Source organism: Kitasatospora sp. NPDC048365, from assembly GCF_043200835.1.
GTDB lineage: Bacteria > Actinomycetota > Actinomycetes > Streptomycetales > Streptomycetaceae > Kitasatospora > Kitasatospora terrestris.
This window is the reverse complement of sequence record NZ_JBICYJ010000007.1, coordinates 1-222294: the sequence shown is the minus strand read 5'-3', so window position 1 is coordinate 222294 and position 222294 is coordinate 1. Positions and strand designations below refer to the sequence as shown.

The 222294-nt window shown below is 73.8% G+C and carries 217 protein-coding genes and 3 pseudogenes (1 of these 220 only partly in view); 126 read left to right on the top strand and 94 right to left on the bottom strand.

Annotated elements, in window-relative coordinates; all coding sequences use genetic code 11:
• A protein-coding gene (locus tag ACGFX4_RS10145) for a ricin-type beta-trefoil lectin domain protein (RefSeq protein WP_393071538.1) crosses the window boundary here: on the bottom strand, window positions 1-2428 show its 5' portion. Its footprint begins 1565 nt before the window's first position; only the first 2428 of its 3993 coding nucleotides appear in the window; its start codon is at window positions 2426-2428; the stop codon falls past the left edge of the window.
• Window positions 2429-2585: 157 nt separating this feature from the next.
• Here ACGFX4_RS10145 and ACGFX4_RS10140 point away from each other — a divergent pair, with 157 nt between their 5' ends.
• The gene (locus ACGFX4_RS10140) at window positions 2586-10094 is read left to right on the top strand and encodes a ricin-type beta-trefoil lectin domain protein (protein ID WP_393071537.1); all 7509 of its coding nucleotides are present in this window, start codon (window positions 2586-2588) and stop codon (window positions 10092-10094) included.
• Between the two features lie 2 nt (window positions 10095-10096).
• Entirely contained in the window at window positions 10097-10501 is a 405-nt protein-coding gene (locus ACGFX4_RS10135) for a hypothetical protein (protein ID WP_393071536.1), read from the top strand.
• Window positions 10502-10593: 92 nt separating this feature from the next.
• Here the strand turns inward: ACGFX4_RS10135 and ACGFX4_RS10130 are convergent, their stop codons facing one another.
• Window positions 10594-12615, bottom strand: a complete 2022-nt coding sequence (locus ACGFX4_RS10130) for an FAD-dependent oxidoreductase (protein WP_393071535.1) — start codon at window positions 12613-12615, stop codon at window positions 10594-10596.
• Window positions 12616-12844: 229 nt separating this feature from the next.
• Here ACGFX4_RS10130 and ACGFX4_RS10125 point away from each other — a divergent pair, with 229 nt between their 5' ends.
• The 7 genes from ACGFX4_RS10125 (at window position 12845) to ACGFX4_RS10095 (ending at window position 19897) form a co-directional block, all read left to right on the top strand.
• Window positions 12845-13060 (top strand): heavy-metal-associated domain-containing protein, encoded by a 216-nt coding sequence (locus tag ACGFX4_RS10125; RefSeq protein ID WP_393071534.1) that lies wholly within the window; start codon window positions 12845-12847, stop codon window positions 13058-13060.
• Between the two features lie 217 nt (window positions 13061-13277).
• On the top strand, window positions 13278-14030 hold the full coding sequence (locus ACGFX4_RS10120; RefSeq protein WP_393071533.1) for a GntR family transcriptional regulator: 753 nt from the start codon (window positions 13278-13280) through the stop codon (window positions 14028-14030).
• Window positions 14031-14041: 11 nt separating this feature from the next.
• The gene (locus ACGFX4_RS10115) at window positions 14042-14269 is read left to right on the top strand and encodes a ferredoxin family protein (protein WP_209413139.1); all 228 of its coding nucleotides are present in this window, start codon (window positions 14042-14044) and stop codon (window positions 14267-14269) included.
• An 11-nt stretch (window positions 14270-14280) separates the two neighbouring features.
• Window positions 14281-15663: an ABC transporter substrate-binding protein gene (locus tag ACGFX4_RS10110; RefSeq protein ID WP_393071532.1), complete on the top strand. Its 1383-nt coding sequence runs from the start codon at window positions 14281-14283 to the stop codon at window positions 15661-15663.
• The gene (locus ACGFX4_RS10105; RefSeq protein WP_393071531.1) at window positions 15660-16502 is read left to right on the top strand and encodes an ABC transporter permease; all 843 of its coding nucleotides are present in this window, start codon (window positions 15660-15662) and stop codon (window positions 16500-16502) included. The genes ACGFX4_RS10110 and ACGFX4_RS10105 overlap by 4 nt, the downstream gene beginning before the upstream one ends.
• Complete coding sequence (locus tag ACGFX4_RS10100; RefSeq protein WP_393071530.1) at window positions 16502-17200, top strand: ABC transporter ATP-binding protein; 699 nt, start codon at window positions 16502-16504, stop codon at window positions 17198-17200. The genes ACGFX4_RS10105 and ACGFX4_RS10100 overlap by 1 nt, the downstream gene beginning before the upstream one ends.
• A gap of 12 nt (window positions 17201-17212) precedes the next feature.
• A complete protein-coding gene (locus ACGFX4_RS10095) occupies window positions 17213-19897 on the top strand; it encodes a fumarate reductase/succinate dehydrogenase flavoprotein subunit (protein WP_393071529.1) in 2685 nt (894 codons plus the stop codon).
• Between the two features lie 55 nt (window positions 19898-19952).
• Here ACGFX4_RS10095 and ACGFX4_RS10090 read toward each other — a convergent pair whose 3' ends face one another.
• The 7 genes from ACGFX4_RS10090 to ACGFX4_RS10060 form a co-directional block, all read right to left on the bottom strand.
• Entirely contained in the window at window positions 19953-20711 is a 759-nt protein-coding gene (locus ACGFX4_RS10090; protein WP_393071528.1) for a hypothetical protein, read from the bottom strand.
• 67 nt (window positions 20712-20778) lie between these two features.
• Window positions 20779-23088: an arylsulfatase gene (locus ACGFX4_RS10085; RefSeq protein WP_393071527.1), complete on the bottom strand. Its 2310-nt coding sequence runs from the start codon at window positions 23086-23088 to the stop codon at window positions 20779-20781.
• The gene (locus tag ACGFX4_RS10080; RefSeq protein WP_393071526.1) at window positions 23085-24653 is read right to left on the bottom strand and encodes an ABC transporter ATP-binding protein; all 1569 of its coding nucleotides are present in this window, start codon (window positions 24651-24653) and stop codon (window positions 23085-23087) included. Before ACGFX4_RS10080 ends, ACGFX4_RS10085 begins: the two co-directional genes overlap by 4 nt.
• The gene (locus ACGFX4_RS10075) at window positions 24650-25498 is read right to left on the bottom strand and encodes an ABC transporter permease (protein ID WP_393071525.1); all 849 of its coding nucleotides are present in this window, start codon (window positions 25496-25498) and stop codon (window positions 24650-24652) included. Before ACGFX4_RS10075 ends, ACGFX4_RS10080 begins: the two co-directional genes overlap by 4 nt.
• A 6-nt stretch (window positions 25499-25504) precedes the next feature.
• Window positions 25505-26440: an ABC transporter permease gene (locus ACGFX4_RS10070; RefSeq protein WP_393071524.1), complete on the bottom strand. Its 936-nt coding sequence runs from the start codon at window positions 26438-26440 to the stop codon at window positions 25505-25507.
• 4 nt (window positions 26441-26444) lie between these two features.
• Entirely contained in the window at window positions 26445-28031 is a 1587-nt protein-coding gene (locus tag ACGFX4_RS10065; RefSeq protein WP_393071523.1) for an ABC transporter substrate-binding protein, read from the bottom strand.
• A 93-nt stretch (window positions 28032-28124) separates the two neighbouring features.
• A complete protein-coding gene (locus ACGFX4_RS10060) occupies window positions 28125-29075 on the bottom strand; it encodes a TauD/TfdA dioxygenase family protein (protein ID WP_393071522.1) in 951 nt (316 codons plus the stop codon).
• A 508-nt stretch (window positions 29076-29583) separates the two neighbouring features.
• On the opposite strand from ACGFX4_RS10060, the gene ACGFX4_RS10055 reads away from it, so the two are divergent.
• The 3 genes from ACGFX4_RS10055 (at window position 29584) to ACGFX4_RS10045 (ending at window position 32074) form a co-directional block, all read left to right on the top strand.
• Entirely contained in the window at window positions 29584-30345 is a 762-nt protein-coding gene (locus ACGFX4_RS10055; protein ID WP_393071521.1) for an SDR family NAD(P)-dependent oxidoreductase, read from the top strand.
• 156 nt (window positions 30346-30501) lie between these two features.
• Window positions 30502-31356, top strand: coding sequence for an SMP-30/gluconolactonase/LRE family protein (locus ACGFX4_RS10050; RefSeq protein ID WP_393071520.1), 855 nt, complete (start codon window positions 30502-30504; stop codon window positions 31354-31356).
• Window positions 31349-32074: a class I SAM-dependent methyltransferase gene (locus ACGFX4_RS10045; protein ID WP_393071519.1), complete on the top strand. Its 726-nt coding sequence runs from the start codon at window positions 31349-31351 to the stop codon at window positions 32072-32074. Before ACGFX4_RS10050 ends, ACGFX4_RS10045 begins: the two co-directional genes overlap by 8 nt.
• A 38-nt stretch (window positions 32075-32112) precedes the next feature.
• Here the strand turns inward: ACGFX4_RS10045 and ACGFX4_RS10040 are convergent, their stop codons facing one another.
• Entirely contained in the window at window positions 32113-32784 is a 672-nt protein-coding gene (locus tag ACGFX4_RS10040; RefSeq protein WP_393071518.1) for a class I SAM-dependent methyltransferase, read from the bottom strand.
• Window positions 32785-32912: 128 nt separating this feature from the next.
• Window positions 32913-34127 carry an RNA-guided endonuclease InsQ/TnpB family protein gene (locus ACGFX4_RS10035; protein WP_393071622.1) on the bottom strand — a complete coding sequence of 405 codons (1215 nt, stop codon included), beginning with the start codon at window positions 34125-34127 and terminating at the stop codon, window positions 32913-32915.
• 52 nt (window positions 34128-34179) lie between these two features.
• Between ACGFX4_RS10035 and tnpA the strand changes: the two genes are divergently transcribed.
• From tnpA to ACGFX4_RS10020, 3 genes are all read left to right on the top strand, one after another.
• Window positions 34180-34608 carry an IS200/IS605 family transposase gene (gene tnpA / locus ACGFX4_RS10030; protein ID WP_393071517.1) on the top strand — a complete coding sequence of 143 codons (429 nt, stop codon included), beginning with the start codon at window positions 34180-34182 and terminating at the stop codon, window positions 34606-34608.
• Window positions 34609-34712: 104 nt separating this feature from the next.
• Window positions 34713-35570 (top strand): maleylpyruvate isomerase family mycothiol-dependent enzyme, encoded by an 858-nt coding sequence (locus ACGFX4_RS10025; protein WP_393071516.1) that lies wholly within the window; start codon window positions 34713-34715, stop codon window positions 35568-35570.
• 87 nt (window positions 35571-35657) lie between these two features.
• Window positions 35658-37970 carry an MFS transporter gene (locus tag ACGFX4_RS10020; protein ID WP_393071515.1) on the top strand — a complete coding sequence of 771 codons (2313 nt, stop codon included), beginning with the start codon at window positions 35658-35660 and terminating at the stop codon, window positions 37968-37970.
• A 586-nt stretch (window positions 37971-38556) separates the two neighbouring features.
• Here the strand turns inward: ACGFX4_RS10020 and ACGFX4_RS10015 are convergent.
• Window positions 38557-39495, bottom strand: coding sequence for a MerR family transcriptional regulator (locus ACGFX4_RS10015; RefSeq protein WP_393071514.1), 939 nt, complete (start codon window positions 39493-39495; stop codon window positions 38557-38559).
• 87 nt (window positions 39496-39582) lie between these two features.
• On the bottom strand, window positions 39583-40155 hold the full coding sequence (locus tag ACGFX4_RS10010; RefSeq protein ID WP_393071513.1) for a GNAT family N-acetyltransferase: 573 nt from the start codon (window positions 40153-40155) through the stop codon (window positions 39583-39585).
• A gap of 48 nt (window positions 40156-40203) precedes the next feature.
• Between ACGFX4_RS10010 and ACGFX4_RS10005 the strand changes: the two genes are divergently transcribed.
• A complete protein-coding gene (locus tag ACGFX4_RS10005; protein WP_393071512.1) occupies window positions 40204-40575 on the top strand; it encodes a hypothetical protein in 372 nt (123 codons plus the stop codon).
• Window positions 40576-40817: 242 nt separating this feature from the next.
• On the opposite strand, the gene ACGFX4_RS10000 is transcribed toward ACGFX4_RS10005, so the two are convergent.
• A complete protein-coding gene (locus ACGFX4_RS10000) occupies window positions 40818-41285 on the bottom strand; it encodes a hypothetical protein (protein ID WP_393071511.1) in 468 nt (155 codons plus the stop codon).
• A gap of 91 nt (window positions 41286-41376) precedes the next feature.
• Window positions 41377-41973 (bottom strand): GrpB family protein, encoded by a 597-nt coding sequence (locus tag ACGFX4_RS09995; RefSeq protein WP_393071510.1) that lies wholly within the window; start codon window positions 41971-41973, stop codon window positions 41377-41379.
• Window positions 41974-42067: 94 nt separating this feature from the next.
• Here ACGFX4_RS09995 and ACGFX4_RS09990 point away from each other — a divergent pair, with 94 nt between their 5' ends.
• Both ACGFX4_RS09990 and ACGFX4_RS09985 read left to right on the top strand, forming a co-directional pair.
• Window positions 42068-43174, top strand: coding sequence for a hypothetical protein (locus tag ACGFX4_RS09990; protein WP_393071509.1), 1107 nt, complete (start codon window positions 42068-42070; stop codon window positions 43172-43174).
• Between the two features lie 85 nt (window positions 43175-43259).
• A complete protein-coding gene (locus ACGFX4_RS09985) occupies window positions 43260-43940 on the top strand; it encodes a hypothetical protein (protein WP_393071508.1) in 681 nt (226 codons plus the stop codon).
• Between the two features lie 69 nt (window positions 43941-44009).
• On the opposite strand, the gene ACGFX4_RS09980 is transcribed toward ACGFX4_RS09985, so the two are convergent.
• On the bottom strand, window positions 44010-44162 hold the full coding sequence (locus ACGFX4_RS09980; protein ID WP_393071507.1) for a hypothetical protein: 153 nt from the start codon (window positions 44160-44162) through the stop codon (window positions 44010-44012).
• Window positions 44163-44438: 276 nt separating this feature from the next.
• Complete coding sequence (locus ACGFX4_RS09975; RefSeq protein WP_393071506.1) at window positions 44439-44594, bottom strand: hypothetical protein; 156 nt, start codon at window positions 44592-44594, stop codon at window positions 44439-44441.
• Between the two features lie 675 nt (window positions 44595-45269).
• On the opposite strand from ACGFX4_RS09975, the gene ACGFX4_RS09970 reads away from it, so the two are divergent.
• Entirely contained in the window at window positions 45270-46073 is an 804-nt protein-coding gene (locus tag ACGFX4_RS09970) for a hypothetical protein (RefSeq protein ID WP_393071505.1), read from the top strand.
• Window positions 46074-46103: 30 nt separating this feature from the next.
• Window positions 46104-46655 (top strand): hypothetical protein, encoded by a 552-nt coding sequence (locus ACGFX4_RS09965; protein ID WP_393071504.1) that lies wholly within the window; start codon window positions 46104-46106, stop codon window positions 46653-46655.
• A 25-nt stretch (window positions 46656-46680) separates the two neighbouring features.
• Here ACGFX4_RS09965 and ACGFX4_RS09960 read toward each other — a convergent pair whose 3' ends face one another.
• Together ACGFX4_RS09960 and ACGFX4_RS09955 are read right to left on the bottom strand one after the other, a co-directional pair.
• Window positions 46681-47028, bottom strand: a complete 348-nt coding sequence (locus tag ACGFX4_RS09960) for a S26 family signal peptidase (RefSeq protein ID WP_393071503.1) — start codon at window positions 47026-47028, stop codon at window positions 46681-46683.
• 63 nt (window positions 47029-47091) lie between these two features.
• Window positions 47092-48039, bottom strand: a complete 948-nt coding sequence (locus ACGFX4_RS09955) for a serine protease (protein WP_393071502.1) — start codon at window positions 48037-48039, stop codon at window positions 47092-47094.
• A 251-nt stretch (window positions 48040-48290) separates the two neighbouring features.
• Between ACGFX4_RS09955 and ACGFX4_RS09950 the strand changes: the two genes are divergently transcribed.
• From ACGFX4_RS09950 to ACGFX4_RS09935, 4 genes are all read left to right on the top strand, one after another.
• Window positions 48291-48665, top strand: a complete 375-nt coding sequence (locus ACGFX4_RS09950) for a YciI family protein (RefSeq protein WP_345701471.1) — start codon at window positions 48291-48293, stop codon at window positions 48663-48665.
• A gap of 117 nt (window positions 48666-48782) precedes the next feature.
• Window positions 48783-50024, top strand: a complete 1242-nt coding sequence (locus ACGFX4_RS09945) for an RNA polymerase sigma factor (protein ID WP_393071501.1) — start codon at window positions 48783-48785, stop codon at window positions 50022-50024.
• 269 nt (window positions 50025-50293) lie between these two features.
• Entirely contained in the window at window positions 50294-50962 is a 669-nt protein-coding gene (locus ACGFX4_RS09940) for an NAD(P)H-binding protein (RefSeq protein WP_393071500.1), read from the top strand.
• A gap of 190 nt (window positions 50963-51152) precedes the next feature.
• A complete protein-coding gene (locus ACGFX4_RS09935; protein ID WP_393071499.1) occupies window positions 51153-52664 on the top strand; it encodes an amino acid permease in 1512 nt (503 codons plus the stop codon).
• Window positions 52665-52746: 82 nt separating this feature from the next.
• Here the strand turns inward: ACGFX4_RS09935 and ACGFX4_RS09930 are convergent, their stop codons facing one another.
• Complete coding sequence (locus ACGFX4_RS09930) at window positions 52747-53448, bottom strand: TetR/AcrR family transcriptional regulator (protein ID WP_393071498.1); 702 nt, start codon at window positions 53446-53448, stop codon at window positions 52747-52749.
• A gap of 145 nt (window positions 53449-53593) precedes the next feature.
• Between ACGFX4_RS09930 and ACGFX4_RS09925 the strand changes: the two genes are divergently transcribed.
• Genes ACGFX4_RS09925 through ACGFX4_RS09910 form a run of 4 tightly spaced genes read left to right on the top strand, consistent with a single transcriptional unit; the run spans window position 53594 to window position 60316 of the window.
• Window positions 53594-54397 (top strand): urea amidolyase associated protein UAAP1, encoded by an 804-nt coding sequence (locus tag ACGFX4_RS09925; protein ID WP_393071497.1) that lies wholly within the window; start codon window positions 53594-53596, stop codon window positions 54395-54397.
• Window positions 54394-55062, top strand: coding sequence for an urea amidolyase associated protein UAAP2 (locus tag ACGFX4_RS09920; protein ID WP_393071496.1), 669 nt, complete (start codon window positions 54394-54396; stop codon window positions 55060-55062). Before ACGFX4_RS09925 ends, ACGFX4_RS09920 begins: the two co-directional genes overlap by 4 nt.
• A complete protein-coding gene (gene uca, locus ACGFX4_RS09915) occupies window positions 55059-58655 on the top strand; it encodes an urea carboxylase (RefSeq protein WP_393071495.1) in 3597 nt (1198 codons plus the stop codon). Before ACGFX4_RS09920 ends, uca begins: the two co-directional genes overlap by 4 nt.
• Window positions 58652-60316, top strand: coding sequence for an allophanate hydrolase (locus ACGFX4_RS09910; RefSeq protein ID WP_393071494.1), 1665 nt, complete (start codon window positions 58652-58654; stop codon window positions 60314-60316). Before uca ends, ACGFX4_RS09910 begins: the two co-directional genes overlap by 4 nt.
• 43 nt (window positions 60317-60359) lie before the next feature.
• Here ACGFX4_RS09910 and ACGFX4_RS09905 read toward each other — a convergent pair whose 3' ends face one another.
• The 5 genes from ACGFX4_RS09905 to ACGFX4_RS09885 form a co-directional block, all read right to left on the bottom strand.
• Window positions 60360-60515, bottom strand: a complete 156-nt coding sequence (locus ACGFX4_RS09905; protein WP_393071493.1) for a hydrophobic protein — start codon at window positions 60513-60515, stop codon at window positions 60360-60362.
• 33 nt (window positions 60516-60548) lie between these two features.
• Window positions 60549-62876, bottom strand: a complete 2328-nt coding sequence (locus tag ACGFX4_RS09900; protein ID WP_393071492.1) for a SpoIIE family protein phosphatase — start codon at window positions 62874-62876, stop codon at window positions 60549-60551.
• A 14-nt stretch (window positions 62877-62890) separates the two neighbouring features.
• On the bottom strand, window positions 62891-66508 hold the full coding sequence (locus ACGFX4_RS09895) for a HAMP domain-containing protein (protein WP_393071491.1): 3618 nt from the start codon (window positions 66506-66508) through the stop codon (window positions 62891-62893).
• A 146-nt stretch (window positions 66509-66654) separates the two neighbouring features.
• Entirely contained in the window at window positions 66655-67137 is a 483-nt protein-coding gene (locus ACGFX4_RS09890) for an ATP-binding protein (protein WP_393071490.1), read from the bottom strand.
• The gene (locus ACGFX4_RS09885; RefSeq protein ID WP_393071489.1) at window positions 67134-67505 is read right to left on the bottom strand and encodes an STAS domain-containing protein; all 372 of its coding nucleotides are present in this window, start codon (window positions 67503-67505) and stop codon (window positions 67134-67136) included. Before ACGFX4_RS09885 ends, ACGFX4_RS09890 begins: the two co-directional genes overlap by 4 nt.
• Before the next feature lie 130 nt (window positions 67506-67635).
• Here ACGFX4_RS09885 and ACGFX4_RS09880 point away from each other — a divergent pair, with 130 nt between their 5' ends.
• Entirely contained in the window at window positions 67636-68754 is a 1119-nt protein-coding gene (locus tag ACGFX4_RS09880) for a glycosyltransferase family 4 protein (RefSeq protein WP_393071488.1), read from the top strand.
• Between the two features lie 277 nt (window positions 68755-69031).
• On the opposite strand, the gene ACGFX4_RS09875 is transcribed toward ACGFX4_RS09880, so the two are convergent.
• Window positions 69032-69523, bottom strand: coding sequence for a nucleotidyltransferase domain-containing protein (locus ACGFX4_RS09875; protein WP_393071487.1), 492 nt, complete (start codon window positions 69521-69523; stop codon window positions 69032-69034).
• A gap of 70 nt (window positions 69524-69593) precedes the next feature.
• Here ACGFX4_RS09875 and ACGFX4_RS09870 point away from each other — a divergent pair, with 70 nt between their 5' ends.
• Window positions 69594-69881 (top strand): DUF1905 domain-containing protein, encoded by a 288-nt coding sequence (locus ACGFX4_RS09870; RefSeq protein WP_393071486.1) that lies wholly within the window; start codon window positions 69594-69596, stop codon window positions 69879-69881.
• On the opposite strand, the gene ACGFX4_RS09865 is transcribed toward ACGFX4_RS09870, so the two are convergent.
• The 3 genes from ACGFX4_RS09865 to ACGFX4_RS09855 form a co-directional block, all read right to left on the bottom strand.
• Window positions 69835-70296, bottom strand: coding sequence for an SsgA family sporulation/cell division regulator (locus ACGFX4_RS09865; RefSeq protein ID WP_393071485.1), 462 nt, complete (start codon window positions 70294-70296; stop codon window positions 69835-69837). The genes ACGFX4_RS09870 and ACGFX4_RS09865 overlap by 47 nt on opposite strands.
• 115 nt (window positions 70297-70411) lie before the next feature.
• Window positions 70412-70819, bottom strand: a complete 408-nt coding sequence (locus tag ACGFX4_RS09860; protein ID WP_393071484.1) for a DUF3224 domain-containing protein — start codon at window positions 70817-70819, stop codon at window positions 70412-70414.
• A gap of 116 nt (window positions 70820-70935) precedes the next feature.
• A complete protein-coding gene (locus ACGFX4_RS09855) occupies window positions 70936-71373 on the bottom strand; it encodes a MarR family winged helix-turn-helix transcriptional regulator (RefSeq protein ID WP_393071620.1) in 438 nt (145 codons plus the stop codon).
• 105 nt (window positions 71374-71478) lie between these two features.
• Here ACGFX4_RS09855 and ACGFX4_RS09850 point away from each other — a divergent pair, with 105 nt between their 5' ends.
• Window positions 71479-72312: an alpha/beta fold hydrolase gene (locus ACGFX4_RS09850; RefSeq protein ID WP_393071483.1), complete on the top strand. Its 834-nt coding sequence runs from the start codon at window positions 71479-71481 to the stop codon at window positions 72310-72312.
• A 50-nt stretch (window positions 72313-72362) separates the two neighbouring features.
• Here the strand turns inward: ACGFX4_RS09850 and ACGFX4_RS09845 are convergent, their stop codons facing one another.
• On the bottom strand, window positions 72363-72770 hold the full coding sequence (locus ACGFX4_RS09845; RefSeq protein ID WP_393071482.1) for an ATP-binding protein: 408 nt from the start codon (window positions 72768-72770) through the stop codon (window positions 72363-72365).
• A 57-nt stretch (window positions 72771-72827) separates the two neighbouring features.
• Window positions 72828-73676: a SigB/SigF/SigG family RNA polymerase sigma factor gene (locus tag ACGFX4_RS09840; RefSeq protein WP_393071481.1), complete on the bottom strand. Its 849-nt coding sequence runs from the start codon at window positions 73674-73676 to the stop codon at window positions 72828-72830.
• A gap of 525 nt (window positions 73677-74201) precedes the next feature.
• Here ACGFX4_RS09840 and ACGFX4_RS09835 point away from each other — a divergent pair.
• The gene (locus ACGFX4_RS09835) at window positions 74202-75122 is read left to right on the top strand and encodes a ribokinase (protein ID WP_393071618.1); all 921 of its coding nucleotides are present in this window, start codon (window positions 74202-74204) and stop codon (window positions 75120-75122) included.
• Here ACGFX4_RS09835 and ACGFX4_RS09830 read toward each other — a convergent pair.
• A complete protein-coding gene (locus tag ACGFX4_RS09830) occupies window positions 75112-75870 on the bottom strand; it encodes a chitosanase (protein ID WP_393071616.1) in 759 nt (252 codons plus the stop codon). The genes ACGFX4_RS09835 and ACGFX4_RS09830 overlap by 11 nt on opposite strands.
• Before the next feature lie 66 nt (window positions 75871-75936).
• Window positions 75937-76347 (bottom strand): annotated as a pseudogene (locus tag ACGFX4_RS09825) (discoidin domain-containing protein); the annotation flags it as partial.
• A 299-nt stretch (window positions 76348-76646) separates the two neighbouring features.
• On the opposite strand from ACGFX4_RS09825, the gene ACGFX4_RS09820 reads away from it, so the two are divergent.
• A complete protein-coding gene (locus ACGFX4_RS09820; RefSeq protein ID WP_393071480.1) occupies window positions 76647-77423 on the top strand; it encodes a hypothetical protein in 777 nt (258 codons plus the stop codon).
• Between the two features lie 56 nt (window positions 77424-77479).
• A complete protein-coding gene (locus tag ACGFX4_RS09815) occupies window positions 77480-77800 on the top strand; it encodes a hypothetical protein (RefSeq protein ID WP_393071479.1) in 321 nt (106 codons plus the stop codon).
• 83 nt (window positions 77801-77883) lie between these two features.
• On the opposite strand, the gene ACGFX4_RS09810 is transcribed toward ACGFX4_RS09815, so the two are convergent.
• From ACGFX4_RS09810 to ACGFX4_RS09800, 3 genes are all read right to left on the bottom strand, one after another.
• A complete protein-coding gene (locus ACGFX4_RS09810) occupies window positions 77884-78801 on the bottom strand; it encodes an NADP-dependent oxidoreductase (protein ID WP_393071614.1) in 918 nt (305 codons plus the stop codon).
• A 97-nt stretch (window positions 78802-78898) separates the two neighbouring features.
• Window positions 78899-79558, bottom strand: a complete 660-nt coding sequence (locus ACGFX4_RS09805; protein ID WP_393071478.1) for a class I SAM-dependent methyltransferase — start codon at window positions 79556-79558, stop codon at window positions 78899-78901.
• Window positions 79559-79568: 10 nt separating this feature from the next.
• On the bottom strand, window positions 79569-80498 hold the full coding sequence (locus ACGFX4_RS09800; RefSeq protein ID WP_393071477.1) for a LysR family transcriptional regulator: 930 nt from the start codon (window positions 80496-80498) through the stop codon (window positions 79569-79571).
• Between the two features lie 127 nt (window positions 80499-80625).
• Between ACGFX4_RS09800 and ACGFX4_RS09795 the strand changes: the two genes are divergently transcribed.
• A complete protein-coding gene (locus ACGFX4_RS09795) occupies window positions 80626-81861 on the top strand; it encodes an MFS transporter (protein WP_393071476.1) in 1236 nt (411 codons plus the stop codon).
• A gap of 139 nt (window positions 81862-82000) precedes the next feature.
• Window positions 82001-82702 (top strand): HAD family hydrolase, encoded by a 702-nt coding sequence (locus tag ACGFX4_RS09790; RefSeq protein ID WP_393071475.1) that lies wholly within the window; start codon window positions 82001-82003, stop codon window positions 82700-82702.
• 14 nt (window positions 82703-82716) lie between these two features.
• Here the strand turns inward: ACGFX4_RS09790 and ACGFX4_RS09785 are convergent, their stop codons facing one another.
• The gene (locus ACGFX4_RS09785) at window positions 82717-83682 is read right to left on the bottom strand and encodes an alpha/beta fold hydrolase (protein ID WP_393071474.1); all 966 of its coding nucleotides are present in this window, start codon (window positions 83680-83682) and stop codon (window positions 82717-82719) included.
• Window positions 83683-83959: 277 nt separating this feature from the next.
• On the opposite strand from ACGFX4_RS09785, the gene ACGFX4_RS09780 reads away from it, so the two are divergent.
• The 3 genes from ACGFX4_RS09780 to ACGFX4_RS09770 all read left to right on the top strand — a co-directional run bounded on the left by ACGFX4_RS09780 (window position 83960) and on the right by ACGFX4_RS09770 (window position 86262).
• Entirely contained in the window at window positions 83960-85198 is a 1239-nt protein-coding gene (locus tag ACGFX4_RS09780; protein ID WP_393071473.1) for a PucR family transcriptional regulator, read from the top strand.
• An 85-nt stretch (window positions 85199-85283) separates the two neighbouring features.
• A complete protein-coding gene (locus ACGFX4_RS09775; RefSeq protein ID WP_393071472.1) occupies window positions 85284-85634 on the top strand; it encodes a hypothetical protein in 351 nt (116 codons plus the stop codon).
• A gap of 34 nt (window positions 85635-85668) precedes the next feature.
• The gene (locus ACGFX4_RS09770; RefSeq protein WP_393071471.1) at window positions 85669-86262 is read left to right on the top strand and encodes an Imm21 family immunity protein; all 594 of its coding nucleotides are present in this window, start codon (window positions 85669-85671) and stop codon (window positions 86260-86262) included.
• 9 nt (window positions 86263-86271) lie between these two features.
• Here ACGFX4_RS09770 and ACGFX4_RS09765 read toward each other — a convergent pair whose 3' ends face one another.
• From ACGFX4_RS09765 to ACGFX4_RS09755, 3 genes are all read right to left on the bottom strand, one after another.
• On the bottom strand, window positions 86272-87597 hold the full coding sequence (locus ACGFX4_RS09765) for an amidohydrolase (protein WP_393071470.1): 1326 nt from the start codon (window positions 87595-87597) through the stop codon (window positions 86272-86274).
• Between the two features lie 90 nt (window positions 87598-87687).
• Window positions 87688-88857, bottom strand: coding sequence for an AI-2E family transporter (locus ACGFX4_RS09760; RefSeq protein WP_393071469.1), 1170 nt, complete (start codon window positions 88855-88857; stop codon window positions 87688-87690).
• The gene (locus ACGFX4_RS09755) at window positions 88835-89002 is read right to left on the bottom strand and encodes a hypothetical protein (protein ID WP_393071468.1); all 168 of its coding nucleotides are present in this window, start codon (window positions 89000-89002) and stop codon (window positions 88835-88837) included. Before ACGFX4_RS09755 ends, ACGFX4_RS09760 begins: the two co-directional genes overlap by 23 nt.
• A 142-nt stretch (window positions 89003-89144) precedes the next feature.
• Between ACGFX4_RS09755 and ACGFX4_RS09750 the strand changes: the two genes are divergently transcribed.
• Window positions 89145-89372, top strand: a complete 228-nt coding sequence (locus ACGFX4_RS09750) for a DUF6213 family protein (RefSeq protein WP_393071467.1) — start codon at window positions 89145-89147, stop codon at window positions 89370-89372.
• A gap of 44 nt (window positions 89373-89416) precedes the next feature.
• Here the strand turns inward: ACGFX4_RS09750 and ACGFX4_RS09745 are convergent, their stop codons facing one another.
• The 5 genes from ACGFX4_RS09745 to ACGFX4_RS09725 form a co-directional block, all read right to left on the bottom strand.
• A complete protein-coding gene (locus tag ACGFX4_RS09745) occupies window positions 89417-91858 on the bottom strand; it encodes a SpoIIE family protein phosphatase (protein ID WP_393071466.1) in 2442 nt (813 codons plus the stop codon).
• 121 nt (window positions 91859-91979) lie between these two features.
• The gene (locus ACGFX4_RS09740; RefSeq protein WP_393071465.1) at window positions 91980-92336 is read right to left on the bottom strand and encodes an STAS/SEC14 domain-containing protein; all 357 of its coding nucleotides are present in this window, start codon (window positions 92334-92336) and stop codon (window positions 91980-91982) included.
• A 40-nt stretch (window positions 92337-92376) separates the two neighbouring features.
• On the bottom strand, window positions 92377-93357 hold the full coding sequence (locus tag ACGFX4_RS09735) for a S8 family serine peptidase (protein WP_393071464.1): 981 nt from the start codon (window positions 93355-93357) through the stop codon (window positions 92377-92379).
• An 11-nt stretch (window positions 93358-93368) separates the two neighbouring features.
• A complete protein-coding gene (locus ACGFX4_RS09730; RefSeq protein ID WP_393071463.1) occupies window positions 93369-93812 on the bottom strand; it encodes a hypothetical protein in 444 nt (147 codons plus the stop codon).
• 126 nt (window positions 93813-93938) lie between these two features.
• On the bottom strand, window positions 93939-94118 hold the full coding sequence (locus ACGFX4_RS09725; protein WP_393071462.1) for a hypothetical protein: 180 nt from the start codon (window positions 94116-94118) through the stop codon (window positions 93939-93941).
• Window positions 94119-94245: 127 nt separating this feature from the next.
• On the opposite strand from ACGFX4_RS09725, the gene ACGFX4_RS09720 reads away from it, so the two are divergent.
• The 4 genes from ACGFX4_RS09720 to ACGFX4_RS09705 are packed head-to-tail and all read left to right on the top strand — an operon-like array spanning window position 94246 to window position 96193.
• Window positions 94246-94638, top strand: a complete 393-nt coding sequence (locus ACGFX4_RS09720) for a DUF6343 family protein (protein ID WP_393071461.1) — start codon at window positions 94246-94248, stop codon at window positions 94636-94638.
• A gap of 18 nt (window positions 94639-94656) precedes the next feature.
• Entirely contained in the window at window positions 94657-94983 is a 327-nt protein-coding gene (locus ACGFX4_RS09715) for a DUF3040 domain-containing protein (protein ID WP_393071460.1), read from the top strand.
• Window positions 94980-95960, top strand: a complete 981-nt coding sequence (locus ACGFX4_RS09710) for an NmrA/HSCARG family protein (RefSeq protein WP_393071459.1) — start codon at window positions 94980-94982, stop codon at window positions 95958-95960. Before ACGFX4_RS09715 ends, ACGFX4_RS09710 begins: the two co-directional genes overlap by 4 nt.
• 44 nt (window positions 95961-96004) lie before the next feature.
• Window positions 96005-96193, top strand: coding sequence for a hypothetical protein (locus tag ACGFX4_RS09705; protein WP_393071458.1), 189 nt, complete (start codon window positions 96005-96007; stop codon window positions 96191-96193).
• A gap of 284 nt (window positions 96194-96477) precedes the next feature.
• Here ACGFX4_RS09705 and ACGFX4_RS09700 read toward each other — a convergent pair whose 3' ends face one another.
• The 4 genes from ACGFX4_RS09700 to ACGFX4_RS09685 form a co-directional block, all read right to left on the bottom strand.
• Complete coding sequence (locus ACGFX4_RS09700; RefSeq protein ID WP_393071457.1) at window positions 96478-97221, bottom strand: GAF and ANTAR domain-containing protein; 744 nt, start codon at window positions 97219-97221, stop codon at window positions 96478-96480.
• Window positions 97222-97287: 66 nt separating this feature from the next.
• A complete protein-coding gene (locus ACGFX4_RS09695; protein WP_393071456.1) occupies window positions 97288-97995 on the bottom strand; it encodes a GAF and ANTAR domain-containing protein in 708 nt (235 codons plus the stop codon).
• A gap of 91 nt (window positions 97996-98086) precedes the next feature.
• Window positions 98087-98554 (bottom strand): hemerythrin domain-containing protein, encoded by a 468-nt coding sequence (locus tag ACGFX4_RS09690; protein WP_393071455.1) that lies wholly within the window; start codon window positions 98552-98554, stop codon window positions 98087-98089.
• Between the two features lie 33 nt (window positions 98555-98587).
• Window positions 98588-99460: a Rieske 2Fe-2S domain-containing protein gene (locus ACGFX4_RS09685; protein WP_393071454.1), complete on the bottom strand. Its 873-nt coding sequence runs from the start codon at window positions 99458-99460 to the stop codon at window positions 98588-98590.
• Between the two features lie 109 nt (window positions 99461-99569).
• Here ACGFX4_RS09685 and ACGFX4_RS09680 point away from each other — a divergent pair, with 109 nt between their 5' ends.
• Window positions 99570-100067 (top strand): hemerythrin domain-containing protein, encoded by a 498-nt coding sequence (locus ACGFX4_RS09680; RefSeq protein ID WP_393071453.1) that lies wholly within the window; start codon window positions 99570-99572, stop codon window positions 100065-100067.
• A 62-nt stretch (window positions 100068-100129) separates the two neighbouring features.
• Here ACGFX4_RS09680 and ACGFX4_RS09675 read toward each other — a convergent pair whose 3' ends face one another.
• A complete protein-coding gene (locus ACGFX4_RS09675) occupies window positions 100130-100924 on the bottom strand; it encodes a VOC family protein (protein WP_393071452.1) in 795 nt (264 codons plus the stop codon).
• Between the two features lie 31 nt (window positions 100925-100955).
• A complete protein-coding gene (locus ACGFX4_RS09670; RefSeq protein ID WP_393071451.1) occupies window positions 100956-101210 on the bottom strand; it encodes a DUF6296 family protein in 255 nt (84 codons plus the stop codon).
• Window positions 101211-101574: 364 nt separating this feature from the next.
• On the opposite strand from ACGFX4_RS09670, the gene ACGFX4_RS09665 reads away from it, so the two are divergent.
• The 4 genes from ACGFX4_RS09665 to ACGFX4_RS09650 are packed head-to-tail and all read left to right on the top strand — an operon-like array spanning window position 101575 to window position 103818.
• Window positions 101575-102195: a hypothetical protein gene (locus tag ACGFX4_RS09665; RefSeq protein WP_393071450.1), complete on the top strand. Its 621-nt coding sequence runs from the start codon at window positions 101575-101577 to the stop codon at window positions 102193-102195.
• Window positions 102192-102824 carry a nucleotidyltransferase family protein gene (locus ACGFX4_RS09660; protein WP_393071449.1) on the top strand — a complete coding sequence of 211 codons (633 nt, stop codon included), beginning with the start codon at window positions 102192-102194 and terminating at the stop codon, window positions 102822-102824. The genes ACGFX4_RS09665 and ACGFX4_RS09660 overlap by 4 nt, the downstream gene beginning before the upstream one ends.
• Window positions 102821-103075, top strand: a complete 255-nt coding sequence (locus ACGFX4_RS09655) for a hypothetical protein (protein ID WP_393071448.1) — start codon at window positions 102821-102823, stop codon at window positions 103073-103075. The genes ACGFX4_RS09660 and ACGFX4_RS09655 overlap by 4 nt, the downstream gene beginning before the upstream one ends.
• Window positions 103072-103818, top strand: coding sequence for a metallophosphoesterase (locus tag ACGFX4_RS09650; RefSeq protein WP_393071447.1), 747 nt, complete (start codon window positions 103072-103074; stop codon window positions 103816-103818). Before ACGFX4_RS09655 ends, ACGFX4_RS09650 begins: the two co-directional genes overlap by 4 nt.
• Before the next feature lie 54 nt (window positions 103819-103872).
• On the opposite strand, the gene ACGFX4_RS09645 is transcribed toward ACGFX4_RS09650, so the two are convergent.
• The 9 genes from ACGFX4_RS09645 to ACGFX4_RS09605 form a co-directional block, all read right to left on the bottom strand.
• On the bottom strand, window positions 103873-104055 hold the full coding sequence (locus ACGFX4_RS09645) for a hypothetical protein (RefSeq protein ID WP_393071446.1): 183 nt from the start codon (window positions 104053-104055) through the stop codon (window positions 103873-103875).
• Window positions 104056-104160: 105 nt separating this feature from the next.
• Window positions 104161-104721, bottom strand: a complete 561-nt coding sequence (locus tag ACGFX4_RS09640) for a hemerythrin domain-containing protein (RefSeq protein WP_393071445.1) — start codon at window positions 104719-104721, stop codon at window positions 104161-104163.
• Between the two features lie 35 nt (window positions 104722-104756).
• Entirely contained in the window at window positions 104757-105899 is a 1143-nt protein-coding gene (locus ACGFX4_RS09635) for a glutamate--cysteine ligase (protein WP_393071444.1), read from the bottom strand.
• A gap of 43 nt (window positions 105900-105942) precedes the next feature.
• Window positions 105943-107130 carry an alcohol dehydrogenase catalytic domain-containing protein gene (locus ACGFX4_RS09630; RefSeq protein WP_393071443.1) on the bottom strand — a complete coding sequence of 396 codons (1188 nt, stop codon included), beginning with the start codon at window positions 107128-107130 and terminating at the stop codon, window positions 105943-105945.
• 15 nt (window positions 107131-107145) lie between these two features.
• Complete coding sequence (locus tag ACGFX4_RS09625) at window positions 107146-108117, bottom strand: SDR family NAD(P)-dependent oxidoreductase (protein ID WP_393071442.1); 972 nt, start codon at window positions 108115-108117, stop codon at window positions 107146-107148.
• A gap of 183 nt (window positions 108118-108300) precedes the next feature.
• Entirely contained in the window at window positions 108301-109080 is a 780-nt protein-coding gene (locus ACGFX4_RS09620) for a class I SAM-dependent methyltransferase (protein ID WP_393071441.1), read from the bottom strand.
• 63 nt (window positions 109081-109143) lie between these two features.
• Window positions 109144-109770 carry a D-glycero-alpha-D-manno-heptose-1,7-bisphosphate 7-phosphatase gene (locus ACGFX4_RS09615; protein ID WP_393071440.1) on the bottom strand — a complete coding sequence of 209 codons (627 nt, stop codon included), beginning with the start codon at window positions 109768-109770 and terminating at the stop codon, window positions 109144-109146.
• Window positions 109771-109819: 49 nt separating this feature from the next.
• On the bottom strand, window positions 109820-109969 hold the full coding sequence (locus ACGFX4_RS09610) for a hypothetical protein (RefSeq protein ID WP_393071439.1): 150 nt from the start codon (window positions 109967-109969) through the stop codon (window positions 109820-109822).
• Window positions 109970-110034: 65 nt separating this feature from the next.
• Window positions 110035-110319: a hypothetical protein gene (locus ACGFX4_RS09605; RefSeq protein ID WP_393071438.1), complete on the bottom strand. Its 285-nt coding sequence runs from the start codon at window positions 110317-110319 to the stop codon at window positions 110035-110037.
• A 141-nt stretch (window positions 110320-110460) separates the two neighbouring features.
• On the opposite strand from ACGFX4_RS09605, the gene ACGFX4_RS09600 reads away from it, so the two are divergent.
• Entirely contained in the window at window positions 110461-111054 is a 594-nt protein-coding gene (locus tag ACGFX4_RS09600; RefSeq protein WP_393071437.1) for a hemerythrin domain-containing protein, read from the top strand.
• Between the two features lie 6 nt (window positions 111055-111060).
• Here ACGFX4_RS09600 and ACGFX4_RS09595 read toward each other — a convergent pair whose 3' ends face one another.
• The gene (locus tag ACGFX4_RS09595; RefSeq protein ID WP_393071436.1) at window positions 111061-112239 is read right to left on the bottom strand and encodes a serpin family protein; all 1179 of its coding nucleotides are present in this window, start codon (window positions 112237-112239) and stop codon (window positions 111061-111063) included.
• Between the two features lie 249 nt (window positions 112240-112488).
• Here ACGFX4_RS09595 and ACGFX4_RS09590 point away from each other — a divergent pair, with 249 nt between their 5' ends.
• Window positions 112489-114915, top strand: coding sequence for a discoidin domain-containing protein (locus ACGFX4_RS09590; RefSeq protein WP_393071435.1), 2427 nt, complete (start codon window positions 112489-112491; stop codon window positions 114913-114915).
• A 112-nt stretch (window positions 114916-115027) separates the two neighbouring features.
• On the opposite strand, the gene ACGFX4_RS09585 is transcribed toward ACGFX4_RS09590, so the two are convergent.
• A complete protein-coding gene (locus ACGFX4_RS09585; RefSeq protein WP_393071434.1) occupies window positions 115028-115483 on the bottom strand; it encodes a hypothetical protein in 456 nt (151 codons plus the stop codon).
• 303 nt (window positions 115484-115786) lie between these two features.
• Between ACGFX4_RS09585 and ACGFX4_RS09580 the strand changes: the two genes are divergently transcribed.
• Window positions 115787-116773: a serine protein kinase RIO gene (locus ACGFX4_RS09580; protein ID WP_393071433.1), complete on the top strand. Its 987-nt coding sequence runs from the start codon at window positions 115787-115789 to the stop codon at window positions 116771-116773.
• A 212-nt stretch (window positions 116774-116985) separates the two neighbouring features.
• Window positions 116986-117705, top strand: coding sequence for a GNAT family N-acetyltransferase (locus ACGFX4_RS09575; protein ID WP_393071432.1), 720 nt, complete (start codon window positions 116986-116988; stop codon window positions 117703-117705).
• Between the two features lie 48 nt (window positions 117706-117753).
• Here ACGFX4_RS09575 and ACGFX4_RS09570 read toward each other — a convergent pair whose 3' ends face one another.
• Complete coding sequence (locus tag ACGFX4_RS09570) at window positions 117754-119910, bottom strand: MMPL family transporter (protein ID WP_393071431.1); 2157 nt, start codon at window positions 119908-119910, stop codon at window positions 117754-117756.
• 177 nt (window positions 119911-120087) lie between these two features.
• On the opposite strand from ACGFX4_RS09570, the gene ACGFX4_RS09565 reads away from it, so the two are divergent.
• Window positions 120088-120720, top strand: coding sequence for a TetR/AcrR family transcriptional regulator (locus ACGFX4_RS09565; RefSeq protein ID WP_393071430.1), 633 nt, complete (start codon window positions 120088-120090; stop codon window positions 120718-120720).
• 78 nt (window positions 120721-120798) lie between these two features.
• Here the strand turns inward: ACGFX4_RS09565 and ACGFX4_RS09560 are convergent, their stop codons facing one another.
• Entirely contained in the window at window positions 120799-121677 is an 879-nt protein-coding gene (locus ACGFX4_RS09560; protein ID WP_393071429.1) for an SGNH/GDSL hydrolase family protein, read from the bottom strand.
• A 305-nt stretch (window positions 121678-121982) separates the two neighbouring features.
• Between ACGFX4_RS09560 and ACGFX4_RS09555 the strand changes: the two genes are divergently transcribed.
• The 3 genes from ACGFX4_RS09555 (at window position 121983) to ACGFX4_RS09545 (ending at window position 124806) form a co-directional block, all read left to right on the top strand.
• Window positions 121983-122594, top strand: a complete 612-nt coding sequence (locus ACGFX4_RS09555) for a DinB family protein (protein WP_393071428.1) — start codon at window positions 121983-121985, stop codon at window positions 122592-122594.
• A gap of 278 nt (window positions 122595-122872) precedes the next feature.
• The gene (locus ACGFX4_RS09550; RefSeq protein ID WP_393071427.1) at window positions 122873-123865 is read left to right on the top strand and encodes a GlxA family transcriptional regulator; all 993 of its coding nucleotides are present in this window, start codon (window positions 122873-122875) and stop codon (window positions 123863-123865) included.
• Between the two features lie 155 nt (window positions 123866-124020).
• The gene (locus ACGFX4_RS09545) at window positions 124021-124806 is read left to right on the top strand and encodes an MBL fold metallo-hydrolase (RefSeq protein ID WP_393071426.1); all 786 of its coding nucleotides are present in this window, start codon (window positions 124021-124023) and stop codon (window positions 124804-124806) included.
• Between the two features lie 102 nt (window positions 124807-124908).
• On the opposite strand, the gene ACGFX4_RS09540 is transcribed toward ACGFX4_RS09545, so the two are convergent.
• The 4 genes from ACGFX4_RS09540 to ACGFX4_RS09525 form a co-directional block, all read right to left on the bottom strand.
• Entirely contained in the window at window positions 124909-125664 is a 756-nt protein-coding gene (locus ACGFX4_RS09540; RefSeq protein ID WP_393071425.1) for a class I SAM-dependent DNA methyltransferase, read from the bottom strand.
• Window positions 125654-126430, bottom strand: coding sequence for an AAA family ATPase (locus ACGFX4_RS09535; RefSeq protein WP_393071424.1), 777 nt, complete (start codon window positions 126428-126430; stop codon window positions 125654-125656). The genes ACGFX4_RS09540 and ACGFX4_RS09535 overlap by 11 nt, the downstream gene beginning before the upstream one ends.
• A 93-nt stretch (window positions 126431-126523) precedes the next feature.
• On the bottom strand, window positions 126524-128203 hold the full coding sequence (locus ACGFX4_RS09530; protein WP_393071423.1) for an AMP-binding protein: 1680 nt from the start codon (window positions 128201-128203) through the stop codon (window positions 126524-126526).
• Window positions 128204-128249: 46 nt separating this feature from the next.
• A complete protein-coding gene (locus ACGFX4_RS09525; protein WP_393071422.1) occupies window positions 128250-129620 on the bottom strand; it encodes a helix-turn-helix domain-containing protein in 1371 nt (456 codons plus the stop codon).
• 127 nt (window positions 129621-129747) lie between these two features.
• Between ACGFX4_RS09525 and ACGFX4_RS09520 the strand changes: the two genes are divergently transcribed.
• Both ACGFX4_RS09520 and ACGFX4_RS09515 read left to right on the top strand, forming a co-directional pair.
• A complete protein-coding gene (locus ACGFX4_RS09520) occupies window positions 129748-131064 on the top strand; it encodes a M64 family metallopeptidase (protein ID WP_393071421.1) in 1317 nt (438 codons plus the stop codon).
• 66 nt (window positions 131065-131130) lie between these two features.
• Entirely contained in the window at window positions 131131-131748 is a 618-nt protein-coding gene (locus tag ACGFX4_RS09515) for a hypothetical protein (RefSeq protein WP_393071420.1), read from the top strand.
• 17 nt (window positions 131749-131765) lie between these two features.
• Here the strand turns inward: ACGFX4_RS09515 and ACGFX4_RS09510 are convergent, their stop codons facing one another.
• The 3 genes from ACGFX4_RS09510 to ACGFX4_RS09500 form a co-directional block, all read right to left on the bottom strand.
• Entirely contained in the window at window positions 131766-132788 is a 1023-nt protein-coding gene (locus ACGFX4_RS09510; protein WP_393071419.1) for a PQQ-binding-like beta-propeller repeat protein, read from the bottom strand.
• A 94-nt stretch (window positions 132789-132882) separates the two neighbouring features.
• A complete protein-coding gene (locus ACGFX4_RS09505; RefSeq protein WP_393071418.1) occupies window positions 132883-133296 on the bottom strand; it encodes a hypothetical protein in 414 nt (137 codons plus the stop codon).
• A gap of 127 nt (window positions 133297-133423) precedes the next feature.
• Window positions 133424-133822, bottom strand: coding sequence for a winged helix-turn-helix transcriptional regulator (locus ACGFX4_RS09500; RefSeq protein WP_393071417.1), 399 nt, complete (start codon window positions 133820-133822; stop codon window positions 133424-133426).
• Window positions 133823-133899: 77 nt separating this feature from the next.
• Here ACGFX4_RS09500 and ACGFX4_RS09495 point away from each other — a divergent pair, with 77 nt between their 5' ends.
• From ACGFX4_RS09495 to ACGFX4_RS09485, 3 genes and pseudogenes are all read left to right on the top strand, one after another.
• A complete protein-coding gene (locus tag ACGFX4_RS09495; RefSeq protein ID WP_393071416.1) occupies window positions 133900-134853 on the top strand; it encodes an NADP-dependent oxidoreductase in 954 nt (317 codons plus the stop codon).
• A gap of 35 nt (window positions 134854-134888) precedes the next feature.
• A complete protein-coding gene (locus tag ACGFX4_RS09490; protein WP_393071415.1) occupies window positions 134889-135116 on the top strand; it encodes a hypothetical protein in 228 nt (75 codons plus the stop codon).
• 141 nt (window positions 135117-135257) lie between these two features.
• Window positions 135258-135509: pseudogene (locus tag ACGFX4_RS09485) on the top strand (DUF5709 domain-containing protein); the annotation flags it as partial.
• Between the two features lie 174 nt (window positions 135510-135683).
• Here ACGFX4_RS09485 and ACGFX4_RS09480 read toward each other — a convergent pair.
• Complete coding sequence (locus tag ACGFX4_RS09480; RefSeq protein ID WP_393071414.1) at window positions 135684-135941, bottom strand: hypothetical protein; 258 nt, start codon at window positions 135939-135941, stop codon at window positions 135684-135686.
• A 174-nt stretch (window positions 135942-136115) separates the two neighbouring features.
• Window positions 136116-136403, bottom strand: a complete 288-nt coding sequence (locus ACGFX4_RS09475; RefSeq protein ID WP_393071413.1) for a helix-turn-helix domain-containing protein — start codon at window positions 136401-136403, stop codon at window positions 136116-136118.
• Between the two features lie 273 nt (window positions 136404-136676).
• Between ACGFX4_RS09475 and ACGFX4_RS09470 the strand changes: the two genes are divergently transcribed.
• The 9 genes from ACGFX4_RS09470 to ACGFX4_RS09430 all read left to right on the top strand — a co-directional run bounded on the left by ACGFX4_RS09470 (window position 136677) and on the right by ACGFX4_RS09430 (window position 144346).
• Window positions 136677-136808 (top strand): hypothetical protein, encoded by a 132-nt coding sequence (locus ACGFX4_RS09470; RefSeq protein WP_393071412.1) that lies wholly within the window; start codon window positions 136677-136679, stop codon window positions 136806-136808.
• A 585-nt stretch (window positions 136809-137393) separates the two neighbouring features.
• Window positions 137394-137897, top strand: coding sequence for a hypothetical protein (locus ACGFX4_RS09465; protein ID WP_393071411.1), 504 nt, complete (start codon window positions 137394-137396; stop codon window positions 137895-137897).
• A gap of 35 nt (window positions 137898-137932) precedes the next feature.
• Window positions 137933-138193, top strand: coding sequence for a DUF4235 domain-containing protein (locus ACGFX4_RS09460; RefSeq protein ID WP_393071410.1), 261 nt, complete (start codon window positions 137933-137935; stop codon window positions 138191-138193).
• Between the two features lie 115 nt (window positions 138194-138308).
• On the top strand, window positions 138309-139451 hold the full coding sequence (locus tag ACGFX4_RS09455) for a glutathione-independent formaldehyde dehydrogenase (protein ID WP_393071409.1): 1143 nt from the start codon (window positions 138309-138311) through the stop codon (window positions 139449-139451).
• Window positions 139452-139544: 93 nt separating this feature from the next.
• Window positions 139545-140741, top strand: a complete 1197-nt coding sequence (locus ACGFX4_RS09450; RefSeq protein WP_393071408.1) for a YbdK family carboxylate-amine ligase — start codon at window positions 139545-139547, stop codon at window positions 140739-140741.
• A 175-nt stretch (window positions 140742-140916) separates the two neighbouring features.
• A complete protein-coding gene (locus ACGFX4_RS09445) occupies window positions 140917-141390 on the top strand; it encodes a CinA family protein (RefSeq protein WP_393071407.1) in 474 nt (157 codons plus the stop codon).
• Window positions 141391-141880: 490 nt separating this feature from the next.
• The gene (locus tag ACGFX4_RS09440) at window positions 141881-142855 is read left to right on the top strand and encodes a DUF6551 family protein (protein WP_393071406.1); all 975 of its coding nucleotides are present in this window, start codon (window positions 141881-141883) and stop codon (window positions 142853-142855) included.
• A gap of 167 nt (window positions 142856-143022) precedes the next feature.
• Entirely contained in the window at window positions 143023-143244 is a 222-nt protein-coding gene (locus ACGFX4_RS09435; protein WP_393071405.1) for a hypothetical protein, read from the top strand.
• Window positions 143245-143536: 292 nt separating this feature from the next.
• Entirely contained in the window at window positions 143537-144346 is an 810-nt protein-coding gene (locus tag ACGFX4_RS09430; protein ID WP_393071404.1) for a hypothetical protein, read from the top strand.
• A gap of 576 nt (window positions 144347-144922) precedes the next feature.
• Here the strand turns inward: ACGFX4_RS09430 and ACGFX4_RS09425 are convergent.
• The 6 genes from ACGFX4_RS09425 to ACGFX4_RS09400 all read right to left on the bottom strand — a co-directional run bounded on the left by ACGFX4_RS09425 (window position 144923) and on the right by ACGFX4_RS09400 (window position 154098).
• Window positions 144923-145393 carry an ATP-binding protein gene (locus ACGFX4_RS09425; protein WP_393071403.1) on the bottom strand — a complete coding sequence of 157 codons (471 nt, stop codon included), beginning with the start codon at window positions 145391-145393 and terminating at the stop codon, window positions 144923-144925.
• A gap of 101 nt (window positions 145394-145494) precedes the next feature.
• The gene (locus ACGFX4_RS09420; protein ID WP_393071402.1) at window positions 145495-145893 is read right to left on the bottom strand and encodes an STAS domain-containing protein; all 399 of its coding nucleotides are present in this window, start codon (window positions 145891-145893) and stop codon (window positions 145495-145497) included.
• A gap of 78 nt (window positions 145894-145971) precedes the next feature.
• The gene (locus tag ACGFX4_RS09415; RefSeq protein WP_393071401.1) at window positions 145972-146868 is read right to left on the bottom strand and encodes an RNA polymerase sigma factor SigF; all 897 of its coding nucleotides are present in this window, start codon (window positions 146866-146868) and stop codon (window positions 145972-145974) included.
• Window positions 146869-146935: 67 nt separating this feature from the next.
• Window positions 146936-149443: a PP2C family protein-serine/threonine phosphatase gene (locus ACGFX4_RS09410; RefSeq protein WP_393071400.1), complete on the bottom strand. Its 2508-nt coding sequence runs from the start codon at window positions 149441-149443 to the stop codon at window positions 146936-146938.
• Between the two features lie 56 nt (window positions 149444-149499).
• The gene (locus ACGFX4_RS09405; RefSeq protein WP_393071399.1) at window positions 149500-153744 is read right to left on the bottom strand and encodes a HAMP domain-containing protein; all 4245 of its coding nucleotides are present in this window, start codon (window positions 153742-153744) and stop codon (window positions 149500-149502) included.
• A 186-nt stretch (window positions 153745-153930) separates the two neighbouring features.
• Entirely contained in the window at window positions 153931-154098 is a 168-nt protein-coding gene (locus ACGFX4_RS09400; protein WP_345701364.1) for a hydrophobic protein, read from the bottom strand.
• A 142-nt stretch (window positions 154099-154240) separates the two neighbouring features.
• Between ACGFX4_RS09400 and ACGFX4_RS09395 the strand changes: the two genes are divergently transcribed.
• The 6 genes from ACGFX4_RS09395 to ACGFX4_RS09370 all read left to right on the top strand — a co-directional run bounded on the left by ACGFX4_RS09395 (window position 154241) and on the right by ACGFX4_RS09370 (window position 159396).
• Window positions 154241-155044 (top strand): alpha/beta fold hydrolase, encoded by an 804-nt coding sequence (locus ACGFX4_RS09395; protein ID WP_393071398.1) that lies wholly within the window; start codon window positions 154241-154243, stop codon window positions 155042-155044.
• 185 nt (window positions 155045-155229) lie between these two features.
• Window positions 155230-155544 carry an STAS domain-containing protein gene (locus tag ACGFX4_RS09390; RefSeq protein WP_393071397.1) on the top strand — a complete coding sequence of 105 codons (315 nt, stop codon included), beginning with the start codon at window positions 155230-155232 and terminating at the stop codon, window positions 155542-155544.
• 101 nt (window positions 155545-155645) lie between these two features.
• Entirely contained in the window at window positions 155646-155867 is a 222-nt protein-coding gene (locus ACGFX4_RS09385; RefSeq protein ID WP_393071396.1) for a DUF6480 family protein, read from the top strand.
• Window positions 155868-155955: 88 nt separating this feature from the next.
• Window positions 155956-157599, top strand: coding sequence for a diacylglycerol kinase family protein (locus ACGFX4_RS09380; RefSeq protein WP_393071395.1), 1644 nt, complete (start codon window positions 155956-155958; stop codon window positions 157597-157599).
• Window positions 157600-157651: 52 nt separating this feature from the next.
• Complete coding sequence (locus tag ACGFX4_RS09375; RefSeq protein ID WP_393071394.1) at window positions 157652-158614, top strand: YihY/virulence factor BrkB family protein; 963 nt, start codon at window positions 157652-157654, stop codon at window positions 158612-158614.
• Complete coding sequence (locus tag ACGFX4_RS09370) at window positions 158611-159396, top strand: phosphatase PAP2 family protein (RefSeq protein ID WP_393071393.1); 786 nt, start codon at window positions 158611-158613, stop codon at window positions 159394-159396. Before ACGFX4_RS09375 ends, ACGFX4_RS09370 begins: the two co-directional genes overlap by 4 nt.
• 29 nt (window positions 159397-159425) lie before the next feature.
• Here ACGFX4_RS09370 and ACGFX4_RS09365 read toward each other — a convergent pair whose 3' ends face one another.
• A complete protein-coding gene (locus ACGFX4_RS09365; protein WP_393071392.1) occupies window positions 159426-159848 on the bottom strand; it encodes an SsgA family sporulation/cell division regulator in 423 nt (140 codons plus the stop codon).
• 189 nt (window positions 159849-160037) lie between these two features.
• Here ACGFX4_RS09365 and ACGFX4_RS09360 point away from each other — a divergent pair, with 189 nt between their 5' ends.
• The 18 genes from ACGFX4_RS09360 to ACGFX4_RS09275 all read left to right on the top strand — a co-directional run bounded on the left by ACGFX4_RS09360 (window position 160038) and on the right by ACGFX4_RS09275 (window position 178148).
• Complete coding sequence (locus ACGFX4_RS09360) at window positions 160038-160196, top strand: hydrophobic protein (protein ID WP_393071391.1); 159 nt, start codon at window positions 160038-160040, stop codon at window positions 160194-160196.
• Between the two features lie 48 nt (window positions 160197-160244).
• Complete coding sequence (locus tag ACGFX4_RS09355; RefSeq protein WP_393071390.1) at window positions 160245-160496, top strand: DUF6479 family protein; 252 nt, start codon at window positions 160245-160247, stop codon at window positions 160494-160496.
• Between the two features lie 76 nt (window positions 160497-160572).
• Entirely contained in the window at window positions 160573-161649 is a 1077-nt protein-coding gene (locus ACGFX4_RS09350) for an SDR family oxidoreductase (protein WP_393071389.1), read from the top strand.
• A 6-nt stretch (window positions 161650-161655) separates the two neighbouring features.
• A complete protein-coding gene (locus tag ACGFX4_RS09345) occupies window positions 161656-161979 on the top strand; it encodes a plasmid stabilization protein (RefSeq protein WP_393071388.1) in 324 nt (107 codons plus the stop codon).
• Window positions 161980-162000: 21 nt separating this feature from the next.
• Window positions 162001-162447, top strand: coding sequence for a hypothetical protein (locus ACGFX4_RS09340; RefSeq protein WP_393071387.1), 447 nt, complete (start codon window positions 162001-162003; stop codon window positions 162445-162447).
• Window positions 162444-162734 (top strand): MrpF/PhaF family protein, encoded by a 291-nt coding sequence (locus ACGFX4_RS09335; protein WP_393071386.1) that lies wholly within the window; start codon window positions 162444-162446, stop codon window positions 162732-162734. Before ACGFX4_RS09340 ends, ACGFX4_RS09335 begins: the two co-directional genes overlap by 4 nt.
• A 40-nt stretch (window positions 162735-162774) precedes the next feature.
• On the top strand, window positions 162775-163074 hold the full coding sequence (locus ACGFX4_RS09330; RefSeq protein ID WP_393071385.1) for a monovalent cation/H(+) antiporter subunit G: 300 nt from the start codon (window positions 162775-162777) through the stop codon (window positions 163072-163074).
• On the top strand, window positions 163071-163364 hold the full coding sequence (locus ACGFX4_RS09325) for a Na(+)/H(+) antiporter subunit B (protein ID WP_393071384.1): 294 nt from the start codon (window positions 163071-163073) through the stop codon (window positions 163362-163364). The genes ACGFX4_RS09330 and ACGFX4_RS09325 overlap by 4 nt, the downstream gene beginning before the upstream one ends.
• Window positions 163361-164122: an MnhB domain-containing protein gene (locus tag ACGFX4_RS09320; protein ID WP_393071383.1), complete on the top strand. Its 762-nt coding sequence runs from the start codon at window positions 163361-163363 to the stop codon at window positions 164120-164122. Before ACGFX4_RS09325 ends, ACGFX4_RS09320 begins: the two co-directional genes overlap by 4 nt.
• Window positions 164122-164469 (top strand): sodium:proton antiporter, encoded by a 348-nt coding sequence (locus ACGFX4_RS09315; protein WP_393071382.1) that lies wholly within the window; start codon window positions 164122-164124, stop codon window positions 164467-164469. Before ACGFX4_RS09320 ends, ACGFX4_RS09315 begins: the two co-directional genes overlap by 1 nt.
• Window positions 164470-164475: 6 nt before the next feature.
• Window positions 164476-166293 (top strand): proton-conducting transporter membrane subunit, encoded by a 1818-nt coding sequence (locus ACGFX4_RS09310; protein WP_393071381.1) that lies wholly within the window; start codon window positions 164476-164478, stop codon window positions 166291-166293.
• Between the two features lie 159 nt (window positions 166294-166452).
• Window positions 166453-168243, top strand: coding sequence for a thiamine pyrophosphate-requiring protein (locus tag ACGFX4_RS09305; RefSeq protein WP_393071380.1), 1791 nt, complete (start codon window positions 166453-166455; stop codon window positions 168241-168243).
• Window positions 168244-168246: 3 nt separating this feature from the next.
• Window positions 168247-171318: an FAD-binding and (Fe-S)-binding domain-containing protein gene (locus ACGFX4_RS09300; protein WP_393071379.1), complete on the top strand. Its 3072-nt coding sequence runs from the start codon at window positions 168247-168249 to the stop codon at window positions 171316-171318.
• Window positions 171315-171830: a DUF1360 domain-containing protein gene (locus ACGFX4_RS09295; RefSeq protein WP_393071378.1), complete on the top strand. Its 516-nt coding sequence runs from the start codon at window positions 171315-171317 to the stop codon at window positions 171828-171830. Before ACGFX4_RS09300 ends, ACGFX4_RS09295 begins: the two co-directional genes overlap by 4 nt.
• Entirely contained in the window at window positions 171827-172939 is a 1113-nt protein-coding gene (locus ACGFX4_RS09290) for an enolase C-terminal domain-like protein (RefSeq protein WP_393071377.1), read from the top strand. The genes ACGFX4_RS09295 and ACGFX4_RS09290 overlap by 4 nt, the downstream gene beginning before the upstream one ends.
• A gap of 213 nt (window positions 172940-173152) precedes the next feature.
• Window positions 173153-174913, top strand: a complete 1761-nt coding sequence (locus tag ACGFX4_RS09285) for a glycoside hydrolase family 15 protein (RefSeq protein WP_393071376.1) — start codon at window positions 173153-173155, stop codon at window positions 174911-174913.
• 138 nt (window positions 174914-175051) lie between these two features.
• Window positions 175052-177133, top strand: a complete 2082-nt coding sequence (locus tag ACGFX4_RS09280; RefSeq protein ID WP_393071375.1) for a catalase — start codon at window positions 175052-175054, stop codon at window positions 177131-177133.
• 58 nt (window positions 177134-177191) lie between these two features.
• On the top strand, window positions 177192-178148 hold the full coding sequence (locus tag ACGFX4_RS09275; protein WP_393071374.1) for a TIGR03557 family F420-dependent LLM class oxidoreductase: 957 nt from the start codon (window positions 177192-177194) through the stop codon (window positions 178146-178148).
• Here ACGFX4_RS09275 and ACGFX4_RS09270 read toward each other — a convergent pair.
• Entirely contained in the window at window positions 178112-178633 is a 522-nt protein-coding gene (locus ACGFX4_RS09270; RefSeq protein ID WP_393071373.1) for a hypothetical protein, read from the bottom strand. The two genes, ACGFX4_RS09275 and ACGFX4_RS09270, sit on opposite strands and share 37 nt — an antisense overlap.
• A 232-nt stretch (window positions 178634-178865) precedes the next feature.
• Between ACGFX4_RS09270 and ACGFX4_RS09265 the strand changes: the two genes are divergently transcribed.
• The 11 genes from ACGFX4_RS09265 to ACGFX4_RS09215 all read left to right on the top strand — a co-directional run bounded on the left by ACGFX4_RS09265 (window position 178866) and on the right by ACGFX4_RS09215 (window position 184721).
• Window positions 178866-179525 carry a hypothetical protein gene (locus ACGFX4_RS09265; RefSeq protein WP_393071372.1) on the top strand — a complete coding sequence of 220 codons (660 nt, stop codon included), beginning with the start codon at window positions 178866-178868 and terminating at the stop codon, window positions 179523-179525.
• A 5-nt stretch (window positions 179526-179530) separates the two neighbouring features.
• A complete protein-coding gene (locus ACGFX4_RS09260; RefSeq protein ID WP_393071371.1) occupies window positions 179531-180709 on the top strand; it encodes an SRPBCC family protein in 1179 nt (392 codons plus the stop codon).
• A 5-nt stretch (window positions 180710-180714) separates the two neighbouring features.
• Window positions 180715-181155, top strand: coding sequence for a gas vesicle protein GvpJ (gene gvpJ / locus ACGFX4_RS09255; protein ID WP_393071370.1), 441 nt, complete (start codon window positions 180715-180717; stop codon window positions 181153-181155).
• Entirely contained in the window at window positions 181152-181952 is an 801-nt protein-coding gene (locus tag ACGFX4_RS09250; protein ID WP_393071369.1) for a GvpL/GvpF family gas vesicle protein, read from the top strand. Before gvpJ ends, ACGFX4_RS09250 begins: the two co-directional genes overlap by 4 nt.
• Window positions 181943-182188 carry a gas vesicle protein GvpG gene (locus ACGFX4_RS09245; protein ID WP_393071368.1) on the top strand — a complete coding sequence of 82 codons (246 nt, stop codon included), beginning with the start codon at window positions 181943-181945 and terminating at the stop codon, window positions 182186-182188. Before ACGFX4_RS09250 ends, ACGFX4_RS09245 begins: the two co-directional genes overlap by 10 nt.
• A gap of 3 nt (window positions 182189-182191) precedes the next feature.
• Entirely contained in the window at window positions 182192-182689 is a 498-nt protein-coding gene (gene gvpO / locus ACGFX4_RS09240) for a gas vesicle protein GvpO (protein WP_393071367.1), read from the top strand.
• Window positions 182690-182721: 32 nt separating this feature from the next.
• On the top strand, window positions 182722-183144 hold the full coding sequence (locus ACGFX4_RS09235; protein ID WP_393071612.1) for a gas vesicle protein: 423 nt from the start codon (window positions 182722-182724) through the stop codon (window positions 183142-183144).
• Window positions 183141-183932, top strand: a complete 792-nt coding sequence (locus ACGFX4_RS09230) for a GvpL/GvpF family gas vesicle protein (RefSeq protein WP_393071366.1) — start codon at window positions 183141-183143, stop codon at window positions 183930-183932. Before ACGFX4_RS09235 ends, ACGFX4_RS09230 begins: the two co-directional genes overlap by 4 nt.
• Window positions 183933-183937: 5 nt before the next feature.
• On the top strand, window positions 183938-184147 hold the full coding sequence (locus tag ACGFX4_RS09225; RefSeq protein ID WP_393071365.1) for a gas vesicle protein: 210 nt from the start codon (window positions 183938-183940) through the stop codon (window positions 184145-184147).
• Complete coding sequence (locus ACGFX4_RS09220; RefSeq protein WP_393071364.1) at window positions 184144-184452, top strand: gas vesicle protein K; 309 nt, start codon at window positions 184144-184146, stop codon at window positions 184450-184452. The genes ACGFX4_RS09225 and ACGFX4_RS09220 overlap by 4 nt, the downstream gene beginning before the upstream one ends.
• Window positions 184453-184547: 95 nt before the next feature.
• The gene (locus tag ACGFX4_RS09215) at window positions 184548-184721 is read left to right on the top strand and encodes a CsbD family protein (protein ID WP_393071363.1); all 174 of its coding nucleotides are present in this window, start codon (window positions 184548-184550) and stop codon (window positions 184719-184721) included.
• A gap of 95 nt (window positions 184722-184816) precedes the next feature.
• Here ACGFX4_RS09215 and ACGFX4_RS09210 read toward each other — a convergent pair whose 3' ends face one another.
• Window positions 184817-184981: a hypothetical protein gene (locus tag ACGFX4_RS09210; protein WP_393071362.1), complete on the bottom strand. Its 165-nt coding sequence runs from the start codon at window positions 184979-184981 to the stop codon at window positions 184817-184819.
• Window positions 184982-185776: 795 nt separating this feature from the next.
• On the opposite strand from ACGFX4_RS09210, the gene ACGFX4_RS09205 reads away from it, so the two are divergent.
• From ACGFX4_RS09205 to ACGFX4_RS09195, 3 genes are all read left to right on the top strand, one after another.
• Window positions 185777-186337 carry a hemerythrin domain-containing protein gene (locus ACGFX4_RS09205; protein ID WP_393071361.1) on the top strand — a complete coding sequence of 187 codons (561 nt, stop codon included), beginning with the start codon at window positions 185777-185779 and terminating at the stop codon, window positions 186335-186337.
• Between the two features lie 67 nt (window positions 186338-186404).
• The gene (locus ACGFX4_RS09200) at window positions 186405-187412 is read left to right on the top strand and encodes a PHP domain-containing protein (protein ID WP_393071360.1); all 1008 of its coding nucleotides are present in this window, start codon (window positions 186405-186407) and stop codon (window positions 187410-187412) included.
• 185 nt (window positions 187413-187597) lie between these two features.
• Window positions 187598-188086, top strand: coding sequence for a hypothetical protein (locus tag ACGFX4_RS09195; RefSeq protein WP_393071359.1), 489 nt, complete (start codon window positions 187598-187600; stop codon window positions 188084-188086).
• A gap of 10 nt (window positions 188087-188096) precedes the next feature.
• On the opposite strand, the gene ACGFX4_RS09190 is transcribed toward ACGFX4_RS09195, so the two are convergent.
• From ACGFX4_RS09190 to ACGFX4_RS09180, 3 genes are all read right to left on the bottom strand, one after another.
• Window positions 188097-188363: a DUF6296 family protein gene (locus ACGFX4_RS09190; protein ID WP_393071358.1), complete on the bottom strand. Its 267-nt coding sequence runs from the start codon at window positions 188361-188363 to the stop codon at window positions 188097-188099.
• A 4-nt stretch (window positions 188364-188367) separates the two neighbouring features.
• Complete coding sequence (locus tag ACGFX4_RS09185) at window positions 188368-188541, bottom strand: hypothetical protein (protein ID WP_393071357.1); 174 nt, start codon at window positions 188539-188541, stop codon at window positions 188368-188370.
• A gap of 364 nt (window positions 188542-188905) precedes the next feature.
• A complete protein-coding gene (locus ACGFX4_RS09180; protein ID WP_393071356.1) occupies window positions 188906-189592 on the bottom strand; it encodes an STAS domain-containing protein in 687 nt (228 codons plus the stop codon).
• A 166-nt stretch (window positions 189593-189758) separates the two neighbouring features.
• Here ACGFX4_RS09180 and ACGFX4_RS09175 point away from each other — a divergent pair, with 166 nt between their 5' ends.
• Window positions 189759-190109: a helix-turn-helix transcriptional regulator gene (locus ACGFX4_RS09175; protein WP_393071355.1), complete on the top strand. Its 351-nt coding sequence runs from the start codon at window positions 189759-189761 to the stop codon at window positions 190107-190109.
• A gap of 447 nt (window positions 190110-190556) precedes the next feature.
• On the opposite strand, the gene ACGFX4_RS09170 is transcribed toward ACGFX4_RS09175, so the two are convergent.
• Window positions 190557-190874, bottom strand: a complete 318-nt coding sequence (locus tag ACGFX4_RS09170; protein WP_393071354.1) for a hypothetical protein — start codon at window positions 190872-190874, stop codon at window positions 190557-190559.
• Between the two features lie 233 nt (window positions 190875-191107).
• Between ACGFX4_RS09170 and ACGFX4_RS09165 the strand changes: the two genes are divergently transcribed.
• From ACGFX4_RS09165 to ACGFX4_RS09140, 6 genes are all read left to right on the top strand, one after another.
• Window positions 191108-191449 carry a hypothetical protein gene (locus ACGFX4_RS09165; RefSeq protein WP_393071353.1) on the top strand — a complete coding sequence of 114 codons (342 nt, stop codon included), beginning with the start codon at window positions 191108-191110 and terminating at the stop codon, window positions 191447-191449.
• Window positions 191446-193170, top strand: coding sequence for a relaxase/mobilization nuclease domain-containing protein (locus ACGFX4_RS09160; RefSeq protein ID WP_393071352.1), 1725 nt, complete (start codon window positions 191446-191448; stop codon window positions 193168-193170). The genes ACGFX4_RS09165 and ACGFX4_RS09160 overlap by 4 nt, the downstream gene beginning before the upstream one ends.
• A gap of 18 nt (window positions 193171-193188) precedes the next feature.
• Window positions 193189-194325: a hypothetical protein gene (locus ACGFX4_RS09155; RefSeq protein ID WP_393071351.1), complete on the top strand. Its 1137-nt coding sequence runs from the start codon at window positions 193189-193191 to the stop codon at window positions 194323-194325.
• 120 nt (window positions 194326-194445) lie between these two features.
• Window positions 194446-194829 (top strand): hypothetical protein, encoded by a 384-nt coding sequence (locus ACGFX4_RS09150; protein WP_393071350.1) that lies wholly within the window; start codon window positions 194446-194448, stop codon window positions 194827-194829.
• Window positions 194826-194975, top strand: a complete 150-nt coding sequence (locus ACGFX4_RS09145) for a hypothetical protein (protein ID WP_393071349.1) — start codon at window positions 194826-194828, stop codon at window positions 194973-194975. Before ACGFX4_RS09150 ends, ACGFX4_RS09145 begins: the two co-directional genes overlap by 4 nt.
• Window positions 194976-195578: 603 nt before the next feature.
• Entirely contained in the window at window positions 195579-198407 is a 2829-nt protein-coding gene (locus ACGFX4_RS09140; protein WP_393071348.1) for an ATP-binding protein, read from the top strand.
• 122 nt (window positions 198408-198529) lie between these two features.
• On the opposite strand, the gene ACGFX4_RS09135 is transcribed toward ACGFX4_RS09140, so the two are convergent.
• Window positions 198530-199876 carry a BNR-4 repeat-containing protein gene (locus ACGFX4_RS09135; RefSeq protein ID WP_393071347.1) on the bottom strand — a complete coding sequence of 449 codons (1347 nt, stop codon included), beginning with the start codon at window positions 199874-199876 and terminating at the stop codon, window positions 198530-198532.
• Window positions 199877-200507: 631 nt separating this feature from the next.
• Here ACGFX4_RS09135 and ACGFX4_RS09130 point away from each other — a divergent pair.
• The 6 genes from ACGFX4_RS09130 (at window position 200508) to ACGFX4_RS09105 (ending at window position 207968) form a co-directional block, all read left to right on the top strand.
• Complete coding sequence (locus tag ACGFX4_RS09130; RefSeq protein ID WP_393071346.1) at window positions 200508-201554, top strand: substrate-binding domain-containing protein; 1047 nt, start codon at window positions 200508-200510, stop codon at window positions 201552-201554.
• Window positions 201555-201710: 156 nt separating this feature from the next.
• Complete coding sequence (locus ACGFX4_RS09125) at window positions 201711-203285, top strand: sugar ABC transporter ATP-binding protein (protein ID WP_393071345.1); 1575 nt, start codon at window positions 201711-201713, stop codon at window positions 203283-203285.
• Window positions 203282-204313 carry an ABC transporter permease gene (locus ACGFX4_RS09120; protein ID WP_393071344.1) on the top strand — a complete coding sequence of 344 codons (1032 nt, stop codon included), beginning with the start codon at window positions 203282-203284 and terminating at the stop codon, window positions 204311-204313. Before ACGFX4_RS09125 ends, ACGFX4_RS09120 begins: the two co-directional genes overlap by 4 nt.
• Before the next feature lie 270 nt (window positions 204314-204583).
• Window positions 204584-207190, top strand: coding sequence for an AAA family ATPase (locus ACGFX4_RS09115; RefSeq protein WP_393071343.1), 2607 nt, complete (start codon window positions 204584-204586; stop codon window positions 207188-207190).
• Window positions 207072-207506 (top strand): LuxR C-terminal-related transcriptional regulator, encoded by a 435-nt coding sequence (locus ACGFX4_RS09110; protein WP_393071342.1) that lies wholly within the window; start codon window positions 207072-207074, stop codon window positions 207504-207506. The genes ACGFX4_RS09115 and ACGFX4_RS09110 overlap by 119 nt, the downstream gene beginning before the upstream one ends.
• 213 nt (window positions 207507-207719) lie before the next feature.
• The gene (locus tag ACGFX4_RS09105) at window positions 207720-207968 is read left to right on the top strand and encodes a hypothetical protein (RefSeq protein ID WP_393071341.1); all 249 of its coding nucleotides are present in this window, start codon (window positions 207720-207722) and stop codon (window positions 207966-207968) included.
• On the opposite strand, the pseudogene ACGFX4_RS09100 reads toward ACGFX4_RS09105, so the two are convergent.
• The 3 genes and pseudogenes from ACGFX4_RS09100 to dnaE all read right to left on the bottom strand — a co-directional run.
• A pseudogene (locus ACGFX4_RS09100) lies at window positions 207908-208105 on the bottom strand (repressor LexA); the annotation flags it as partial. The gene ACGFX4_RS09105 and the pseudogene ACGFX4_RS09100 sit on opposite strands and share 61 nt — an antisense overlap.
• A 40-nt stretch (window positions 208106-208145) precedes the next feature.
• The gene (locus tag ACGFX4_RS09095) at window positions 208146-209219 is read right to left on the bottom strand and encodes a hypothetical protein (RefSeq protein ID WP_393071340.1); all 1074 of its coding nucleotides are present in this window, start codon (window positions 209217-209219) and stop codon (window positions 208146-208148) included.
• 93 nt (window positions 209220-209312) lie between these two features.
• A complete protein-coding gene (gene dnaE, locus ACGFX4_RS09090; RefSeq protein ID WP_393071339.1) occupies window positions 209313-212390 on the bottom strand; it encodes a DNA polymerase III subunit alpha in 3078 nt (1025 codons plus the stop codon).
• 145 nt (window positions 212391-212535) lie between these two features.
• On the opposite strand from dnaE, the gene ACGFX4_RS09085 reads away from it, so the two are divergent.
• The 3 genes from ACGFX4_RS09085 (at window position 212536) to ACGFX4_RS09075 (ending at window position 213834) form a co-directional block, all read left to right on the top strand.
• Entirely contained in the window at window positions 212536-212946 is a 411-nt protein-coding gene (locus ACGFX4_RS09085) for a hypothetical protein (RefSeq protein ID WP_393071338.1), read from the top strand.
• Window positions 212947-213377: 431 nt separating this feature from the next.
• Window positions 213378-213584, top strand: a complete 207-nt coding sequence (locus tag ACGFX4_RS09080) for a hypothetical protein (protein ID WP_393071337.1) — start codon at window positions 213378-213380, stop codon at window positions 213582-213584.
• Window positions 213577-213834: a hypothetical protein gene (locus ACGFX4_RS09075; protein WP_393071336.1), complete on the top strand. Its 258-nt coding sequence runs from the start codon at window positions 213577-213579 to the stop codon at window positions 213832-213834. The genes ACGFX4_RS09080 and ACGFX4_RS09075 overlap by 8 nt, the downstream gene beginning before the upstream one ends.
• Before the next feature lie 168 nt (window positions 213835-214002).
• Here ACGFX4_RS09075 and ACGFX4_RS09070 read toward each other — a convergent pair whose 3' ends face one another.
• Window positions 214003-214266: a hypothetical protein gene (locus ACGFX4_RS09070; protein WP_393071335.1), complete on the bottom strand. Its 264-nt coding sequence runs from the start codon at window positions 214264-214266 to the stop codon at window positions 214003-214005.
• Window positions 214267-214466: 200 nt separating this feature from the next.
• Between ACGFX4_RS09070 and ACGFX4_RS09065 the strand changes: the two genes are divergently transcribed.
• Window positions 214467-216896: a WD40 repeat domain-containing protein gene (locus tag ACGFX4_RS09065; RefSeq protein ID WP_393071334.1), complete on the top strand. Its 2430-nt coding sequence runs from the start codon at window positions 214467-214469 to the stop codon at window positions 216894-216896.
• A gap of 76 nt (window positions 216897-216972) precedes the next feature.
• On the opposite strand, the gene ACGFX4_RS09060 is transcribed toward ACGFX4_RS09065, so the two are convergent.
• The 3 genes from ACGFX4_RS09060 to ACGFX4_RS09050 all read right to left on the bottom strand — a co-directional run bounded on the left by ACGFX4_RS09060 (window position 216973) and on the right by ACGFX4_RS09050 (window position 222127).
• Window positions 216973-218067: a tyrosine-type recombinase/integrase gene (locus ACGFX4_RS09060; RefSeq protein WP_393071333.1), complete on the bottom strand. Its 1095-nt coding sequence runs from the start codon at window positions 218065-218067 to the stop codon at window positions 216973-216975.
• An 18-nt stretch (window positions 218068-218085) separates the two neighbouring features.
• Window positions 218086-218220, bottom strand: a complete 135-nt coding sequence (locus tag ACGFX4_RS09055; RefSeq protein WP_393071332.1) for a hypothetical protein — start codon at window positions 218218-218220, stop codon at window positions 218086-218088.
• 565 nt (window positions 218221-218785) lie between these two features.
• Entirely contained in the window at window positions 218786-222127 is a 3342-nt protein-coding gene (locus ACGFX4_RS09050) for a tetratricopeptide repeat protein (RefSeq protein ID WP_393071331.1), read from the bottom strand.
• Between the last annotated feature and the right edge of the window lie 167 nt (window positions 222128-222294).

The following is a 222294-nucleotide window of genomic DNA, read 5'->3' as shown; positions in this document are numbered from 1 at the left end:
GCTGCGCCTTGAGGTCGCTGTTGCCGGGGAGCAGGGTGAGCGAGCCGTCGGGGGCCTGGAGCAGGGTGTCGGGGGTGCCGTCGAAGTCGAGGTCGCCGGCGACGACCTTGTGGTCGGGGTTCCAGGGTGCGTAGAAGTCGTAGGCGGCGGCGTTCGGCTGGGTGTTGCCGGCGCCGTCGAAGGCGCGGACGTACAGCCGGTGGGTGCCCCACTGGTCGGGGTTGAGGTTGATCGGGATGTCGGCGGTGGCGGTGCCGTTGGCGTCGGGGGTGACCCAGACGGTCTGGGCGCCGGTCGGTGGGATGTTGTCGTCGAGCGCGTACTGGAAGCCGCGCACGCCGCTCTTGAGGCAGCTGCCGCGGGTGCAGCCGCCGGGGGTCGGGTCGGTGCTGGTCACCCGGACGGTGGCGCCGGCGTCGCCGGCGTGGGCGGTGGGCCTGATGCCGCTGCCGAGCGGCGGGAAGGCGCCGGAGGGGGTGACGGCGGCGAGGTCGGGCGCGCTGAGGTCGACGTTGAAGTAGCAGTACGGGGAGCCGGGGCTGCCGAGCAGTCCGTCGGTGGCCCAGGCGTTCCAGCCGTACTGGTGGCCGTCGCCGAGCGGGCCGCCGACGTTGGCGTGGCCCCAGCCCTGCTGGTATATCGCCTCGCTGACGGGCCAGCTCGCGGTCGCCGGGTCGCCGGCCGCGTCGGCGGTCATGTTGTCCCAGACGTGGAAGCCGACCTGGATGTTGGTCCCGGGCATCGGGGTGCGGGCGTAGGCGTGCAGGGTGAGGTCGGCGGCGCCGTTGCCGAGGGTGGTGGTGCGGCCGATCCAGCCGGGTTCGCCGCTGCCGCAGGCCGGGCCGTCGGGGTTGATCGAGGCGGGGCTGGTGTAGTTGGCGTCGGGCGCGTACGGCGCGAGGTCGTAGGTGGCGACCAGGGACGGGTTGTTGGCGAAGCGCATGAAGCGGTTGTTGGAGTCGCCGGCGGTCTCGTCGCCGTAGAGGCCGACGGTGAGCGGGCCGCCGTCCCGGACGGCGTCGCGGACCATGCCGGTGACGTCGAAGTCGACGCCGTGGGAGCCGCAGCCGCTGTGCGTGCTGGCGCTCTCCAGCCACTTGGTCTCGCCGTCCTGGCGGGGGTCGGGCTTGGTCGCCCAGGTGGTGTCGCCGTTGATCCCCCAGGTCCGCCGGACGGTGACCGGGGCGGTGGCGCGGCAGTTCCAGTCGGCGCCGTAGGTCTCGGTGAAGAACGCCCGGGCGCTGTCGATGTACATGTCCTTGGTGAGCACGCCGAGGTCGAACTCGAAGTACGAGCGCTCGGCGCCCCGGCAGCTGCTCTCGTAGTGCTGGTAGCCGACGCCCTCGCCGTTGGGGTGGGCGACGTCGTACGTCCTGGCGCCCGCGCAGCCCTCCATCACCTGGGCGAAGTGGCTGCGGCCGATGGTCGGGGCGGGCTGGAAGGTCGGGTCGATGTAGAGCGGCCAGACGGTGTCCTTGCCGCCGAGCAGGTCGCCGTCGGGGGTGAGGGTGAGCGCGCCGTCCGCGGCCTTGACGCCGATCGGCTCGACCTTGGCGCCGCGGCCGGGGCCGTCGGCGGTGGAGCGTTCGGCGCTCGCGTCGTCGGCTCCCGACGCCAGGCCGCTGCCGCCCTTGGTGCCCTTGCTGCCCTTGGCCGCCGGGGCTCCGGCGGAGTCCCACATCACGGGGGCGGGGGCGCGGAAGGCGGCCTTGCCGTCGGCGCCGGCGGCGGTGAGGTTGCCGGCCGGGTCGGCGGTCAGGGTCAGGCCCTGGGTGGCGGTGGAGAGGGTGAGCGCCTTGAGCGCCGGGTTGCCGGCGGACGCGGCGTCCTTGACGACCAGGACCTCGCGGACCGCGCCCTGGTCGGTGACGTCCACCGTGAGGTCGACGCCGGGCAGCACCTGCGGGTAGGTGGCGGTGGAGCCGGTGACGGTGGGCGCGGGGAGCTTCACCGGGAAGGTGAGGGCGAGGCTGCGCCCGTCCCGGTCGGTGAGGGTGGCGAGCGGTCCGGTGCCGCCGCCGGAGAGCCGGACGCCGGTGGGGGTGGCGGCCGGGGACCAGCTGCCGTCGCCGCCCTTGCGGAGCGTCGCGTCGACGGCCGTCCACCGGTCGCCGCGCTTGACCCGGGCGGGCCGCAGGTTGGTGGTGACGGTGAGCTTCCCGTCCGGCCCGGCGGTGGTGAGCGTGGTCTCGGTGGTCAACGCGTCGACGGTGACGGGCTTTCCGGTCTGCTTCGCGGCGAGCCGGGCGGCCTGGACGGCGCCGCCGGCGGTGAGTCCGGGGGCCGCGGGGGCCTGCGCGGTGCCGGGCGGCACGGCGAACGGCCGGTCGTCGGCGAGCGCCGGCCCGGCGCCGGTCGACAGGACGAGTCCGCACAGCGCGGCGGCCAGCGCCGTCCGGGGCGGCCGCCAGGAGCGGGGTTCCCGCATGGTGTGAATCCTTCGGTCGGAACGATTTCCGGGCGAACCATAGGAGCTGACGCGGCGTCGGATCCAGCCTTTCAGTCCTCGCTGAAAGGTGTTGTCCGGGGCGGTTCGCGCGCGTAGGTTCCGGCCGTCGTTTCCGTTTTCGAGGGGTGGGACAGGTATGCATTCCGCACGTTCATGGTTCGGCGCCCGACCACGGGGTGGCGGGTCGCCGCGCGGCCCGCTGGTGGCGGCGTTGACGGTCGCGCTGGCGCTGCTGGTGCCGCTGGCGGGTGAGGGCCTGGCGGTCTCGGCGCAGGCCGCGGGCAAGGACCGGAAGGTCGAACTGCCGCAGCTGCCAAGGGTCTCCGGTCACGACGCCGGCGGCAGGGGCGACGCGAAGCCGCTGCCGCACCCGGCGGGCGCCCGGGAGCTGACGGGCAGTCGGCCGGCGGCGGCGAAGTGGCCCGGGAGGGCCACCGTGGCCGTCGACCTGAACGCGAAGGGCGCGCTCAAGGACGCGCCGGTGCGGGCCGGTTCCACGCCGGTGCTGCTGGGCCGGATCTCCCCCGACCAGGTCGGGGCGCAGGCCAGGGCCGCGGCGGGGGCCAAGACGATCAGCGCGCCGTCGGCCGTCGAAGTGCAGGTCGCCGACCGGGCGCAGGCCCAGCAGGCGGGCGTGGCGGGCCTGTTGGTGGCGCTGAAGCGCACCGACGGGGAGCGGGCGGCCGCCGGTGTGGCGGTGTCGCTGGACTACGGCGCGGTCGCGGACGCCTTCGGCGGCGGCTGGGCCTCGCGGCTGCGGCTGGTCGCGATGCCCGCGTGCGCGCTGACCTCGCCGGAGAAGGCCGAGTGCCGGACCCGCAGGCCGCTGGAGTCGAGCGTCGACGCGGCCGCCCGGCGGATCACCGCGACGGTGGCGCTGCCCGGCGAGGGGTCCGGGCTGAAGCTGGACTCGGCGGCGGGCTCCGGGATGGCGCTGGCCGCCGAGGCCGGCACCGAGGGCAGCCAGGGCTCGTACACGGCGACCGACCTGTCGGCGTCGGGCACCTGGGCGCAGAGCGCCAACGGCGCGTTCACCTACGCCTACCCGATCGCCGTGCCGCCGTCGGTGGCGGGCAACCCGCCCTCGGTCGGCCTGTCGTACGACTCGCAGTCGGTGGACGGGAAGACCTCGGCGCGCAACGCGCAGGCGTCCTGGATCGGTGACGGCTGGTCGTACTCGCCCGGTTTCATCGAGCGCTCGTACCGGCCGTGCCGCTGGGACGGGGTCGCCGGCTCCGCGGACCAGTGCTGGGCGGGCTGGAACGCGACGCTGTCGCTCGGCTCGCACTCCGGCGAGCTGGTCCGCGGCGGTGACGGCGTCTACCACCTGCAGAACGACGACGGCACCCGGGTCGAGCGGCTGACCGGCGCGGCCAACGGGCTCTGGCAGGGCGAGTACTTCAAGGTCACCACGGCCGACGGCACCGCCTACTACCTGGGCCTGAACCACACGCCGGGGACGACCGCCGGCGACGCGACCAACAGCGCGTGGGGCATGCCGGTGCTCCACCCGGGCGACGGCGACCCGTGCCACACGGCGGCCGGAGCGAAGAAGTCGCAGTGCGACCGGCAGCCCGGCTGGCGGTTCAACCTGGACTTCGTCGTCGACCCGCACGGCAACGTGCAGCGCTACGACTGGGCGGCCGAGGCCAACCGCTACGCGCAGGCCGACACCGGTCTGACCCCGTACACCCGCGGCGGGGAGCTCGCCCGGATCTCCTACGGCTACCGGCTGGCCGACGCGCAGGCCGGGCGCGAGCCCACCGCCCGGGTGTGGTTCGACGTCACCGAGCGCTGCACGGTCTCCGAGGAGGCGTGCAAGCCGCAGAACCTCTCCGCCGCGACCGCCGCGAACTGGCCCGACGTGCCGTACGACCTGGCCTGCCAGGACGGCTGGGCGACCTCCGGCACCGGCGCGAACGTGTGCCGCACCGCCTCCCCCACCTTCTGGTCAACCAAGCGGCTCGCCGCGGTGCGCACCGAGCTGCGCACCGAGGGCGGCTGGCACGCGGTGGACCACTACGCCCTCACCCAGGTCTTCTCCGCCGCGGGCGGCAGCTACGACCCGGTGACCGGGAACACCCCGCACCCGGAGGCCACCGGCTCGCTGCAGTCGGTGATGTGGCTCTCGCAGATCCGGCGCACCGCGCAGGACACCACGGCGGGCAGCGGCGAGACGGTCGCACTCGACCCGGTGGAGTTCGCCGGCACCGAGCTGGACAACCGGGTCGACGCCTCGCCCACCGGCGCTCCCCCGCTCTACCGGCCGCGGATCATCGGCGTGCGCACCGAGTCCGGCACCTCGATCGCGGTGACCTACCGCGACCCGGAGTGCAGCCGCATGGCGGGCCGGATGCCGGCCGCGGCCGACCGCAACACCATGGCCTGCTACCCGGCGTACTGGACGCCCCCGCTCGGGGCCGAGCCGGTCGCCGACTGGTTCCACAAGACGCTGGTCGCCAAGGTGACGGTCAGTGACACCACCAAGGCCAACTCGCCGCCGCGGGTGACCGCGTACGACTACGCCGGGGCGGCCTGGCACCGCGACGACTCCGAGCTGACCGACGACAAGTACCGCACCTGGAACGACTTCCGCGGCTTCCGGACCGTCACCACCACCAGCGGGGCGGGCCCGGACCCGGTGCGCCGGACCACGACCGGCTCCTTCCAGGGCATGGAGGGCGACTACCTGGCGGACCGGACCACCCTGCGGACCGTGCCCAAGGTCGAGAACTCGCTCGGCGAGAAGACCCCGGACCGCCCGTGGCTGGCCGGCATCGCCCAGGAGACCGCCACCTACGGCGACAGCGGCGTCATCGCCAAGCAGCTCGCCGAGGAGCCGGCCACCGAGGTGACGGCCAGCCGGCCGCGCACCGCCTGGACCTCCGAGCAGCCCACCGCGCAGAACCCCGCCCCGAAGGTCTCCACCCTGCCCGCCCTGGAAGCCCGCCGGATCACCGCGAGCACCCAGCGCAGCCTCGCGCTGCTCTCCGACGGCCGCACCTGGCGGGAGAGCCGCACCGCCACCGCGTTCGACGCCGCCGCCCGGCCGGTCACCGTCGACACCCGGCCCGACACGGCCTCCGGCGCCGACCGCTCCTGCGTGCGGACCGAGTACGCGGCCGCGCCCGCCGCCAACCCGATGATGCTGAGCTACCCGAGCCGCATCCTCACCCTCGGCGGCGACTGCGCGACCACGCCCGCCGCCGACACCACCGTCAGCGACCGCCGGCTGGTCTACGACGGCGCCGCCGACCCGGCGAACCCCGGCACCGTCGGCACCCTCGGGCAGAACGGCACCTCGCTGGGCCTGGTCACCGCCACCCAGTCGCTCAAGGCGTACGACGCCCAGGGCAACCCGGTCTACCAGACGCTCGGCGCACTGGCCGCCGACGAACTGGGCCGCACCGTGCGCAGCGTGGACGCGGCCGGCGCGGCGAGCACCATCGCCTACAGCCCGGCCTCCGGCACCCTGCCGACCGGGATCACCACCACCAACCCGCTCGGCTGGACCAGCCGCACCACCGTCGCCCCGGCCCGCGGCCTGGTCACCCGCTCGGTGGACGCCAACGGCCGGGTCACCGACTCCACCTTCGACGCGCTCGGCCGGCGCACCGCCGCCTGGCTGCCCGGCAACAACCGCGACGACGGCAGGAAGGCCGACCAGACCTTCACCTACCGGCTGCGCGGCGTGGACCCGGACGTCAAGCAGCAGGCCGACCCGCCCAGCGTCACCACGCTGACCCAGCGCGAGAACGGCACCTGGTCCACCTCGGTCACCATCTACGACGGCTTCCTGGCGGAGCGCCAGACCCAGTCCACCACCGCCAACGCCGCGGACGGCCGGGTCGTCGCCTCCACCCACTACGACAGCCTCGGCCGCCCCAGCAAGACCACCGCGGCCTGGTCCGACCCGACCACCGGCCCGAACGCGACGCTGTTCGAGGAGACCGACAACACCGTTCCCTCGCAGACCCGGTACGTGTACGACGGCGCGGGCCGCACGGTCGCCTCGGTGCTCTACGCCAAGGCCACCGAGCTGTGGCGCACCACCACCGCGTACCCGGGCGCCGAGCGCACCGACACCACCCCGCCGAGCGGCGGCACCCCCGCCACCGAGTTCACCGACGCGCTCGGCCGCACCACCGCCTCGGTGCTGCACGGCGGCCCGGGCAGCGGCGACGTCACCACTCGGTACGGCTACGACCGCCGCGGCAAGCCCAGCACCATCGCCGACAACGCGGGCAACACCTGGACGTTCGGCTACGACGTGCGCGGCAACCGGGTGTCCGTCTCCGACCCCAACGCCGGCACCTCCGGCACCCGCTACGACGACCTCGGCCGGGTGGCGAGCACCACCGACCCGCTCGGCAAGGTGCTCTCGTACAGCTACGACGTGCTCGGCCGCACCACCAGCCGGTACGAGGGCGCCGATCCCTCCGACCGCTCCAAGCTGCTCGCCTCCTGGACGTACGACACCCTCGCCAAGGGCCTGCCCACCTCGACCACCCGCTACGTCGGCGGCGAGAGCGGCAGCGCGTACGTCCAGAAGGTCGACGGCTACAACACCCGCTACCAGCCGACGTCGACCACTACTTCGGTGCCCGCGGCCGAGGGCCGGCTCGCCGGCGACTGGACCCGCAGCGCGTTCTACACCGACAACCTCGGCCTGCTCGCCGGCTACGGCTACCGCGCCGAAGGCGGACTGCCCGCCGAGACCCTCGGCTTCGGCCGCGACCTCCAGGGCGAGATCACCTCCACTGGCACCGACAGCACGCGCCTGATGGACAGCGCGAACTACAACCCGCTCGGCCAGCTCCTGCTCGCCCAGTACGGCACCCGCGGCGACCTGCTGCGCACCGCCCGCACCTACGACGACACCACCGGCCGGGTCACCACCCGCAGCGTGTCGCTCCAGCAGTCCGACGCCAACCCGGTGTCGGCCACCACCTACGGCTACAACCAGCTCGGCGGCCTCACCAGCTCCTCCGAACTGCAGTCCTCCGGCTCCACCGACCAGGCCTTCGACACCCAGTGCTACCGCTACGACGGACTGGGCCGGCTCACCGAGGCATGGACCGACACCTGGGGCGTCACCGGCCCCGGCGCCGGCCAGGTCTCCCACTGCGCCAACGACAACCCGAGCTGGGTCTCGCTCGGCGGCCCGGCCCCGTACTGGCACAGCTACCAGTACAACCTGCTCGGCGACCGCACCCAGCAGGTCCGGCACGACGTCGGCGGCGACACCTCACGCGACGTCACCCAGACCACGGCCTACGCCGGCGACGGCCGCACCCCGGCCGCCCGCCCCAACACCGCCACCGCCGTCACCACCCGCACCGGCGCGCCCACCGCCACCCTCGCCTCGGCCCTCGCCGCGGCCGACGGCAGCCGGATGTGCCTGGACGTCCGCGGCGGACGCACCGCCGACGGCACCTCCGTCGAGACCTGGAGCTGCAACGGCACCCCCGCGCAGCGCTGGACCCGGCCCGGCGACGGCACCCTGCGGGCGCTCGGCAAGTGCGTCCAGCCCGTCGGCGGAACGGGCGGCGGCGGCACCGCCGTGGAACTCGCCACCTGCGACGGCAGCCCCGCCCAGAAGTGGCAGGACGGCGCCGACGGCGCCCTCGTCCACACCGCCAGCTCGCTCTGCCTGGAAATCCCCGGCTGGAACCAGCAGCCCGGCACCCAGGCCGGCCTCTGGTGGTGCACCGGCTACCCCAACCAGCAGTGGCCCGCCACCGCGGACGCCCCCACCGGGCCGTCCTTCACCACCACCCTCACCCCGCAGTACGACACCGCGGGCAACACCACCTCGCGCGCCACGGCCACCACCGGCACCCTGCCCTCGGCCGTCGCCACCGGCACCACCCCGCTCTGCCTCGACGCCGTCGGCGGCAGCAGCGCCAACGGCACCGCCGTCCAGACCTGGACCTGCAACGGCACCCCCGCGCAGGAATGGACCCTCGGCACCGACGGCACGCTCCGCGTCCTCGGCGCCTGCGCCCGGCCTGCCGGCGGCAACGGCGGCGGCGGGGCGCAGCTCGAACTGTGGGCCTGCGACACCGCCGACGGCAGCCAGCAGTGGCGCACCGGCAGCGACGGCGCGCTCGTGCACAAGGCGAGCGGCCAGTGCGTCGACATCCCGTGGGCCAGCGGCACACCCGGCACCCGGGTGATGCTCTACGCCTGCAACCACGGCCCCAACCAGACCTGGGGCCCTGTCGGCGCGGGCGGCACCGCCAAACCCACCGCCGGCGCCAACCAGGTCTTCGCGTACAACGCCGAAGGCCGCACCGAGAGCGTCGTCACCCCCGACGGCGGAACCACCGTCACCTCCCGGTACCTGTACGACGCCGACGGCGAACTGCTCCTCCAGCGCGGGCCCGAGGGCACGATCCTCTACCTGTTCGGCGGCGCCGAGCAGCTCACCCTCTCCCCCGACGGCACCACCGTCAGCGGCAACCGCTACTACCACCAGCCCGACGGCACCGCGATCATCCGCTCCGGCCTCGGCAACCTCAGCTACCAGTTCACCGACCCCCAGAACACCGCGACCCTCCAGGTCGACCCCACCACCCGCGCCGTCACCCGACGCCCCGTCGACCCCTACGGCACCCCCCGCGGCACCACCCCCACCGCCTGGGCCGACAACCGCGGCTACCTCAACAGGCCCACCGACACCGGCAGCGGACTCGCCCTCCTCGGCGCCCGCACCTACGACCCGGCCCTCGGCCGCTTCCTCACCGTCGACCCCCTCCTCGCTGCCGGCAACCCCGACCAGATGGGCGGCTACACCTACAGCAGCAACGACCCCGTCAACCGCTCCGACCCCAGCGGCCTCATCGACGGCGACTGCTGGGAAGGCCGCTGCAGCGGCCACTACAAGGGCTCCGCCCCTGCGGACCTGAACGTGGTCGACCGCAACTTCTTCGTCGAGCAGGCGCACTCGACCGAGCCGATCCAGCTCAAGGGCGGCCTGGCGGTCTCCCCGGACATGCCCAATGTCGGGGAATTCCTCAAGCGCTGGCGTGACAAGAAGTTCAAGGAGGACAAGCGGAACCACGGCGAGGAGGTCCCGAATTCCTATTACAACCACTTGGCGGTCCAGGCCTGCGAAGAGATCCGCTGCGAGAAGTTCCTCCAGCTGACCAAGGACTTGGAAGCCGCGCTGGTCGAGGACGGCGAGATCGGCGTCTTCGGCCACGACGGCGGCGGCAAGCCGGCCGGCGGCCCGCCCAAGGCGGGCGGAAGCAAGCCGCGGGCCAGCAACCCGAAGGGCGAGGGACCGAAGAACAACGTCGTCGCCGACCCGAACGGCAAACTGCCGCAGTTGCGGATCGACTACATCAAGGAGGTCGAAGCGCTCAAGAAGCTGGGTGAGGAGATGCGGCAGAAGGGACACACGCCCGAGGAGATCGCCCGCACGCTCCAGCAGCTGCGCCGCGACATCGGTGTGAAGTACAAGGACCTCACACCCGAGGCGAAGCGCCAGGAGATCTACGAGCGGAACATGAAACGCTACGGCGGCGACCCGCTCGGCCCCACCGTCGACTGGCTCCGCAACGAGGGCAAGAGCTGGGAGCAGATCATCGAAGGCGCATCACGGTCCGGCGGCAAGGACCTCGGACTGGAGAAGAGGTAGGGATGCTGGTCGACCATTTCAGCAGATCGGGCTGGGTCGCGGAATTCGACGCCGGAACGGGCGCCATCGGCGGCCACCGCGAGGCCTCGGCCGGAGAGCGGACGTCCGGGAGGTACGAGGTGCTGGGCGACACGCCCGTGGTCCTCTACCGGGAAGCGGGGCACCTGGTGCTGCGGATCGGCGTCCACCGGGTCGAGTTCGAGAAGGCACGGATCCGGCACCGGATCGGTGAGCGGCACTGCAGTCTGCTGGTGAACGAGGTGACGGTCCGCTATCCGATTCCGGACGAGCTGTACGACCTCGCGGACGACCTGACCCCGTTCGTCGAGGCCGAGCACTTCGACTTCGGCCTGTTCCTGGCCGAAATCGCCCGGGACACCGACCGGGCTGCGCGCATCCTGCAGTAGCGGGAAGCCCGCCCTGTTCCCCCCGTCGGACCCATCGGCGGGGGGAACTGCTTTGCGGCGAACCGGTGACGGAAAGGCGCCGCGGCGGGCGGTCAGAGTGCGGCGGCCAGGCGGGTGCCCTGGTCGATGGCGCGCTTGGCGTCGAGTTCGGCGGCGAGGTCGGCGCCGCCGATGAGGTGGGGGGTGAGGCCGCGGTCGACGAGGGCGGTGTGGAGGTCGCGGCGGGGTTCCTGGCCGGTGCAGAGGACGACGGTGTCGACGGGGAGGAGCTGCTTCTCGCCGTCGACGGTGAGGTGCAGGCCGGCGTCGTCGATGAGGTCGTAGGTGGCGCCGGCGACCATGGTGACGCCGCGGTGCTTGAGTTCGGTGCGGTGGATCCAGCCGGTGGTCTTGCCGAGGCCGGCGCCGACCTTGCTGGTCTTGCGCTGGAGGAGGTGGACCTGGCGGGGCGCGGTGGGCCGGACGGGCGCGGCGAGGCCGCCGGGGCCGGTGTGGTCGGCGTCGACGCCCCACTGCTGGAAGAAGACGCCGGGGTTGCGGCTGGCCTGTTCGCCGGAGTCGGTGAGGTATTCGGCGACGTCGAAGCCGATGCCGCCGGCGCCGAGGATGGCGACGCTCCGGCCGACCGCCGCACCGTCGCGCAGGACGTCGAGGTAGCCGAGGACCTTGGGGTGGTCGATGCCGGGGATCTCGGGGGTGCGCGGGGTGACGCCGGTGGCGATGACGATCTCGTCCCAGTCGCCGTCGGCGAGGTCGTCGGCGGTGACGGCGGCGCCGAGGCGCAGTTCGACGCCGTGGGCGGCGAGCTGGTGGCGGTAGTAGCGGAGGGTCTCGTCGAACTCCTCCTTGCCGGGGACGAGGCGGGCGATGTTGAGCTGGCCGCCGATCCGGTCGGCGGCGTCGAAGAGGGTGACGGCGTGGCCGCGTTCGGCGGCGGTGACGGCGCAGGCGAGGCCGGCGGGGCCGGCGCCGACGACGGCGACCCGCTTGCGCAGCTGGGTGGGGCCGAGGACGAGTTCGGTCTCGTGGCAGGCGCGCGGGTTGACCAGGCAGGAGGTGATCTTGAGGCTGAAGGTGTGGTCGAGGCAGGCCTGGTTGCAGCCGATGCAGGTGTTGATGGCGTCGGGGGTGCCGGCGGCGGCCTTGTTGACGAAGGCGGGGTCGGCGAGCATCGGGCGGGCGAGCGAGACGAGGTCGGCGTTGCCGTCGGCGAGGAGCTGTTCGGCGATCTCGGGGGTGTTGATCCGGTTGCTGGTGACGAGGGGGACGGTGACGGCGCCCATCACCTTCTTGGTGAAGCGGGCGAAGGCGCCGCGCGGCACGGAGGTGGCGATGGTGGGGATGCGGGCCTCGTGCCAGCCGATGCCGGTGTTGATGATGGTGGCGCCGGCGGTCTCGATCTCCTTGGCGAGTTCGATGACCTCGGCGAGGGTGGAGCCGCCGGGGATGAGGTCGAGCATGGAGAGCCGGTAGATCAGGATGAAGTCGGGGCCGACGCGCTCGCGGACGCGGCGGACGATCTCGATCGGGAAGCGCATCCGGTTCTGGTAGGAGCCGCCCCAGCGGTCGGTGCGGTGGTTGGTGGGGGCGGCGATGAACTCGTTGATGAGGTAGCCCTCGGAGCCCATGATCTCGACGCCGTCGTAGCCGGCGAGCTTGGCGAGTTCGGCGCAGCGGGCGAAGTCCTCGACGGTCTGCTCGACCTGCTCGTCGGTGAGCTCGTTCGGCGGGAAGGGGCTGATCGGCGCCTGGAGGGGGCTGGGGGCGACCAGGCCGGGGTGGTAGGCGTACCGGCCGAAGTGCAGGATCTGCATGGCGATCTTGCCGCCTTCGGCGTGCACCGCGTCGGTGATCTGCCGGTGTTCGGCGGCTTCGTCCTCGGTGGTGAGCTTGGCGCCGCCGTCCCAGGGCCGGCCGGCCTCGTTGGGGGCGATGCCGCCGGTGACGATGAGGCCGACGCCGCCGCGGGCGCGCTCGGCGTAGAAGGCGGCCATCCGCTCGAAGCCGTCGGGCGCCTCTTCGAGGCCGACGTGCATGGAGCCCATGATCACGCGGTTGGGCAGGGTGGTGAAGCCCAGGTCGAGCGGGCTCAGCAGGTGGGGGTACGCACTCATTCCGGGGCCTCCGTCGCGGGTTGTTACCCAACGGTAGGGCCGGACGCCCCGGCATTGCAACTAGTTGCATAGTGGGGTGCGCGACCGCGACGAGGGTGCGGGACCGGGCCGAGATCCACTCGAAGGGGCCACCCCGTCGGCGTGTCCCGCCGCGGCGGCCGCCGGGTGCGCTGTGCTGGTCGCCAATAGCGTCGCCAACAACGATCCCCCCTGTCTGCCGGAGGCCCCCATGTCCACCACCGCCGTGTTCACCGTCGACGGGATGAGCTGCGGCCACTGCGAGCGGACGGTCAGTGCCGGCCTGCTCACCGTCCCCGGCGTCACCGAGGTGACCGCCGACGCCAAGTCCGGCCGGGTGACCGTCGCCTCCGAGCTGGAGCTGGACGAGACGGCCGTGCGCACCGCGGTCGGCGAGGCGGGCTTCGCGCTGACCGGCCGCATCTGACCCGAGGACCCCGCGCGCCACCCCGCCCGTCACGCGGCCCGCCACCCCGCCCGTCGCCCCTCCCCGGTGGCGCGGCACCTGCCGGACGGAGGAGTCCACGCAGGTCGGCGCCGGTTCTGACGGCCCGTCAGATGGCGTAATGGTGTGGCAACCACCCGCCCCCCGGGTCGGCCCTAGGGTTCTGACGAACCGCAGGCCGTACCCGGGGAGCACCACGATGACCAGCGAGAACCTCGCACCGCGCACGTCCCGGCGGCTGCGGGCCGACCGGGCCCGGCAGGTCGCGGACGTGCTGCGCCGGCAGGTGCTCCAGGACGCCTTCGGCGCCGGGCCGCTGCCGCACGAGGACGTGCTGGCCGCCGAGTTCGACGCCTCCCGCAACACCGTCCGCGAGGCGCTGGACCTGCTGCGGGACGAGGGCCTGGTCCGCCGGGTGCCCGGCTCGGGCACGCTGGTGGTCGCGGAGAAGGTCCCGCACGGGCTGAACCGCCTGGAGGGCCTGGCCGAGACCCTGCACGAGCACGGCCGGGTCAGCAACGAGGTCCGGGCCTTCGGGCCGGTCCGCGCCCCGGGCCCGGTGGCCCGCCGCCTCGGCCTGCCGGACGGCGCCGAGGTGATCTACCTGGAGCGGCTGCGCCGCCTGAACGGCCTGCCGCTCTCCCTCGACCTGACCTACCTGGCGCCCGACATCGGCGCCGCCCTCGACCCGGCCGACCTCACCGACCGCGACGTCTTCCGGCTGATCGAGGAGGCCGCGGGCATCCCGCTCGGCTCCGCCGAGATCACCCTGGAGGCGGTCAACGCCGACGCGCACTCCGCCACCGTGCTGGAGGTCCCGCGCGGCGGCGCGCTCCTGATGCTGGAGCGGCTCACCACGCTGGCCGACGGCCGCCCGGTCGACCTGGAGTACGTCCGTTTCCGCGGCGACCGGCTCGCCATGCGCGGCCGGCTGCTGCGCGACCTTCCCTGAGAGGACCCCCCGTGGCGCTCGCCGACCACCGCTCCGACGTGCCCGTGACCATCGACGCCTCGCTGTGCATCGACGGCTGCACGCTGTGCGTCGAGATGTGCCCGCTCGACTCGCTGGCCATCGACCCGGACAGCAACAAGGCCTACATGCACGTGGACGAGTGCTGGTACTGCGGCCCGTGCGCCGCCCGCTGCCCCACCGGCGCGGTCACCGTCAATATGCCCTACCTGCTTCGCTGAGGAGTCACCCCGTGATACCCACCGTCCGTCCGCTGAGACCGCTGCTCGCCGCCGCCCTGCTGGCCGGCGCCACCGCCTGCTCCGCCTCCTCGGCCGCCTCCGGCTCCACCGTCGAGGTGGTGGTCGGCTACCAGTCCAAGACCATCAACACCGTCACCGCCGGCACCCTGCTGCGCGCCCGGGGCTACCTGGAGCAGCGCCTGGCCGAGGCCGGGAAGCAGAGCGGCAAGACCTACAAGGTCACCTGGCAGGACTACGACTCGGGCGCGCCGATCACCGCCCAGATGCTCGCCGACAAGATCGACATCGGCTCGATGGGCGACTACCCGCTGCTGATCAACGGCTCCCGCGCGCAGGAGGCCGGCGGTCCCGGCACCCGGCTGGTCTCGATCACCGGCTACAACCTGCTCGGCGCGCTCAACAGCGTGGTGGTGCCGACCGGCTCGCCCGCGCACACCCTGGCCGACCTGAAGGGCAAGCGGGTCTCCACCTCGGTCGGCTCGGCCGCCGACGGCACGCTCGTCCAGGCGCTGCGCCGACTCGGGGTGAAGGACGAGGAGATCCAGAAGCAGAACCAGCAGCCCGCCGTCGGCGCCTCCGCGCTGAAGGCCGGCGGCGTGGACGCGCTGGCCCAGTTCGTCGCCTGGCCCGGCGCGGTGGTCTTCGCCGGCGACGGCCGGCTGCTGTACGACGGCGCGGCCCTCGGCCGGCCGACCCTGCACGGCGTGGTGATCCGGCAGAAGTACGGCGCCGAGCACCCGGAGGTGGTGCAGGCCTTCCTGCGGGCGCAGGACGACGCCACCCGCTACCTCAACGAGAAGCCGCTGCCCGCCGCCGCCCAGGTCGCCGAGGCGACCGGCCTGCCGGCCGAGGTGGTGTACCTGTACAACGGGCCGAACGGCATCGCGACCTTCGCCACCCCGCTGCGCCCCGAGCTGCTGGAGGCGCTGCGCCAGGACGTGCCGTTCCTGAAGTCGGTGGGCGTGCTCAAGGCGCTGGACGTGGAGCGCTTCCTCGACCCGTCCTACCTGGCGAAGGCCGCCCTGCCGGAGGTCCCGGCCGCCCGGATCACCGGTACCGACGCGGTCTGCGGCAAGCCGGTGGAGGACCCGAAGCTCGCCGGTGAACTCTGGTACCAGGGCGAGGAGTCCACCCGCCCGGCGGCCGACCCGGTCTGCCTGCTGCGCGCGGTGAAGGCCGGCGGCGGCAAGCTCCGCGCCGCGTACGTGCCGGACGCCGCGACCGGCACCCGCTGGTTCGCCGACCAGGACCACTGGGTGCGCGACGGCGCGAAGCTGCTGCCCTTCACCACCGAGGACGGCGCCGCCGCCTACCTCGCCGTCCACCCGGGCACCGAGAAGCTGACCTACCAGCAGGCGCTGGCGGCGGCATGAGCACCACCCTGGAGCGGACCGCCGCCCGGGCCGCCGCGCGCCCGGGCGGGGCACGCGGCCCCCGCCGGTACCCGCGGCGGCTGGTCCGCGCCCTGGCGCTGCTCGGCTTCGTCGGCCTGTGGCAGCTGCTGACCGCCGCCGACGTGCAGGCCTGGGTGCGCTTCGACCACCTGCCGACCGCCGTCGAGGTCGCCCGCGCCTTCGCGGCGCGGGTCGGCACCGCGCCGTACTGGCAGGACCTGGCGGAGAGCCTGCGCCGGATCGGCCTCGGCTTCGCGCTGGCGGCCGTCCTCGGCGTCGCCGCCGGGGTGCTGACCGCCCGCTCCCGGGTGGCGGCCGACCTGCTCGGGCCGGTGCTGGAGACGGTCCGGCCGATCCCGGCGATCGCCCTCGTCCCGGTGGCGATCATGCTGTTCCCGGAGAACGAGCAGGGCATCGTCTTCATCACCTTCGCCGCGGCGTTCTTCCCGGTCGCGGTCGCCACCCGGCACGCGGTGCGGGCGGTGCCGCCGCGCTGGGAGGAGGCGGTGCGCACGCTGGGCGGAGGCCGCCTGCGGGTGCTCTTCGGGGTGCTGCTGCCCGGCGCCCTGCCGGGGGTGGTGGGCGGCCTGTCGGTCGGCATCGGGGTGTCCTGGATCTGCGTGATCTCCGCCGAGATGGTCTCCGGCCAGTTCGGCGTCGGCTACCGCACCTGGCAGGCGTACACCGTGCTCGACTACCCGGGGGTGTTCGTCGGCATGGCCACCATCGGCGTGCTCGGCAAGCTCACCTCCGGCGCCGTGGAACTGCTCGGCCGCCGGCTCACCCGCTGGCTGCCGCCGCGCCTGGAGGGACCCTGATGCTGCGACTCACCGCCCGCGACCTGACGCTCGACCACGGCGGGCTCCCGGTGATCGGCGGCCTGGACCTGGACGTCGCCCCCGGCGAGCTGCTCGCCGTGGTCGGCCCCTCCGGCTGCGGCAAGTCCACCCTGCTGCGCGCGCTGGCCGGGCTGCACCCGGCGGCCGGCGGCGAACTCCTCGCCGACGGGCGGCCGGTGACCGGGCCCTCGGCCGACCGGACGCTGGTCTTCCAGGACGACGGCCTGCTCCCCTGGCGCTCCGTACGCCGCAACGTCGAACTGCCGCTGGCCATCGGGCGCACCCCGCGCCGCGCCCGCGAGCTGCCGGTCCGCCGGTGGCTGGAGCGGGTGGGCCTGGCCCCGCACGCCGACCGCCTGCCGCGCGAGCTCTCCGGCGGCCAGCGCCAACGCGTCCAGCTGGCCCGGGCGCTGGTCGGCACCCCGCGCGCCGTCCTGCTGGACGAGCCGTTCGGCGCCCTCGACGCGCACACCCGCACCGCGATGCAGCAGCTGCTGCTGGAGGTGCGCCGCGCGCAGCCGTTCACCGCGGTCTTCGTCACCCACGACGTCGACGAGGCGCTGCTGCTCGGCGACCGGGTGGCCGTCCTCGGCGGCGGCACGCTCACCGCCGTGCACCAGGTGCCCGCCACCCCCGGGCCCGCGCTGCGCGACCTGATCCTGTCCCAACTCGTCTGAAAGCAGCCACTGATGGAGATACCCGACCTCGCCGACACCCGCCGCCTCAGCTGCGACGTGCTGGTGATCGGCGGCGGCACCGCCGGTTCGATGGCCGCGATCACCGCCGCCGAGGCCGGGGCGGACGTCCTGCTGCTGGAGAAGGCGCACGTCCGGCACTCCGGTGCCCTCGCCATGGGCATGGACGGCGTCAACAACGCGGTCGTCCCCGGCCGCGCCGAACCCGACGACTACGTCGCCGAGATCACCCGCGCCAACGACGGCATCGTCGACCAGCGCACCGTCCGGCAGACCGCCACCCGGGGCTTCGCCATGGTCCAGCGGCTGGAGGGCTACGGCGTCCGCTTCGAGAAGGACGAGCACGGCGAGTACCGGGTCCGCCAGGTGCACCGCTCCGGCTCGTACGTGCTGCCGATGCCCGAGGGCAAGGACGTCAAGAAGGTGCTCTACCGGGTACTGCGCCGCCGTGAGCTGCGCGAGCGGATCCGGATCGAGAACCGGGTGATGCCCGTCCGGGTCCTCACCAGCGGCGGCCGGGCCGTCGGCGCGGCCGGATTCGACACCCGCAGCGGCGAGTTCGTCACCGTCCGGGCCGGCGCGGTGATCCTCGCCACCGGCCCCTGCGGGCGGCTAGGCCTGCCCGCCAGCGGCTACCTGTACGGCACCTACGAGAACCCGACCAACGCCGGCGACGGCTACGCGATGGCCTACCACGCGGGCGCCGAGCTCAGCGGCCTGGAGTGCTTCCAGATCAACCCGCTGATCAAGGACTACAACGGGCCGGCCTGCGCCTACGTCGCCAACCCGTTCGGCGGCTACCAGGTCAACCGGCACGGCGAACGCTTCGTCGACTCCGACTACTGGTCCGGACAGATGATGGCCGAGTTCGCCACCGAACTCGCCTCCGACCGCGGGCCGGTGTACCTGCGCACCACCCACCTGCCCGAGGAGACGATCCAGGCGCTCGAGTCGATCCTGCACACCACCGAGCGGCCCAGCCGCGGCACCTTCCACGCCGGGCGCGGGCACGACTACCGCACCCACGACGTGGAGATGCACATCTCCGAGATCGGCCTGTGCGGCGGCCACTCCGCCAGCGGCGTCTGGGTCGACGAGAACGCCGCCACCACCGTGCCCGGCCTGTACGCCGCCGGCGACCTCGCCTGCGTCCCGCACAACTACATGATCGGCGCGTTCGTCTTCGGCGACCTCGCCGCCACCCACGCTGTCGGACAACTCCCGTCCGAGCAAGCCGAGTTGCCCGAGGACCAGGTCCGCGCCGCGCACGAGCTGGTCTACCGGCCGCTGCGCAACCCCGACGGGCCGCCGCAGCCCCAGGTCGAGTACAAGCTGCGCCGCTTCGTCAACGACTACGTCGCCCCGCCCAAGACCGGCTCCCGGCTCTCCGTCGCCCTCGACCACTTCGAGCGGATGCGCGGCGAGATCGCCGCGATGGGCGCCCGCACCCCGCACGAGCTGATGCGCGCCGTCGAGGTCGACTTCATCCGCGACTGCGCCGAACTCGCCACCCGCTCCTCGCTCGCCCGCGACGAGAGCCGCTGGGGCTTCTACCACGAACGTGTCGACCACCCCGCCCGCGACGACGCCCGCTGGTTCCGCCATCTCAACGTCCGCCGCGGCACCGACGGCGGCATGGAGTTCCTCACCCGGCCGGTCGCGCCCTACCTGGTGCCGGTCGACGGCCTGGAACCGCCCGGCGGCGACGTGGTCCTGCTCGGCCAGGTCCACGCCCTGCCCGTCGGCCGCACCGGCGCCGCCGCACCCACCGCCACCGGCGCCGCCCCCACCGCCGCACCCGGCTCGCCGCGCCTGCTCGACCTGCTCCGCCTCGCCGAAGCCCGGCCCGGTCTCGCCGACCTGATCCCCTACCTCCACGACCCGGCGGCCGACGTCCGCCAGACCGCCGTCACCGTCCTCACCGAGACCGCCCCCGACGGCGCCGGCACCGCCCTCGCCGCCGCCCTCGCCGACCCCGACCCGGGCGTGCGCACCGCCGCCGTCGCCGGACTGCGCGAACTAGCCGACGTCCTCGACCCCTCGCTCGGCGAGGCGCTGCGCACCGCCGCGTACTCCACCGACGAGACCGTCCGCGCCGGCGCCCTGGAACTCTCCCGCTCCCTGCGCACCGGCGACCTCGCCCTCTACCGCGCCGCGCTCGCCGACCCCGCCGTCCCCGTCCGCCTCCAGGCCGTCCGCGGACTGGTCGCCCTCGACGCCTCCGGCGCGCTCGCCGACGCCGCCGCCGACCCCGCCCGCGAGATCCGCGTCGCCGCCGGCGAAGGCCTCGGCACCGTCGGCAAGGCCACCGCCCCGGTCGAGGCCGCCCTGCTGGCCCTCGCCGCGGACGCCGACCCGCTGGTCCGCGCCGCCGCCTTCGAAGGCGCCGCCGGCATCGGCACCCCGGACACCCTCGCCGCGCTCGCCCTCCGCCCCGACGACGCCTGGCAGGTCCGCCGCTCCGCCGCCACCGCACTCGGCGCCGCCGGCCGGACCGACCCGCTCCTCGCCCGCCTCGACGACCCCCACCCCGACGTCCGCCGCGCCGCCGTCCGCGCCCTCACCCCCTGGGCCGGCCCCGGACCCGTCGAGACCGCCCTGCGCGAACGCCTCGCCGACTCCGACGCCGACGTCCGCGCCTACGCCCGCCTCGCCCTCAAGCCCCGCGCGACCCTCTGACCACGCACCGAGCCGCCGGCCCGCGACGGGTCGGCGGCTCGGCCGTCCTCGGACGTCAGGGCTGCCAGGTGCCCAGCGCGCGGGCCAGCTCCTCGTGCTGCTCGCGGCTGATGCCCCGGGCGAGGCGGATGCCGGTGCGCGGGCTGCCCGGGTCGTCGCAGAGCAGGATGCCGGGGTACGCCTCCTCGCCGCCGCTGAGCGGCGAGGAGCCCGGCAGCGACCAGCGCGCCGGATCCCACAGCGGGTGGTCGACCAGCAGCCGCTCCGCCAGCCGCGGCGCCTCCCCGGCCGGGACGCCGACCCGTACCAGCGCCGCGGCGACCACCGCCGCGGCCTCCTCCTCGGGCAGGTTCTCGTCCCCGAGGGCGGGCAGCAGGAGCAGCAGCCGCGCGGCCGGGTCGTGGACGCCGGGCGCGGCGAGGTCCGGGGTGTCCGCGATGTGCGTCAGTTCCCGCCAGGCGAGCCCGGGGCCGGCCTGGTGCCCGTCCAGAGTGGCGAGGTAGCCGTGCCGGCCCCACCCGGGGTGGCTGACGAAGTACTCCGTCCCCTCGTCCTCGGGGAAGTTGCGGCCCACCACCACCGCGGTGTGCCCGCCGCCGAACGGGATCCGGAAGACCGGCCAGCGCTCCTCGTCCGTCAGCGCGCGGTACGCCGCGTCGGTGTCGGCCGCGTCCACCCCGAACCACTCCGGGGCCGGATCCCCGCCGTCCTCCGTCTCGCACAGCCACAGCAGGTGGGCCGCCCAGAACCCGGGCAGGGCGAGCAGTTCCTCCCCGGGCACCAGCGGGTGTTCGTCGTATCCGTCGATCAGCACGCGGCCCAGCCTACGAAGACGCCCTGCCCCGGCCGTCGGCCGGGGCAGGGCGGGGGTCGTCCGTGGGTCATTCGAAGGCGGCGGCGGCCTCCTGGAGGGCGCGGACGACGGTCTCCGGGTCGTACGGCGCGGGCGGGCCCGGGAGGTAGGTGACGGAGCGCAGGGCGCCGGTGTAGCGGAAGGTGCCGTGGCGTTCGTACAGCGGCCAGGAGACCGGGGACTTGCGGTCGATGCCGACGCTGATGCCCTGGAAGGGGGCCATGCCGATCAGCTGGTGGACCGGGCCGAGGCGGCCGGTCTCCGTGCCGTCGACGAGCAGGCGGAACTCCCACGTGAGGTCGGCGACGGCGCTCGCCTCCAGGGTGACGGTGTGCGCGCCGGGGGTGAGCGGGCCGCCGTCGGCCTCGTGGAGGACGCCGTACTCGTTGTAGGCGAGGCGCAGCCGGCCGTCCTCGACATAGACGCTGTACCCGCCGCCCTGGTCGCCGTGCGAGACCAGGACGCCGGCGTCGTCCGCGCCGTGGGCGGTGAGGTCGGCGACCACGTCGAAGGAGCGGAAGGAGATGAGGCGTGAGGAGCGGTAGCGCTCGAGTTCGGGGGTGCCGGCGAGCAGGGTGAGGGGTCGTCGCAGGCGTTCGCTCTCGGCGGGGTCGCGCAGGGCGAGGGCGCCGCTGCCGTCGGCGAGCGGGAAGACGCCGTTGCGCCAGGCGGCGTCCTCCCAGGCGTCGGAGAGCTCCTTGACGATCTCGGGGTGGTCGGCGGCGACGTCGTCGATCTCGGTGGGGTCGGTGCGCAGGTCGTGGAGCGCCCATTCGCCGTCGTCGTACGGGGTGCCGGGGCGGTGCAGGGTGACGAGCTTCCAGCCTTCGCGGTAGTAGCTGCGGTTGCCGGTCATCTCGCAGTACTGCTCGCCGTGGGTGCTGTCGGCGTCGGCGGAGCGCAGGACGGGGGCGAAGCTGGTGCCGTCGAGTTCCTCGACGCCGTCGGGCCGCCGGACGCCGGCGAGTTCGAGCAGGGTGGGCAGGATGTCGGTGACGTACTGGTACTGCTGCCGGACGCCGCTGTCGCCCTGGGCGCGCGGGAGTCCGGCGGGCCAGGAGAGGACGAACGGCACCCGGACGCCGCCCGCGTACGTCTGGCCCTTGTAGAGCCGGAACGGGGTGTTGGAGGCCATGCCCCAGCCGCGCGGGTAGTGGACCAGGCTCTGCGGGCCGCCGATCAGCTCGATCTCCCGCTCCACGTCGGGGTTCCAGTCCTCGGGCAGGCCGGGGTGGTGGACGAAGCGGCTGAAGTAGCTGCGGGTGCCTTCGGGTCCGCCCTCGCCGGTGCCGCCGTTGTCGGAGGTGAACAGGACGACGGTGTTGTCGAGTTCGCCGAGTGCGTCGAGGGTGTCGAGGAGGCGGCCGAGGTTCCGGTCGACGTTGTCGACCATGGCGGCGTAGACCTCCATGTACCGTGCGTAGAGCTTGCGTTGGGCGTCGGTGAGCTCGTCCCACGGCCCGACCTCGTGCCCGCTCTCGTGGTTGCGCCCGGGCAGCCGGGTGCCGGGCGGGAAGTGGCCGGCGGCGAGTTGGCGGGCGAAGCGCTCGCGGCGCAGTTCGTCCCAGCCGTCGTCGTAGCGGCCGCGGTGCCGGGCGAGGTCCTCGGGTTTGGCCTGGAGCGGGCCGTGGACGGCGTTGTGGGCGAGGTAGAGGAAGAACGGCTTGTCGGCGTCGTGGGCGCGCAGCGCCTTGATCGAGGAGATCGCCTGGTCGGTGATGTCGTCGGTGTAGTAGTAGCCGTCGGGGAACTCGTCGATGTCGAGCGGGGTGTTGTCGCGGACGAGCTGGTGCGGGTGGAAGAGGCTGGTGAGGCCCTCGAGTACGCCGTAGTACTGGTCGAAGCCCTTCTGCAGCGGCCAGTTGGACCGGTCGTCGGCCGCGTTGGAGGCGGAGTCGCGGGTCAGGTGCCACTTGCCGACGGCGTAGGTGGCGTACCCGGCGCCGCGCAGCGTCTCGGCCAGGGTCGGGATGCTCGGCGCGATCTCCATGCCGTAGCCGGGGAAGCCGGGGTCGGCGTTGGCGACGAAGGAGTAGCCGACGCGGTGCGGGTTGAGGCCGGTGAGCAGGGCGGCGCGGGCCGGTGAGCAGAGCGGCATGGTGTGGTAGTTGGCGAGGCGTACGCCGTCGGCGGCGAGCCGGTCGAGCGTCGGGGTGGGGATCTCGGAGCCGAACGGGCCGATGTCGCTGTAGCCGAGGTCGTCGACCAGGACGACCACGATGTTGGGTGCGCCCTCGCGCGGGCGGGTCCGGTCCGGCCAGGCGGGGACGGACTCCCGGAAGGTCCGGCCGACGGTGCCGGGGAATCCCTCGTACGGGTCGCGGCGGGTGGTGCTCATGCGCTGCTCCTGGTGGTGACGGTGAGGCGGGGTGCCGCGGCGAGGAGTTCGGCGGTGTAGGGGTGCTGCGGGTCGGTGACGACCCGGTCGGCGGGGCCGGTCTCGACGATCCGGCCGCGGTGCATGACGGCAATCCGGTGGCTGACCTGCCGGACGACGGCGAGGTCGTGGGCGATGAACAGGACGGCGAGGCCGAGTTCGCGCTGCAGCCGGGCCAGCAGTTCGATCACCCGGGCCTGGACGGAGACGTCGAGCGAGGCGACCGGTTCGTCGCAGACCAGCACCCGGGGTTCGGGGGCGAGGGCCCGGGCGATGGCGATCCGCTGCCGCTGGCCGCCGGAGAAGGCGCGCGGGTGGCGGTCGGCCATCTCCGGTTCCAGGCCGACCTGCTGGAGCAGCCGGGCGACGCGTTCGGCCCGGTCGGGCAGCCGGTGGGCGATCAGCGGTTCGGCGATGCTCCGGCCGACGGTGAGGCGCGGGTTGAGCGAGGCGTACGGGTCCTGGAAGACGAACTGGATCTCCCGCCGGTCGCCGGCCGCCAAGGGCCTGCCCCGGTACCGGATCTCGCCGGCGGTGGGCCGGTGCGCCTGGACCAGGGCGCGGGCCAGGGTGGACTTCCCCGACCCCGACTCGCCGACCAGGCCGAGCGTCTCCCCGGGGTGCAGCTCCAGGTCGACGCCCGCCAGTGCCTCGTGCTTGTGCCGGCCGCGCCCGTACGTCTTGCCCAACTGCCGGACGGTCAGCAACGGTTCGCTCCCGGGCGTGCTGTTCGCTTCGGCCGCCGAGGGGGTCTCCAGGCGCGGTACGGCGGCCAGCAGCTCCCGGGTGTAGGGGTGCTCGGGGCGCTCCAGGACGTCCTCGGTGGCGCCCTCCTCGACCACCTGGCCGTGGCGCATCACCAGCACCCGCCGGCAGGTGCGGGCGATCACCGCCAGGTCGTGGCTGATGACGACCAGCGCGGTGCCGGTGCGGCGGTTGATCTCGCCCAGCAGGTCCAGGATCTGCCGCTGGACGGTCGGGTCGAGGGCGGTGGTCGGCTCGTCGGCGACCAGCACCTCGGGGTCGTTGGCCAGGGCGAGCGCGATCATGATGCGCTGGCGCTGGCCGCCGGAGAACTGGTGCGGGTGGTCGCCCAGGCGCCGGGCGGCGTCCGGGATGCCGACCAGGTCGAGCAGTTCGCGGGCCCGCTCGGCCCGCTGCGTGCGGCCCGCGCCGCCGTGGGCGCGCAGCGCCTCGTCGAGGTGGCGGCCGACGGTGAGGGCCGGGTTGAGCGAGGACATCGGGTCCTGGAAGACCATGGCGATCCGCCGGCCGCGGATGCCGGTGAGCTCCCGTTCGGTGAGCCCGGCCAGGTCGCGGCCGTCGAGCAGCACCTGTCCGCCGGTGACGGCGCCGCCGGCGGGCAGCATCCGCAGCAGCGCGAAGGCGGTGGTGGACTTCCCGGAGCCGGATTCGCCGACCAGGCCGAGGGTGTCGCCGGGGGCGAGCGTGAAGCTGACCCCGGAGACCGCTTCGGTGGCGCCGAAGCCCACCCGCAGGTCGCGGACGTCGAGGATGGCGGTCATCGGCGGATCCCCCTGTTCAGGGCCTCGGCGATCAGGGTGAAGCCGAGCACCAGCGCGGTCACCACGAGCAGCGGGGCGGCGGCGAAGGCGGGGTGGGTGGCCAGGTAGGCCATGGACTGGCTGAGGATGCCGCCGAGCGAGGGCTCGGGCGGGCGGATGCCGACGCCGAGGAAGCTCATGGCGCCCTCGATGAAGACGGCGAGGGAGAGCGAGACGGCGGCCTGGACGACCAGCGGGTCGACGGCGTTCGGCAGGACGTGGCGCAGCAGGACGCGGGTGCGGCTCGCGCCGCCGATCCGGGCGGCGAGGGCGTAGTCGCGTTCCCGCTGGGCGGCGATCCCGGCCCGCAACTGCCGTCCGAAGCCGGGGATCTCGGCGAGCGTGATGACCACGATCACCGGCCAGCGGCCGGGGCCGAGGGCGGCGGTGACGGCGATGGCGAGGATCAGTCCGGGGAAGGCGAGCACCAGGTCGAACCAGCGCTGCACGGCGAGGTCGGCCCAGCGGGAGGTGGCGGCGAGCAGGGCCAGCGCGACGCCGAGGGCGGCGCCGAGCGGGACGGCGGTCAGGGTGATGGAGAGCGAGGTACCGATGCCGTGCAGGACGCGGCTGAGCAGGTCGCGGCCGAGGTCGTCGGTGCCGAGCGGGTGCGCGGCGCTGGGTGCGGCGAGGGCGTCGGGGCCCTGCGCGGTCGGGTCGGTTCCGGTGAGCAGCGGGGTGAGCAGCCAGGCGAGCAGGACGGCGCCGACCAGGGCGAGGCCGGCGAGTCCGCGCGGGGTGAGCAGTCCGGCGAGGTAGCGGTTGCGCTGCCGAACTGGGCTGGAAGGGAAGGCAGTTGTGGTCATCGGCGGCTACTCCCACCTGATCCGGGGATCCAGCCAGGCGTGCACCAGGTCGGTGAGCAGCTGGACCGCGACGTAGACGGCGACGAGCAGCAGGAGCAGGTCCTGGACCACGGGGTAGTCGCGGCGCAGGACGCCCTGTTCGGCGAGTTGGCCGAGCCCGGGCCAGGCGAAGATGGCTTCCACCAGGACGGCGCCGCCGAGGAGTTGGCCGATCAGCAGGCCGAGGACGGTGACCGCGGGCGGCAGGGCGTTGGGCAGGACGTGGCGGCGCAGGATGCGGCGGCGCGGGACGCCGAGCGCGGTCGCGGTGCGGACCCAGTCCTCGCCGAGGGCCTGGTCGACGCTGTCGCGCAGGTAGCGCGCGAGGACGGCGGCGCTGGGCAGGGCGAGGCAGAGGGCGGGGAGCAGCAGGTACTGGAGGCCGATGTCGGGCTGGTCGAGGACGGACTGGTGGCCGCCGGCGGGCAGCAGCCGCAGGCCGACCGCGAAGACCAGCACCAGGACCAGGCCGGTGACGTACGGCGGCACGGCGAGCAGCAGGGAGGTGAGCAGGCGCAGCAGCGCTCCGGCGCGGATGCCGGTGCCGGCCAGGCCGAGCGGGACGCCGAGGGCGACGACCAGCAGCAGGGCGCCGAGGGTGAGTTCGACGGTGGCGCCGAGGCCGTTGCCGATCAGGTCGGTGACCGGGCCGCCGATGGCGTAGCTGGGGCCGAGGTCTCCGGTGAGCAGGTCGGTGAGCCAGCCGAGGTACTGGGCGGGCAGCGGCTGGTCGAGCCCGAGCCGGGCCCGGACGGCGGCGACCGCCTCGGGCCCGGCGTCGGGTCCGGCCAGGGTGGTGGCCGGGTCGCCGGGGATCAGCCGCAGGATCAGGAAGATCGCGAAGGAGGCGAGCAGCAGGACCAGCAGGGCGGAGGGCAGGCGGCGGGTGAGGAGTGATCTCATCGGCTCAGGCCGCCAGGTAGGCGTCGTCGAGGTTGAGGTAGTTGAACTTGTTGAGGGTGGCGCCGTGCACCTTGGCGCCGGCCACCTCGACGAGTCCGGCGATCGCCAGGTCGATCACGAATTCCTCGTCGAGCAGGGTGTCGGTGATCTTCTGGTAGAGCGCCTTGGCCTCGTCGCTGTCGCTGTCGGCGCGCTTCCAGGCCTGCTGGACGGTCTCGGTGTAGGCCGGGGAGGTGAAGCGGGAGCTGTTCTTGGCCTCGTTGAAGGGGTAGGCGCTGACCGCGAGGGTGGCGGGGTGCAGCTGGGCGAAGCCGTGGCTGAGGGTCCACAGCGCGGGCATGGACTGGGCGATCAGCTGCTTCTGCATGGTCGGGGAGTCGGTGGGCTGCAGCACGGTCTCGATGCCGACCTGCTTGAGGTCGTACTGGACGATCTGGGCGATGGCGGTGGACTCGGGGGTGTTGGAGTGCGCGAACGGCAGCGTGATGGTGCCGGTGATGCCCGCCTCCTTGAGCAGGGCGCGCGCCTTGTCGGGGTCGTGCCGGTAGCGGCCGGCGTTGGCGTCGCTGTACGCGGGCGAGGACTTGGGCCAGGGTGCGGCGGAGACCAGGCCGTAGCCGCCGAGGGCCTGCTGCACCAGCCGCTCGCGGTCGACGGCCCAGGCGATGGCCTGCCGGACGCGCTTGTCGCCGACGTGCTCGGCGGTGACGTTGGCGCCGACGTAGACCGCGCCGGAGCCGGTGTCGTACGGGGTGATCCGGAACGCCGGGTTGCCCTTGAGGGTGGCGACGTCCTTGCCCTGGATGCTGTAGGAGAGGTGGCTCTGACCGGTCTTCAGCGAGGAGAGCAGCGATTCGGCCTGCGGGATCACCCGGATCTCCACGCCGTCCAGGTACGGGCGGCCGGGGTTCCAGTACTTCTCGTTGCGGACCAGGGTGACCGAGGAGCCGGGGTTGCGCTTGGTCAGCAGGTACGGACCCGTGCCGATGAACTGCTTGCCCGCGAGGGCGTCCTCGACGGTCGCCGAGTCGGCGATGATCATGAACTCGAAGAGGTCGAAGAGGTTGCTGACCGGGTGGGCGAGGACCAGGGTCAGCTCGTGGTCGCCGTTCTTGCGGAAGTCCGTGACGGCGGCCGCGGTCGCCCTCAACTGGGCCGAGCGGGCGGGGTTCTGGAGGTTCTTGACGGCGAAGATCACGTCGTCGGCGGTGAACTTCCGGCCGTCGTGGAAGGCGACGTCCTCGCGCAGCTTGAAGGTGATGCTCTTCCCGTCCGCGCCGAGCTGCCAGGAGGTGGCCAGCTCCGGCTGCGGCTGGAGCTTGTCGTCGTACCGGGTCAGCGTGTTGTAGACGAGGCGCTGTACCAGCGTGTTGGCGCTCTGCGCGAACAGCAGGCTCGGGGTCAGGTCGACGCCGGTCGCCACGGAGAGCGTGCCGCCCCGCCGCGGCGAGGCCGCGGCCGTGTCCGCCGTCGTGTCGGCGGCCGATCGGCACGCCGCGAGGGTCACCAGCCCGCCTCCCGCCAGCGCGGCGCGCAGCAGGGTACGGCGGGAGAGCCCGGACGACGGCGTGGACGGGGTGGTGGCAGCCATGACGGCCCTTTCAGGTCGGTTCGTTGCGGGGTGGGAGAAGGGGGAAGGGGCGCCCGGTGCGGCCGGCCCGCGGCCGCACCGGGCCTTGAGCGACTAGGAGTGGGCGGGCTCCAGCTGCTCGGCCGGGACCAGGCCCGGGACGGCCGGCGGCTCGGTGGGCTCCAGCAGGCGGCTCGGGGTGCCGTCGACGCCGACCGGCAGGTCGCCGTCCAGGGTGATCCGGCGCACCAGGCGCGGCTGGTCGCCGTAGTCGTTGACCGCGTAGTGCTGGGTGGCGCGGTTGTCCCAGATCGCCACGTCGCCGACCTTCCAGTCCCAGCGGACGGTGTTCTCCAGCCGCTCGACGTACCGCTGGAAGATGCCGATCAGGGCGCGGCTGTCGGCGCCCGAGACGCCCTGGATGCGCTGGGCGAACGCGCCGAGCAGCAGGTTGCGCTCGCCGGTCACCGGGTGGACCCGGACCACCGGGTGCTCGGTCTTGAACGCGGTGGAGACGAACACCTTCCGGAACAGCTCGGCGACCTCGCGGTTCTCCGCCAGCTCCGGGGTGAGCGCCAGGCTCGCCGCGTAGTCGTAGTCGTTGGTGTGCACCGCCCGCAGGCCGTCCGCCAGTGCCTTCAGCGGCTCGGGCAGGTCCTGGTAGGCGGCCGCGGTGTTGGCCCACACCGTCGAGCCGCCCGCCTCCGGCAGCTCCAGCGCCCGCAGGATGGACGCCTTCGGGTAGGACGGCACGAAGGTCACGTCGGTGTGCCAGTTGTTGGCCCGGACGCCCTTGGTGGCGTCCAGTTCGAAGATGTAGCGGCCGTCCGCACTCGGTACCGTCGGATGGCCGACCGGCCGGCCGAGCAGGCGGGCGAACGCCTCCTGCCCGGCGTCGTCCAGGTGCTGCTGGCCGCGGAAGAACAGCACCTTGTGCCGGTACAGGGCCTCCTCCAGCGCCGCGACGGTCCCGGCGGACAGGTCACCGCCCAGACGGACGTCGTGGACGATCGCGCCGATCCGGCCGGCGGCGGGGGTGGTACGGAGGTCGACAGCGGTGGTCATGGCATGGCTCCTCAGGAGACGGCGCCCGGTTCGGGGCGTACGGGGGTGCGGGGTGTGGCGGAGGGCGGCACGGAACGCCACGGCGGCCCGCACGGCGGGCGGCAGGGCAGTGCCGGGGAAGGAAGGGCGGCGATCCGGAACGGACGTCAGAGACGGATCGCGCAGGCGCAGCGACAGCAGGGGAAACAGGGACAGGCGGCACGGACGGCGGCGTTCATCGTTCCCCCTTTCGGCTGGTGGGCTGCGGTTGACCGCCATCCTGGGGAACGCCGGCGGGCCCTGTCAAACACCATCTCGCCTGGTGGGAACGGGTATTGCGCAATGTTTCGCCATGTTGCGGACCATGGCGGTCCGATGTCCGCCGGCCCTCGGCCCTTGCCCGACGGCCCGTCACCTCCCTAGCTTCGGTGGTGCACGGACCGCCGTCGGCGGCACGATCCGCCGCTCCGTCGGGCCGGTCCCGGTCGTGCCGGCGCCCGCGCGACCCCGACCCGCCCAGGAGCCCCCGTTGACCCGCCCGCAGGACCTCGTCGACCGCGTCGCCGTGGTCACCGGCGCCGCCCACGGCATCGGTGCCGCCGTCACCGCCGAACTGGCCGCCCGCGGCGCCCGGATCGTCGCCGTCGACGTCTCCGGGTACGTCTCGCGGCTGGCCGAGCCCGGCCTGCTGACCCCGCTCCGCGCGGACGTCACCGACCCGGGCACGCCCGCGCTCGTGCTGGCCGCCGCCGCGGACCTCGGCGGCCCGGCCTCGATCCTGGTGCAGGCCGCCTACGAGGGAACGCCCGCGCCGCTCGGGCAGACCGACGAGTCCTGGCACCGCACCTTCGACCTGGTGCTCTCCGCCGCCCGCCGCCTGGGCACCGCCTTCGTCGCCGCCCGCGACCCGTCCGGCCCGGCGACCATCGTCCACCTCGCCTCCCCGCACGCGCACGGCGCCGTGCCCGGCTTCGCCGCGTACGCGGCCGCCAAGGCCGGGCTGCTCGCGCTGACCCGGGCCGCCGCCGTCGAGTGGGGGCCGCTCGGGGTGCGCTGCAACGCGGTGGCGCCCGGCTTCGTCCCGGTGGAGCGCAACCGCGACGTGTGGAGCGACCCGGAGCTCGGCGACGCGCTGCGCAGTGCCTCGCCGCTCGGCCGGTTCGCCACCGTCGGCGAGGTCGCCCGCGCGGTGGCCTTCCTGGCCTCCGAGGAGTCCTCCTTCGTCAACGGTGCCTGCCTGGCCGTGGACGGCGGGATGGCGGCGATGCTCCCGGAGGCCCTGCTCCGCTGAGCCCCGCGGGCGTCAGGCCCGTCGCGGGTGTCGCGCGTGCCACGGGCCTCGCGGGCCTCGCGCCGCCACGGGCCTCGCGGGCGTAACCCGTGTCCTCCGGCCGGTCAGCGGGTAGCGTGATCCCACCCGCCGTCCCAACTACCCCGGAGACCGCACGTGTTCGCCGAAGTCGCCGACTCCGCCCGCCTCGCCCTCGGCGAGGGGCCCGTGTGGGACGCCGCCGCCGCGCAGTTGCGCTGGATCGGCATCCCCGACCGCTGCGTGCTCAGCCACGACCCCTCCACCGGGCACACCGTCCGCACCGAACTCGACACCGTGCCGGGGACGTTGGCGATCGGCGCGGACGGCGGCGCGGTCCTCGCCACCGAGCGCGGCTTCGAGCGCCTCGACCTCGCCACCGGCCGCACCGACCTGCTCGCCGCGGTCGAACCCGACCGCCCGGACCGGCGGATGAACGACGGCAAGTGCGACCCGTACGGGCGCCTGGTCGCCGGCACCATGCAGTTCGACGAGCCGCGGCTGCCCGGCCCGCTCTACCGCCTCGGCGCGGACGGCGGCGTGTCGGCCGTCCTCGACGGCCTGGCCATCCCCAACGGCCTCGCCTGGCCCGAGCCGGACCGCCTCTGGTACATCGACACCCCGACCCGCCGGATCGACCTGTTCGCCTACCCCGAGCACGGCCCGGTCGGGCCGCTGATCCGTTCGATCGACGTCTCCCGCATCCCGGGCATGCCCGACGGCATGACCCTCGACGCGGACGGCAACCTGTGGGTCGCCTTCTGGGACGGCTGGGCCGTCCACTGCCTCTCCCCCGCCGGCCGCGTCCTCGCCACCGTCGAGCTGCCCGTGCCCCGCCCGACCAGCTGCACCTTCGGCGGGCCCGGACTCGACACGCTGTGGATCACCACCGCCACCAGCTCCCGGCACCCCGCCTCCGGACTGCTCTTCCGCGACGCCCCGGGCGCCAAGGGCCTGCCCGCCCAGCTCTGGTCGGGCCCCTCCGATGGCTGACGAGGAGTTCCGCCATCCCCGGCTCGCGGCCGTCTACGACCTGCTCGAACCGGACCGCGGCGACCTGCTCCCCTACCGGGACCTCGCTCTCGGCCTCGGTGCGGGGCGCGTCCTGGACATCGGCTGCGGCACCGGCTGCTTCGCGCTGCTGCTGGCCGACCACGGCCTGGACGTGGTCGGCGTCGACCCGGCGGACGCCTCCGTCGAGGTGGCGGAGCGCAAACCGGGCGCCGCCCGGGTCCGCTGGATCCGCGGCGACGTGACGGCCCTGCCGCCGCTGCGGGTCGACCTGGCCACCATGACCGCCAACGTCGCCCAGGCGATCGCCGCACCCGAGGCGTGGCAGCGGACCCTCCGGGGCGCCCACGACGCCCTGCGTCCCGGCGGGCACCTGGTGTTCGAGACCCGCGACCCGGCCGCCCGTGCCTGGGAGACCTGGAACCGGTCGGCCACCCACCGGGTCGCCGACCTCCCGGACGTCGGCGCGGTCGAGTACTGGGTCGACCTGCTGGCCGTGGACGGGCCGCTGGTGACCTTCCGCTGGACCTACCTCTTCGCCGCCGACGGGCAGCGGCTCACCTCCGAGTCGACCCTGCGGTTCCGCGAACGCCCGGAGGTCGAGGCGGACCTGACGGCGCAGGGGTTCCGGCTCCTCGACGTCCGGGACGCCCCCGACCGGCCCGGCCGCGAGCTCGTCTTCCTCGCCCGCCGGGCCTGATCACCCCGCCGGGTCTGCTCACCCCACCGCGCCGTGCCTCACCGCGCCCGCGCGATCAGCGCGTAGCGCTCGTCGGTGACCGGACCGCCCCACAGCACCGGCCGGTCGCCCAGCGGTTCCACCCGGAGCCCGGCCACCAGCGGGCGGACGGCGTCCGCCAGGTCGGCCGCGCCCACCCCACCGTTCCACGGCAGCCGCTCCGCCCCGGCGACGTACGGGTCCGGCTCGGCGGCCTGCGCCCAGCGGCCCTCGACCAGGACCAGCGTCCCGCCCGGGCGCAGCCGGTCGACCCAGGCGCGCAGCGCGGCGAGCGGGTCGGGCAGCGTCCACACCAGGTGCCGGGCGAGGACCGCGTCGAACTGCGCCCCGCCGGTCGGCGGCGCCGAGGCGTCCCCGACCAGGAAGCGGCCCGGGAGACCGGCGGCGGCGAACTTGGCGCGGGCCCGCTCGACCATCCGCGGCGCGAGGTCGACGCCGGTGACCCGGTGGCCCGCCTCGGCCAGCAGGCGCGAGAGCGAACCGGTGCCGCAGCCCACGTCCAGCACCTCGCGCGCCCCTTCCACCCCGCCCGCCCCGCCCGGCAGCCAGTCGGCCAGGCACTCCGCCCACGCCGTACGCGTCGCCTCCTCCCGCAGTCCGTGGTCCGGCTCCTCGTCGAACGCCTCGGCAGCAGCGTCCCAGTAGGCCCTGATGGCAGCAGATTCGGTCATCCGCCGATCCTCCCAGCCGGCGCTGACAGCCCCTGTCCAATCGACCCTACTGAGCGGTAATCTGCGGGCCCGTCCACTGCCAGGGGAGCGCCGTGACTCCTCCCCGGCGTAAACGCCGGGGCTTCTCGCTAAGCCGGGTTGGCGTCGCGACGGACCAGCCCGGCCCGTAGAACGTTAATGGCTCCCACGGTGTCGGCGTGGGCCGTGTGGCCACAGCTGGCGCAGTGGAACTTCTCCTGGGTGGTCCGGTTCTCCGCCGCGACGTGCCCGCATTCGGGGCAGGTGCGGGAGGTGTTGCGGGGGTCCACGGCGATCACTTCCCGACCGGCGCTTTCAGCCTTGCTGGTGAGGATCGTGAGGAACACCCCCCAACCGGCATCGTTGATCGACTTGTTCAGCCCGGCCTTGGCTGCCACGCCGTTGGGCAGGAAGCTGCCCGGCCGGTCGGGGTCGGGCTTGGGGCCGGGGGCCTTGACCATGTTGCGGATCTTGAGGTCTTCGTGCGCGATGAAATCGTGCTCCCGGACCAGACCCAGGGCGGTCTTGTGTGCATGGTCAAGGCGTTGGCGTCGGACCTTGCGGTGCAGGTCGGCAACGTGTTGGACGGCCCGTCGGTGGTTGGCGGTGCGCTTGTCCCGGCGGACGCGGGGGAAGCGGGCGAGCGCCTGCTGTGCGGCTTCGAGCTTCGCGGCGGCGGCGCGGGCGTGGCGGGGGTTGGGCACGAATGCGCCGCCCGAGTCGGCGAGGAAGTTGGCGATGCCCAGGTCGATGCCGACCGCGGAACCGGTCTTGGGCAGCGGCTCGGGCTGCGTCTGCTCGGCGGTCAGGATGACGTACCAGCGCTTGCCCTCGCGCTTGACCGAGACGGTCTTGACCTTGCCGACCACGGGCCGGTGCCGGTGGACCTTGACGTGGCCGACGCCCTGGAAGCGGACGCGGGTGACGGGGCCGTGCGGGGTGGAGTCCCAGCGGCATCCGTCGCCGTCCTTGGGGAAGTCCACCGTGTCGAACCAGTTCACTCCCCGGAATCGGGGGTATCCGGGCGTCTCAGCGGATTTGACCCGGCGGAAGAATGCCGCGAACGCCTTGTCCAGACGGCGGAGCGTGGTCTGCTGCGAGGAGAACGACCAGCGGCCCTGACGCTCCGGGTCGAACGCCCGGATCTCCTTGAGCTGCGCGGACTGCATCCCGTACGTGATCGAGGTCTTGGAGACGTGCCGCCAGGCGTCACGGCGCTCCTGCAAGGCCCCGTTGTAGAGCGAGCAGTGATCGCGCAGCATCTCGGCCAATGCTTGCTGCTGGCCCACGGTGGGCCGCATCAGGAACTTGTACGCACGGATCATCCAGCCCACCCCCCTTCGGTCCGGCCTTCGAAGACCATACTACGCTTGGTGCATGTCGCCACGCTGGGAACCGGACCCCGATATACGGCGGGGAAACCACGTCGTTCACCACCTGCACGTCCACTTGGTGTTCGTCACCAAGTACCGGCGCGATGTCTTCGACGACGCCATGCTGACCAGGTGCGAAGCGATCATGCGCGACGTGTGCGAGAGCTTCGGCGCCCAGCTGCGCAAGTTCAACGGCGAGGGCGATCACGTCCACCTGCTGGTGCACTACCCGCCGAAGGTATCCGTCTCCAAGCTGGTCAACAGCCTCAAGGGCGTCAGCTCCCGCTACCTGCGCGCCGAGTACACCGGACGCATCAACCGGATCGGCATGGGGTCCGTCTTCTGGGCACCCTCGTACTTCGCCGGCTCCTGCGGCGGCGCACCGCTGAGCACCGTCAGGGAGTACATCGAGAACCAGAAGCGCCCGACCTGACCGTCACCCCGGAGACGCAGCGAACTCCGCCGCTCCGCGCCTCCGGGCCAAGGACCGCATCCCCGCCCGGCCCAAAGGCCGGGATTCCCTGCGAAGATCAAGGGATGGGCACCGCCACGACCTTCGACCCGGCCACCGAGCACGCGCGCACCCGCGCCGCGCTCGCCGCGGTGATCGACCGCCTCGTCCGCCTCCTCGACGCGGTCCCCGACCGTGACGCGGCCTCAGGCGTCCCCCACTGGACGATCGGCGACGCGGGCGCCCACCTCGCGGCCGTCCACCTCGGCTTCAGCGCCGTCGCCGCCGACGAGCCGATGGACTGGGACGCCCTCGTCCCCGCCAGCGACCTCCCGTTCCAGCGGCGCATCGCCGACGTCAACGCCGTCGCCATCCAGCTCTTCGACGCCGAGCAGCGGGCCGCACTCGGCGCACACATCGCCGACCGCGGCACCCTCTTCCTGCACGCCACCGCCGAACTCTCCCCCGACACCCCGCTCCGCACCCCCTGGTACGGCCCCGACCAGCACCTCACCGTCGCCGCGGCGACCGGCCTGCTGCTCAGCGAGTCGCTCGTCCACGGCCTGGACATCGCCCGCGGCGCCGGCCTCCCGTGGACGATCGCACCCGAGGACGCGAGCCTGGTCCTCGGCCAGGCCATGCCGACCATGATGCCGCTCGCCCTCGACCCGGACCGGGCCGCCGGCGTCAGCGTCGCCTTCGACCTCGTCCTCAAGGGCGGACCGCGCCTCGCGATCGTCGTCGACGACGGCCGCGCGACCGTCACCCGCGACGCCCCGCCGCGCGCCTACGACTGCCGGATCACCGCCGACCCGACCGCCTTCCTCCTCGTCTCCTTCCGCCGCACCCCGATGTGGAAGGCCGTCGCCACCGGCCGCATCCGCGCCGGCGGCCGCCGCCCCTGGCTCGCCCCCGACCTCAGCCGCCTCATCTCCGCACCCTGACCTGCCGTCCGCCCACCTGACCTCAGCTGACCCCCCGTCCGCCCGGGTGTCGCGTCGCCCCCGGCCGGTACCTGCGGGGATAGGCTCGTGACGGTGTGGAAGCGGACGGTGACAGGGGTGACGGCGGAGGCGACGGCCACCGGAGAGGTGAGCGGGGTCCGGCGGCCGTCGGAGCCGGCGCGGCTGGTGAGCGTGCTGCTGACGGTGGTGGCCGTGATGTGCGTGCTGCTGCCCGGGTTGCAGGGCGCGGCCGCGCCCCGCGCGGCGGTCGAGCTCGGTGTCGGCCCGGCGCGCGCCGGGATCGGACAGGTGCTCGGCGTGCTGGTGGTGGTCGCGGGCCTGTTCGCCGCGGGCCCGGCGGCGGACCTGTTCGGTGCCCGCCGCGTCCTCGCCTGGTCGCTGGCCGCACTCTGCGCGGGCGGCCTCCTGCTGGTGGCCGCCTTCGACCCGTGGTCGTTCAATCTCGCCCGGGTGCTGGTCGGGATGGCGGTCAGCGCGGCGTTCGTGGTGTGCCTGGCGTCGGTGCCGGAGCGGCATCTGCCTGGCAGGATCGGCCGGGTCGTCGGCGGCGTGCTGGCGGCCATGGGGCTGGCGTTCTTCGCGGTGTCCAACCTGGCGGCCCGCCTGGTCGACCAGGTCGGCTGGCGGGCCCTCGCCGCGGTCGTCCCACTGGTCGCCGCGGGGCTGGCGCTGGCCGTCCGCCGCTTCCTGCCGCCCGCCGACGTGCCGCGCGCACGCCCGGCGGAGGTCGCGGCGTTCACCGCGGTGATGCTGCCCGCCGTCGCCCTGACCGTCGCCGCGCTCCAGCTCGGCCCGGCCCGCGGCTGGACCGATCCGTGGGTGCTGGCGGCCGAGACGGCGGGGCCGGCGCTCGCGGTGGCGGGCTGCGCGGCCCTGCGGGCTTCGGCCCGGCGCCGCCCGCGCGCCTGGCGGGTTCCGGTTCCCGAGACGTTGTCGGCGACCGCGGCCGCCGTCGCGCTGGGGTTCACCGAGGTCGTCCTGGTGCTCGCCGTGCCGGCGCTGACGACCGCCGCCGGCGCGCCGGCGTGGCAGGGGCTGCTGGCGGTGTCGGCGTTCGGCCTCGGTACGGCGGCGGCCGGCCTGCTCGCCGCGCGGCGGGGCGTCTCCCGGGTCGCCGCCGCCTCGCTCGGCCTGCCGCTGGCCGCCGTGGGGATGGTCCTGCTCCACGCGCTGCCCTCGGGCGCCACGGCGGCGGCGGCCGTCGCGGGGGTGATCGCGGCCCTGGTCGGCTTCGGCACGATGCTGGCCCAGGTGCCGCAGGCGACGGAGTTCCTGGCGGCGCTGCCCCGGCAGTGCCGGACCACGATGTGCGGCCTGTATCCGGTGGCGCTGCTGCTGGGCACGGCCGCCGCCGCGGCCGTGCCGCACGCCTCCACGGTGCTCTCGACGGCCGGGCATGCCGGGGTGCACGAGCTGATCTGGGTGGGCACCGTGGTGGCGGGCGCGGCCGCCCTCGCGCTCGGGAAGCGGACCGTGGTCCTGGCGGTCGCGGGCGCGGCCGGCGTCCAGTACCTGCTGCTGCGCGGACTGGCCGGCGCCGACCACGCCGACCGCCCGTGGGCGATCACCTCGGTGATGGCGATCGGCCTGGCCGCTGGGGCCGCCGCCTGGATCCGCGTCCGGCAGGCCGACCGGCTGGCGACCTCCCGCGCCTCCGCCACCGCCCTGCAGCGCGCCGTCCTGCGCGACGTCCCGCCCCGCCTCGGCGACCTGCGGCTCGCCTCCCTGTACGAGCCGGCCACCGCCGACACCGGTATCGGCGGCGACTTCTACGAGGCGCTGCACACCCCGTACGGGGCGCGGATCCTGCTCGGCGACGTCCGCGGCAAGGGCCTGCAGGCGGTGCAGACCGTCACCGACCTGCTCGGTTGCTTCCGCTCCCAGGTCCACGAGACGCCCGACCTCGGCGAGCTCGCCGCCCGTCTCGACCGGCAGCTGGTCCGCGCCGCCGTCACCCGCGAGGACGAGGAACTGTTCGCCACCGCGCTGATCCTGGAACTCCGCGACGGCGACGACCAGCTCGCCGTCATCAACTGCGGCCACCTCGCCCCGCTCGCCGTCACCCCCGCCTCGACCGCCGAACTCGCCGTCCCCGCGCTGCTGCCGCTCGGCTTCGGCGTCCTCGGCGACGGCGCCGCCCCCGCACCCGCCCGGATCCCGCTCCCCGCCGGCACCACGCTGATCCTGCACACCGACGGTCTCAGCGAGGCCCGCAACGCCTCCGGCGAGTTCTACCCGCTCACCGAACGCCTCGCCCACGCCCCGTCCGCGGCCCCCGACGACCTGGTCCGCTTCCTCACCGCCGACGCCCGCCAGTGGACCCACCAGCTCGGCGACGACATCGCCGTCATCGCCCTCGACCGCCGCCCCGCCCGCTGAGGATTGCATCCGCCCCCGCCGGGCAGCCGCCCCCTCGACGGGACACGAGCGCGTACGGAGGGAGCCGGCCCATGCCCAGGGACACGGACGTGGTGGTGATCGGCCTCGGCGCAGTCGGCGAACACGTCGGCGGACGCCTCGCCGAGGCCGGACTGGACGTGGTCGGCGTGGAGGCCGAACTGGTCGGCGGCGAATGCCCGTACTGGGCGTGCGTGCCGAGCAAGATGATGCTGCGGGCGGCCGACCTGCTCGCCGAGGCCCGCCGGGTGCCCGGCATCGCCGGCTCTGCCACCGTCACCCCGGACTTCGCCCCGGTCGCCGCCCGCGCCATCCTCGAGGAGCCCTCGCCCACTACCTCCTCTGAGCACCCTGCCGTGCCCAAGGTGTCTTCGGACGGGGGAAACCCTGGATCATGGCCGGCCGCCCAACTTCCCCACCCCGAACGGTGGCATGCGCGCCCCTGGCCGAGCACCCGCCTGCGAACCACCGACCCGATCGAGTCGACCTCGTCGAGTCCGCTCGGGCCCGCCGGCGGTCCGTCAACGGTGCCCGTCCCGTTCCGGCCGCGCTGTCTCCGTCCGGCCCGCTACTCCGGGATCCGGGCACGTAGGGCCTGCATGGACCACTCGAGCACGGGGACCAGATTTTCCGGAGCAGGCCAGCCGTTGACCACTGCGAGCAGGTCCGCGTACCGCTGCCTGCGGGGGTCGTTCGCGGGCTCCAGCCGGGCCAGCAGCCGCCTGCGGAGCCCGACGTCGTCAGGGCGGCCGACGATATGCGCGTAGTGAGCTGTCAGCGCCGCGACGGTCGGATCGGCCTGGGGCGATGTCGGTGCGATGCCGGCTACCAGTGCTGGGCCGACCAGCTCGCGGACGGCCGCGACCTGGTCGCGTCGCAGGATCGCGGTGTCGCCACGGGAATGCTCGGCCGCCTGGTTCTGGGCCATCCGCCGAACGCCGGCGCGAAAGTCCGGGTCCTGGGACAGCTCGGCCAACTCCACCCAGGCTCGGACCTGCTCGGTCTTGGGGTTGTCAGGCAACTCGGGGGTCATCGAGTGCCTGGCCCCGGCGAATCGGGGGTCGGCATCGAGACCGCCGAAGACGGCGTCGAGGAAGTCGCTGATCAGGCATCGGCGTTCGTCCTCGGAGAGCTTGGCCAGCTTGTGCATGAGATCCATCTCCTCAGGGGTGGCCCCGCGCTCGGCCACCGCCGTCAGCACCGCGCGCCGCAGGCTCAGGGTGCTGATCTGCGCCGCCAGGGCTTCGGCGTGCGCTGCCGCCACCTCGGGAAGCGAGAGCTCCCGGTCCACGACCTTCCGGATCGTGGCAAGGTCCAGTCCCAGGTCACGCAACGTACGCACCAGGTCCAGACGTGCGACAGCTTCGATGTCGTAAAGGCGGTAGCCGGCCGGGCTGCGATCGGTCGGCACCACGATTCCGCAATCGGAATAGAACCGAACGGTTTTGACCGTCAGCCCGGTCCGCCGAGCCAGGTCACCGATCGAATAGAGCGTGTCGCCGTCCATGCCCTCAGCTTTGCGTCTCCCCCTGCTGGAGACTCAAGCCCGTCGGCCGGCAGCGGCAGATCGACCCTCGTTCAGCAGTCCCGCCGACTACTCGGCGGTTTCTCTGCGCCGCATGTGCAGATGGCCGTCGCGCGGGAAGGCGGGCGGCGCAGCGGCCAGGACTCTGTCGAAGTCGTACCGGCTCTTCTCCGCCACCCGGCACGAGGCCAGGTTGTCCACCTGATGCAGGAGTTCGAGCTGCTTCAGCCCATCGGGCCCCAGGGTGTCGAAGGCCCAACCGGTGAGAGCCTCCAGGGCCCGCGGCGCCACACCTTTCCCACGGGCGTGCGCCGCGGTCCAATAGCCCACCTCCGCGGACGGTTTGCCGGGGAACGCCTCCTTGAGGACGACGTTGCCCACCAACTGCCCGTGCGACGAACCGGGGTGCGATTCGAGGACCGCGAAGCCGAGCCTGCCTCCCGTCGCCCAGCCCCGCTGCTCGGTCTGGACCCACCGCATCGCGTCGGCTTCGTCCTTCACGACGGAGCTGCTCCAGCGGCGCAACACCGGATCCTGGAACACCCCTACCAGCGCGGGAACGTCCTCCGTGCACCAGGGACGAAGCAGGAGGGCGGGAGCGGTCGGTATCGCGGCCGCATGCAGTACGACGGTGTTGTGCATCAGTCGATCGTATGCGAGAGGGCTCACCGTCGAGGCAGAATCAGAGGGGTGAGCGACTCTCTCAGCGAGGCATGGGACTTCCTGACCCAGGCAGCAGCCGAACAGGACGACGGCTGCCGGATCCCTGGCCGTTCGTGGGTTCCGCCCATCCTTGAGGACCTGGTCCTCGCCGCGAGAAACACCTCGCTGAGCCGCTACTACCCGTTCACCAGCCATGCGAGGCTCCGGTTCAGCACAGGCCCGGAGTCGTGGATCGGCAACGGGGACGACCTCGCCGTCGGCATAGCACTCGTCCCTGAAGGCCGCTATCTCGTCTGCACCCAGGCATCGCACGACGCGCCCGTCTTCGTACGACTCGAGACCGCCGACGCCGACGAAGCGGCCGCCATGGCCGAACACCTGGTGAACGCCGGTAGCTGAGCTCAGCCACCGGGCCACGGCCCCACGCCCGTTCACGGAACAGCGGTCGGCGCCTCGTCCTTTCGGACCGCTGCGGTCCGGCCGCGCAGCCGCTGATCTGCCTGGACCTGGCGACCTCCCCGATGGTCTCCGCCCGGGGCCGCCGCCCGTGATCCGCACAGGCCCGGGCCGCGTCCCGCGCGGATCGGGCGGCCATGACTGTGAGGGCGAGACCCACAGACTGATCGCACCCGCTGCGTGCCCTATCCGTACGGGTTGAGTGCCCAGAAGCGGACGGTGTCGGTGCGGCGGTCGAACCACAGGTTGGTGGTGGAGGGGCCGTTGCCGTCGCGGTCGAGGTCGTTCGATCGGATCCACTGCGGGTTGTCCGGCCCCTCGCCCTTGAGCGGCTTCTCGAACCACGAGGAGAAGTCGTCGGCCGGCCCGTCGGAGACGAAGGCGTGGGCCGCCGTCAGCTCGGCGAGCTTCCCCGGTGCCAGCCGGGCGAAGCCCGAGATCACCAGCTCCGGTGACGGCACGCCCTGGTCGTTGTCCCGGCTGCTCACCCACTTGGCGTCGGTGAGCGGGCCCAGCAGCGGGAACGCCCGCTCCAGCGGCGCGGTCTCGGTGTGCCAGTCGCCCTCTGCGCCGCTCGCCACCTGACGCAGGGCCCACCACGCGGGTAGGACCGCCAGCCCCGCCCCGATCCCGATCAGCTTCCGCCGCTCCAACGTGTCCCCCTCATGCCTGACTTCGGGGGGCACCTTATCCGGTACGAGCGCCTCGCCCGAGCCACCTGTTGACCAGGACCACCTGCACGTCCTAGCTGCGGTGCGGTTCCCAGCCCGTCGCCGTGGCCCACTCCTCCGCCATCACCACGACCAGGTCGACCACCGGGTCCTTGACGTCGGCGTAGTCGTCCAGGTCGGCGAGGGCACCGGCGAGCACCGTCTTGAACTGCGCGTACGCGGGCACCGCCTCGGGGTGGGCGCGGAACCAGTCGCGGAACAGCAGCGCCAGCCGCTCGTTCGGCGACCCGACGAGCCGCACGTGCAGGTTGCAGTCGGGGCCCGCACCGGCTTCGCCCCGTCGCGACCAGTACCGCTTGGCCCACCGCTCCGGGTCGTCGTCCCGTCCGGCCGGCACGTGGTCGTACCGGTACGGCGAGAGCCGGAACCCGCGTTCGACCAACGGCCCGTCGAACGCCGCCTCCGCCGCCGCGAGGTCGGCGACACTCACCTGCAGGTCGAGGACGGGCTTGGCGGCCATCCCGGGGATCGCCGTGCTGCCGATGTGATCGACGTGCACGGCGAGCGGCCCGAGCACGTCGCGCAGCCCCTCCGCGAGCGTGCGTCCGCCGAGCTCCCACAGCGGATCGGGCTCGACCACGACGACCTGCTGCCGGATATCCGATGCCACCCGCGCGATCCTAGCCTGCTCACCGACCGACATCTCCGCGCCTCGCCTGCGACACCCCGCTCGTCCTCGCAGGTGCAGGTCGTACGCTGCCGGAATGATCTCCCCGTCACCCGGCCCGCTGACCGTCGAGGCCGCCGCCGCACTGCAGCGCCACCTCGGTACCGAGGTCCGGCCCGGCCTCAGCGAGCAGGAACTCGACACCGTCGAGGCCCGGTTCGGCTTCCGCTTCGCGGCGGACCATCGGACCTTCCTGTCCGCAGGGCTCCCGTCGGGCTCCCCATCCTGGCCGGACTGGCGCGACGGCGACCCGGACGACCTGTGGGAGCGTCTGCGCGCACCGGTCGACGGTGTCCTGTTCGCCGTTGCGCACAACGGCTTCTGGCACCCCCTGTGGGGGCCGCGACCGGAGGACACCGGGGAAGCCCAGCGCGTGGCACGGGCGGAACTGGCCGCCGTACCCCGGCTGGTCCCGGTCTTCGGTCACCGCTACCTGCCGGCCGGAGCGGGCGACCACGGCCACCCCGTGCTCTCGGTCCACCAGACCGACATCATCTGTTACGGCGACGACCTCGCCGACTACCTCGCGTTCGAGTTCACCGGGCGGTCCCGCAGCAGCGCCCGGCCGCGCTCCCGGGTCCGCTTCTGGTCGTACGTCGTCCACCGCGACGAGAGCACGTTCACCACGCCGCACGACCCGTACGAGCGGTCCGCCGCCGACGCCGTCGAGCACCTGCGCATGCTGGCGCTGGAACGCCGGATCGGCCGTCTGGTCCCGGACGAGCAGTTCGTCCAGACCGGGCTGGTCGCGCTGGTGCTGGACGTCGAGGCACCCTCCCTGCAGAGCCTCGCCACCCTCAGCCCCGCCGAATTCGGCACCGCGCCCGCCCTCTTCGACCGGGTGCTCGGCGAACTCGGCATCACGAGCGCCATCCCCACCGACGACGCCGAGGTGCGCTGGGAGCTCGTCCGCTGGTGGCTCCGACTGATCGTCACCGGCAGCGCGTCACCCGCCACCGGCGCCGGGGCGGTCGTGCACGACGGCTGGGCGGCGCTCGGCCGGCCCGACGTGCTCCAGCCGCTCGCGAATCTGCTCGCAGCCGCGGACGCCGCCGATCACGCCGCGCGTCGGCAGGCGTCCGACGCCGTCGTCACCGAGGCCGAACGGCTCCTCACCGGCTCCTGGCCGCCCCGCTCGGTCTGACAACTCCGTTTTCTGGTTGCACCACGGGCGGCGGGGTCCGTACGCCATAGTGGGGGCAGGGGAGTTGACTCTGGGGGGAGTTTTCATGATCGAGCAGGCGTACGTCCAAATCGGGGACGTGACGACCCCGACGGTCGCGACACTGCGGGCTCGGATCTCGCAGGCGATCGACGCCACGGTGGCGGCCACCGCTCTCGACCGTCTCAAGGTCTGGTTGCAGATGCCGACCGATTCCACCTTCTTCAACGGAGTGCTGGACAAGCTGTGCGGCGAGCGCGCCAAGGACCTGGGCGAGCGGTTGAGCCCCGGCGCAGGGGGGCTCTACGAGCCGGGGGATCTGTCGGCGGCGGTGGAGATCGCGCCCAAGTGGGCGGGGATCAGCACCATCCTGCACGGCGACCGCGCCGTGACCCTCAACGGTCCGACGGGGCACGTGGCCGGATCCAAGAGCACGTTCCACAACAAGCAGGGCACCGGTTTCCACGTGATCCTGCTCCTGGCCACCGGGCAGGAGCCCGGCGGGCGCTCGTTCTTCCTGGGTCTCGACCCGGACGTCAGCGCCACGCCGGAGTCCCGGAACGCGTGGATCCCCGTCGCCCTCGGCGGCGCCGGCACCGTTGCGAAGGTGTCGGCGTTCACTGACGCGAAGTGCAACCAGGTGATCAAGGCCATGATCCTCGGCAACTCGCCGGACGGATTCGGCCCGCTGGTCCGCAAGTACTACGTCGACACGACGGCGTCCTTCCCGGCAATCAAGCGCGCCTGAGCGTCGCGGGCCCGCCCGTTCGGCGAGCGCACCGGCGGCAGCGTCCTGAACCGCTGCCGCCGGGCGCACTCACCAGCGCAGGCGGTCGGGTGCGGGGAGGCCCGCCATCGGTGTGTCCTCCCAGGTGTAGACCTCCAGGTTGGACAGGTACCCGTCGTAGGCGAACACCATCGCACCGCCGATCTCCTGCCCTGCGGCGTCGAGCACGATGGCCTCGGCCACGGGTTGCCCGGTGACGGGCGCCGATTCCACGGCTGCCTCGGTGTGACTGAGCACCGTAGATGGCCACGGCTTTCACCGTAGTTGGCCAGATGTCGGACGACGTCAGAACGTCAGTGGGTCGCGACGTGAGATGTCAGTGATCGGCGACATGAGGCACGAGAAGTGACGATCACAAGGACCAGCCGTGCGGCAACATGCTTCTCAGGTCTACCTGGCGCCCGCCCATGCGGGGACAGTCCCCCAGGGGACGCTCGCCGAGGGTCGAGAGGCGCAGGCTCAGTGCAAGTCGCAGGAGGCCATGCAGCCGGACCGGCCGGGCTGGGCGTCGTTCGCGGTCGCCCCCAAGAGCATCAGGGCGAGCACGATCACCGCCAGCACCACGACCATCACCGTTCCCGGTACGTCGCGTCCGCCGTTCGGTCCGTCGGCCACCGTGACCACCTCCCCGCCGTCCTTCCATGAGAGGGGCTGTGGGGGTGTGCGGTCAAGGGGGCGGTCAGGCGGAGAGCCGGCGTTCGGCCTCCCCTTCGCGTCCGCCTTGCCGGACGACATCCGGTTCAGCGAAACGACATGAAGTGTCAGCGGCGCGGGTTATCGGTGCGTCACCAGGCCTGCCGCCGATCGCGGTTGAGTCGCAGGCCGTGCCGCAGCCGAGCGCGCGGTACGGCCTGTCGCCAGCCACTGACAGTTCGCTGTCGTCCGACACCAGACCTCGCGGCCGTGAGTAGCACAGATGCATTCGATCTTGGCCAAGTAGCCTGAAAACTTTGGCCATCTACGGTGCTCAGTCACACTCGGCCGGGCCGAAGTCGAGGCTGGGACACGGGCACGGGCATCCGCCGGTGACCCTCAGGTGGGGGATCTGCGCCCGCAGGGCACGGTGGGCCGGCGTGTCGTCCCGAAGGAGTGCCCGCAGGAGTTCGACCGCCTCGGGCGGCACACGGTCACGGGTCGAGCTGTCGTCCATTCCGGAAGCCGATCATCCTCCGTCCGGACGCGTCAACCGCGTTCGTCGCGTCGTCGCGTCGTCGCGTCGTCGCGTCGTCGGTGGCGGAAATCCGCTGGTCGGCCGTGGCGCCGGGGTGATCTGATGCCGCCATGGCCGGAATGAGCATCACCGTGTGCCTGCCTCCGTCGGCGGCCGACCGGGTGGAGGAGGCGGTTGCGGAGGCGATGGCGCCCTTCGAGATCGACTACGCGCGCGGCGAAGACCTGGACATCTGGGACGCGTGGCGGATCACCGGCGGCACGGTGCATGGCGGTGGGTTCCCTGTCGTGACCGGTGCGGAGAACGACGTCCGGCTGATTCACGAGATCCCCAGCCGCTTCCTGTCGGTGCAGGAGGTGGCTCCCAACGACTTCGGGTGGTGCGCCGGCGGGCCGCGCGGGCTGCTCGACCTCTCCGCCTCGTACGAGCAGGCGGTGGAGCTCGCCGACGCGGCGTGGCTGCGCTGGCGGGAGCTGGCTCGCGACCTGCCGGCGCCCAGTCCCTGGCAGGCCTTCCTCGCCCGTCATGACGCCGCACCGCTGCTGTACACGTCCCAGCACGCGTCGGCGGACTACTGGGCGCAGCCGCTCGTGCGGGCCTTCACCGCGTACGTGGAGACGCTGCCCGTCGCGGGCTTCAGCTTCTGGTTCCTGCGTCCGATGGATCCGGTCGCCCGGATCGGGTCCACTCCACGCGAGGAGTTCGTCGCGAAGGCGGCGGCCTGGGCCTTGAACCGGCGCAATGTTCTGACGCTGGAGGGCTGGTGGCACGAGGACGGCGGTGCGGGCGTCCACGGCCGCTGCGACACGCCGGCCGCCTGCCCGCACGCGCCGGACGTGGCGGCGGGTCAGGAACACGTCGACGCGTACCTGAAGGCGCTTCCGGACGATGTCCTGCTGGTCAACGTCCACTGTCACGTCTGAGCCGTGCAGCAACGCATGAAGGAGTTCCCTGTGTTCGCCGTGAGGACGTCCGGGACGGAGGCGGCCGTCGACGGCGACCGTGTCGAGTTCCGGCTGCTGGGCAAGCGTGGTGTCGGCGGGCTGGTGGCGGCCCGTCCGGTCGCTTCGGGTGTGCGGTCGCGTGCGGTGCTGGAGGTGCACCGGAACTACGGCGGTCAGCGGGCTGTCGCGCTGGTGGGCGGCGAGTACGTGCCGGGCGAGGGCGAGCGGATGGACTGGCGGGTCCGGTACTGGGAGACGGTCGGGCCGGCGCCGCTGCCGGGGCTGCTTCCCGGGACGCTGCTGCCGGGCCTGCCCGAGGGGCTGGACCATGCCGCGGTGCACGGGCTGCAGCCGTACCTGGACAGCGGCGCGCTGCCGGCCGGGAGGCTGGTGGTCGACCGGGCGGGGTACGACCGGGAGTCGTCGCCGCTGCTGTTCGCGAAGGCGACCGGGCTGCTGCTGCATGTCCTGCTGGCGGGTGCCTTCGGTGTGCCCGTCGAGCCGATCGTGGCCTCGTGGGTGGAGACCGGCCGGGTTCCGGCGTCCCTGCCGTCGGCCTGAACCCGCCACCGGCGCGGCCTCGGGGTCAGCCGGTGCGCGTCCTGTCGGCGGCGCCGGGGCGCGGGACGCCGTCCACCGCGAGGCAGATGCCGTAGACCCGGTCGTGGCTGGTCCAGCCGTTGACGCGGCCGCGGTTGTTGCTGATCTGGACGCGCTTGCGGGCCGGGGCGACGGACGACACCAGGTGCAGGTAGACGGTGCCGGCGACCTTGGCGAGGACGATGTCGCCTGGGCGCAGCCTGGTCGGGTCGGCCGGGGCGACGGCGACGAGTTGGCGGCTGCGGATGAGCGGCACCATCGACGTGCCGGTCGGTCGGAATTCGACGGTCGCGCCGGCGGCGACGCGTGCTGCGACTGCGTTCAATGCGCCCATCGGACGATCGTGCCGGAGCCTGCCTCTGCGGTTCCAACGGTTTTCCGGTCGGGGTCGACCGGGTCACCCGGAGGCGGCGGGGAGGCGGGCGGCGGTGCGGATCCAGGCGCTGTACGCGCCGATGTTGACGAAGCGGGAGCCGCTGTTGCCGTCCGCGCCGGGCTGTTCGGGGACGGCGGTGATGCCGAGCAGGGTGTCGCCGGCGATCAGCGGGTTGCCGTCGTCGCCGCGGCGCAGGTGGGCGCGTTCGGGGACGGCGCACAGTTCACCGGCGACGGTCGGGACCGCGGAGACCGGAGCCGGGCTGACCTGAGCCGGGGTGGTGGGCGCAGCCGGGGCCGCGACCGGACGCGGGGCGACCGTGGGCGGGCTGACCGGACGCGGGGCGGTCGGAACCGGGGCAGCCACAGCACTCGGAGCCGTAGCGGCCACGGCGGCCGGGGCGGCGGCGCAGACGGTGCGCGGGACGACGGTGACCCGGGCCGCCCGGAGCTTCGGCGAGCGGGAGGTCTGGGTGCTGGTCGCGCCCCAGCCGGAGACGGTGGCCGTCGTGCCCGGGGCGGGGTCGGTGCCCTGCGCGGGGAGGGCGACCGCCCGGAGGCCGTCGCCGAGTGCGAGCGGGGTGGACAGGGTGAGGACGGCGACGTCCGCGGCCCGGGTGGAGGGGTCGTACCCGGGGTGGACGGCGACGCCGGCAACCCGCTGGCGCAGGCCGCGCGCCGCGGGGTCGCTCCCGTCGGCCTTCCGCAGGACGGTGCCCACGCTGACGGTGAGCGCGGCGGTGGACATCACGTCGGCGCAGTGGGCGGGGGCGAGCACGCTGGACGGGCCGAGGACGCTGCCGGCGCAGATGTGCGCGCCGCGGTACTCGACCGCCACCTGGTACGGGTAGTGCGCGGCGTCGGCGTCCCAGCCGCCTTCGATGGCTGCGGCGGGCCGGGCGGGTAGGACCGTCCCCGCCACGGCGGCCACGACCGCCGCCCATCGAAGCCCCGCGTGTACTCCGCGCATCGCTCACCCCTACGGCTGCCGGTACGAACCCGCCGGTCACCATCTGTCCCCGGCGGGCACCTCCCGGCATGTCCGTCGGTCGCCGCTGTCACCGCATCGGCCGCGAAGTACCCCGGTTCGGACCCATGGGCGGCCCCCGTCGACGGGGTTCGGAAAAATCTTCGGCGTGGATGTCGATCCCGGCGTCTTCCGTTCGACGCATGGTTGAGAGGCGGGGAACGGCCCCGTCCGGACGACCGAGGAGCGACACCATGCCCCGATTCATGACGCTGATCCGTATCGACGAGAAGGCGGCTGCCGATTTCGAGTCCGACCCGGGTTTCGAGCAGCGGATGGGTGCCCTGTTCGAGGAGATCACCAAGGCGGGCGTGATGCTGGAGACCAACGGGCTGAAGCCGACGGCGGAGGGTACCCGGCTGTCCTGGCAGGGCGGCAAGGTGAGCCTGACGGACGGTCCGTTCACCGAGACGCGTGAGGTGGTCGGCGGGTACGCGATCATGCAGTGCAAGGACATGGCGGAGGCGCAGGAGTGGACCCGCCGCTTCCTGTCCACCCACCCGGAGAGCTGGGAGGTGGGCGCCGAGATCCGGCAGATCGACGAGATGCCGACCCCGCCCGGCAACTGACCTTCCGCGCCGACGCCGACGCGAACCCGACGCGAACCCGAGGCTGACGCGACGTCGGCGCGACGTCGGCGCGTCGGGTTTGCCCCGCTCCGCTCACGGCTGCTCTGATGGGTGGCCGTGACGGAGCGGGACGCGGCGGTTGCGGTCGAGACGGTGTTCAGGATCGAGTCGGCGCGGATCATCGCCGGCGTCACCCGGATCGTGCGGGACGTCGGGATCGCCGAGGAGATCGCGCAGGACGCGCTGGTCGCGGCGCTGGAGCAGTGGCCGCGGTCCGGCGTCCCGGACCGGCCGGGTGCGTGGCTGATGACCACCGCCAAGCACCGGGCGGTCGACCTGGTGCGCCGCAGGGAGACGTACGCCCGCAAGCTGGCGGAGGTCGGCCGGTCGTTGGAGGACGTGCCGCCGCCGGAGCCCGCCGACGTGGACGACATCGACGACGACCTGCTGCGGCTGGTCTTCACCGCCTGCCACCCGGTGCTGTCGGCGGAGGCCCGGATCGCGCTCACCCTGCGCCTGATCGGTGGCCTGACCACGGCGGAGATCGCCCGGGCGTTCCTGGTGCCGGAGCCGACGGTCGCCCAGCGGATCGTCCGGGCGAAGCGGACCATCGCCACCGCCAAGGTGCCCTTCGAGGTGCCGTACGGGGCGGACCGGGCGGCCCGGCTGTCCTCGGTGCTCGAAGTGATCTACCTGATCTTCAACGAGGGGTACGCGGCGACCGCCGGCGACGACCTGCTCCGGCCGGCTCTGTGCGAGGACGCGCTGCGCCTGGCCCGGGTGCTGACCGGGCTCGCGCCGGACGAACCGGAGGTGCACGGCCTGGCGGCGCTGCTGGAGTTCCAGGCCTCGCGGCTGGCGACCCGGACCGGTCCGGACGGCGAGCCGGTGCTGCTCGCCGACCAGAACCGGGCCCGCTGGGACCGGCTGCTGATCCGCCGCGGGGTCGCGGCGCTGGGCCGGGCGGGCAGCGGACCGTACGCCGTGCAGGCGGCCATCGCCGGGTGCCACGCGACGGCGGCCCGGTACGAGGACACCGACTGGACCCGGATCGCCGCGCTCTACGGCCGGCTCGCCGTCCTCACGCCCTCGCCGGTGGTGGAGCTGAACCGGGCCGTCGCGGTGTCCATGGCGGAGGGGCCCGAGGCGGGGCTGACGCTGGTGGACGAGCTGGCGCAGGCCCCCGCCCTGCGCGGGTACCACCTGCTGCCGAGCGTCCGGGGCGACCTGCTGGAGCGGCTCGGACGCCCGGCGGAGGCCCGCGCGGAGTTCGAACGGGCGGCGGCGCTGGCGGGCAACGCGCGGGAGCGTGCGCTCCTGCTCGACCGGGCGGCCCGGCTGACACCCCCGCGGCCGTAGCGCAGCCGTCGCGACCCTCCCAGCCGGCGCAGCCACGGCGCCCGTCGCGGCCCGACCCGCCGTCACAGCCGGCGCAGCCACAGCACCCGCCGAAGCATTCCCCGTCATCTCTGCCGTCTCTGCCGTCTCTGCCGTCTCTGCCGTCGAGGCCGTCCGTGTCGTGACGGCCGGCGCGCCGGGGCACGACGCGCCGGGCGCGGCGGGTCGCCGGTGGCGGGGTGTCACCAGTGGCAGGGTGGGGTGCACGACTCGGGAGAAGGAGTGTGACCGTGAAGGTGTTCCAGATCGGTGCCGCCGGTGGCGTCGGACGCCCGCTCGCGCGGCTGCTCACGGCGGGCGGCGACACGGTGTCGGGGATGTACCGGGCGCCCGGTCAGGTCGACGCGGTCCGGGAGACCGGCGCCACCCCGGTGGTCGGTGACCTGGTCGCCGAGACGGTGGACGAGCTGGCCGCCAAGCTGGCCGGGCACGACGCGGTGGTGTTCTCGGCGGGCGCGCACGGCACCGGGCCCGACCAGACCACGCTGATCGACGGCCGGGGGCTGGAGAAGGCCGCGGACGCCGCCGCCCGGGCCGGGGTGAGCACCTTCGTCCTGGTGTCGGTCTTCCCGGACGCGGGCCGGGACCGGGAGACCAACGAGGGCTTCGAGCACTACATGCGGGTGAAGAAGACCGCGGACGTGTACCTCTCCGGCACCGACCTGGACTGGCTGATCGTGCGTCCCGGCACGCTCCGCGACGGCGGCGGCACCGGCCGGGTCAACGCCGGGCTGGCGGTCGAGTACGGGGACGTGCAGCGGGAGAACGTCGCCGCGTTCATCGCGGCCGCCCTGCACCAGCCGGCGCTGCGCCGGGTGATCGTCGAACTCACCGACGGCGACACGCCGGTGGCCGACGCGGCGGCCCACCTGGCGGCCGGCGGCGGCGCCTGGTCCTGACCCCGCCGTAGGGCACGGGCACGGGCGCGGGCACGGGCACGGGCTCGCAGGTTCCGCGAACGCGGGGTGAGCAGAAGGCAATCGGGCGGCAACAGTCGGGCAATGCGGGGGAATCGGCGATCCCCTATTTCTGTCGGTCGACAGAAAGTGTCGCCCCCGTCGTCTCCCGTCGTGGAAGGCCGGTGCCCCGATGACCACCAGCGCTCCCCCCGCTCCCCGTCCGACCGGCGGCCGCCCGCCGCGGCCCGCGGAGCCGTACCCCCAGCAACTGCACCGCACCATGGGCCGGTTCGCCTCCTTCGCGGCGGGCTTCTCGTTCATCTCGGTGCTCACCACGGTGTTCCAGCTGTTCGCGTTCGGGTACGGGTTCGCCGGGCCCGCGTTCTTCTGGAGCTGGCCGCTGGTGCTCGGCGGCCAACTGCTGGTCGCCGCCTGCTTCGCCGAGCTCGCCGCCCGCTATCCGATCTCGGGCGCCATCTACCAGTGGGCGTCGCGACTGGGCAGCGCCGGCTACGGCTGGTTCACCGGGGTGCTGATGGTGCTCGGCCAGATCGTCGTGGTGACGGCGGCGGCGCTCGCCCTGCAGGTGGTCCTGCCCTCCCTCTGGTCGGGTTTCCAACTGCTCGGCGGCGAATCCGCGTTGGACACCCCGACCGGTGCGGCCAACGCCGTCCTGCTGGGCGGCGCGCTGATCGCCCTCACCACCCTGGTCAACGCCCTCGACAACCGGGTGCTGTCGGTCGTCAACGGCATCGGCGTGACCGCCGAACTCGCCGGCATCGCCCTGATCGTGGTCCTGCTGCTCACCCACGCCGAGCGCACCCCGACCGTCGTCCTGCACACCGGCCACAGCGGCGGCGGGTACCTCGGCGCCTTCCTGGTCGGCTCGTTCACCGCCGCCTACGTCCTGATCGGCTTCGACAGCGCGGGCGAGCTCTCCGAGGAGACTGTCGACCCGCGGCGCACCGCGCCCCGCACCATCCTCACCGCGCTGATCGCCGCCGGCGCGGGCGGCGGACTGCTGCTGCTCGGCGGACTGCTCGCCGCCCCCAGCCTCACCGACGGCCGGCTCGCCACCGACGGCCTGTCGTACGTGCTCACCAGCACGCTCGGCGACGGGCTGGGCCGGGTGCTGCTGGCGGACGTGGCGGTCGCGATCTGCGTCGGCACCCTGGCCATGCAGACCGCCGGCGCCCGGATGCTGTTCTCGATGGCCCGCGACGGCGTCCTGCCCGGCTCCCGCCGGCTCGCCGCGGTCTCGCCGCGCACCGGCATGCCGTCCGCCGCGGCGGTCGCCGTCGGCGTGCTGGCGGTCGGCTTCCTGCTGGTGAACCTGGCTGCCCCGAACGCCTTCCTGGCGCTGGAGACCACCTGCATCGCGCTCGTCTACACCGCGTACTCGCTGGTGGTCGGCGCCGCGCTGGTCCGCCGTCTGCGCGGGCTCCCGCTCGGCCCGGCCGACGCCCCCGCGGTCGACGAACGCGGCCGGCCGCTCTTCTCGCTGGGGCGCTGGGGACTGCCGGTCAACGCCCTCGCCCTGCTGTACGGCGCGGCGATGACGGTGAACCTGGCCTGGCCGCGCGCGGAGGTCTACGACCCGACCGGCGGGCACTGGTACCTGCGCTGGTTCACCGTGCTCACCGTCGCCGCCGCCCTGCTGCTGGGCGCGGCCTACCGGCTGGCCACCACCCGCCGCCGCTGAGCACTGCCGTGCAGGCCCCGAACGCCGTCCCCCGCCGACCCGAGGGGGACGGCGTTCGCACGCCCGCCCCCGCCCGGGGCGGTCAGTCGGCGGCCGGGCGGGTCGCAGCGAGGAGCGCGGCGCCCGCACGCGCCGCGGGGGCGGCGGCGTCGGCGGGGACGCCCGCGAAGCGCAGGGCCGCGGCGGCGACGGCCCCGGCGACGCGGTCCGCGTCCCGGTCGGCGCGTTCGCGGGCGACCGCGACGCCGCCCTCGACCAGGCCGAACAGCAGGTCGGTGCGCAGCTCCTGCTCGCCCTCGCCCGGGGTGAGCAGGAGGAGCAGTTCGCCGTAGGCGGCCTTGAGTTCGGCGCGGGCGCGGCGGAAGCCCTCGAAGCGCTCGCCGCGCACTTCGGGGAGCTGGTAGAGCGCGCCGAGGTTGTACAGGCCCCGGTGGAGCAGGGCGGCGTCGTACGCGGCGAGGGCCCAGAGGCGGGCGGCGGGGTCGGTCTCCACGGCGGCGAGCAGGTCGGCGGCGTAGCCGAGCGAGGGTTCGACGGTGGATTCCAGCAGGGTGGCGAGGAGGTCCTCCTTGCCGGCGAACCAGTGGTAGAGGCTGGCCTGCCGCATGCCGGCCTTCTCGGCGACGGCGCGGGTGGTGGTGGCCGCGTAGCCGTCGCGGGTGAAGAGTTCGGCGGCGGCGGCCAGGACCTCTTCCCGGGGGGTCAGCTCGCTGTCCGGCCTGGCCTGGGCGCGGGGGCGGCCGACGCGTCCGGCGCCGCTCCGGCGGGGGTTGTCGACGGGCATTCCTCGATCTTCGCACACCTCCCGATCCGGGCCGGCGGTCGCCGATCGGCCTCACGGCTGCCCGGACCCGGCGGTGAGGTGACGGTAACTCGGCTGCCACACACGGGCAATGACGGCGACTCCACCCGCTCCTAATTTCTGTCGCATGACAGAAACTCCTGGCGCCGGTACCGCCACCACCGGTGCGGCCCGTGCGCACGCCCGATCACAGGCCGGCACCGTCGTCGACTGCATGCCGCTCCTCCCGCCGCCGGAGGGCGTGCTGTGGGAGGAGACGGTGGCGGGCGGCGGTTACGCGCACCTGTCGGTCCCGGCCGGCGCGGAGCTGGCCCTGACCGACCGGGACGGCGACGCCTGCGCACACCTGCTGCTGTTCGTGACCGGCCGCCCGTGGGAGCGGTTGAACACCGCCGACACGGCGAAGGTGCAGTGGAACGCGTACCTGGGCGCCGGCAGCCTGCTGCTGTCGGACCAGGGCCGGGTGCTGGCCACCGTGGTCGCCGACTCCTCGGGCCGCCACGACACGCTGGCGGGCACCTCGACGGCGGCCCGCAACGCCGCGCGCTACGGCGACGGTACGCCGCAGGGCGAGTCGCCGGCCGGCCGGGAGCTGTTCAAGCTGGCGGCCGCGAAGCAGGGGCTGACGCCGCGCGACCTGCCGCCGAGCGTCTCCTTCTTCCACGGGATCCGGGTGGAGGCGGACGGCTCGCTCCGCTCGACCGGCTCGGCCGGACCGGGCGCCGAGGTGGTGCTGCGCGCCGAGCAGCCGCTGACCGTCCTGCTCGCCAACACCGCCCACCCGCTGGACCCGCGGCCGGAGTTCCACTGCACGCCGCTGCACCTGCGCGCCGTCCCCGGCGTCCCGACGGCCACGGACGACCCGCTGGCCGCCGCCACCCCGGAGCGCACCCGAGCCTTCCTCAACACCCGCACCCTGGGGGCCCGATGACCACCGCACCCGCCACCGCGACCGCCACCGCACCCGCCGTCCCCGCCGCGCCCGGCGTGCTGCTGGACGAGACTGTCCCGGCCCGCGCGGCCTGGTCGGCCGTCGTCCCGCGCGGGGCGATCCTCACCATCACCGACCTGCGCGGCAACCAGGCGGTCGACTGCCTGCTGTACGACGCCCACGACACCGCGGTCCGCTACAGCGCCCCCGACACCCTCCAGGCGCAGCAGGGCATCTTCCTGACCACCGGCAGCGTGCTGCTGTCCAACGAGCACACCCCGCTGATGACGGTGGTCGCGGACGACTGCGGCCGGCACGACACGGTGGGCGGCGCGTGCTCCAAGGAGTCCAACACGCTGCGCTACGGCCACCACACCTGGCAGCAGCACGCCTGTGTGGAGAACTTCCTGGCCGAGGGCGCCCGTTACGGCCTCGGCAAGCGCGACCTGGTGTCCAACATCAACTGGTACATGAACGTGCCGGTCGAGGCGGACGGCACGCTCGGCATCGTGGACGGCATCTCCGCCCCCGGCCTGCGGGTCGCCCTGCGGGCCGAGACGGACGTCCTGGTCCTGGTCTCCAACTGCCCGCAGATCAACAACCCGTGCAACGGCTTCGACCCGACGCCGGTGCGGATGACGGTGACCGAGGGGGGATCCCGATGAGCTTCGACACCCTGCTGGTCGCGAACCGGGGCGAGATCGCCGTCCGGATCGTCCGCACCGCCCGCGCGCTGGGGCTGCGCACGGTCGCGGTCTTCTCCGACCCGGACCGGTCGGCGCCGCACGTGCGGCTCGCCGACCGAGCGGTGCGGCTGGGGCCGGCCGCCGCCAAGGACAGCTACCTGCGCACCGACCTGGTACTGGCCGCGGCCCGGGAGACCGGCGCGGGGGCGGTGCACCCGGGGTACGGCTTCCTGTCGGAGGACGCGGCGTTCGCCCGTACCGCCGAGGCGGCGGGCCTGGCCTTCGTCGGGCCGACGCCCGAGCAGCTCGACGTCTTCGGCGCCAAGCACACGGCCCGTGCGGCGGCCGAGGCGGCCGGGGTGCCGCTGCTGCCCGGCACCGGCCTGCTGGCGGGGTTGGACGAGGCGCTGGCGGCTGCGGAGGGGATCGGGTACCCGGTGATGCTGAAGGCCACCGGCGGCGGTGGCGGCATCGGCATGCAGGCCTGCCGCTCGGCCGCGGAGCTGGCGGACGCCTGGGAGCGGGTGCAGCGGGTCGCGGCGGCGAGCTTCGCGACGGCGGGCGTGTTCCTGGAGCGGCTGGTGGAGCGGGCCCGGCACGTCGAGGTGCAGGTGTTCGGCGACGGCGCGGGCCGGGTGGTGACGCTCGGCGACCGGGACTGCTCGCTGCAGCGCCGCAACCAGAAGGTGCTGGAGGAGGCCCCGGCGCCCGGCCTGCCGGACCGGGTGCGGCGCGAACTCGCCTCCTCGGCCGCCGCGTTGTGCGCCTCGGTGGACTACCGCTCGGCGGGCACGGTGGAGTACGTGTACGACGCCGAGCGCGAGCAGGCGTACTTCCTGGAGGTCAACACCCGTCTGCAGGTGGAGCATCCGGTCACCGAGGCGGTGCACGGGGTGGACCTGGTGGAGTGGATGCTGCGCCTCGCCCGGGGCGAGCGCGAGGTGGTGCGCGAGGTCGGGCCGCCGCGCGGGCACGCGGTGGAGGCCCGGGTGTACGCCGAGGACCCGAGCCGCGGCCACCGGCCGAGCGCGGGCCGGCTGACCGAGGTCCGCTTCCCGGCGGACGTCCGGGTGGACACCTGGGTGGAGACCGGCACCGAGGTGACCACCGCGTACGACCCGATGCTGGCCAAGGTGATCGTGCACGGCGCGGACCGCGCCGACGCGCTGGCCCGGCTGGATGCGGCGCTGGCCGACACCCGGGTGGCGGGGATCGAGACCAACCTCGGCCTGCTGCGCGCGATCGGCGAGGTGCCCGAGGTGCGGGCCGCCGCCCACCACACCGCGACGCTGGCGGCGGTGGCCGACCCGACGCCGCGCATCGAGGTGGTCCGGGCGGGCACCCTGAGCACCGTCCAGGACTGGCCGGGCCGCACCGGCTACTGGCACGTCGGCGTACCGCCGTGCGGGCCGATGGACGACCTGTCGTTCCGGCTCGGCAACCGGGCGCTCGGCAATCCGGAGGGCGCGCCGGGCCTGGAGTGCACCCTGCAGGGCCCGGCGCTGCGGTTCACCGCGGCCACCCGCGTCTGCGTGACCGGCGCGCCCGCTCCGGTCACCGTGGACGGGCTGCCCGTCCCGCAGTGGGAGCCGGTGCTGGTCCCGGCCGGCGCGGTGCTGGACGTCGGCGCGCCGCCCGGGCCGGGCCTGCGCAGCTACCTGCTGGTGGCGGGCGGCCTGGACGTCCCGGACTTCCTCGGCAGCGCGTCGACCTTCACCCTCGGGCAGTTCGGCGGCCACGGCGGACGGGCGCTGCGCGCCGGCGACGTGCTGCACACCCGGACGGACGGCGCGAGCGACGGCGCGAGCGAAGCGCCGGGCACCGGTCCGGTGCCGCCCGCCGAGCGCCCGTCGTTCACCGCGGACTGGGCGCTGGCGGTGGTGGAGGGCCCGCACGCCGCACCGGAGTTCTTCACCGAGGCGGACATGGCGCAGTTCTACGCCGCCGAGTGGAGCGTGCACTTCAACAGCGCCCGCACCGGCGTGCGGCTGGTCGGCCCGAAGCCCACCTGGGCCCGCCCGGACGGCGGCGAGGCGGGCCTGCACCCCTCCAACATCCACGACACCCCGTACTCGGTCGGCGCGGTGGACTTCACCGGCGACATGCCGGTGCTGCTCGGCCCGGACGGGCCGTCGCTGGGCGGGTTCGTCTGCCCGGCCACCGTGGTCACCGGGCAGCGCTGGAAGCTCGGGCAGTTGCGGCCCGGCGACCGGGTCCGCTTCGTCCCGGTCGGCGAGCAGGCCGCGGCGGGGCTGCGCCGTGCCCCGGCCGCCGAGCCGGTGGCCGACCGGGCGCCGGTCACCGACGGCGGCGTGCTGGACCGCCTGCCGGAGAGCGCCGACCGCCCCTCGGTGACCTACCGGCGCAGCGGCGACGACAACCTGCTGATCGAGTACGGGCCGATGCAGCTCGACCTGGCGCTGCGGATGCGGATCCACGCGCTGGCCGAGCGGCTGGCCGCCGAGCGCCTGCCGGGCGTGGTCGACCTGACGCCGGGGATCCGCTCGCTGCAGGTCCACGTCGACCCGGACCGGCTGCCGGTCGGCGAACTGCTGGTGCTGGCCCGGCGGATCGAGCGGGAGCTGCCCGCCACCGACCGGCTGCGGGTGCCCAGCCGGACGGTCCACCTGCCGCTGTCCTGGGACGACCCGGCGACCCGGGAGGCGATCGAGCGGTACATGGCGGGCGTGCGCGACGACGCGCCGTGGTGCCCGTGGAACATCGAGTTCATCCGCCGGATCAACGGCCTCGCCTCGGTGGACGAGGTGTACCGCACCGTGTTCGACGCCGAGTACCTGGTGCTCGGCCTGGGCGACGTGTACCTCGGCGCGCCGGTCGCCACCCCGCTCGACCCGCGGCACCGGCTGGTCACCACCAAGTACAACCCGGCCCGCACCTGGACGGCGGAGAACTCGGTCGGCATCGGCGGCGCGTACCTGTGCGTGTACGGCATGGAGGGGCCGGGCGGCTACCAGTTCGTCGGCCGGACGGTCCAGATGTGGTCCGGCTGGCAGCAGCGCGGCCCGTTCGAGCCGGGCGCGCCGTGGCTGCTGCGCTTCTTCGACCGGATCCGCTGGTACCCGGTCTCCGCCGAGGAGTTGCTGGAGCTGCGGGCCGACATGGCGGCGGGCCGGTTCCGGCCGAGGATCGAGGAGGGCGAGTTCGCGCTCGCCGACCATCTGGCCTTCCTGGCCGAGCACGCCGGGCCGATCGCGGAGTTCCGCTCCGTCCAGGCCGAGGCGTTCGCCGCCGAGCGGCGGGCCTGGGAGGAGGCCGGGGAGTTCGACCGGGCGCTGAGCGCCGAGTCCACCGCGCCGCCGCCGCGCCGCGAGGTCGCCGTCCCGGCGGGTGGCAGCCTGGTGGAGTCGGAGTTCACCGCCTGCGTCTGGAAGGTCGACGTGGTGGTGGGCCAACAGGTCAGGAAGGGACAGCAGTTGATGGCCGTCGAAGCGATGAAGATGGAGTCGCCGGTGACCGCGGCGCAGGACGGGGTGGTCCGCGAGCTGCTGGTCCGGGCCGGGGACCAGGTCGAGGCCGGCACCGCGCTCGCCGTGCTGGCGGCCGCCCGATGACCGCCGCCGCGGCCCGGCCGTACTCCGGCTCGGCCGCCGACCGGGTCCGGGCCGCGTACCGCCGGATCGAGGCCGTCGACCGGCCCGAGGTCTGGATCGACCTGCGGCCCGAGGCCGAGGTGGCGGCCGAGGCCGCCGAGGTCGACCGCCGGCGGGCGGCGGGCGCGTTCCTGCCGCTGGCCGGGCTGCTGGTCGCGGTCAAGGGCAACATCGACGTGGCCGGCCTGCCCACCACGGCGGGCTGCCCGTCCTTCGCCCACCGGCCCGCCGCGGACGCCCCGGCGGTGGCCCGGCTGCGGGCGGCCGGCGCGGTCGTCCTCGGCACCACCAACCTCGACCAGTTCGCCACCGGCCTGGTCGGCACCCGCAGCCCGTACGGTGCGGTGCGCGGGGCGGTGGATCCGGAGCGGATCTCCGGCGGGTCCAGCTCCGGCTCGGCCGTCGCCGTGGCGCTGGGCATCGCCGACCTCGCGCTCGGCACCGACACGGCCGGGTCCGGACGGGTGCCCGCGGCGCTCAACGGCATCGTCGGACTGAAGCCGACCGTCGGCGCGATCAGCACCGAGGGCGTCGTGCCCGCCTGCCGCACGCTGGACTGCGTCTCGGTGTTCGCCGCCACCGTCGACCGGGCCATGGCCGCGTACGCGGTGCTCGCCGACCCGGTCGACGCGTCGGCGCCACCGCGCCGGCCCGGGCCGTGGCGGGTCGCCGTCCCGCCGACCGGCCGACTCGGCGCACTCGACCCCGGCTGGGCCGAGGCCTTCGAGGCGGCGGCCGACCGGCTGGCGGGCGGCTCCGAGCTGCGCCCCCTCGACCTCGCGCCGTTCAGCGCCGCCGCGGCGATGCTGTACGAGGGCGCCTTCGTCGCCGAACGCTACGCCGCGGTCGGCGAGTTCGTCGCCCGCGGCGGCGCCGACCTCGACCCGACGGTGCACCGGATCATCACCGCCGCGGCCGAACTGCCCGCCCACCGGCTGTTCCGGGACCAGGCGGAGCTCGCCCGGCTGCGCGAGCTCGCCCTCGCCGAACTCGGCGACGCCGACGCCCTGCTGCTGCCCACCACCACCGGCCACCCGACGCTCGCCGAGGTCGCCGCCGACCCGGTCGGGGTCAACACCCGGCTCGGCCGCTTCACCAACTCGGCCAACCTGCTGGGGCTGTGTGCCCTCGCCGTCCCGGCGGGCACGGTGGCCGGGCTGCCGTTCGGCGTGATGCTGCTCGGACCGGCCCGCACCGAGGACCGGCTCGCGGCGATCGCCCGGCAGCTCACCGAGCCGCCGCTGCGCCTCGCGGTGGCCGGCGCCCACCTGACGGGCCAGCCGCTCAACCCGCAACTCCGCGCCCTCGGGGGCACTTTGGAGGCCACCACCCGCACCGCGCCGGACTACCGGCTGCACGCCCTGGCCACCGTGCCGCCCAAGCCGGGCCTGGAACGGGTGGCGCCCAGCACGGGGGTCGCCGTCGAGGTCGAACTGTGGCGCCTGCCCGCCGCCGGCCTCGGCGCCCTGCTCGCCGCCCTCCCGCAGCCGATGGCGCTCGGCCCGGTCCGTCTCGCCGACGGCAGCTCGGCGACCGGGTTCCTGTGCGAACCCGCCGCCCTCGCGGACGCGGCCGACATCAGCCACCACGCGTCCTGGCGCCGCCACCTCGCCGAAAGCTGACAGGGGACGGCACCCGGCCCACCGGCCGGGTGCCGCCTCGGGTTCACCTGCCGTACCAGCGCCCGCTCGTACCGCGCGCGAAGAAACCTATGATCCACAGCACCAGGACCACCAACGCGATCCACCACAGTGCCTTCAGCGCGAACCCGGCGCCGAACAGGATCAGGACCAGCAGCAACACCAGCAGCATCGCGACCATCGCCGTCACCTCCAGACCACGCGTATGCCCGGATCACGGCTCCGAAACCGGGTCCAGCACCTGGATCGCGATCAGACAGGTGTCGTCGGCGGTGTCCGCCGGGCTGCGGGCCAGCGCCCGGTCGAGCAGCACGTCCAGGTCGTCGGCGGGCGCGGCCAGGTGCGCGGCCAGCTCGCGCAGCGGCTCCTCGACCGCGCGCTCGCGCTGCTCGACCAGCCCGTCGGTGTACAACAGCAGGATGTCGCCCGGCTCCATCCGCTCCACGCGCTCCTCGTACGCGGCGTGCGGGTCGGCGCCCAGCAGCACCCCGTGCGGCATGGCCAGCGGCTCGGCGGCGCCCTCGCGGATCAGTACCGGCGGCAGGTGGCCGGCCCGGGCCCAGTGCAGCTCGCGCCGCCGCGGGTCGTACCGGGCGCAGACCGCGGTGGCGGTGGCGGCGTCGCCGAGCTCCAGCGCGGCCCGGTTGAGCCAGCCCAGCAGCGGCCCCGGCGGGGCGCCGGTGACGGCGAGTCCGCGCAGCGCGTTGCGCAGCGCCACCATGCCGGTCGCGGCCTCCACGCCGTGGCCCGCCATGTCGCCGACCACCAGCAGCACCTGGTCGTCGGGCAGCAGCACGGCGTCGTACCAGTCGCCGCCGACCCGCTCCTCGCGGGCGGCCGGGCGGTAGCGGGCGGCGGCCCGCAGCCCGGCCCGGTCCAGCGGCGGCAGCACCCGCGGCATGATCGCCTGCTGCAGCCGCAGTGCCAGCCGGTGCCGGTCGGCCGACTCCTGCTCGCTGTCGGCGAGGCGCTCGCGGGTCGCGGCCAGCGCGAGCTCGGTCCGGTGCTGGGCGGAGACGTCCTGGTAGGCGCCGCGGACCGCACGGACCCGGCCGGTGTCGTCGGTGACGGGCTCGGCGACCAGCCGGGTGTACCGGGCCGGGCCGTCCGGGCGGACCAGCCGGAACACCGCCGACGCGGACCGCCGCTGGGCGAGGACCGCCGACAGCACCCGGCGGACCGCCGACACGTCGTCCGGGTGGACGTGCGCCGGCAGCGCCGCCAGCGGCATCGGCGAACTGCCCGCCGGCATGCCGTGGATCTCGTACAGGCGCTCGTTCCAGTGGGTCTCGCCGCTGTCCAGGTCCTCCTCGAACCCGCCGGTCCTCGCCAGGCGCTGGGCGTTGGCGAGCAGCGCCGCCTGCCGGTCCTGCTCCTCCGGCAGGCGCCAGCTCAGCAGCAGCTGTCCGCCGACCGGGGCGGCGGCCAACTCGACGGTGGTCGGGGTGGGGAAGGCGCCGCCGGTCAGGAAGGTCACCCGCAGGTCGGCGCGGACCGTGGCCCGGCCGGTGCTCCAGCTGCGCCGCAGCAGGTCGAGCACGGCCTCGGTGCCCGCCAGCGGGTACACGTCGAGCAGGGTGCGGCCCTCCAGCTCGTCCGGCGGGCGTCCGCCCGGGTCGCTGAAGCGGCCGTTGAACCGCAGCACACGGAAGTCCGCCACCTCGCCCTCCGCGTCGTGCAACGGCTCCAGCAGGACGGCCGGGTCCAGCACCGCCTCCACCAGGTCGCCGTACGGCGTGCCGGCCGGTGGCGGCTCGGGCTCGCCGGACAGCACCAGCGCGCAGACCTCGGTCAGGGCCCGCAGGCGGCGCAGCTCCGCGGCGGTCGGGTCGGCGGGTTGCTCGGGCCACGCGAGTTCGAGGACGCCGACGGTCCGGCCGTCCCGGCGGACCGGCAGCGCCAGCCGGTACGGTGCACCGTCCCGCCCGGGCGTCGCCGCGGCCGGCCCGACCGGGCCGTACCTGCCGCCCGCCGCGCCCACCACCCGCTGCGCGGGCGTGTCGACCCCGGGCGGCACCCGCTCCCACCCCGCCAGCTCGGCCGCCCGCAGCCCGCTCGCCGCCATCGGCCGCACCGCACCGCTCTCCTCGACCACCCACAGCACCACGGCCGTCGTCCCGAGCATCACCCCGGCCTGGTCGTGCACCACCCGCACCGCGAGCGCCGCGTCCCGTTCCATCTCCGGCTCCGTCGGGCCTGCGGCGCCCGGACGGGCAGCATCACCGCCGCCGCCGTCCGGCGCCTGCGCCGCGCTCCAGCCGCCGGGCGGGGGTGCCGGGTCGACCGGGGGTTCGGCGGCCAGGGCGGCGACCAGGTCGGCGGCGAGGGCGGGGACGGACATGCCGGCGCGTTGGGCGAGGTGGGCGAGTTGGCGGTCGGCGTCGGCGGGTGAGCAGTGCAGGCGTTCGGCGAGGGCTCCCACCGCGAGGGCGGTGAGCGCGCGGGTCGCCAGCCGTCCGCGCAGCCGGTCGGCCTCGCGCTGGGCCCGGCGCAGCCGGATCGCCAGCTCCCGTTCCTCCGCGGACCGTTCCGTGTTCGCCATGGCGTGCGGCCCGGTCAGCTCAGCCAGTGGCGGATCCGGCCGATCAGGTAGTCGGCGTCCACCGGCTTGGTGATGTGGTCGTTGGCGCCGGCGGCGAGGCTCTTGGCCCGGTCGCCGGGCATGGCCTTCGCGGTGACGGCGATGATCGGGATGGCGGAGTACTGGGCCATCTCGCGGATCGCGGCCATCGCCGCGTAGCCGTCGAGTTCGGGCATCATGATGTCCATCAGGATCAGTCCGACGTCGGGGTGTTCGCGGAGCCGGACCAGGCCTTCGCGCCCGTTGGCGGCGTGCAGGACGCGGGCACCGAGCGGTTCCAGGACGCCGGTGATGGCGAAGACGTTCCGCGCGTCGTCGTCGACCACGAGCACCGTCCGCCCGTCGAGCACCGAGGCGGGGCGTCGCGGCGCCGGCTCCGTACCGCTCCGCTCGGTCCGCTCCCCCGCGCCCTCGCCTGTGCCCTCGCCGTCCCGGGCGGTGTCGTCGCGGTCGTCGAGTGCGCGCGCGTCGAGGACGCGGACGATCCGCTCGCGCAGCTCGTCCAGTCCGGAGACGACCTGGATCCGTTCGTCGGCGCCGTACTGCGCCAGGTCGGCGAGTCCGCCCGCGTAGCCGAGGACGGCGACGCCGCTGACGGTGTCGAGCAGCCGCCGCACCGCGTCGCCGGGCAGGGACAGGTCGACGACCACGCACCGGTACGCCGCCTCGCCGAGCACGGCGGGTGCGGCGTCGGGTTCGCCGACGGCGCCGACCTCGACGGCGGGTTCGCGTCCGGCGGTGCCGCTGCGGGCGAGCAGGGTGAGCAGTCCGGGCGGGTCGGCCTCGACGACGAGGACGTGGTGCGGTCCGACCGGCGCGGGGACGGCGGCCGGCGCCTCGGCCCGTCCGCCGACGGGCAGCACCAGGGTGAAGCAACTGCCTTCGCCGGCGACCGATTCGGCGGTGATGGTGCCGCCGAGCAGGTGGGCGAGTTCGCGGCTGATGGACAGTCCGAGGCCGGTGCCGCCGTAGCGGCGTCCGGTGGTGCCGTCGGCCTGCTGGAAGGCGCCGAAGATGCTCTCCAGGTGCTGTTCGGCGATGCCGATGCCGGTGTCGCGGATCCGGAACGCGACGGCGCCGCCGCGTCGCAGGTCCTCGGGCAGGTCGTCGCCGGCCGGTTCGATCGACAGCCGGACGGCGCCCCGGTCGGTGAACTTGACGGCGTTGGAGAGCAGGTTGCGCAGGATCTGCCGCAGCCGGGCCTGGTCGGTGAGCAGTTCCTCGGGCACGCCGTGCGCGGTGACGACCTCGAACTCGAGGTTCTTCTGCCCGGCGAGCGGGCCGAAGGTGTTCTCGACGTACTCCAGCAGCTCGCGCAGCGCGAACGCTTCGACGTTGACGTCCATCTTGCCGGCCTCGACCTTGGAGAGGTCGAGGATGTCGTTGATCAGCTGCAGCAGGTCGGATCCGGCGGAGCGGATCACCTCGGCGTACTCGACCTGTTTCGGGGTCAGGTTGCCGTTGGGGTTCTGGGCGAGCAGTTGGGCGAGGATGAGCAGGCTGTTGAGCGGGGTGCGCAGCTCGTGGCTCATGTTGGCGAGGAACTCGGACTTGTACATGGAGGTGGTGGTGAGCTGCCGCGCCCGTTCCTCCAGTTCGAGCCGTGCCTGCTCGATCTCCAGGTTCTTCGCCTCGATGTCCCGGTTCTGCCGGGCGAGTTGCTCGGCCTTCTCGGCGAGTTCGGCGTTGGAGCGGCGAAGTTCACTCTGGCCGGACTGCAACTGTTCGCTGCGGGCCTGGAGTTCGGCGGTGAGGCGCTGGGACTCCTCCAGCAGTTCGTCGGTCCGGGCGTTGGCCAGCAGGGTGGAGAGGTTGGTGCCGAGGTCGCGGGCGAAGCGGTCGAGGAAGTCGCGGTGCAGCGGTCCGAACCGGTGCAGGGTGGCGATCTCCAGGACGCCGAGCAGCTGGTCCTCGACGACGATCGGCTGCACGATCAGCTCGCGGGGGGCCGCGGCGCCCAGTCCGGATCCGATCTCGGCGTAGCCTTCCGGGAGTTCGGTGACCGCGAGGGTGCGGTGGCTGCGGGCGGCCTGCCCGACCAGGGCTTCGCCGAGGCGGAACCGCCGTCCGCCGGGCCCGCCGCCGTAGCTGCTCATCGGGACCAGTTCGGTGCCGGCCGAGGTCTCCTCCGCGAGGTAGAACGCGCCGTACTGGGCGCCGAGCAGCGGGCACAGCTCGTCGGTGATCAGTTCGGCGACGGCGGCGAGTTCGCGGTGGCCCTGGATGAGCACGGTGAGCCGGGCCAGGTTGGTCTTCAGCCAGTCCTGTTCCTGGTTGGCGGTGGTGGTGTCGCGCAGCGAGCCGACCATGGCGTTGATGTTGTCCTTGAGGTCGGCGACCTCGCCGGAGGCGTCCACGGTGATCGAGCGGGTCAGGTCGCCCTCGGCGACGGCGCTGGTGACCTCGGCGATGGCGCGGACCTGGCGGGTCAGGTTGCCCGCGAGTTCGTTGACGTTCTCGGTGAGGCGCTTCCAGGTGCCGGAGACGCCCTCCACCTCGGCCTGGCCGCCCAGGCGCCCCTCGCTGCCGACCTCGCGGGCGACGCGGGTCACCTCGGCGGCGAACGAGGACAGCTGGTCGACCATCGTGTTGATGGTGGTCTTCAGCTCCAGGATCTCGCCCCGCGCGTCCACGTCGATCTTGCGGGTCAGGTCGCCGTTGGCGACCGCCGTGGTGACCTGGGCGATGTTGCGGACCTGGCTGGTCAGGTTGTGCGCCATGAAGTTGACGTTCTCGGTGAGGTCCTTCCAGGTGCCCGCCACTCCGCGCACCCGGGCCTGGCCGCCGAGGATGCCCTCGGTGCCGACCTCGCGGGCCACCCGGGTCACCTCGTCCGCGAACACCGAGAGCGTGTCGACCATGGCGTTGAGCGCCCCGGCGAGCGCGGCGACCTCGCCCTTGGCCTCCACGGTGATCCGCTGCGAGAGGTCGCCGCGGGCCACCGCGGTCGCGACCTGGGAGATCGAGCGGACCTGGCCGGTCAGGTTGTCGGCCATCACGTTGACGTTCTCGGTGAGATCCTTCCACGTCCCGGACACGCCCTGGACGGCGGCCTGCCCGCCCAGGTTGCCCTCGGTGCCGACCTCTCGGGCGACCCGGGTCACCTCGGCGGCGAACGAGGACAGCTGGTCGACCATGGTGTTCAGGGTGGACTTCAGCGCCAGGATCTCACCGCGCGCGTCCACCTCGATCTTCTGCGTGAGGTCGCCGCGGGCCACCGCGGTCGCGACCTGCGCGATGTTGCGCACCTGGGTGGTCAGGTTGCCCGCCATGGCGTTCACCGAGTCGGTCAGCTCCCGCCACGCGCCGACCGCCTGCGGGACCTTCGCCTGCCCGCCGAGCCGGCCCTCGGTGCCGACCTCCCGGGCCACCCGGGTGACCTCCTCGTTGACCCGCGAGAGCCGGTCCGCCATGTCGTTGAAGACCGCGGCGGTCTCCCCCAGCAGGCCGGGGCCGGGCGGCAGGCGCAGGCCGAAATCGCCGTCCCGGACGGCGGTCAGCCCGGCGAGCAGCTGCCGCAGGCCGTCCTCGGGGACGGCTTCGGCGGGCCCGCCCTCGACGGGCGGCTTCTCGGTGTCGGCAGGCTCGTCCACGGAACACCCCGGTTGCCCTCGGTGTCGGAAGGGGTACCGGCCCGGGGCCGGATCGGCGGCCCACCGGGCGGACACCCGTCCTCCCACTGTCCGCCTACCCGGCCGGGTCCGCAGTTCCGCACCCGATTCCGGCCGAACGGAGATTGTCACCGGACCGGGCGGACCGTCTCCAGCCACACCGCCTTGCCCGCACCCCTGGCCTCGCTGCCCCACGCCACCGCCAGCCGGTCCACCACCCGCAGCCCGTGCCCGCCGGGCGCCGCCGCCGGACCGGTCCGCAGCACCGGCGGCCGCTCGGTGCGGTCCACCACCTCCACCCGCAGCACCGGCCCGCTGCGGCGCAGCTCCAGCTCGTACGGGCCCTCGGCGTGCAGGCAGGCGTTGGTCACCAGCTCGCTGGTCATCAGCAGGACGTCCTCGCCCGCCAGCCACCGGCCCGGTTCCGCCGCCTGCCCGTCGGGTGCTCCGGCGGGCAGCCAGCCCCACTCCTCCAGCACCTCCCGGGTGAAGGCCCGGCTCCGCGCCACCGCGCCCTGCCGTCCGGCCAGCAGCAACCGCCGGCGCTCCCCGCCGGCGCCCGTCCCGTCCTCGGGAGCCGTCCCGGTGCCGTCCACGGCCTCGCCCGTCACTCGCCCTCGCCCTCGCCGTCGGCGGCCAGCGCCTCGGCCAGCCCCGGGTGGACGGTGAACAGCTCGTCGGCGCCGGTCACCTGGAGGATCCGGGCGACCACCGGGCCCGGCGCGGCGAGCTCCACCGCACCGCCCCGGCCCTGGACGGCGAGGCGGGTGCGCAGCAGCAGGTTCAGGCCGGTCGAGTCGCAGAACGCGAGGCCCGAGCAGTCGACCACCACGCGGCGGGCGCCGTCCGCGAGTGCCGCGTCCAGGGCCTCGCGCAGCGGGCCGACCGTGTCGTGGTCCAGTTCGCCCTCGGGGCGGACCACGGTGACCCGCGGGTGGACCTGAACGGTCACGGCGAGTTCGGGACGGGGCACGTCCATCGCACGCTCCTCCCGGGGGACGGCGACGCTCCACCCCACGATAGGCCGCGACCGCGACCGGTTTCACCCGCACGCGGTGTGGCAGACGATGGACAGGGGGCGTGCCCGACCCAACGGAGCGGAGCTGCCGGTGCGGATCGCGATCGTGGCGGGCGAACCCGGACCGGCCGAGGGCCAGGCCCCGGACCGCCTCGCCGCGCTCGCCCAGGCGCTCACCGGACGCGGACACCGGGTCGAGCTGGCCACCCGGGCGTCCCCCGCCCGGCTCGCCGAACGCACCGCCGACCGGGTCGCCGACCTGCCGCTGCCGCACGTGCCGGTGACCGCGCTGTACGCCGGCCGCCCCGATGCCGTCGGGACCGGCGCCGTGCTGCGCTCCACCCCCGCCTGGGCGGACGCGCTCGCCGCCTGCTGGCACCCCGACCCGCCCGCCGTCGTCCACGCCTGCGGCCCCGACGCGGCACTGGCCGCGCTGTCCGCCGCCCGGCGCATCCCCGACCTGCCTGTGGTCGTGGAGCGCGCCACCGACCTGCCCGGCACGCCCGACCGCGACCCCGACTCCGCGACGCGGCTCCGCCTGCTGCGCGGCCTGCTCGCCCGCGAGGCCGACCTGCTGCTGGCCCGCACCCGCTGGGAGGCCGCCCTGCTGCGCCGCCTCGGCGCGGCCTACCACCGGGTCGCGGTCGTGCCGCTGCCGGTCGACACCTCGCGCTTCGCCCCGGCCGCCCTGCTCGGCAACGGCGGTCCGCCGCACCTGCTCAACCTGGACGGCGGGCGCTCCCCCGAGGCCGTACCGCTGCTCTCCGCCGCGCTGCGCCGGCTGCCCGGCGTGCTGCTCACCGTCGCGGGCGGGCCGCGGACCGCCTCCCGGGGGCAGCTGCGGCGCCTCCCGGAGACCGCGCACCGCAAGGTCCCCGGGCTGCTCGCGGCGGCCGACGTCCTGGTCGCGGTGCCCTCCCGGGCGGCCGGCGGCGCGGCGGTGCTGGAGGCGATGGCCTGCGCGGTGCCGGTGGTCGCGGTCGAGAACGGCCCGGTGGGCGAGCTCGTCGTGGACGGCGTCACCGGCCTGCTGGTCCCGCCCGGCCGCCCCGCCCTGCTCGCCGGTACGGTCCGCGACCTGCTCGCCGACCCGGCCTTCGCCCAGGCCCTCGGCATCGCCGGCGCCGACCGCGCCCGCGCCCTCCACACCTGGCCGCTGGCCGCCGAACACCTCGACACCCTCTATCCGGCCGTCCACCCCGTCGCCTGAACCCCGACCGCGGCCCCTGGACACACCGCGCCCACCACCCCGGCCCGCAACGCCAGCAGCCGGCCGGACCCGCAGCCGAGCATCCGTCGCCGCCTCGGCGCGGCGGTCGCGGCCGTCGGGGCGAAGCCGGCCCCCTGGCCCGCCACCCTCGACGCCCCGGCCGCGCGACCGGAGCCCGCGCCCCGGTGCCGCGGCGAAGCATCCGCCGCGCGCACCCCGGCGGAGCCGGTCTCCGATCCACCGCCCCCACGCTGTCGGCATGCCGCCCGGTCGCGCCTCAGAAGTGCGTCGTGATCCCGAACGCCTCGCGCAGCCGTGCCATGTCGTGCAGGTCGCGGTCCCTCGGCTCGTATCCCCGGTGGAAGTACACCTGCTGCTCGGCCGACAGGCACGGCACCGCCCGGCCCCCGATCGTCCCGCCGACGAAGCACGCCGCCGGGTACCGGAACGGCCGCCCCGCCTCCAGGGACTCCTGCGTCGCGCTGCCGTCGGCGGCGAAGGCCAGCGGGTGCAGGTCGATCTCCCGCCCGTCCGCGTGGGAGAGGACGAAGCGGACGGGCCGCCAGTCGAGCGTCTCGCGGAAGCCTGCCGCCGCGAGCGCGGCGAGGACGGCGGGTTCCTGCTCCTGGCGGTGCATCAGGTCCAGGTCCGCGTGCGGCCGGGTCTGCTCGCCCAGCAGCGCGTCGATGCCCCAGCCCCCGCCGATCCAGACCTCCGCGCCCGCCTCGCGGAGCACGTCCAGGATCTCCAGTACCTCGTCACCGGTCACGGGGCGGAGCCTACGGTCCGGGTACGCTGGGCGGCACCCGAAATATCCCGAGGGAAACGGACCGGCCCGCATGGACGTCGTCTTCACCGGAGAGGTCGTCGAGTGGCGCGGCCCGGCCCCGTACTTCTTCGTCCCGGTGCCGGACGCGCAGTGCGCCGACATCCGCGAGGTCGCGGCGATGGCCAGCTACGGCTGGGGCGTGGTCCCGGTGGGCGCCCGGATCGGCGGGGTCGCGTTCGAGACCTCGCTGTTCCCGAAGGACGGCGGGTACCTGCTGCCGTTGAAGAACGCGGTGCGGGGGCCCCAGGGTCTCACCGCAGGGGACGAGGTCGCCGTGGAACTGACCGTCCGTCTCTGACCCCGAGCAGGTGGGCGGTGAGCGCGTCCAGGTCGAGGTGGTCGGTCTCCGACCCGTACGGGACGACCGTGCAGGTGCCCTGCAGGAAGGCCCGGACCTGCGCGGCGGGGGCCCGCAGCGCGCAGGTGCTGCCGGGGACGCTCAGCGCGATCAGGATCTCCTCCCGTTCGGCGCAGATGGCCGGGAAGACCGAGACGTCGCCGGTGCCGGCCCAGGTGTTGAGCCCCTCGGTGAGGATCTCCCGGGCGAACACCCAGGTGATGGGCTCGTCCAGGTCGACGTGGCAGTCGAGGTGCACGGCGTACGGGTCCGCCCGGTAGTACCGCAGACGGGCGGCGACGGGGATACTGAGACCGGGGCAGGTGACGGCCCGCAGTTCGAGGTCCAGCCAGTGGTCGGGGCGGCGGACGTTCATCGGGGCGCCTCCCCTGTCACCAAGGCAAGAAACGTTTCTTCATTCGGCCGACCATGGGCCTGACGGCGAATCATGCCCATTCAACGACCGAACAGGCCCGTGGTCACACTCCGAGTCAGCCGAGCTCGTAGTCGAACCACATCCGGTGCGTCCCGTCCTCGTCGATCGCCAGGCCGCCGGCCCCGGTGATCCCGGCCAGCGCGCCGATGCCGCTGGTCGGGACGATGGTGAAGAACTCCGCCGTCCGGTCGCTGCCGGAAGTCGTCGCGGAGTGCACGAAGTTGAACGCGCCGGCCGCGCCGTTCAACGAGCCCTCGAAGGACTCCATCGCCACGTAGGTGCCGACGCCCGTGCTCTGGTCGAACGCGGCGGTGAACAGCGTGGCGGACCGGCCCGCCACCTCCCCCTCGAACTGCTTCTCGATCCGCGCGACGCCCACCGGCAGCCCGGTGGCGATCTCCGGCTCCTGCTTCAACTCGGTGGGGGCGAAGGACTTCACGGTGAACGTTCCAGAAGCTCTCATGCCCGGATGGTAGCCAGCACCTCCGACAGCGGGGGCGCACCGCCCGGCCCGCGCGCCGCCCGGACCGGGCGGCCGCCCGGACCGGGCGGCCGCCCCGGCTCAGCCGGCGCCCCGGCTCAACCGCCGAGCCGGGCCAGCACGCTCGGGTCGAGCTGCTCGGCGAGGACGCGCAGCGCCGCCTTCACCTCCGCCAGCCGGGCCGGGTCGGCCAGCACGTCCGCGAGGACGCCGTCGACGTCGGCCGAGCGGATCTCGGCGACCCGCGGGGAGACCTCCCCGGCGGGGCTGAGCAGGGTGCGGCGGCGGTCGGCGGGGTCGACGACGGCCTCGACCGCGCCGGCCTCGCGCAGCCGGGCGACGCAGGCGGAGACCTTGCTCTGCGGGAAGCCGGTGCGCAGGGCGATGTCCTTCACCGGCGTCCCGGGGTGGGCCTTGATGTCGGCGGCCACGATGATCACCGACTGGGCGCTCGTGCCGTGGGCGCCGATCCCCTCGGTGGGGATGGCGGCCTCGCCGAGCTTCATCAGGGTGCGGCCCAGCAGGGCCAGGTCCATGCCGTTCACACCGCGAGAGTACATCAGCCAAGATGCATCACTCTTGATACATCAGTTCTGATGCATTACGCTTCAATCCATCACCCCACCGCGGAAGGACTCCCGATGACCACCGGACTGCTGCCCGTCGACGGCGCCACCCTCCACTTCGAGCAGCGCGGCACCGGCCCGCTGCTGCTGATCTCGCAGAGCGGCGAGGGCGACGCCGGGCGCAGCGTCGACCTGGTCGACGCGCTCGCCGACGACTTCACGGTCCTCACCTACGACCGCCGCGGCCTCTCCCGCAGCCTCCTCCACGACGCCGGCCGGCCGGTCACCCTCGCCGACCACGCCGACGACGTGCACCGCCTGCTGGCCCACGTCACGGACCGGCCCGCGCTGATGCTCGGCTGCAGCTTCGGCGCGGTGATCGGCCTGCACGTGGCCGCCGAGCACGGCGGGCAGCTGGGCGCGCTGATCGCCCACGAGCCGGTCGCCCCCTGGCTGCTGGACGCCGAGGCCGCCGCCCACCGCGACGAACTCGCCCACCTGCAGGACCTGTTCGCCGCCGACGGGCTGGCCGCCGCGCTCCCCGCGATCGCCGCCTCGCTCGGCATCGACCCCGCCGAGCAGGACACCGAGCCCGGTCTCACCCCGCAGCCGATGGACGAGCGGCGGCGCGCCAACTTCGCGCACTTCATCACCGCCGAGTTCACCGCCCTGCGCACCGACCCGGGCTGCCGCGACCGGCTCGCCGCCACGTCCACCCTGATCGTCCCGGCCGCCGGGCGCACCACCCCGGCCACGGTCTTCGACCGCCTGGCCGCCGACCGGCTGGCCGGCCTCGTCGACCGGGAGGTCACCCTCTTCCCGGGCGGCCACAACGGCAACACCACCCACCCCCGGGCCTGGGCCGAGCAGCTGCGCCGCACCTTCCTCGACGCCGGGGCCCGGCGCTGAGGCGCCATGGCTCAGCGCCGGACACGGGGCTCGGCGCCGAGCCGCGGGGCTCAGCGCTGAACGACGGTGGCGCGGACGACCTTCCCGCCGCGCACCCGCACCGCCCGGACGTCCGTGCACAGCCGGGTGACCACCAGCAGCCCGTACCCGCCCGGGCCGGGCGAGCCCGGCCGGTCGGCGGCGACGGGCAGCAGGGGGCTGGTGTCGCGGACCGCGATGTCGACCCGTGCCCCGCTCAGCCGGACGACGAGCCGGCACGGGCCGGGAGCGTGCACACAGGCGTTGGCGAGCAGTTCGGCGACCACCAAGCCGACGTCCAGGCGGGTCTGGGGGCGGAGCTGCGTACGGTCGGCGCACCGGTCGAGGAAGTGCTCGACTTCCCGTCGGGCCGTCCGGACGGTGCCGGGGCGGCCGTCCAGGTCGAGGCTGAGCTGCGGGGTGCGGGGCACTCGGGCCATCTCCCCGTTCGTGGGCGGTATCCGGGCGCCTGCCCACGAACGGGCACTCCATGCCGGTCAGCCTGCCTCGACCTCCTCCCGCAGCCGGCCGAGGGTCGCGCTGAGGATCCGGGAGACGTGCATCTGCGAGACCCCGATCCGTTCGGCGATCTGCGACTGCGTGCGGTCGCCCCAGAACCGCAGCAGCAGCACCTGCCGCTCGCGTTCCGGCAGCCGGTTGAGCAGCGGCCGGACGGCTTCGCGCAGGTCGACCAGGTCGAGGGCGGCGTCGCGGACCCCGATCCGGTTGACCAGGGCGCTGCCGCCGTCGTCGGTGTCGTCGTCGCGCAGGGCGTCGAGCGAGTCGGTGCGGTAGAGGCGCCCGGCGGCGAGGCCGGCGGCGACCTCCCCGGGGTCGAGGTCGAGGTCCTTGGCGAGCTCCTCGGGGGTGGGGAGCCGGCCGAGTTCCTGTTCGAGGCGGTCGGAGCCGCGCGCGACCATCAGGTAGAGCTCCTGGACGCTGCGCGGAACCCTGACCGGCCACGAGGTGTCGCGGAAGAACCGCTTGATCTCGCCCGAGATGGTGGGGATCGCGTAGGTGACGAACTCGACGCCGCGACCGAGGTCGAAGCCGTCGACGGCCTTGATCAGGCCGACGGTGCCGACCTGCAGGATGTCGTCGAGCTCCTCGGGGCGGTGCCGGAAGCGGCTCGCCACGAAGCGGACCAGCGGCATGTTGAGTTCGATGACGGTGCCGCGCACGTAGCTGTACGTGGCGGTTCCGGGTTCGAGTGCGGCGAGGCGGCGGAACAGCGCGTCGCTGAGTTCACGCGCCTCGGTCTTGCCCATGACCCGCATCTCCTGCGGGGTCGGGCGGTACATCGGGTCGATTTCGACCGGGCTTGCAGGGGCCGACACGGGGGCCATCTCCTGAGCTTTCCGGCTGCCCACGTCCGGTCGCGGCGGCGCTGAACGCCGGCCTGCGACGGGCTGGGAGTCCGTGGGCCCGACTGCTTCAGGCGACGGCTTCCCGGCACAGAGAATGTGCCATGGGGTCGGCCGCGCGAGGTGTCGCACACCGGGCGCACCCGACAATCAACTCTTACCCGGCCTCGAACCGCGTACACACGATTTCTCGTCCCGCTCCCGGGGTAGGCGGATCAAGGGCCGTTCGACAGCGAGCGCCCGCTCGCCGAGGCCCTCGGACACGGAGAGCCGGTGCCGCGATGACCGTTCCCACCCCTCCCGACCCGGACGTCCGCCCGCCCGCGCCGCCGACCGATCCGCCGCTGCCGAACCCGCCGGGCCCGGGGCCGCTGCCGCCGGAGCCCGTTCCGCCGGACCCGCAGCCCCCGATCCCCCCGGAGCCGCCGCGCCCGCCGCAGCCGGACCCCACCGCCCCGTGACCGGACGCGTACGCTGGGTCGGGTGACCGACCTGACTCCCCCGCCGCTGATCGCGGTCGTCGGCAGCCTCAACCTGGACCTGGTGGTCCCCGTGCGGCACCATGCCGCGCCGGGCGAGACGGTGCTGGGCGGCGACCTGGTGCGGCATCCGGGCGGCAAGGGCGCCAACCAGGCGGTGGCGGCCGCGCGGCTGGGCGCGCGGGTGGCCCTGGTGGGCCGGGTCGGCGCCGACGACGCGGGCGGGCTGCTGCGCTCCGCCGTCCGCGCGGCCGGGGTGGACGTGTCGCACGTGCGCACCACCGAGGGCACCCCGAGCGGCCATGCGCTGATCACCGTGGACGAGCGGGCCGAGAACGCGATCACGGTCAGCCCGGGCGCGAACTCCCGGCTGGCCGCCGCGGACTGCGAAGCGGCCTCCGACCTGCTCGCCGCCGCGGCGGTCACCCTGCTGCAGCACGAGGTGTCCGCCGAGGCCGACCACGCGGCCGCCCGGCTGGCCGGCGGGCTGCTGGTGCACAATCCGGCGCCAGCCCTGAGCGGTCGTCAACTCCCGCCAGGGGTGGACGTCCTGGTCCCGAACCGGGCCGAACTGGGCGCACTCACCGGCCGGCCGGAGCCGGTCACCCGCGGCGAGCTGGTCGCGGCGGCGCGCGAACTGACCGGCGTGGGAGCCGTGGTGGTGACCCTCGGCGCCGACGGGGTGCTGCTGGTGGACAGTTCCACCGACCTCCACCTGCCCGCGCACCCCGTCGACCCGGTGGACACCACCGCGGCGGGCGACTGCTTCTGCGGCGCCCTCGCCGTCGCCCTCGCGGAGGGCCGCCCGCTCGACCGGGCGGCCCACTGGGCGGCGGTCGCGGCCGCGTTGAGCACCACCCGGCACGGCGCCCAGCCCTCGCTCCCCACGCGCGCAGAGCTGGACGCCGTCCTTTCCGGGCCGCCCCGCCCGGTCAGGATTAGGAGGTGATGGTGAACGGCTCCCCGTAGACGCTCCAGGACAGCGGGGTCTTCAGGTCGAAGTTGCCCTCCTTGAGGAACTTCCGCTGCTCAGTGCTGACCCGCGTGGTGTCGCTGTGCGCCTCCTCCTTGCGCATCTCCGCCTCGCGCGCGTCGAGGAAGGCGTTCAGGTAGGTGGTCTCGTTGCCGCCCTGCGCCGGCGGCTTGGCCTTGGCGAGGGCCGCCGCCCGGATGGAGGCGAGGCCCTCCGGTCCGTGCATCACCGCCGCGTCGTAGTACGCGAACTGGCCGAGCGCCCGCAGGCCGTCCGACTTGGCCCGCGCGACGGCCGGGTTGAAGTACACCCGGTCCCGCTCCGACTCCTGGGTCTGGGTGAACACCGGGTCGGTGGCCGCCTGCCGCCACGCGCCGGGGAAACCCGGGTCCAGGCCCTGGTGCGAGTCAGTGCCGTCGACCGCGCGCAGCGCGGGCAGGTAGGAGGCAAGCACGTTGCCGGGCTTCTTGGCGGTGTACGCCTCGACCAGGTCCAGCATGTCGCCGGTGCCGGAGCAGAAGCCGATGATGCCGGCGGTGTAGCCGCGGCCGTCGTTGATGTCCTCGATGTAGGAGAACTGGGCCCGCCAGTCCAGCGAGGAGTTCTCCGCGCTGGAGACCAGCTTCATGGCGATCTCCTTCTTCGCCGGGTCGTCCAGGTTGACGCCGCTGGACGGCGGCGTGCTCGGCGGGGTGGTGGTCGAACCGCCGCCGGGGCCGTACACCTCGACCTCCCACAGCGAGTAGCCGTACGAGGTGCCGCGCTGGGTGCCGTAGACCCGCAGGTAGCGGCCGGTGCCGCTGACCGTGAGGTCGTCGGTGGCGCCGTCGCCGCTGGTGGTGGAGTAGATCTGCCGCCAGCTGGAGCCGTCGTCGGAGAGCTCCACGCGGTAGGCCTTGGCGTACGCCGCCTCCCACTTGAGCACGACGCGGTCGACGCCGGTGCCGGCGCCGAGGTCGATCCGGATCCACTGGTTGTCCACGCCCTCGGCGCTGGCCCAGCGGGTGGTGCCCGAGCCGTCGACGGCCTTCGCGCCGCCGTAGCTGCTCGTCTCGGTAGAGGAGACGGTGACGGGCTTGTTCAGGGCGAGGTTGGTGGTGGCCGCGGTGGCGGGCGAGAGCCCGGCGACCGCGGTGATCAGCAGGCCGGCGGCGACGGCCGTGGCAACGGCGGTTCCGCGCTTGCTTCCGATGAAGGACATGCCACTCCTCTTGGGGGACGGGGATGGGCCTGGTGCTCGCGCGCGCATCAATTAAGAAAGTTTCCTAACCGATGTCGAGCGAGCGTAGGGCCCACCTGCCGCCGACCGCAATGCCTTGACACCGACCGAAGTTGGAAATCCCCCGCCCCAACCCCGCCACGACCGGCCCTTCCTGATGCCCAGCCGCCTGCCGGCAGCCGTGGCGAAGAAGGGCACTCGCCGGACCCGAAACCCGGATGCACCGGCGCTGCTCCGTTCGGCAGGATGCGGTGAGCCGACGAACAAAGAGAGAAGGTCCGATGTCGAAGTACGACATGCTCGTCGTCCTGCCGCCGATGCCGCCCAAGCAGTACCGCACGGCGCTGGTCGCCGCCCTCGCGCCGTACAACAGCGACCTCGAGGTGCCCCCGTACCGGAACTACGAGTCGGCGGATCCGAACAGTGTGTACTGGGTGCGGATGAACAAGGAGCGCGGCGTCCTGCCCGACCGGGCGGACCTCGGCTGGAGCGAGGTCGCCGACCTGATGAACGCCCTGACCGGAAGCGTCCCCGGCGACCACGGCCACCTGTACGTCGACGATGCCGGACACGGCTACCACCTCAGCACCTTCAACCCTCGCGGCGAGTGGGACGGCCTGACCCTGCGGATCGGAGGCCCGCGCCTGCTGCACCGGCCCGACGCCGCCGGGGACCCGCGGCTGGAGAAGCACGCGTACGGGGACGTGCCCCAGGACCGCGACCTGCTCCGCGGCCTTCCCGGCCGGTGCGACGGTGGGCCGCGCGGGCTGCTGGACTTCGAGGCGCTGCGCGCCGCGCACGAGCGGCTCGCCGGGGAGCGGCACGACGCCTGGGCGGCCGGAGGCGACGCGCCGTCGGCGTGGCTCTTCCCGTTCACCGCGGACCGGGCCGAGAACCTCGCCCAGGCCCGGGCCAACGCCGTGCCCGGCTACGCGCTGCTGCGGCTCGACGGAACCTGGACCGACAAGTGCGACGACGGCTACCTGCCGGAGGCCAACGCCTACCTGGACGCCCTCGACCCGGAGTCCGTGGTGCTGGACGTGTGCTGCCACTGCTGACGGACAGCTCGGTCCGACTTGGACTGTCAGGCCATCGTGGAAGACTGCGGCCCATCATGAGAACCGAAGTCCACGTCTTTGTCGCCGACGGCCCGCTCCCCGACTGGGACTCCACTGAAGAGGAGATCGACAGGCGCTGCCTGCAGTTGGACGCGATCACCAGACCTGTCACCGCTGAGGAGGCCCATGCCCTGGCGGCCTGCTTCGGACCCGACGACTGCTATGGCGTCGGCTGGACGCTGATTCACCTCATCGAAACAGCCCCCGGCCCGTTGCCCGTCATCCCCCGTCCCAACGCCGATACACCCATCTGGGACGTCCCCTGGGGGCGGTGGCACGGCCACGACGACGAGGAGCTTGACGACGAGACACCGTGAGGTGTCCAGGGAGAATCTGTCGCGAGCACTCCAGTGCCCTCCGGATACCACTCAGCCTGTCGCCCGGAACGGGTCGGGCGGGCTCAGAGGGTGATGACGATCTTGCCGGCGGTGTGGCCCTCCTGGCTGAGGGCGAAGGCTGCGGGGAGGTCGGCGAGCGGGAAGGTGGCCGCGACGTCGACGGTGAGGTGGCCGGTGTCGGCGAGGCGGCCGAGTTCGGCGAGGTCGGCGCCGTCGGGGCGGACCCACATCCACTGGCCGCCGGCGCCGAGGACGGTGTGGTCGGCGATGGAGGCGTGCCGGCCGCCGTCGGCGAGGACGGCGAGGGTGGTGTCGAGGACGCCGCCGACGAAGTCTGCGACGACGGTGACCCCGTCGGGGGCGAGGGCGCGGACGCGGTCGGCGAGCCCGTCGCCGTACTCGACGGGCTCGCAGCCGAGAGCGCGCAGCCGCTCGTGGTTGCGCGGGGAGGCGGTGCCGATGACGCGGGCGCCGCGGGCGCGGGCGAGCTGGACGCCGAGGGAGCCGACGCCGCCGGCGGCGCCGTGCACGAGGACGGTGTCCTCGGCGCCGGTGCCGAGGCGGGTGAGGAGTTGGTGGGCGGTCAGTCCGGCGAGCGGGAGTCCGGCGGCCTGGGCCCAGTCCAGCGCGGCGGGTTTGGCGGCGAGGGCGCGGACGGGCACGCTGACGTACTCGGCGAAGGTGCCGCCGTGCACGTAGTCCTTGCGGGCGTAGGCGATCACCTCGTCGCCGACGGCGAACTCGGGGACGTCGAAGCCGACCTGCTCGACGGTGCCACTGACGTCCCAGCCGGGGACGACGGGGAAGACCACGTCCATCAGGGCGTCGAGCCCGCCGGCCATGATCTTCCAGTCGACGGGGTTGACGGCGGCGCAGCGGACCTTGACCAGGACCTCCCCGGGCGCGACCTTCGGCAGTGGGAGCCGGGTCTCCCGGAGGACCTCCGTCCCGCCGTAGCCGGGGTAGGCCATCGCCCGCATGGTGTTGTCGGCCATCGTCGTGCCCTCTCGGTGTGCTGTCCGCAGCCCCCGCGCCCCCATCCCACCACGGCGGACCGCCGGTGCCGCGCAGGACGCGCTACGGTCGGCGGGCCATCAGGTGGGTGTCGAGGTAGCCGCGTTCGGACTTCGGGTCGAACTGCAGGCGGGCGACGGCGATCAGCCCGGCGTCGTCCAGCAGGTCGGCGAAGCGGTCGATCGGCCAGGCGTAGGCGGGTGCCACCTTGTGGTCGAAGCGGACCGGTTCCTGCCCGTCCGTTCCGAAGAAGGAGGCCAGCAGCAGGCCGCCCGGGGCCAGCACGCGCACCTGCTCGGCGAGCAGCGCGGGCACCTCCGCGGGCGGGGTGTGGATCATCGAGTAGTGGGCCAGCACGCCGCCGAGCGTGCCGTCCTCGATCGGCAGCGACTCCATCCGGGCCTCGTCGTAGCGCAGCTCCGGGTGGGCGCGCCGGGCGTGTTCGACCATGCCCGGGGAGAGGTCGAGGCCGAAGGCGTCCAGCCCGTGGTCGTTCAGCATCGCCGTCAGGTGTCCGGGTCCGCAGCCGAGGTCGGCGGCGCGGAGGTTGCCCGTCCCGCGGACCAGCTCGGCGAAGGTGGTGATCATCGCCCGTGCGAACGGGTGCTCCTCCAGGCGGCGGTCGGAGAACAGCGACGCGTACAGCTCCACCACCCCGTCGTAGGCCGCCCCGGTCTCCTGCTGGTGTCCCCGATGCCCTTGATGCTCCTGATGCTCCGTCACGGGAGGGACGCTAGCGCACCCACGCCGGGGTCCAAATGCCGGCAGGGTCGGGGCGGGGGGCGAGGGCGGCGAGGTGGGTGCGCAGCGCGGCCAGCGCCGGGTGCGGGTTGTCGCGGTGCCAGAGCAGGGAGTGCGGGTAGACCGGCGTCGGGTCGGTGATCGGGATGCGGCGCAGGCCGTGGCCGGTGGGCCAGACCAGGCGGGTGTGCTCGCCCATGAAGGTGGCCAGGGCCGGGGTGTCGGCGACGGTGTCGAGGAGCGCGTCGGAGCCGAAGTTGGGGCCGGTCGCCTCGATGGTGAGGCCGAACTCGGCCCGCAGGTCGTCGTAGTAGGCGGCCCACTCCGTGCCGGGGACGATGCCGGGCATCCAGATCCGGTGCCCGGCGAGCCGGGCGAGGGTCACCGAGCGGGCGCCCGCCAAGGCGTGCCCGGGGCCGGTGAGCAGGTGCAGCGGCTCGTCGAGCACCCGGACGGAGGCGATGTCGGGCGGCAGCGGCCGGCCTGGCACGGCGACGGCGCGGAAGGACGCGTCGATCGTGCCGGAGCGCAGCGCGGCGACCGCCGTCTCCACGTCGAACAGCATCACCACGTCGAGTTCGACCTCGGGGTGCGCCTGGTGGAAGCCGCGCATCAGGCCGGACGGCGCGACCCGGGAGGCGATCACGTCCACCCGCAGCGGCCGGTGGCCGACGCGCACCGAGGCGACGGCCCGCTCGGCGACCCGCAGCAGCTCGCGGGCGTGCGGCAGGAACGCCTGCCCGTCGATGGTGAGCTCTGCGCCGCGCGGGGTGCGGGTGAACAGCCGGACGCCGAGGCCGCGCTCCAGCGCGGCGATGCGCTTGGAGACGGCCTGCTGGGTGAGCGCGAGCTCGTCGGCGGCGTCCTGGAACCGGCCCGAGTCGGCGGCGGCGACGAAGGTCCGGACGGTGTCGAGGTCCATCCGGCCACCCTATGGCCACAACCACTGGTTGTGCCTTCGCGGCCCCGCGGTTGTTTGATCTGCGGTTCGGGCGCCGGGTTGGATGCTTCCGGGCGCGTGCGGGTTGTGGTGGAAGGAGGTGGCGGGCATGGGCGGCGGGCTGCGCTTCGGGTGGCTGTGGAGCGCGTACGGGGCGAGTGCGCTCGGCACCTGGCTGGCGTTCGGCGCGTTCCCGCTGATCGCCGTCCGGGTGCTGCACGCCGGACCGGCCGAGGTCGCCGCGCTCGCCTCGGTGGGGGCGGCGGTGGGCGCGGTGGCGGCGGTCCCGCTCGGGCCGTGGGTGGAGTTCCGCCGGAAGCGGCCGGTGCTGGTCGGGGCGGACCTGGTGCGGTGCGCGGCGCTGCTGACCGTCCCGGCGGCGTACGCGCTCGGGGTGCTCACCTTCGTCCAGCTGCTGCTGGTCTCGGTGGTCGTCGCGGCGGCCGACCTCACCTTCCGAGCCGCCTCCGGCGCGTACCTGAAGTCGATGCTGCCGGGCGAGGAACTGCTCCTCGCCAACGCCCGGTTCGAGTCGACGGCGTGGACGGCCACGATCGTCGGGCCGCCGCTCGGTGGCGCGGCGATCGGGCTGCTCGGGCCGGTGGCGACGGTGGCGGCCGACGCGGTCGGCTACCTGCTCTCCGCCGCGGGCATCCGCCTGGCGCGCGGCGAGGAGCCGCCGCCCCCGCGCCGGGACGCGGAGCGGCCGCGGGCCGCGGAGCTGCTCGACGGCTGGCGGCACCTGCTCGCCGACCGGGCGCTGCGGCCGCTGTTCCTCAACACCGTCCTCTTCAACGGCCTGGTGCTGGCCGCCGAGCCGCTGCTGGCCGTGCTGATGCTCGGCCGGCTCGGCTTCGCGCCGTGGCAGTACGGGCTCGCCTTCGCCGTGCCCTCGCTCGGCGGGCTGCTGGGCGCGCGGCTGGCCCGTCCGCTGGCCGCGCGCTTCGGGCAGCGCCGGGTGCTGGCCGTCGCCGGGGCGGTGCGCGCGCTCTGGCCGGTCGGCCTGGCCCTCGTCGGGCCGGGCACCGGCGGGCTGCTGCTGGTGACGGCCGTCGAGTTCGGACTGATCCTGAGCTGCGGCGTCTTCAACCCGCTCTGCGCCACCTACCGGCTGCACCGCACCCCGGCCGACCGGGTCACCCGCACGCTCACCGCCTGGTCGGTGACGACCCGGGCCGCGACCGCGCTGCTGACCGCCGGCTGGGGCGCCCTGGGCGTCCTGCTCGGCCCGCGGGCGGCCATCGCCCTGGCCGGTGTCCTGCTGCTGGCCACCCCGCTGCTGCTCCCCCGCCGCGCCCACCGGGCCCCGCTGCCCGGCCCTGCCGCGGAGGCCCTGAAGGCGTGACGGCACCGGGCGGCCGCGGCCGGTCCGGACGGACCGCACCTCCTGCGGCGGTTCGGTCCACCGTTCTCCCCCGGCCTGGCGGGTGTGCTTCCCACCGCACCGGGTAGACGCCGGGCCCCGGTACGGAGGAGGCGGGACGATGAGCGAAGCCCCGGCGGCCGCCCTGTTCGACGTGGACGGCACCTTGGTGGACACCACGTACCTGCACACCCTCGCCTGGTGGGAGGCGCTGCGGCAGTACGGCCACGACGTGGACGCCGCCCGCGTGCACCGCGCCGTCGGCATGGGCGCCGACCAGCTGCTCGACCACCTGCTGGGTGAGGACCGCCGGCACGACGACGACGAGGCGGTCACCGCCGCGCACCTGGCGCTGTGGGCGCGGTCCTGGCCGTCGCTGCGACCGTTCCCCGGCGCCGCCGAGCTGCTGCGCGAGTGCGCGCGGCGCGGCTGGCGGGTGGTGCTGGCCACCTCGGCGTCCGCGCGCGAGGCGGAGGTGCTCCGCCGGGCGCTGGACGTGGACGACGCGCTGACGGCGGTGACCACCGCGGACGACGTGGACGCGAGCAAGCCCGCGCCGGACCTGGTGCACGCGGCCCTGGAGCGGGTCGACGGGGTAGCGGAGCGGTCCGTCTTCGTCGGCGACGCGCTGTGGGACGTGCGGGCCGCCGGTCGGGCGGGGGTGCGCTGCGTGGCGGTGGAGAGCGGCGGCCTGTGCTCCCGCGAGCTGCGGGCGGCCGGCGCGGCCGAGGTCCACGCGGACGTCGGCGCCCTGCTGCACGCCCTGGACGACAGCCTGCTGGCCCGCCCGCCGGTGGCCGGACTGGTCGGCCACCGGGCCTGACCGGCAGTCGGCGGTCAGCTGCCGACCCGCTCCACGAAGGCGAGCAGGTCGGCCTCCACCTCGGCGCGGACGGTCTCGTTCAGCACCTCGTGCCGGGCGCCCGGCCAGACCCGCAGCGTGACGTCGGTCAGGCCGGCGGCGTGCAGCCGCTCGACCAGCGTCCGGACCAGCGCGAGGCCGCCGTGCAGCGGGTCGGCCTCGCCGACGGTGAGACGGACCGGCAGGTCGGGGCGGATCCCGGCGAGCCGGCCGGGGTCCGCGAAGGCCCGGGCGGCGGTGAACATCGCCCGGTTGGCGGCCGGGTCGAGGCCGAACCCGCAGGCCGGATCGGCCAGGTAGGCGTCGACCTGCGCCTCGTCGCGGGAGAGCCAGTCGAACGGGGTGCGCGCGGGCGCGAACGGCGCGTTGAACGCCGACAGGTCCTGCGGCAGGTCGAGGTCGACCAGCAGCTCCAGGACGTCCAGCAGCGTGGTCCCGGAGAGCACCAGGCCGGCGATCCGGTCGCCGCGGTCCAGCACGTACTGCTGCGCGGCGAAGCTGCCCATGCTGTGCCCCAGCAGGACCACCGGCAGCCCGGGGTGGTCCCGGTGGGCCCGCTCGACCAGCAGGTCGAGGTCGTCCACCAGACCGGCCCAGCCCTGCGCGCCGATCCGGCCGAACGCCTCGCTGTGCGCCGCCGTCGCGCCGTGGCCGCGGTGGTCCTGCCCCTGGACGGCCCAGCCCGCGGCGGCCAGCGTACGGGCCAGGTGGTCGTAGCGCCGGGCGTGCTCGCCGACCCCGTGCGAGAGCTGCACCACCCCGCGCGGCCGGCCCGCGGGCGTCCAGCGGTGCACGGTGACCGGCGTGCCGTCGCGGCCGCGGACCACCTCGGCGGTACGGACGACCTCGGCGGGGCGGCCCGTTCCAGCGGAGTGGCCGGCTTCGGCGGGGCGGCCTGCGTCAACCTGTTCGGCTTCGGTCGGCGGGACGGAGGGTGACACCGGCGAACTCCTTCGGACGCGTACGGGGGGCCTCGACGGGAGACCATCCTGCGGCCGCCCGGGCCGCCGCGGCACCGGTACGGCGCCCAGAGTTTCCGCCCCCGTGTTGTGACGCGTCACAGCCGGCGGCCGCCCCGCCCGACACCCTCCGCCGCCTCGCGTGCCGTCCTCGGCACCCTGCCCCACAACGGGACTCCCCCGTCCGCGGCCGCCCCTAGGATGACGCCCTGTCAGACCCCGGAACGCCGCACGGCACCCCCGCAGGAAGGCACCGCCTGTGACCGAGCACAGCCCCGACGAGACCGTCGGCCCGACCATGGCCGAACGGATGCTGGCCGAACTGCCCCGGCTGCAGGAGGAGATCACCGCCCGCCTGCTCGCCGAGCAGCCCGTCTACCGGCGGCTGCCCGGCGAGCAGCTGGAACGGGACGTCCGCCGGGTCACCGAGCAGAGCCTGCGCGGCATCGCCCAGTCCCTGCGCACCGGCCGGCCGCTGGAACCCGAGTGGCGGGCCTTCCAGCGCGCCTCGGCCGCCCGCCGGGCCGAGGAGGGCGTGCCGATCGAGGCGGTGGTCGACGCATACTACCTCGGCGCGCAGGTCTGCGTCGACTTCCTCGCCACCCAACTCCCGCCCGAACAGGTCGGCTTCGCCTACCGGGCGCTGCTCACCGGGCTGCGCGTCACCGTCGCCGAGGTCACCGCCGGCTACCTGGAGGAGCGGCAGGCCCAGGTCGGCGAGAGCGGCGCCGCCCGCCACACGATGCTCGCCGCCCTGCTCACCGGCACCGACATCCACACGGTCGCCGCCCGCACCGGCACCGCCCTGCCGCCCGCCTACCTGGTGCTGAGCCTGGCCATCGGCGCCCACCGCGACGAGGCGCGCGAGGACGTCGACGGCGAGGTCGCCGCCCGGCGCAAGATCCGCCGGATCCGCGCCGAACTCGACCGGATCATCGGCGCCCCCGTCCTCGCCCAGTTCACCGCCGGCGAAGGCCTCGCGCTGCTCCCCCGCACCGACCCGGACGCCGACCACCGGACCTGGCTGGACACCGTCCTCGCCGACCTCGGCCGCGCCGCGAACGTCCCGATCACCGCCGGCGCCGCACCCGGCCCGCCCGAGCGGGTGGCCGACGCCGCCCGGCTGGCCGCCGAGGTCCGGGACACCGCCCTCGCCTTCCGCCGCCCGCCCGGCGCCTACCGGCTGGACGACCTCCTGATCGAGCACCAGCTCACCCGCCCCGGCGCCGCCCGCGACCGGCTCGCCGCGCTGCTCGCCCCGCTCGCCGCCCACCCCGACCTGCTGCCCACCCTGCGGCTCTACCTGGAGTGCGGCCACAACCGCCGCGAGGTCGCCGCCCGGCAGCACATCCACCCCAACACCGTCGACTACCGGCTGCGCCGGATCGCCGCCCTCACCGGCCTCGGCCCCGCCGACCACCACGGCGGCATCACCCTCACCGCCGCCCTCGCCGCCCTGGACGCCGCCGCAGGACGCCCCGGCCCTCCCACCGCCTGATCATGTGCTCGTCCCACACCCTCCGCCGCCGAGGGTGTCGCCGACCGCCATGGCCCGCCGCCGGGCCGCGTAGTCGAATCGGATCATGACCCCCACCCCCGTCGTGCCGTACCAGCGCTGCCGTTGGTGCCGCACCCCGCACTCCGGGCAGCGCCTGCTCTGCGGGACCTGCGGCTCCACCGACCTCGACGACGCCTACAGCCCGGGCCTCGGCCGGATCGTCCGCCTCACCGAGGCCTCCCGCCGCCACGGCCGCCCCAAGCACCGTTGCCTGGTCGCCGTCGACGAGGGCTTCACCGTCCCCGCCGTCGCCCACGGCCTGCTCCCCGGCGACATCCACCTCGGCCTCCGCGTCCGCCTCGAGGACACCCCGGACCCCACCGCCCGCGGCTTCGTCCTCCACCTCCTCGACACCCCCACCGCCCCCCACCGCTGACCGACCTGTCACCGGCACACGGCACACTGCGGGGATGAGCGACACCCTGAACCCCGAGGGACCGCACCCCCGCTGGGTCGGGTCCATGGGCGGCCATCTGATCGTCGTCCCGGTCTCCGCGCTGCACCGGTGGGGAGGCTGCACCGAGGACGCGGTGATCCTCGGCGGCGCCGGCGACCCCGACGACTACGACCGGGCCTGCGCGGTCGACGGCTGCGCCGCCGTCATCGGCCTGCGCGGCGGCGGGACCCCGACCGCCCTGGTGCTGGGCGACGCGCCCTCGACGAGCTGCTACCTCCCAGACCGCACCGCCTTCGTCCGGTGGCTCGCGGCCGACTCCGACGCGGAGCTGTTCGCCGCCGCCGCGGCGGTGCTGGACGACCCGGCGACGCCGTGGGAGGAGTGCGGCGTCTGGGAGACCGACGGCCCCGCGGTGCTGATGGACTCCGCCGTGTCCGGCCAGGACCTCGGCGTGCCGTACCCGGGCGGCTCGGGCCTCCCGGAGGAGGCCCCGGTCCCCGTCCCGCCGGGGCGCTGGCGCGTCCGCGCGTTCCACCGGTGGGCCGACGGGTCCGCCTGCGTCGGCGTGGTCCAGCTGCTCCCGGAGGCCGCCGCCCACCACCGCTGACTCGACCGGTCAGGGGGCGAGCCATTGGGCGGTGACGGCGAGGAGCATGCGGACGCCGGCGTCGAGGGTGGGTTCGGGGACGGGGGCGTACTGGGGCGAGTGGTTGGTGGGGACGTCCGGGGGGAAGCCGCCGGTCTGCACGGAGGCGGGGTGGTGGCCGGCGAAGGCGGCGGGGTCGGTGCCGCCGAAGTGCCAGAAGACCGAGGGCACGCCGAGGGCGTTGCCGAACACGCCGAAGTCCTCGCTGCCGGTGAACGGCGCGGGCAGCGTGAACACCTGCCCGTCGCCGAGCGCGGCACGCAGCCCGGCGAGCACCCGCTCGGTGGCCTCCGGTTCGTTGACGGTGAGCGGCAGGGTGCTGATCGGGGTGAACTCCGGAGCCTTCGGCGCGCCGGAGGCGGCGGCCTCGGCCTCGACGATGCGGTGGACGGCGGCGAGCACGCGCTCGCGGACGCCCTCGTCGACGGTGCGGATGTTGAGTTTGAGCTCGGCCTCGTCCGCGATGATGTTCTCCTTGGAGCCGGCGTGGATCGAGCCGACGGTGACCACGGCGGTCTGGCCGGCCGGCACCTCGCGGGAGACCACGGTCTGCAGGCGCAGCACCACGGCGGCGGCCATCACCACGGGGTCGACGGTGTGCTCGGGCGAGGAGCCGTGGCCGCCGCGGCCGAACAGGCGGACCCGGTAGCTGTCGGAGGTCGCCATGATCGCCCCGGGCCGGGTGAACGCGGTGCCGGCCGGGAACGGTCCGACGTGCTGGCCCAGGCAGACGTCCGGGCGCGGGAAGCGCTCCGCGAAGCCGTCGGCGATCATCGCCTCCGCGCCCTCGCCGCACTCCTCGGCGGGCTGGAGGACGGCCAGGACGGTGCCGCGCCAGGCGTCCCGGTGCGCGGTGAGCCGCTCTGCGGCGCCGAGCAGGCAGGTGACGTGCACGTCGTGCCCGCAGGCGTGCATCAGCGGGACCTGCTCGCCGTCGGCGTCGCGGCCGGTGGCGGTGGAGGCGTACGGCAGGCCGGTGGCCTCGCGGACGGGCAGGCCGTCCATGTCGGCGCGGAGCAGCAGCACGGGGCCGTCGCCGTTGCGCAGGACGCCGACCACGCCGGTGCCGCCGACGCCTTCGCTGGTCTCCCACCCGAGGGCGCGCAGCTCCGCGGCGGCGATGCCCGCGGTGCGGTGTTCCTGGAAGGCGAGTTCGGGGTGGCGGTGCAGGTCCCGGTAGATCTCGCCGAGCCGCGGCAGCCGCTCGGCCAACCCCTCGGCCAACCCCGAGGCCGGCTCTTCGGCCGGCCGCGAGCCCGGGGCGGTCGGTGTGTCGGCACGGTCGGCGGCGGTCATGGGCTCTCCTCGGCGCGCGGGGACGTCGTCGGCTACCAGGAAAGCGTCCACGGGCCGCGTTGAGAAGATGCCCCCGGTCCCGGAGGCCCGCTACCGGCCGGAGCGGTGGTGGTCCGGTGGGCCGCGCAGCTCCTGGCGGACGGCCCAGGCGACGGAGACCGCCGGGACGGCGAGGGCGGCGCCGATCACGCCGCCGAGGACGGCGCCCGCGGCGACGGACAGGGCGACCGCGACGGGGTGGATCCGCACGGCCCAGCTCATCACGAGCGGGTGCAGCAGGTGGCCCTCGATCTGGCCGATCACCACGATCAGGGCGAGGACCAGGAGGGCCACGGCGGGCCCGCGGGTGGCGAGGGCGACCAGGGCGGCGACGGCCAGGGCGACGGGCGAGCCGATCAGCGGGACGAAGGCGGCGAAGAACTCCAGCAGCATCAGCGGCAGCGCGAGCGGTACCCGCAGCACCAGCAGGCCGATGCCGACCAGGATCGCGTTGGTGCCGGCGATCAGGAACAGGCCGCGGGTGTAGCCGGCGAAGGTCCGCCAGCCGGTGCGGCCGACCCGGCCCCAGGTGGATCCGGCGCGGGGGCCGAGCTGCTGCTGCGCCCAGCCCCACATCCGTTCGCCGGAGTGCAGGAAGAAGGCCGAGCAGAAGAGGGCCAGTGCCAGCACGGTGCCGGCCTCGACCAGCCGTCCGGCGCTGTGGAGCGCGGTGTCGACCAGTTGGCCGCGGTGCTCGGTGACGAAGCTGCCGATCCGGTGCTGCAGGTCGCTCACCGACCCCTCCTTGAGGTGGAACGGTGAGCCGGACAGCCAGTGTTCGATCCGGTCGACGCCGCCGTGGATCTCCGTGCCGAGCCGGCCGGATTCGGCGGCGACGGCGGTGCCGACCGCGAAGCCGAGGCCGATCAGCACCAGGGCCGCACCGAGCAGGGTGAGCAGCACGGCGAGCGCCCGGGGCATCCGGCGGCCCAGCAGATCGGTCAGCGGCCGCAGCACGGAGGTGACGACCAGGGCCAGGAACAGGGCGACGACGGGCAGTTCGAGCCGCCCGAGCACGATGTACGCGGCGTAGGCCGCGGCGCCGACCGCGAGCAGCCGCCAGGCGTACCCGGCGGCACGCCGCAGGCCGGGACCGGTCCGGTCGCCGGTGCCGTTGCGCGCCGCGACCGGGCGGTAGGGGCTGCCGACCGCGCGTGGCCGGCGGCTGCCGAGCGGGGCACGGACCGGACGGCGCCGGTCAGGTCGGGGTGATCCGGGCACGGCCTGCCCCGTTCCTCCGGCCGCGCCGTTCCAGGTACGCCCGGATGCGGCCCAGGTCGCCGCGTATCCGGCGGCGGAGCAGGCCCAGCACGGCCGTGCCGTGCTCGGGCGTGTCGAGGGGATCCTGCGTGCTGCCCACTGCCACGGTGGCTCCTTCGTCGCCGGTCGGACCGCCGGGCGTCTGCCCCGGTCGCGGCGCGCGCATGCGGGTTTTCGCGCCCGCCGTGCGGGCAGGCGCCGGTCGAGGGGGGTTCGGAGACGGTCGCGATCCCCAGGAGGTGAGGACCATGGGACGGCTGAGCCTGCCGCTGATCAGCGGGCCGGACACCGGGTTGGTCGTACCGGCGGTCCAGCTGACCGGGCTGATGCGCGCACTGGCCGACGAGTGGGAGCGGTGGACCGAGGACGCCGATTCGGGTCTGGACGCCGGCACGGTGCTGGCGCTGGCCGGCGTGCTGCGGCAGCTCGGCGACCAGATCGACGTGGAGTGCATCTCCGCCGTGTCCGGCGACTGACCGCCCCGACACGGCGGCCGGCCACGGCGACCTGCGGCGGCCGCTCACGTCGGCGGCCCGTCCTCCGCGTCGTGCAGGCGCGGGCCGACGTCGCGCAGGCGCAGCCCGACCAGGCAGGCGTCGTCCAGCGGGTTCGGCGCGCCGAGGCGGCGCACCACGTGGTCGAGGCAGCCCTCCAGGTCGGGGGCCCGGTACTCGTCGACGGCGCCCAGCAGGCGGGCGACGCCCGCGCCGAGGTCGCTGCCGCGGCGTTCGACCAGCCCGTCGGTGTACAGCAGCAGGGTCTGCCCGGGGGCCAGGGTGGTTTCGGCGGTGGCGTACCGGGCGGCCGGGACGACGCCGAGCACCAGGCCCTCCGGTGGGGCGAGGGCGCGGGCCGCGGCACCGGGCGTGGTGAGGACGGGCGGCAGGTGTCCGGCGCGGGCCCACTGGAGCCGGCCGGTGCGCGGGTCGAGGCGGCCGCACAGGACGGTGGCGATGAAGTCGGCCCGCTCGTGGCAGAGCATCCGGTTGAGCCCGCCGAGCATCTGGCCGGGGTCGCCGCCGTTCTGGGCGATGCCGCGCAGCGCGTGGCGCAGCCGGGCCATGCCGGCGGCGGCCCGGATGCCGTGGCCGGAGACGTCGCCGACGGCGAGCAGGACGGTGCCGTCGGGGAGTTCGACGATGTCGTACCAGTCGCCGCCGACCTTGCCGCCGTGGGCGGCGGGCAGGTAACGGGTGGCGGTCTCCAGTCCGGCGGGCGGCGGGCCGGTGGGGGCCGCCATCAGGGCGCGCTGCAGGGCTTCGACGACGTGCCGTTCCTCGTCGGTGCGCAGGCGTTGGGCGGCGAGCTGGTCGCGGGCGCCGGCGAGGGCCTGTTCGGCGCGGCGCCACGGGGTGACGTCCTGGACGACGCCGTTGACGGCGACCACGCCGCCGGTGGCGGTGTTCGCCTCGGCGAGGGCGCGCAGGTTGCGGTAGCCGTCGTCCAGCGGCACCTCGAACTCGAGGCCGATCGGGCCGTTCCGCCCGGTGAGCAGGTGTTCGGCGGCGGCGCGCAGCGCCGGGCGGTCGGCGGGGGCGGCGGCGGCGAGCAGGCGGGCGGCGTCGACGGGTCCGGCGGGGCGGTCGGCGAGGCCGAGCAGGCGCAGGGTCTCGGTGGAGCAGGTGATGCCCTCGTCGCCGGGCTGCCAGGTCCAGGTGCCGACCCGGGCGAGGCGCTCGGCCTGGGCGAGGTGGTGGGCGCGCAGCTCCTGCTCGTCGTGGGCGTGCCAGCTGATCAGCACGCCGTCCAGGAACGGTACGGCGTTCAGGGTCATCGCGGTGGCCCGCAGGGAGCCGCGGACCCGCTCGACGTACTGCTCGTTGACGCCTTCGGAGGGGATGCCGCCGGCCGCGACGTCCACCAGCCGCCGGAAGACGCCGGAGGCGACCATGCCCGGGTAGAGCTCGGTGAGCCGGCGGCCGACCAGGTCCTTGCCGGTGCGGCCGGCGAGGTCGAGGGTGGCGGCGTTGGCGTGTTCGACCAGCAGGTCGGCGACGGTGCCGTCGGCCTCGCGGACGGTGCTGAGGATGAGCACCGGGTCGAGCACGGCGTCCAGCACGGCCCGGAACCACGGTTCGGACGCGGATTCCAGCAGCCCGAGCTCCTGCCGGCCGATGTCCACCACCCGGGGCAGTTCGGCGGCGACCAGCCGGGCCAGGGTGGCGAGGTACTGGGCGGCGGCCGGGTCGGGCCGGTACTCCTGCGGCCAGCCGAGCTTCATCGCGCCGCTGATCCGGTGTCCGGAGCGCAGCGGCAGTGCGCAGACGGTGCGGCCGGGGATCAGGTCCTCGCCGCCGAGGTCGGGGTACCGGGCGGCGAACTCGGTGCGGTCGTGCACCCACACGACGGTGCCGAGGTGGGCGGCCTCGGTGAGCGGGACGGCGGTCTGCGGCGGGATCCGCTGCCACTGGCTGAGCTGGTGGGCCGACACGCCGTGGCTGCCGGTGAGCCGCAGCGCGCCGTCGGGTTCGAGCAGGGCCAGCACCACGGCGCCGACGCCGATCGGTTCCAGGGCCACCTCGTGCAGGGCCCGGGCCAGGTCGTCCGGGGTCTCGGCGGCGGCGAGCGCGGAGGCGGCCAGGTGGAAGCGGCCGGCGTACGCCTGGACCTGCGGGCTCGGCGCCGAAGTGCGGTCACGGGCCGCCGCATGGGGATGTTCGGCCTCGATCCGCAGCGGCGGGGTGGGGGCGGCGCGGTGCGGGTCGGCGGGCGCCTCGGGCGGCGCGGCGACGCCGAGCAGGTCGGCGGCGACTGCGGTGAGGCGGCGGTTCTGCCGCTGGGAGTCGGCGGCGAGCCGGGCGAACGCCTCGTCCGGGGTGCAGTTCAGCCGGGCGACCAGGACGCCCTTGGCCATCTCGATCACGCCGCGGGTGCGCATCGCCGCCCGCAGGCCCTCGATCTCGGCCCGCAGGCGGTCCACGGTGGCCTCCAGGACCGGCCGGTCGCCCGTCTCCTCCGTCACCCGCGCTCGCCTCCACGGTCGCCGGCGGGCCCGTCCGAGGTTCGGCGGCCGCCCGCCCGCGGCAGGAACACGACCAGGGTAGTTCGCCCCGCACGGCCTCCGCAGGCCGTGCGGGGCGGGATCAGGCGGCGACCCAGATCAGGGCCTGTTCGCGCTCGGCGAGCGGGAAGGTCCGGGTCTCACCGGGCGACATCCAGCCGAACAGCGAGGTCAGGTGGCCCATCCACTCGATGTCGGTGACCAGCGCGATCCGTTTCCAGGCGCGCAGGTGCTCGACGCCGAGCCTGAGGTCCTGCCAGAGGGCGCCGCCGCTCATCCCGCCGAAGTCGTGGAAGACCAGCAGGAAGCGCACCTCCCCGGCCGCCACGGCGGCCTCGACGACGGGCAGGACGACGTCGCGGTAGTCCTCGGCGGACAGCTTCCCGGAGGCCTCGAAACCGACGACGTTCGCCGGCAGGCCGCTGAGCTGGGTGATCACTGGGTCTCCCGATCGGTTCGGAGGTACTTCGGGTGCGATGTCACTTGGGTGCGGCGACGGCCGCGGCCGCGTCGACGATGCCGAGGCCCAGCTTGGGCAGGTGCCGGGGGTTGGCGGCGGTGGCCCGGACGGTCTCGATGATCTGGTCGGGGCTGCGGCCCTGCTGGTGCAGCAGCGCGGCGACGGCGGCCACGTACGGCGCGGCCATCGAGGTCCCGTCCATCTCGCCGTAGCCGGAGTCGTTGCCCACCGTCGCCTGCACGGGGTAGGTGGGCAGGGTGGAGAGGATGTCCACGCCGGGGGCGGTCACCGCGTCCTGGGCGCCGAAGTTGGAGAAGTCGGCGGCCCGGCCCCTCGGGTCGCTGGCGCCGACGATCAGCACCGGCGTGGTGACCTTGTACGGCTGGGTGGCGGCGCCGTCGTTGCCGGCGGCGGCGACCACCACCGCTCCCTTGTCGTGGGCGTACTGGAAGGCGGTGTTCAGCACGCCGCCCTGCAGCAGGTTGGCCATCAGCGGGCCCTCGCCGAGCGAGAGGTTGATGACGTCGGCGCCGTGGTCGGCGGCCCACACGATGCCCCGGACGATGTTCTCGTCCGAGCCGCTGCCGTCGGCGCCGAGCACCCGGACCGGCATGATCTTCGCGCCGGGCGCGCCGCCCGCCACGCCGGTGCCGTTGCAGGTCGCGGCGGCGGCGATGCCGGCGACGTGGGTGCCGTGGCCGTTCTGGTCGATCGCCTTGGCGTCGTTGTCGACGAAGTCCCAGCCGGCGGTGATCCGGCTCTTCAGGTCGGGGTGGCCGATGTCCACGCCGGTGTCGACCACGGCGATCACCGTGTCGTCGCCCTCGGCGGTGTCCCAGGCCTCGGGCAGCTTCAGGGTGTCCAGGGCCCACTGCCGCTCGCGCAGCGGGTCCGGGGAGCAGCGGTCGCGGGTGGTGAAGCCGGCCACCACGACGGCGGTGACGCACACCAGGACCAGGGCCAGGCCGAGGTGGAACGGCCGGTTCGTCGGACGTTTCATCGCGCTCCCCCTCAGTCCTCGGTGAACAGCGAGCCGGCGAGCGCCCAGATGACGAAGACGTCGATCGCGATCACGACCACCGACCAGACCGGCGAGTACGGCAGGAAGAGGAACTGGCTGATCAGGCTCAGCGCGGCGAAGAACATGCCGCCGTACGCGGCCCAGGCGTGCCGTTGGAACAGCCCCCAGCCGGCCACCGCCACCAGGACGCCGAGCACGATGTGGATCCAGCCCCAGCCGGTCAGGTCGAACTCGTACACGTACCGGCCTATGCGGGCGTAGACGTCGTCCTCCGCCACGGCCGCGATGCCCTGCAGCACGGCCAGGATGCCGTTGCAGAGCAGCAGCACCGCCGCGAACACCACCCCGCCGGTCAGCGGGGCCCGACGGGCCCGCGGCGGCGGGGTGGCGACCGGTCGGGACGCTCCGGGCGGTTGCGTGGTCTGCTCGCTCATGCTGCTGGCCCTCTCTGCCGGAAGCCCCCGTGGACACATGCCCCCGAGCGTTGTCCACGGGGCCTGCCCCGACCAGGCGGGTCGGCCCGAACGGGTGAAGGCCCGCCCGCAAACCGCAATCCGGGCTCAGTTCTCCTTCGGAATCTCTTCCCGCTCCGGCTCCGCCTTCTGCTCGGCGACCGGTGTGCCGGCCCGTACCGTCGGCGCGGTGTGCCTCCCGGGCCGCTTCTCCTGCTTCTGCTCCGGCTCCGGCTCGTCGTGGTGGAGCGGGACGCCGCCGGCGCCGCCCTGCGGGATGTCGTCCATGGCCTGCTCTCCCTGGTACTCGTCGGGTTCCCCCGGCTACCCGACCTCCCGCGGCCGGAAACGGGCGGTGTGCCGGACCGCCCGGCGGGTAGACGCGCAGGCCACAGGAGCGAGCCGGGAGGCCGCGATGGCAGTGCAGCGTCGTCCGGGGGCCCGGCACTCGCCGGGCCGGGCGGGCGAGCGCCACGACTTCCCGCAGGGCCCGTCCGGGCCGGGCCGCACCACGCCGGAGCTGCGGCCGCAGGACGAGGTGCGGCAGGGCGACGAACCGGTGACCGCCCGCAGCGATCTGGAGCTGCGGCGGCTGCTGTCGCGGGTGTTCCTGGGGCTGTTCGTCTGCGGCACCGCGGCGTTCGCGGTGCTGGCGGCGTTCTCCGGCGACGGCCCGGCGCCGAACCGGTCGACCTTCGAGGTGTTCGCCGCGGTCTGCGCCGCCTTCGCCGGGATCGCCGTGATCGACCTGACGGTGATCCGCCGGCGGCTGGCCGCCGGACAGGGCCGACGGCCCGAGCGGCGCTGACGACAGGAGGTGGCGGCGATGAGCGAGCCGACGCTCTCCGAGCGCGAACGGCGGATCCTCGCCGAGATCGAGCGGGACCTGAGCGCGGACCGGCGCCTGAACCGCGCCCTGCGCACCATGCGCCGCGGCCTGCCGCGCTGGGCCTCCCGCGCCGGATCGGCGCTCGTCGGGCTGCCGTACCTGGTCCTGGCCCTCCTGCTGGCCCTGTCCACCGCCCTGCTGCTGACCACCGCCCAGATCCACACCGGCCTGGCGCTCGCGCTGTTCGCGGCGGTCTGGGCGCCCACCCTGCTGGCCGTCGGCGCGCGGACCGCGCACCGGTGGCGGACGAGGAGAATCCGATGACCCCGACCAGGACCGTCTCCGTGTTCGGCGCGACCGGCAGTCAGGGCGGCGCCCTGGCTGGCGCGATCCTCGGCGCGCCCGAGCCGCCCTTCGCCGTCCGAGCGCTGACCCGCACCCCCGGCTCCGACGCCGCCCGTGCCCTGGAACGGGCCGGTGCCGAGGTGGTGCGCGCCGACCTGGACGACGCCGCCACCCTCGCCCCCGCCCTGGCGGGCTCGTACGGGGCGTTCGTGGTCACCGACTTCTGGCAGGACATGGACGCTGGGCACGAGAAGGCCCGGGCCGCCGCGGCCGCGGCCGCCTGCGCGCACGCCGACGTCCAGCACGTGATCTGGTCGACCCTGGACGACACCCGCGACTGCGTCCCGCTGGACGACGACCGGATGCCCACCCTGCAGGGCCGCTACAAGGTGCCGCACTTCGACGCCAAGGCCGAAGCGGACGGCTACTTCTCGGACGCCGGGGTGCCGACCACCTTCCTGCGCGCCACGTTCTACTGGGAGAACCTGCTCACCATGTCCGCCCCGCAGCGCGGCGAGGACGGCGTGCTGCGCCTGGCCCTGCCGATGGGCGACAGCCCGCTGTCGGGCATCGCGGTGCGCGACATCGGCCGGATCGCTCTCGCGGTGCTGGCCCGCGGCACCGAGCTGATCGGCGCGACCGTCTCGGTCGCCGGCGAGCACCTGCCGGTGGCCGAGATGGCCCGGCGGCTGTCGGCCGTCCTGGACGAGCCGGTGGAGTACGTCCCGATGGACCCGGACGCGTTCCGGGCGCTCGGCTTCCCCGGGGCCGACGAGGTCGGGAACATGTTCCAGTTCTACCGCGACTGCGCGGAGCGTTTCACCGCCGCCCGCGACCTCGCGGCCGTCCGGGAACTCGACCCCCAGCTGCAGGACTTCGACGCCTGGCTGGCCGCCCACCGGACCGAGCTGCGCGCCGCCCTGGCCTCCCGTCCGGACCACGCGAACGCGCGCTAACCTGGAAGGTCAGCTGCACGGCGGGCAGAACGGAGGTGGGCCCGGTGACCGATCCGAAGCGGGAACTCGAGTCGCTGGGCGACGTGTTCGACAGCCCGGCCGAACCGGCCGACGCGGAGGTGCAGGACCGGGTGCGCCGCGTGGTGGCGTCCCACGCCCTGGGCGTCGAGGACTGCCGGCTGCTGCTGGAGGCACTCGGCCTGCTGCCCCACCCGGCTCCGGCCGGCCACTGAACGCTCGGGCTGCTCGTCGGCCGGTCCCCTCAAGGGGTCGCCCCCGCCACCCGGGTCTCGGCGTAGCGCCGCCGGGAGCTCCGGCACAGCGCGGCGGGGTAGTGCCCGGTCCGGGCAACCGCACCGAGCGGCGAACGGCGGCCGGGACGGTGACGGACCCGGGACGGGACGGCGGCGGTCGCTCGACTCGGCTGCACGGTTCCTCCAGGTGGCTCGCGGTTCGCGTGCCACGCGGCTACCCGGAGGGCGGCGGTCCATGCCCGGGCCGGAGGGCCCGCCGGTGCTCAGTCCTGCTCGGGCACGGGGCGCGGCGGGCCGAGGACGGCGGCCGGGGCGATGGCGCCGGAGACCAGGGCGGCGGCGGTCTCGGTCGGCCCCTGGACGTTGCGCCGGGCGTGCGCGGCCAGCCGGTCGAAGGCCTCGTCCATCTCGATTCCGCCGGCCTCGGCGAGCATGCCCTTGGCCCGTTCGATCAGCGAGCGGTCGGCCAGCGCGTGCGAGATGTTCTCCCCGGCGGCCTCCAGGTCGAGCTGCCGGTGGTGGAGCACGGCGAGCACCGCCAGGTCGGCGAAGACCTGGGCCGCCCGCAGGTCCTCGCTGCCGGTGCCGGCGGATCCCACGTCAAAGAGGTTCAGCGCGCCCACGGTGGTGTCGCGCACCTGCAGCGGCAGGGCCCGGACGGAGTTGAACCCGGCCTGCCGGCCCGCCGGGGCGAACAGCGGCCAGCGCACGTCGGCGGCGGACAGGTCCGGTTCGATCACCGGTCGGCCGAGCCGGACGCAGTCGACGCACGGCCCCTCCCCGGCCTCGACCTGCCGCCGCTCCAGTGCGCGCACCGCCTCGCTGGAGTAGGCGACGTCGCGCAGCGCGCCGGTGCGGTCGACCACGACGATGCCGGCGCCGCCCGCCGAGCACAGGGTCACGCAGTACCCGGCGATCCGGTCGAGCAGCTCGGCCAGGTCGAAGTCACCGACCAGCGACTCGGTGAGGCTCGCGAAGGCCTCGTTCAGCTCCGCCCGGCGGCCCATGTCGACTCTTCTCCCTGTCCTGTCCAACGCTACGCCGCCTCCACGGCCCCGGTCACGGTCCACGGCTCAGTCCTCCTCGGCGAAGCGCAGCGTCCGGCCGACCACGTCGCCCGCGACCAGGTCCACCGACCGCCCGGTGGCGAAGGAGTGCGCCCGCAGCCGGGCCAGCGCGGTCTCCGGTCCGACGCCGAGTTGCACCATCACCATGCCGACGGCCTGGTCGACCACCACGCCGTCCACGGTCGGCTCGGCCAGCCACGGCGGGGACGGATCGGGCCCGGTGAGCGATCCGGCCAGCGCAAGGCTCGCCGCGTCGGCGGCCAGCCGGGCTCCCGCCAGCCGCTCCCCCACGAGCGTGCCCCTGTCGGCGGGGTAGAGGCCGAGGACGCCCATCCGCCGCCCGCCGATCCCGAGCGGGAAGGCGGCCACGCCGCGTACCGGCGCGCCGGACTCGGCGAGCATCGCCGCCAGCACCGGCCAGCGGTCGCCGTCCGGCCCCGCGAGGTCGCCGACCAGCACCGGCAGCCCGCTGCTGTACGCGTCCACGCAGGGCCCCTCGCCGAGGGTGTGCTGGGCGCGCTCCACCTCCGCGGCCGCCTCGTCGCTGGCGGACAGCACCTGGCCGTGCGTCCCCGCGGTCATCACCGAGATCGCGGCGCCGCGCAGGTCCAGCGCCCGGACGCAGGCCGCGCACAGCCGCCGCGGCAGGCCGCCGGCGTCCGCCGGGTCCGCCGCCTCGGCCATCAGCTGTGCCACGCGCGCCAGGTAGTTCATGTCGTCTGTCCGTCTGGGGCATCGTCAGGAGATCTCGTCGGCCTCATCCTGGGCCGGGAGCCGACCGCGCCCGGGACGTCCGGCGCGCGTCCTACCGTCCCGGCGGGGCGGCGAACCCCGGGACGGCCTCCGGCCGCGGTACCCGGTCGGCCCGGTAGAGCTCGGCCAGCGACTCCAGCCGTTCGGGCGCCACCGCGCCGCTCAGCGCGGGCAGCACCTCGGCCTCCTCGGTGCGGATGTGCTCGGTGACGGCGTCCACCACCCGGTCGGCGACCCGGTCGGTGTCCGGACCGGCCGTGCCGCGCGCCAGCAGGGCGAGCAGCCGCTCCGCCCGGAGGTCGGTCGCGGCGGTCTGCCCGGTGAGAGGCTCCCGGTCCGTCAGCTCCCGGGCGACCAGGGGGTGGACGTAGTGCTCGACGGCCCGGAAGTGGGCCCGGGCCAGCTCGTCCAGCTCGCCGAGCGCCGCCCGCCGGCCGGCCTCGCCGTTGCGCAGGCGTCCGCACAGCCGCAGCATCACCCGGTGGTCCCGGACGATCAGCTCGATCACGTTCTCCGCCATCGTCCGTCTCCTCTCCGTGCCGCGAGCCGCCGGTCAGCCGGCGACCGCGCGGACCTCCAGCCGGTCGCTCAGGACCCGGGTGTCGAACCTGGGCTGCGCCGCGGTCGCCGGTCCGCGCACCGGCTTCCCGTCGGCCAGCCGGAACCGGGAGCCGTGCAGCGGGCAGCGGACGCAGCCGTCCTCCACCCGGCCGTCGGACAACGAGCCGGCCATGTGGGTGCACCGGTCGGCGAGCACGTCGAACCCTTCGGCGCCGCGCACCACCACCACCGGCACCTCGCCCAGCTCGCGGCGCACCGGCCGGTCGCGCGGGAACTCGTCGACCGCGCCGACCTGGTGCCAGCCCGGCGGCGCCACCCGCGGCACCGCCTCGGCGTGCGCGGCGCCCGCGCCCTGACGGTACGTCAGGTGGGCGCCGAGCGTGGCGGCGGCGGTGACCAGTCCGAGCCCGGTCAGGGCGAGCCGGCGCCCGGCCCGGTCGTGTCCGCGGCAGCGGGCCCACAGGGCGGCGGCGTGCAGGCCGGTCGCGGCGGCCGCGCCGAGCGCGTGCACCAGCCCGGTCCGGCGGTGTGCGGGCGGCAGGTCGGCCCAGTCCACCCAGCCGGCCAGCAGGGTCGGCGGCGCGGCGGCCAGCCCGAGGGCGGTCAGCCGGCGCACCGCCGGGGTCGGCGCCCCGGTCAGGTCGAGGACGGCGGCGGACAGCCAGCAGCCGAGCGGAACCTGGGCGAGCGCCGGGTGCAGCGGGTGGCCGAGCCACAGGCCGTGCAGCGCGTCGCGCAGGCCCGGCGGCAGCGGCAGAGCGGCGACCACGCCGCGGATCCGGTCGGACACCGGATCGAGCGCCGCCCACCCGGCCGGGGCGTCGAGCCAGCCGGGCAGGGGATCGGTGAGTGCGGATCGGTCCATGCCCGGCGGCTTGCCGGTCCGGGCGGATCCAAACCCGTTTCCGCCCGGCGGCCTGGTTTGGGCGGTCCCGGTACGGGGACACGTGCAGCCACCCAGCAAGGAGGGCGCCATGTCCACCGATGCCATCGTCCTGCTGCGCGAGGACCACCACGCGCTCCGGCAGCTGTTCCGCGACTACCTCGCGCCCGGCACCACGGACGCCGCCCGGGCCGAGGACGCCGAGCGGATCGTCCACGAGCTGACCGTCCACAACTACCTCGAGGACGAGGTGGTGTACCCGGAGGTCCGCCGCCAGGTGCCCGAGCTCGCCGACCCGATGCGGGTCGCCCAGCAGGAGCACCACGTCGCCGACCTGCTCTGCCAGGAGATCGCCGTGATGGACGAGGCCGACCCGCAGCGCGACGCCAAGCTCCGCGTCCTGATCGAGGTTGTCTCCCGTCACCTCGACGCCGAGGAGCACGACTGGTTCCCCCGGGTCCGCACCGCGATCGGCCGCAACGAGCTGCGCCGGATCGGCGAACGGATGCAGGCCGTACGCGAGACCGCGCCCCGCGAACCCGAGAAGCCCGGCCTCCTGCGCCGCTTCGCGGACGCTCTGGAGTCCTGACCGCTTGGAGCCCTGACCGCGGGCTTCCGGCCCCGCGCCCGGGAGCCCGGCCCCGTGGGTGGTCAGCCCGCGTCCGCGGCTGCTCTGCTCGCGCCGAGGACCGCGAACCTCGCGCCCTGCGGGTCGGTGAGCAGGACCCGCCTGCCCTCCCCGGCGCCGAGCACCCGCCGGACGCCGCCGCGCAGCCCGGAGGCCCTGCGCATCGCCCGGTCGAGGTCCGGAACGGCGAACAGGACCTCCCAGCGGGCGTGCTGTCCGTCGTACCCGTCGCCGTCGGCCCGGCGCAGCGCCGCCGCGGCCACCCCGCCGGCCCGGACCACCACCCGGTCGTCCTCGAAGGCGATGTCGATGCGCGGACGCTGCTCCCACTCGAAGACCTCACCGTAGAAGACCGCCGCCGCGAACGGGTCAAGGCAGCACAGCTCCGCTCCGAAGGACGCGCCGACGCCGAGGACGCACGCGTCGACGCCATCGAGCTGCCGGATGCCGAATGCCGCGCCCTGCGGGTCGGCCGCGACCGCGAAGCGGCCGAGTCGGGTGTCGATCGGCCCGACCGCCAGGGTGCCGCCGCACTCGCGGACCAGTTCGGCGGTCCCGTCGGCGTCCTCCGTACCGAAGTACGGGATCCAGGCCGCCCGGTCCGCCGGGCCGTCGCCGGCGAGGAAGGCCACCGGCGTGCCGGCCGCCCGGGCGGTCACCCAGCGCCCACCGCCTGGCTGGTCGAACTCCCAGCCGAGCAGCGGGCCGTAGAAGTCGAGCGCGGTCGGCAGGCTGCCGGTCAGCAGACCGGCCCAGCACGGTACCGCCGGCTCGCAGCGCCCGGTCACGGCGACCGGTCCGGGGTGCGTCGTCCGCATGCCGCTCGTCCTCTCCGCCACTCCGTCCGTTTCACCACCGCGACCTGTCCGGCAAGGGCACGGCGTGCCACAGCACCCCGTCCACCGCTCGGCCGTCGGGGCCGATCCGGCGGGCGGTGTCCCCGAGGATCTCCACCCGGAACAGCGCCTGCGCGTCGGTGTACAGCCATCCGCCGTTCGGCCCCGCAACGCCGAGACGGCAGACGACGACCACCTGGGCCTCGCTGTGTCCCGCGCTGCCGGACGGCAGGACCACGGCGTACCGGACGGCGGGCTCGGTCCTCATCGGGTCCACCTCCTCGGCATGAGCGCCTTGCCGTCCGCCGGGCGCTCGAAACCTCAGCCGTCCTCCTCCACCTCGTCGGTCTCCGCGAACTCCGGGCCGTCCTCCGCCGTCTTCTCCTCCTCGTCCGGCGGCGGCGAGCCCTCCCCCGTCATCCTGGACTCCACTGTCTCCGTCGGCGGCCATTCGTCGCCCGGCCGCCCGGGCCTGTCCTCGTTCTCCGTAGTCATGGCTGCCGCCTACCCCGTCGGCGGGGATCAAGCCTCCGGCCGGCCCCGAGATCGGTTTTCCCGTCCGTCACGGTGGGCAGACGCGCCCACGTGTCCGGCCGAGGAGGGTGGCGAGGAGCATGGACGGCGCGGCCCCGATGACGGTACAGATCAGACTGGTCCTGCTCGACCTGTGGGAGGGCGAGCGGCGACTCGCCGAGGAGCTCACCGAACTCGCCACCCGCACTGACGGAGGCCACGGCCTCGCCGGGGAGGCCGCCGAGCTCGCGGAGGTCTCCCGCGGCCACGCGGGGTGGATCGCCCGGCTCACCGAGCCTCCGCCGCCGACCGCGGCCGGGACCCGTCGGCGCCACCCGCCGGGCCGCGGCCCCGGGCCGGTGCGGGTGCAGCGCCCCGAGCCGAGCCCGGGCCGCTCCCGCGACCCGGGGCTGGTGCTGCTGCACGACCTGCGCCGTCTGTACCTGATGACCGGTGACAACCTCCTGCTCTGGGACACCCTGTGCTGCGTCGCCCCGGTGGCGGGACTGCGCGTCCTGCTCGACCTCGCCGCGGTCTGCCGGCCCGGTACGGTGGCGCAGCTGACCTGGGCCCGCGCGGCGCTCCGCGGCCGGGCCGCGACGGCGCTGACCGGCCGCGGGCTGCACCACCGCGCCGCCCTGACCGTCCTGAACGCGGTGGAGCACCTGGACGACCCCGGTGAGTGGCTGGTGCCCGCCGTTCCCGTGCCCGAGGCGTCGTCGAGAAGGGCGGCCACGTGAATCGCCGAGGCGCCGACCCCGCTCGGTCCGCGCAGGCCGCCCCGGCCGACCCGTGGCAGGGCATCCTGGAGGCCACCAAGCAGGTGGCCGGGCTGCTGAAGGCGAGCGGCCACCGCTTCGCGCTGGCCGGCAGCGTGGCCGCGTACGCCCACGGGGTGGCCCGGCGCACCGTGCACGACACCGACTTCTGCGTGCTGCGCGAGGACGCGGCGGACGTCGTCGAGGTGCTGCGCGGGGCCGGCCTGCGGGTCTGGTCGCCGCCCGAGGACTGGCTGGTCAAGGCCGAGTTCCGGGGCCACCCGATCGACCTGATCTTCGACCTGTCGGACCGTCCGGTCACCGCCGAGCTGCTGGAGCGGGCTCAGGTGCTCCCGGTGGACTCGGTCTGGATGCCGGTCCTCTCCCCCACCGACCTGATGGCCAGCCAGCTCACCGCCTTCTCCGAGCACCACTGCGACTTCGGCGCCACCCTGCCGGTCGCCCGGACGCTGCGCGAGCGGGTGGACTGGGCGGGGGTGCGCGAGCGCTGCCGCGGTCTGCCGATGGCGGACGCGTTCCTCTTCCTGCTGGAGCGGCTGGACGTGATCGGTCCCGAGGAGTCGACCCTTCCCCTGGAGGTACCGGGATGAACAGCCTCGAGCACGTCGAGTACCGGGTCGCCCGACTCCAACGGCTGCTGGCCGCGGGACCGTTCGCCGAACTCGGGCTGCGGGTGGAGTTCCGCGGCGACGTCGTGCTGCTGTCCGCCGTGGTCACCAGCCCGGCGGCCCGCGAGCACCTGCTCCGCGCCATCGCCGCCGAACTGGACGGCCTGGACGTGCACTCCGACATCGCACTCACCGACATGGCAGCGCCCGACCACCCGGAGCAGGTCCCGTGAGCGCCCCGGTGCGGGTCGCCGCGGTCGGCGACATCCATCTGGCGCCGGACGCCGCCGGCCGCTACCGCGGCGCGTTCCAGGCCCTCGGCGGGCAGGCGGACGTGCTGCTGCTGGCCGGCGACCTCACCCGGCACGGCTCGGCGGAGGAGGCCCGGACGGTCGCCGCCGAGGTCGCCGGCCTGCCGGTGCCGGTGCTCGCCGTGCTCGGCAACCACGACCACCAGGACGGCCGTCCTGACGAGGTGGCCGCGATCCTGCGCGACGAGGGCGGAGTCGGTGTCCTGGAGGGCTCGGCAGCGGTCCTGTCGCTCGCCGGGCGGCGGGTCGGGGTGGCCGGCACCAAGGGCTTCGGCGGCGGCTTCCCGGGCCGCTGCTGCAGCGAGTTCGGCGAGGAGGAGATGAAGGCGTTCGTCCGCTACTCGCGCCGGCTCGCCGAGGGCCTGCACGAAGCGCTCACCGGGCTGGCCGACTGCGACCTTCGGATCGCCCTGACCCACTTCTCGCCCGTGCCGGACACGCTGGCCGGCGAGCCGCTGGAGATCTACCCCTTCCTCGGCAGCTACCTGCTCGCCGAGGCGATCGACGCGGGCGGCGCCGACCTCGCCGTGCACGGCCACGCCCACGCCGGCACCGAGCGGGGCCTGACCACCGGCGGCGTGCCGGTCCGCAACGTCGCCCAGCCGGTGATCCGGCACGCCTTCGCCCTGTACGAACTCGACGGCGACGCCCGGCACCCGGGGTGAGCACGGCGGCGGGCCCGGCTGTCCGGCCGGGCCCGCCCGCAGACCGGGGGCCTGTCAGTCCTCGCCGAGCACCGCGTAGCGCTCGGCCTCGCACAGCCACGCCGCCTCGGCGTCGTACCGGTCCTCCCGCCGCGCGGCCCGCTCCTCGGCACGGCAGGTCCGTCCGTGCCGGCCGGCCCGCTGCGCGGGGATCTCGCTGCCGGGGCAGTGGGTTCGGCCCTCCTCTCGCTCGGCCATGACGGCCTCCTTCCGACGTTCTCTCCACCCGGGCGCCTACCCGGCGCCACCGGGCCCAACCGCCCGGCGGCTCCTGACGCACCGCCAGGAGGGTGCCCCGCAAACTCAGGACCGGCCGCGGCCGGTGACCAGGTCGCGGGCCCGGTCGACCAGGCCGGTGCCGGCGGCGACGAGCATGTTCCCCGGCGGGGTGTCGGGCGCGGACGGGTGCGGCCGGGTCGGCGCGAACTTCTTCGCCGTCCGGACCTTGTCCCCGAGCTCGTCCAACTGCTCGGCGGCGCACGCCTCGGCGAGGGCGGGGAAGAGGTTCTGCTCCTCGTCGGCGACGTGCGCCGACACCTCGTTCACCAGCTGGTCCACCAGCAGGTCGAACCGCACGTCGTCGCAGTCCACGCCCTCGAGTTCCTTCAGCAGCAGCTCGACCGCGGAGTGGTCCGCGATCTCGCGGTCGGCCAGGCGGTCACCGCCGGGCAGGTGCGCCCGGACCGCCGGGTAGAGGTACATCTCCTCGGCGACCGAGTGCCGGACCAGCTCGATGGTGAACTCGTCGGCGACCTTGCGGCGCCGCTCGTCCCCGCTCGGCAGGGCCTGGATCCGGTCGAACATCTCCTCCACCTCGCGGTGGTCGGCCAGCAGTTCCGCTATCACGTTTCCGCCGTGTCCCATGGTCCTCGTACCTTCCTGTGCGGCGGTGGTCGCGGTCACCGGTCGGCTGCCCGGACTCCCCGGTCCGAAACGGGCCGATCACCGGAGCCGGTGCAGGCGGAGCCGACCAGGCGCAGCAGCCCCTCCCGGCCCTCGCGCTGGAGGGCCCGGCGCTGGCGGGCGGCGCCGTTGCCCTCCGCGCCGAACCGCTCCAGCACCGGCAGCACGTACCGCAGGTCGTCGGTTTGGCCGTCGCGCAGGCCGGGCCGGGCCAGCAGCCGGGTGGCGCTGTCCACCGCGCGGCAGGACCGGCCGAGGAGCGGATCCCACACCGGACTGGCGCCACCGCCCCGGGCCGCCTGCCAGACGGCGGCGGCCAGCACCTCGGGACGGGTCCGGGCCGACGGGGGCCCGCACAGGTCCCCGTCCACGGCGGCCGCGACCAGGGTGCGGACCAGCCCGGCCAGCATGACCGCGTCGTCGACGCCCAACTGCACGTCCATGGCCCGCACTTCCACCGTCGGGTAGCGGTCCGAGCAGCGCACCATCCAGTAGATCCCGCCGCTGTTGCGGATCAGCCCGGTCCGGCGGAGCCGTTCGACCCGCCGGTCGTGGTCGGCCGCGTCGGCGAACTCCGGCGGGACGCCGCTGACCGGCCAGCGTCCGAAGACGACGGTGCGCCAGCTGGCGAAGCCGGTGTCGGCGCCGCCCCACAGCGGCGAGTTGGCGGCCAGCGCGACCAGCAGCGGAAGGGCGGGGCGCAGCCGGTTCTGGACGGTGACCGCGGTCTCCCGGTCCGGGATCCCCACGTGCACGTGCATGCCCGCGATCAGCTGCTCGTCGGTCAGCCGGGGTGCGTCGGCCCGCATCGCCTTGTACCGCGGGACCCTCGTCACGGGTACCGCGAGCCGGTCGGCGAACGGCGCGGCGCCGGTCGCGGCCAGCCGGCAGCCGGCCTCGCCCGCGGCGCCGGCCAGTGCCCGGCGCATCCTCAGCAGGTGGCCCCGGACCTCGTCGAGCCCGTGGCAGACCGGGGTGGCCACCTCGATCTGCGCCTGCAGCAGCTCCGGCTGCACCTCTCCCTCGCGCAGTGCCGGCTGCAGCCCAGCGGCGGCCCGGACCTGCTCGGCGCGGGCAGCCGGGGTCCCGGTCTCCGGGTCGAGCAGCAGGTACTCCTCCTCCACACCGATGGTCAGCATGGCCAGCGGCTACCCCGCGTCACCATTCCGAATCCCGCCCGGTTCAGGGCCGGAACAGCACCTTCACCACGCCGTCCTGCTTCTTCCGGAACATCTCGTACGCGGCGGGCGCCTCGTCGAGCGGCAGGTGGTGGGTGGCGAAGCCCTCGGCGCCGAGCGGGTCGCCGTCGGTGAGCAGCGGCAGCAGGTCCGGGGTCCAGCGGCGGACGTTGGCCTGGCCCATCCGGACGGTGAGCTGCTTGTCGAACATGGTGAGCAGCGGCAGCGGGTCGGTCATGCCGCCGTACACACCGGAGATCGAGATCGTGCCGCCGCGCCGGACCAGGTCGACGGCCAGCCGCAGCGCGCCGAGCCGGTCGACGCCGACGGCGGTCATCAGCCGGGCTGCGAGGGCGTCGGGCAGCAGGCCGGTGAGCCGCTGGCCGGCGGTGGCGACCGGCGAGCCGTGCGCCTCCATCCCGACCGCGTCGACCACGGCGTGCGGCCCGCGCCCGTCGGTGAGGTCCCGGGCCGCCCGCAGGACGCCGTCGGCGCCGAGGTCGTCCAGGTCGAGGGTGTGCACGCCCCGCTCGCGGGCCCGTCGCAGCCGTTCGGGGACGAGGTCGACGCCGATCACCGTCTCGATGCCCAGGTGGTGGGCGATCCGGGTGCACATGTCGCCGATCGGGCCGAGGCCGAGGACGGCGAGGCTGCCGGCGTCCGGGACGTCCGCGTAGCGCACCGCCTGCCAGGCGGTCGGCAGGACGTCGGAGAGCAGGACGAACCGGTCGTCCGGCGGGCCTTCGGGCACCACGACCGGCATGGTGTCGCCGAACGGGACCCGGAGCAGTTCCGCCTGTCCGCCGGGCACCTGCCCGTACAGCCGGGTGTAACCGAACAGGGCGGCGCCGCTGCCGTGCTCGCGCACCTGGGTGGTCTCGCACTGCGACTGCAGGCCCTGCGCGCACATGAAGCACGTCCCGCAGGAGACGTTGAACGGGACCACCACGCGGTCCCCGACCGCGACGCTCCGCACGTCCGGGCCGGTCTCGCGGACCACGCCCATCGCCTCGTGGCCGAGGACGTCGCCCGGGTCGAGGAAGGGCCCGAGCACCTCGTACAGGTGCAGGTCCGAGCCGCACAGGCCGGTGGTGGTGACTTCGACGATCACATCCGTGGGCTGCTCGATGCGCGGGTCGGGCACGGTCTCGACCCGGACGTCGCGCCGCCCGTGCCAGGTCACGGCTTTCATGGGTGACTCCTCGACTCAACTCGCGCGGGGCTGCGGCTCGTTGTTCCGCCGCCCGGCGAGGCGGCCCAGGGCGGTGAGCCGGTGGACGGTGCTCCCCGGGCCGTGGTGGCCCGCCGCGCGGGTGCCGGGCACGCCGTGTTCGGGGGCGGTTCCGGGCGGGGGCAGCAGGCGGGCGGCGATCGCCAGCAACCGGCCGGTGGTGGCGGGCGCCACGCCGTGGGCCAGGACGCCGGCACGGGCCAGCGGGGTGAGGACGAGTTCACGGCGCCGCAGTTCGACCGCGCGGACGATCCGCCGGGCGGCCCGCTCGGCGTCCATCGACACCAGCGGCAGCGACGCGGCGGTGGCGAACCAGGCGTACTCGCGGCCCGCCTGGCCGGAGAACTCGGCGGCGGTCGGCGAACCGGTCCGCATCAGGCCGGGCAGCACCGTGGTGACGGCGATGCCGTGCCGGGCCAGCTCGGCCGCCAGGCCCTCGGACTGGCCGGTGGCGGCGAACTTCGCGGCCACGTACGGCAACAGGTGCGGCGCGGGGATCCGGCCGCCGATCGAGGTGACGTTGACGATCGAGCCGCCGCCGCGGGCCCGCATCCCGGGCAGCACGGCCAGGGTCAGCCGCAGCGGTGCCATCGCCATCACCTCGTGCGCCCGCCGGTAGTCGCTCTCGGCCATCGCCTCCACCGGACCGACCTGGATCGTCCCGGCGTTGTTGACCAGCAGGTCCACCTCGGTGCCGAAGCGCTCCCGGACGGCGCCGAGCAGCCGCTCCGGCGCGTTCGGTTGCGCGAGGTCGCAGACCGTCGCCGCGACCTCGCCGGGGCGGTCGGCGAGCTGCTGCCGCGCCCGGTCGAGCGCGGCACCGTCCCGGCCGCACAGCATCACCCGGCATCCCCGGGCCGCCAGTTCCCCGGCGATCAGGAGCCCCAGGCCCCGCGAGGATCCGGTGACCAGGGCTGTCCGTCCCGCAAGCCCGTCCGAGCCGCGCATCGTCCCTCCTCCGTCCGTCCCGCTGCCGTCGCCCCGCGTCTGTCCCGGCGGTCGGAGCCGAAACCGGGGGCGGGGCCTGCCTTCCGCTTCACGTCGGCTCGGCGGGCGTCTCCCCCCGGCCCCCGGCGGCCGGGGCGTGCGCGGGTGTCCCGGCGGCGCCCGCCCGGCGCCGGAAGACCGGCCCTACGCTTCGACCGGGCGGCGGGCCAGGGCGAGCAGGTGGAGGCTGGTGACGGCGAGTTCCGGGTGGGCGTCGGCGCAGCGGGCCGCGGCGAGGGCGGTCCGCAGCGCCTCGGGGCCGAGGTCGCGGGTGCCGCGGCGGCGGGCCTCCGCGCGCAGGGCGGCGGAGGCGGGGCCGTGCACGCCGTGCACCACCACCTCGACCAGTCCGGCGCTCCGCGCCTCCCGGGCCAGGTCGGCGGGTGCGTGGTAGCAGGTGGTCGGCCCGTCCGGCCGGTGCCGCAGGCCGGTGCGGGCCAGCTCGGGGGCGTGGTCGGCCTCCAGGTCGAGCAGTTTGGCGTACCGGTTGAGCGCGGCTGCGGCGACCAGCCCGCCGGGCCGGACGACGCGGCGGGCCTCCTGCCAGGCGCGTTCGCGGTCGGCGGGTTCCGGCAGGTGGTAGAGCGGGCCGAGCATCAGCACCGCGTCGTACGAGCCGTCGGGCTGGGCCAGGTGCCGGGCGTCGCCGACGGTCGCGGTGAGCCCCCGCTCGCGGGCCTGTCGCACGTGCCGCTCGACCGGGTCGACGATCAGGACCCGGTGGCCGTCCTCGGTGAGCCAGCGGGCGTGGATGCCGGGTCCGCCGCCGACGTCCAGCACGGCGGCGGGCGGCGGCGGCAGGTGGGGACGCAACAGCTCCTGCGTCCGCAGCAGTTCGAGCACCCCGGCGGTGCGGCCGGGGCCGAGCCGTCCGGCTTCGTCCCCGTCGTCGTAGAAGTCGGTGATCTCCGGGAGCAGTGCCACCGTCGCCCTCCCCGCCCGTGCCGCGTGTCCGCAGGATGGCACGCCGGACCGGCCCGCACCAGGTCAGTTCCCGCCGTCGGGCGACTCCCGGAGCAGCAGGTTGACGGCGCTCGGCAGGTCGGCGGCGGACAGGGACACGGCGGGGATCTCCTCGGGCGGCGTCTCCCGGGTCGGAACCAGGACCCCGGTCGCGCCGGCGGCGTACGCGGCGCGCAGGTCGGCGCCGAGGTCGCCGACGACGGCCACCCGGGAGGCGTCGACTCCCAGGCACTTCGCGGCGGCGAGGACGAGTCCGGGCGCGGGCCTGCGGCAGTCGCAGCCGTCGCGCGGCGCGTGCGGGCAGACCGCCCACACGTCGAACGCTCCGAACAGATCGTCGACCCGCCGGTTGACGTTCTCCACCTGGCGCCGGTTCAGGATGCCCCGGGCCACCCCGGACTGGTCGGTGACCACACCGACGGCGAGCCCGCGCGAGCGGACCTCGGCGACCGCCTCCCGCGCGCCCGGGATCGGGAACACCGCGCCGGGGTCGTGGTTGTACGCGACGTCCTCGATGAGCGTGCCGTCCCGGTCGAACAGCACCGCCGCCAGCCCGTCCCCGCGCCGGGTGAGCACGGCGGACTGCCGGCGCCGCACCCACGGTGCCTTGCCCGGAGTGTCCGCTCGATGATGCCTGGTCAGGTGTGCCATGCGGGTACGGCTAACCGGTCCGCCCGGCCCGAAACCCCGCCCGGAGCGGCTACGACATCCGGCGGGAGGGCCGGCGCGCGAGCCCCAGCCGGTCGAGCACCATGAGTGCCACCCACAGCAGTCGCATGACCGCCGCCGCCCACCAGGGCAGCCAGAACTGGTCGTCGTACCGGTGCCGCACCGGTTTCATCGCCCGCATGCGGCCAGCATGCCCGGACAGGCCGCCGGGCGGAAGACTGCGGACACGCCCTGTTCACCCCGACGTCAGCGGAGTTCCCCCTCCTCCGCGCGCCCGGAGGGCTCGGAGTCGTCGGCGTGCGCCTCCCACGGTCCGTAGGGTCGGTCGAGCGCACCGAGGAGTTCCTGGCAGTACTCCGCCCGCTCGGCGTCCTCCGCCCGGACCGCGCGGAAGTACGCCGCGACGGTGTGCTTGCCCGCCGCCTCGGCCGCCCGGATCCGCCGACCGGAGCCACGCACCGCGCACACCGATCGGAACTGGAGTTCCATCAGGTCGTACGCCACGTCGCTGTACGCCGCCTCGCCGTCCATCCTCGCTCCCCGTTCCCGTCCGTCCGATCCCGTCCCCCGGCTGCGCGCATGCCCTGCGGCCCGCCGGGCAAACGGCGCGGTTTGCGGCCCGGCCGGCCGGGCAGGCGCGGCACGACGTTCGAGGGACCGGGAGGCCCGACCATGACGGGCGAATCCATCCAGACACCCGACCGGAACGACGGTCTCGACCTGGTCGAGCAGCTGCTCGACGACCACGACCGGCTGCGCACCCGCTTCAGCGCGCTGGGCGGGATGCCCCTGGGCGATCCGCGGCGCCGGGAGCTGGCCGCCGAGGTCGCGGCGGACCTGGCCAAGCACCTGGAGGCCGAGGACCAGTTGCTCTACCCCCTGCTGCGTCGGCGGATGCCGCGCGGCGACACCACCGTGGACGACGCGCTGGAGGAGCACGCCGCGATCCGCTCCCTGATCCGCGAGCTGGGTCCGGTCCGGGTGGCGGCCGCGGGCGGCGGGACGGCGGACTTCGACCGGATGCTGGCGCGGCTGGTGGAGGAGGCGACCGGCCACTTCGGGCACGAGGAGGCCAACCTGCTGCCCGCGCTGCGCGAGGACGTCAGCGCGAACACCCTCGCCGTCCTCGGCGAACGGGCCCGGGCGGTGGAGGCCGCCGCCCCGCCCCTGCCCGGCCCCCAACCGCCCGCCGCCCTGCCGCCCGACCGCCTCCTCCCGCCGGAGCGCCCGTTCAAGGAGAAGCTCCTGGGCAGCGACTCCGTCTGAGCGCGGTCAGAGGCTCTTCTCCTCGGGGTCGGTGACCCACCCGGACATCAGGACCAGGCCGGTGGGGCGGTGGACCGCGAGGAACGCGAACGGCCGGTCCAGCCGGACCTCGGCGCGCAGCACCCGGTGGAGGGCCGCGGGCCGCATCGCCATGCCGCGCACCATCGCGATCGCGGTCACCGCGCCCGCCTCGAAGCCGACGGCGGAGAACTCGGCGACCGCCGCCTGCTTCGCCTCGCTGACCGCCAGCGGGGTGTCGCGGCAGATCCCGCCGAACCCGCCGCGCCCGGCGGCCGCGGCCAGGCCGAACAGTCCGGGGCGCTTGAGCAGGTCGTGGGTCGATCCGACCTTGAAGGCGACGGTGGTCAGTGCGCCGCGGTCCTCGGCCCTCGTCGATTCGACCGGGCCGATCTCCAGTCCGGGCCAGGGCCCGCCGTCGGCCAGTCCGGCGACCGGCAGGCGCTTCGCGGTGCCGGCGACGAGTTCGAAGCCGGCGGCCGTCACGCTGCCCGACGGGACGTCGGCGCCGCCGAGGACGAGGTGGACGTCCACCTCGCCGTCGCCCTGCACCCGGACCTCGGTGACCGGGCCCGCGGAGGTCTCGGCGACGGCGAGCCGCCGCAGCAGCCGCGGCCCCTCCGCCGTCAGCCCGGCGAGCATCCGGCCCTCCCAGGGCCCGGCCGCGGGTCGCAGCGACGCCGGTTTGAACTCCTGCTCCCACCGGGTGCGCACCGACACCGCCGAGGCGAGCACCAGCAGGGTCTCCGGCTTGACCTTCACCGGCATGTGCCGGATCAGACCGCCGGTCTCGGTGTCCGCCCAGTGGTCCAGGAGCCGCTGGTCGGCGCCGGCGTCGCCGCTGAGCCGTCCGAGGACGGCCGGCCCGAGGGAGCGCGCCCAGCCGGGCTCGACGGTGAGCGCGTCGGCGGTCCACAGACCGAGCGCGGTGCCGCAGCCGGGCACCTCCCGTACGGCGGACAGGAGTTCGCGGGCCATCTCGGCCGCTTCCCCGGCGGGCACGCCGAGGGCCTGTTCCAGTTCGGCCCGCACGTGCGGGTCGGCGCCGGCGGCCAGCATCCCGAGCAGTGGCCAGACCCCGAGCGCGGTCCAGACCTCCCCCGGCCCGCCGCCCAACTCCCGTGCCCAGCGCGCCCCCAGCGCATTGACCTGTTCGACTCCGCGCACCACACCACTCCTCCGCGAGCGACCACCGACCGTCAGGGACATCCTGCCGCCGGAGGGCGCCCGGCGTCGCCCCCGTCCCATGCCACCGGCATCTCCACGTCAACTTGCCCGCAACCGTACACATCCGATCTTGCGTCAATCTGTAAGGTTTTTTGCACAGACCCGTGGACTTCCTGCCGTCCAGCCCCCTACGCTCGGCACGCCCGGCCACCACCCGGGCCCATTCCCCCGCAGGAAGCACGGTCATCCATGCAAAATCCCCCCACCCGTGGCAGGCGGACCGTCGCCGCGCTGACCACTCTCGCCCTGGGCGCCACAGGCGTGTTGACAGCCGCGTTCGTCACCGCCGGCACCGCCCACGCCGCCGCGGTGCCCGCGCTGTCCCCGGTGGGCGTGCCGGGGCGCGGCGCCACCGTCCCGTTCATCGAGCAGGAGGCCGAGTACGCGGCCACCAACGGCTCCGTGGTCGGCCCCGACCGGCAGTACGGGCACCTGGTCTCGGAGGCCTCGGGCCGCCAGGCCGTGACGCTCAACTCGGCCGGCCAGTACGTCGAGTTCACGCTCACCGCACCGGCCAACTCGATCGACTTCCGCTACAGCCTGCCGGACTCCTCGGACGGCAAGGGCCGCGACGCGTCCATGGACCTGCTGGTCAACGGGCAGAAGCTGAAGAGCGTCGACGTGACCTCCAAGTACAGCTGGTACTACGGCGGTTACCCGTTCAACAACAACCCGGGCGACAGCAACCCGCACCACTTCTTCGACGAGACCCGCACCCTGCTGGGCTCGACCTACCCGATCGGGACGAAGATCCGGCTGCAGGTGTCCTCCACCGCGCAGTCGCCGAGCTTCACCATCGACCTGGCGGACTTCGAGAACGTCGCCGCGCCGATCGCCAAGCCCGCGAACGCCATCGACGTGGTCGCGGACTTCGGCGCCGACCCCACCGGCGCCACCGACTCCACCGCCAAGTTCCAGTCGGCGGTCAACGCCGGTGCGGCGCAGGGCCGGACGGTCTACATCCCGCAGGGCAACTTCACCCTGTACGACCACGTGGTGGTCGACAAGGTGACGCTGGCCGGCGCCGGCCCCTGGTACAGCGTGCTGGGCGGCCGCGACCCGATCAACCGCAACCGCGCGGCCGGCATCTACGGCAAGTACGTCGCGGGCGGCGGCTACGGCGGCGGCATCCGCTCGCACGAGGCCGGCGGTCCGAGCCAGAACGTCACCCTGAAGGACTTCGCGATCATCGGCGACGTCCGCGAGCGGGTCGACGACGACCAGGTCAACGCGCTCGGCGGCGCGATGTCCAACTCCACGGTGGACAACCTGTGGATCCAGCACACCAAGGTCGGCGCCTGGATGGACGGTCCGATGGACCGCTTCACCATCAAGAACAGCCGCATCCTGGACCAGACCGCCGACGGCGTGAACTTCCACACCGGTGTCACCAACTCGACCGTCACCAACACCTTCCTGCGCAACACCGGTGACGACGGCCTGGCCTCCTGGCCGGAGCGGGTGGCGAACGTCAACGACAGCTTCACCCACAACACCGTGGTGCTGCCGATCCTCGCCAACAACATCGTCACGTACGGCGGCAAGGACTTCACCATCTCGGACAACGTGATGGCCGACACCATCACCAACGGCGGCGGCCTGCACATCGCCAACCGCTACCCGGGTGTCACCTCCGGCAACGGCACCGCCGTCTCCGGCACCATCACCGCGGCCCGCAACACCCTGATCCGCACCGGCAACAGCGACTACAACTGGCAGTTCGGCGTCGGCGCGATCTGGTTCGACGGCCTGAACGAGCCGGTCACCGGCGCGACCATCAACATCACCGACACCGACATCCTGGACAGCTCCTACGAGGCCATCCAGACCATCGAGGGCGGTGTCACCGGCGTCAACATGACCAACGTGAACATCGACGGCGCGGGCACCTACGCCATCCAGGCACAGGCCAACGCCCAGATGAAGTTCACCAACGTCAAGGCCAAGAACATCGCGCAGGCCGCCACCCCGATCCACAACTGCGTCGGCACCGGCTTCCAGATCACCGACGGCGGCGGCAACTCCGGCCTGACCGGCTCGACCTGCACCGGCCAGTGGCCGGCCCCGGTCTGGACGTACAACGGCGTTCCGGTCGGCGGCGGTTCGACCTCCTCGCCGTCCCCGTCGCCCTCCACCTCCACCCCGGGCTCGCCCTCGCCGTCCCCGTCCACCAGCACCCCGGTCTGCCCGAGCGGCACCGGCAACATCGCGCAGGGCAAGTCCGCGACCGCCTCCGGCACCAACGGCGGCTTCGGCGCGGGCAACGCGGTCGACGGTGACGCCAACTCCTACTGGGAGAGCGCCAACAACGCCTTCCCGCAGTGGATCCAGGTCGACCTCGGCTGCAACGTCAGCCTCTCCCGCGCCGTCCTCAAGCTCCCCCCGGCGAGCGCCTGGGCCACCCGCACCCAGACCCTCACCGTCCAGGGCTCCACCGACGGCACCACCTTCACCACCCTGGCCGGTTCCACCGGCTACACCTTCGACCCGGCGACCGGCAACACCGCCACCGTCAACCTCCCCGCCACGCCCACCCGCTACCTGCGCGTGAGCATCACCGGCAACACCGGATGGCCCGCCGGCCAGCTCTCCGAGCTCCAGGCGTTCACCTCCTGACACCGTCCTGCCCCGGGCCCTGACGACCAGCGCGTCCCAGGACCCGGGGCACGGACGGCCACGATCCCGCCCGGCCCCCACGCCGGGCGGGATCACGGCTTTCCGGCCGCCGTCAGCTGCGCAGCCGGTTCCGGACCCAGCTGACCGGGCTGCCGGCCGGGTGGGCGGGCGGCGCCTCCCGCTCGTCCTCGGCGGTCAGCGTCTCCGGCGGCGGCCCGGGGTTCACCGGGCGGTCGACCCGGCCTCCGGCGGTGGTCGGCGGCTCGGCGTAGGGCTGCGGCTCGGCGTAGGGCTGCGGCGGGGCCGCGGGAGCAGGGGCGCCGGTCGGTCCGGTGGCGTACCGCCGCCGCAGGCGCCGGGTGGTGCCGGCGAGGATCATCGCGATCGCGAGGCCGGTGACCAGCGTCACGCCGATGCCGGCCAGGAACGCGCCGAGCGTGTTCACCGTGCCGAGCTCGTTGTCGAGGAGCGTCACGGTGTAGTCCGGTCCGCCGGAGAGGTTCTGGGCGACGACGAGGCCGGTGAAGGCACCCGTGGCGGCGAGCAGGAGAAGTCCCAGGACGAGCATGGCCGCCCTCCTTTCGTGGCCCTGCGCGCCTGCCCGCCCACGCGGCGTCCAATCGTCCGTCCGGAACCGCGTCGAATAAATCGCTTGCGCCCTCCGCAGCGTTCGCTAGGGTGATCCCCGCAGTCCGAGTTCGGAAGATCGAGAAGACCGAGGAGGTGTGTCCGCATGGTTGCCGCCCTGTCGCGGCGCGCTTTCCCCTGCGCGCCATACGCCGTCTTCCTCTTCCAGACCTCGCCCACCGGCTGACGCCGCGTCGCCCCTGTCGACGCACCCGGTGGGCCGTTCCCACCAGGAGCAACTGCAGTGCGCGAGCGCTTTGCCGACAGCGATTCCTTCTCCCGTATCCGCCCCAAGGGCGCTTCCCGGCGCGGCCGCCGGGACGAGCGGTTCGACGACGTCGAGCCGGAGTGGTTCCCCACCGAATTCTCCGAGTACTTCGCGGACACCGACGCCTCCGGCTTCGAGGACGACGGCTCCGCCTTCACCGCCCCGGTGACCGACGGCCCGCCCACCGGCGACCGCTGGTCCACCTGGGACCAGTCCACCCCGACCGAGAAGGGCCCCGAGCCCCGTCCCGACTGGGTGGTGACCGAGCTCGCCGCGGTCGACACCGAGCTCGGCATCGTCAAGACCGGCAAGGAGGCCGACGTCTTCCTGCTGGAGCGCGGCGTGCCCGGCACCGAACGCCGCACCCTGCTCGCCGCCAAGCGCTACCGCGACGCGCAGCACCGGATGTTCCACCGCGACTCCGGCTACCTGGAGGGCCGCCAGCACAAGGAGTCCCGGATCACCCGCGCAATGGCCAAGCGCACGTCCTTCGGCAAGGAGGCGATCGCCGGCCAGTGGGCGGCCGCCGAGTTCGGCGCGCTCTGCCGGCTCTGGTCGGCGGGCGTCGCGGTGCCGTACCCGGTGCAGATCCTGGGCACCGAGATCCTGATGGAGTTCGTCGGTGACGGCACCGGCGCCGCCGCGCCGCGGCTCGCCCAGCTGCGCACCGAGGAGGCCGACGTCGAGGACCTCTGGGAGCAGCTCGGCCGGAGCCTGTCCGTGCTGGCCCGCGAGGGGTACGCGCACGGCGACCTCTCGGCGTACAACATCCTGGTCCAGGACGGCCGACTGGTGATCATCGACGTGCCGCAGATCGTCGACGTGATCGCCAACCCGCGCGGCCGCTCCTTCCTGGAGCGGGACGTGCGCAACGTCGGCGCCTGGTTCGTCTCCCGGGGCCTGCCGGAGGCCCGGGTCGGCGAGCTGGTCGACCTGCTGGCCTTCGACGCGCGGCTCGACTGACCGCGCGGGGCGGCGGGTTCGGGACGGGCCGCTCCGGCAAGACGCCGGGGCAGCCCGTCCCCGCGGCGGTGCCCGACAAGGAAAGCCTCGGACGGATGACCAGCTGTCCGGGGCCCGCCGCGTCCGCCGACCCACTCACCGGCCCTCCGTACGATGACCGGTACGGGCCGCGACCCCGCGGCCCGGCACCGCCGGAGAGGGACGACCGCACCATGCCGCACCGCGCCGACACCGCGCCCGAGGACACCGTGCCCGACGACGCCGTGCTCGACGACCCGGTCGGCGCCTCGCTGCGCGGTCACCACGCCCACCTCGCCCGCCGCTCCGGCCGCGCGCTCGGCTACCTGCCGGAGGTGGCGACCTTCTGCGCCGTCACCGGCGAACCGGATCCGGCCGCGTGGGCGGACCTCGCGCGGCTGCTCGGCCCCGGCGGGTTCGCCGACCTGTTCAGCAGCCCGGCGACGCCGCCGGCCGACTGGGCGCCGGTGTTCGTCCTGGAGGGCCGACAGCTGGTCCACCCGGGCGCGGCACTCGCCGAGGAGCCGGCCGGCGTGGTCGAGCTCGGCGCGGACGACGTGCCCGAGATGCTGGACCTGGTCGCCCGCGCCCAGCCGGGCCCGTTCCGCCCGCGCACCCGGGAGCTCGGTCGCTACCTCGGTGTCCGCGAACACGGCACCCTGGTCGCGATGGCCGGCGAGCGCCTCCGCCCGCCCGGCTGGACCGAGATCAGCGCCGTCTGCACCGCCCCCGAGGCCCGTGGCCGCGGCCACGCCGCCCGGCTGGTGAACGCCCTCGTCGCCCGCATCACCACCCGCGGCAAGCGGCCGTTCCTGCACGTCGCCGAGTCCAACACCGCGGCCCTCGCCCTCTACGAGCGCCTCGGCTTCGAGACCCGCACCCCGGTCGCCTTCCGCGGCTTCCGCGTCCCGTGACCGCGGTCGCGGTCACGGTCGTGGTCGCCGGCGGCCCGTCCGGGACAGCTATCGCGAGGCGTCCACCGGGTCCGGCTCACCGAGGTCGGCCGACCGCTCCTCCTCGTGGCCGTCGCCCTCGATGTCGATGTGCGGGAGCAGGCGGTCGAGCCACCGGGGGATCCACCAGTTGCCGTCGCCGAGCAGGACCATGGTGGACGGGACGAGCAGGCCGCGGACCACGGTGGCGTCGAGGGCGACGGCGGTGGCGAGGCCGATGCCGAACATCTTGACCACCGGGTCGTCCGAGAGCAGGTAGCTCAGGAAGACCGCGACCATGATCAGGGCCGCCGAGCTGATGATCCGTCCGGTGCCGGAGAGACCCGCGACCACCGCCCGGCGGTTGTCGCGTCCGTGCAGGTAGTTCTCGCGCACCGCGCTGAGCAGGAACACCTCGTAGTCCATCGACAGGCCGAACAGCACCGCGAACATCAGCAGCGGCACGTACCCGGGGATCGGCACCGCCCCGTCCAGCCCGATCGTCCGCGCGCCCCAGCCGTGCTGGAAGACGGCGGTGAGCACGCCGTACGCGGCGGCGACCGAGACCAGGTTCATCACCGCGGCCTTCAGCGCGACCAGCGGTGAGCGGAAGGCGAGCAGCAGGAGCAGTCCGGCGACGGTCAGCACGAATCCGACCACCAGCGGCATCCGCTGCGCGATCCGCGCGTTGAGGTCGGCCTGGGCGGCCGGGGCGCCGCCGACGTGCACGCTCTGCCCGGTGCCGGCGGTGGCGGCGGGGAGGACGTCGCCGCGCAGCCGGTGGACGAGCGCGGTGGTGGCCGGGTCGGCGGGGCCGGTGGTGGGCGTGAGCTGCCAGCGGACGGTGACGCCGTCGGCGGCGACGGCGGGGCGGCTGACCGAGGCGACACCCTCGGCGCGTCCGAGTGCGGCGGCGACGGCGGTGAGCCGCTGGTCGGCGGCGCCGTTCCGGGCGGGGGTGGGCAGCACGTCGACGATCTGCAGCGGCCCGTTGGAGCCTGGGCCGAACGCGGCGGCCATCTGCCCGTACGCGGTGCGGCTCATGCTGCCGGCCGGCTTGCTGCCGGCGTCCAGCTGGCCGAGGTGCAGGTCGACCGCGGGGGCGGCCAGGGCGCCGAGCAGGGCGAGGCCGGCCAGCAGCAGCGGCCAGGGACGGGCGGCGACGAGTTCGGCGACGCGTCCCCAGCCGTGCGGCTTCGCGTCCGGGGCGGGGGTGGCACGCCGCGGGGTGAGCTTCGTGCCGAGCAGGACGAGGACGGCGGGCAGCAGGGTGAGGTTGACGCCGAGGGCGACCACCACGGCGACGGCCGGGGCGAGCGCCAGCGCGTACAGCAGGGGGATGCCGCCGAGGGCGAGTCCGGCGAGGGCCGCGATCACGGCGCTGCCGGCGAAGGCCACGGACTTGCCGGAGCCGGCGGTGGTGCGCACGGCGGCGTCCTCGACGCCGACGCCGGCGGCCCGCAGGTCGCGGAAGCGGGTCAGGCCGAAGAGGGTGTAGTCGATGCCGACGCCGAGACCGATCATCGCGGCGATGGTCTCGCCGGCCTCGGGCATGTCCATCAGGTGGCCGACGAGTCCGAGCACCGGCAGGGCGATGCCGAGGCCGACCACGCCGGCGAGCAGCGGGAGGCCGGCGGCGACCGGGCTGCCGAGGGTGACGGCCAGGATCAGCAGGGCGGCGGCCAGGCCGATCAGTTCGCTGCGGCCGGTGCTGCCCTTGTCGACGGCGGCGGCGAGGAAGCCGCCGGGGGTGACCTCGATGCCGGTGGCGGTGGCCGGTGCGGTGGCGGCGAGGACGGCGTGGGTGATCTCGGAGGTGACGTCCCGTCCGGTGACGTCGAGTTCGACGGACAGGTAGGCGGTGCGGCCGTCGGCGCTCATCGCCCCGGCGCCGGCCGGGTCGTAGGGCGTGGTGACGGCGGTGACGTGCGGCACCGCGGCGACGGCCGCGGCGGCGGCGCGGACGGCGGCCGTCCGGTCGGCGGCGGTGAGCGGCGGGGTGCCGTCGGCGGTGTGCAGCAGGACCGGCTGCTTGCCGGAGGCCGAGTCGGTGAACGCCCGGTCGGTGATGTCCCGCGCGGCCTGGCTGTCGCTGCCGGGGATCGAGACCGCCTCGCTGGTGACGCGTCCGAACAGGACGACCGCGGCGACCGCCGCGGCCAGCAGCAGGAGCCAGGACGCGACCACGCGCTTGGGTCTGCGGGCGCACCAACGCCCGACACCGGTGAACATCTGCGGCGGACCGCCTCTCGTACGTCGACGGGGGCGTACGGGCCCCCGCCGAAACTCATTGCACTCTCAGTGCAACGCGTACACTTGCACTCGCGGTGCAACAAAGTCAACGCGAGGACGGAAGGGACCGAGGTGAAGCGCAGCGAGACCGGTGCAGGGGGCCCGTCCGGCACCGACGGGCGCACGGAACGCGGCCGGCAGACCCGCGAGAAGATCGCCGAGGCGGTCCTCTCGCTGCTCGACGAGGGCCAGGCGCTCTTCCCCGCCGACAAGGTCGCCGAGCGGGCGGGCGTCTCCCGCCGGCTGGTGTTCCACCACTTCGCCGACATGGCCGAGCTCGCCGAGGTCGCCGTCAACCGGCGGATGGCGCAACTCCTCGCCCAGGTCAGGCCGATCCCCGTCGACGCGCCGCTCGCCGAACGGATCGCCGCCGTCGCCGAGCAGCGCGCCCGCATCCTGGAGGGCGTCACCCCCGCCCGGCTCGCCGTCCTGCGGCTGGAGAACCCGACCGCGCCGGTCGTCGAAGGCGTCCGGCAGATGCTCGAACTCGCCCGCCGCCGCCTCACCGAGATCTTCGCCGCCGAACTCGACCCGCTGCCCGAAGCCGCCCGCACCGACCTGCTCAACGGGCTCGACGCGGTCACCACCTGGAGCGCCTGGCACCACTGGCGCACCAGCGGCCTGACGCCGGACCAGGCCCGGCACACCATGGCCGTCACCGTCCACGCCCTGCTCGCGTCCGCCGACGCGACGCCGCGCGGCTGACCGCACACGCGGGCGCCCCGGACCTCCCCCAGCGGAGGCGGTCCGGGGCGCCCTGGCGCGGATCAGCGGATCAGCGGATCAGAGGCCGAGCGCCGCCGCCACCCGGTCCGCCATCGCGGCCTCGCCCAGCGCGTTCGGGTGCACGGGCACGAAGTTGGTGCCGAACAGCACCGGCTCCACCCACCGGGTGCCGACCGGCCGGCAGGCGTCGTGCCCGTCCGAGGCCGCCGAGACGTCCACGTACGTCGCGCCGGTGTCGGCCGCGGCGCGCTTCACCGCCGCGTTCAGGTGCGTCTGCAGGTCGCGCAGGTACGGGATGTCGCCCGAGGCGATCGGCATCTTCGCGAAGCAGCCCGGCACCGCCTCGCTCGGCACGATCCACGGGTACCCGACGATCGCCACCCGCGCGTTCGGCGCCTTCGCCCGCACCGCCGCCAGCGCGGCCCGCAGCGCCGGGTAGGTGGTGTTGTCGACGGTGTCCACGAAGCTGGAGCCGTACAGGCTCTGGCACGGGTGGCCGAAGCCCAGGGTCACCGCGCCCGCCGAGCCGCAGGCCAGGATCGCGCTGACGAAGGTGTTGCTGTCGTTGCCGCCGATCGTCATGGTCACCAGGTCGGTGCCCGCACTCAGCGCGTCCAACTGCGGCCCGACGCCCGGGTACTGGGAACCCGCGAAGTCCTTCGTCTGGGCGCCGCCGCAGGTCACGTCGGCGAGGTTCAGCCCCGCCCGGGCGGCCAGCACGTGCGGGTAGTTCGCGCTGGACCGGGCGCAGACCAGCGCCGCGGACGGGTCGAGCGGCAGCACACCGGAACCGGCACTGTAGCTGTCGCCCAGGGCGACGTAGTCGACGGTCGCGGCGGCCTGCGCCTGGACGGGGAGGGTGAGGCCGACACCGGCGAGGGTGGCGGCGGCGACGGCGGTCGCCGCGAGGCGGCGCGCGCGAGCACGTAGGGACATGCGGGGTCTCCTTGCAACCAGGGGTGGGGGGCGTGCCAAAGAGAGGCCCGGGCCGTTGGGGGGCGGCCCGGCCGTGTTTCCGCGAAGTTACTCGCCGGGAAGTTACCCACTGGTCAGGGCCGGGTCAATGACCCGCGCGCCATCTGTCACACGCCCGGCCGACACGCCCACCACGCCATTCACCGATCCGGCCCCGCCGGCTCCCCGTCGAGGTACTCGTTCAAGAGGTCGGTGACAAGCTGCCTGGCAGCGGCGTCCGCACAAGATCTTGAGACCCCGAGCAGCCCATGGCAGGCTCATGCCGCATGATCGATGAATTCGCGAAGGACAACCTGCACGGGAGACTGCGGCGGGACCGCGAGGCACTGCTCTGGAAGCTCGACGGCCTGTCCGAATACGACGTCCGCCGACCGTTGACAGCGACCGGAACCAACCTCCTCGGCCTGGTCAAACACGTGGCCACCGTCGAGGCCTGGTACTTCGGCGAGGTCTTCGACCGCCCTTCCCCGGAACCGCTGCGCCGGTGGCAGGACTCCGACGGCAGCGATCTGTGGGCGACCGAGGACGAGACCCGCGACCAGATCATCGGGTTCTACCGGCGCACGTGGGAACACTCGGACGCGACGATCAACGAGCTTCCCCTCGACGCCCCCGGCCACGTGCCGTGGTGGCCGGAGCCGTATCCCAACACGAACCTGTTCGCCGTCATGGTCCATGTCCTCAGCGAGTCCGTCCGGCATGCCGGGCACGCCGACATCCTGCGCGAGGGCCTCGACGGCCGGACCGGGTTGCGCGCCGAACACGAGAAGCAGATCGACGAGGAAGCCCGTGCAGCCTACTGCGCGAAGATCGAGCAGGCCGCCAGGTCGGCCGCCCCAAAGGTCGACTCACCCTCGAGCAGCCCCGCGAACGGGTAGGGCTGACGCCCCGTTCTTCACCGCCCAGGGGCTCACCGACGAGGCCGTGGCGCTGCGCCTGGGCGTCTCCGTCCGCACCACCCGCCGGATCACCGCCAAGCCGATGGAGCGCCTCGGCGCCAAGAGCCGCTTCCAGGCGGGCCTGCGCGTCGGCGAACTCGGCCTGCTCCGGCTGCTCCGACGCACGGCGTGCCCCGGGCCCGAGCCCCGAGCCCGATGGCCGAATGTGACAGAAGCTGGTCATTGCGGACGGACGCGGTCGGCGGAAGGATCGACGCATGCCCGCACCGCACACCGTCGTGATCGCCGCCTTCCCCGGCGTCGAACTCCTGGAAGTCACCGGCCCGGCCGAGGTGTTCTCCGTCGCCTCCCGCCTGGTCGGCGACACCGGCGCCGCCTACCGGGTCGAGATCGCCGCCCCGCGGGCCGGCATCCTCGACACGGCCGCCGGGGTGCGGCTGGTCGCCGACCGGGCGCTCGCCGAGGTCCCGCCGGGCCCGGACACGCTGCTGGTCGCGGGCGCCATCACCGCCGGCGCCGACGGGTACGCGGCCGCGGTCGACCCCGAGGTGGTCGGCTGGCTCGGCGGCGCGGCACCCGCCGCGCGGCGGGTCGGCGGCGTCTGCGCCGGCGTCCACCTGCTGGCGGCGGCCGGCCTGCTCGGCGGCCTGCCCGCCACCACCCACTGGCTCACCGCCGCCCAACTCGCCGACCGGCACCCGGAGATCGCCGTCGACGCCGACCCGATCTTCATCCGGGCCGGACGGATCTGGACCTGCGCCGGCGTCACCGCCGCCCTCGACCTGGCGCTCGCCATGGTCGCCGAGGACCACGGCCCCGAGGTCGCCCTGGCCACCGCCCGCGCCATGGTCATGTACGTCAAACGGCCGGGCGGGCAGACCCAGTTCAGCGTCCCGCTGTCGCTCCAGGCGAGCGACGACGACCGGATCGACGCGCTGCGCCGCTGGATCGACGCCCACCTCGCCGAACGCATCACCGTCGAGCAACTGGCCGCACACACCAACCTCAGCGTCCGGCACTTCGCCCGCGTCTTCCGGCAGCGCACCGGCCGCACCCCCGCCGACTACCTGGAGGCAGTCCGGGTCGAGGCGGCGCGGCGACTGCTGGAGGAGTCCGCCCGCACGCTGCCCGACATCGCCGCCGCGAGCGGCCTCGGCTCGATCGAAACCCTCCACCGCGCCTTCCGCCGCCGCGTCGGCACCGGACCCGCCGAATACCGCCGCCGCTTCCACCACCGCCCCACCGGCTGACCCCACCGGCTGACCCCGCCGGCCGGCCCACGCGGTGGCCCTGCCGACCGTCCCCGCCACCGCCCCGCGCGTCGGACCCGCCCGCCTTCCCCGCTCCCGCCCCGCGCGGGAGCGCGACCGACCATGCCCTCAACCCCCGAACAGGAGCACCCCCGTTGTCCCGCACCAAGGTCGTCCCGATCCCCGTCCTCGGCCGCCACGCCGTCAACGCCTACCTGCTGCTCGGCCGGCACCCCGTGGTCGTCGACTCCGGCACCCCCGGCAGCGCCCGCCGGATCACCGAACAGCTCGCCTCGCACGGCGTCGACCCGCAGGACGTCCGCCTGATCGTCCTCACCCACGGGCACATCGACCACTTCGGCTCCGCCGCCGAGCTGCGCCGCCTCACCGGCGCACCGATCGCCGCGCACGCCGCCGACCTCGGCCCGTACCGCACCGGGCGGGTCCGCGAGCCGTACCTGCCGACCGGGCCGATGGGCCGGGCGATGGCCCGCGACCGCCGGCTGCACGCGGAGGTGGAGTCCTTCGAGCCGGACCTGCTGCTGCGTGCGGGCACCACCGACCTCGCGGAGTTCGGCGTCGAGGGCCGGATCCACCCGACCCCGGGTCACACCGCCGGGTCGGTCTCCGTGCTCACCGACGACGGCGACCTGGTGGCCGGCGACCTGATCGCCAACTCCTTCATGGGCCTGATCCCGGGCCGCCCCGCCAACCCGCCGTTCCACGACGACCCGCTCGCCAACCTGGCCAGCCTCCGCGCCATGCTGGACCTCGGCCCGACCCGCCTGCACGTCGGCCACGGCACCCCGCTCGACGCCGCCCGCGTCACCCGCTGGGCCACCGCCGAGCACCGCCGCCTCACCCGCCGCGCCGCCCGCGGCCGGCTCCGCACCCGCGCCGCCATCGCCACGGACGACGGGCTGCCGTCCACCATCGGTTGATCATGGGACACCTGGAGACCGAACTCGCCCGGCACCGGTGGAAGCGCCTGCTGCAGCACCGGGCTGTGCGACGAGGAGTTCGCTCCGCCCTGAAGAAGAGCGTCAGTCGGCCGGCTTCTCCCAGACCGAGACGTGGCGGACGCTGTCCGCGGTGAACGGCTCGCGGGTCCAGCCGGACCAGCGGTCGCGCAGCCGCAGGCCGGCGAGTCGGGCCATCAGGTCGAGTTCGGCGGGCCAGACGTAGCGGAACGGGATCGAGCTGACCTCGCCGCGGCCGTCCTCGGTGACGGTGATGTAGTGGCAGGTGGCGTCCTGGGTGACGGTGTCGTAGACGGTGTACGCCCAGCCGGTCGGTCCGGTCTCGAAGGGGACGATGTTCTGCCCGGCCGGGATCTTCCGCAGTTCCGGGACGATCACCTCCACCACGAAGCAGCCGCCGGGCGCCAGGTGCTCGGCGGCGTTGTGGAAGCAGTCGACCTGCTCGTCCTGGGTGGTGACGTTCATGATGGTGTTGAACACCAGGTAGACCAGCGAGAACGGCCCGTCCGCCGCCGTGTCGACCTTGGTGGTGGCGAAGTCGCCGATCGAGACGCCGATCTCCCCGCCACCCGGCTTGGCCCGCAGGCGGGCAGCCATCGCCCGGGAGAGGTCGATGCCGTGCACCGGGACGCCGCGCCGGGCGAGCGGCAGGGCGATCCGGCCGGTGCCGATGCCCAGTTCCAGCGCGCGGCCGCCGGCCGCCAGGTCGGCGAGCAGGTCGACGGTCCGGGCGATGGTGTCGGGTTGGAACTCGGCACCGGTGGACTCGTCGTAGTGCTCCGCCACGCGTGCGTCGAAGTGTCCGTCGTCAGAGCTCATCGGGCGAACCTACCGCCGCGGGCGCGGCGGCCGCCGGGAATTCCCTCGGCGCGGCAGGGTGGCCCTCCGCCGTCCCTCCCGGGGCGAAGCGGACCGCGGCGAGGCGTTCGCGGGAGGCCGCGTCGGCCAGGACGACGGACGCCGTGCCGGGCAGCGCGTCCGCGCCGCGCCGGTCGAGGGCGGTGAGCAGCCGGCCGAGGCCGCGGACGTGCCGTCGGAAGACCCGGCCGCCGGTGGTGCGGTTGCGGGCGTGCTGGCCGGCGAGGGCGTCGGCCGGGGTGACGGCGAGCAGGACGACGTGCAGCTCGCGGCCGTGCCGGCGGGCCCAGCGGGCGAGGCAGCGGCGCATCCACCACCGGGTCCCGCAGTCGTGCACCAGCAGCGGCCCGGGGCGGCGGAACGCGGCCCGGGTGCGCAGGAAGTGCAGGGTGCGGACGTACGGCCGGTACGCGGCGTAGGGGATCCGGCGGGGCATCCGGGCCTCGCAGGCGGTCCGGGTGCGCCGGGGGTCGATCACCTCGGCCTGCGGCGACCAGCGGCGCAGCAGGGTGCTCTTGCCGCTGCCGGGCAGGCCGCAGACGACCACGACGGCGTCGGTGCCGTACGTCGGCAGGAGCGGTGGGCCGGGGCGGCCGCGCAGGTCGACCAGGCCGCGGGGGTGGACCGGGCCGCGCAGGTCGACCAGGCCGCGGGGGTGGACCGGGCCGCGCAGGTCGACCGGGCCGCGGGGGGCGGTTCCGGACGGTACGCCGCTGCTGTCCTCCATCCCGCACTCCCCGCGCTGATCTTCCTCGCCGACCCCGGCGACTCTACAGTCTCGTAGAAGCATGCCCCGCCCAGGTCTCTGCCACCGGTGCGGCTACTCCTCGGCGAGCAGGCGGACGGCGGTCTCCCGCATCTCGACCTTGCGGATCTTGCCGGTGACGGTCATCGGGAACTCCTCGACGACGTGCACGTAGCGCGGGATCTTGAAGTGGGCGAGCCGGCCCTCGCAGTACGTGCGGACGGCTTCGGCGGTGAGGGGCTCGGCGCCTTCGCGCATCCGGACCCAGGCCATCAGCTCCTCGCCGTACTTGGCGTCGGGCACGCCGATCACCTGGACGTCGAGCACGTCGGGGTGGGTGTGCAGGAACTCCTCGATCTCGCGGGGGTAGAGGTTCTCGCCGCCGCGGATCACCATGTCCTTGATCCGGCCGGTGATGGAGAGGTAGCCGTCCTGGTCCATCACGGCGAGGTCGCCGGTGTGCATCCAGCGGGCGGCGTCGACCGCCTCGGCGGTCTTCTCCGGCTCGCCCCAGTAGCCGAGCATCACGGAGTAGCCGCGGGTGCAGAGTTCGCCGGGTTCGCCGCGCGGGACGGTGCGGCCGGTGGCGGGGTCGACGACCTTGACCTCCAGGTGGGGTCCGACCCGGCCGACGGTGGAGACGCGGCGTTCGATCGAGTCGTCGGCGCGGGTCTGGGTGGAGACCGGGGAGGTCTCGGTCATGCCGTAGCAGATGGAGACCTCGGTCATGCCCATCCGTTCGATGACCTGCTTCATCACCTCGACGGGGCAGGGCGAGCCGGCCATGATGCCGGTGCGCAGGCTGCCGAGGTCGTAGGAGTCGAAGTCGGGGACGGCGAGCTCGGCGATGAACATGGTGGGCACGCCGTACAGCGAGGTGCAGGATTCGGCGGCGACCGCGGCGAGGGTGGCGGCCGGGTCGAAGGCGGGGGCGGGGATGACGGCGCAGGCGCCGTGGGAGGTGGCGGCGAGGTTGCCCATCACCATGCCGAAGCAGTGGTAGAAGGGCACGGGGATGCAGATCCGGTCCTGCTCGGTGTAGCCGCACAGTTCCCCGACGAAGTAGCCGTTGTTGAGGATGTTGTGGTGCGAGAGGGTGGCGCCCTTGGGGAAGCCGGTGGTGCCGGAGGTGTACTGGATGTTGATCGGGTCGTCCGGCGCGAGGGCGCTCTGCCGTTCGGCGAGCGCCGCCGGGTCGGCGTGCCGTCCGGTCTCCAGCAGGCCGTCCCAGCCGTCGGAGCCGATCAGCACGACCTTCTGCAGCTCCGCGCAGCGCGGCCGGACCTCCTCGATCATGGCGGCGTAGTCGGAGGTCTTGAACCGCTCCGCCGCGACCAGCAGCCGGATGCCCGCCTGGTTGAGCACGTACTCCAGCTCGTGCGAGCGGTACGCGGGGTTGACGGTGACCAGGACGGCGCCGATCTTGGCGGTGGCGTACTGGGTGAGCGTCCACTCGGCGCAGTTGGGGGCCCAGATCCCGACCCGGTCGCCGCGGTCGATGCCGAGGTCGAGCAGGCCGAGGGCGAGGGCGTCGACGTCCGCGACGAGCTGCCGGTAGGTCCAGCGGCGTCCGGTGGCGCACTCGACGAGCGCGTCCCGGTCGGGGTGGGTCCGGGCGGCGCGGTCGAGGTTCTCGCCGATGGTGTCGCCGAGCAGCGGGACGTCCGCGGTGCCCGACGCGTAGCTGCGGGTGGCCGGCTGGGTGGTCACGGTGGTCCTCCGGGGGTGGGGGCGGACAGGTCCGGTGCGCCCCATGATCCAGGCCGCCGCGCCGCCGGGCCACCCCCGAACGGGGGTGCCGTCAGGGCTGGTGGCCGCCGGCGGGTGCGGGCAGCACGGGTGCGGCGGGGGCGGGGCCGAGGGTGGTGGTGCCGGGGGCGGCGCGGTGGCCGAGGCCGGTGCGGTAGACGTCGAGGGCGAGTTCGGTGCGGCCGGTGCGGCGGTAGAGGTCGCCGAGCAGCCGGCACAGGTCGGCGAGGTCGCCGGCCGCCCCGGCGCGCTCCAGCAGGGACAGTGCACGGACCCAGTGCTCCTCGGCGGCGGCGCTGTCGCCGGCGTCCTCGGCGAGCAGGCCGAGCAGCCGGTGGGCGCCGGCGGCGTGGACGGCGCCGCGCTCGGAGCCGATCGCGTCCAGCAGCGTGGTCAGCAGCCCGGCTGCCTCGGCCGGGCGGCCCGTCCGCCGTAGTACGTCGGCGAGTTCGACGTCGATCTGGTGGGTGAAGAGTTCGGCGCGGCGGGTGGCGAGCATGGCGCGGGCGGTGCGCAGTTCCGCCTCGGCGCTCGGCAGGTCGTCGGCCTGGGCGTGGACGTAGCCGCGCATCCAGTGGCACTTGGCGAGGTCACCGGTGAGCCGCAGGCGCTGGTACAGCTCCTGGGCCTTGGCGAGCGAGCGGTCCACCTCGGCGGTGCGGCCCTCGGCGATCAGGGTGCGGGCGACGCTGCGGTGCAGGTGCGCGACGAGGGCGGGGTCGGTGGCGTCGGGGGCGAGGGCGAGGGCGAGTTCGGCGGCCTGGGCGGCGCGGGCGTGGGCGCCCATGTCCATGTAGGGGCCGATGACGGCGGAGTAGAGCAGCAGCAGGGCGTCGGGGTCGTGCAGTCCGGCGGCCCCGAGCTGGTCGATGGCGGTCTCCAGCAGGTAGCAGGAGTACCGGAGTTCGCCGGCCAGCAGGTGGGTGACGGCGCGGCCGCGGACGGCGGCGGCGCGGGCCGGGAGCGGCTGGTCGGCGAGCAGGCGTTCGGCCTGTTCGAAGTGGTCGCGGGCCCGGTCGAGGCGGCCCGCTTCGAGGGCGCATTCGCCGAGGCCGAGCAGGGCGGCGGGGCGGAGTGCGGTGAGCTCCTCGCGTTCGGCGTGCTCCAGCACCTCGGCGAAGCGGCGTGCGGCCAGCTCCACGTCACCGGTGGCGAGTTCGGCCTGGGCCTCGGCGAGGGTGAGGCGCAGCCGGGCGGCGAGGTGGGCGGGGCGGCCGGTGGCGAGTTCGTCGGTGTCGACGCCGAGGCGGGCGGCGAGGTGCTTGAGCGCGGCGTCGGAGGGGCGGGCCCGGCCGGCTTCGAGGGTGGAGACGTAGGCGGCGGTGTAGGCCGGTTCGGCGAGCGCACGCTGGGTCAGTCCCTTGGCGTGGCGCAGTCGTTGGAGCCGTCGTCCGAACTCGTCGGGTCCGTGGTCCTCGGTCATGGTGTGCCGCTCCCCTCGTCGGTGTCCGCGCGCCGGGTCCATTGTCGGGGACGCGACGATGGCCTACATTAACCGCGCACGTAAGTCTGATTATCCCTCAACTTAACTCCGCACGGGAGGTCCCAGCGTGCACATCCGCAGACTCACCACCCTGGCCGTGGCCGCCGCCACCGCCCTCGCGGCCGGCTGTCTCGTCCAGCCCGCCACCGCCGCCCCGGCCGCTCCCCCGGCGCCGGACACCACCAGATCCGTCGAGGCCTTCGGCGCGGACGGCTCCATCTCCCGCGCCCGGGTGCCCGCCGCCTCCCCGCACACCGCCGCCGCTCCCACCTCCCCCGCCGCGCGCGGCCTCGCCGCCGACGGCACCGTCACCCCGGTCGTCCAGAACGGCTCCCCCGCGAACAAGCTGGACGTGGTGGTGATCGGCGACGGCTACACCGCCGGCGAGCAGGGCAGGTTCCTCACCGACGCCGCCACCAAGTGGCAGGAGATCTCGGCCGTCGAGCCGTACGCCACCTACCGAGGCCTGTTCAACGTCTGGGCCGTGCAGGCGGTCTCCACCGACTCCGGCGTCTCCGGCGACCCCGACCGGGCGACCACCCGGCGCACCGCCCTCGGCTCGTACTTCTGGTGCGGCGACGTCGAGCGGCTGCTGTGCGTGGACACCGACGCGGTCGACCGCTACGCCGCCCTCGCCCCGCAGGCCGACCTGGTGCTGGTGGTCGCCAACAGCACCAAGTACGGCGGCGCCGGCTACAACGACGTGGTCTCGCCGCTCGGCTACTCTGGCATAGCCACCGTCGCGGGCGGCAACAGCCTCTCCGGGCAGATCGCCGTGCACGAGACCGGCCACTCGCTCGGCCACCTCGCCGACGAGTACTCCTACGCCGACCAGGGCACCTACCACGGCACCGAACCCGCCGAGGCCAACATCAGCACCCTGACCGCCGACCGGATGCGCCGCGCCCGCACCAAGTGGTACCGCTGGCTCGGCCAGACCTCCCCCGACGGCGGCACCGTCGGCGCCTACCTCGGCGGCGGCTACTACCCGGCCGGGCTGTACCGGCCCACCGACAACTCGATCATGCGGTCGCTCGGCCGCCAGTTCAACCTGCCCGGCCGCGAGGCGATGATCGCCGGGTTCTACCGCTACGCCACCACCCTGGCCAGCACCACCCCGACCGGCGCCGCGCTCGGCCCCGCCGACCGGATCACCGTGCAGCTCCCGGTCGCCGGCACCCGGCTGCGCTGGTACCTGGACGGCCGCGAACTCACCGCCCTGCGCGACCGCACCGACCTCGACCTGGCCGGCCTCCACCTCACCGGCCCCAGGGGCAGCGTCCACCGGCTCACCGCCCGTGCCACCGACCCCACCCCCGCCGTGATCGACCCCGAGCTGCTGCCTTCCCTCACCGACACCCTCAGCTGGCAGATCACCCGCTGAGCCCTCCCCCACGGCCTGCCCCGGGGGTGGCATGATCGTCCGGACGCCACGCCCCGGAGCAGCCCGATGACCTTCGCACCGCCCGCACCGCCCGCCTTCGCCGACTGCACGCCCCGCGAGAAGGCCGCCAGGCTCGTCACCGACGCCCTGGCCCCGGCCAACCTGGTGGTGGCCCTCCTCCTGCTGGTCGCCTGGCACAGCACCCGCTCCTGGGCGGGCCTCGGCTGGGGCCTGCTGGCGGCGCTGTTCTGCGGCGCCGTCCCGATCGCCCTGGTCAGGCTCGGCGTGCGGCGCGGCGACCTCACCGACACCCACATCCGGGTCCGCCGCCAGCGCCTGGTCCCGATGGCGCTCAGCCTGCTCTCCGTCCTCGCCGGCATCGCCCTGCTGTACGCGCTGCGCGCACCCGCCGACGTCACCGCGCTGGTGGTGGCGATGCTGGTCGGGCTGGCCGCCACCCTGGCGGTCACCGTCGGCTGGCAGATCTCCGTCCACAACTCCGTGGCCGGTGGCACCGTGATGATCCTGCTGCTGGTCCTCGGCCCCTGGGCGCTGGTCACCGCGCCCGGCGCCGCCGCGATCGGCTGGTCCCGCCTCGTCCTGCGGGCCCACACCGCCGCCCAGGTCCTCGCCGGCACCGCCCTCGGCGGCGCCGCGGCCCTGACCTTCGCCCTCCTGCGCTGACAGCCGCTCGGCGACGGCTACGGGGTGTCGGCGGTCCAGCGGGCGACCCGGTCCCCGCCGGTGGTGAGCCAGGTCCCGTCGCCGAGGGCGAGGGGGTCGGGGCCCGGGCCGACCGGGTAGGCGAGTTCGGTGCGGAGGGCGAGGGTCCGCGCGTCGAGCAGGAAGTGGCGGGAGGTCTCGGCGAAGTCGTGCTCGGCGACCGCGGCGATGACGGCGGTGTCGGAGAGGAAGCCGGGGCGGTTGACGAAGCGGTCGTCGCCCGCGCCGGGGATGTCCGCGATCGCGATCGACGCGGTGACCTGCCACGTTCCGTCCCCGGTGAGGGCGTGGAGCTGGAGGCGGGTGCCGGCCCGTTCGACCGTGATCAGGCGGTCGCCGGCGGCGTTGGTCCCGGCGAGGAGTTCGTCGGGCCGGGTGGCAGGGGTGACGTCGAGCTTCCCGCCGGTGCAGGTCACGGTGTAGGAGAGGGCGTCCTCCTGGCCCTGGCCGGCCGACAGCAGCAGCGCCCCTGCGGCCGTGGGCCGGCCGTCGAAGGCGTAGGTCGCCGACGCCGCGGTGAGGGCGACACGGTCGAGCACCTCCCCGCTCGCCGCGTCGACGGCGATGCACAGGTCTCCGTCGTAGGAGCCGTCCCGGTTCACCGGGCCGGGGACGGTGGCCAGCACGTACCGCCCGTCGGGGCTCGCGGCGCACGCCCCGTCGCCGGACCCGCCGCTGCTCCACGCCTCGTGCTCCACGGTCCACAGCCGCCGGCCGGTGGTGTCGACGGCCGCCAGTGCCTCCTCCCCGGAGACGAACAGGACCGTCGCGTCGGCGTTCGGGCCGGCGTAGCCGTGCTCGGCGAACGGCGCGGGGAAGACGACGCCTCCCTCGCAGACACCGTCGGCCCGGGCGAGGACCCGGTGGGCGACGATGCGCTCGCCGTCGCGGGTGACGATCCACGCCGCCTCGGCTCCGGGCTGCCATCCGTCGGGCCATCCGAGGGCGTCCTCCGTCCCGGGGACGGTGGCGCCGGCGGTCCGGCGTGCGGGGGTGGTCACCGGTCCGTCTCTCCTTGGCGTGTGACGGTACGACACCCAGTGTCCCACCGGGTGGGCCGCAGCCGGACGGGGTTCGGCCGCGGCACGCCGGGATTCAGGGGAGCCAGGTGAACAGGCGGCGGTGTGTTCCGCGTTCGCGGGGGAAGTACCACTCCCCGTCGCCGACCGTGCGGCCGCCGCTGCCCCGGATGAGGGGCGCGCAGTGGTCGGTGCACACGGTGCGCGAGGCACCGCCCTGGAGCGGCCGCCAGGCCGAGTCCTTCTGGTGGCGGCGGGCGAGGAACGCCAGCAGGTTCTGCTCGGCGTGGCCGGCGAAGTCGTCGGTCTTCGGCGAGTACTCGGAGGCCGGCAGCGGGATCAGGCCGAGCTTCTTCGCGTGGACCTGCTGCGCCGTGGTCAGGGGGCTGGAGCTGGTGCACGGCCCGAGCGGCGGTGACCGCGCGGTCCGGGGACGTCCCTGGCCGAGGACCTTGCCGGCCACGGTGCCGCCGCTCTCTCGGTCGACCACCCCGGTGACGCCGCGGCGGTCGAGTTCCCGGGCGCCCGACCGTACCGGGACGCCGTACGGTCCGCAGGTTCTTCGTACGCCACCTGGCCGGCCGCTGATCCGAGAGCACCGGTGAGGCCCCGGGCCTTCAGCTCGGGTCGTCGTAGGCGGTGCGGGCGGCGTGCACCTCGTCCATGTGGTCCTCCGCCCAGCCCTTGATCGCGCACATGACCGGCAACAGCGAGCGGCCGAGCGCGGTCAGTTCGTACTCCACGCGGACCGGGACGGCGGGGATCACCGTCCGCGTGACCAGTCCGTCCCGCTCCAGGTGCCGCAAAGTCTGCGTGAGCATCTTCTGGCTCACGCTCGCCAGTTTGCGTTGGAGGTCGCTGTACCGCTGCGGCCCGTCGGCGAGCGCGTTGACAGCGAGGCTGACCCACTTGTCGGCGATGCGGTCCAGCAGCTGCCGGGCGGGGCACTCGGCGAGGTAGGCGTCGTAGGCGGTGCTCGCCTCGGCTCGGCGCTGGGCGGCGGTGCGGGTGGACATGGCTCTCCTTCCGGTGCCGTAGGCACCTCGAAGTGCGTACTTCCTGATGGAGAGTAGCCGTCTCTACGGTGGTCAGCATGACCGATGAAGAGCTCATGAGGGCGGTGATCGCCCGCGGTTACGGTGGATCCGAGGTCCTCGAGTCGGTGACGGTCCGTCGGCCGGAACCCGGCCCCGGGCAGGTGCGGATCCGGGTCGAGGCCGCGACCGTCAATCCCGTCGACCTGGTCACCCGTTCCGGCGTGCTCGTCGAAGCGGGGCTGATGGCCGCCCGCGAGCAGACGGGCATCGGCTGGGACGTCGCGGGCGTGGTCGACCGGATCGGAGCGGGAGTGACCGCGTTCGCGCCGGGGCAGCGGGTGATCGGGCTGCGTGACCTGCTCGACGTGTCGCTGGGCGCTTACGCCGAATACCTGGTCCTCGATGCCGCAGCAGTCGCGCCCGCCCCGCCCGGTGTTCCGGCCGAGGCCGCCGCGACGCTGCCGCTGAACGGCCTCACCGCCCTGCAGTCCCTCGACCTGCTCGCTCTCGCCGCCGGCGACACCGTGCTGGTGACCGGGGCGGCCGGCGCGGTCGGTGGCTTCGCTGTGGAGCTGGCCGCGCGACGCGGGCTGCGGGTCCTCGCCCAGGTCCGCTCTGCCGACGAAAAGTTCATTCGGAGTCTCGGCGCGGAACGGATCGTCGGTCATGACACCGCCGACCTGGCGCACGAGGTCCGGCGCCTGGTGCCGGGCGGCGTCGACGGTGCACTCGACACGGCAGGACTCGGAATCCGCGCCTTGGCCGCCGTCCGCACCCGAGGTGCCTACGTCACGGTGGTCGGCGGTTCGGCCCCGCCCCCGCTGCGCGGCATCCGGGTCCACCAGCAGTGGATCAGTGCCGACGGGGCCGCCCTGGCCGAGCTCGCCGCCATGGATCTGACCCTGCGGGTCGCCGACATCCTCCTCTTCGAGTGCGCGGCCGAGGCCCACGACCGCCTCGCGGCCGGCGGCACACGCGGCCGCCTGGTACTGGTCCCGTCCGAAGCCTGAGCCGACCCGGCACCGGACTCCCGGGCCCCGGCCTGATGGCCCGCGCGTTCGCCACGGTCCGCGACCTGACCTCGCCCCGCGACCTGGTGCTGCGCGAGGCGAACATGCAGGAGCTGCGCGAACGCCTGCGCACCGGCGAGCTCGACATCGTCCCCCATCCCCGCCGTCACCGCGATGCCCCGCTTCGAACACCGCGTCATCGACGTCGAACCCGTCGGCCGCTCGAGGATGCGTCGCCGAACCGATCAACGGCGACACGGTAGACACCTCCGCGCGCCGACCGAGTCGCACGACGTTGGACCGCCGGGGCGCCTCGGATTCCGGCCCCCGACATCAGGGCTGAACACCGGGGACCGCGCTACCAGCGGGACCACCCGGTAGCGACCCGAGGAGTGGCTGCCACGGACGACGAAGCCGACCAGGGCGATCCCATGGGCGACCGACCCGACGGCGAGGGCGAATCCGCCGGATCCGCCGACCCGCCGACCGCCGGCACCCGCCGCGCCGGGCGGCTGGTGGCCCCCGACGAAGGCACCCGGTCCGACACGGAGAAGGACCTCGTCGCGTCCGACGTGGGCATCGACGGCGGCGCGGCCGGGGCCGAGGAAGCCGCTGTGCACATCGTCCCTGACGAACCGGACGGGGCCACCACGTAGCACCACGAGAGGGCCGCCGACGCGTCGCGCGCCACGGTGCCCCGAGCAGCGGCGGCCGGCGCGCACGGCTCGCCGTCCCGGGTCACGCTGGTACGGCAGGAGGCCGGCCGTGAACCCCCGAGCACAGCCGGCCCCTGACCCGGCATCGACCGGGTTCCTCGTGCGACCGGCGTCTCAGCCCAGCCAGTCCGCGGCGTCGCCGCCGTCCCGCGTCTGCTGTTCTGCGGCGATCTCCCGGTCGAGTTCGAGCAGAACGTTCAAGGCCGCCGCGGCCGCGGACGCCGCGCCCGTCGCCTCGGTCGCGGCCTGGTGGGCACCCTGCTGGTCACCGTTCTTCCAGCAGTCGAGTGCCTCGGCGGCGAAGTCCCGCAGCTCGATGAGTCTGGTGTCCGCCGTGATCGGCGCAGGCATGTCCTCTGGGGTCGCGGTCATCCCGCCATCGTCGGACAGCGCCACCCGCAAACCAAGATCATCAGTCTTGGCTCGTCCGCGCCGCGGTCAGGCGTCGGTCCGCTGGCGGGTGCGGCGGTTTTGCGACCGCTCTCCGATCGAGTCCTGGTCCAGGCATCCTCGCGGCGCAGGCGCTGACCGGCCGGGCGAGCTGTGTCACGGCGGCAGGTAGAGGGTGGTGCTGGGCGAGGTCCGGTACGCGTCGCGGTAGTGGGCGGCGAAATGCCCCGGGTGGGCGAAGCCCCAGCGCACCGCGATCTCGGTGACGGTCGTGGTGCGGGGGTCGGCGGCCAGCAGATCGCGGTGCGCGGCGTCCAGGCGGACCCGGCGCAGGTGGGCGAGCGGGGTCGTGTCCAGGTGGCGGCGGTGCCGGCCAACAAGGGGCTGGCCGCGGCACGCGGGTTGTCCGGGAGGCGGTCGACGTAGGCAGCGGTGTCGCGCCACAGTCCCGCCGCCGCCTCGTCGACCGGCCCGCGGGCGAGGAGCCGCCACGGTCTGGCGGCGGCCTCCGGCGGCAGCGCGGCCGCCTCGGCAACCAGGGAGGCCGGCAGCATCAGGACCGACACCGACAGATCCCTCGTGGTGCACCGGTAGGTCTGCCCGGGCCCGATGGCCGCCAGGACATCACCGGGGCCGTACCGCTCGACGCCCTGGCGCGCTTCGGCCTCCAGCGACCCGCCGCGGATCACCTCCAGGGCGAACAGGTCGCCGGGGCCGATGACGCCGCTGAGCTCGGGCCTCGTCGTGACCTCGGCGAGCGCCATCGGCCCGGCGGCGCGCTGCCGGAAGGAGTGGATCGGCCCGCCGGTCGGCGGCCCGACCACCCGGATGTGCGGTGCCTCCCCGTAGGCCCGCGTCATGAACGTGCTCGCCTCGTCGGGATCTGCGGTCTCGAACATCAGCGGCGTGCCCGCAGGGCTGCTCATGTCGGCCCCCCGGTTGCGGCGCCGGGCACCCTGCCGGTGGAGCGGGCTTCCGGTGCCCAGTCGACGGCGTCCGCGACGGACGCGGACCGCGTCACCGCCATCTGCTGCAGCACCGAGACCTCCTCCCAGCACGCGACCTGCTGCCAGGGCCGCACGCCGAGGCCCGGATCAGCGCGTACTTCGACGCCACGCCCGCACTGCCCACCCGGCGAAAGCGAACCGACCGCGCCGCCCGTGGCTCTGCCATCTGCCCTCCCGCCGGGGCGCGTGGCGCCGCCCGCGCCGGGTAGACGACGTGCGGTCGGGGAGGAACGGAAGGAGAGCCGACATCATGACCACCGAATCCGCGGTGACAGTGCCGCTGCCTCCGGCACCACCCTTCCCGAAGCGGCCCCGGCCCCGGCCGGCACCGCTGCTGCCCGACCTGCCACCGCGCCGAGGGTGTGAAGCCCCGCCGATCCGGATGACAGGTGCCGCACATCCTGAAGGATGACCCACTATGCCCCGCATGCAGGCCGATCCCCTGGGCGTCTACTTGAACGACCACCTCACCGGGGCGTTCGCCGGCGCCGCGCTCGCCGACCGGATGGCCGGATCCCATCCCGACAGCCGCCGCGTCGAACTGCGCCGTCTCGCCCGCGACATCGAGCGCGACCGCGACTTCCTCGTGCGGACCATGCGCGCCCTGGGCGTGCCCGTGCACCGCTACCGCACCTGGCTCGGCCTGGCCGGCGAGCGCCTCGGCCGGCTCAAGCCCAATGGAACGCTTGTGCGCCGCTCCCCGCTCAGCGACCTCATCGAGCTGGAGGCCCTGCGGAGCGGCGTCGAGGGCAAGGCCGCCCTCTGGCGGGCCCTGAGCACCCTCGCGGACGCGGATCCCCGTGTCGACGCCGAAGAGTTGAAGCGCATGGGCGATCGGGCCGCCGAGCAGTCCCGCACGCTGGAGGGCTGGCACCGCCAGGTCAGCGGGGCCGTCCTCGCGGACCGTCCGGCCGTGCATGCCCGTCGCTGACCGGTCCGCTGCGACGGTCCCCGGAGGAGACGACGATGCTCAAGATTCTCTACAAGCCGTTCGGTCTGCTGTTCGGCGCGCTCGGCGGAGTCGTGGCCGGCGCCGTGTTCAAGCGGCTGTGGGCTGTTCTCGGCCATGAGGACGAGGCGCCCCAGGCCACCGACCAGGACCGCACCTGGCGTGAGGTGCTGCTGGCCGCCGCTCTGCAGGGAGCGGTCTTCGCGCTGGTCAAGGCGGTGATCGACCGCGGCGGCGCGACCGGCGTCCGCCGGCTGACCGGCACATGGCCCGACTGACGTCCGCCCTGCTCGCCCGGGGCGGACGAGTGGGGACCGGCAGGCCGGGTAGCCGCGTTCGTCGTCGGACGTCGCGTTCCGGCGTGTCGTGCGGGGGGAGAGACGAGGTTCCGCTGTGAAAGCCGTTGTGTTCCAGGGTCCGTTCGACGTCGCCGTGCAGGAGGTCGAGGATCCGCGTGTCGAGAAGCCGCTGGATGCGGTGGTCCGGGTGACCACGGCGAACATCTGCGGGTCCGACCTGCACCCCTACGAGGGGCGGGCTCCCCTGGACGAGGGCATGGTCATGGGCCACGAGAACACCGGGATCGTCGAAGAGGTCGGTTCCGCCGTGGAGCGGATCCGGGTCGGCGACCGGGTGTCCGTCCCGTTCAACATCGGCTGCGGGACGTGCCGCAACTGCACCGCCGGATCCACCCAGGCGTGCCTGCGCGCCAACCCCAGCGGGAAGCCGACGGCCGGGTACGGATACCCGCAGATGGGCCCTTACCGAGGTGGGCAGGCCGAGCTCCTGCGCGTCCCGTGGGCCGACTTCAACCTGCTGCGGCTGCCGCCGGGTGACGAGCACGAGCAGGACTTCGCCATGTTGTCGGACATCTTCCCGACCGGCTACCACGGGGCGGAGCTCGCCGGTGTGGTCCCGGGGTCGACGGTGGTCGTCCAGGGCGCCGGTCCGGTGGGGCTGATGGCCGCCCACAGCGCGGTGCTGCGCGGCGCGGCGCGGGTCTTCGTCGTCGACAAGGAGGCGGACCGCCTGGAGCTGGCCCGACAGCTCGGCGCCGAGCCGCTCGACTTCTCCGACACCGACCCCGTCGAGGCGGTCATGGACGCCACCGACGGGGCGGGCGTGGACTGTGGCATCGAGGCCGTCGGCTACCAGGCCCACGACGCCGCCGGCCATGAGCACCCCGAGATGACTCTCGACCGCCTGGTGGCCGTCGTCCGCTCCACCGGGCGGATCGGCGTCGTCGGCGTGTACGTCCCGGAGGACCCCGGGGCGTCCGACCCGAACGCCCAACAGGGCAGGATCGCCTTCGACTACGGCACCGTGTTCGACAAGAACCTCACGCTCGGCCACGGCCAGTGCCCGGTGAAGCGCTACAACCGGCACCTGCGGGACCTGATCGTCGCCGGCCGGGCCACCCCCGGCGCGATCACCTCGCACGAACTCCCCCTCGCGGACGCGCCCCGGGCCTACGAACAGTTCGACAAGCGCGTGGACGGTTGGACCAAGGTCCTGCTGCACCCGCAGGCCGCCTGACACAACCTTCGCCGCGGTCCGCAGCCCCACCGTTTGCGGGCCGCGACGACCGGCCAGACGCGGGACGGGGAATCCGTGGTCAGGAGGTCGCGCATGCGACGGGCAGCGATGAACGGCCGAGCCGATGTTCTGCGGTTCGGCGTCGAGGAGGAGTTCCTCCTGGTCGATCCGGCCACCCGGCACACCGTGCCCCGGGCCGACCTCGTGGTGCCGCACGCCGCCCGTGCGCTCGGTGGCCGGGCGCAGCACGAGTTCCTCGCCACCCAGGTCGAGGCGTGCACCCGTCCGGTCACCACCGCCGCCGACCTGCGAGCCGAGCTGGCCTGCGCTCGCCGGGTCATGGTCGAAGCGGCAGAGGAGGCCGGATGCCTGCTGGTGGCCACCGGCACCGCGGTCCTCCCGAGCGACCATCCACTTCCGCTCACCCCCAACGACCGCTACCGGCACGTGGCCGCACACGTGGAAGGCGCCGCCGACCAGCTGGGCGCAGAGCTCTGCGGCTGCCACGTCCACGTGGGTGACCTGAGCCGTGCCGACGCGCTGGCGATCAGTGCCCACCTTCGTCCGTGGCTCCCCGCTCTGCAGGCGCTGTGCGTCAACTCACCGTTCTGCGAGGGCCGGGACGTCGGCGCGGCCAGCAGTCGCGCCGGCCGCTACCTGGCGTGGCCCACCTGCGGGCCCGCACCGGTCCTGGACCTGGAGGGGTACGAGCGGACGATGCGGCAGCTGACCGACGACCGCGTGATCCTCGACCGGCGGATGCTGTACTGGTACGCGCGGCCGTCCGAGCACCTGCCCACCTTGGAGGTGAGGGTGGCCGACACCAACGCGGACGCCGAGACCCCGCTCCTGCTGGCCGTCCTGCTCCGCGCACTGGCGCGCACCTTCCTCGACTCCCACCGCCGCGGCGGCTCGCCGGCGCCGACGGCCTCGGTGGTGCTGCGCGAAGCCCACCGGCAGGCCGCGCTCGGCGGGCTGGCCGGCGTGGGTACGGACCCGGCCACCGGGCGCCGCGTGGCGATGCGCGGTCTCGTCGCCGCCCTGCTCGAACTCGCCGCGCCCGCACTGGACATGGCCGGCGACCTGGACACCGCCCGCGCGCTCGTCCGTCGCCGGCTGACCCGCGGCACCGGCGCGGACCGGCAGCGGGCCGTGTTCGACCGCCGCCGGTCGCTGACCGACGTGGTCGACGACCTCGCCCGACTCACCGCCCGGGGCGCGACCGCTGTTCCGCACCTCGGCCCGGTCGCCACCCGGAGCAGCGTCGAGAGCATCGTCGCCGCGTGGTGAACGGCCCGCCGCAGGCGTTTCCTCCCGACTGTGCCGCGTAGACGCTCGGCATGGAGCAGCCCCAGGCGCCGGTGCTCGAAGCCCTCGCGGTCTTCGGCGCCCACCCGCGTGTCCCCGGGTCCTGCGTGTTCTGCGCGGACATGCCGACCACCCACGGCCGGGCCGGGTAGAGGCGATGCCGCACCGCGCCGGACCGGCCGGCCGCAGGGACGGGCCCGCCCCGCACGGACCGGAGCGGGCCGAGGTCCTGACGCGTCAGATCACTGCGGCGCTGGCCGCCGCCGGGCACACGGTGGCCGTGGCCGAGTCGTTGACCGCCGGGCGTCTCGCGGCCGCGATGGCTGATGCGCCCGGCGCGGGGGAGACGTTCCTGGGCGGGGTCGTCGCCTACGCCACCGAGGTCAAGGAAACCGTCCTCGGCGTCGACACCGTCCTCCTCGCGGCAACCGGTGCCGTGCACCCCGACGTGGCCGTCCAGATGGCCCAGGGCGTCCGGGACTCCCTGGGCGCGACCTACGGGCCTCGCCACCACCGGAGTCGCCGGACCCGGGCGGCAGGACGGTCGAGTGCCCGGCACCGTGGCCGGCCCCCGGGGCAGTCGTGCGGCAGCCCCGGCCCTGCACGGCCACGGGTGTCGGCGTACAGGTGAAAGTGCTCAGCCACGTACGGGTGAATGTGCCCAGTTCTTGAGGTGTTGAGGGGTGATGCCCGGCACTTCACCGGCAGGTCGGCGCCGTGACCGCAGTGGCCGCTGCCGAGGGCGAGCAAGACGTCGTCCAGCCGGGCGCTCCATCCAGGCACCAGCGGGACTCGTAGGGCCTTCAGCGGGCTTCGACCGCATCGTGCCTCGCCGACCGGCAGGTTCATCGTGGCGGCCACGGACTGGAGACGCCCCAGGGCGTAGCCGAACCGCACGTCCATGGTGACCTGGCGCCCCTTCGACGGCTCGGCCCTGCTAGATGCAGGGCACTGGCTGAGCCGACAAGCAGCTGCGGAGCCGAGTAGGGCCGGACCAACACAGAGCAGAGGGGCGCGAGTTATTTCTACGCGCGAGAGATTTCCTCGCGCGGAAAATCTCCACGCGCGGGAGATTTCTGTGGTTGACTGTCCGTCAAGAGCTCGCCACGAAAGGTGGTTTCATGGCATCCGTCGTTGCCCAGACCGTCATCCCGGCCCAGATCGGGACCCCCGACGGTGTCGAGAAGTACTACGCGCAGATCCCGGTCGGAGAGCTGCTGGTCGACGAGGCCATGGACTCCCAGCGCCTCTTCGCGACCAACACCGGCGAGGACGCCGGGCCCGCCGCGCAGCGCAAGAAGGACGCCGCCTGGACGTCCAAGCTCTTCAAGATGTGGGACCCCTTTGCGCTGCTGCCCGCGATCGTCTCGCTGCGTCCTGACGGGAAGTACTACCTCCTCGACGGCCAGCACTCCACCGAGGTCGCGGTCATGAAGGAGGGAAAGGACTTCCTGCGGGACTGCATGGTCTACAAGGGCCTCACGCCCGAGCAGGAGGCGAAGCTCTTCCTCGCCGCGAACAGGGACCGGAAGGCAGTGAAGCCCTTCGATATCTTCCGGGTCTCGATCACCGCTGGCGACCCCCGCAACACCCGGATCCTCACCGAGGTCGAAAGCCTCAACCTCGGGATCTCCGGCAGCACTTCGGCCAACAAGATCGGCGCGGTGCAGGCCCTCACCGCGCTGGCGGTGATGGACGAGAAGCACGCCGCCCACGACGACCAGAGGGGCCTGATCTACCCCCTCGCGCTTCCGGAGGGTCGATCCCCGCTGATCCCGCAGGTGCTCCAGGTAGTCGAGGATGCCTGGGGTCGCACCCCGGCGACCTGGGAAGGGATGATGCTGCGGGCCGTCGGGATGGTCCTGGACCGCAACCCCGGCGCCCAGCTCGACCGGCTCAGCTCGAAGCTCGCCGGCCACGGCAAGAAGAAGCCGCTCACGGTCGCGCAGTGGAAGGAGACCTCCATCTCCGGCACTGTCGGCGGCGGCGGCTCGTCCTCCCGCTCCATGCCCCTCGCGAAGATCATCGTCGCCGCGTACAACGACGGCCTGGAAGACCCGACGGACTTCCTGTCTACCCCTGGCCGTCCCGGCTGAGTCTGACCGGCGGCCACCAGGCCATCGTCGAAGGACAGCCGCAAGACGACCTGATCAGCCCGTCACCAATGCTTGCGCTGCTCGTTCAAGCGAGTGCCGCGACATCTCGTCGCGGCGTCGAGCACGGGATCCAGCCGGGTGCCGTGGGACGGACCCCTGGGGGGATCATGGCCGCGAAGAAGAAGCCGACAACCGAGGCCCAAACGGGCTGGCGGAAGATCCTCCACCAGGCGGGCAAGCGCTGGAAGGCCGTGGCTGACGGGCTGGCGCTGGCCAACCGGATCGCCACAAAGGTGAACGCCGCCCTGGCGGACTGCCGGAAGATCGCTGCCGAGTGGAACAGGGTCAAGACGGCCTTCTCCGACGCCTTCGCCCCGGATACGGCCTGACCGAGCCGCCAACGCGAACGGCCTGGTACCACCGTGACGGTGGGGCCCGGCCGTTCGCCGTGCAGCTGCCTGGCCCGGCTACCTCAGCAACCGCTGCCAGGCGTCGACGGGCGCCTTGCACGCCCCTCGCCGGAAACCTGCGGCACCAGCACCGTCGGGGCCGCCCAGTTGTTCAGCCACTCTCACACGTCCCGATGCGCAACCAGGTACACCGGAACGTGCCCAGTAGTGGGGCGGCGGCATGATGCCGGTGGATCGCGTGGCCTGTGGCCGCAACTGAGATCATGAACCCATGCCCGCGGAATCGAACCTGTTGTCAGACATGTGGCCGCTCGCGCCAGCCAGCGCGACGGGCTGGCTGCTTGAGCTGTGCGGCGACGGTTTGACCGGGTTCATGCCGCCGGCGATGCCCGATGCGGCCTGGGTGCTCAACGCCATGTACGAGCACGAGCAGGGGCCGGGCGACGTATCGCACCACGAGTACCGCCAGGCACGTCCGGCGGACGGGAGCACCCCGCGCGACATCGTCGGGGGTATCGATCTCGACGCGGTGGGCGTCGCCACGGGAGGCGGCCTGGGCCGCGCAGAGCACCCAGGCCCCGGCTGGCGGCGGCTGCGCTGGGCGGAGCTCGCCCGACGGACCGGCGACCCCATCGTCCCCGACGGGCTGCTGCCCTGCTTCCGCTGCTTTCCCTCGGCCACGAAGAACGGCAGCTGGCCGCTGGGCATCGTCCCTCCCACCGAGGGGAGCCTGGACCGTGAGACCTGGATCCGGCTGATCGACATCCTCACCGCGCACAGCCCCGCGGGCCCGGACACCCGCTGCCTGGCCTACTACAACCCGCTGACGCTCAGGGCCGTCGACTTCGACAACCTCCATGTGCGGGCGGGGCGCCTCGGCGACGCCGGGATCCTCTACGACATGCCCGAGTCCGACCCGGTCGACTTCAGCCCCGCCAACCTCTGGGCCGAAGACCGCTCATGGGTCCTGTGCACCGACTACGACCTGTGGGCCACCAAGGTCGCCGGGCCTCCGGCCCTCATCGAGGCGCTGCTGAACGACACCGGTGTCGAGGCAGTACGGCTGCCCTGGGCAACCTGAGGGCGAACTGCACCAGCGCCCGTCCCCGCCCCGAGAAGCGAGCGCATTCACGTGTACCGGACTGGGCACGTTCACCTGTACGCCGACAACGGGCCCGAGGCCGTGCGGGCCGGCGCCCTGCTGGCTGCCCTGCAGTTGCTCCACGACGCCCTGCGGCCCTGACCTCGGCCCGTTCATCCGCCAACTCCGGCCACACGTCGGCGAGACGGCCGGTGCCCGGCGACGGGCCGTGGCGGCGAGCGGGGTTTCGCGGCGATCGGGCAGACGGGCCGTGTCCGGCGGGCGGCGCCGCGCAGACCGCGGAGGTGGGCATGGAGATCAGGAGCGACCGCATCGCGGACCCGTGGGGCCGGGCCGGCGGCCACGGCGGCCCAGCTCCTCCCCGCACCGGAAGGAGACGCTGCGTCTGCTGCTCCAACGGGAACACCTCCCACCGGCCGGCCGGTCCCGCGGCGGCGCCACCGGCCTCCACCCCGACGCTACGCCCGTGCTGCCCTTCGGGCGAAAGCTGGTGCCGACACGCCGGCGTTCTGCGCGATGATCATCCTTGATGAGGAGCCGCGCTGCGGTCGCTCCTCAACTCCGGTGTTCGGCGGGGCGGGTGTCGATCTCGGCCCAGACGGTCTTGCCCCACGGCTGCGGCGCCGCGCCCCACCGGTCTGAGGCCTGCTGCACGATGTACAGGCCGTGGCCACCGGGCACCTCGGGTCGGTGCGGTCGGCGCGGGGCTGGCAGGGCGGGCGAGTTGTCGCTGACCTCGATCCGCAGGCGGGTGGGGGTGGCGTCGAGGACGAGTTCGATCGGGCCGCCCGCATGGAGCACGGCGTTGGCGACGAGTTCCGCGACCAGCAGGACGACGTCGTCGGGCTCGGGCCAGGACCAGTCGGTGAGCGCGGTCAGGGTGAACGTCCTGGCCCGCGTGACGACCTTCTGCTGACCCACGAAGGGCAGCCGGCGGCGCTGCCCGGTGGCCGGCAGCGTCGGTGCGAAGGCGGCCGCCGAGGGGGCGAATGCCTGGTCGTCCAGGGTTTCCCGGCGAGTGTTCATGAACGGGCACCCCTTGGAGTCGACGCTGTCTGCCGGATCTGCTGCCCGGCCGGGCCCGGATCATTCCCGAACGCCCGCGCACGCGAAGTCATCGTCTGCTCCTACCGGGGAGCGGTGAGCGCGGACGCGGTGTCCGGGTGGAGCGAGAACACGGTGTCGGCGCCCGTCAGTTCCAGCAGTCGCAGGACAGTCGGGGAAGCACCCGCGAGGCGCAGCTCGGTACCGGCCGCGGTGGCGGCCATCCGGACCTTGAGCAGCATGTTGAGGCCCGAGGAGTCACAGAACCCGACCTGCTGGAGGTCGACGACCAGAACGTCGGGGCGGTCGCGGATCGCCTCGTCGAGTGCTGTCGCGGCCGGAGCGAGGGACTCGATGTCCAGGTCGCCCGCGAGTGCACAGACGGCGGCGCGGTCGTCGGCGGACTGCAGCCGGGCGGCCGACTCGACTGCGGAGTCGGTGAAGTCCGGCACGGTCGGCTCCTTGTCGTTCTGGGCTGGCATCGGCGTCCCTCCACGGGTGTCCTCGTGACCTTACGCAGACGGAGCCGGCGCGGCCAAGTCGCTGTCTGTGCGGTGCTCTCAGACCCCGTCGAGTCCTTGGCGCAGCTGTTCGAGCGCGCGGCTGAGCAGCCGGGAGACCTGCATCTGGGACAGGCCGATGCGGGCGCCGATCTGGGACTGGGTCAGGTCCTGGGTGAAGCGCATGGACAGGATGAGGCGGTCGCGTTCGGGCAGCGCGGCTATGAGGGGCTTGAGGGCGACGAGGTGCTCGACGAGGTCGAGCTGTCCGTCGGGGGCTCCGAGGCTGTCGGCGAGCGCACCGGGCCGTTCGCCGTCGCGGGATCCGGCCGTGTCGATGGAGTCGGTGCTGTGCGCGTTGGCGGCGGTGAGGCCTTCGATGATCTCGTCCTGCGGGAGTTGCAGGTGGTCGGCGAGTTCGGCGACGGTCGGGGCCCGGTCGAGGAGCTGGGACAGCGCGTCCTGGGCCTTGGCGAGGGTGATGCGCAGTTCCTGCAGGCGCCTGGGCACGTGGACGGCCCAGGTGGTGTCGCGGAAGTGGCGGCGGATCTCCCCCAGCACGGTGGGGATGGCGAAGGTGGCGAACTCCGCGCCGTGGTCGGGGTCGAAGCGGTCGATGGCCTTGATCAGGCCGACCGAGCCGACCTGGAGCAGGTCGTCGGTGGATTCCTGCTGCGAGCCGAAGCGCCGGATCACGTACCGGACCAGCGAGAGGTTGAGTTCGACCAGGGTGGAGCGCACGTACGAGTACTCCCGAGTGCCCTCCTCGAGAGTGGCGAGGCGGGCGAGGAGCACCTTGGTGAGCTCGCGGGCATCGGCCGGCGCGACCTGGCGAGGGTCCTCGACATCGGCCAGCTCGGGCAGGAGCGGCCGTACGGGTCGGGGCGCCGGGACCGCGGCGGTGCCGCTCCCCAGGGCGGGTGCCTGGCGGAGGAGTTCGTCACTGGTCGCGGCCACGTCGGTCCCTTCTTCGGCGGTTCGGTCCGTCCCCCGCTACCCGGGGTCCCGGTTTCCATGCGCCGGATCATTGTGAAGGTTCGGTGGACGGCCCGTCAGGGAGTGCGGGGTGGACCGAGATGCCGACCAGGCAGGTGTCGTCGTCGGTGTCCGCGTTGCTGTGGCGCAGGAGGTGGTCGAGGTGGGCTTCGAGGGAGTCGGTCCCGCCGTCCTGGGTGCGGGAGGTCTTCTCACTGAGCGCCAGGAGGGCCTGCAGCGAGGCTTGGACGGACTGGTCCCGACGCTCGATGAGGCCGTCGGTGAACATCACCAAGGTGTCGCCGGGGACGAGGTCGACGTGGTCCTCCTCGTAGTCGGCGTGGTCCAGTGCTCCCAGCAGGATGCCGCCCGGCTGGGGCAGGGTGCTCGCACGGCCGTCGCGCAGCAGGACGGGCGGCAGGTGTCCGGCGCGGGCCCAGCGCAGGCGTCGCGTCGTGGGGTGGTAGAGGGCGCAGACGGCGGTGGCGGTGACGTTGTCGGTGAGGTGGTGGGTGACGCTGTTGAGCCAGGTGAGCAGTTGGGCGGGGCCGGCGCCGGTGGCGGCCAGGCCGCGCAGGGCGTTGCGGAGGGCGACCATGCCGGTGGCGGCCTCGATGCCGTGCCCGGCGACGTCGCCGACGCACAGCAGGATCTCGCCGGAGGGCAGGGCGAGGGTGTCGTACCAGTCGCCGCCGACCAGGTGGTCCTTCTCGGCGGGCCGGTAGCGGACCGCGACCTTCAGGTCGTGCAGGGTGAGGGGACCCCGGGCGGGCGGCATGATGGCGTGCTGGAGCTGCAGGGCGAGGCGGTTGCGTTCGGCGGCCTGCTGCTCGGTGTGGGCGAGTTGGTCGCGGGTCGCGGCGAGGGCGACCTCGGTCCAGTGCTGGGCCGAGATGTCCTGGTAGGCGCCCCGGACGGTGACCACCGCGGCGTCGTGGTCGTGGACCGGTTCGGCGACGACGCGGATGTGCCGGGCGACGCCGTCGGGGCGTTGCAGGCGGAACGCCGTGGAGGCCGGGCGGTGGTGGTGCAGCAGGGTGCGAAGGAACCGGTCGATGGCGGGCCGGTCGTCGGGGTGGGCGTGGTCGGGGAGCCGCAGCAGGGCGATCGGCTGCGCGGTGGGCGGCAGGCCGTGCAGGTCGTAGAGGGTGTCGTTCCACGCGATGTGGCCGCTGTGGAGGTGCTCCTCGAAGCCGCCGATCCGGCCCAGGCGTTGCGCGTGCTGGAGGAGTCGGGCGACGCGCGGGGTGCCGTCGTCGAGTCGCCAGATCACCACGACGTGCCGCCCGTGCCGGTTGATGCTGACCTGGGCCCGGGCGTGGAGGGCGACGCCGTCGACGGTCGCGGCGAGGCGCATGTCGGTCGTGCGGAACGGCTCGCCGGTGGCGAAGACGTGCTCGATCTTCTCGGCCAGGCCGCCGGCCTCCGCGGCGAGCGGGTAGGCCTCCAGCAGGCGGGCGCCGGCGACGGCGCTGGTGGGCCGGCCGGCGAAGTCGACGAAGGCGGGGTTGACGTGCCGGACGGCGAACTCCAGCGGCAGCTCGGCCCGGCCGGGCGCGAGGCGGAGGACCAGGCAGGGGTCGAGGATGCCGTCGGTCAGCCGCTGGAGGTCCTCGAACTCCCGGTCCGCCTCCTCCCCCGTGCCGGGCCCGGTTCCGGTCTCCAGGGTGATGGCGCACAGTTCCGCGAGAGCCTCGAACTGGCGCCGCAGGGGCTGGGACTGTTCGGGCAGCAGGGTCGCCCAGCAGATCTCCAGCACGCCGATCAGCCGGCCGCCGGTCCCGGCGGGCACGACGATCCGCCCGCCGGTGAACTCGTGCTGGCCGATGGTCGGCAGGCCCGCCTGGGCGAGCGTCGGGTAGGCGACGGTCTCGCGCTCGTCGAGCGCCCGGCGGGCGGGGGTGGACACCCCGGGCGGTACCTGCCGCCAGCGGCGGGCCTCCGCCTCGCCGAAGCCCGCGCTGCCCTCCAGGGTCATCGACTGGTCCGTGTGGGCGGCCCAGATCGCGACGGCGACGGCCCCGAGGGGGCGCAGCGCGGTCGCGAGCATCGAGCCGGCGACCGATTCGCTGTCGCCGGCGGCCAGGCTGTGCGCCTCGGCGGCGCGCAGCCGCAGCGCCGGGCCGTCGGCCCGCGCGGCGGAGCCGGCGACGAAGTCGCGGGCGATGGCGGAGATCTGGTCGGCGGCCACCTGGTTGACCAGGTCGGCGGCGAACTCCAGGACGGGCACGTCGGCCTGCTCGGCCAGGACGGCGAGCTGGGCGGCGGCCTGGGTGGGGCTGCAGCCCAGCCGTTCGATCAGGACTCCGGCGGCCATCTCTATCAGTGAGCGGCCGGCGGCGTCCTGGCGGGCCAGCGCGAGTTCGTTGCGCAGGTTGTCCACCGTGGCGGCGAGCCGGGTGACCGCGGCGGGGCCGGCCGGGACGGCGGCGCCGCGGTCGTCCCCGTGGTCGCGCTGGGGCACGACGGCGGGCGCCGCGGGTGCGGGGGCCGCCGCCTCGGGGGCGGGGGTCACCGCCGCGGGACGGCTCGTGGTCGGATCGAGGGATTCGTGCACACCGGTCTCCTGACGGGACGTGAGCTGTTCGGGGGCTCAGGACGGGTCAGGACGGCTCAGGAGGACGGGCCGGCGAGCTGGTCCCGGATGCGGCTGATCAGTTCGGCGGCGTCGACCGGCTTGGTGATGTAGTCGCTGGCGCCGGCCGCCAGGCTCTTCTCCCGGTCGCCGATCATGGCCTTCGCGGTGACGGCGATGATCGGCAGGTGGGCGTGCTCGGGCATCGCGCGGATCGCCGCGGTCGCCGTGTAGCCGTCCATCTCCGGCATCATCACGTCCATCAGGATGACGTCGATCCCGGGGCGGGCGGCCAGGGAGTCGAGCGCGGCGCGCCCGTTCTCGGCCTTCAGGACCTCCATGCCGTGCAGTTCGAGGATGCCGGTGATCGCGTACAGGTTGCGGTCGTCGTCGTCCACCACGAGCGCGGTGCGGCCGGTGAGGCTCGGGTCCGCGTCGGGTTCCCAGGCGGGCGCGGTGCGCGGCCGGATGTCCTCGGGGCGCGCGGCGCTCATGTGCAGGGCGACGCGTTCGCGCAGCTCGTCCAGGCTGGAGAGGATCTCCATCGGCCGGGTCGCACCGGCGGTGAGCAGGTCGTCGTCGGTGGCGAATCCGCGGCTGCGGTGGGCGAGCACGGGGACGGCGTGCAGCGCCGGATCGCCGTCCATGTCCTTGAGCAGCGCGAACGCGGCGCCGCCGGGCAGGTCGAGGTCGAGGACCACGCAGTGGCACGGGCCGTCCGCCAGGGTGGCGGCCGCCTCGTGCGCGCCGACGGCGGTGACAATCTCCAGCTCCCGTCCGTCCGGCCGGGGCAGGTCGGTGAGCGCGTTCTCGCAGACCAGGCCGAGCAGCCCGTTCGTCCGGGCTTCGACGACCAGCAGCCGGCGTGCGGGCAGCGGCACCGCGGGCAGGTCGGCGACGGCCGGGCTGGCATCGCCCTCGACGGCGGCGCCGGGTACCGCCGCGGGCGTCTCCGGGAGGTCGACGCGGGTGGTGGGCAGGTACAGGGTGAAGGTGCTGCCCTGGCCGAGCACGCTCTCGACCGTGATCCCGCCACCCAGCAGGTAGGCGATCTCGCGGCTGATCGAGAGCCCGAGTCCGGTGCCGCCGTACTTGCGGCTGGTGGTGCCGTCGGCCTGCTGGAAGGCACCGAAGACGGTCTCCAGGTGCTGCGGGGCGATGCCGATCCCGGTGTCGGTGACCCGGAAGGCGAGGACCGGGCCCTCGAGCCGCGCGCCGTCGGGGAGTTCCCGCGGGTCGACCTGGTCGATGATCAGCTGGACGGTGCCCTGTTCGGTGAACTTCACCGCGTTGGAGAGCAGGTTGCGCAGTACCTGCCGCAGCCGGTAGTCGTCGGTGCGCAGCGCGTCTGGCACCCCCTGGCCCGTGCGCACGGTCAGGGCGAGGTTCTTCTGGCCGGTCATCGGGCGGAACGTCGCCTCGACGTAGTCGACCAGGCTCGCCACGGAGACCGTCTCGAGGTTGAGGTCCATCTTGCCGGCCTCGACCTTGGAGAGGTCGAGGATGTCGTTGATCAGCTGCAGCAGGTCGGAGCCGGCGGAGTGGATGATGCCGGCGTACTCGACCTGCTTGGCGCTCAGGTTGCGGGTCGGGTTCTGGGCGAGCAGTTGGGCGAGGATGAGCAGGCTGTTGAGCGGGGTGCGCAGTTCGTGGCTCATGTTGGCCAGGAACTCCGACTTGTACTTCGAGGCGACGGACAGCTGGTGGGCCCGGTCCTCGAGTTCCTGGCGGGCCTGTTCGATCTCCAGGTTCTTGGCCTCGATGTCGCCCTTCTGGGCGGCCAGCAGCTCCGCCTTCTCCTCGAGTTCGGAGTTGGAGACCTGCAGTTCCTCCTGGCGGGCCTGCAACTCCGCGGACCGCGCCTGGAGTTCGGCGGTGAGCCGCTGGGACTCGCCGAGCAGTTCGTCGGTGCGGGCGTTGGCGACGATCGTGTTGACGTTGACGCCGATCGTCTCCATCAACTGGTCCAGGAAGTCGCGGTGGACCGGGGTGAAGGGCCGGACGGCCGCGAGTTCGATCACGCCGAGGACCTGGTCCTCGACGGTGATCGGCAGCACCATCAGGGCGAGCGCCTCGGTGCGGCCGAGGCCGGAGGCCGCCGAGAGGTAACCGGCCGGCAGGTGGTCGACGGCGATGGTGCGGCGGCTGCGAGCCGCCTGGCCGACGAACGACTCGCCGAGCCGGAAGACGTCGGGCCGCGGGCCGTCGGGGAAGGCGTAGGAGGCGACCAGGCGCAGCACCGTGCCCTCGCCGGTCTCCTCGGCGAGGTAGAAGGCGCCGCACTGGGCCGAGACCAGCGGGGTCAGCTCGTCCATGATCGACTCGGCGACGGCGGCGAGGTCCCGGCGGCCCTGCATCAGGGCCGCGATGCGGGCCAGGTTGGTCTTCAGCCAGTCCTGGTCCTCGTTGGCGCGGGTGGTCTCGCGCAGGGACTCCACCATGAAGTTGATGTTGTCCTTGAGGTCGGCGACCTCGCCGGAGGCGTCGACGGTGATCGACCGGGTCAGGTCCCCGGCGGTCACCGCGCTGGTCACCTCGGCGATCGCGCGGACCTGGCGGGTCAGGTTGCCGGCCAGCTCGTTGACGTTCTCGGTGAGGCGCTTCCAGGTGCCGGAGACGCCCTCCACCTCGGCCTGGCCGCCCAACCGCCCCTCGCTGCCGACCTCGCGGGCGACGCGGGTGACCTCGGCGGCGAACGAGGACAGCTGGTCGACCATCGTGTTGATGGTGGTCTTCAGCTCCAGGATCTCGCCCCGCGCGTCCACGTCGATCTTGCGGGTCAGGTCGCCGTTGGCGACCGCCGTGGTGACCTGGGCGATGTTGCGGACCTGGCTGGTCAGGTTGTGCGCCATGAAGTTGACGTTGTCGGTGAGGTCCTTCCAGGTGCCGGCGACGTTCAGGACACGCGCCTGGCCGCCCAGCGTCCCCTCGGTGCCCACCTCGCGGGCCACCCGGGTCACCTCGTCCGCGAACGCGGAGAGCGTGTCGACCATGGTGTTGATCACGCCGGCCAGCGCGGCGACCTCGCCCTTGGCCTCGACGTTGATCTTCTGCGAGAGGTCGCCCTTGGCGACGGCGGTGGCGACCTGGGCGATGCTGCGCACCTGCCCGGTCAGGTTGGACGCCATCACGTTGACGTTGTCGGTCAGGTCCTTCCACGTGCCGGAGACTCCGCGGACGGTGGCCTGGCCGCCCAGGTTGCCCTCGGTGCCCACCTCGCGGGCCACCCGGGTCACCTCGTCGGCGAACGCCGAGAGCTGGTCGACCATCGTGTTGATGGTCTCCTTCAGCTCCAGGATCTCGCCCCGCGCGTCCACCCTGATCTTCTGCGACAGGTCGCCCTGCGCGACCGCCGTGGTGACCGACGCGATCGCGCGGACCTGGGCCGTGAGGTTGTCCGCCATGACGTTGACGGACTCGGTGAGGTCGCGCCACGTCCCCGAGACGTCCCGGACGTCCGCCTGGCCGCCGAGCCGGCCCTCGGTGCCCACCTCGCGCGCGACGCGGGTCACCTCACCGGCGAACGAGCCGAGTTGGTCGACCATGGTGTTGATGGTGTTCTTCAGCTCGAGGATCTCGCCCCGGGCGTCCACGGTGATCTTCTGCGACAGGTCGCCCTCGGCCACCGCCGTGGCGACCTGCGCGATGCTGCGGACCTGCCCGGTCAGGTTGCCCGCCATGAAGTTCACCGAGTCCGTGAGGTCGCGCCACGTCCCCGAGACGCCCTTCACGTCGGCCTGACCGCCCAGAATGCCCTCGGTGCCCACCTCGCGCGCGACGCGGGTCACCTCACCGGCGAACGAACCGAGCTGGTCCACCATGGTGTTGACGGTGTTCTTCAGCTGCAGGATCTCGCCCCGCGCATCCACGGTGATCTTCTGCGACAGGTCGCCCTCGGCCACCGCCGTGGCGACCTGCGCGATGTCCCGGACCTGGGTCGTCAGATTGCCGGCCATCGCATTGACCGAGTCCGTCAGGTCCGCCCACGTCCCCGAGACTCCGGGTACCTGCGCCTGGCCGCCGAGTCGCCCCTCGGTGCCCACTTCGCGGGCCACCCGGGTCACCTCCGAGGTGAAGCGGGACAGTTGGTCGACCATGCCGTTGAACACGCCCGCGATCTCGCCCAGCAGGCCGTCCGCGTCGTCCGGCAGACGGGTGCCGAAGTCACCGTCGCGCACCGACGTCAACCCGGCCAGCAGCAGCCGCAGTTCCGGCACACCGACCTGCGCGGCCTCCGGGCCCGCGTCCCCGCGTGCACCGTTCTGCGTGGTTGAACCAGCCATCGACCGTCGCCTCCTAGAGCCACCCCGGGCACCGAACACCGGCGGCCGTCCTGCAATACGGGCACGTACCGCCCCGAAACTACCCCAGCCCCCACCCGATCCGAAAAGCCCGGATCGTCCTCCGGCACACCCCAGGCCGCAACCCCCGGGATCGCCCCGGGGGTTGCGGCCTGACGGTCGGGACCCCTACCAGCGGTACCAGCGGTAGCGCCCCGAGGAGTGGCTGCCACGGGCCACGAAGCCGACCAGCCACACGACCAGCACGATGAACGCCACCCACCACAGGGCCTTCAGCGCGAATCCGGCACCGAAGAGGATCAGGGCCAGCAGCAGGACGAGAAGAAGGGGAACCATCGAGACCTCCGTAGTCGGTTTCGCAGTGCCGGGTGCCCCGAGTGGGAAGGATCATGCACGGATTTCCAATCCCGGCCCGGACCTCATGCGTTAGGGTCGCGGCGGGCAGGTCCCCCCTCCCCTGCGTGGCAGGATGCCCGGCATGGACATCCGCCGCAGGAACAACGTCACGCTCACCGGCCCTCCCGACGGCCCGGTGGTGGTGCTGGCCCACGGCTTCGGCTGCGACCAGAACATGTGGCGGCTGATCGTCCCCCGACTCGCGCTCCGGCACCGCGTGGTGCTGTTCGACTACGTCGGCTGCGGGGCCTCCCACCTGGCGTCGTGGAGCGAGCAGCGGTACTCCTCCCTGGACGGCTACGCCCGTGACGTCGTGGAGGTGCTGGAGGAACTGGACCTGCGGCAGACGGTGTTCGTCGGCCATTCGGTCAGCGCCATGGTGGGCGTGCTGGCCCTGCGGGCGGCGCCGGAGCGGATCCGGGCGCTGGTGATGGTGGCGCCCTCGCCCCGCTACATCGACGACGAGGGCTACCGCGGCGGCTTCGGCGCGCAGGACATCGACGAACTCCTCGACTCGATGGAGTCGAACTACCTCGGCTGGTCCTCCGCGTTGGCCCCGGTGATCATGGGGAACCCCGACCGTCCCGAGCTGGGCCAGGAGTTGGCCACCAGCTTCTGCGCCACCGACCCGGCCATCGCCCGGGTGTTCGCCCGCACCACGTTCCTGTCCGACAGTCGGGAGGACCTGAAGGGCGTTCAGGTCCCCACCCTCGTCCTGGAGTGCTCCCAGGACGTGATCGCGCCCCGCGAGGTGGGCGCATACGTGCACGCGGCCATCCCCTCCTCGCGGCTGGTCACCCTGGACGCCACCGGGCACTGCCCGCAGGTGAGCGCACCCGGCGACACCGCACACGAGATCCTCGCCTTCCTCCGGGACCTGGGGTGATGGGCCGGGTCGGCGGGGAACGAGAACCTGGGCCACCGCGCGGGCACCCGCCGCCCCGCGCGAGCTGATCACCGCCCTCACCGGGCTGCTGAAGAGCTTCGGCGAGGGCCTGGACGACGACACCGCACTCCTGGCGATCGGCCCCGCCACCCGTCCCACCGCCCCGTGACCACGGATCCACCACCATGCAGCCGATGAACACCACCCACCACGACACCGCGACCGGGCCCGTCCTGCGGATCACCGGCGACCTCGACTACGAGCACGCACCCGCCCTTCGCGAATACGTCGACCAGCTGGTCCTCGCGCCGGGCCAGAGCCTGGTCGTCGACCTGTCCGGCCTCGACTTCTGCGACTCCAGCGGCATCACCGCACTGCTGGCCGCCCGGCGCCGCACCCAGGCGTCGGGGGGCGACCTCGTGCTGGCCGCCGTGCCTGCCAACACCCTGCGGATCCTCGGCATCGTCGGCCTCGACCGGGTGTTCACCATCCGGCCCTGACCTCGGCGCCGGCGGGCCGATCTCGCCGGCGTGACCCGGACGCAGCTGGGTAGGCGCGACGCGGAACGCCCAGGAGGCCAACCAGCCACGGAGGAGGAACCATGTCGACTCCGGATCCGGATCCACGCAACACCCCGGGACTGACCGGGGACGGCACGCTGCGCGACGGTGACACCCCGCCCGCAGAGGGCGGCATCTCGGGGATCTCGCACCCCGAACCGCCCGAGGTCACCCGCGCGTGGGGGCCGTCCACCCTGGTCACCTTCCTCGTCGTCCTGGTCTGCCTGGTGGTCGCGGGCATCGTGCTCGGTCTGGTGCTCTGAGCCCCGCGGGCCATGCGCCGGGCACGCGCCGGGCGAAAACCGGCTCCGCGGACGGATAGCGTCCGCCGTGCGGGGGACACGGGCACGCATGACAAGTGACGTGGGCGGGCGGTTGGCCCGCCGGGTGCTGGTACCGCTGGCCGTGCAGGCCGGACTGCTGGTCCTGGTAGGCGTGATGGTCACCCACCCGCCGTTCGGACTCTGGGATCCGCGCGAGTCGGCCGTCGACGCCTGGCCGGCCGCGCACCGGGGGCCGGTGGCGACGGCGTGCAGCGCCTGGCTGTCGGCGGCGGCGTTCACGCCCGCGGTGGTGGCGGTCACGGCCGTCGCGGTGCTGTTCCTGCTCGGGTCGGACCGGCGGCGGTGGCGCGAGGCGGTGTTCCTGGCGGGCGCGGTGGCGGCGCAGGCCGTGCTGTTCGTAACGGCCGCCGCGGTGGTGGACCGGCCCCGGCCGGACGTCGTCCGGCTGGACGGGGCGCTGCCGACGTCCAGCTATCCGTCCGGACACGTCGGCGCCGCGACCGCGTTGTACGGCGGTCTGGGTGTCCTGGTGCTGCTGCTGGCGCGCGGACGGTGGCGGTTCGCCGTGTGCGCGCTGCTCTGGCTGCTGCCGCCGCTGGTCGCGGCGGCCCGGCTCTACCGGGGGATGCACCACCCCAGCGATGTGGTGGCGGGACTGCTGAACGGCGCCGTCGTCCTGTGGGTGATGCACCGTGCCGTCCTCGACCGCCGCTCCCCCGCGTCGGTCCCCGACCCGCTGCGCGGGCCGACGGAGCGGGCCGTGCTGCTGGTCAATCCGGTGACCGCGTCCGAAGGGGCGATCGCCGAGGTGCGGGCCGTCCTGGCGGCGCGCGGCGTCACGGTGACCGCGACGGTGGAGACCGACGCCGAGGACGCCGGCCGGGCGGCGGCCGCCCGGGCGGTCGCGGCGGGTGCCGGGCTGCTGGTGGTGTGCGGCGGCGACGGCACCGTGACAGCCTGCGCCGGGGCCGTCGCCGGGACGGACGCAGCGATGGCCGTCGTGCCCTGCGGCACGGGCAATATCCTCGCCCGAAACCTCGGACTGCCCCCGGCCCCCGGCCCGGCACTCGCCTCCGCCCTGGCGGGGGCACCGCGCGCGCTCGACCTCGCGGAGGCCACCGGCGACGGCCTGGAACCGTCGCCGGTCGCGGCAATGGCGGGCATGGGACTGGACGCGGCGGTGATGGCCGACACCAGCCGCGCGCTCAAGCGGCGCCTCGGCTGGCCGGCCTACGTGCTCGGTACCGCCCGCCACCTCGGCGACCGGCCCGTCCGTCTGACGGTCCGTCTCGACGGCGGGCCGCCCTTCGACCGACGGGTGCGGATGGCCGTGGTCGGCAACGTCGGTGCGCTGCAGGGCGGCGTGCGCCTGCTGCCGGACGCGGAGCCGGACGACGGCGTCCTCGACCTCGTGCTCCTGCACCCCCGCGGGCTTGCCGGATGGGCCGGCGCGCTCGCGGACCTGCTCTCCGGGCACGGCAGGGACCACGCCGACCGGGGAACGGACGGTCCCTTCGAGCACTTCCGGGCCCGCAGCATCGAGCTCCTCGCCGACCGCCCCTGCCCCCGCGAACTGGACGGCGAGGCCGTACCGGAGGGACGCGGCCTGCGCCTGGGCGTCCGTCCTGCGGCGGTCACCGTCTGGGCCCCGCCCGACGGACCCCGACACCCGGCGCCACGGCCCACGACCGGCAGCCCGAACACCCCGTAGGTCCCGACAACCCGCAGGACGCCGGACACCGGCAGGAAGGAGCGGCAGCCTGATGGGAACCGCCACCCGGGTGCACGGCCCCGGCGACGCGCTCGCCGCCGACGAGGCGATGGCCACCCTGCGCGAACACGGCCGGTGGTCCCTGTTCCGCGACGCCTTCCTGCGCTTCCGCTACGCCGACGGCTTCAGTCACGCCCGTGCGCTCGCCTTCCAGACCGTGCTGGCGCTGGTGCCGCTGGCCATCGCCCTCGTCGGCCTGTCGGCCGAACTGCCCACCGGGCGTCTGGGCGCCGTCCTGGAGACCGGGCTCCAACGCCTCGTCCCCGCGGAGAGCGCCGACCTGGTCCACGGGATCCTGGAGCGCAGTCGCCGCCGGGCCGGCGAGGGCGGCGCGGTCGCGCTCTGGTTCGGCGCGGCGTTCTCCTTCGCCAACCTGGTGACCGGCCTCTGCCAGATCGAGCGCGGCGCGAACCGGATCTACGGCATCGAACGCGACCGGCCGTTCCTCCGGAAGTACGGCCGGGGCGTGGTGATGGCCGCGGCCGCCGGGCTGCCGCTCGGGCTGGGCTTCGTCGTCCTGGTGGCGGGCCGTCAGGTGGGCGACGCCGTGGCCGAGGTGTACGGGCTCGGACCGGGCGCCACCGCGGTGTGGGCCGTCCTGCACTGGCCGGTGGGCATGCTGCTCGCCGTGATGGCCGCCAGCGCGATCTTCCGCCGGGCGCCCCGGCGCCGCCAGCCCGGCTACAGCTGGCTGGCCTTCGGCGCCGCCTTCTACCTGGTGCTGTGGGTGGCGTCGACCTGGCTGCTGGGTGCGTTCCTGCGCCTCAGCGGCTCCTTCGACGCCCTGTACGGACCGCTCAGCGTCGTCTTCTCGCTCCTGGCGTGGTCGTACCTGACGGCCGTCGCCCTGCTCCTCGGCATCGCGTTCGCGGCCCAGTTGGAGGCCGACCGGTCCGGCCGGTCCGACCCGGTCGAACCGGATCCGGCCGCGGCGGGGACGGGAGCACGCGCGTGACGCCCGCAGGACGGCACCGGCGCCGGACGGTGGAGGCGGCGCTGCGTGCGGCGGACCTGCGCCTCGGCAAGCGCCTGGCCGCGGCCACGGCGGCCTTCGTGGTCGCCGCCGTACCGGCCGGGGTGCTGCTCGCCCTCGTCGAGGCGAAATGGTCACCGCTGCGGACGTTCGACTCCGGGGCGGCGGTGCAACTGCACGCCGTGGTGCTGCGGCACCCGGGGCTGCTGCGCGTGCTCGACGTGCTGAGCAACCGGGTGTGGGACCCGGTGACGATGCGTGCGGCCGTCGCGGCGGCCGTGCTGTGGCTGCTGTGGCGCCGGGCCTGGCGGCTCGCCGGGTGGGCGGCCTCCACCGAGACCGCCGCCGCGGTGATCGGGCTGGCGACCAAGACCGCGGCCGGACGGGTCCGGCCGCATCTCGACGCGCCCGTGGCGCAGGCGCCCGGCTTCTCGTTCCCGTCCGGACACACCCTGACGGCGACCGTGTCCTGCGGGATCCTGCTGCTGGTGGCGGTGCCGCTGGTGCCGCGTACGCTCCGGGCCGCCGCGTGGGCGGTGGCCGCGCTGTCGGTGTTCGGGGTGGGCCTCACCCGGGTCGCCCTGGGCGTGCACTGGGCGAGCGACGTGATCGGCGGGTGGCTGATCGGCTCCGCCCTGGTCGGCGCGGCCGCCTGGGCCTTCGAGGCGTGGCGGCGCGAGCTCGGCCTGGGCGTACCGCCGCCCGCGGACGGGCTGGAACCGGAGCTCGTGCAGCGGCGCGGCGGAGCGCGGGCCGGGCGCTGAACCCCAAAGCGCCCGGCAACGGACGCAGGTCAGCCCGCCGCGAGGATCCACTGCACGACGGCCTCGATGTCCAGGTGGTCGGACTCCGAACCCGCGGGCACCAGCGCGAAGCTGTCGGCGAGGAAGGCGGTGACCAGCTCGCCGGGGGCGCTGATCACCGCCTGCCCGGTCGGCCCCCGCAGGGTGATGCGCACGTCCCCCGCGGCACCCGGACCGACCCGCACGTCACCGCTGCCGGTGGGCGCGTGCCGGCCCTCGTTCAGCAGGTCGCGGCTGAAGTACCAGCACACCGACAGGTCTTCGTCCGCACAGTCGCACTCGGCGACCGGGAAGGACAGGCACGCCGCGAAGGGGCGGCTGGTGTCGAAGCGCAGCTCCGCGAGGACCGGCACGTCCGGGAGGTCGCTGTCCGGAAGGGTGACGAGCATCGGTCGGACGGCGGACATCGGCATGGAGGCACCTTCCGTGGCGTCATACCGCCCTGTGGGCAGGCTGTGTGCGCTCGGCTACCCGGTGCATTCCAGGGCAGGCAGTTCGACCGGAACCTCCACAACTCCTCCGCACATGGCGGCATGCGGGCCGGAATCCGGGGGATTGGGGTCGGCCGGTGCGGACAGACGCACCGCGAGAGGGTGATGGAAATGGTTGCACTGCTGCTCGTCCTGCTGCTGGTCCTGCTCCTGTTCGGTGCCGGTTTCGCCGTCCACGTCCTGTGGTGGATCGCGCTGGCCGTCCTGGTGCTGTGGGTCCTGGGCTTCTTCGCGAAGGGCGGATCGGGCTCGCGCTGGTACCGCTGGTGAGAGCCGCCGTGCGGCGCTCACGACATCGAACGAAGGGAATCCCCACTCATGGTCGACCGAACGGTTCAGCTCTCGGCGTCCCTGTCGGGTGCCGGACTCGTGGTCCCGGCGATCGTCATCGTCGTCGTCCTCATCGCGGCATTCGCCTGGGGCAGCCGCCGGCGCGCCCGGGCCAAGGGACCCGCCTACCGCCCCGGGGAGCGCCGCGGACCGCGCGCGGGCTCGTGGAGCACTCCGGACGAAGCCGACACCGACCGCCCCGGCGGCTCCGAGTACGGCGACCGTCCGCCTTCCGGCTGACCTTCAGAACACCCGGAGGGGCAACGCGCCGGATCGACCCCGTTTGCGGTCGGCGATCGGGGAAACCCGCACCTCCATGACACACGACAGAACCGCCACCGTCCGCACCGTGGTGGTCACCGGGGCCAGCGCCGGGATCGGGCGGGCCTGCGCGGTGGCGTTCGCCGCCCGGGGCGACCGGGTCGCCCTGATCGCCCGCGGCCGCGCCGGTCTCGACGGGGCGGTGCGGGACGCCGAACTGGCGGGCGCCGCGCAGGTGCTCGCGGTCGAGACGGACGTCGCCGACCCTGCCCAGGTCGAGGCCGCGGCCCAGCGGGTGGAGGACGCGTTCGGGCGAATCGACGTGTGGGTGAACGCCGCGTTCGCCTCCGTCTTCGCCCCCTTCACCGAGATCTCGCCGGAGGAGTTCCGGCGGGTCACCGAGGTCTCCTACCTCGGGTACGTGTACGCCACCAACGCGGCGCTGCGCCGCATGCTGCCGCGCGACTCGGGTGTGGTGGTGCAGGTGGGCTCGGCGATCGCCTACCGCGGGATCCCGTTGCAGAGCGCCTACAGCGGCGCGAAGCACGCCATCCAGGGGTTCAACGAGGCACTGCGCTGCGAGCTGCTGGCCTCGGGTACCCGGGTGCGCAGCACGATGGTGCAGATGCCGGCGGTGAACACCCCGCAGTTCGACTGGGTCCGCTCGCGGCTGCCGATGCGCGCGCAGCCGGTGCCGCCGATCTACCAGCCGGAGGTCGCCGCCCGCGCGGTGCTGTTCGCCGCCGACCATCCGGCGCGCCGGGAGTACTGGGTCGGTGCCAGTACCGCGGCGACGCTGGTGGCGAACGCGGTCGTCCCCGGCCTGCTGGACCGCTATCTGGCCCGGACCGGCTTCGACGCGCAGCAGACCGCCGAGTGGCGGCGCGCGGGCGACCCGGACAACCTGTTCCACCCGGTCGACTCCTGGGAGGACTTCGGTGCGCACGGGCGCTTCGACGACCGGGCCCGGGCCCGCAGCGTGCAGCAGCGGGCCGCGCAGCTCGTCGGCGCCCTGTGCGACGGGGTGGTCGGGGCGGCCGGACGGGTGAGTTCGGGTTTGCCGGCGGCCGCCGGCGGGTTCGTCTCACGGATGCGGGGCAGGCGTTCCCCGCAGTTTCGCCGAGAGGAGTGAGTGGTCATGCCTCGTGGATCGAGCCCGAAGCGGGAACGGCAGTACGAGCACATCAAGGAGAGCGTGCTGGAGCGCGGCGAGAACGAGGACCGCGCCGAGGAGATCGCCGCGCGGACGGTGAACAAGGAGCGGGCGCGGCACGGCGAGTCGAAGACCGCCAGCCGCAGTTCGCTGGAGGACATCTCCTCCTCCCGGCGCGGTGGCCTGCGGTCGCACAGCGGAGCACAGGGTCCGACCAAGGAGCAGCTGTACAACGAGGCCAAGCAGCGCAACATCCACGGCCGTTCGAAGATGAACAAGAAGGAACTCGAGCACGCGCTCGGTCGGTAGGGGGGTGCGTCGGTGCGGGCCGTGCTGGAGATCGCCATGTGGTTCGCGGTGCTGCTCGGAGTGACGGTGGTGTCGATCGGCTCGGTGTCGCCCGTCGAACTGGTGGTGGCCGGGATCGCCGCCCTGGGCGGTGCGCTGGTGGCGCGGCGGATGCGTCGCGTCGCCGGCGTGCAGGTGGCGGGCGCCCGCGGTGCGGGCCGGGCGGTGCTGGCGCTGCCCGCGGCGGTCGGGCGGGGTACGGCCGTCCTGGTGAAGGCCGTGGTGCGGCCGTCCGGCCGGGCCGCGGTGGTGCGGGAGGTCCGTCTGGCGCCCGGTGCGGACGCGGGCTGGGCCGGTGTGCTGGTCGCCGCCTCCCCCGACACCTGCGTGGTCGACGTACCGGACGCGCGCGGCCTGGTGGTGCATGCGCTGGGCCCGGAGCCGGGGCCGGTCGAGACCGCCGTCGCCCGGCCGGGCGGCTCCGCGTGAACGCGTGGGCGGTGGCCGCCCTGGTGGTGCTGGCGGTGCCGTTCCCGGCGTGCCTGTGGATCGCCGCCCGGGGCAGCACGGTGCGGCGTCTGGCCGGTGTCTCGCTGCTGTCCACCTGCACGGGGGCGTTCTTCCTGCTGCTGCCGCCGGCCTACGAGCGGTCCTCCTACCAGGACCTGGCCCTGGTGCTGGCGGTCCTGGCGCCCGCCGGCACGCTCGTCTTCACCCGCTTCGTGGCGGGCCGGGCCCACGACACCCACGCCGGCTCCGACGGCGGCACGACATGACGGACCGGCGGGTCGCGCGAGAAGGAAGGGTGGTCCGACGGTGCGTCATGCGATCGTGCTGGTCATGCTCTGGGCCGGCGTCGGATGCGTGCTGCTGTCCTCCCTGGCGCTGCTGCGCCTCGGCGGGACGCTGATGCGGCTGCACGCCCTGGCCCCGGCGTCGGTCGTCGGGGTTCCGCTGATCGCCGCGGCGGTCGCCCTCGACCAGGGGGTGGGGCGGGCGGCCGTCAAGACGCTGTTCATCGGCCTGCTCTTCGCCGTCGGCGGTGCGGTCACCACCGTCGCCGTCGGCCGTGCCTCCCAGCAGGCCGAGGGGCAACCGGAAGGAGGGGAGACATGAACGAGTGGCTGATCGGCTTCGCCCTCGCGTTCGTCGTGCTGTCCGCGACGGTGGCGGTGCTCACCCGTGACCCGGCCCGCCAGGCGGTGGTGCTGTCCGCCCAGGGGCTGGGCCTGGCGGTCCTGTTCGCCGTGCTGCAGGCCCCGGACGTGGCCCTGTCCCAGCTGGCGGTGGGCACCGCGCTGACCCCGCTCCTGATCCTGCTGACCGTCCGCAAGGTCATCCGTCGCGGCACCGGCGGCCCGACCGGCGACAGTGACGGCCGCGCCGCGACCGAGGAGGACAGGTGACGGCGAGGGCACGGCTGGTCGTCTTCCTGGCCGCCGCGGCCGTCCTCGCCGCGTTCTTCGCGGTCGCGTGCACCCAGCTCCCGGAGTTCGGCGCGCAGAGCCACCCGTACGGCGACCGCGCGGTCGCCGCGGCGCTGGCGCACCGCACCGCCAACGCCGTCTCCTCGGTGAACTTCGACGTCCGGGCGTTCGACACCCTGGGCGAGGAGTCCATCCTCTTCGGCACCGTCCTGGGCGCCACACTGCTGCTGCGCCGGGCCCGCGACGAGCGCCACCGCCGGGCCGGGGCCGAACGCGTGATGCCGACCACCCGCCTGTTCGGCACGCTGCTGCTCCCGATCACCCTGGTCGTCGGCGTGTACGTCGTCGCGCACGGCCAGCTCAGCCCCGGCGGCGGGTTCCAGGGCGGCGTCGTGCTGGCAACCGGCCTGCACCTGGCCTACGTCGCCGCGGACTACCGCGCGCTCCGACGCCTGCGCCCGCTGACCGTGCTGGACGTCGCCGACTCGCTCGCGGCGGCGTCGTACTCCCTGGTCGGCCTGGCCGGTCTGATCGCGGGCGGCGCGTTCCTCGCGAACGTCCTGCCGCTCGGCACCTTCAACGAGATCACCTCCGGCGGCACCGTCCCCGTGCTGAACGCGGCGGTGGGGGTGGAGGTCGCCTGCGCCCTGATCGCGCTGCTCGCCCACTTCCTCGACCAGGCCGTCGAACTCGCCGACCCCGAGGACACCGACGCACACCGCTCCGGAGGGCACTGATGGGAATCTGGCCCTACCTGGCCGCCGGCTGGGTCCTGCTCGTCGCCCTGTACGGCCTGGTCACCAGCCGCAACCTGATCCACGCGATCGGCTGTCTGGCCGTCGCCCAGTCCTCCACCTACCTGCTCCTGCTGGCCGTCGGCTACCGGCGCGACGGGACCGCCCCGGTCTTCTCCGACCTCACCCCGGGGAGCCGTCCCGTCGTCGACCCCGTCGTCCAGGCCCTGGCCCTGACCGACGTGGTGGTCGGCGCCACCGTCACGGCGCTGCTGCTCGCCCTGACCGTCCAACTGCGCAAGCGCCACCGCACCGTCGACCCGCAGGCCCTGACCGGCCTCAAGGGCTGACGGCCCGTGGCCCCGGCCGACCTCCTTCCGCTGGCGGTGGCGATCCCGCTGCTCGGGGCCGCGCTGCTCGCCGTCGCGGGCCGGTGGCTGCCGCGGACCGGCTGCGACGCGCTCGCCACGGCGGTCGCCGTCATCGAGGTCGCCTGCCTGGTCCTGCTGTGGAGCCGCACCGGCGACCTGGGCACCGCCGACCTGGGCGGCTGGCCCGCCGAGGTCGGCATCGTCCTCGCCGCCGACCCGCTCGGTGTCGGCCTGGCGCTGCTCGTCGCCGTCCTGGTGCTCGCCGTGGTCGTCTACTCCTGGCGGTACTTCGAGGAGCCGACCGGTGAGCACGCCGGCGTCTTCCCGGCCCTCCTGCTGCTGTTCGAGGCCGGTATGGCGGGCTTCGCGCTGACCGGCGACCTGTTCAACGCGTTCGTGTTCTTCGAGCTCATGGGCGCGGCCGCCTACGCACTGACCGGCTCCCGCATCGAGGACCCCCGCCCGCTGCACGGGGCCCTCACCTTCGGCATCGTCACCTCCTTCGCCGCCTACTGCTCGCTGCTGGGGATCGGCCTGCTGTACGCGCGCACCGGGGAGCTCAACCTGGCCCGCCTCGGCGCGCAGCTCGCGGGCCACCGCACCGATCTGCTCACCGTGGTGGCGTTCGTCCTGGTCGCCACCGCACTACTGGTGAAGGCCGCCGCGGTCCCCTTCCACTTCTGGCTGCCCGACGCGCACGCGGTCGCCCCGACGCCGGTGTGCATGCTGATGTCCGGTGTCATGGTCGAGTTGGGCGTGTACGGCATCGCCCGGGTCTACTGGACGGTGTTCGCCGGGCCGGGCGGGATCCCGCCGGAGGCGTTCCGGAGCACCTTCGCCGCGCTGGGGGTGCTGACGGCGCTGGTCGGTGCGGTGATGTGCTGGCAGCAGCGGCACCTCAAGCGCCTGTTGGCGTTCTCCACGGTCAGCCACGTCGGCCTGTTCCTGGTCGGTGTCGCCCTGCTGGATCCGGCCGGCGCGGCCGGTACGGCACTGTACGTCGCCGGGCACGGCCTGGTGAAGGCGGCGCTGTTCGCGCTGGCGGGTGTGCTGCTGGACCGTTTCGGCTCGGTCGACGAGCACGGGCTGCACGGCCGCGCCCGCGACCTGCGGCTGGTGGGCGTGCTGTTCGCCGTGGGGGCGCTGGCGCTGGCCGGGCTGCCGCCGTTCGGTACCGGGCTCGGCAAGGCGCTGGCCGAGGAGGAGGCGGGCGGCTGGCTGCCGTGGCTGCCGGCGGTGTTCGTGGCCGCCTCGGCGGTCACCGGCGCGGCGGTGCTCCGGGTGGGCCTGCGGGTCTTCTGGGGCGTGGGCCCAGCGCCGCACGGTCGCCCGGGCGAGCAGGAGACCAGCGGCGAGGGCGAGGAGCCGGAGATCCGCTCCCCCGGGCGCGCCCTGCCGCCGACCATGACCGCCGTTCCCGCCGTCCTGCTGGCACTGGCCGCCGTCCTGGGCTGTGTGCCCGCCGCCGGGCACGCGATCGCCCGCGGGGCCGCGGTGTTCACCGACCCGGACCGCTACCGGGAGGCCGTCCTGGCGGGCCGCGACGCGTCGGCCGCCCTCGCGGTGCCGCACACCGCCTGGACCGTCCCCGGTCTGCTCCTCGGGCTGCTGTCCGCGGGTCTCGCCGTGGCGCTCGCGGCCGCCGCAGCGCACCAGCGCGGACCGTGGCTCGCCGACGGCCACCCGGCCGTGCGGGCCGTCCGGGCGCTGCGCCGCCTGCATTCCGGGCGCCTGGGCGACTACCTCGCGTGGCTCACCCTCGGCATCGCCGTGCTGTGCACCGCGCTCGCCGCCCGGATCTGACACCGTCCCAGGCCCGCCGCCGCGTGCCCGGCACACCTCCCCGCCGCTTTCACCGTCCGCGCCCGGTTCGGGCGGGTTTGGTCACGGCGAGGCGGGTTAGCCGCAGGGACACGGTCCCGGTACCCGGGCCGGCATCCCGCGCTGTGGAGGAGTTGGGTGATGAAGGTTTCCGACTACGTACTGGGACGTCTGCGCGAGTGGGAGGTCGAGTACGTCTTCGCCTACCCCGGTGACGGCATCAACGGCCTGCTGGCCGCGTGGGGCCGCGCCGAGGAGGAGGGACCCCGGTTCGTCCAGGCGCGCCACGAGGAGATGGCCGCGTTCCAGGCCGTCGGTTACGCGAAGTTCTCCGGGCGCACCGGCGTCTGCTGCGCCACCTCGGGCCCGGGCGCGATCCACCTGCTCAACGGCCTGTACGACGCGAAGCTCGACCACGTGCCCGTGGTGGCGATCGTCGGGCAGACCGACCGCACGGCCATGGGCGGGTCGTACCAGCAGGAGGTCGACCTGCTGTCGCTGTACAAGGACGTGGCGTCGGAGTTCTGCGAGATGGTCACGGTCCCCGCGCAGCTGCCGAACGTGCTGGACCGGGCGATGCGGATCGCCGCGACCCGGCGCACGGTCACCGCAGTGATCATTCCCGCCGACGTGCAGGAGCTCGACCACGAGCCGCCCGCGCACGCCTTCAAGCAGGTGCCGTCCAGCCTCGGGGTGCCCCGCTACGCGCCCGTTCCCGCCGAGCAGGACCTGGCCCGGGCGGCGGAGGTGCTCAACGCCGGCGAGAAGGTCGCGATGCTGATCGGGCAGGGCGCCCGGCACGCGCGCGCCGAGGTGGAGCAGGTCGCCGACCTGCTCGGCGCGGGCGTGGCGAAGGCGCTGCTCGGCAAGGACGCGCTGCCCGACACGCTGCCGTACGTGACCGGGTCGATCGGCCTGCTCGGCACCCGCGCGTCCTACGAGCTGATGCGGGACTGCGACACCCTGCTGGTGGTCGGCTCCAGCTTCCCGTACACCCAGTTCCTGCCCGAGTTCGACCAGGCCCGCGCCGTGCAGATCGACCTGGACCCGTCGATGGTGGGCCTGCGCTACCCGTTCGAGGTCAACCTCGTCGGCGACGCGGGCGAGGCACTGCGGCGGCTGGTCCCGATGCTGGAGCACAAGGCGGACCGGACCTGGCGCAAGACCGTGGAGGAGAACGCGGCCCGCTGGTGGGAGGTCATGCAGCGGCGCGCCGAGGTGAGCGCCGATCCGATCAACCCGGAGTACGTCGTGCACACCCTCGACGCGCTGCTGCCCGACAACGCGATCGTCGCCGCGGACTCCGGCTCGGCGGCGAACTGGTACGCCCGGCACCTGCGCTTCCGCGAGGGCATGCGCGGGTCGCTGTCGGGCACGCTCGCCACGATGGGCCCGGGCGTGCCGTACGTGATCGGCGCGAAGTTCGCCCACCCGGACCGGCCGGCGATCGCGATCGTCGGTGACGGCGCGATGCAGATGAACGGCCTCGCCGAGCTGATCACCGCCGCCAAGTACTACCAGGAGTGGGCCGACCCCCGCCTGGTGGTGGCGGTGCTGAACAACCACGACCTGAACCAGGTCACCTGGGAGATGCGCGCCATGCAGGGCGCCCCGCAGTTCGAGGCGTCGCAGAGCCTGCCCGACGTGCGGTACGCGGACATCGCCTCGACCTTCGGCCTCTACGGCGCCCGGGTCGAACGGCCCGAGGACGTGGAAACGGTGTGGCGGCAGGCGCTCGCGGCGGAGCGGCCGTTCGTCATCGACTTCCGTACCGATCCGGCGGTGCCGCCGATCCCGCCGCACGCCGACTGGGACCAGGTCAAGGCCACCGCGAAGTCCGTCCTCAAGGGCGACAGCGACCGCGGGGCGGTGGTGCGCCAGGGCGTCAAGGCGAAGCTGCAGGAGTTCCTGCCCGGCCACGGGGGGAAGTGACCGGTGTCCGACCCCCAGGAGGACCACTCGGGCCTCGAACGGGCGCTGCGCGCCGAGGTGGACGGCGAGGTCAGGTTCGACGCGGGCAGCCGCGGCGCGTACGCGACCGACGGGTCCAACTACCGGCAGGTGCCGATCGGTGTGGTGGTGCCGCGCACCGTCGAGGCCGGGGCCGCCGCGGTCGCCGTGTGCGCCCGGTTCGGCGCGCCGGTGCTGTCGCGCGGCGGCGGTACGAGCCTCGGCGGGCAGTGCACCAACACCGCGGTGGTCCTCGACTGGACCAAGTACTGCAACCGGCTGCTGTCCGTCGACCGCGAGGCGCGGACCTGCGTGGTCGAGCCCGGCATCGTCCTGGACGAGCTCAACCGTCAACTCGCCGCTTATGGACTGAAGTTCGGGCCCAAGCCGTCCACCCACAGCCACTGCGCGCTGGGCGGGATGATCGGCAACAACAGCTGCGGCGCCTCCGCCCAGGCCTACGGCAAGACCGTCGACAACATCCGTAGCCTCGACGTCCTCACCTACGACGGCGCCCGGTTCCGCGCGGGCGCCACCGACGACGAGGAGTTCGAGCGGATCGTCGCCGCCGGCGGACCGCAGGCCCGGCTGTACCAGGGGCTGCGCGACCTCGCCGGCCGCCACCTCGCCGAGATCCGCCGCGGCTACCCGAAGATCCCCCGCCGCGTGTCCGGCTACAACCTCGACTCGCTGCTGCCGGAGAACGGCTTCCACGTGGCCCGCGCCCTGGTGGGCAGCGAAGGCACCCTGGTCACCGTGCTGCGCGCCGAGTTGGAGCTGGTCGAGGTGCCGGCCGCGGAGGCGCTGCTGGTCCTCGGCTTCGACGACATCTACGCCGCCGCGGACGCCGTCCCCGCGCTCCTGGAGCACGCGAGCCCCACCCAACTGGAGGCGGTCGACGGGCGGATGGCCCAGCTGATGCGCGAGGAGCACGCCCACCTCGACTCCCTGGAGCGGCTGCCGAAGGGCGACAGCTGGCTGCTGGTGCAGTTCACCGGTGACAGCAAGGAGGAGGCGGACGCGCAGGCCCACGCGCTGTTGCGCGCACTGGGGCGCGAGGAGGACGACCCGTCCGTGGCGCTGTCCGACGACCCGCAGCGCGAGCAGGAGATGCTCAGGGCCCGGGAGGCCGGACTCGGGGTGACCGCCCGGCCGCCCGACGGGTCCGAGACCTGGGAGGGCTGGGAGGACTCCGCCGTCGCCCCCGAGCACCTGGGCGACTACCTGCGCGACCTGGAGCGGCTCTTCGACCGGTACGGGTACCAGCAGGCGTCCCTGTACGGGCACTTCGGGCAGGGCTGCGTCCACACCCGGATCCCGTTCGAGCTGCGGGAGGGCAAGGGCGTCGAGGCGTTCCGGTCCTTCCTGTTCGACGCCGCCGACCTGGTCGCCTCCTACGGCGGGTCGCTGTCGGGAGAGCACGGCGACGGGCAGGCCCGCGGCGAACTCCTCCCCCGGATGTTCGGCGCCCGCCTGGTCGGGGCGATGGGCGAGCTGAAGGCGCTGTTCGACCCCGGCAACCGGATGAACCCCGGCAAGGTCGTCCATCCGAACCCCGTCGACGGCAACCTCCGGATCGGCGCCGACTGGCGCCCCGAACCCCTCGCCACGCACTTCGCCTACCCCGACGACGACCACGACTTCGGCCAGGCCGTGCTGCGCTGCGTCGGGATCGGCAACTGCCGCACCCAGCGCGGCGGCGTCATGTGCCCCTCCTACCGGGCCACCGGCGAGGAGGAGCACTCGACGCGCGGCCGGGCCCGGCTGCTGTTCGAGATGCTCGACGGCCACCGGGACACACCGGTCACCGACGGCTGGCGGTCCACCGAGGTCCGCGACGCCCTCGACCTCTGCCTGGCCTGCAAGGGCTGCAGGTCGGACTGCCCGGTCGGCGTCGACATGGCCACCTACAAGGCCGAGTTCCTCGCCCACCACTACGAGCACCGGCTGCGCCCGCCGGCCCACTACGCGCTGGGCTGGCTCCCGCTGTGGGCGCGCCTGGTCCGCACCGCTCCCGGCCTGCCGGGCCTGGCCAACGCGGCCCTGCGGGCCCCGGCCGTCGGCCGGCTCGGCAAGCTGCTGGCCGGGATCGACCCGCGCCGCGCCGCCCCGCTCTTCGCCGACCGCTCCTTCCAGGAGGAGCGGAACGCCTTCGGCGGACCGCAGCCCGACCCGTCGGATCCGCGCACCGTGCTGCTGTGGCCGGACACCTTCTCCAACCACTTCCACCCCCACGTCGCCCGGGCTGCGGTCCGCGTGCTGGAGGACGCCGGCTTCCGCGTCGCGGTCCCGGACCAGCCGGTGTGCTGCGGCCTGACCTGGATCTCCACCGGCCAACTCGCCACCGCCCGCCGCGTCCTGCAACGGACCACGCGGGTACTGCGACCGTGGCTGGAGGCCGGCACCCCGATCATCGGCCTCGAACCGTCCTGCACCGCGGTGTTCCGCGCCGACGCCCCCGAACTCCTCGACGGCGACCAGGACATCGCCCGGCTGGCCGCCCAGGTCCGCACCTTCGCCGAGCAACTCACCGGCCACGCCCCCGACGGCTGGCAGCCGCCGCGGCTGGACCGGGCGGCGACCGTGCAGACCCACTGCCACCAGCACGCCGTCCTCGGGGCGGACCCGGACGGCGAGCTGCTGCGCCGGGCCGGCATCGACGCGGACGTCCTCGACGAGGGCTGCTGCGGCCTGGCGGGCAACTTCGGCTTCGAACGCGGGCACTACGACCTGTCCCTGACCATCGCCGAGCAGGGCGTCCTGCCCGCCGTGCGCGCCACCTCCCCCGACGCGCTCGTGCTGGCCGACGGCTTCAGCTGCCGCACCCAGATCGACCAGGCCGACACCGGACGCCAGGCCCTGCACCTGGCCGAAGCCCTCGCGCTCGCCCTCGACGGCCTCCTGCCGGACGACCGGCCCGAGCGGACGGCTCCACGGCCGCGGCCCGACCCCGCGACCGCCCGGCGGACGGCGGCGACCGCCGCCGCGGCCGGGCTGACCGTCGGCGCGCTGCTCGCCGCCCGGCACCGCCGGCGCGCCCGGAAGGAGACACCGTGAACGCCCTGCAGGACCTGATCCACCACGAGGCCCACGCCTACACCGGCAACGACGACCGTCCGCTCGGCGCCTACACCGGCGTCATGGCCGTCTACGCCGGCACCGTCGCGGCGGTCGGCGTCCTCACCCGTGCGACCCGCAGACCCCTGCCGGCCCCCGGGCCGTGGGACCTGGCGGTCGACGCCCTGGCCACCCACCAGCTGGCCCGGCTGATCGCCAAGGACCCGGTCACCAGCCCGCTGCGCGCGCCCTTCACCCGCTTCGAGGGCACCTCCGGCCCGGCCGAGCTGGACGAGGACGTCCGCGGCACCGGGGCCCGCAAGGCCGTCGGCGAACTGGTCACCTGCCCGTTCTGCACCGGCCTGTGGGTGGCCACCGCGATCACCGTCGGATCGCTGTTCGCGCCCCGCGCCACCCGGCTGGCCACCTCCACCCTCGCCGCCCTGGCCGGGGCCGACTTCCTCCACTTCGCCCGCGTCACCGCCCAGCACGCGGCCGACGGGCCGTCATGACCGGCGCCCGCGCGACGCCACGGGTCGAGGCCGTCGAGGTCCAGGTCCTCACCTTCCCCACCGACGCCCCGGAGGCCGACGGCACGCTCTCCTGGGACGCCACCACCATGGTCCTGGTCCGGGCGACCAGCGGGGAGACCACCGGCCTGGGCTGGACGTACGGTGCCCCCGCCACCGCCCACGTGGTCACCGGACTGCTGCGCGCCGTCGTCGTCGGCAGCCCGGCGTTCGACGTGCCCGCCGCCAACGAGGCGATGAGCCGCGCCGTCCGCAACGCCGGCCGGCCCGGGCTGGTCGCGGGCGCCCTCTCGGCCGTCGACATCGCCCTGTGGGACCTCAAGGCCTGCCTGCTGGACCTGCCGTTGGTCGACCTGCTCGGCGCCGCCCGCCGCGAGGTGCCGCTCTACGGCAGCGGCGGCTTCACCACCTACGGCCCCGACCGGCTGGCCGAGCAGCTGCGGGGCTGGGCCGGGCAGGGCTTCACCCGCTTCAAGATCAAGATCGGCGAGCAGTGGGGCACCCGCGAGCAGCGGGACCTGGAACGCGCCGAACAGGCCCGCGCCCTGGTGGGCGAGGACGCCGAGCTCTTCGTGGACGCCAACGGCGCCTACACCCGCAAACAGGCCGTCCGGGTCGGCCGCACCCTGGCCGGGCTGGGCGTGAGCTGGTTCGAGGAGCCCGTCTCCTCCGACGACCTGACGGGCCTGGCGCTGGTCCGCGACGCGGTCACCGCGGACGTCACGGCCGGCGAGTACGGCTACGACCTGCCCTGCTTCGCCCGGATGGCCCCCGCCGTGGACTGCCTGCAGGCCGACGCCACCCGGTGCGGCGGCATCACCGGCTGGCTGCGCGCCGCCGCCCTCGCCCAGGCCCACGGCCTGGACCTGTCGGGGCACTGCGCCCCGCACGTCCACGCGCACGCCGCGGCCGCCGTGCCGAACCTGCGGCACCTGGAGTGGTTCCACGACCACGTCCGCATCGAGAACCTGCTCTTCGACGGCGCCCTCGACCCCGACGGGGGCGTCCTGCACCCGGGGCGGACGGGCCGGCCCGGGCTCGGGGTGACGGTCCGCCACGAGGTCTGCGAGCGCTTCCGTGTCCCCGGGTGAGCGCGGCGGCCCGACCAGGTGCCGGGCCGCCGCTCAGTACGGCAACGGGCGGCCCGAGGGCGTCCGCAGGTCCAGCGGAGGCCGCGGGCGCTGCGGGGCGGGGCGCTTGACCATCTTGGTCCCTGCCATCTCGACCACCTCCTCGATCATCGGGCGTCTGCCCGGCCGGGCGCCGTTCCACGCCCGCGCCCTGCCACGGAAGGAGACGACCCGTTGACCGGCTCCGCCCCCGCGGGCCCACCCCCGCCCCACATCCTGCGCGACTACGCACTGCTCGCCGACGGCCACCGCGGAGCGCTGGTGGGCCCCCGCGGCGACATCGGCTGGATGTGCGCACCCCGCTGGGACAGCGACGCCCTCTTCGCCGCCCTGATCGGCGGTGACGGCTGGTACGGCGTCGCCCCCGCCCGGCCCTTCGTGTGGGGCGGCTACTACGAGCCCGGCAGCCTCGTCTGGCGCAGCCGCTGGACCACCACCGACGGCATCACCGAATGCCGCGAGGCACTCGCCCACCCCGGTGACCCGCACCGGGCCGTGGTGCTGCGCAGGGTGCTGGCCGTCGACGGCGACGCACACCTCGACGTGCGCCTGGACGTCGCCGCGGGGTTCGGCACCCAGCCGCTGCGGGCACTGCGACGCGACGAGGACGGCACCTGGACGGCCCGGGCCGGCGACCTGCACCTGCGGCTGCGCGGACTCCCCGACGCGCAGGCCGGACCGGCCGGGCTGCGCACCGAGCTGCGGGTGGCGGCCGGAGCCTCCCACGACCTCGTCCTGGAGGTCTCCGACCGGCCGCTGCCGTCCCCGGAGCCCGCCGCGCGGCTGTGGCGCGCGACCGAGACGGCCTGGGCCGAGCAGGTCCCCGACCTGGACGGCGTACTGGCGCGGCGGGACGCCCGGCACGCCTGCGCCGTCCTCACCGGCCTGACCGGCCCGGGCGGCGGCACCGTCGCCGCGGCCACCACCAGCCTGCCGGAACGCGCCGAGCAGGGGCGCAACTACGACTACCGGTACGTGTGGATCCGCGACCAGGCCTACATCGGCCAGGCCGCCGCGGCGATCGGCCCGCACCCGCTGCTCCAGGACTCCCTGCGGTTCGTGACCGCCCGGCTGCTCGAGGACGGCCCCCGCCTCGCCCCCGCCTACACCGCCACCGGCGCACCCGTGCCGGACCCCCGCACGCTCGACCTGCCCGGCTACCCCGGCGGGTTCGACGTCGTCGGGAACCGCGTCAACCACCAGTTCCAGCTCGACGTGTTCGGCGAGAGCCTGCTGCTGCTCGCCGCCGGCGCCCGGCACGACCTGCTGGACACCGACGGACGGCGCGCCGTCCGGATCGCCGCCGACGCCGTCGCCGCCCGCCGCACCGAGAAGGACGCCGGGATCTGGGAACTCCACCCGGACCGGTGGGCGCACAGCCGGCTGACCTGCGCCGCCGGACTCCGCGCCGTCGCCACCGCCCCCCAGTCCGCTTCCGACCGCGGCCCGGCGGCCCGCTGGGAGGCCCTCGCCGACCGCCTGGTCGCGAGCGTCGACGCCGACTGCCTGCACCCGTCCGGGCGCTGGCAGCGCTCCCCCACCGACCCGGGCGTGGACGCCGCGCTGCTGCTGCCCGCCGTCCGCGGGGCACTGCCCGCCGAGGACCCGCGCACCCGCGCCACCCTCGACGCCGTCCTCACCGACCTCGCCCGGGACCACTACTGCTACCGCTTCCGGCACGACCGGCGTCCCCTGGAGGACGCCGAGGGCGCCTTCCTGCTGTGCGGGTTCCTCGTCGCTCTCGCCCAGCACCAGCAGGGCGACGGCATCGAGGCGGTGCGCTGGTTCGAACGCACCAGAGCCGCCTGCGGGCCCCCGGGCCTGTACGCGGAGGAGTTCGACGTCGCCCAGCGCCAGCTGCGCGGCAACCTGCCCCAGGCCTTCGTCCACGCCCTGCTGCTGGAGGCCGCCGCCGCACTGGCCCGCCCCCGCTGACCGCCACGGCGGCCGGGATCCCGAAAGGCCCGGATCACCCCGTTTGCCCCCGGACCGGACGGGCAGCCGCCCCGGGGAATGCCCCGGCGCGCGCGAGCCGTCCGCCGGGCGCCCCTCACAGGACGGAGAAGCGCTGAGATGGCCACCAACCCCGGACCCTCCGACGGGCGCGACGCCAAGGACACGGCCCTGGATGCCTTCCGGGCCCCGGATCCGGACGGGCCGCTCACCACCGACCAGGGGGTGCGGGTCGACGACACCGACAACTCCCTGCAGGTCGGCGACCGCGGCCCCACCCTGCTGGAGGACTTCCAGCTGCGGGAGAAGCTCACCCGCTTCGACCACGAGCGCATCCCCGAACGCGTCGTGCACGCCCGCGGCGCGGGGGCGTACGGCCACTTCGAGGCGTACGAGTCTCTCGCCGAGTACACCTGCGCCGACTTCCTCCAGGAGCCCGGCCGCCGGACCCCGGTGTTCGTGCGCTTCTCCACCGTCCAGGGGCCCCGCGGCTCGGCCGACACGGTCCGCGACGTGCGCGGCTTCGCCGTCAAGTTCTACACCCGGCAGGGCAACTACGACCTGGTCGGCAACAACATGCCGGTCTTCTTCATCCAGGACGCGATCAAGTTCCCGGACTTCGTCCACGCGGTGAAGCCCGAGCCGGCCGACGAGATCCCCACCGGCGGGTCCGCGCACGACACCTTCTGGGACTTCTGCTCCCTGCAGCCCGAGTCCACCCACATGCTGATGTGGGCCATGTCGGACCGGGCGATCCCGCGCAGCTACCGGATGATGCAGGGCTTCGGCGTGCACACCTTCCGGCTGGTGAACGCCGCCGGGCGCGGGACCTTCGTGAAGTTCCACTGGCGCCCGAAGCTCGGCGTCGCCTGCCAGGTGTGGGACGAGGCGCAGCTCACCGCCGGCCGCGACCCGGACTTCCACCGCCGCGACCTGTGGGAGGCCATCGAGTCCGGCGAGTACCCGGAGTGGGAGCTCGGCGTGCAGCTGATCCCCGAGGAGGACGAGCACGCGTACCCGTTCGACCTGCTCGACCCGACCAAGCTCGTGCCGGAGGAACTGGTGCCGGTGCGGCCGGTCGGCCGGATGGTCCTCGACCGCAACCCGCAGAACTTCTTCGCGGAGACCGAACAGGTCGCCTTCCACACCGCCAACATCGTCCCCGGCATCGACTTCACCAACGACCCGCTGCTGCAGGGCCGCAACTTCTCCTACCTGGACACCCAGCTGATCCGCCTCGGCGGCCCGAACTTCTCCCAGCTGCCGGTCAACCGGCCGCTCGCCGACGTCCGCAACAACCAGCGCGACGGCTACGGCCAGCAGACGATCCACCCGGGCACCAGCTACGCGCCCAACTCCGTCGGCGGGGGCTGCCCGTTCACCATGGGCGGCGGCCACCTGGCGGACGGGGTCTTCGAGCACTACCAGGAGCGGATCGACGGCGCGGCGATCCGCCGGCGCAGCCCCAGCTTCGCCGACCACTACAGCCAGGCCGCGCTGTTCTGGGCCAGCATGGCCGACTGGGAGCGCGAGCACATCACCGCCGCGTTCGCCTTCGAACTCGGCAAGGTGGCGGACGACCAGGTGCGGCGCCGCACGGTCGGCAACCTGGTCCACGTCGACCCGGGGCTGGCCGCCGAGGTCGCCCGGCGCATCGGCGTCCCCGAGCCGGAAGCCGGCGACGGCCACGAAGCCGCGCCGCGGCCCTCCCCCGCGCTGAGCCTGGACAACCTGCTGGCCGACGGCATCCGCACCCGCAAGATCGCGGTGCTGGCGGCGGACGGGGTCGACCGCGACCAGGTGCAGGCCGCCCGGGAGCGGCTCGGCGCCGCGGGCGCGACCGTCGAGACACTCGCCGCCCACGGCGGGCGACTGCGTGCCGCCGACGGTGAGACCCTCGCGGTGGACCGCCCGCTGCCCACCACCGACTCGGTGCTGTACGACGCCGTGGTGGTACCCGACGGCGCGCAGGCGGCCCTCACCGCCGATGCCCGGGCGGTCCGCTTCCTCGCCGACGCCCTGCGCCACGGCAAGCCCGCCGCCCTCCTGGGCACCGGGATCGACCTGTGCCGCGCCGCCGGCCACGACGCACCGGGCGACCTCGCCGGGGTCGCACTGAGCGGCCCGGACGAGCAGGCCGGCCCCGCCTTCTGGGACGGCTTCGCGCACCTCGTCGAACAGCACCGCTTCCCGCGGCGCTGACCGTCCCGGCACGGTCCGCGCGGGAAGCCGGACCGCCCACAGAGAGGATCATGATCCGATGACCGAGTACGGGTACTTCCTGTCGTGCGAGGAGTTCACCCCGGCGGAACTGGTCGACCAGGCCCGGCGGGCGCAGCAGGCCGGGTTCACCCGGCTGGCGATCTCCGACCACTTCCACCCGTGGAACGACGCGCAGGGCAACAGCGCCTTCGTGTGGTCGATGATCGGCGCGCTGTCGCAGGCCGTCGGCCTGCCGGTCACCACCCTGGTGACCTGCCCGACGCTGCGCCTCCACCCAGCGATCACGGCACAGGCCGCCGCCACCTCCAGCGTGCTGCTCGACGGCCGGTTCGCACTCGGCGTGGGCACCGGCGAAGCCCTCAACGAACACGTCCTGGGCGGCCGGTGGCCCTCCTTCGAGGAACGGGCCGACATGCTGGAGGAGGCCGTCGAGGTGATGCGCAAGCTGTTCACCGGCGACCTCGTCAGCCACCGCGGCCGGCACTACACCGTCGACAACGCCCGCCTGTACACCGCACCCGACGGGCCGCTGCCCGTCCTGGTGTCCGGGTTCGGCCCGAAGGCCGCCGAACTCGCCGGGCGGATCGGGGACGGCTTCGTCACCATGACCCCGGACGCCGACCTGGTGGGAGCCTTCCGGGAAGGCGGCGGAACGGGCAGGAAAGTCGTCGGCGGGGTGAAGGTCTGCTGGAGCAGCGACCGCCTCAAGGCCGTCGACGTGGTGCACCGCCTCTGGCCCACCGAACTGCTGCCCGGCGAACTCGCGCAACTCCTGCCCACGCCGACGCACTTCGAGCAGGCCACCGAGCTGGTCACCCGCGACATGATCGCCGACGCCGTCACCTGCGGCGACGCGGTCGAGGAGCACGTCGAAACGGTCCGTGCCTACACCCGCGCCGGCTTCGACGAGGTCTACATCGGCCAGATCGGCCCCGACCAGGCGGACTTCTTCGACGCCTACCGCGAACAGGTCCTGCCCGCCGTCGCCCGCTGAGCACCGGATCGGTCGCCTTCGCCCCCGCGGCGCAGCTCGGCGTTGACCCGCTCGGCGGCCTGCCGGGCGGCGAGCCGCGCTGCGCCGCCGTCCTGGATGTCCCGCGATGCCCGCTCCGTACCGGTGCGCGCCACCGCCTCGTTCATCGGTTCGAGCACCGACCGGATGCGGCGGAGTACTGCCTGCGCCCAGCGGCGTGCGTTGTCGGCGCCGGCTCCGGACGGATCCTGCGGCCCGGAGGAGAGGTGGAGCACGGATCCGCGGATGTCCCCCTCCAGATCGTCCACGGCCGCTCCGCTGCCCGAGGACTGCGGCCGGGCTCCGAGGACCTCGGCGGACCCCTCGAACGGCACTGCCGCCCGGTAGACCACGTAGGCGCCGTCGGCGTCCGCCCACACGTGCGGGGCTCCGAGCGTGACCGGTCTCGGCGTGTGGTCTTCCATCAGCTGCGGGAGCGTGAGGCCCCGGAACAGTCGCTCCGCCATGGCGCACCTCCGTCCGTCGTCTTCCCAGTGAACTCCTGAGCAACGTCACCGTGTGTTGTTCCCGGCGGCTCGGGTAGGCGGGGTGGTTATCGAAGCGGGTCGGAGCGAAAGCCGGTCCGCTCGCCTCTCCAGGGACAACGTCATGACGAATGTGAAGCTTGCCGCTGCAGTGGTCGGGGGCTACCTTCTCGGGCGCTGGCACAAGGCCCGATGGGCGATTGCCCTCGCCGGAATGGCAGCGGGGAAGAAACTCAGTGCGAATCCAGGTGTGCTCCTCGGCGAACTCATGGAGTCGTCGCCGCAGCTGCGGCAGCTGGCCGACGGCGTACGGGGCGAGTTGGCGGAGGCCGGGAAGAAGGCCGCGATCGCTGCCGCGACCAACCGGGTGGGCGCGCTGACCGACCGACTGCAGCAGGGGACGGATGCCCTGCGCGAGCAGGGAGGCGGCGGCCGCGGCCGGGACCCGGAGGACGACGAGGACCAGCAGGCGGACGAGGAACCGGACGAGCTGGAGGAGCCGGAGGAGAAGCCCGCGGCGCGCAGCCGCACCTCGCGTTCGGGCGGGACCTCGGCACGCGCGTCCTCGGCCAGCAAGCGCTCCGCGCCGTCGAAGTCGTCCACGTCGTCCACCCGGTCCCGGGCCTCGTCGAAGACGGCGTCCGGCTCCGGCACCGCACGCAAGACCGCGTCGAGCGGCACGTCCCGCTCCAGCCGGCCGGCGGCCGCGAAGAAGACCGCGAGCAAGGCCCCGGCGAAGAAGACCGCGGCGCCGCGCAAGAGCACGGCCGCCGCCGCGAAGAAGACGGCCTCGTCGTCGGCGCGGAAGACCGCCGCCGGCTCCTCGGCCCGTAAGAGCACCGGCACGCGCACGTCGACCCGGAAGCGGGGGTGAGTCCGATGGCCAAGCAGTCCGACGACAAGGGTTCCGGGCTCGGCGACGTGCTGGACGCACTGCCGACCGACCGGTTGATGGAGCAGACCCGTGAGCTGATGTCGGCACTCGGGGACCGCGCCGTCGCAGCCGCCACCGACAAGGTCGGCGAGGTCACCGACCGGCTCGTCGGGTACGTGGAGGACGGCGGCCTCGGCGGCGGGAAAGGTCCGGGCAAGTCGATGCTGAAAGCCGTGGTGGGAGCGGGTGCCTCCAACCTGAAGGACGCCGTGACCAACAAGCTCGGCGGCGGTGGCGGCAAGAGCAAAGGCGGGGGCAAGAAGCTCAAGGTCACCAACATCGTGGAGCAGATCGACGTCGGTGTTCCCGTCCGCGTCGCGTACAACCAGTGGACGCAGTTCCAGGACTTCCCGAAGTTCACCAAGCGCCTGGAGCAGGTCGAGCAGAAGGACGAGCACAAGCTTTCCTGGAAGGCCGGGATCTTCCTGTCCCACCGCACCTGGGAATCGACGATCGTCGAGCAGGTCCCGGACGAGACGATCGTCTGGAAGTCGAAGGGCGACAAGGGTTCCGCGGACGGCACGGTGACGTTCCATGAGCTCGCACCGAACCTCACCAGGATCCTCCTCGTGCTGGAGTACCACCCGCAGGGCCTGTTCGAGCGGACCGGCAACATCTGGCGGGCCCAGGGCCGGCGCGTCCGGCTGGAACTCAAGCACTTCCGTCGCTACGTGATGACGCAGACCATCCTCGACCAGGACGGCGTGGAGGGCTGGCGCGGTGAGATCCGCGACGGGGAGGTCGTGCGCTCCCACGACGAGGCCGTCGAGGAGGAGGGCCAGGACGCCGAGGAGTCGCAGGACTACGACGAGGACGACGAGTACGACGACGAGGCGGACCAGGAGGGCCAGGAGGACGAGGAGGAGTACGAGGACGAGGAGACGTCGCCGGACGACGAATACGAGGACGAGGGAGCCGAGCCCGGCGACGACGAGGGGGACTACGAGGACGAGGACGCGTACGCCGACGAGGAGGAGGAGCCTCCGCCGGAGGAGGAACCCACGGACGAGGACGACGAGGAGTACGGGGAGGACTACGAGGACGAGGAGGGGCCCGACGACGAGTACGAGAGCGATGAGGGGACCGGCCGGCGCGGTTCCCGGCGTGCACTCGCGCGGAGGTGAGAACGGTGACCACGGCCGCCCGTTCCGGACACTACCTCGACCGTCCGTCCTCCAACGGACCGGTGGACGGCATCGACCTCATCCTGGACAGGGGCCTGGTCATCGACGCCTACCTGCGGGTCTCCCTGGTGGGGATCGAACTGCTGACCGTGGACGCGCGCATCGTCGTGGCCAGCGTGGACACCTACCTGCGGTTCGCCGAGGCGGTGAACCGGCTTGACCTGGCGAACGACAAGAGCGAAGGCCCGCCGGAGCTGATGCAGGACATGCGGGAAGGAGGAGCCCGGCACGAGACCCGGGGCGCACTGGAGGGCGTGCAGGACACCGCCACCGACGTGATCGACCGCGTCCGTGACCGGGGCGAGGAGGACGACGAGGAGGAGCCGGAGGAACGGCCGAGGCGCCGGACGCGGCCCGCCGCGGCGCGCAAGGAGCGTGACCGATGAACGCCACCGCCCCGCCGGACCTCGGCACCCTCGCCTGCTACGTGTACGGCATCGTCCCGTCCCGCACCCGGGTACCGGACGGCCTCGAAGGCGTCGGCGACCCGCCCGCGCCGGTATCCCTGGTCAAGCACCACCGGATCGCCGCCGTGGTCAGCGAGATCGACACCCGCCGTCCGCTGGGCACGCCCACCGACCTGCTCGCCCACGCCCGGGTTCTGGACACGTTGGCGGCCGCCCGCTGCGCGGTGCTGCCGTTCCGGTTCGGCGCCGTGGTCGGCGACGTCGAGGAGGTCGCCGACGATCTCCTCGCCCCGCAGGAGCGGCGGTTCCTCACCGCGCTCGAGGACCTCACCGACCTGGCGCAGTTCACCGTCCGCGGCACCTACCGGCAGGAGTGGGTGCTGCGCCGGATCCTCGGCCGGCGCGAGGACATCGCCCGCCTGCGCGAGCAGACCGCCGCCCTGCCCGCGGACGCCGCCCGCCACCAGAACATCCAGCTCGGCGAGCTCGTCTCGCAGGAGCTGGTCTCCTGCGGGCGGGCCGACACCACCCGCGTGCTGGAAGCCCTGTCACCGCTGGCCGCGGTCACCCTCGACGACCCGGCCACCGCGGACCAGGCCGTCAACGTGTCCTTCCTCGTCCCCAGCGACCGGTGGGACGAGTTCGAGGGCGTCGTCGAGGACCTCGCCGGCCGGTGGGAAGGTCAGATCGAGCTGCGGCTGCTCGGGCCCCTGGCCGCGTACGACTTCGTCTCGCAAGCGGTTGACGCGCAGGGAGGCGGGCCGCCATGGGAGTGATCACCGGACTCTTCACCCCGCCCCTCGCTCCGGTGCGCGGCGTGGTGCGGGTGGCCGAGCGGCTCTACGGCCAGGCCCTGCACGAGCTGAACGACCCTGCCGTCGTCCGCCGTCTCCTGGAGGTCCAGGCCGCCCGGGAGGCGGGCACGATCAGCGAGGAGAGCGCGGCCCGGCAGGAGGAGCCGGTCGGACGCCTGTGGGACTCCACGCGCGCCGCGTCGGCTCGGGAGGTGTGAACCATGTCCGAACCCCGTGCCCGCCGTTCCGCCGAGCATGCGTCGCGCCGCCCGTCGGCGGACCCGCCCCGGCCGCGTCGCCGGGCCGCCGTGGCCGAGGAACCCGAAGCGGTCCGGCCCCGGCGGCGGGCCCGGCCCGACGAGGAGGACGACCGGCCGGACACCGAGCGCCCCGCCCGCCGAAAGGCCCCCCGCGAAGAAGCCGAACCGTCCGCACCGCGCGCCGCACCCCGGCTCGGCGCCTCGCAGGCCGCCGCCATGGCCGCACGCCACGTGCAGGCCCTCACCGGACGCGGCTCCGAGAGCATCACCTCCCTGGAGCGGACCAACGACGGCTGGCGGATCGCCGTCGAGGTACTGGAGAGCCGCCGCATCCCCGACTCGACCGACATCCTCGCCGTCTACGACGTCGTCCTCGACGACGACGGCGAGCTCGTCTCCTACCGGCGGGCCGGCCGCTACTACCGCGGCCGCGCCGAACGGGAGGAGGAGCAGCCGTGAGCGACCTGAGCCCCTGGCCGACCTCCGGCTCCCTGCCGGCGACGCCCCGAACGGCGGCCCCGCCCCAACCGGCGAACCTGGCCGACCTCCTCGAACGCGTCCTGGACAAGGGAATCGTGATCGCGGGCGACATCCGCATCAATCTCCTCGACATCGAGCTGCTCACCATCAAGATCAGGCTGTTGATCGCCTCGGTCGACCGGGCCCGCGAGATGGGCATCGACTGGTGGGAACACGACCCTTCGCTGTCCTCCGGCCGGCGCGACCTCGCGGTGGAGAACCGCCGGCTGCGCGAGCGCCTCGGCGAACTCGAGGCCGCCCACACCGACGCCGCGCCGGAGGACGAGACCGAGCCCACCCCACGGCCGGCCCGACGGACCACGGCCCGTCCGAAGCCCACCCGGTCCGGCACCACCGGCGCGTCCGCCTCCCGCCGCAAGGGCACCGCGCCATGACCAGCGACACCTACACCTGGCTCTACGCGATCGGGCCGGCGGCCACCGACCGGCCCCACCCGGGCAGCCTCAGCGGCGTCGCCGGTGAACGGCCGAGGCTGCTCACCTCCGAGGGCCTCGCCGCCGTCGTCGGCTCAGTGCCCGCATCGGACTTCGACACCACCCCGCTCCACCAGCACCTCGAGGACCCCCGCTGGCTGGAGGCCGCGGTCCGCGCCCACCACCGGGTCATCGACGTCCTCGCCCGGAGCTCGCACGCGCTGCCGCTCCGCTTCGCCACCCTGTACCACGACGACCAGCGGGTCCTCGGTCTCCTCCATCAGCACCGGAGCACCTTCCACGCCGCCCTCGAACGCATCGCCGGCCGCACCGAATGGGGCGTCAAGGGCTACCTGGACACGACCCGCCTCCCCCCTGACGACGACACCGGCACGCCGTCCCCCGAACGGCCCGGCACCGCCTACCTGCTGCGCCGCCGCGCGGCCCGCGACCGGGCCGGGCGGGCGCTGGACGACGCGGCCGAGCGCGCCGGGCAGATCCACCGCCGACTCGCCGAGTACGCCGACGAGGCGACCGAACACCCCCTGCAGTCGCCGGAGGTGACGGCCGTCCGCGACCCGATGGTCCTCAACGGCGCCTACCTGGTGGACCGCAGCCGTGCCCAGGGGTTCGCCGACCTCCTCGCCGACCTGCGGCAGGCCCACACCCCGGCCCTGCGGGTCGAACTGACCGGCCCCTGGCCGCCGTACTCGTTCGTCGAGCTGCCGATCGCGGACAACGGGAGGTGAACCCGATGTCCCAGCCGTACACCCCGTCCCCCGCCGTGCGGAACCGCGACATCGCCCTGGTCGACCTGCTCGACCGGGTGCTGGCCGGCGGCGTGGTCATCGCAGGTGAAATCACCCTGTCGATCGCCGACGTCGACCTGGTACGGATCAGCCTCCGGGCCCTGATCGCCTCGGTCCGCTCCATCGCCGTCGACCAGGACCGGGACGCGTCGTGACACCCAAGCCCCACGACCGGACGACGCCCGGCGGCCGTCGCATCGCCCTCGACCCCGACACCGTCGGTCGCGACCTGGCCTCCCTGGTGCTGTCGGTCGTGGAACTGATCAGGCAGCTGATGGAACGGCAGGCCCTGCGCCGGATCGACCAGGGCGACCTCGACGACGACCGGATCGAGGAGATCGGCCTGACCCTGATGGCCCTCGAGGAGCGAATGGCCGACCTGCGGGAACGCTTCGACCTCACCCCCGACGACCTCAACATCGACCTCGGGCCGCTCGGACACCTGCTGGCGGACGACTGACCCCGCTGTCCACGAACTTTCTGCTCCGATCAGGTGTGGAACCCCCGCGGCCGGGCAGACGCGCTGCGCACATACGAGCTCTCGAGGAGGAACGCATGGGCGCGGGCAAGAAGATCAAGAACACTGCCGAAACCATGAAGGGCAAGGCCAAGGAGGCCACCGGCAAGGCCACCGGCAACGAGAGCCTGACGATCAAGGGCAAGGCCGAGCAGGCCAAGGGCGACGCCAAGCAGGCCGGCCAGAAGGCGAAGGACGCCCTCAAACACTGACCGACGTCCTGGAACACGCCAAGCCATCCCCGGGCCCCGCACCGACCGTGCGGGGCCCGGGTGCGTGGCCCCGGCCCCGGCGGCCGTACCGGACCTCACGCCGGAGGGCGCCGGACGGCCATCAGGTCCGCCCAGGGAGCCGGTGCCCCACGCAGGCCTCCAGCCTCGACTTCGGCGCCGAGCTCGCGGGCGTCCAGCGGCCACATGGTGAACGCCTCCCGCAGCACCTGCCTGTCGCGGTCGACCCGGTAGGTGAACATCACCCGGACGAGGCCCCGGTCGGCCTCGCGGGTGACGTGGGCGGTGCAGCTGTCGGGTCCGACCCTGACCCGCCTCTTTCAACCGCCGCTGGTGGGACGCCTCGATGTTGCGTTGGACGCAACATTACGGCCGGGTGCAGCCGGCCAAGCCGGGCGCCGTTCCCGCCGGGCACCAGCGCCCCGCGGACGGCCGGCCACAGGGCGCGGCGGGTGGCCGGATCCAGGCCTCCGGCCCCGATGTCGAGCATCCCGTGTCGGGCGCGGCGCGTCGCTCACAGCTCCGCGCTACCAGGGCTCCGCCGCACGGCTGCCAGCGGCGCACGGATCGCCGGTCTCCACTCGGACGTGGAACATCGCTGCACAGAACATCCCCGACCCGCCTCTCGTCCTCGCCCCCGCCGACCTCGACGCTACGGTCCGCCGGCCGGTCGCGCGCGGGCCGCCGCACCCCGTCGGCCGCGTTTGCCGCCGGGGATCGGGGATAGCCGGACGGTATGAACACCCCCAACGACGTCGGACGGCGTTACACGGACATCACCCCGGTCCCGCCGCCGGAGCCCCCGGCCCCGCCCGGGCCACCGGAGCCCGTCGAGCCGCCCGGCCCGCCGGAGCCGACCCGCCCGCCCGTGCCGCCGGACCCTCCGGCACCACCCGGGCAGCCCGTCCCTCCCCCGGAGCCGCCCAGGCCCGCACCGGGAGGGCCCGGCCCCGTCCCCGGCCCGCACGAGCCACCGGACTGAACCTGCGACCCGAGCTCACATCATCGAGACCACACACACGAAAGGCGCATGCGCGATGGGACACGGCGGAAACGTGATCGAGGAACTGATGGTCGACCACCGGGAGGTCGAGGAGATCTTCGGCCGGATCCAGGCGATGACGGGCGGCGGACAGCAGCTGCGCGACCTGGTGGACGAGGTCACGATCGAGCTGGTGCGCCACTCGGTCGCCGAGGAGCAGTACCTGTACCCGGCGGTGCGCGAGCACATCGCGGGCGGCGACCGGCTCGCCGACAAGGAGATCGAGGACCACGAGCGGGTGGAGAAGCTCCTCAAGCAGCTGGAGAAGATGGACACCGACGATCCGCGGATGGGCTCCGCCCTGCAGGAGCTCATGGACGAGGTCTCCGAGCACATCCAGGACGAGGACACCAACCTGTTCCCCATGCTCGCCCAGGCGACCACGCCGGAGATCCTCATGGACCTCGGCGACAAGATCCGGCGGGCGAAGGCGGTGGCCCCGACCAGGCCGCACCCCGCCGCGCCGAACAGCCCGACGGCCAGCAAGCTCCTCGCGCCCGGCGCCGGGCTGGTGGACCGCGCCCGCGACTTCGTCACCGGCCGCGGCAAGTCCTGACCCGCCCCTCGACCGGGTCCGGCCCCGACTCCCGGCCTGCTGGGAACACGGACGGGAGGCCCGAGCGATGGACCCGGTCGAGGCGCTGCGACGGATCGCCTTCCTGCTGGAGTGGCGCGGCGCGTCCCCGTACCGGGTGCGGGCCTTCCACACCGCCGCCGAGGCCGCCCGCGCGCTGCCGCCCGGCCCGGTGGACGCGGCCTCGGCGCAGCGGCTGCCCGGCGTCGGGCCGGTCACCGCGGAGGTGATCGCCCAGGCGTCGGCCGCCGAGGTGCCGGCCTACCTCGCCTGGCTGGAGGCCGACGCCGGGCCGGCCGCCCGCCGGGCCTGGGACCTGGCGGGCGGGACCACGGGCGACTGCCACGTGCACTCCGACTGGTCGGACGGCGGCAGCCCGATCGAGGAGATGGCCGAGGCGGCCCGGGCGCTGGGACACCGGTGGGCCGTCCTGACCGACCACTCGCCCCGGCTCACGATCGCCCACGGCCTGAGCCCCGAGCGGCTGCGGCACCAGCTGGACGTGGTCGCCGCGCTCAACGCCCGCCTGGGCCCGGGCTTCCGCCTGCTGACCGGCATCGAGTGCGACATCCTCGACGACGGCTCGCTCGACCAGGAGGACGACCTCCTCGACCGGCTCGACGTCGTGGTCGCCTCTGTGCACTCCAAGCTGCGCTCGGAGCCCGCACCGATGACCGCCCGGATGGTGGCCGCAGTCCTCAACCCGCACACCGACGTCCTCGGACACTGCACCGGCCGCATCGTCACGGGCCGCGGCCGGCCGCAGTCGCAGTTCGACGCCGCCGCCGTGTTCCGGGCCTGCGCGGAGGCCGGAACGGCGGTGGAGATCAACTGCCGCCCCGAGCGCCGCGACCCGCCCGACGACCTGCTGCTCCAGGCGGCCGAGGCGGGCTGCCTGTTCGCCGTCGACACCGACGCCCACGCGCCCGACCAACTGTCCTGGCAGTCCTCCGGCTACGCCCGCGCCGCCCGGGCCGGCCTCGGGCCCGACCGGCTGATCACCACCTGGCCGACCGAGGCACTCCTCGGCTGGACCCGGGGCGCGGGCAACCACTAGGCACCGGCCGGCCGAGGCCACGCACGGCGGCCCCCACCGGCACGGAACGTGACCGAGGTCATTCCGGCGCTCGCGGCCCGCCGCCTACACTGGGTGGCCACCAGCGGGGCAACGCGGCTCCGCGCAGATGCGCTCGCACCCGAACGACCGATGGGGCGAGCCCGCTCCGCGAGGGACCGACCACCGTGTCCACCGACCTCACCCCCGTCATCGCCGCCTCCGCCCGCTGGCTGCTGGCCGCCTACCCGCCACCCGCCGGCGCGCTCAACCGCGCACTCGCCGAGACCCAGGCCCGCCAGGCCGCGGCCCTTGCGGCCGCCCTGCGCTTTCCCACCGCCCTGGACGTCGAGCTGCTCCACCTCCTGTCCCCCGGCGGGTCCCACCGGCTGGACGGGCTCACCGGCCACGATCCGCACCCCGACGACACCGCCTGGCGGACCTGGGTCGACGAGACGGTCGTCAGCTGGGCCGCCTGCTTCCTCGCCGACCCCTCCCTCGCCGCCCGGGCCAACCGACCCGACCACGGCGACCTGCGACGACTCGCCCTCCCCGGGCCCCGCGACAGCGAAGCCGCCGCACTGCTGCGCCACCCCGACCTGCTCGAAGCCGTCGCCGCCCTGCACCGCCCCGAGTTGCTGGAGCTGCTGAGCGTCGGGGATGCGGCACTGACGTAAGAGCCCGGGCCTACAGCGCAGGCGCGGACCCAACCGTCCCGAAAGCCCGGACCTCCGTCGGGCGAACGCCACGATGGGTCAGCGAGCGGCAACGACCCGACGGAGAGATCTCCACGACCACTCCGCCCCCGGCGTCGCGGAACACCGGGTACCCCGCGGGACCTGTGGCTCCGGTCGCCGTCACGGCGATCCGCAGCAGGTCCACGCCGTCGACCGGCCGCACCGACAGCAGGTAGCCCGCAGGCGGCGCGGGCACGGTATCGCTCACGGGGTCCATCCCCTCACACCTCGATCGGGTCGAAGCCGAGCATCCACTCCAGTGCCAGCGCCACACCGCGGGCGAAGTCGCGGTCGGCGGTGGGACACCGGCGGTCCCGGGCCCGTTCGATCGCGGCGCGCTCCTCGATCGCCAGGTCCAGCTCCGCCGGCACGCCCGTGACCCGCCAGCCGGTCACCGGCGCAGGTCCGGCCGGATCCAGTGCCCACACGCACGCCGCGAGCGCACCTCGCGTGTCGTCGGCCCCGGACCGAGAGCACCGCCGTGCCAGCTCGGCCGCACCGGCCTCTACCGCCGCGCGCGGCCGGACAGCGATGAACAACGTCGCCAATACCGCCTCAGACACCGACTCCACCTCGCCGTTCGACGGGGCGACAGCTTCCGCCGACGACCGCCGGCCTCCTGGCCCCGGGGCTCAGGTCCCCGAACGCACGGCGCGTTCGGCCTCCTGACAGATCTCTCCAGCCTCGGGCAGGCGGCCCACTTTCTCCAGCAGCGCTGCTCCACCCGGGCGGCCGGGCCATCCCGCCGCCGTCGGGGACTCAGGGACGGGGTACGGGCGGGCGCCGGTACCGCACGGCGTCCTCGGTGGTGGCGCAGCTGGGGAACAGCGCGGTCGTGTCGGTGAGTTCCAACACCCGCAGCGTGACCCGCGAGGGGGCGACGAGCACCAGCGGGATCCCGGTGTCGACCGCGCGCCCACGGGCGGTCAGCATCACGTTGAGGCCACTGGAGGTGAGCAGCTCCACACCGGCCATGTCGACGGCGAGCAGGTCCGGACGCTGGTCCAGCGCGGCGCTCAGCGCCCACGCCGCGACGTGCTCGCTGTCCAGGGTCATGTCCCCATTGAAGGAGCACACCAGGGCGCCGCCGACCCGTACGGTCTCCGACCTCAGGCAGGTCGCTCCGCCGTCCTGCTCGATCCGCGGCACGGGCGACGGCGGGGGCACCCGCACCACCGCCGCCGCGGCCACCGGCTCAGGCGGCTCGGCTGCGAGCCGTACCAGGACCTGCCACAGGTCCACGGCTTGCACGCGCAGCGAGACGACGGCCGGGCTTCCCGCCTCGACCGCGGTGAGGTACGCGTCGATGCCGGTGACGGCGTGGAGCACCTGTCGGCGCAGCGGCTCCACCCGGCCGGGATCCGGCCCGTGCTCGACGGGCACGCCGATCCTCTCGGCCAGCACGGTTCGGAGGCGCTCCAGCCCTTCCCTGCTCATCGGATCCATGAGCGACACCATCTCCAGACGAGGGGGCACCGCACCGGTGAGGCGCTGCGGAAGCGATGCGGTGGCGGTCCCTCCACTCTTCGCCCGTTCACCGAACATGTCAACCATTGCACGAATTCATTGTCGTGTTTTGATCGTCGTGAGACGCAGGTCCTATCGTGAGGGCATGGAGAACGGTACGGCGAGCGAGCGGCAGTGGACCTTCCTCACCAACCACGCCCGCGTGCTGGTGCAGATCGCGCGCGACCCCGGCATCCGCGTACGCGACATCGCCGCCCTCTGCCTGCTGACCGAACGCGCCGTCCAACGCATCATCACCGACCTCGAACAGGCCGGGTATCTCAGCCACGAGCGCCGCGGCCGCACCAACCACTACAGCGTCATCACCAGCAAGCAGCTGCGCCACCCCGCCGACGCCGGCCCCACCGTCTCCGAACTCCTCGCCACCCTCCTGCGCCAGGACCCGCCGAAGGACCCCACCGGCCCGGACCCCACCCCAGGCAACGTCCAGCAGTGATCTCTGCCCCCGCCGCCGGCCCGGGACCGCGATGCGAGCGGCCTGCCGAAGTCCGAGGATCCGCCCACAGGATCCCGGCATTGAGCACTGCTCGGATCCATCCGAAGTGACGCTCACCAGGCGCTCCATGCGGTGGCGTACAGAGGAGATCGTCGAGGCGCACCGGGAGATGGAGTCCGGCGCGGCCCTGGGGAAGATGATCGTCACCGTGGCCTGAGCCACGCACGACGGGCCCGCAAACCCAGCCGGCCCTCGCCCGGTTCACCTGAGCGTCCGCATATCCGACGATGCGCCCGAGCCGGCCCCGGACCCTCGGGGCACGACCCAGCCTGTCCCCCGGGCCTGCTCAGGCCTGCCCGTTGTCGGGTTGCCAGCTGAGCAGAGCCCAAGCCTGGTTGCCCTGGTCGGGGCAGCTCGGGCCACACGCGCCGACCGTAACGGTGATCACTAACTGGCTACTGCCGAGTCCGGATCAGTTCGGCGCGCGGGCTTTGGCAAGCGTCCGCGCTGGCCGGCGGGAGATTGCGGCCTTGTCTTGGACTTGCGGGCGGGTTGCTCGGCGCCCAGCGCCGCGAGCTCCTCCGGGCGCCAGCCCGCCCGCGTGGCATCAGCGTACGCGTTGCCGTAGGGAATCTCCGTCTCCGCAAGGAGCCGGCGCAGTCGCTCCCGTTCGACCAGGACGGCGGCGAGCGGTTCGATCGCCTTGTCACGCGCCTCCTGAATCTCCCGGACCTTTCGGAGGAAGTCTGCATCAGTCGAGATCATGGCCCGCATCGTAGGACCGTGCGGCAACAAACTATGTGAAGCGCAACGCCGGTTCACTCGCATCAGCGGTATTGCCCGCCGGGCGTGGACGGGGTGCTTTCGGATCGTGCAGGCTTTCACCATCATGGCTCGTCGAGACCGCAGAGGAACAGGCGGACCTTCGGGAGGTTCCGATGGTTGCAGGTCGTCAGGGGCGCCGAGAGCGACGGCAGGATGATGTCCGCTCGAAGCGGGTGAACCTGTCGTTCAACGAGTTCGAGATGACCGTTGTCCGTATGGCGGCCGAGCGGGAGGGCATGTCGGCCGGGGCATGGGCCGCACGGGCTGCAGTGCTGGTGGCGAAGGAGCAGCTGGTCCCGGTGTCGGCCGATGCCAGGTTCGTGATTCAGGAACTGGTCCGGTCCCGGGTGGAGTTGTCGCGGATCCGGGCTGAGTTCGGCGCCGTCACGCCGGGGGCGGATCCGGGGAGTTCTGACTCGCTGGCGGCCGACTTCGCTGCCGCGGCCACGGCCGCGACGAAGCGGTTGGATGCCGCGACGCGTCAGCTCATGCGGGAGCGAGTGGAGCGGTCGTGATTCCCAAGAAGGCTCGTGAGGGTACCGACACGGGTGGTCTGCTCGCTTATCTCTACGGTCCCGGTAAGAGGGACGAGCACGAGGATCCTCACCTGGTGGCTTCTTGGGAGCCTGACGTCTCTGATCCGGCTGAATGTTCCGGGACGACCGTCTGGGATCTCGGCTTGTTGCTGGACGCGCCCGTTGAGGCGCTGTCCGGCCTCCGCCCGACCGAGCACGTCTACCACGTCGCAGTTCGTATCGCCCCCGAGGACGAGGAGCTCAGCGACGCGCAGTGGGCCGAGGTGGCGCGGGCCATGATGGACGCCGCCGGGATCGCACCGCGCGGCGACCACAACGCTTGCCGGTGGGTGGCGGTGCGGCATGCTTGGGACCACATCCACATCGTGGCGACGAAGGCTCGGCAGGACGGTCATCGTCCGAATCTCCGTCAGGACATTGTCCGCATGCAGGAGCTGGCCCGTGACTTCGAGCGGAGGTGGGGGCTTCGCCGGCTCGTCTCCGGTGATCGCACCGCGGTGAAGTGGCCGACGACCGGTGAGATGTCGAAGTCGGAGCGCCGTGGGCTTCCCTCTACTGCGCGGGAGCTCCTCAATGTGGCGGTGCGCAGCGCTGCCGCGACTGCGGTGGATGAGGCGGATTTCTTCGTGCGGCTGGACTCGGCGGGTGTTCGGGTTCGGCGGCGGGTGGAGTCGGATGGTTCGGTGGTGGGTTATGCGGTGGCGTTGCCGGGTGATCGGGATGGTGCTTCGCGGCCGGTGTGGTTTGCGGGTTCGAAGTTGGCTTTCGATTTGTCTCTTCCGCGTGTTCGGGAGCGTTGGTCGGTCGGGTCGGCCGTGCCGGATTCGGGTCTGGCGGCGGTGGGGCTTTGGGTGGCGGTGGAGCAGCAGGTGCTCGTGGGCGCGTCGCGGTTGGCGGTTGCGGGGCCTCTTGAGGGGGCTGGTGATGTGGCGGCTTTGGGTGATCTCGTGGCGGCGGCCGCGGTGGTCGCTTCGCCTGTTGCGGCGTGTTTGAGGTTGTCGAGTGAGGCGTTTGAGCGGGCGTCGCGGGCTCCTGGGCGGCGTGGGTTGGATGGTGAGGCTCGTTCGCTGTTTCGTGGTGCGGCGCGGGTGCTGTCCGACGCTCCTCTGATCGTCCGTAATGACGTTGCTGCGCTTCTGGGGATTCTCTCGGCGTTGCTGGCGGCGGTCACGGCCGCGGAGCGCTGGCATCTTCAGCAGGGGTATCGGGCGCAGGCGGAGTCGGCGGGGAAGGCCGGCTGCTCGGTGCGGGAGGCGTGCGAGCGCGTTGTCGGGATTGCCGCGTGGCGCCCTGCGGCGCCTGGGCGCGTTGTCGGGGGCGCCGGCCGCGGCGACTCTCCGTTCCCGAGCGCCGTTGTTCGCGAGGCGCTTCCGGTGCTCGCTGAGGCGGTGCTGGCGGACTCGGCGTGGTCGGCGCTGTCGGCTCGCCTGCACGCGGTGTCCGGCAGCGGGCACGACCCGGGGCAGGTTCTGGCCGCTGTGGCGGCCCACCGTGAGCTGGACTCTGCGGCGTCGGTCGCCCAGGTGCTCGTCTGGCGTCTCGACGGCTGGCTCAGCCGCTGCGGTTCGGCCGCCGGCCAACCTGCCGAAGACCGGGTTAAGGGTTCTGGGACGCCGTCCAGGGCGGCCCGCCGACAATCCCAGCACGCGCCCCGTCGTCCTGCGGACCAGGGCCCTGACGGTCCGAAGCGCGCCCGGTGACAAGCACAAGGAGCCAGAGTGACGACCACACCTGACCAATCGGACACGTTCGCGGCGGCGGTCGGGGAGGCCGTCGAGACTTCGGCGGTGGCGGTCCGCCTCGTGCTGGCGATCGCGGACGCGGTCTGTGTTGCGGCCGAGGCACGCACCGGTAGGTCCGTCCCCGAGGTGCCGGACGGTCAGGCATTGTCCGAGGCCGCCGGCGATCTCCGGACAGCCCTGCCTTCGGACGTCTCCACCGCGCTGATTCGCAGTGCCGCGTGGCCGACCGTTGCGAAGCAGCTGGTTGCCCTGCGCCGCGCGGGTGTGGACCTTGAGGATTTCCTCCCGAGGGTGGGAAGGATCGCGGTGGGCGTCCGCGACACGGTGCTCGCCGGTGCCGCGCGCCCGGCGGCGGCACCGCTCGGGTACTGGGGCGACCTGGTGGAGCGAACCCTTCCCTCCGGCCCGGTGCGGGAGGCCGTCCTCGCCTCACCGCGGTGGCCGGAGATCGCTTCGGCCATGCAGTTCCTGCACCGGAACGGCCTCGACGTACCTCGACTCCTCCGGACCGCCCACGCTTCCGCTGCTGGGGTGTTCGAAACGGCCGGACGTACTCTCACCAACAGTTCCCGGTCCGGCCGCGCCGTCAGCCGGGACGTGCTCCGCTGCTACGGTCCACTGACTGTAGGTCTCGAGGTTCCCCCGGATCTGGACCTCAGTCTTCGCGAACCCGCGCTCGCCCGGCTCGGGGTGTCGAAAGCGCAGAACTCCCGATACGTCCGCTGGATCCGGGAAGCAATCCCCGACATGGAGCACGCAACGTCCGTCCTGGTGACGATGCGCCAGTGGCCACTGCTCGCAGCCCGGATGGCGCACCTGGAGGAGGCCGGCACCGATGTTTCCGCCCGTCTGGCTCACCTCGGCCGGGACCGGAGCTGGGCCGAAGGCTCGCCCGGCAAGATCGGCGAACGGCTTCTCCGTGAAACCATCGCAGCGCTCCACCGGCCGGCCGGTGACCACCCTGCGCCCGCCTCTGTCATCACATCGGCTGCTCGCGCCTCGTCCAAGTCCGAGCACAGGGCAGCCACCGGCAGGGCGTCGACCGCAGCGCCCACCACCGCTCCGCCCCGCGCCCAAAGGCCGGCGAACAAGCCATCGCCCCGCAGAGGCTGAGTCCGGGGGCGCGGCGGTCCGGCAACGACCGCCCGCTATCAACGCGAGCAGATCCTCGGCGACACCCACCCCGACATCCTGACCAGCCGCAACCCGGCCGCCAGCGCCTACCGCTTTCGGGTGGCAGCGGCCACTCGCGAATTCGCCGGCCGCGTCCTCACCAACGACCGCCAAGCCCGCGACCTCGTCGGCAACCCACTCCTGCAGATCCACCACGGGCAGGGAATGACCTGCGTCCTCAATCCCGCAATCGCCGCCTGTCAGCTGCGCGGATCCGCTGACGATCCCATGGTCACCCCGGACCTGGACGACTGCCGCCCCAAGTGTCGGAACCTCGCCCGCACCGACCGCGACATCGAGTACGTCAAGCAGCAGGCCGCCGAATTGGCCGAGAGCGTCGCCAACCCCCTGGCCCCGCCGATCCGCCACGACCGCGAACGCCAGGCACTCGCGCGGCTCACAGCCATCGTCGAAGCCCACGGACAAGGAGCCTTGAGCCGGTGAGCAGGTTCCCGATCGACCACGAGAGCGACCCAGGCCGCCGGGCGATCCTCGCCGCCATGAACCGGCTGTTCGCCGGCACACCCCAACGCTCCAACGGGCGCCTCAACGTCTCCCAGCTGGCCATCGAAGCCGACGTCCAGCGCTGACGCCTGACACACCAGCACCCCGACCTCAAGGACCAGTTCCAGGCCGAGGCCGCCAAGAACGAGGCCAAGCGAGCGACTCGCACACGCTCGGCCGACGCCTTCGAGGGCCTGAAGAAGCAGCACACCGACCTCCAGGCGCACTGCCGGTTCCTGGAAGCTCGCCTCCACGCATACGCGACGGCCATCCATCTACTCTCTCTGGAGAACGCCGCGCTGTCCGAGAGCAACGAAGACGCCGCAACGGTCCGCCTGCTACCCCGCCGTCCAGATCACCTGCCCTGACCCAAGTGGACGCTGGCGCGGATCAAGACCTCTGATCGGCTGGCGGTTCCACCTCTCGTGCATCGTCCAGAGCGTATGGAAGCCGGTGAGGCCCAGCAGCTGGTCGTGCCGGCGGCCGGTCCGGAGCCCGGCGCACTCGGGCAGCGCGGCGGGGTGCCACTGGCCGGGGCGATCCGTCTATTGACGGCAAACGTTCCGCGATTGGGTGCCCGGCCTCCTGGAATGCCACCAAGCACCGAACGGGCCGCCCCGCAGCCCAACGCTCGACCGGCGCGGCCGTAGACCGCGGTACAGACTGAGAACAGGACAATGGGAGAGGCGATGGCCGAGGGCGACACGAGGACCGGCGGAGCACCAGCGGTCGGGTTCGAGTTTGTCGGCAGGGCACGCGAGCTCGCGGACCTGGAGGCCGCGGTCTCGGCCCGGCCCGCCGTCGTGTTCGTCGAGGGGGAGGCCGGGATCGGCAAGTCTCGGTTGGTCGCGGAGGCGCGCACGGCACTCGGAGCCGTCGGCATCGCCTTCCTGACCGGTATGTGCCACCCACTGCGCGAGCCGCTGCCGTACGGCCCGGTCGCCGACGCGCTGCGCGGCGCCAGGGCGTCGCCGGCGGATCCGGGCGACGCCCCAGAGGCTCCGTGGACAGCGGCTGACCCGCAGCGGACGGCCGACACCGTTCGCGCCCGGCTGCGCTCCGCTGCCCCCGCCGTCCTGGTCGTAGAGGACGTGCACTGGGCCGACCCGGCCACCCGTGAGCTGCTGCTGCTCATCGCCCGGGAGCCACCGGAGGACTGCGCGCTCGTCGTCACCTACCGCCAGGAGGACCTCCCGGCCGGCACCGCGCTGCTCGGCGCCCCATACCACCGGCCGGTCGGCGTCTCCGGTGCGGACCTCGTGCTCGGACCACTCCAGTACACCGACCTCGCGACCCTCGCCGCGTCCGCGCTCGGCCGGCCCGTACCGCCCGGCCTGGCGCGGCTGCTGCACGAGCGCAGCGGCGGGCTGCCGCTGATCGTGGAGGAGGATCTGATCACCCTCACACACCGTGGCCGGTCGGCCGACCCGACCGTGCAGGCCCTCGACACGGACGCTGTTCTCGGTGTGCCGCGCAGCCTGCGCGAGATCATCGACGAGCGCCTGCGGCGACTCAGTCCGGCCGCCGCCGCACTGGTGCATGCCGCCGCGGTCCTCGGTGTGCCGGCTGCGCAGCACCTGCTCCAGGAGGTCGCCGGGCCGGGCGACCTGGACGACCTCGCGCTGGAGGAGGCCCTGCGCGCGCCCGTCCTGCACGAGCTCGGCCCCGATGCCTATGGTTTCGCGCACGTCCTCGCCCGCCAGGCCGTCTACGAGTCGACGCCAGGGCCCGTCCGGATGCGCGCGCACCGGCGCGCGCTCGCCGCGCTGCAGGGTCGGCCCGAGCCGCCGCTGGTCCAGATCGCCCACCACACAAAATGCCTCGGCGACACGGAGGCGTGGTTGCCGAGGGCACGAGCCGCCGCCGACCACGCCATCGCCGTCGGCGACCTGGGGACGGCCGCCGACCTGCTGAGCGACATCCTCGGCCAGCACCGCGATCTGACCCCCGAGCAGATCGGCGACACCGCCCGCGCACTGGCCGGCGCCGTACGACACGACACCGCGTCGGATCTGGCCGTCGCCGCCCTGCGCCGCATCCTCACGGTTCCGCGGCTCCCCGTCCCCGTCCGGGCGGAGATCCGCCTCCGGCTCGGCCTGGTCCAGTACAACAACCGCCGCGACCCGGCCGGACTCGCCGAGATCGAAGCCGTCCTCCCCGACCTGGAGCGGCACAACCCCGAACTCGCCGCCCGCGCCATGGCCTCGCTCGCGGGTGCCGACGACACGGACTTCACCGTCGCCGAACGGATGGCGTGGCTGGAGCGGGCCCGTGAGGTCCTCGCCGACACGCCGCACCGCGCCACCCGCGCCGGCATCACCATGACCTGGCTCTCCGTCATCGGGCGGCAGGGCGACCAGCGGGTGACCTCGCTGCTGTCCTCGCTGCCCCGGGAGGACGAGGACCGGGCCGTGGTCCGCACCACCGTGATGGCCCTCGCGAACGCTGCGGAGAACGGCATCCTGCTCGGGCAGGACGAACGCGCGGTGGCCTGGGCGGAGGAGGCCGTCCCGCTCTCGATCGGGGCGAGGGCTCCGCTCTTCACCCTGGGCGTCGAAGGATGTCTTGTGGTCCTCACCTGGCTCGGCGGCCGCTGGGACGCCTGGGAGGACGGCCTGAGGTCGCTCCGCACCCGCCACCCCGACGCCGGAGAACTGGTGTCCGGCTGGTTCGTCGCGGTCACCGAGGGCATCACCGCGCTCGCCCGCGGCAGATACGCGGCGGCCGCAGAACGCTTCGACCACCTGCTCACCGCCGATCCCCGGAACCTGGGCCTGCCCGCCCTCGCCGCCGCCGCAGGCACCGCCCGCATTCACCTCGCCCACCACGACCCCGACAAGGCCTGGCGGGCCGTCTCCGACTACCTGCCGCTCGTCGAGCACAACGCCCTCTGGGTCGTCGGCTGGGACCTGATCCCTGTCGCCGTCGAGACCGCGCTGCTGCGTGGTGAACGCGCCACCGCCGAGGATCTCGCCGCCCGGCACGCGACCGCGATCGAGGGCCGGGACGCCCCGGCCGCGGCGGCGGAGCACCTCCTGTGCCGAGGGCTGCTGCTCGCCGAGGACGACCCCGTGGCCGCTGCGGCCGCCTTCGAGGACGCCGCGGCGCGCTGGAGCGGCATCGGGCGCCCCTACCCGGCCGCACTCGCGGTGGAGCGGGCAGCCGCCGCCCACATGGCCGAGGACCTCGGCCGCGCCAGGGTCCTCCTGGACGAGGCCGCCTCCCGGCTCGACGCCCTCGGCGCCGTCGCCGACGCGGAGCGCTGCCGCAGCCGGGCCCGCGTCGCCAGCGGCCGCCGCACCCACGCCCCCGGCCGGGCCGGATACGGCGACCGCCTCTCCCCTCGCGAGGAGCAGGTCCTCGGCCTGCTGCGGCACGGTGCCACCAACCGCGATGTCGCCGCCGCGCTCTCCCTCTCCCAACGGACCGTCGAACACCACGTCGCCGCGGTGCTGCGCAAACTGGGCGTCCGCCGCGAGGACCTGTTCGAGAAGGGCGGGCCTCCCCCGGCCCGGTGACATGGTCGTGGCGCGCTCAGCGCGGCTGCGGGACTGAGACACGATCGGAACACGGTCGGCGGACAGCCGGGGACGGAGGCCGTCCCCGGCTGTGCTGTTCAAGCTGCAGGTGCTCCTGCCGGTCAGCGCTTGACCGCGAAGACCGGCCACTTCCCGCTGTAGTCGTTGGTCTGGTTCGCGTAGTTGACCATGGTGCCCATCACGCTGATGGAGCGTCGGTTCTCGATGTAGACGGCGTGGTCGATGCGGTCGGCGTCGGTGCCGGCCTTGTCGACGGGGAGGTCGAAGACGGGTTCGAGGGTGGTGCCGCCGCGCAGGGCGACGCTGGACAGGGTGGTGAAGTCCTCGTTGGCGAAGAGGAATTCGAAGTCGCCGGTGCCGGTCTTGACCATGTCGAAGAACTGGGCGGTGCCGGACTTGACGGTGCCGATCTGCCAGGTGGAGCCGTTGAGCCGGCCGTACCGGACGTTGCGCTGGCCGCCCAGGGCCTCGCCGAAGCCGACGTAGATCTGCCCGGAGTCGGTGGCCCAGACCTGGGAGTACTGGATGGGGTGGGTTGCGTAGAAGTCGCCGGAGTCGGCCGGGGATGCGGCCTTGACGAGGTGCGCGGGCAGGTCCGCGGTGTTGACGGTGCTTCCGGCGCTCTGCCCGGCCGCGTTGGACATCCGGCCGGTGGCCGGGTCGTAGACGCTGACGTAGAGGTCCTTGCCCTGCTTGGCGTGGCCGTTCGGACCGCCCCACAGCGTGTAGCTGATGTAGATCTTGCCGTTGATCGGGGCGACGCCGAAGGCGTAGACCTCGTCGAACTTGTCGGCGGTCTTCCCGGTGTCGATGATCGTGGACGCCGCGGACCAGGTGGCGCCGTTGTCGTCGGAGCTCATCACCTTGTAGCTGCGGTAGGGGTAGTTGACGTCGTCGTTGCGGGAGTAGAAGAAGTAGAGCTTGTCGCCGAGCACGACCGGCATCGGGTAGTCGTTCCAGTCGCCGCTGATCTGGTTGGTGGTCCAGGTGCCGTCGGCGGAGTGGGCGGTGGGCGCGGTGGCCATGTACGAGGCGACCGAGTGCTTGTTGAAGAACACCGCGAGCCTGCCGTTGGGCAGCAGCACCAGCGTCGAGTAGTTGTGGTAGTCGTACTTGCCGGTCTGGTTCTGGTCCTTGACCAGGACCGGGGCCTCCCACGCCGAGGTGGCGTGGTTGTAGGCGCGGACGTACACGTCCATCTGGGGGCCGTTGTAGGTGATGAACGTCTTGTCGGAGGCGGGGTCGTAGAGGCCGCCTCCGAAGGATCGCCGGCACTGGAACGTGGCGTCGGTGCTGAGCACGTCGAACGAGGGCGCGGACGCGGTGGCGGCAACCGCGGTGGGGGCGGCGGAGGGCAGCACGACAGCGCTGCCGGCCAGGGCGAGGAGTGCTGCGGCCAGCGCGGTGCGGCGCCGCAGCGGCGCCGCGAGGACGGTGGGTCGGGACATGGCTTCTCCCGGGTGGGTGGGTGGGGGTGAGGGCGAGGGGAGAACCTCGGGTCGGGTCGGCCCCCGGCTGCGGGCGTGCGACTCACACGCCACCGAGGCGAACGAAACCAACCAGAAACAAACACCCGTCGACGGGTATGAGAATGACACCCAGGTTGCCGATGCGTGTCAAGTAGTAGCGCCGATCTCGTCGACACAGGGTGCGTTCGGGGTGTCGGAGATCGTCCGACGCCGCTGCCCGGACGCCTGCGCGCATGATGCGGCGGTACCTAGCGTTTACCTACCGATTGCCCTTCCCGACACGCAACCGTGTTCACCCCCGGCTGGCGTAGAACAGCTCCGACGTGCGGAAATGGATCACGCGTCAGCTGCGCCGGCCGGAGTTCACCATCACCGCCGACGAGCTGCCGACCGCCTCGAAGGCGGCCCACACCACCGCGATCCGGGCCGCTGTTCGGCGCGCGATGCGGTGCCCGGATTCGTCGTCGACACCCCGATTCGGTCTCCGTGGCGCACCGGCCCCTAGTGATCGACCCTTGATCATCAGGCCGTTTGATTGCGTTCGAATGTGATCGCATGGCGCGGCCTGCGGCCCCGCTGTGTCCCCACCCTCCAGTCAAGGAAGCACGCCATGCTCAGTGCCCGTACACGCCGCTCCGCCGCCCTCACCGCGACCGGCCTGCTGCTGCCGCTCGCCCTCGCCGCCTGCTCCACGGGGCAGGAAACCGGTGGCAACAACGATGTCGCCAAGGTCGACGGGAAGATCTCGATCACCTACCTGCAGAAGCAGGGCGACCAGGAGTACTTCGTCGGTGAGGCCGCCGGCGCCAAGGCCAAGGCCCAGGAGTTGGGCGTGGACCTGAAGGTGGTCAACCTCGGCAACGACGCCAACAAGTCCGTCAGCGAGGTGCAGGCCGCCATCGCCCAGAAGAGCAACGGCCTGATCGTGGTCGTCCCCGACCCGGCCGTCGGGCCGCAGATCGTCCAGACCGCCAAGGACGCCAAGGTCGCGCTGCTCACCTCCGACGACCAGATCTGCACCACTGGCCCGGCCCCGGCATCCTGCAGCAAGGACGATCTGGTCGCCCGCATCGGCTTCTCCGGCGAGCAGATGGGCACCGAGGTCGGCAAGCGCGCTGCGGAGGAGTTCAAGAAGGCCGGCTGGAACCCGGCCGACACCCGGATCATCTCCGCCTGGAAGCGGGACGTCACCGTCTGCGGCGACCGGGTCCAGGCTGCCAAGGCGGCCTTCGCCACGGCTGCCACCCAGGACGTGACGAACATCGACGTCGCCACCGACAACACCCCCACCGGCGCCCAGGACAAGATCGCCGCCACTGTCACCGCCAACCCCGGCATCAAGCACTGGGTCGTCTGGGGCTGCAACGACGAGAACGTGCAGGGCGGGGTCACCGCCCTGGAGAACGCCGGATTCAAGGCGGACAACGTCATCGGGGTGGGCCTGGGGGCCTACCTGGCCTGCAAGAACTGGAACTCCGGCAAGCCCTCCGGGATGAAGGCCGCCCTGTTCATCAACGGCAAGGACGTCGGCGCCCTCGCCGTCCAGACCATGTACGACAAGCTCAAGAACGGCAAGGACTTCCCGAAGGAGGCCTTCGCCCCGACCACCATGGTCGACGCCTCCAACTGGAAGGCAGCCGGGGTCACCTGCAGCTGACACCACCCGCCCGGTGACCGGTGGGGTGCGGCCACATCCCTGCGCCGCCGCACCCCCCGTCGCCCGCACCCGACTCACCCTGTATCCCGCGCCGCATCGCTGGCTCCACCGCCCGCGGTGTGCCGCGCACATCCCCGACTTCCGTGAGGTTCCGCTATGAACTCCCCCGCTGCCTTCCGTCCCCCGGAGCCCCCTCCGCCCGCCACCGGCACCGCGGCGGTGGCCGTCGAGGCGGTCACCAAGCGGTTCGGCGCGGTACAGGCGCTGTCCGAGGTGACGTTGGAATTCCTTCCGGGCCAGGTCACCGCGCTGATGGGCGAGAACGGCGCCGGAAAGTCGACCCTGTTGAAGATCCTCACCGGTGACCACCAGCCCACCGAGGGCCGTGTCCTCGTCGCCGGCAAGCCCACGCGGTTCTCCTCCCCGATCGACGCACGCCGCGCCGGGATCCGGATCATCCCGCAGGAGCCGGAGATCATCCCGCACGTCTCCGTCGCCGAGAACGTGTACGCGGGCGCCCTGCCGCGCACCGCAGGACGCCGCCTCGACCGCGCCGAGCTGCGCCGCCGCATCACCGCCGACCTGAGGCGCCTGGGCTTCGACAAGGTCCTCGACCCGGACCTCCTCGGCTCCGAACTCACTCCCGCCCAGCGCCAACTGGTGGAGATCCTGCGGGCGCTGACAGGTAAGGCCACAGCCATCGCCTTCGACGAGCCGACCTCATCCCTCTCGGAGAACGAAGTCGAAGCCCTCTTCGCCCTGATCAAGAGACTGCGGGACGAGGGCGTCGCCGTCATCTACGTCTCCCACCGCATGAAGGAGATCTTCCAACTCGCCGACCGGATCGCCGTACTGCGCGACGGTGCACTCGCCGGCGTCCAGGACGCCGCCACCACCGACGAGGGCGAACTCGTACGGCTGATGGTCGGCCGTAACCTCACCGCCATGTTCTCCCGCGAGCGTGTCGCCACCGACCGCCTGGTACTGGATGTCAAGGGCCTGACGACCGACCAGGTCACCGGAGTCGACCTTCGGATCCATGCCGGCGAGATCGTCGGCCTGGCCGGGCTGATCGGCGCCGGACGCTCCGAACTCGCTCTCGCCCTCGCCGGTGACCTCCCGGTCCGCTCCGGGACGGTGGAGTTGGACGGTGAGCGTCTGCCGCTGGACAACCCCGGCGCCGTGATCCGCGCCGGCCTCGGCCTGGCACCGGAGGAGCGCAAAGCCCAGGCCCTGTTCCTGCACCGCTCGATCCGCGACAACACCTCCGTCGTCGTCCTCGATCGCCTCCGCCGCTTCCGGTTCGTCCGCCGCTCCGCCGAACGGCGGGTGGCACAGGAATACACCGACCGGCTGCGGGTGCGCACCCCTTCCATCGAGCACGAGGTCCGCAAGCTCTCCGGCGGCAACCAGCAGAAGGTCGTCCTCGCCCGCTGGCTCGCCCACAAACCCAAGGTGCTGATCCTCGACGAGCCCACCCGCGGGATCGACGTCGGAGCGAAGGCGGAGATCTATCAGATCATCGCCGACCTTGCCCGCGAGGGCGTCGCCATCCTCGTCATCTCGTCGGAACTGCCCGAGGTCCTCGGTCTCGCCGACCGGATCGTCGTGATGCAGAACGGCCGCATCACCGGGGCACTCGACCGTGACCAGGCCACCGAAGAAGCAGTCCTCCAGCTCGCCATGGCCGACGACCTCGCCCACGCCCACACTCCGGGAGCCCCCGCATGACCACCACCACCCCGTCGGCCACAGAAACCGGAACCCGCAGGCGCACCGGCACCGCGCGTACCGGCCTCCTCGCCTCCATCGGCGGTCAGAACCTGAGCCTGATCGGTGCACTCGTCGCCGTCATGACCCTGTTCGGCGCTCTGAACGGGAACTTCCTGTCCGTCAGCAACCTCCAGGTGATCGCGGAAGCCGCCACCATCACCGGCCTGCTCGCCGTCGTCCAGACCGTCGTCATCATCTGCGGCGGCCTGGACATCTCGGTCGGCTCCCAGGCCGGCGTCGCCTCCGTCGTCTCCGCGATGGCCTTCACCGGCACGGGTTCCAACCCCTACCTGGGCATCGCCGCCGCCGTCGGCATCGGTGTCCTGGTCGGCATCCTCAACGGCCTGGTCATCGTCTACGGCCGGGTCAACCCCACCATCGCCACCCTGGCCGGGCTCGCCGCGTACAAGGGCCTCGCCCAGCTGCTCTCCGACGGCCGGGCCCAGGGCTACGTCCTCAACGACCCGGTCTTCGTCTTCCTCGGACGCGGAAGGATCGCCGGCCTCCCTGTCATGGTCTGGCTGCTCATCCTCACCGCCGTCGCCGTGCACGTCCTGCTCAAGTACACCGACATCGGCCGCAACCTCTACGCCATCGGCGGCAACGACACCGCTGCCCGCCTCGCCGGCATCAGCATCAACAAGTACCTCATCGCCGTCTACGCCCTGATCGGCATCGTGTCCGCCGTCGCGGGCATCCTGCTCACCGCCCGTACCGGCTCCGGCCAGCCGGTCTCCGGCAGCGAGGGCCTGGAGCTCAAGGCCATCACCGCCGCCGCCCTCGGTGGTGCAGCCCTGAAGGGCGGCAAGGGCGGCATCGGCGGCACCCTGCTCGCCGTCGCCCTGCTCGGCGCCCTGGAGAACGGCCTCACCGTCCAGGGCATCAACTCCTTCTGGCAGAACGTCGCCCAGGGCGCCCTCCTCGTCATCGCCGTCGCCGTCCAGCAGCGCCGCACCGGCGAACGCCCCATCGGACTCCCCGCCTGACCACCCGCACCTCTCCGTCCGGACCGCAGCAACAGGCCGTCCCGCCGTCGCGACGGCCGCGGTCCCCACGGAGACCCGCCGGTGGCGGTTGTCGAGGGTCGACCGTCACCGGTGAGCCGCCGGACCTCCATCCGGAGGTCCGGCGGTGCCTATGGAGTCCGCCCTCCCCGCTGCCGTACGGATGCGGGCCCGCTGCCGAACCACCCGGCCGAGGGCCCACCGGTCGGCCTGCCCTCCGGACCGGATCACGAGAGAAAGCCGAGGTGTCAGATGCCCTTCGAGCAGGAACCCGCCGAGGAACCGCAGTTGGCGCCTCCGGGCCGGAGATTCGTGTTCGTGGGACGCGACGAGCAGCTGTCGCGGGTGACACAGGTCCTGGGCACCCGCCCGGCGGTGGTGCTGGTCGAGGGCCAGGCCGGGATCGGGAAGTCCCGCTTGGTGGCGGAGGCCGCGGAGGTCCTGCGGGCGCAAGGGATACGGGTGCTGCTGGGCATCTGCCACCCCCTGCGTGAGCCGATGCCCTACGGGCCTGTCATCGACGCGCTGCGCCCGGTGGGATTGGGGCTGGAGCGACCAGGGCATTTGGAACGGTCCGCCGGGGGCCTGACCACGGCGCTGCCGGCCCTGGCACCGCTCCTGCCGGAACCGCCGTCCCCCACGGACTCCCCCGCGACGCGGCGTCACCGGCTACTGGCCGCCGTTCGTGCCGTGCTCACCGCCGTCGCACCGGTGGTCCTGGTGGTGGAGGACGTGCACTGGGCGGACGACGCCACCCGCGGGCTCCTGATGTCACTGGCTCGGGACATGCAGCCGGACACCGGGCTGGTCCTCACCTACCGGCGCGAGGACCTCCCCTCACCCGGAATGCCCTTCGGGGCCCCCTTCCGACACCAGCCGGGAACCACCGGAGCCGACGTCGTGTTGACTCCGCTCCTCGCCGAGGACCTGCGGACGATGGCCCGCGACGCACTCGGCTCGCCGCCGCCATCGGCGCTCGCCCGGACACTGATGGAGCGCAGCGGCGGTTTGCCGCTGGTGCTGGAGGAGGACCTTGTCGCCCTCTCCGCCACGAAGCCCACCCGGACGGGGAGCCCCGCCCTGCACCTGCGTCATCTGTCGGGCCTCGGTCTGCCGCGCAGTCTGCGGGAGGTGATGGCGGCACGCCTCTCCCGGCTCGGTGCAGGCGCCCGGGCAGTGGTGCGGGCGGCCGCCGTCCTCGGTGTGTCGGCCCGTGAGGAGTTGCTGGTCCGGGCAGCAGGACTCGGCGAGGCGGAAGGCAACCGGGGGCTGACGGAGGCCCTGGGCGCCGCCGTACTGCAGGAGCTCCTTCCGGGTGAGTACGGGTTCGGGCCTACAGTCGCCCGCCAGGCGGTGTACGAGGCCCTTCCCGGGCCGATACGCACGCGAACGCACAGGCGGGCGCTGACCGTGCTGCGCGAACAGGACCCCGCGCCGCTGGTGCAGATCGCCCACCACACCCGGGCAGTCGGCGACAGCGCCGGCTGGCAGGCGATCGCCCGGGAGGCCGCCGACCAGGCCGCCAACTGCGGCGACCACGGCACCGCGACCGCGCTGCTGCGCGAACTCGTGGCCCAGCCTGGACTCGATTCCCGGACGCTGGGTGACGCGGCCCTTCAGCTGGCTGCGGTCAGCTGCGTCTGCATCGATCACGAGGCCACACTCGCGTGCCTTCGTAAGGTCCTGGCCGCTCCCGGGCTTCCGACCGTCGTCCGCGGCGAGATTCGCAGTCGCATCGGCCTCCTGCGACTCAACCAGGGACGCGACACGGGTGGCGAGGAGGACATCGCAATTTCTGTGTCCGAGCTTCAGGACAACCCGGTGCTCGCCGCCCGGGCCTTGGCCGCCATGGCCGTCTGCGAGACCGATCGTCTCTCCGCCGGAGAGGAACACCTGCTGCTGGAGCGTGCCCACGCACTGCTGGAGAGCGTGGAACCGCACCCGCCAGCCGCAGCCGCCGTCGAGTCCGCCGCCGTCGTCAAGCTGGCCGCGCGCGGCCGGGCCGCCGCTCTCCCGCGCCTCGCCGCCCTCGCCCGCGGCGAGACCGACCCGGACCTCCTCCACGTCAGAGCCGCCGCGCTCGCCAACTGCGCCGAAGCCTGGATCTGCACCGGACAGGACGGGCAGGCCGCCGCCGTCCTCGACGAGGTCCTCACCCTCGCCGGCCACGCCCGCCTGCCGATTCTCACCATCTACGGGCACGCCCACCGTCTCCTGCTGCACTGGGCCGCCGGCCGCTGGCACGCCTTCGAAGACGGCCTGGAACGGCTCGCCGCCGAGTACCCCGACAGCCCCCTGCCGACCACTGGCCTGCTGCGCACCGCCACCGGGACCATTGCCGCCGCCCGCGGCCGCTCGGCCGAAGCCGCCCCGCCACTTCTCACACGTCATCGACCAGGGCGGACTCGCCCTCAGCTCGCTCGGTGCGCTCGCCGGCACCATGCGCCTCCGCCTGGCCTCCGGCGACACCGAAGCAGCCCTGCGCACCCTGACCGAGCACGGCGACGCCTTGGCGTTCCTGGAGCGCAAGGATGTATGGACCTATGCGTGGGGCCTCCTGCCCGCGACCGTCGAGGCGTTTCTGCGATCCGGGGACCGCACCGGAGCGGAAGCCCTGCTCCATCGCCGCCAGGCAGCGCTCACGGGACGCGAGGCGCCCGGCGCCCAGGCCGAAAACGCGCTGTGCCAAGGCCTGTTGGCCCTTGGCCTCAACCAGGACCGTGCCCGGACGCACTTCGAGGTGGCAGCTGCCCGCTGGCGGGCCATCGGCCGTCCCTACTCCGCCGCCCTCGCCTCCGAACACGCAGCGGGCACCCGGACCGGGCCCGCTCTGGCCGCTGCGCTCACCGCCATCGGTGAGGTGTTCGGGCGACTGGGTGCAACCGCCGACGCCGAGCGCTGCCGCTCCCGAGCCCGTGCGCTCGGTGGACGTCGGCCGCCCTCCCCCGGACGTGCCGGTTACGGCGACCAGCTCTCCCCCCGGGAAGAGCAGGTCCTCGGTCTCCTGCGCGACGGCACCGCGAACCACGACATCGCTGCCGTTCTCTCCATCTCACGACGCACGGTCGAACACCATGTGGCTGCTGTTCTCCGGAAACTCGACACCACTCGCGACCGACTCGCCCTGAGCCCTCGGAGCTCAACAGGCCGCCTCGGCGAGACCGGGCTCTCATAGGCACCGCACGGCGCCTGGGCCGCGAAGGAGCTGACGGCGCCGACATCGGATCGCCCGTCCGATGCACGGGACACATCGGTCGCGGCCCGTTGACCCCGGTCGACCGGGTGGGACTGCGCGGCGTGGAGGCGGACGAGTGTCAGATCGACCCGGCCGTGCTCGCGGTCTTCCAACGCCCTCCTGGCTCGGCACCGGCAAACTCAACACACCGTCGTGCGGGCACTCTCCGAGGGATTCGTACTCACGATGCTGGCCCTCGCAGAGCGGGCGGATGCCACAAGATCAGTCCACCCCGAGCGGTTGCAACAGGGCTGTTGCACATCCGCGACCCACTTAAGGTCCCCCACCAGGGGCAAACGTCCAGCTGCCTCCAACACGAACCATCACCACACTGGCGGGATAACGGAGGAGGTGGAGGAGAGGCCGACGGCCTGGCCGATCTCGCGCATGGACGGCGGGTAGCCGCGCCGCTGGACGGAGTCCTGGATGGCCTCGACGATCCGGCGCTGGCGTTGCGTCAGTCCAGCCTCGTCGGTGCGGATGCCCCGCGGGCGGCCAGGAAGGCCCCGGACAGGGTGGTCGGTGGTGTCCTCCGACACGGTGGTCTCCTCTCTCCGGGGATCTTGGTGGTGTGGCACTCTACGCCCGCCTGGGCCTGTGGTCCACGAACGTGCTGTGGCTGCCGTACCGGCTTCGACCTGCGTCGACGGCCTGGCGCCGGGCGCCGGCCGCGAGGACGGCGGGGGTGAGGGTGCCGGTGCCGAACCTGGCGTTGGCACGGTCGATGACGGGCTGCAGGGTGCGGGCGCTCTCGGTGGGCCGGTCGAAGGTCAGCTGCACCGCCGCGGTCTCCTGCTCGCCGAGGTCGCCGGCGCGGGCGGTGATCGCGCGGACCCGGGCCCGTTGCAGGCCGAGTCGGGCATGCAGGGTGTAGAGGACGTCGCGCAGCGCGGGGCTGTGGCTGGTGGCCTCGGGCAGGGTGCGGGAGCGGGTGGTGGTGGAGCGGTCGGCGTAGGTCACCTGCAGCTCGACGGCGCGGGTGGTCTGCTCGGCGGCGCGGAGTCGGGCGCCGAGGTCGGTGGCCAGGTGGAGCAGCGTCTGGCGGAGGTGGTCGGGGTCGAGGACGTCGCGTTCGAAGCGGGTGGTGGAGGCGATGGTGGCGGGTGGTCCGGAGGGGGTGACGGTCCGTCGGTCGGTGCCGTGGGCGCGCTCCAGCAGCAGGCCTGCGGTGGTGGCTCCGGCGATGCGCTGGAGGGTGGTCGGGGGGAGGTCGGCGAGTTCACCGATGGTGCTGATGCCGTACCGGGTGAGTTTCTTCTCCAGGGCCGGGCCGATGCCGGGCAGTAGGCGGACATCCTGGCGGTGGAGGAAGGCGAGCTGCTGGCGGGGGTCGTCGGGGAGGGTGTGGACGGTGCCGGGTGCGGCGGTGTCGGCGGCGATGGCGGCAAGGAGGCGGTTGGGGCCGAGGCCGCCGGTGCTGACCAGACCGTAGCGCCCAGCCAGCTGGGTCTGCAGCCGGTCCGCGAGAGCGGCCGGCGGCAGCCTGAAGTAGGAGGTGGCGCCGGACAGCTGGAGCAGCGTCCGATCGGGTGGGAGGGCCTGGACGACGGGGGTGATGCCGGTGAGGACGGCGAACAGGGAGTGGTAGGTCTCGAAGCCGGCGCGGTGGACACGCAGGCTCAGGACCGTGGAGGCGGTGGGGGTGGTGGGCATCTTGTCCTCCCCTGGCTGGGCCGTCGTCTGGTCGCTCGGTCGGACAACTCTCCGGTCTGGCCGGATTGCGGCGCGGTGCAGGTTCATGGCCCGTCACCCTGGAGAACCTGGGGAGGCGTGCCAGAGTCGTCCGGCACCTGCTTGTCGTCGGCCGCCGGCTTCCCGGTCGGGGGCGGGGCCGTCGTCCGAGGTGGCGTGGGTGGGCTGGGTCAGCAGGGCCCGGACGGCGGCTGTTCCGCCGGCCCGGTGGGCGTCGGCGATCTCCTGGAGGTTCCACGCGAGGGTGCCGATCACGGTGACCGACTGGCCGCGGCGGGAGACGGTGCCGCGGGCCAGGATCAGGAAGTGGTGGAACAGGGTGCTCGCGGCCTGTTCGTGGGTGTCGTCGAAGAAGGTCAGGTCGACCTGGCCCCGCTCGCCGGTGCTGCCGTCGTCGAGGGACACGAAGATGGTGCGGCGCCCGGAGCGCATCGGCGGCGTCTGGATGGCGACCTTCGCGCCGGCGACCAGCACCGTCTCGCCGGTCCGATGGTCCTTCAGCTGGTGGGCGGGGGTGACGCCGAGCTCTGCGAGCAGCGGGTGGAAGGGCTCCATGAGGTGCCGGCTCGCGTCCATGCCGATGACCTCCAGCTCGGCCTGCACCTCCTCCCCCGACGTCATGGCCGGAAGACCCGCCCGGCCCTGCGCCGGCGCGGCGGGGGCTACGAGGACGAGCTGGTCGAGGATCTGGCCGCCGCGGTGCTGGTGGTGGAGCTCGTCGAGCAGGAGGAGCAGCTCGCGGCGGTGGGCGCCGTGCGCGATGGCGTCGAGGGCGCCGATGCGGGCGAGGCGTTCGGCGATCGGGTGGGTGGGGCGGGCGCGGGTCCAGAAGTCGGGGATGTCGGTGTAGGGCTGCTGGTCGGCGATCCGGGCCGCGATGTCGGTGGTGATGCCGTGGACGTCGGCGAGGGAGATGCGCAGGCCGAAGCGGCCGTCGGGGAGCTGTTCGGTGCGGTAGGTGGCTGTGGAGTGCTGGACGTCGAGGGGCAGGATCGGCACGCCGCGACGCCGGGCGTCGGCGACGACGAGGCGCTTGGGGTACATGCCGGGGTCGTGTTCCAGCAGGCCGGCGTAGAACGGGGCCGGGAAATGGGCCTTCAGCCAGGCGGACTGCAGGGTCGTCAGGGCGAACGCGACGGCGTGGGACTTGGCGAAGCCGTACGCGCCCATGTTCTCGATCATGTGCCAGACCTCGTCCACCACTGCCGCGCTGTAGCCGGCCGCGGCGGCGCGCTGCCGGTACCAGGCCTCCAGCTTCGGCAGCCGCTCCGGCTCGGCCAGAGCCCGCCGGGCCTCCTCCCCCATCCCCAGGTCCGAGCGCGTCATCGTCGCGAACACCTTGATCAGCTGCTCGTTGAAGATCACGACGCCGTACGTCGAGCGCAGCGCTGGCTCGAGGTCGGGGTGGGGGTAGCGGACGGGGCGTTTGCCGTGCCGGCCGAGGAGGAAGGGGCGGATCATGTCGGCCTGCACCGGCCCGGGCCGGAACAGCGATATCTCGGCGACCAGGTCCTCGAACGTCTCGGGCTGCAGGCGGCCGGCGAGGTCGAGCTGGCCGGGTGACTCCAGCTGGAAGACGCCGAGGTTCTGGCCGCTGCGCAGCAGTTCGAACGCCTTGGGGTCGTCGAGCGGGACCTGTGTGCGGTCGTCGAGGTCGATCCGGTGGCCGGTGGTGCGTTCGATCTCGCGGACCGCGTAGGCCATGGAGGACTGCATGCGGACACCGAGGACGTCGAGTTTGAGGAGGCCGAGGCCGTCGATTTCGACGTCCTCCTTGTCGAACTGCATCGCGGGGAATCCCTCGGTCGGGGTCGGGACCACGGGGGTGCGCTGCAGCAGGGTGTTGTTGGAGAGGATGACGCCGCACGGGTGCATCGAACTCCCTCTCGGAAGTGCGTCGAGGCCTTCGGCGAGCTCGAACAGCCGGCCGTAGCGCTCCCGGTGCTCGGCGACGCCGCGCAGCTCCGGGAGTTCGCGGAGCGCGGTGGTGATGGACCGCGCGGTGATGTGCGGGAACGCCTTGGCCAGGCGCCCGACCTCGTCCGGCGGCAGGCCGAGGGCGAGGCCGGTGTCGCGGATGGCATGCCGGGCGCGGTAGGTCTCCGGCATCGACAGGGTGCACACCCGCTCGATGCCGTAGCGGGCCATGATCCGCCGGTACACCTCCAGGCGGCGGGCGGACTCAACGTCGATGTCGATGTCCGGCAGGGAGCGGCGTTGCAGGTTGAGGAACCGCTCCATGATCAGGTCATGGTCCAGCGGGTTGGCGACGCTGATCCCGAGCAGGTGCACCACGAGCGAGCCGACGCCGGAGCCCCGCGCTTGCACCCGGATGCCCAGCTCCCTCACGTCGTCGACGACCTGGGCGACCGTCAGGAAGTACGTCGGCCAGCCCAGGGTGTTGACCAACCGCAGCTCCTCCTCCAACCGCGCGCGCATGGTGGGGCTCCGGTCGTAGCCGCGGCGCACCATCCCGGCCTCGCACCGCTCGCGCAGCACCCTGGCCGAGGTGCCGGGCGCGACGCCGACGACGTGCTCCTCCGGAAAGTGCACCCGGCCGATCCCGAGATCCGACTCCGGGTCCAGGCGGCAGTCGTTCGCAGTGCGGGCCGTCACCTGCAGCAGGTGGGATGCACCCCCGCGCTCCTGGCCGGCGGCGGCCGCGACCTCCTCCGCGAGCTGCGCCATCTCCCGCGCGTCCTTCAGGCTCCGCTCCCCGTTGCAGGACGACCCGACCGGCATGGGGACCAACAGCCGAGCCGAGTCCAGGACGCCCGCGACCGGCGCCTGCCGCGCATCGGCGTAGCGGACGGCGTTGGTGAGCACCGCGAGCAGGTCGAGGTCCGCGGCCAGGCCGACGGTGCGGGCCGCGAGCCGGAGCGAGCCGGGGCCGGTGCCGGTGCGGCGATGGTGGACGGCCTCCAGCCGCAGGTGGGCGCCGAACATCTCCCGCCACGGGGCGAGCAACTCGCCGGCGAGGTCGGGCCGGCTGGCGGACAGCGCGCGGACAGGCTCGGAGACCGGGCCGAGCAGAACCGTGAGGCCCTCGGTGTGCTGCTCCAGGTCGTCGCGGGGGACGACCGGCTGCCCGCCGCCGGCCTTCGCGCGGGCGGCCCACGCGGCGGTGATCAAGCTGCAGAGGTTCGCCCAGCCGGTGCGGTCGCGGGCCAGCAGGGTGATCCGGGGGCGGACTGGTCGACGAACGCCCCGCCGCGCGCCGGGGTGCGGGCACGGCCGCGACCCTCCGGTCTCCCGGGGGCCACTCACCGTCGCCGAGGTGCGCGCCACCTTCGAGGTGTCGGTCCGGCCGGGACTGACGATCGTGGTCGAGCCGGACGACCCTGGTCCGCCCGACCTCACCGGAGACCTGTGGGTGGGCCTGGTGGCCAACGAGGACCCCGCGTGGCCGCTCTCCTTGGACGTACTGGCCGGCGACGACTGCGGACTCGGCCCCCACCCCGACCTGCGGATCGCGTCGCAACTGGCGGGGTGCCACGACGTGGACGTGCTGTGCGGCGTCGATCCCGCCTTCGTCGACGTCGACCCCCAGGATCCGTACTACCGGCTGGCATTGGTCGGCGGCCAGTGGCACCTGGCCAGCACGGCCGGCACCCGGCTGGAGCTCTGCGCCCCGGCACCGGCCGTCGGCGCTGGAGCGGGCATCCGTGGTCAGTACAACCAGGGCTGACAGCAACCGCCAACCACCGCTGACAAGCTGCTCTGCCACCTGCACAGACACACGTGCCATCCGCCAACTGGCGCTGACGATCACCCGCACCACGCATGGCGCCGCGCACCGGCGGGGCAAGCGGCAGCAGGACAGTGGTGATCGGCGATGAACGGCACGCGGCGGACCTGGCGTCCTGGCTTCACGGTCGACCTCCGCCAGCCCCTCGGCCGATCGTCCACGGCTCAGACCCGACCGCGGCCCGGGAGGCCGGCGGGCCTGGCGCGCCTTCCGCACTCCCGTCGGCGTCGGCACGATCCGCATCACCGCCCGCCCGGCCGATGGCGAGTTTGAACGACGTGTGCAGCACCCAGTCCGGCCGAGCAGCTCCCGCCGGGAAGGGCGGCTGCGCTAGCCTGCTGATGCAGCCGTCGCGTTGGAAGGGGCATCAGATGGCACGCATCACGTTCGACCCGGCCGAGGCCGAGGGTCTGCGGACGGCCGCTCGGGAGGCGTTCACCGACGGCACCCCGGCGCTGGCGTACACCCTGGAGAAGCTGGCCGCGGAGGGCATCGACCTGGAGTCGTGCATTCCGTGGGACGGCCTGCGCGTCGAGCTCGGCCTGCCCGAGGACGACGGCGTGGCCGACGTTGCCTAAGCACTCCGGCCCGGGGCGCCGAGCCACCATCTCCTTCTCCCCGGAGGCCGAGCAGCAGATCCGCGCCCTCGAACCGGCGGAGCTGGAGCGAGTCGACCGGGCCCTGGTCACCATCTCGATCGATCCGACGGTGGGCACGCCGATGGCGTCGGCGCCGGTGCTGCGGGAGTTCCAGAAGGACGGCGCCCGGATCATCTACTTCGCTTCGGTGCTGGGCCACGTCGTCGTGGTCGCGTACGTCGAAGGCTGACTCTCACCCTCGCGGTCCGTACTGGCTGGACGTTGGCGGTCGGAGACGTCGTGAGGCATGTCCGCGCTGCAGCACCTGGGGTCGGTGAGCGCGTAGCCGCTTCGGCCGCGGCCCGGCTCCAGGAGCCGGGTCGTTCGGCGCAAGGCCTCGGTCTTGGTGCGCGCGTGGTCATCGGCGTGAGCGCCAGGTGGCGAACAGGCCCATGCCGGCGCTCGTGACGGCGGTGAAGGCACCGGGGCCAGCCAAGACGAACACAGTGGCGGCGAGAGCGATCAGGAGCAGCAGGGCCACCAGGTCCAGGACCCGCTCGCCGGTCGGGGCGGAGGGGGTCTGTTCGGCCGGGCGGGCGTCGCTGTACTGCGGGGCCTGGAGGGCGTGCAGCGTCGGGGCGGGGGTCGCGGTGGGCGGCTGGGTGGTGTCGTCGGTGTCCATGCCCACCAGTGCAGGCCCGCTCCGGCTGCCGCCTGCTACTGCACGAACGGATCCGTGCGAGCCCGATCAGCACCGGCCGGGGCCGAATTCCCCGTCGGTTCTGCCGAACATCGGGCCTGTCCGGTGCTGTTCGGCCGTTTTCGGTGCGGCCCCTGACCGGGGGTTCTACGGTGGTCCTCACACACCGTCAGGGGGACCATGTGGCCGACCCGATCGCCGATCCGCAGCAGTCGGGCCCGGACGGCTACCCGCAGGCGCTGTCCGCCTTCGCGGGGAAGCTGCGCGATCTGCGGATTGCCTGCGGCAAGCCCACGTTGCGCGCGGTGGAGAAGGCCGCGCCGTCCTCGCGGCCGCTGTCGGCCTCCGCGGTCAGCGAGGCACTGGCGGGCAAGCGGCTGCCGCGCCTGGACTTCCTGATCGCCCTGGTCCAGACCCTGCACGAGCTGGAGGACGGCCGCCCCGCAGGGCGGGACGACCCGCGGGTCAAGCAGTGGCGCACCCGCTGGCAGGAAGTCGAACTCGCCCGGGTCAATGCCCGCCCGGAGCCCCTGCCGCGTTCTCGGCCAGAGCCTGACACCGTCGGACCGCCCGCGAGTCCGGAAGGATTTGCGGCGCGGCAGCCCGCCCTGGCGGTCCCGCAGTGGGCCACACCCCCACGGGTGTGGGAACGCCTCATGGACGCTCATACCGGCACGGTCTGGTCGGTGGCGTTCTCCCCCGATGGACGCCTGCTCGCCAGCGCCGGCGGCGACGGCACGGTGCGGCTGTGGGACCCGGCCACCGGCAAGGCCCACGGCCGACCCCTCATCGGCCTCACCGACGGCGTCTACTCGGTGGCGTTCTCCCCCGACGGGTGCCTGGTCGCCGCCGGCGGCCATGGCGCGGTGCGGCTGTGGGTCCCAGCCACCGGCCAGCCCCACGCCCAACTCGCCGGGCACACCGGCGCGGTCCGGTCGGTGGCGTTCTCCCCCGACGGGCGCCTTCTCGCCACCGCAGGCCACGACGCCACGGTGCGGCTGTGGGACCCGGCCACCGGTCGGCCCCACGGCCAACCCCTCGCCGGCCACACCGGCTCGGTCTGGTCGGTGGCGTTCTCCCCCGATGGACGCCTTCTCGCCACCGCAGGCCATGGCACGGTGCGGCTGTGGGACTCGGCGACCGGCAAGGCCCACGGCCAGCTCACCGGCTACACCGGCTCGGTCTGGTCGGTGGCGTTCTCCCCCGACGGGCGCCTCCTCGCCACCGCAGGCCATGGCACGGTGCGGCTGTGGGACCCGACTACCGGCCTGCCGCACGGTGAACCCCTCACCGGCCACACCGGCGGGGTCATGTCGGTGGCGTTCTCCCCTGGTGGACGCCGGCTCGCCTCCACAGGCGACGACGGCACGGTGCGGCTGTGGGACCCGGCGACCGGCAAGGCCCACGGCCAGCTCACCGGCCACACTGGTGTTCTCTACTCGGTGGCGTTCTCCCCCGACGGGCGCTGGCTCGCCACCGCCGGTGAGGACAGCACGGTGCGAATGCGCGAGGTGTCCGATGTCGTACCCGAGCCCGAAGTCATCGCGCCGCTGCCCGAGCAGTCCCCTCCGCATCCAGACCTCACCGCATTGCAAAAAGAACGCGACGAACTCGCCCACCGCATCGCGGTCCTGGACGCCGCCGCGAAAGCGGCCGAAACCCGGATCGAAGCACTCGTCAGCACCATCTACGCACGGTTGCCGTCGGAAGGGCTGCCCCTCACTGGATCCGCCGGCCACATTTTGTCGGTGACGTTCTCCCCCGACGGCCGCCTGCTCGCTGGCGCCGGCATCGACGGCGGAGTACGCCTGTGGGACCCGGCCACCGGCCACCCGCATGGCGAACCCCTCACAGGCCACACCAGCAGTGTCCAGGCGATGGCGTTCTCCCCCGATGGCCGCCTGCTTGCCGCCGCTGGCGTCGACGGCGAAGTACGCCTGTGGGACCCGGCCACCGGCCACCCGCACAGCGAACCCCTCTGGAGTCGTCGCAGCGGCACTGTCGAGGCTCTAGCGTTCTCGCCCGACGGGCGACTCCTCGCTGCTGCCGGCCACGACGGCGCAGTGCGGCTGTGGGACCCGGCCACCAGCCAGCTCAACGGCCGCCCCCTCACCGGTCAGGGCCCCGGTGTCCGGGCTGTAGCGTTTTCTCCCGACGGCCACTTGCTCGCCGCCGCTGGCCTTGCAGGCGCGGTGTGGTTGTGGGACCCGGCTACCGGCCAGCCGCACGGCCAGCCCCTCAACTCCGCTACCGGCACGGTCGGGTCGGTGATGTTCTCCCCCAACGGTCGCCTGCTCGCCGCCGCCGGCGAAAATGGCATGGTGCGACTGTGGGACCTGGCCACCGGCCGGCCCCACGGCCAACCCCTCACCGACAGCACCAGCCGGGTCTACTCGGTGGCGTTTTCCCCCGACGGCCGTCTCCTCGCCACCGCCAGCGGCGACGGCACGATACGGCTGTGGGACGTTGCCACTGGCCGCCTACACAGCGTGCCCCTCACCGGTCACGTCGGTCAGCTCTGGTCGGTGGCCTTCTCCCCCGACGGCCGTCTGCTCGCCACCGCCGGTGAGGACCACACGGTGAGGCTGTGGCCCGCACCGTCCGCCGCATGATCATGACTCAGCGCCACCCGCATCTGCGTGTAGGTGGCACCGGCCCCTGCAGGCACTGGTCCTCAACGGCGCCGGCCTACAGCGGCGCCGCGAGCTGACCGGGGTTCTGCCCGGGCAGGTGGACCTCGACCAGGTCGGTGCCCTCGACCGGGGTGTCAGCGTTCGGGTCCGGCCGCCAGGCGGGGCGGATGCCTTCGAGGACGGCGGCACCGGCGTCGGAGAGGGTCGCGTTGCGCTCGTGCTTCCGGCGGCGCTCGCGGTAGCCGACCGTGGTGGCCGGGTTCTCGTGGTCGGCGAACGCCTGGACCTCGACCAGGTCGACGCCGTCGTCGAGCATGTGCGTGATCCGGGAGGCGCGCATGACCTGGGGGGTGACGTCCCGGCAGCGCTCGCAGCGGGAGAAGGCGTGCCGCCGCTCACCCGGGGCTGGCGACTGGTCGACATCGGGGCAGGTGAGGACCCGGGCGCGGTGGCCGAGACGGGTCAGGATCCGGTCGACGTCGCTCGGGTCGAGCCGGTCTCTGGTGGCGTCCAGCAGCAGCGGGCCCTCAGCTCGGCCGGCGGTCTGGGTGTCCAGCAGTTCGGCGACGAACGTGGACAGCGGCAGGATTCGCTCTTTGTTCTCCTTGCGGGTCACGTCCAGGTAGGAGCGCCGCCCGCGCTCGATCCGGGCGGTGACGTCGGCCGCGCACATCTCGGAGACCCGGCCAGCCAGGGTGTAGAGCAGGGCGACAACGGTGAGGTCGAGCTCGGAAGTGGCGGCGGCGTGCAGCGCCTGGATCTCCGCTTTCTCCAGCACCGGCGTGCTGGAGCTGCTGTTGCCCTTGTCGATCCGCGGTAGGTCGTCGCGCAGCACCGGGTTGCGCACGCCTTCGCTGCGCTCGGCGGCGTAGACGTGCAGGGAGGACAGTGAGCGCAGGTAGCGGGCGATCGTCGCCAGCCGAGCGCCGCAGGCCTCCGCGCGGATCCGCCAGGCGGTGATCTGCTCGGCGGTGAAGCAGCCGACGAAGAAGCGGTCGTGGCCGAGCTCGCGCGCGTACCCGGCCCAGACTGGGCGGACGTCGTCCACGTAGTTGCGCTTCGTCTCGATGGAGCCGCGCCGGGTGGAGGAGATCCACTGCAGCACCAGCGGGAAGGTGTCCGGGGTGACCGCCTCGGCGAGCAGCTCCACCCGCGGCAGGTAGAAGCGCTACTGGCCCTGCCGGTCGGTCTGTACCCGGCCGAGGTCCTCCCGCAGCTTCTTGAACACGGCGTCGGCAAGCGCGGAGGAGGGCAGCGCCGGGGTGGGGCCGTGCCCGGCCGGGTCGATCTGAGAGGTCGTCACCATGATCAGTGGTAGCGGATAACAAGACGTTATCCGCTACCCTGGTGCGCTCACCCGATCGTGGCGATCAAGCGATTCACATTCTGTGAATCGGCGAGGATCGGGGTCGTGGCCCCCCCCGACGGCGCACCCCCGCCGCCCGCCAGAAGGCCGCTTCCCCGCTGCGCAGGCCCCCGATCCGGCTCGACCTCCAGCGGTCGGGCGACCTGGTGGAAGAGCTGCGCTGGCTGCACGAGCAGAACGGCGCCGACACGATGCCCGACGCCGACGGGCTGAACGGCGCGCTGTTGTGGGCCGAGCGCAACGCCCACCGGCTCAAGCGGGCGAACAGATCGACCGTCACCAGTCCGCCGCCGTCGACATCGCCCGGGCCGTGGGCACAGAGTGGGCCTACCTCGCCGGACCGCTCGCCGTGTCCGGCCCGTCCGCCGCAGTCAGCAAGGCGACCTGGATGAGCGCCGCCACCCTGACCGATCCGGACGAGCAGCTGGTCCGCCGCACCCTCGAGGCACTCGCCGACGCCCAGGTCTGGATCGCCCGCCGGCAGCTGGAGGCACACGATCGGTCAGGAGTTGGAACCCTGAGGCAGAGGATTCTCGTTGAGCCAGCGCCGGACGGTTGCTGCGTCCTGTGGGCGTCCCAGCGCGTTCAGCAGCGGTGCTTGAAGGTTCAGCACCGCGTGGAGTCGCGGTAGCAGGGAGGGCATAGCGGCGATGTGAGCCCGATAGCACTCCACGGCTGCACTCGTGGCATGTAGCGCTTCAGGCAGACTACCTCCGCGCGCCATGAGCAGGGCCCGGATGGTCAGTGAGGTGGCGAGGTCGGGCTCGAAGGCGTCGGGGTTGTCGGCGGCCAGCCGCCGCCGGATCTCCACCGCCTGCCCGGTGGCGGTCAGTGCCTCGGCTAGCTGCCCCGCATCGGTCAGATGAGCGCCGAGGTTGGTCAGTGAGGCGGCGAGTTCGGGCTCGTGGGCGTCGGGGTTGTCGGCAGCCAGCCGCCGGTAGATGTCCACCGCCTGTTGCTCCGCGGTCAGGGCCTCGGCCCACCGTCCAGTTTCTGACAGTCGGATGCCGAGGTTGGACAGCGAGCGGGCGAGTTCGGGCTCGTGGGCGTCGGGGTTGTCGGCGGCCAGTCTCCGGCGGATCTCCACCGCCTGTTGCTCCGCGGTCAGGGCCTCGGCCTGCCGCCCCGCATCTGACAGATGAGCGCCGAGGTTGGACAGTGAGCCGGCGAGGCCGGGTTCGTATGCGGCGGGGTTGGCGGCCGCCAGCCGTCGGTAGATGTCCGTTGCCTGCTCGGCCGCGGTTAGGGCCTCGGTCCGCCGCCCTGCCTGCGACAGGCGGTTGCCGAGGTTGGACAGCGAGGCGGCGAGGTCGGGCTCGTAGGCGTCGGGGTTGCTGGCGGCCAGCCGCTGCCGGATCTCCACCGCCTGCTCGGCCGCGGTCAGGGCCTCGGCCCGCCGCCCCGCCTGCGACAGGCGGTTGCCGAGGTTGGACAGCGAGGCGGCGAGTTCGGGCTCGAAGGCGGCTGGGTTGGCATGCGCCAGCCGCCGGTAGATGTCCACCGCCTGCTCGGCCGCGGTCAGGGCCTCGGCCCGCCGCCCCGCACCCGATAGATGAGCGCCCAAGTTGGTCAACGAGGCGGCGAGGTCGGGCTCGAAGGCGTCGGGGTTGTCGGCGGCCAGCCGGCGCCGGATCTCCACCGCCTGCCCGGTGGCGGTCAGTGCCTCCGCCCGCCGCCCCGCACCCGATAGATGAGCGCCAAGGTTGGACAACGAGGCGGCAAGTTCGGGCTCGAAGGTGTCGGGATCCTCATGAGCGAGTTCCCGCTGGACATCGGTGAGGGCGGTGGTAAGCCGTACGGCGAGCGGGGTGATGACGAGAGTGGGATGTGGGAGTGCGGCCATAATGGCCCGGAGGGCCTGGTACTGGAGGGAGAGGCCGTCCAAGGCCGCGCCAAGGGTGCGGAGTACGTCGTCGCTGTCGTCGGTGCGGTCGGCGTTGTAGTGGGCAATAGCGGCACGGGCCAGAACGATGATGGTCTGGGCCTGTTGGTCGGAGGCGGCTGCGCTCAGGAGAGCAGGCAGGTCGATGCCACTCTCCATCAGAGCGCGGGTGGCGTGGTACTCGGCGATGCGGTCGGGTTGGAGCGAGCCCCAGAAGCGATCGGGGTCGGCCGGATACAGCCGTGCGAGCCAAGCGGCGGTACGCGCGGTCTTGTGGGCGGGCACCGCGGAGAGGACCGTCAGCACGCGGGCGGCATCGTTGGAGGTGGCGGCTCCGCACAGGGCCGCGACGGCGACGGCGGCCTTCAGAGTGGCGGTGTCCAGGCCGAGTTCGAAGGCGTCGGTGTCGGCGCTGTCCTTCCAGAAGCGTTCCTCGTGCTCGAGCAGGATTTCCTCGGCCGACGTGCCGGGAACGGCGGTTGCGGGGCGCGGGCCGTGCTGGAAGAGGGTGACCAGGGCGGTCATCTGCAGGGTGAGGGCGTTGTCGTACCGGGGGTGGGCCAGATCGTCCGAGGGCCGGATCGAGTCGGCGAGCGTAGCCCAGTCGTGGTTGGGCACGCTGGGGACCTGCGGGAGCAGCAGCGCCAGATCGCGAACGGCGTGCCGGAAGTCGATGTTGCGGTCTCGGTCGGGACGGCCGGCGGGCTGGAGCGGGCCGAGCGGGACGACGGGCGCCGCGCCCAACAGGTGGCGGACTTGGGGGGTGGCGCTGAGGGCGTCGGTACGCCATTCACCGTCGGAGCGGGCGAGCAGCAGCAGGCGGACGCGGTGACGGCTGGCGTGCAGCTGGGTGACGAGGCGGCGCAGCAGCCGGGGGCGGGTCTCGGCGTAGTCGACGACGAGGAGCAGGGGCAACGCGGTGGTCAGAGGGGCGAGGTCGGGTGGGGTGTCGTGGTCGGTGAGGTCCGAGCGCAGGTGCCCGGTGACCCAGTTCTCACGGCTGAAGGTGTCGGTGAGGTGGCGGGCGAGGCGGGTCTTGCCCTGGCCGCCGGGGCCAGTGACCACCCGGATCGCGATCTTGGCGGGATCGTCGGCGCACCAGGCGTGCAGGTCGGCGAGCTCGCTGTCGCGGCCATGGAAGGCGACGGCCGCGGTGTCGGCGCGCAGCAGGGCGGCGGGTGAGTCCAGGTCGCGGTCGACAACGGCAGGATTCAGGAGGTGGGCGGGTTCAATGGGTTCGAGGACCGGGTCCCAGCCAGTGTGCTCGGCAATGAGCCGACGGAACTCGGAGGGTTCACCGTGGTGGTCGGTGAGGAGGTGGCTGAGGGGGGTGGCGGTCAGGCGGGTTCCGCCGTCGGCCTGACGGTCGTAGCGGACGATGCCGCACAGCAGGTCGCCGCCGAAGCCGTCGTCGGCCAGGACCGCCGCCCCGGACACGCCGGACCAGCGGGTGCCACTCGAGGCAGGCGGGCCGGCGGGCACCGGGGTGTCGCTGGTGACTTCGTAGCGGCCGGCCAGCGATCCTGTGCCGGGGGCGATCCGGCCCTCCAGTTGCTCGTCCAGTCGGCCCCGCTCGAGGTCTTTCTGCAGGCGCGGGAAGCCGGTCAGGGCGACCGGATGGGATGGGGTGCCGATGAGGCGTCCGTAGCGCTGGGGCGGCCTGGTCACCAGGTCGGACAGGGACTCGGGGACGGGCCAGTCGCAGTCGGCGGCGATCTCGACCAGCGAGGCATCCACCTCGTCGTCCCGCCGCCGCCAGACCACCGCCGCCGGATACTCCCCCTCGCTCGTGTCGGGCTGGCACACCGTCACCCCGTACCGGCCGGCGTCCGGATCAAGGTCGTCCAGGACGTGGTCGGCGGTTAGCACCAGTCTCGGTGCGACCAGGTACCCCGTCCCGAACCCCTTCCCGTCCTCACCCTTGAGGGCCACCCGGATCTGCACCCGCCGGTCGAACTCCACGCACACTCCCCCGATCCCGGTCTGCTGCCCCCGCTGGCCAACCGGTACGGCTACGGCTACTCCCTGTCGCGAACCTCGACGTTACCGCCACCGGCCTGCTGAGGAGTCAGCTTCACGTGCACCGTGTGGGTGGCCTTGCTGCCGCTCTCCTTCTTCCCACCCAAACT

What these genes read in the sequence shown, in the direction of transcription:
- ACGFX4_RS10015 (WP_393071514.1), bottom strand. Translation starts at nt 39,495, where the DNA reads ATGGACGGCGACACGCTCTATTCGATCGGTGACCTGGCTCGGCGGACC.
- ACGFX4_RS09140 (WP_393071348.1), top strand. Translation starts at nt 195,579, where the DNA reads ATGGCCGAGGGCGACACGAGGACCGGCGGAGCACCAGCGGTCGGGTTC.
- ACGFX4_RS09345 (WP_393071388.1), top strand. Translation starts at nt 161,656, where the DNA reads ATGCCTCGTGGATCGAGCCCGAAGCGGGAACGGCAGTACGAGCACATC.
- ACGFX4_RS09385 (WP_393071396.1), top strand. Translation starts at nt 155,646, where the DNA reads ATGTCGACTCCGGATCCGGATCCACGCAACACCCCGGGACTGACCGGG.
- ACGFX4_RS09450 (WP_393071408.1), top strand. Translation starts at nt 139,545, where the DNA reads ATGCGACGGGCAGCGATGAACGGCCGAGCCGATGTTCTGCGGTTCGGC.
- ACGFX4_RS09260 (WP_393071371.1), top strand. Translation starts at nt 179,531, where the DNA reads ATGGCCAAGCAGTCCGACGACAAGGGTTCCGGGCTCGGCGACGTGCTG.
- ACGFX4_RS09135 (WP_393071347.1), bottom strand. Translation starts at nt 199,876, where the DNA reads ATGTCCCGACCCACCGTCCTCGCGGCGCCGCTGCGGCGCCGCACCGCG.
- ACGFX4_RS09175 (WP_393071355.1), top strand. Translation starts at nt 189,759, where the DNA reads ATGGAGAACGGTACGGCGAGCGAGCGGCAGTGGACCTTCCTCACCAAC.
- ACGFX4_RS09215 (WP_393071363.1), top strand. Translation starts at nt 184,548, where the DNA reads ATGGGCGCGGGCAAGAAGATCAAGAACACTGCCGAAACCATGAAGGGC.
- tnpA (WP_393071517.1), top strand. Translation starts at nt 34,180, where the DNA reads ATGTCGCCACGCTGGGAACCGGACCCCGATATACGGCGGGGAAACCAC.
- ACGFX4_RS09925 (WP_393071497.1), top strand. Translation starts at nt 53,594, where the DNA reads ATGACAGAAACTCCTGGCGCCGGTACCGCCACCACCGGTGCGGCCCGT.
- ACGFX4_RS09990 (WP_393071509.1), top strand. Translation starts at nt 42,068, where the DNA reads ATGATCTCCCCGTCACCCGGCCCGCTGACCGTCGAGGCCGCCGCCGCA.
- ACGFX4_RS09955 (WP_393071502.1), bottom strand. Translation starts at nt 48,039, where the DNA reads ATGCGCGGAGTACACGCGGGGCTTCGATGGGCGGCGGTCGTGGCCGCC.
- ACGFX4_RS09125 (WP_393071345.1), top strand. Translation starts at nt 201,711, where the DNA reads ATGAACTCCCCCGCTGCCTTCCGTCCCCCGGAGCCCCCTCCGCCCGCC.
- ACGFX4_RS09625 (WP_393071442.1), bottom strand. Translation starts at nt 108,117, where the DNA reads ATGCGCGGCTCGGACGGGCTTGCGGGACGGACAGCCCTGGTCACCGGA.
- ACGFX4_RS09210 (WP_393071362.1), bottom strand. Translation starts at nt 184,981, where the DNA reads ATGTTCACCTACCGGGTCGACCGCGACAGGCAGGTGCTGCGGGAGGCG.
- ACGFX4_RS09230 (WP_393071366.1), top strand. Translation starts at nt 183,141, where the DNA reads ATGACCAGCGACACCTACACCTGGCTCTACGCGATCGGGCCGGCGGCC.
- ACGFX4_RS10075 (WP_393071525.1), bottom strand. Translation starts at nt 25,498, where the DNA reads ATGACCACAACTGCCTTCCCTTCCAGCCCAGTTCGGCAGCGCAACCGC.
- ACGFX4_RS09775 (WP_393071472.1), top strand. Translation starts at nt 85,284, where the DNA reads ATGACCCCCACCCCCGTCGTGCCGTACCAGCGCTGCCGTTGGTGCCGC.
- ACGFX4_RS09610 (WP_393071439.1), bottom strand. Translation starts at nt 109,969, where the DNA reads ATGCGGGCGATGAAACCGGTGCGGCACCGGTACGACGACCAGTTCTGG.
- ACGFX4_RS09840 (WP_393071481.1), bottom strand. Translation starts at nt 73,676, where the DNA reads ATGGCCCCCGTGTCGGCCCCTGCAAGCCCGGTCGAAATCGACCCGATG.
- ACGFX4_RS09430 (WP_393071404.1), top strand. Translation starts at nt 143,537, where the DNA reads ATGCCCGCGGAATCGAACCTGTTGTCAGACATGTGGCCGCTCGCGCCA.
- ACGFX4_RS10045 (WP_393071519.1), top strand. Translation starts at nt 31,349, where the DNA reads ATGGCTGACGAGGAGTTCCGCCATCCCCGGCTCGCGGCCGTCTACGAC.
- ACGFX4_RS09640 (WP_393071445.1), bottom strand. Translation starts at nt 104,721, where the DNA reads ATGGGACACGGCGGAAACGTGATAGCGGAACTGCTGGCCGACCACCGC.
- ACGFX4_RS09560 (WP_393071429.1), bottom strand. Translation starts at nt 121,677, where the DNA reads ATGTCCCTACGTGCTCGCGCGCGCCGCCTCGCGGCGACCGCCGTCGCC.
- ACGFX4_RS09725 (WP_393071462.1), bottom strand. Translation starts at nt 94,118, where the DNA reads ATGGACGACATCCCGCAGGGCGGCGCCGGCGGCGTCCCGCTCCACCAC.
- ACGFX4_RS09245 (WP_393071368.1), top strand. Translation starts at nt 181,943, where the DNA reads ATGGGAGTGATCACCGGACTCTTCACCCCGCCCCTCGCTCCGGTGCGC.
- ACGFX4_RS10085 (WP_393071527.1), bottom strand. Translation starts at nt 23,088, where the DNA reads ATGAGCACCACCCGCCGCGACCCGTACGAGGGATTCCCCGGCACCGTC.
- ACGFX4_RS09360 (WP_393071391.1), top strand. Translation starts at nt 160,038, where the DNA reads ATGGTTGCACTGCTGCTCGTCCTGCTGCTGGTCCTGCTCCTGTTCGGT.
- ACGFX4_RS10010 (WP_393071513.1), bottom strand. Translation starts at nt 40,155, where the DNA reads ATGCACAACACCGTCGTACTGCATGCGGCCGCGATACCGACCGCTCCC.
- ACGFX4_RS09820 (WP_393071480.1), top strand. Translation starts at nt 76,647, where the DNA reads ATGTCGAAGTACGACATGCTCGTCGTCCTGCCGCCGATGCCGCCCAAG.
- ACGFX4_RS09465 (WP_393071411.1), top strand. Translation starts at nt 137,394, where the DNA reads ATGCAGGCCGATCCCCTGGGCGTCTACTTGAACGACCACCTCACCGGG.
- ACGFX4_RS10025 (WP_393071516.1), top strand. Translation starts at nt 34,713, where the DNA reads ATGGGCACCGCCACGACCTTCGACCCGGCCACCGAGCACGCGCGCACC.
- ACGFX4_RS09765 (WP_393071470.1), bottom strand. Translation starts at nt 87,597, where the DNA reads ATGACCGCCGCCGACCGTGCCGACACACCGACCGCCCCGGGCTCGCGG.
- ACGFX4_RS09390 (WP_393071397.1), top strand. Translation starts at nt 155,230, where the DNA reads ATGCAGCCGATGAACACCACCCACCACGACACCGCGACCGGGCCCGTC.
- ACGFX4_RS09495 (WP_393071416.1), top strand. Translation starts at nt 133,900, where the DNA reads ATGACCGATGAAGAGCTCATGAGGGCGGTGATCGCCCGCGGTTACGGT.
- ACGFX4_RS09095 (WP_393071340.1), bottom strand. Translation starts at nt 209,219, where the DNA reads ATGCCCACCACCCCCACCGCCTCCACGGTCCTGAGCCTGCGTGTCCAC.
- ACGFX4_RS09525 (WP_393071422.1), bottom strand. Translation starts at nt 129,620, where the DNA reads ATGACCGAGGACCACGGACCCGACGAGTTCGGACGACGGCTCCAACGA.
- ACGFX4_RS10080 (WP_393071526.1), bottom strand. Translation starts at nt 24,653, where the DNA reads ATGACCGCCATCCTCGACGTCCGCGACCTGCGGGTGGGCTTCGGCGCC.
- ACGFX4_RS09695 (WP_393071456.1), bottom strand. Translation starts at nt 97,995, where the DNA reads ATGAACTACCTGGCGCGCGTGGCACAGCTGATGGCCGAGGCGGCGGAC.
- ACGFX4_RS09355 (WP_393071390.1), top strand. Translation starts at nt 160,245, where the DNA reads ATGGTCGACCGAACGGTTCAGCTCTCGGCGTCCCTGTCGGGTGCCGGA.
- ACGFX4_RS09900 (WP_393071492.1), bottom strand. Translation starts at nt 62,876, where the DNA reads ATGGCGAACACGGAACGGTCCGCGGAGGAACGGGAGCTGGCGATCCGG.
- ACGFX4_RS09675 (WP_393071452.1), bottom strand. Translation starts at nt 100,924, where the DNA reads ATGCGGACGACGCACCCCGGACCGGTCGCCGTGACCGGGCGCTGCGAG.
- ACGFX4_RS09790 (WP_393071475.1), top strand. Translation starts at nt 82,001, where the DNA reads ATGAGCGAAGCCCCGGCGGCCGCCCTGTTCGACGTGGACGGCACCTTG.
- ACGFX4_RS09130 (WP_393071346.1), top strand. Translation starts at nt 200,508, where the DNA reads ATGCTCAGTGCCCGTACACGCCGCTCCGCCGCCCTCACCGCGACCGGC.
- ACGFX4_RS10105 (WP_393071531.1), top strand. Translation starts at nt 15,660, where the DNA reads ATGAGCACCACCCTGGAGCGGACCGCCGCCCGGGCCGCCGCGCGCCCG.
- ACGFX4_RS09735 (WP_393071464.1), bottom strand. Translation starts at nt 93,357, where the DNA reads ATGAAACGTCCGACGAACCGGCCGTTCCACCTCGGCCTGGCCCTGGTC.
- ACGFX4_RS09515 (WP_393071420.1), top strand. Translation starts at nt 131,131, where the DNA reads ATGACCTTCGCACCGCCCGCACCGCCCGCCTTCGCCGACTGCACGCCC.
- ACGFX4_RS09480 (WP_393071414.1), bottom strand. Translation starts at nt 135,941, where the DNA reads ATGACCGCGACCCCAGAGGACATGCCTGCGCCGATCACGGCGGACACC.
- ACGFX4_RS09710 (WP_393071459.1), top strand. Translation starts at nt 94,980, where the DNA reads ATGACCCCGACCAGGACCGTCTCCGTGTTCGGCGCGACCGGCAGTCAG.
- ACGFX4_RS09930 (WP_393071498.1), bottom strand. Translation starts at nt 53,448, where the DNA reads ATGCCCGTCGACAACCCCCGCCGGAGCGGCGCCGGACGCGTCGGCCGC.
- ACGFX4_RS09315 (WP_393071382.1), top strand. Translation starts at nt 164,122, where the DNA reads ATGGGAATCTGGCCCTACCTGGCCGCCGGCTGGGTCCTGCTCGTCGCC.
- ACGFX4_RS09815 (WP_393071479.1), top strand. Translation starts at nt 77,480, where the DNA reads ATGAGAACCGAAGTCCACGTCTTTGTCGCCGACGGCCCGCTCCCCGAC.
- ACGFX4_RS09180 (WP_393071356.1), bottom strand. Translation starts at nt 189,592, where the DNA reads ATGGATCCGATGAGCAGGGAAGGGCTGGAGCGCCTCCGAACCGTGCTG.
- ACGFX4_RS09655 (WP_393071448.1), top strand. Translation starts at nt 102,821, where the DNA reads ATGAACAGCCTCGAGCACGTCGAGTACCGGGTCGCCCGACTCCAACGG.
- ACGFX4_RS09115 (WP_393071343.1), top strand. Translation starts at nt 204,584, where the DNA reads ATGCCCTTCGAGCAGGAACCCGCCGAGGAACCGCAGTTGGCGCCTCCG.
- uca (WP_393071495.1), top strand. Translation starts at nt 55,059, where the DNA reads ATGAGCTTCGACACCCTGCTGGTCGCGAACCGGGGCGAGATCGCCGTC.
- ACGFX4_RS09365 (WP_393071392.1), bottom strand. Translation starts at nt 159,848, where the DNA reads ATGCCGATGTCCGCCGTCCGACCGATGCTCGTCACCCTTCCGGACAGC.
- ACGFX4_RS10125 (WP_393071534.1), top strand. Translation starts at nt 12,845, where the DNA reads ATGTCCACCACCGCCGTGTTCACCGTCGACGGGATGAGCTGCGGCCAC.
- ACGFX4_RS09535 (WP_393071424.1), bottom strand. Translation starts at nt 126,430, where the DNA reads ATGGAGGACAGCAGCGGCGTACCGTCCGGAACCGCCCCCCGCGGCCCG.
- ACGFX4_RS09905 (WP_393071493.1), bottom strand. Translation starts at nt 60,515, where the DNA reads ATGGTCGCGATGCTGCTGGTGTTGCTGCTGGTCCTGATCCTGTTCGGC.
- ACGFX4_RS10070 (WP_393071524.1), bottom strand. Translation starts at nt 26,440, where the DNA reads ATGAGATCACTCCTCACCCGCCGCCTGCCCTCCGCCCTGCTGGTCCTG.
- ACGFX4_RS09325 (WP_393071384.1), top strand. Translation starts at nt 163,071, where the DNA reads ATGAACGAGTGGCTGATCGGCTTCGCCCTCGCGTTCGTCGTGCTGTCC.
- ACGFX4_RS09500 (WP_393071417.1), bottom strand. Translation starts at nt 133,822, where the DNA reads ATGTCCACCCGCACCGCCGCCCAGCGCCGAGCCGAGGCGAGCACCGCC.
- gvpO (WP_393071367.1), top strand. Translation starts at nt 182,192, where the DNA reads ATGTCCGAACCCCGTGCCCGCCGTTCCGCCGAGCATGCGTCGCGCCGC.
- ACGFX4_RS09855 (WP_393071620.1), bottom strand. Translation starts at nt 71,373, where the DNA reads ATGGACCTGGCCCTGCTGGGCCGCACCCTGATGAAGCTCGGCGAGGCC.
- ACGFX4_RS09490 (WP_393071415.1), top strand. Translation starts at nt 134,889, where the DNA reads ATGGCCCGCGCGTTCGCCACGGTCCGCGACCTGACCTCGCCCCGCGAC.
- ACGFX4_RS09770 (WP_393071471.1), top strand. Translation starts at nt 85,669, where the DNA reads ATGAGCGACACCCTGAACCCCGAGGGACCGCACCCCCGCTGGGTCGGG.
- ACGFX4_RS10035 (WP_393071622.1), bottom strand. Translation starts at nt 34,127, where the DNA reads ATGATCCGTGCGTACAAGTTCCTGATGCGGCCCACCGTGGGCCAGCAG.
- ACGFX4_RS09080 (WP_393071337.1), top strand. Translation starts at nt 213,378, where the DNA reads ATGGCACGCATCACGTTCGACCCGGCCGAGGCCGAGGGTCTGCGGACG.
- ACGFX4_RS09685 (WP_393071454.1), bottom strand. Translation starts at nt 99,460, where the DNA reads ATGGACCGATCCGCACTCACCGATCCCCTGCCCGGCTGGCTCGACGCC.
- ACGFX4_RS09970 (WP_393071505.1), top strand. Translation starts at nt 45,270, where the DNA reads ATGAGCATCACCGTGTGCCTGCCTCCGTCGGCGGCCGACCGGGTGGAG.
- ACGFX4_RS09600 (WP_393071437.1), top strand. Translation starts at nt 110,461, where the DNA reads ATGACGGGCGAATCCATCCAGACACCCGACCGGAACGACGGTCTCGAC.
- ACGFX4_RS09635 (WP_393071444.1), bottom strand. Translation starts at nt 105,899, where the DNA reads ATGCTGACCATCGGTGTGGAGGAGGAGTACCTGCTGCTCGACCCGGAG.
- ACGFX4_RS09850 (WP_393071483.1), top strand. Translation starts at nt 71,479, where the DNA reads ATGACCACCGGACTGCTGCCCGTCGACGGCGCCACCCTCCACTTCGAG.
- ACGFX4_RS09305 (WP_393071380.1), top strand. Translation starts at nt 166,453, where the DNA reads ATGAAGGTTTCCGACTACGTACTGGGACGTCTGCGCGAGTGGGAGGTC.
- ACGFX4_RS09605 (WP_393071438.1), bottom strand. Translation starts at nt 110,319, where the DNA reads ATGGACGGCGAGGCGGCGTACAGCGACGTGGCGTACGACCTGATGGAA.
- ACGFX4_RS09590 (WP_393071435.1), top strand. Translation starts at nt 112,489, where the DNA reads ATGCAAAATCCCCCCACCCGTGGCAGGCGGACCGTCGCCGCGCTGACC.
- ACGFX4_RS09960 (WP_393071503.1), bottom strand. Translation starts at nt 47,028, where the DNA reads ATGGGCGCATTGAACGCAGTCGCAGCACGCGTCGCCGCCGGCGCGACC.
- ACGFX4_RS09845 (WP_393071482.1), bottom strand. Translation starts at nt 72,770, where the DNA reads ATGGCCCGAGTGCCCCGCACCCCGCAGCTCAGCCTCGACCTGGACGGC.
- ACGFX4_RS09275 (WP_393071374.1), top strand. Translation starts at nt 177,192, where the DNA reads ATGACCGAGTACGGGTACTTCCTGTCGTGCGAGGAGTTCACCCCGGCG.
- ACGFX4_RS09645 (WP_393071446.1), bottom strand. Translation starts at nt 104,055, where the DNA reads ATGGCCGAGCGAGAGGAGGGCCGAACCCACTGCCCCGGCAGCGAGATC.
- ACGFX4_RS09615 (WP_393071440.1), bottom strand. Translation starts at nt 109,770, where the DNA reads ATGGCACACCTGACCAGGCATCATCGAGCGGACACTCCGGGCAAGGCA.
- ACGFX4_RS09950 (WP_345701471.1), top strand. Translation starts at nt 48,291, where the DNA reads ATGCCCCGATTCATGACGCTGATCCGTATCGACGAGAAGGCGGCTGCC.
- ACGFX4_RS10100 (WP_393071530.1), top strand. Translation starts at nt 16,502, where the DNA reads ATGCTGCGACTCACCGCCCGCGACCTGACGCTCGACCACGGCGGGCTC.
- ACGFX4_RS09400 (WP_345701364.1), bottom strand. Translation starts at nt 154,098, where the DNA reads ATGGTTCCCCTTCTTCTCGTCCTGCTGCTGGCCCTGATCCTCTTCGGT.
- ACGFX4_RS10065 (WP_393071523.1), bottom strand. Translation starts at nt 28,031, where the DNA reads ATGGCTGCCACCACCCCGTCCACGCCGTCGTCCGGGCTCTCCCGCCGT.
- ACGFX4_RS09550 (WP_393071427.1), top strand. Translation starts at nt 122,873, where the DNA reads ATGCCCGCACCGCACACCGTCGTGATCGCCGCCTTCCCCGGCGTCGAA.
- ACGFX4_RS09405 (WP_393071399.1), bottom strand. Translation starts at nt 153,744, where the DNA reads ATGGCTGGTTCAACCACGCAGAACGGTGCACGCGGGGACGCGGGCCCG.
- ACGFX4_RS10135 (WP_393071536.1), top strand. Translation starts at nt 10,097, where the DNA reads ATGCTGGTCGACCATTTCAGCAGATCGGGCTGGGTCGCGGAATTCGAC.
- ACGFX4_RS09445 (WP_393071407.1), top strand. Translation starts at nt 140,917, where the DNA reads ATGCCGCACCGCGCCGGACCGGCCGGCCGCAGGGACGGGCCCGCCCCG.
- ACGFX4_RS09985 (WP_393071508.1), top strand. Translation starts at nt 43,260, where the DNA reads ATGATCGAGCAGGCGTACGTCCAAATCGGGGACGTGACGACCCCGACG.
- ACGFX4_RS09715 (WP_393071460.1), top strand. Translation starts at nt 94,657, where the DNA reads ATGAGCGAGCCGACGCTCTCCGAGCGCGAACGGCGGATCCTCGCCGAG.
- ACGFX4_RS09690 (WP_393071455.1), bottom strand. Translation starts at nt 98,554, where the DNA reads ATGGCGGAGAACGTGATCGAGCTGATCGTCCGGGACCACCGGGTGATG.
- ACGFX4_RS10120 (WP_393071533.1), top strand. Translation starts at nt 13,278, where the DNA reads ATGACCAGCGAGAACCTCGCACCGCGCACGTCCCGGCGGCTGCGGGCC.
- ACGFX4_RS09205 (WP_393071361.1), top strand. Translation starts at nt 185,777, where the DNA reads ATGGGACACGGCGGAAACGTGATCGAGGAACTGATGGTCGACCACCGG.
- ACGFX4_RS09800 (WP_393071477.1), bottom strand. Translation starts at nt 80,498, where the DNA reads ATGGACCTCGACACCGTCCGGACCTTCGTCGCCGCCGCCGACTCGGGC.
- ACGFX4_RS09910 (WP_393071494.1), top strand. Translation starts at nt 58,652, where the DNA reads ATGACCGCCGCCGCGGCCCGGCCGTACTCCGGCTCGGCCGCCGACCGG.
- ACGFX4_RS09575 (WP_393071432.1), top strand. Translation starts at nt 116,986, where the DNA reads ATGCCGCACCGCGCCGACACCGCGCCCGAGGACACCGTGCCCGACGAC.
- ACGFX4_RS09865 (WP_393071485.1), bottom strand. Translation starts at nt 70,296, where the DNA reads ATGAACGTCCGCCGCCCCGACCACTGGCTGGACCTCGAACTGCGGGCC.
- ACGFX4_RS09540 (WP_393071425.1), bottom strand. Translation starts at nt 125,664, where the DNA reads ATGAGCTCTGACGACGGACACTTCGACGCACGCGTGGCGGAGCACTAC.
- ACGFX4_RS09670 (WP_393071451.1), bottom strand. Translation starts at nt 101,210, where the DNA reads ATGAGGACCGAGCCCGCCGTCCGGTACGCCGTGGTCCTGCCGTCCGGC.
- ACGFX4_RS09120 (WP_393071344.1), top strand. Translation starts at nt 203,282, where the DNA reads ATGACCACCACCACCCCGTCGGCCACAGAAACCGGAACCCGCAGGCGC.
- ACGFX4_RS09200 (WP_393071360.1), top strand. Translation starts at nt 186,405, where the DNA reads ATGGACCCGGTCGAGGCGCTGCGACGGATCGCCTTCCTGCTGGAGTGG.
- ACGFX4_RS10060 (WP_393071522.1), bottom strand. Translation starts at nt 29,075, where the DNA reads ATGACCACCGCTGTCGACCTCCGTACCACCCCCGCCGCCGGCCGGATC.
- ACGFX4_RS09435 (WP_393071405.1), top strand. Translation starts at nt 143,023, where the DNA reads ATGGCCGCGAAGAAGAAGCCGACAACCGAGGCCCAAACGGGCTGGCGG.
- ACGFX4_RS09440 (WP_393071406.1), top strand. Translation starts at nt 141,881, where the DNA reads ATGGCATCCGTCGTTGCCCAGACCGTCATCCCGGCCCAGATCGGGACC.
- ACGFX4_RS09720 (WP_393071461.1), top strand. Translation starts at nt 94,246, where the DNA reads ATGGCAGTGCAGCGTCGTCCGGGGGCCCGGCACTCGCCGGGCCGGGCG.
- ACGFX4_RS09420 (WP_393071402.1), bottom strand. Translation starts at nt 145,893, where the DNA reads ATGCCAGCCCAGAACGACAAGGAGCCGACCGTGCCGGACTTCACCGAC.
- ACGFX4_RS09460 (WP_393071410.1), top strand. Translation starts at nt 137,933, where the DNA reads ATGCTCAAGATTCTCTACAAGCCGTTCGGTCTGCTGTTCGGCGCGCTC.
- ACGFX4_RS09225 (WP_393071365.1), top strand. Translation starts at nt 183,938, where the DNA reads ATGTCCCAGCCGTACACCCCGTCCCCCGCCGTGCGGAACCGCGACATC.
- ACGFX4_RS09665 (WP_393071450.1), top strand. Translation starts at nt 101,575, where the DNA reads ATGACGGTACAGATCAGACTGGTCCTGCTCGACCTGTGGGAGGGCGAG.
- ACGFX4_RS09280 (WP_393071375.1), top strand. Translation starts at nt 175,052, where the DNA reads ATGGCCACCAACCCCGGACCCTCCGACGGGCGCGACGCCAAGGACACG.
- ACGFX4_RS09870 (WP_393071486.1), top strand. Translation starts at nt 69,594, where the DNA reads ATGGACGTCGTCTTCACCGGAGAGGTCGTCGAGTGGCGCGGCCCGGCC.
- ACGFX4_RS09860 (WP_393071484.1), bottom strand. Translation starts at nt 70,819, where the DNA reads ATGAGAGCTTCTGGAACGTTCACCGTGAAGTCCTTCGCCCCCACCGAG.
- ACGFX4_RS09920 (WP_393071496.1), top strand. Translation starts at nt 54,394, where the DNA reads ATGACCACCGCACCCGCCACCGCGACCGCCACCGCACCCGCCGTCCCC.
- ACGFX4_RS10040 (WP_393071518.1), bottom strand. Translation starts at nt 32,784, where the DNA reads ATGACCGAATCTGCTGCCATCAGGGCCTACTGGGACGCTGCTGCCGAG.
- ACGFX4_RS09810 (WP_393071614.1), bottom strand. Translation starts at nt 78,801, where the DNA reads ATGCGGGCGATGGCCTACCCCGGCTACGGCGGGACGGAGGTCCTCCGG.
- ACGFX4_RS09555 (WP_393071428.1), top strand. Translation starts at nt 121,983, where the DNA reads ATGATCGATGAATTCGCGAAGGACAACCTGCACGGGAGACTGCGGCGG.
- ACGFX4_RS09290 (WP_393071377.1), top strand. Translation starts at nt 171,827, where the DNA reads ATGACCGGCGCCCGCGCGACGCCACGGGTCGAGGCCGTCGAGGTCCAG.
- ACGFX4_RS09935 (WP_393071499.1), top strand. Translation starts at nt 51,153, where the DNA reads ATGACCACCAGCGCTCCCCCCGCTCCCCGTCCGACCGGCGGCCGCCCG.
- ACGFX4_RS09630 (WP_393071443.1), bottom strand. Translation starts at nt 107,130, where the DNA reads ATGAAAGCCGTGACCTGGCACGGGCGGCGCGACGTCCGGGTCGAGACC.
- ACGFX4_RS09350 (WP_393071389.1), top strand. Translation starts at nt 160,573, where the DNA reads ATGACACACGACAGAACCGCCACCGTCCGCACCGTGGTGGTCACCGGG.
- ACGFX4_RS09270 (WP_393071373.1), bottom strand. Translation starts at nt 178,633, where the DNA reads ATGGCGGAGCGACTGTTCCGGGGCCTCACGCTCCCGCAGCTGATGGAA.
- ACGFX4_RS09700 (WP_393071457.1), bottom strand. Translation starts at nt 97,221, where the DNA reads ATGGGCCGCCGGGCGGAGCTGAACGAGGCCTTCGCGAGCCTCACCGAG.
- ACGFX4_RS09190 (WP_393071358.1), bottom strand. Translation starts at nt 188,363, where the DNA reads ATGGACCCCGTGAGCGATACCGTGCCCGCGCCGCCTGCGGGCTACCTG.
- ACGFX4_RS09265 (WP_393071372.1), top strand. Translation starts at nt 178,866, where the DNA reads ATGGCAGCGGGGAAGAAACTCAGTGCGAATCCAGGTGTGCTCCTCGGC.
- ACGFX4_RS09750 (WP_393071467.1), top strand. Translation starts at nt 89,145, where the DNA reads ATGGGACGGCTGAGCCTGCCGCTGATCAGCGGGCCGGACACCGGGTTG.
- ACGFX4_RS10130 (WP_393071535.1), bottom strand. Translation starts at nt 12,615, where the DNA reads ATGAGTGCGTACCCCCACCTGCTGAGCCCGCTCGACCTGGGCTTCACC.
- ACGFX4_RS09730 (WP_393071463.1), bottom strand. Translation starts at nt 93,812, where the DNA reads ATGAGCGAGCAGACCACGCAACCGCCCGGAGCGTCCCGACCGGTCGCC.
- ACGFX4_RS09395 (WP_393071398.1), top strand. Translation starts at nt 154,241, where the DNA reads ATGGACATCCGCCGCAGGAACAACGTCACGCTCACCGGCCCTCCCGAC.
- ACGFX4_RS09375 (WP_393071394.1), top strand. Translation starts at nt 157,652, where the DNA reads ATGGGAACCGCCACCCGGGTGCACGGCCCCGGCGACGCGCTCGCCGCC.
- ACGFX4_RS09885 (WP_393071489.1), bottom strand. Translation starts at nt 67,505, where the DNA reads ATGGACGTGCCCCGTCCCGAACTCGCCGTGACCGTTCAGGTCCACCCG.
- ACGFX4_RS09680 (WP_393071453.1), top strand. Translation starts at nt 99,570, where the DNA reads ATGTCCACCGATGCCATCGTCCTGCTGCGCGAGGACCACCACGCGCTC.
- ACGFX4_RS09380 (WP_393071395.1), top strand. Translation starts at nt 155,956, where the DNA reads ATGACAAGTGACGTGGGCGGGCGGTTGGCCCGCCGGGTGCTGGTACCG.
- ACGFX4_RS09530 (WP_393071423.1), bottom strand. Translation starts at nt 128,203, where the DNA reads ATGGGGCGCACCGGACCTGTCCGCCCCCACCCCCGGAGGACCACCGTG.
- ACGFX4_RS09795 (WP_393071476.1), top strand. Translation starts at nt 80,626, where the DNA reads ATGGGCGGCGGGCTGCGCTTCGGGTGGCTGTGGAGCGCGTACGGGGCG.
- ACGFX4_RS10095 (WP_393071529.1), top strand. Translation starts at nt 17,213, where the DNA reads ATGGAGATACCCGACCTCGCCGACACCCGCCGCCTCAGCTGCGACGTG.
- ACGFX4_RS09250 (WP_393071369.1), top strand. Translation starts at nt 181,152, where the DNA reads ATGAACGCCACCGCCCCGCCGGACCTCGGCACCCTCGCCTGCTACGTG.
- ACGFX4_RS09070 (WP_393071335.1), bottom strand. Translation starts at nt 214,266, where the DNA reads ATGGACACCGACGACACCACCCAGCCGCCCACCGCGACCCCCGCCCCG.
- ACGFX4_RS09170 (WP_393071354.1), bottom strand. Translation starts at nt 190,874, where the DNA reads ATGATCTCGACTGATGCAGACTTCCTCCGAAAGGTCCGGGAGATTCAG.
- ACGFX4_RS09470 (WP_393071412.1), top strand. Translation starts at nt 136,677, where the DNA reads ATGACGCCGCTGAGCTCGGGCCTCGTCGTGACCTCGGCGAGCGCCATC.
- ACGFX4_RS09585 (WP_393071434.1), bottom strand. Translation starts at nt 115,483, where the DNA reads ATGCTCGTCCTGGGACTTCTCCTGCTCGCCGCCACGGGTGCCTTCACC.
- ACGFX4_RS10140 (WP_393071537.1), top strand. Translation starts at nt 2,586, where the DNA reads ATGCATTCCGCACGTTCATGGTTCGGCGCCCGACCACGGGGTGGCGGG.
- ACGFX4_RS09425 (WP_393071403.1), bottom strand. Translation starts at nt 145,393, where the DNA reads ATGAACACTCGCCGGGAAACCCTGGACGACCAGGCATTCGCCCCCTCG.